The organism is Streptomyces sp. NPDC002935, assembly GCF_040611295.1.
GTDB lineage: Bacteria > Actinomycetota > Actinomycetes > Streptomycetales > Streptomycetaceae > Streptomyces.
In genome coordinates this window covers 1-228,256 of the sequence record NZ_JBEXNW010000010.1, presented here as the reverse complement: position 1 = coordinate 228,256, position 228,256 = coordinate 1, and the positions used below count along the sequence as shown (strand labels likewise).

Below are 228,256 nucleotides of genomic sequence, written 5' to 3'. Positions count from 1 at the left end.
CCGGAATCCCGGACGGAACCGGAGTCCGGGGCCGACCCCGAGTCCGGCCCCGACCCCGAGGGTCCCGTCTTCGAGGCCTCCGACCGGCGCGCCTCGATCACGGCCGACCACAGCGGCGTACGCCTGCGTCTGGACGACCAGGAGGCGGAGTTCCGCTGGGACGAGATCGGCGCCGTCGAGACGGAGTCGCCGCGTTTCGGCAAGCGGTTCACCATCACGGTGCACACGCCGGACCGCCGTTGGTATCCGCTGGAGATCGAGGCGAGCGCCCGGACACGCTTCAAGGAGTGGGAGGAGCAGCTCGACGCCGTCCTGGACGCCTACTTCGAGGACGACGACGACACCGAGGCGACCGACGACACCTTGGCGACCGAGGCCACCGAGGAAACCGGCGACCTCAAGTCCGTCGCCCTGTCGAAGGCGTCCGACGTGGCCGAGGGGGCCGACGCGTCCGAGGCGCCCGAGGCGAAGGGCGAGGGCGCGACGGCGGACGCGTCCGAGAAGACGGACGAGGGCGAAAAGCCGTAAGCGGTACGGGGAACCGCGCGCCCGGTCCCGCAGGGCGCGCGGTTCCCCGGTCACCGACCGGGTTCGTTTCCTAGGCGCAGTACTGGGACGCCTTGCCGATGGACCGGTACATGCAGTCGGCGTTCTCCAGGAGCTGGAGCACCGCGTCCCGGTTCCGGGACGTCTCCCGCTCGATGACCTCGTCGGGCGGGTAGAAGCCGCCGCCGGAGCTGGACGCCGGATACATCTCGAAGGTGTAGTCGAAGATCTTCTGGGTGCCCCAGAGATAGTCGTCGATCGAGCCGTCCGTGATGTACAGATCACTGGCCTGCTCGGCCGTGTAGCCGTTGCTGGCGGCCATCTTCTGGCCGACGGTCTTGAAGGCGTTGTAGTCGTCCGCCGTCATCCCCGTCGCGGTGTCGGAGTAGGTGTACCCGAACGGCCACAGCACCAGCTCGCTGTAGGTGTGGAAGTCGATGCCGGCCTTGATCTGCTGCTTGCCGCCGACAACCCGGCCGCGCACGAAGTCGGCGACCACCTTCACCTCGGGGGCCGACTCGGCCGACGTGCCGCGGTAGGTCTCGGAGGACGTGGAACCCGAAGAGCCGCCGCAGCAGCCCCACTTGTAGTTCCAGTTGCGGTTCAGGTCCGTGCCGACGTACGAGGAACCGGAGTTGGGTTGGCGGTTCTTGCGCCACGAGCGGTAGGAGCCGCTCGCGATGTCGTACTCGCCGCCGTCCGGGTTGAGGTCCGGGACGATCCAGATCTCGCGGTTGTTCACCATGCTGGTGACGCGGGAGTCGCTCCCGTAGCCCGCCCCGAGTTCGCGCAGCAGGTACAGCGCCATCTCCACCGTGAGGTGCTCGCGGGCGTGCTGGTGGAAGGTGAGGAGGACCTCGGGTTCGCTCTCGTCGGTGGCGACGTTGTCGCTGACCTTGATGGCGACGATGTCCCGGCCCTGGTACGACTTGCCGATCACCTTCCTGCTCATGATGCTCGGGTAGGCGGCCAGCCGCTGGTCGATCTCCGCGTTCGTCTCCGCGTAGTTGTGGTACTTCGCGTCCGCCGTCGGGAAGTCGAAGAGGCGTACGTCGGCGGCGTCGGCGGCACGGTCGGGCGCCGAGCCCAACAGGGAGACGTCGTAGCCCTGTCGGCGCAACGCGCTGATCTGGTCCGCGCGGCCCGAGACGACGACGGTCTCCTCGTCGGCCTCGTCCACGGTGACCCCGGAGCGCTGGATCGCCGTACGGGTCACGGGAGTCGAGCTCTGGTGGATCTCGTACTGCCTGACGTCGTCGGACGAGGGCGCGGGGGCCTTCGCCCCGCTCGCCGTGGCGTCGGTGGCGGTTGCGGTGAGGGGAGCCGCGAGGGCGAGGGCCGCGAGAACGGCGAGCGCGGCGGTGCGCCGCCGACCGTCTCTGCTCTTGCCGTCGGAGCTGCCGCTGCCGCGTATGCGAAGTCGCATGAAGTCTCCTTGTTTCTCCGGGAATTCCGGGATCTCCGGAATGTGGGGAGTGGAGCGGGGGGTGGCTCATGGCGACGTGCCTGGTGCGGGTGTGGCGCTCATGGTGAGGGCCATGGCATGAGCAGGTCAAGAGACGTCAAGGAGCCGGTGGCGGGAATCGGCCGTGGGGGCGGTGCGGCCGGGGAGTGCGGCCGCGGCGAGGCGGCCTGCTACGCCGGCGGGCGTGGCCCGGCCCCGGCTGCGGGGCAGCCGGGGCCGGGAGACTTCCTTCTGCCGGTGGGCAGAGCGGAACGGGAAGGGGCGGGGCGGAACTACAGGCCGTGCACGTGCGGGCCCACCGCGTTCGACCAGGCGTTGCCCGCCGAAGCGTCCCAGTTGGTCGACCAGGTCATCGCGCCGCGCAGGGCCGGGTAGGTCCTGGAGGGCTTGAAGGAACCGCAGTTGGTGAGCTTGGTCAGGCAGTCGAGGGCGTTGTTCACGATGGTCGGGGAGACGTATCCGCTGCCCGCGCCGCTGGTGGAGGCGGGGAGGCCGAGGCCCACCTGGGACGGGGCGAGACCGCCCTCCAACTGGATGCAGGCGAGCGCCGTCAGGAAGTCGACCGAGCCCTGCGAGTAGACCTTGCCGTCGCAGCCGAGCATCGAACCGCTGTTGTAGTACTGCATGTTGACGACGGTGAGGATGTCCTTGATGTTCAGGGCGGTCTGGAAGTAGGCGTTCGACGTGGACTGCATGTCGATCGTCTGCGGGGCCATGGTGATGACCAGGGACGAGCCCGCCTTCGCGGACAGGGACCGCAGCGCCTGCGACATGTAGGTCGCGTTGAGACCGTTCTCCAGGTCGATGTCGACGCCGTCGAAGCCGTACGTCTGCATCAGGGAGTAGACGGAGTTGGCGAAGTTCGTGGCCGACGTCGAGTCGCTGACCGAGACGGTGCCGTTCTGGCCGCCGATGGAGATGATGACCTTCTTGCCCGCGGCCTGCTTGGCCTTGATGTCGGCCTTGAACTGGTCGACGGTGTAGCCGCCGAGCCCGGCCGAGTCGAGGGTGAAGCTCACCGCGCCCGGCGTGCCGGTGGCGTCGGCGAAGGCGACGGCGATGATGTCGTACTGCGACTGCACGGCGGAGATCTTCTGCACGGTCGCGCCGTTGTTGAAGTTCTGCCAGTAGCCGGTCACGGCGTGCGCGGGCACGGAACCGCCGCCCCCACCGCCGCCGGACGCGGTCGTCGTCCCCGTGACGGCCGACGACTTCGCCGACTCACCGGCCGAGTTGGTCGCGCTGACCTGGAACGAGTACGCCGTGGAGGTGGTGAGCCCCGAGACGGTCGCGGAGGTCCCGGTCACCGCCTGGACCTTGGAGCCGCCCTGGTACACGTTGTAGCCGGTCGCGCCCGACACCGTGTTCCAGGCCAGCGAGACGGACGAGGAGGTCGTGGAGGACACGGCGAGACCCGCCGGGGTCGCAGGGACCGTCGGGGCCGGGTCGCCGCCACCGCCGCCGTCGGGGCCGAACACCGAGACGTCGTCGGCGAAGTAGGCGGGCTGTCCGTACCAGCCGTGCGTCCAGACCGTCACCGACGTCGTCGAGGCGCCGGTGGTGAAGGTGGTCGACAGCTGCGTCCAGGTGGTGTTGGGCGTCCAGGTCGAGACGTCCGTCGACCCCGTGCCGCTCGCGCCGATGTACGTGTAGGCCCCCTGCACCCAGGCGCTCAGTGTGTACGTCGAGTTGGGCTTCACGGCGACGGACTGGGAGCACTGGGCGAAGTCCTGCCCCGCGGGCGTGGCCTTCAGCGCGGCCGAGCCGCTGTGCACCGGCGAGGAGACGGTCGTACCGCTGCCGGCCGAACACGTCCAGTTGCTCAGGCCCGACTCGTAGCCGGCGTTCTTGGCGTTGTTGACGTCGGCGGCCTGGGCCTGACCGGCCAGGCCGGTGAGGGAGAGAACGGACGCGGTGACGGCGGCGGCGAGGACTCCCGCCCATCTCCGCCTGGGCGTACGGGTGACGCGGTCCACTGGGTCCTCCGGGGAGAGGTGGGGGAGGGGGAACGGAACGGTGGCCACCGCCGGTGGCTATAAGTTGGTCCAGACCAATCTTCTTGTCAAGACCTCTGGAGTTCCCAACCTCCTTGCCGGGGCGTCGAGTTGTGATCACCCGGCTTACTCTCCGTTGATCACGCTCGCACCTTCGGTGAGATGATCTCGGAGATTCGGTGTTGAGCGGGCCATGCCGTGGATATGGTGCTGATGCAAGAGGACGTCACCGTGACGATCTGCGGCCGTATGTGGTCGTCCGTGACGCTCCATGGCGATTAAAGGGGCGATCTGAGGCGGTGGTTGACCACCCCGCCGCAGCGAACGGGGTGTGTGCAGCGTGCCGACCGCGATAGCCGTCACCAGTCCCGATCTGGTGCTCCCACCGCACGACCGGCAGACCCCGCCGGCGGTCGTCCAGCCGCTCGACACCCTGGAGAGTTCCCTCACCGGGATGCACGCGCTCATCGAACAGCACGGGTATGTCATCTCGCTCTACCCGTCGTCCTCCGAGGGTGCACTCACCCAGCGGCTGCACACCGTCCGCTCCGTGCTGGAGAGCGACCGCATCGCGCTGCTCGGCATCGACCTGCCGCCGCTCGGAATCGCCCTGCTGGCCCAGCAGTTGCGCCAGCTCTCCGTCTGCGACTTCAGCCCCGGCGTGCTCGCCTCCGCCGCCCGGCTGCTCGCCCACTACATCTACGCGGGCGCCCTGCTCGGCTCGGTCGCCAAGCTCGACAGGGTCCCGGTCTCCCTGAAGTCGCATGCCAAATCATGGGTGCCGGGAGCCCAGTTCGCCGTACTCGCCAATCCGCGGCCCGAGCTCATCAGAATCGGCCAGGACGAGCTGCCCGGACCGGAGTTCGGCACCCGGCTGCTCTCGGCCGCGGGCCAGCCGCCCTCCGACTGGGTCACCGCCACCCTCGCACCCGCCTGGCGGGTCCAGGGCGTCGCGAGCGTCCCGCTGCCCGAGGAGTCGGCCCGCTGGTGGGGGACGTCCCGGATCGTCGAGTTCGCCGCCGGCCTGTACGACGTCTCCGTCCTCTACCAGCTCGTCTCGTCCGTCCGGCGGGAGGAGTGCCACTGGTGCGGCCTCGAACTCATCGGTGACCGCTGCGGGTTCTGCGCCGCACCCCTGCCACCGCCTTCCGCACAGGAGCTTCCGGCCACCGTCGTCCGGGCAGCCTCTTCGGTGCGCGCTCTGCCCCGAGGCGCCACATAGGCCCCCTCGGGCACATCTGAACAGCACCAGGCACGACCGCTCGACCCCGCCGTCCCCCGTAGATCGAGGTTGTCCGGAACATGCTGCATCACCCCGGGGGACACCCCCCGGACCCCCGGCAGGAACGACAGCTCGGTCCAGTCCCCGGTACCGCCCCACGAGGTGAGATTCAGTGAACTCGCGCCAGCGCCGCGGCGTCATCCTGCTGGTCCTCTCGGTCCTGTGCGCCCTCGGCGCCTTCGCCGGAGTCCTCTCGGTGATCCGCGACGTGAACTCCAAGGTCGGCCCGGAGGTCACGGCGTACCGTCTGAAGAACGACATCGCGCCCTACAAGGAGCTGTCGGCCGACCAGTTCGAGAAGATCTCGATGCCCGAGCGGTGGCTGTCGTCCACCGCCGTCACCAGCCTCTCCCGGATCCGCGGCAAGATCGCCGTCACCCAGCTGCGGAAGGGCTCCCTGCTGCAGGACGACATGATCGTGGACCGGCCCCGACTGGCCGCCGGGCAGCAGGAGATCGCCATCATGATCGACGCCGCGACCGGTGTCGCGGGCAAGATCAACCCCGGCTCCCGGGTGAACATCTACGCCACCTTCAAGGCCGAGAACGACAAGGGCACCGACCAGTCCAAGGTGATCGTCGAGAACGCCCGCGTCATCGACGTCGGCAAGCTCACCGCGCTCGACCCCGGCCAGTCCAGCTCGGACCGCCGCAACAGCGCCAGTCAGGCCGTCCCCATCACCTTCGCACTCGGCACCGCCGACGCCCAACGCGTCGCGTACGCCGAGTCGTTCGCCGAACATGTCCGGCTCGCCCTGGTCGCGGGCGGCTCCGACGCGGCCGTCGCGCCCGGCGACCGTACGTACACCCTCGACGAGGACAAGTAGGAGGCCGCGCATGAGGTCCATGCCCACGGGGCGGTACCGAGGGTCGCGTACGAGGCCGACGCGTACGAGGCCCACGTGTACGGGTCCGGACCGACGGCCGGCGACGGCGCGAGAACGCAGGGTGCCGGACGCGGGAACCGGTGTACGGCACCTGGGTGAGGGGCTGGGCCGATGACCGTCCGCATCCTTCCCGCTGTCGGCGACATCGACTCGGCCCGCGCGCTCACCACCCTGCTGAGCCAGCTCGCCGACACCGAACCCGCCCCGCCCGTACCCGACTCGACGGCCCTCCTCGACACCCTCGCGCGTCTCGCCGCCGAGTCCCTCGACGAGCTCCCCGAAGTGGTCCTGGTCCACGAACGCATCGGCCCCGTACCGGCGTTGGACCTGATCCGCGACGTGGTGATGCGCTTCCCCGCGGTCGGCGTCGTCCTCATCACCGCCGACGCCAGCACCGGCGTCCTCACCGCCGCCATGGACTCCGGCGCACGCGGCATCATCGGCCTGCCCCTCGGCTACGACGCCCTCGCCGAACGCGTCCAGGCCGCCGCCGCCTGGTCCGCCGGCATGCGCCGCCACCTGCACAGCGGCGCGCCCGAGCTGTACGCGGGCCCCGGCGGCACCGTCGTCACGGTGACCGGCGCGAAGGGCGGCGTCGGCGCGACCGTCACGGCGGTCCAACTCGCCCTCGCCGCACGGGCGTCCGGCCACAACGTGGCGCTGCTCGACCTCGACCTCCAGTCCGGGGACGTGGCCTCGTACCTCGACGTGCAGTTCCGCCGCTCGGTGGCCGACCTCGCGGCCATCACCGACATCAACCCGCGCGTCCTCCAGGACGCCGTCTACACCCACGACAGCGGCATCGCCCTGCTGCTCGCCCCCGCCGAGGGCGAACGGGGCGAGGAGGTCACCGACCGGGTGGCCCGCCAGGTCCTCGGCGCGCTGCGCTCCCGCCACGACGTGGTGATCGTCGACTGCGGCTCCCAGATGAACTCGGCCACCGCGGCGGCCGTCGAGATGGCCGACCAGGCCCTGCTCCTCGTCACCCCCGACGTCATCGCCGTCCGCGCCGCCAAACGCATGGTCCGCATGTGGGACCGCCTCCAGATACGCAAGGCGGAGGAGACCACGACGGTCGTGAACCGCTTCTCCCGCGGTACGGAGATCCAGCCGTCCCTCGTCGAACGCGTCACCGGCACCAAGGTCGCCCGCTCCGCGGTCCCCGCCGCCTTCAAGGAACTCCAGTCGGTCGTCGACGCGGGGCGGCTGCAGGACCTGGACGCCCGCTCGACCGTCAAACAGGCGCTGTGGGCACTGGCCGGCGAGCTGGGTCTCGTCGTCCCCCAGGAAGGCGGGGGCGGCGGCAGGCGTCGTAAGGCGTCCGCGTCGGACCGGGGCGCGCTCGCATTGCGGCGCCGGGGCGGCGACCGGGGAGCGGTCACCCTCGAATTCGCCGGGATGTTCCCGCTGTTGCTGGTCGTCATGACGATCCTGTGGCAGTGCGTGCTGTACGGCTACTCGTACTCGCTGGCCGGGAACGCGGCGGACGAGGCGGCCCGGGCCGCCACCGCCGCGTACGCGGTGAACGGCGACGTCCCGGGCGCGTGCGCGGCGGCCGGGAGCAAGCATCTGCCGGGCTCCTGGAAGGACGCGGGCATCGACTGCGGTCCGGCGGGCCCGGTCATGAGGGCCACCGTCGACGTCGACGTCCCGCTGTTCTTCCCGGGCTTCGACGCGGGCTTCCACGTACGGGGCACCGCGGGGGCGGCACTGGAGGGGGACGACGGATGAGGACACCCCTGCGGCGCGGGCCCCGAGCCAGGCCCGGAACCGACGCCACGACCCGGCTTCGTGCGGTGCCCCGGTCCGGGCCTACGAACGGGCTTCGCGCCGCGCGCCGGTCCGGGCCCACGAACGGGCTTCGCGCCGCGCGCCGTGCCGGTTCCGCGAGCGGATGCCGCGCCGCGCACAGGTCCGGCCCCACCCGCTTCCTCCGTGCCGTGACCGGTCGCCGGTCCACGGCCTGGCACCGCGCCACGACCCGGCTTCGCGCCATGACCGGGCTCCGCCCCTCCGGCGGGTTCCGTGCCGGGCGTCGGCTTCGTGGGGACCGGGGTGTCTCCATCCTGGAGTTCACCGGGTTCCTGCCCATCCTGCTGCTCATCGGGATGGCGGCCATCCAGCTCGGCCTCATCGGGTACGGCGTCAACCAGGCCGGTTCCGGGGCGCGGGCCGCCGCGCGGGCCGCCTCGCAACAGGGCGGCCCCCCGGCGGGCGTGGCCGCGGGCCAGGCCGCCGTGAGCGGATGGCTCGACCCGCAGGTCTCGCCCGAGAAGGGCGCCGAGACCACCACCGCGACGGTCGTGGTCCACGTCCCCGGCGTCATCCCCCTCTTCGGCGGCTACGACGTGACCCGCCGCGCCACCATGCCCACCGACGACTGACCGGGAGGAGCCGACACCATGAGCCTGCGTTCCCGAATCGCCGCCCCCGACGAGGGGGGACCCGCCCGTGAGGACGGACACCTCGTCGCCGTCTACCGGGCCAAACTCCTCGAAGAGATCGACCTCGCCGAGATGTCCAGCCTGGCGGCGGCCGAACGCCGGGTCCGTCTCGAACGCGTCCTCGGCCACATCATCAGCCGCGAGGGACCGGTCCTCTCCACCGCCGAGCGCTCCCAGCTGATCCGCAGGGTGGTCGACGAGGCCCTCGGGCTCGGCGTCCTCGAACCGCTCCTCGCCGACGCCTCGATCACCGAGATCATGGTCAACGGCCCGGACTCGATCTTCGTGGAGCGAGCCGGCCGCGTCGAACAGCTCCCGCTGCGCTTCGCGTCCAACGAGCAGCTCATGCAGACCATCGAACGCATCGTCTCGACGGTCAACCGCCGCGTCGACGAGTCCAACCCGATGGTCGACGCCCGCCTGCCCACCGGCGAGCGCGTCAACGTGATCATCCCGCCGCTCGCCCTGACCGGCCCCACCCTCACCATCCGCCGCTTCCCCCGCGCGTACACGCTCCCGGAGCTGATCGACCTCGGCTCCCTCGACGAGCAGATGCTCATGCTGCTCGCGGCCTTCGTCCGGGCCCGCTTCAACCTCATCGTCAGCGGCGGCACCGGCAGCGGGAAGACCACCCTGCTGAACGCGCTCTCCGGCCTGATCCCGTCCCACGAGCGCATCATCACGATCGAGGACTCCGCCGAACTCCAGCTCCAGCAGGAGCACGTCATCCGCCTCGAATCCCGCCCCCCGAACGTGGAGGGCAAGGGCCAGATCACCATCCGCGACCTGGTCCGCAACTCCCTGCGCATGCGCCCCGACCGCATCATCGTCGGTGAGGTCCGCGGCGGCGAGACCCTCGACATGCTCCAGGCCATGTCGACCGGCCACGACGGCTCGCTCGCCACCGTCCACGCGAACTCCGCCGAGGACGCTCTCATGCGGCTGCAGACCCTCGGCTCGATGTCCGAGGTGCAGATCCCCTTCGAGGCGCTCAAGGACCAGATCAACTCCGCCGTCGACGTCGTTGTCCAGCTGTCCCGGCACGCCGACGGCTCCCGCAAGGTCACGGAGATCGCGCTGCTGGTCTCGCACGGCCGCGAACAGTTCCGCGTCACCCCCGTCACCCGGTTCGTGCCCCGCCCGGTCGGCCCCGACCGCGTCGTCCGGGGCCACTTCGAGCACCTCCCGCTCCCGCGCTCGGTCGCCGAGAAGCTGTACGTCGCCAACGAACCGCCGCCGCCCGCCTTCGGCGTTGCTGAAGCCATCGACGTACTCAACACGCGGCAGGCCATCGGATGACATCCCCCACCCCCGGGTCCCCCACCTCGCCCACCTCCGAGTCGCCCGCTTCCGAAGGGAGGCAGCAGCCATGAACGACCCCGCCCTCCTCGCCCTCGGCGGGACCGTCCTCGGTGGCACACTCGCCGTCGCGGGCGTGCACTCCTACGCCTCGGGCCGCGCCCAGCGCCAGGCGCTCGTCGACCGGCTCTCCGGCGGCGGCCCGCTGCGCACGGCGGCCGGCCGGGTACGCCGCTTCGCGGGCATCGACCGCCGGCTGCGCCGCACCCGCCTCGGCCGCACGATCCACCTGCGCCTGTCGGCCACCGGACTCGACATCACGGCGGGTGAGTTCTTCACCTACGTCGCCGCCGTGGTCGTCGCCCTGTGGCTGATCGCCGCCGCGACGCTCGCCCCGTTCTTCGGCCCGATCGCCGCCGTACTCGGCGTGTGGAGCGCGGCCATCTTCCTCAACTGGCAGCGCCAGAAACGCATCGAGGCGTTCATCAACCAACTCCCCGACGTGGCACGCCTGCTGGCGAACGCCACGGCGGCGGGCCTCGCCCTGCGCACGGCGCTCGCCATGGCGGCGGAGGAGCTGGAGGCCCCGGCGGGCGAGGAACTCGCGCATGTGGCCGACCAGTTGATGCTCGGCCGCACCATCGACGACGCCCTCGGCGAACTCTCCGAGCGTCTCCCGTCCCGCGAATTGATCGTCCTCGTCACCACCCTCGTCCTCGCCAACAAGGCGGGCGGCTCCGTCGTCAGCTCCCTGCGCAACCTCACCCAGACCCTGGAGGACCGCAAGGAGACCCGTCGCGAGGTCCGCACGATGCTCTCCGAGGTCAACGCGACCGCCTTCACGGTCCCCTTCCTCGGCATCGGCTCCCTGGTCCTGATCAACTCCTCGAACGAGGGAGCCCTGGCCCGCGTCACCGGCTCGCCGCTCGGCCAGGGCCTGGTCCTGCTCGCCCTCGGCCTCTACACCGTGGGCTTCTTCGTCATCCGCCGGCTCGGCAAGATCGAAGTGTGAGGGAGGGGTTACGTTGCTGCCGCTGCTGCTCGCCGTCCTGATGGGCGCGGCGATCGCGGGCGTCCTCCTGGGCGTCCGGATGATCCGCGCCGACGCCAAACTCCCCAGCGACCTCCAGCTCGCCCTGGAGGTCGGCGGCACCCGTGTCTCCGCCGCGGACTCGGCCGTCGACCGCCTCGGCATGCGCTTCGCGCCGACCGTCCTGCGCCTCATGGGCCCCCGGCGCGTGGACGCCAAACGCCGCCGCATCGACATGGCGGGCAACCCCGGCGGTCTGACCCTGAACCGCTACGCGGCCCGCCGCGCGGTGTACGGGATCTTCGGCGTCGTCCTCGGCCTGGTCTTCCTCTCCAACGGGCAACTCCTCTTCGCCGCCCTCACGCTGGCCTTCGGCCTGATCGCGGCCGACGCCCTCATCTGGCAGGCCGTCCGTGAGCGCAAGGAGGTCATCGACCGCACCCTGCCCGACTTCCTCGACGTCCTCGCGGTCGTCGTCTCGGCGGGCCTCGGCTTCCGCCAGGCCCTGGACCGCGTCGCGGAGAAGTACGAGGGGCCCTGGGCGGACGAACTGCGCATCACCCTGCGCCAGATGGACGTGGGAGTCAGCCGCCGCCAGGCCTTCGACGAACTCCGCCGGCGCAACTCCTCCGAGCAGGTCGCCCAGTTCGTCTCGGCCCTCCAGCAGGGCGAGGAACTGGGCTCCCCGATCGCCGAGACCCTCATCCAGCTCGCCACGGACATGCGCCGCACCGACGCCCAGAACGCCCGCCGCCGCGCCGCCAAGACCATCCCCAAGGCCACGATGGTCACCCTCGTCTTCATGCTCCCGGCGACGATGATCCTGATCGCGACGGGAATGTTCCTGGGCTCGGGAACGAACTTCGGCTCGATCCTGGGGCGCTGATGGACGGCATCCTGCACCCCTTCGGATCCGCGGGCCGCACGGGCCGACGCTGGTCCTCCCCGTTCGGGCGGCGCCGCGAACGGCCCACCGGCTACCTCGCGGACGACGCCCCCGCACCCGGCGGCGTCCGCCTCCAGCTCAACGCCCTCCAGGCCCTGTGCCGCCAGGCCTTCGCCGTGCGCCTGGCGGCCATCGCGATCGGCGCCCCCTTCGCGATGACGAACGCCACCGACGGCCTTCCCCGCTACGCGGTCCTCGCCGCGGCCGTCCTCGGCGTCATGGGCTCCTACGCCATGCTCAGGGACTGGGACCGCTTCGGCCCCCGCCTCCTGGCCCACCCGACCCTGATGGCCCTCGACCTCACCTTCGGCGCGGTCCTGCTCCTCACCGCGTCCCCGGCCTCCCCCCTCGCCTACGCCACGGTCTGCACCCCGCTCCTCTCGGGCCTGCTGTACGGCTGGCGCGGCGCGGGCGTCTTCACCGGACTCCAGTTCATCGTCCTGCTCACGGTGTTCCGCGCCTGGGAACACCGGCCGGGCGCGGGCGCCAACACCCTCCTCGTCGCGGGCTTCTGCATCGGCGCCGGCATCATCGGCGTCACCCTGCGCAATCTGATGTTCCGCTTCGGCACGGCCAGTCAGGCCCTGTCCGAGGCGACCAGCAGACTGGCCGTCGCGGAGGCCGTCGACTCCGAACGGGCCCGCCTGGCACGCGAGATGCACGACTCGGTGGCCAAGACGCTGCACGGCCTCGCGCTGGCGGCGGAGGCCCTGGCCGCCTCGGCGGACGGCGCCGACCCAGCGGCGCTCAAACGTCAGGCGACGGTCGTGGCCGACGCGGCGCGCATCGCCGCCGCGGAGTCACGCACCCTCCTGTCGGACCTGCGGCGCCACACGGACCTGACGGACCCGGACACCGACGTTCTCCCCGAACTCCGTTCCATGACATCCGACTTCGAGGCCCGCACCCGCATCGCCGTCGTCGTACGACACCGGGGCGCGAACCCGGTCCTTCCCGGTACGGCCGCCCACCACGTCCTGGCGATCGTGTCCGAGGCCCTGGAGAACGCCCACCGCCACGCGGGCGCGAGCGCGGTGACGGTCGAACTCGACGTGTCGGCACACGAGTTCTCGTTGCACGTGCGGGACGACGGAGTGGGCCTGCCGACGCCCGCGACCCCCGCCACGCTCGCCGCCTGGACGAGATCCGGCCATTTCGGTCTGCTCGGCATGACGGAACGGGCCGCCTGTGTCGGCGGCCTCATCGCGCTGGACCGATCCTCGCGCGGAGGCACCGAGGTCCGTCTGACCCTCCCGCTCCCGTCGGCCGCCCTTCCCTCTCCCCCCACTCCCCAAGAGGAGGCCGCACATGCCTGACCAGGCACTTTCCGGCCCGCCCCTGCGTGTTCTCGTGGCCGACGACAACCCGGTCGTACGGGCCGGCCTGACCGCTCTGCTGAACGCGCACCCCGACATCGCGGTCGTCGCGGCGGCGCGGGACGGCGAGGAGGCACTGGCCTGTGCGGCCCGCCTCACCCCCGACGTGGTCCTGCTCGACGTTCGGATGCCCGGCACGGACGGCCTCACGGCGCTGCCCGAACTGACCCGGATCGCCCCGGTGATGATGCTGACCTACAGCCGCGAACCCGAGGTCGTGGCGGAAGCCCTGCGCAAGGGCGCGTCCGGCTATCTCGTCCATGGCGAGTTCACGGCGGCCGAACTGATCGCCGCCGTGCGGGATGTTCGACACGGACGCCCGACTGTCCCGGATTCACTCGGAGTTTCGTACCAACCGACCGCATCCGCTTCGCATCTGCAACCAACTGTGTCACAGTCGACGGAGGCTCGGTCCGTACCAACGGCGGGACTTCACCGTCGCGCTCTCAACCAGCCCGACTTCGGCCTGAGTTCAAGGGAGGTGGAGGTGATGGACCTCATCGCGGCCGGCATGAACAACCGCCAGATCGCCGCCACCTGCTTCATCACCGAGAAGACCGTCAAGAACCACATCAACCGCATCTTCGCGAAGCTGCACAGTTCTTCGCGCAGCGAAGCGATCGCCCGTTGGCTGGGCACCGCCCACGAGGGGTGGAGCCGATGACTCCCCGGCCGCGAAGTTGGGCCCCTGGGCCCACCCGGAGTAGGCGACTTCTCACGTACGGTGCCCAAGTCGTTAGTGGCGTCGGGTGGGAGGGCAGTGCTGATGAGCAGGTTCACCAGGTGGACACGAACCGTGATCTCCCGGACGCGGGGCACGAACCGGGACGCGGGAGCGGGGTTCGTGGAGTACGCGGGGTTGATGATCATCATTGCGGGGATCTTCACGTTGATCGACCAGATCGGCCTGGACGGGTTGATCTCGGGCGCGATCAGGACCGCGGTCACCCAGGTCACCGGCGGCTGAGCCGACGGGTCAGCGGCGACCGGGGACAGACCCTCCCCATCTACATCTGGCTGACGGGGATCCTGCTCTTCGCCGCGTTCGCCTTCTTCGCCTTCGCCCAAGCAGCGTCCGCTCGCAATGGAGCTCAATCCGCGGCGGACGCTGCGGCGTTGGCGGCCGCGCAGGACTCCCGCGACGAACTGGTGGACGGGTTGACGGGAGCCATCGGCACGGACGACCAGTGGCTGGACTGGCTCAACGGCGACAAGTACCAGGGCGCGGGGGCATCCGCCGCTGCCGACCGGCTGGCCGCCGAGAACGATTCGACGGTGCTGGGTGGAGCCCAGCCCGCCATCGTGAACGGATTCCCCGGCTATCACGTGGCGATCGAGACCCGTTACACGGTCGGCGACTCGATCATCCCGGGCACGGAGACCCGTCATGCCAAGGCCCAGGCGACGGCGGTCATCGAGCCGCGTTGCACCTTCGCCGCTGACGCGGATCCCACGAAGCTCGTGCAGTTGGACTGCGGCGGCGATCAAGTGGACATCGATCCCGAAGACTTCGATTCGGACGACCTTCCCGACGCGTCCGTGCTGTTCTCTGTGCATCTGGCCGAGTGAGAGGAAGCCGTACCGATGGATCTCCGGCACACCATGAAGGGCCGCAGGGCCATGGCCGCGGTGGCGATCACGACTGGATTGCTCCTCACGGTGTCCGGGTGCGGCGGGGGAGACGGTGGCGACAAGCCGAAAGCGACCTCGTCCTCTTCCTCGTCGGGCAAGGGGGGCGACGACGCAGCGAAGCAGGAGTCTCCGGCGGCGAGCGAGGACCAGGTACTGGCCGAGGTCAAGGGCGACGACGTCACGCTCACGATCACCTCGGCGGTGCGGGACGGGGGCGGATTCGTGACTCTGAGCGGCAAGGTGACCAACGCTGGCGGCCAGTTCTGGGTCGCCTCGAACTGGCGCGGCGACGAGCGCGAGTTGAGCAGGAACGGAGCCTCCATGGCCGGAGCCTCCTTGGTCGACAGCAAGGGCAAGAAGAAGTACCTGGTCCTCCGGGACACCCAGGGAAGGTGCCTGTGCACCAAGTTCAACGGCGGTGGTGTGGAAGCCGGTAAGTCGGCCGACTGGTTCGCCCAGTTCCCCGCACCCCCCGCCGGCACCACCGCCGTCGACTTCCAGGTCGGCTCCATGCCCCCCGCCGCCATCGAGATCTCCGAGGGCTGAGCCATGGCCCTCCCGCCCCGCGCAGCCGCGACGACGTTCACGGCCCTCGCCGTGCTGATCACCCTCGGTCTCCCGGGTCCCGCGTACGCGGACGACGACGACCCCAGCGCCCCGCCCGGCAGTGTCACCACCTCCCCGCCCCCCGACGTCGACGCCAACAGCCCCGGGCTCAAGCTCGCCGACGGTGCGACGCTGGCGCCCGCCAAGGTGCTGGACATCAAGTCGGTCGTGGAGGACCTGGGGGGCGAGGAACGGCGGGAGGACACCAACTCGGACGTGTCGTTCGCGCTCCAGGCGGAGGTTCTCTTCCCGAAGGACAGCTCGAAACTCAACCCGGACGCCCAGTCCCGTATCCAGGCGATCGCGGACGAGATCAAGGCGCAGAACGCGACGACCGTGCGCGTCTTCGGCTTCACCGACAACCTGGGCTCGTACGCGCACGGCCTGACCCTCTCCAAGAACCGCGCGGAACAGGTCCACGACCGGCTGGCCGCCGCGCTCGGCTCCACGGACATCACGTTCGAGGTGCGGGGCTACAGCGAGGACTATCCGATCGCCGACAACACCTCGGAACAGGGCCGCCGCAAGAACCGCCGCGTGGAGGTGACCTTCCCGAGGGGCTCGGCCAACGGGGACAAGGCCTGACGAGCGCGTCACCTTCTCCGGCGCCCGGCCTCCTGGCAGCATTCCTCCGACGAACGGGTCGCGCACGAGGTCGATGGAGTCCGCCATGAGGAAAATCGTGTTGATGATGTCGGTGTCCCTCGACGGATTCTTCGAGGGCCCGAACCGCGAGATCGACTGGCACCGGGTCAACGCCGAGATGCTGCGGCACTTCAACGAGGAGATCAGTGCGTTCGGCGCCCTGCTCAGCGGACGGGTGACGCACGAGCTGATGGCCGCGTACTGGCCGACGGCCGACAAGGACCCGCAGATCGGCCCGGAGATGGCCGAGTTCGCCGGGATCTGGCGGAACATGCCCAAGGTGGTGTTCTCGCGGACGCTCAAGCACGCCGATTGGCACACCACGGTCGTCTCGGAGGTCGTGCCCGAGGAGATCCGGGCGCTCAAGGCGCAGGCGGGCGGCGACCTCGGCCTCGGGGGCGCAGATCTCGCCGCGGAGTTCCTGCGGCACGACCTCGTGGACCAGTTCAGGCTGTACGTCCACCCCGTGCTGATCGGACGCGGCAGGCGGCTCTTCCCCGAGTCCGAGGCCATGACCGGGCTCCGTCTCATCGAGACGCGGACCTTCGAGAACGGCGTCGTACTCCTGCGCTACGAGCGAGACCGCGCGGCCGACACCACCGGAACCACCGAAGCCACCGAAACCACCGAGGCCGTCGGCACCACCGGCACCACCGACACCGAGGAAGCGTAAAGCGGTTGTCCCTGGAGACCGGTGTGGATAGGAAGGCGGCATGACGTCACTCGGTGTTGTCTTCCGGCCCCAACTGCCCCCTGAGCGGCTGCGCGCCCTGGCGCGTGAAGCGGAGGAGGCGGGTCTTGAGGAACTGTGGCTGTGGGAGGACTGCTTCCTCGAAGGAGGCATCTCGGCCGCCGCGGCCGCACTCGCCTGGACCGAGCGGCTGCGGGTGGGCGTGGGCCTGCTGCCCGTCCCGCTGCGGAACGTCGCCGTCACCGCGATGGAGGCCGCCACCCTGCACCGGCTGTTCCCCGGGCGGGCCGTCCTCGCGGTCGGCCACGGCGTCCAGGACTGGATGGGGCAGGTGGGGGCGCGGGCCGAGTCGCCCGTGACGTTGCTGCGTGAGCATCTCGAAGCCCTGCGGGCCCTGTTGCGCGGCGAGCGGGTGACCACCGACGGGCGGTACGTGAAGCTCGACGGCGTCGCCCTGGACTGGCCGCCCGCCGAGGCGCCCGAGGTCCTCACCGGCGCCACCGGGCCCCGTACGCTCCGCCTCGCGGGTGAGGCCGCCGACGGCACCGTCCTCACCGCCTCGACCACCGTCGACGGGGTACGGCGGGCCCGCCGGCTCATCGACGAGGGACGCCGGGCGGCGGGACGGACGGCCGGACATCACCGGGTGGTCGTCTATCTGCACACCGCCACCGGGGCCGACGCGGCCGCGCGGCTGCGCGCCGAGATCGAGGCCGACGGCGAGAACCCCGCCCAGGAACACGGCGTCGCGGGCGACGCGGCGACCGTCGCCAAGGCCGTACGGCGTCTCGTGGACGCCGGCGCCGACACGGTGGTCCTCCAGCCCACCGCGGACGAGCCGGACCCCGAGGGGTTCGTCCGGTTCGCGGCCGGGCAGGTGCGCCCGCTGGTCCCCTGAGCCCCTGGTCCCTTGGTCCCCTGGTCCCCTGAGGACCTGTCCGGCCGGTCACCCGGGCGGCCGGTGATCCCCCGTCCCCCCGTCGATCAGCTCCCGCACGATGTCCATGTGGCCCGCGTGCCGTGCCGTCTCCTCGATCATGTGGACCAGCACCCAGCGCAACGAGACCGTCCGGCCGTGCGACGACGTGCCCACGTCGTCGGGCGACAGCTCGGTGATGGTCTTGTCGGCGGCGGCGCGGGCACGGCCGTAGAACTCGACGATCTGTTCCGTCGTCTCGCCCTGGCCCGCGCTCATGTCCTCCTCGCCGGCGGGGTCGAACCAGAGCGGCTCGACCTCGCGTCCGAAGGTCGAGCAGAACCAGCCGTACTCGACGGACGCGAGGTGCTTCACCAGCCCGAGCAGATTGGTGCCCGACGGGGTCATCACTCGTCTGACCTGCTCGTCGTCCAGGCCCTTGAGCTTCCACAGCACGGCGTCCCGATGCCGGTCGAGACTGGCGTGCAGAGTTTCCTTCTCGCCGCAGGTGTACAGCGTCGGCGCGACTTCCGGATGCGTCGTCATGCCCGGAACCTAACGCGCTCATCGGGCCGAAGCCCAGTGCGCCGCACGGGCGGCGTCACCTTCCCCCGCCGGACGGGAAAGAGGTCCGATCCTGTCCTCCGCACGGAGGTTCCGGGAGGGGTGCCGCGCGGGCGAACGAGGGATGGACGCATGCGCGAGGTGATTGACCGAAAACACCCTATTGAGGGGCGCTCGGCGTGAGATGTCCGTCCGGATGACGGACGGGAGCCGGGCGGTGTGCCGGGCGGCGCGACCGTACATCTGCACGGGTTTTCCACATCGTTATCGAGCGTGTGTCGCCTGGGCCGTTCGGCTCACGTAAGTTCAGACCAAGGTAATTCGCGTCAGCAAAGCTGCGCGTGTGGCACCGCGCAGAGGAGGGGGCTGCGCGGTGCTGCCTTCCTCCGTGACGTGACGTCAGCCGTCCTGGACCGTGACCCGCACCCCGCGCCGAACGCCCCACCGTTCCATCGTCCCGGCCTCCGCCTCCAGGACCTGCCGGGCCCGCGGCCGCGGCAGCCCCAGCCGGCCCGGACGCATCGTGCGCACCGCCAGGACCCGAGACGTCCGGTCCAGATAGGCGACGTCGATCGCGAACCGCATCCCCAGCGTGTGCACCGAGTTCGCCGGAGTCAGCAGCAGCGCGCCCTCGATCCCCTCGCGCCCGAGCAGTCCGCGCCGCCGGGCGCGTGCCGACGCGGCGACCTCCAGGGGCACCGGCGCGCGCGTCCCCTCCGCCGGGTCCGTCGGGTCCGTGGTGAACGTGGCCATGGGTGCGAAGTTAGCGGCGGCGTCAAGCGGGAGCGCGCCGCGCGCATCACCCACCCGGAGTACGTCGGGACAAGTCGGCGCCACGCCCCCCAAGCGGGCCCAGACCCATTGGATCTCCCTCGATCCTCCGCGATTCCCTTTGAATCAGCTGTGATTCGGCCATGATCACACCCGGAATCGATGGTTCCGCACTCATCGGGGCGTTGCCGGACGGTTTCGGAGAGTAGTTGTGGCACGCGGATGCACGCAGCATCACTTACGAAGGGTTATGGTGGAAACCCCCCCTCGGGCCGGTCCGTCTCCCCCCCACGGACCGGCCCGTTTTTTGTGCCCGCGACGGCCCGTCCGGCGGGCGCCCCCGTGCGCCCCCCCCGGACGGGCCGCCTCGTGCGGCGGGGAATTCGGTGACTCAGTGCGCTCCGGCCCAGATGTTCGTGCCCGGCGTCGACACCGCGAACGTGTCGATCTCCTTCAGCTCCTCGTTCGTGAGCTTCGGGGCCGCCAGGGCCGCCACGTTCTCCTCCAGCTGCTTCACGCTGGACGCGCCGATGAGGGCGGAGGTCATCCGCTCGTCGCGCAGCACCCAGGTGAGCGCGAGCTGGGCGAGGGACTGGCCGCGCCGGGCCGCGATGCCGTTCAGCCCGTTCAGGCGGCGTACGACGTCGTCGCTGAGCAGATCCGGGTCCAGCGACTTGCCCTGGGTGGCGCGCGAGCCCTCCGGGATGCCCTGGAGGTACTTGCCCGTCAGCAGCCCCTGAGCGAGCGGGGCGAAGGAGATGCAGCCCATGCCGGCCGCCTCCAGCGTGTCGAGCAGGTTGTCGTCCTCGGTCCAGCGGTTGAGCATCGAGTACGAGGGCTGGTGGATGAGCGGACGGACGCCCATCGAGGTGAGGATCCGGGCCGCCTCCGCCGTCTGCTCACTGGTGTACGAGGAGACGCCGACGTAGAGCGCCTTGCCCTGCTGGACGGCGGACGCGAGCGCGCCCATCGTCTCCTCCAGCGGGGTGTCCGGGTCGAAGCGGTGCGAGTAGAAGATGTCGACGTAGTCGAGGCCCATCCGCTTCAGCGACTGGTCCAGCGAGGCCAGCAGGTATTTGCGGCTGCCCCACTCGCCGTACGGACCGGGCCACATGTCGTAGCCCGCCTTGGTCGAGATGACCAGCTCGTCCCGGTAGGGGGTGAAGTCCTCCTTCAGGAGCTTGCCGAAGTTGAGCTCCGCCGAGCCGGGCGGTGGCCCGTAGTTGTTGGCGAGGTCGAAATGCGTGACGCCGAGGTCGAAGGCGCGGCGCAGGATCGCCCGCTGGGGGTCCAGCGCGCGGTCGTCGCCGAAGTTGTGCCACAGGCCGAGCGAGATCGCGGGCAGCTTGAGGCCGCTGCGGCCGGCACGCCGGTATTCCATCGCGTCGTACCGCTCCGTTGCGGCCCTGTACAGAGAGGGGTCGTTCATGGGGACGAACCTATGTCAGGGTGCGGAGGCCCCACGGGAGCCCTCGCGTCTCACAGCGGTAGGCTTCGCCCCGGGGGCCGCCATATGGACAGGGACTGTGCTCGGGCGCGTCTGTCCGATCCGCACAAAGGGGCTGACAACACGTGACCTTGCGCGACAACCTGCGCCGCCTGCTGGTCAGGTTCTATGCACGCAGGGTGGAAGGCCACCTCGACCACGACCAGGTGCCCAAGCACATCGGCGTCATCATGGACGGCAACCGGCGCTGGGCGAAGGCGGCGGGCTCCACCACCGCCCAGGGTCATCGGGCCGGAGCGGACAAGATCGGGGAGTTCCTCGGCTGGTGCTCCGAGACCGATGTCGAGGTCGTCACCCTGTGGCTGCTGTCCACCGACAACTTCGACCGTCCGCAGGAGGAGCTCGGCCCGCTGCTCGGCATCATCGAGGGCGTCGTCCGCACCCTCGCCGCCGACGGCCGCTGGCGGGTGCACCACGTCGGCACCCGGGACATCCTGCCGTCCGCGATGCAGTCGGCCCTCAAGGAGGCCGAGGAGGCGACCGCGCACGTCGAGGGGATAGTCGTCAACGTCGCCATCGGCTACGGCGGCCGCCAGGAGATCGCCGACGCCGTGCGCTCGATGATCCTCGACGCCGCCGACAAGGGCACCTCGATGGAGGACCTCGCGGACCGTGTCGACGTCGACCTCATCGGCAAGCACCTCTACACCGGCGCCCAGCCCGATCCGGACCTGGTGATCCGCACGAGCGGCGAGCAGCGGCTGTCCGGATTCATGCTCTGGCAGACCGCTCACTCCGAGTACTACTTCTGCGAAGTCTTCTGGCCCGCCTTCCGCAAGGTCGACTTCCTGCGCGCCCTGCGTGACTACGCCGCGCGACACCGCCGTTACGGAGGCTGAATTCCGGGGTGCCCCGAGAGGTCCGGGGCACCCTGCGGGGACGTACGTCACCGGGAGTTAACGAACGCGCCGTCATATGCCGTGGCATGGCTTGGCTCGTTCGAGGGCATAAGCCTTGCAGGTCGACACCCGAACCACGGGTGTCGGATCTCAGCGGACGGCACGGGGCCGTCCGCCCGGGAGGCCCTTTGCACCAGCCCGACCGTGCGGTCAGTACGGACGAAGCGGAGGGCCGGTTTTCGGCCCGTGCATCGGTGTCCGAGACCGGTCCAGATCTCCTTCGTCGCTCCCCGACCTCATCCGAGGGGGTACGTCCTTCCGTGGTGACCAGCACAAAGCGCCGCACGCCTGACCGGCGCACCTATGTTCTCGACACCAGCGTCCTGCTGGCCGATCCCAACGCCCTGAGCCGCTTCGACGAGCATGAAGTGGTGCTCCCGATCGTCGTGGTCACGGAGCTGGAGGCCAAGCGGCACCATCCCGAACTCGGGTACTTCGCCCGGCAGGCCCTACGCCTGCTCGACGAGTTCCGGGTCCGGCACGGCCGCCTCGACTCCCCGATTCCCGTCGGGGAGCTCGGCGGGACGGTACGCGTCGAGCTCAACCACTCGGACCCCAGCGTCCTGCCCAGCGGGTACCGCCTGGGGGACAACGACTCCCGCATCCTCGCGGTCGCCCGGAACCTGCAGGCCGAGGGGTACGACGTCACCGTCGTCTCGAAGGACCTGCCGCTCAGGATCAAGGCGTCCTCCGTGGGTCTCCTCGCCGAGGAGTACCGCGCGGAGCTCGCCATCACGGGCTCCTCCGGCTGGACCGGAATGTCCGAACTGACCCTGGCCGGCGAGCAGGTGGACGCCCTGTTCGAGGACGGGCACGCCCATGTCCCCGAAGCGGCCGGTCTGCCCGTGCACACGGGCCTGACGATCCAGTCGGAGCGCGGCAAGGCCCTCGGCCGCGTCACCTCCGACGGCAACGTCCGGCTCGTACGCGGCGATCGGGAGGCGTTCGGCATCAAGGGCCGCAGTGCCGAGCAGCGCATCGCGCTCGATCTGCTGCTCGACCCGGACATCGGGATCGTGTCGATGGGCGGCCGGGCCGGCACCGGCAAGTCCGCGCTCGCGCTCTGCGCGGGCCTGGAGGCCGTCCTCGAACGCCGCCAGCACCAGAAGGTGATGGTCTTCCGGCCGCTGTACGCGGTGGGCGGGCAGGAGCTCGGCTATCTGCCCGGCTCCGAGTCCGAGAAGATGAGCCCCTGGGCCCAGGCGGTCTTCGACACGCTCTCCGCGGTCACCAGCCGCGAGGTCATCGAGGAGGTCACCGCGCGCGGCATGCTGGAGGTCCTGCCGCTCACGCACATCCGTGGCCGTTCGCTCCACGACGCGTTCGTGATCGTGGACGAGGCCCAGTCCCTGGAACGGAACGTCCTGCTGACTGTTCTGTCCCGGATCGGCGCGAATTCCCGGGTTGTTCTGACCCATGATGTGGCGCAAAGGGACAATCTGCGTGTCGGTCGGTACGACGGAGTGGTCGCCGTCGTCGAGAAGTTGAAGGGCCATCCGCTCTTCGCGCACGTCACGCTGAATCGTTCGGAGAGGTCCCAGATTGCGGCACTCGTGACCGAAATGCTGGAGGACGGGCAGATCTGATAGCGGCTGTCCCCACCTGGTCAAAGGGTGGTTGATACACGCTGGTTGGCGCCGTCCGGCAAAGGCGAAAAGCCTAGCCGGGCGGCGTCTTGCTGCGCTGGGCTTTCCGGGAAACAGCTGAGGCGAACGAGGTGTGAGCTTTCACACGCGACGCGGAATTGCCGTGCGGCGTCGGGTTACGGCTAAAGTCTCACTCCTGTCAGGCCCCGCATGCGACACAGCTGTATCCCCAGCGGTACGGCAACACCGGAACCTCAGAACTCCATAGAGCCGTCGTATGCCGCCCGCGCACCACGCGGCGCTCCCCGAGCGGGAGTTGCCCACCGGGCCCGTGCTTCCCTGTGACCCCGCAGTTGGGAGGCCAGCGCCGAGGGGCACGATTGCGTCCGCGAGGGTCACCTAAGCGGGCGATGCTGGAAGGAAACCGTGTGAGCCGGATTTCGGTCCGGGGATTCGCAGTGGCTTCGGCCACCGCGGTCACCGCTGTCGGAAGCGTCGTCGGAGTTGCCTCTGGCAGCGTCGCTCAGCCCTCGAACGACGCCGAGGCGACGGCGAGCGACTCGACCCTCCTCGCAGACATACCTGCGGGCCAGCAGGCCCAGGTGCAGACCGCGTCCCTGACGCAGCAGGCCGATGCCCAGGCCATCGCCGCGGACGCAGGCGCCAAGAAGGACGCGGAGGAAGCCGCCCGCAAGCAGGCGGCCGACGACGCCGTCGCGAAGCAGAAGGCTGCGGAGAAGGCCGAGAAGGAAGCCAAGGAGCGCAAGGCGGCGCAGGAAGCGGCCAGCCGCTCCGCGACGCGCGAAGCCTCCAGCTTCTCCGTCCAGTCCTCGTACACCGTCGCCCAGATCCAGGCGATGGCGCGCCAGATGGTGCCGAGCGGTCAGTTCCAGTGCTTCAGCAACATCGTGAACCACGAGTCGAGCTGGAACTACAAGGCGGTCAACGCCTCCTCGGGTGCCTACGGTCTCTTCCAGGCTCTGCCCGGCTCCAAGATGTCGTCCGTCGGTTCCGACTGGCAGACGAACCCGGCCACACAGATCAAGTGGGGCCTCAACTACATGGACAGCCGGTACGGCAGTCCTTGTGACGCATGGTCGTTCTGGCAGGCCAACAACTGGTACTGAGCCCCACGCCGTACGTCGGCCGCTCAACCTTGCGAAGCCCCTCCCCGTCCTAGGGGGAGGGGCTTCGGCCATGTACGGTCGGACCCGACGACTCCAGGGGGGAGTGGTGGGGAGCAACGGGGGAAAAGGACGCATCATGTCGCGAGTACCAGGGTGGCTCGGCCGGCTCGGCGCCGGACTCACCGAGCTGGGGGAGCGGTTGGACGAACGCCGCGCCGAAGTGGAGCTGGAGTCACAGGGATCCCTCGACGGCGAGGGCGTCCCCGACGGGCGGGCGCCCGCCGACGCACCCGTCACCCGCCCCGAGGCCCCCGAGCCTCCGACGGACCCGGCGACGGACGCCGAGCCGTCCGCGCTCCCGGTCCAGCGCCCCTCCGAGGAGTCGGCCGCGACCGTCGCGTACGTGCCCACGCAGCGTCCCGACCCCGCCCTCGCCGTGCCGTGGGGGGTGCGCGTCGCCGCCGAGGCCGGCTGGCGGCTGCTCATCCTCGCGGGCACCGTCTGGGTGCTGATGCGGGTCATCAGCGCCGTGCAGCTCGTGGTGCTGGCCTTCGTGGCCGCGCTGCTCATCACCGCGCTGCTCCAGCCGACGGTGGCCCGGCTGACGCGCTACGGGGTGCCGCGCGGGCTCGCCACCGCGCTCACCGCGATCCTCGGCTTCGTCATCATGGGGCTGGTCGGCTGGTTCGTGGTCTGGCAGGTCCAGGAGAACATCGACAACCTCTCCAACCAGATCCAGGACGGCATCGACGAGCTGCGCAAGTGGCTCCTCAAGGGCCCGTTCCATGTGACGGACAAGCAGATCAACGAGATCGCGAAGAACCTCCGCGAGGCGATCGGCGCGAACACGGACCAGATCACGTCGGCCGGCCTGCAGGGCGTGACGGTCATCGTCGAAGCCCTCACCGGCATCCTGCTCACGATGTTCTCGACCCTCTTCCTGCTCTACGACGGCAAGCGGATCTGGGAGTGGTCGCTCAAGCTCGTCCCGGCCGCCGCCCGGACCGGCGTCGCGGGCGCGGGTCCGCGCGCCTGGCGCACACTCACGGCGTACGTCCGCGGCACGGTGATCGTCGCCCTGATCGACGCGACCTTCATCGGCCTGGGCATCTACTTCCTCGACGTCCCCATGGCCGTGCCGCTCGCCGTCTTCATCTTCCTCGGCGCGTTCATCCCCCTGGTGGGCGCGGTGATCTCCGGGGCGCTGGCGGTGGTGGTCGCGCTGGTGACCCAAGGTGTCTTCACCGCCGTCATGACCCTCGCCGTGGTCCTCGCCGTCCAGCAGATCGAGGGCCACATCCTCCAGCCCTTCATCCTCGGCCGCGCGGTCCGCGTCCACCCCCTGGCGGTCGTCCTCTCGGTCGCCGCGGGCGGCATGATCGCCGGCATCGGCGGAGCGGTCGTCGCGGTCCCGCTGGTCGCGGTGACCAACACGGTGGTCGTGTACCTGCGTTCGTACGCCCGCGAAGCGGACCTGCGCCACGCCCCGGAGCCCCGGGGCGCCACCGCGTTGGACGCGTCCCCGGCCCACCGCCTGACGCCGTAGCGGTTCTTCCACCGTTCACGGGATTGCGCGGCAGGAGCCGGCGGGACGAACGAAACACTCGGGGCCCCGCCCACCACACAGGTGAACGGGGCCCTGAAAGCTCAAGCGGGTACGGACTACTCGGCGAGAACGGCCTCGGCGTCCAGCGTGGCACCGACCGCCTGGAGGACGGCCGCGATCTTGAACGCCTCCTGGATCGTCTCCCGGTCGACGCCCGCCTTGCGGAGCACCTGCTCGTGGGAGTCGAGGCACTGGCCGCAGCCGTTGACGGCGGAGACGGCGAGCGACCACAGCTCGAAGTCGACCTTGTCCACGCCCGGGTTGCCGATGACGTTCATCCGCAGACCGGCCCGCAGGGTCCCGTACTCCGGGTCGGAGAGCAGGTGCCGCGTCCGGTAGAAGACGTTGTTCATCGCCATGATCGCGGCGGCCGACTTGGCGGCCGTGTACGCCTCGGGCGACAGCTGGGCCTTCGCCTCGGGCTCCAGCTCACGCAGCACCCGCGGTGAGCGCGAGGCGATGGCGCAGGCCAGCACGGTGCCCCACAGCTGCTGCTGCGGAAGGTCACTGTTGCCGATCACCGAACCGAGGTTCAGGCGCAGGTCCTTGGCGTAGTCCGGTACGGCGGACTTCAGTTCGTCGAGGGCCATGGAAGGTCACTCACCGGCCAGCAGCGCGACCGGGTCGAGGGTGTTCTCGCCCTTGGTCCAGTTGCACGGGCAGAGCTCGTCCGTCTGGAGAGCGTCGAGGACCCGCAGGACCTCCTTGGGGTTACGGCCGACGGAACCGGCGGTCACCATGGAGAACTGGATCTCGTTGTTCTGGTCGACGATGAAGACGGCGCGCTTGGCGAAGCCGTCCTCGCCCTCGATGCCGAGGTCACGCATGAGCTCGTGCTTCGAGTCGGCCATCATCGGGAAGGGCAGGTCACGCAGGTCGTCGTGGTCCTTGCGCCAGGCGTGGTGCACGAACTCGGAGTCGCCGGAGAAGCCGAGGACCTGGGCGTCACGGTCGGCGAACTCCTCGTTCAGCTTGCCGAAAGCGGCGATCTCGGTCGGGCACACGAAAGTGAAGTCCTTGGGCCACGCAAAAACGATTTTCCACGAGCCCTCGTAGGTCTTGTGGTTGATCGTCTCGAACTCCTTGCCCTTCTCCAGCGAGACGCAGGCAGCCAGTTCGAACTCGGGGAACTTGTCACCGACAGTGAGCACACGCTCTCCTTGTAGCGAGGGATCGCCCCTTTTGAGGACTTTTCCCTTGGGTTGGACGAACTTGATGTTGGCACAGGCTGCATTGATCCGGGAAATAGCTACACTCGGTCGGGTTGATCGGATGCGACTATCAGTGACCGTCGGTGAAACGGCGCGGAGGGAGAGGTGCGGCCATGGCGAGCTCCACCGGCGGGACCGGCGCCGCCGGCAGGACGGGTTCCCCCCTCGGCAGAGCGGGAGCCGTCGGCAGAGCGGGCGGCAAGGGGAACGGCCGCCGCCGGCCCAGCCTCGCGCAACTGCGCGCCTTCGCCGCCGTGGCCGAGTACCTGCACTTCCGTGACGCGGCCGCCGCGATCGGCATGAGCCAGCCCGCACTCTCCGGCGCGGTCTCCGCGCTGGAGGACATCCTCGGGGTGACCCTGCTGGAGCGTACGACCCGCAAGGTGCTGCTGTCGCCCGCCGGCGAGCGTCTCGCCGTACGCGCCAAGGCGGTGCTGGACGAGGTCGGCGCGCTGATGGAGGAGGCGGAGGCCGTGCGCGCGCCGTTCACCGGGGCGCTGCGCCTCGGCGTCATCCCCACCGTGGCCCCCTACCTCCTGCCCACCGTCCTGCGGCTCGTCCACGACCGCTACCCCGACCTCGACCTCCAGGTGCACGAGGAACAGACGGCCAGCCTGCTGGAGGGCCTCACGGTCGGACGGCTCGACCTGCTGCTGCTCGCCGTACCCCTCGGCGTGCCCGGTGTGGTCGAACTCCCGCTGTTCGACGAGGACTTCGTGCTGGTGACCCCGCTCGACCACTGGCTGGGCGGCCGGGAGGGCATTCCACGCGAGGCGCTGCGCGAACTCCGTCTCCTGCTGCTCGACGAGGGCCACTGCCTGCGCGACCAGGCCCTGGACATCTGCCGTGAGGCCGGACGCGCGGACGCCCCCGTCACCACCACCGCCGCGGGCCTGTCGACCCTCGTCCAGCTCGTCGCCGGCGGTCTCGGCGTGACGCTGCTGCCGCGCACCGCCGTCAAGGTGGAGACGACCCGCAGCGATGAACTCCTCACCGGGTACTTCGCGGATCCGGCGCCCACCCGGCGGATCGCGCTCGCGATGCGGGCGGGTGCCGTGCGGGGCAGCGAGTACGAGGAACTGGCGGCGGCCCTGCGTGAGGCGCTGCGCCCGCTGCCCGTACGGGTGTTGGGTGCGGAGGCCTGAACCGCCGTGCATAGTCGGTCATTCGAACGACCGATAAGGCCCTTCGGCAGGCGGGATATTTCAACTTCCGTCAGGTAGTGCGACTCTCGCTGGGATATACGCCCCCGGCTGATACACATACTCCCTCAGTGTGAATCATCAGGCGTCAGTGCGAAGCGCCGGACGTTCCAAGGGGAGTGATGTCGGCCATTCGGGATTCCCTTGGCAGGGTCGGATACGACCTGCTGTCGCGCGCGCTGAGCGAATGCCAGGGCACCCGGGCGACGGGGAAACTGCGCGTGTCCGGAAAGCCCGGGGGAGTTTTCCATCTCCGTGACGGCTGCGTCGTCGCCGTCGAAAGTCCGGGCGCACCCGGCCCCGAGGCGCGATTGCTGCGCTCCGGCCGCGTCAGCGGCGAGCAGTGGGCCGAACTGCTCCGGGAGGCAGGGGCCACCCGGTGGCCCCAGGCCGGGCTGATCGCCCACGGCTACGCGGGGGCCGCGCAGCTCCGGGTCGTCTGCATGATGGCGATGCAGGACGCGGCGTTCGCCGTGGTGGCCGGTGACGTGGAGGCGTGCGACCCGCTCGACGCCGCCTTCGAGCCGTACGCGACGGTGGCCCTCGGGGAGGCGCCGGGGCGGTTGTTGCAGGACGCGGCGAGGAAGCTCGCGGCCGTCGCCGCCCTGCCGCAGCCCGTACGACCGGACCGCGAACGTCCCGTGCCCGCCGACGTGTCGGACGAGATACGCGAGCAACTACCGCCCTCGCAGAAGGAGTTGCTGACCCACGCCGACGGCCGGCGGACCGCCCGGGACATCGCCTTCGCGACCGGCCTCGGCGCCTACACCGTGACGGTGGGGATGGCCCGCATGCTCGGCGAGGGTCTGCTGGAGCTGCCGGGGGAACCGGCCTCGGCCGCCCCGGTCACCGTGCGCGTTCCGCCGGCCGGCGCGCTCCGGCAGCGACCCTCGGCCGCCCCCGCGATGGACTCCACGGTGTTCTCGGCCCTGGCCTCCGCGGTGGGCTCCGAAGTGACCCCGGCACCGGAGTCCCGGGCGGCTTCCGTCCCGCTTCCCGGAGCGAGCGCTCCGCCTCTGCCGCGCCGTGAGCCCGGAGAGAGCGCTCCGTCCCTGCCCCGCCGTGAGCCCGGCGCGAGCGGAATCACCGAAACACTCGCCCCCGAAAGGGCCGCGGCGAGCTGGAGAGGGTTCTTCCGTCTGCGGCACCGGATCTGGACCCCGGATTCCGGTACCTGAAACCGCATGCCTGTCATCCATCGAATGCGTCCGATCACCAGGGAGTTCACTATATGAATCACGAGGCATTGGCCAAGGAAATGAGAGGCCTCCGGGAACGGGTGACCGGAATCACCGATACGGCGGTGGCGGCCGCCGACGGAATGCTCATCGCGGCCGACACCGCCGACACCATCGACCCGGAGAGCCTCGCCGCGATCGCCGCCGCGGGCCTCGGCATCGCGCGCCGCGCGACCGCCGTGACCGCTCGGGGCGCGTTCCGCCAGACCGTGACCTACGGCAGCCAGGGCCTCGCGGCCTTCTACGCGGTCGGTGACACCGCGCTGATGATCGTCCTCGGTGACGAGGGCATCGACCTCGAACGGCTCCACGAGCAGACCCGGCCGGCCCTCGGCCGTATCGGGTCGATCCTCGAAGGCGCCGACCCCGACCCGCTCGACGGGAGCCCGACCGCGGCCGACCCGCTCGTCGGAGCTGTGACCGAATCCGCGACCGAAGGGGTATGACGACATGGCCACCAAGCGAATGACGCCGGGTTTCTCCGACCAGATCATGGGCCTGGTCAAATCACTGCGCACCGACGCGCCGGACTGCGTCGCCTCCGGAGCCGTCGACATGTCGACCGGAATGCTGCTGTCGTACGAGACCGTCGACAACCATCCACCGGAGGTCCTGGACCTGCTCGCGGGCGCGACCCTCGACCTGTTCCAGGGACGCACGGTCCAGATGATCGAGGACGTCTTCAAAGAACGCCGCGGCATCGAGTCCGACACGCACTTCTTCCAGGAGATCCTGGTCAACAGCGACAACCTCACGCATCTGTTCGTGCGCATGAACGACCAGCAGGACGTGGTCGCCGTGGTCGTCTGCCGCAAGGCGGTGAACGTGGGCATGCTCTTCGCCCAAGTCCGGCGCGTGGTACGGGAGTACAGCATCTGAACGTGAACCGGTGGCCCTCCCGGGCGGGGAGGGCCACCGGCGGCGGCGCGTGACGCGGGCGGCGTCCTACTCCGTGCGGAGTCCGTCCGGCCGCATCAGGCGGATCAGCGGCGGCAGACTGAGCAGCGTCACCAGGAGCACGACTCCCGCTCCGATGCCGGTCATCGACAGCACGCTCGCCCAGTCCACGCTCACCGAGGTGCCCGTCATCTTCAGCAGGACCGTGCCGAGCGTGAGCCCGACGACCGACGCGAGGGCGAGCCCCAGGGCGATCGGGATCGCGGTCTGCCACAGCACCGACATGCTCAGGGTGCGGCGCCGGGTGCCGAAGGCGACCAGCGCCGACAGCAGCTTCTTGCGCTCGCGGAGCTGCTCCAGCTGGGAGACGAGCAGGCTCGCGCCGATCAGCACGAGAACGCAGGTCGCACCGACGAACAGCCCGGTACGGATGGACGTGAACTTCTCGGACCGGGTCGTCGCCGTCCAGGCGCTGGCGTCGGCCAGCGGGTCGATCCGCACCGCGCTGTTGCGGACGAGTTCACGGACGTCCGGCACCGACTCGTCGAGCTGGAGGTAGACCGTCCCGCGCGTGACGGACGCGGCCCGCTCGGGCAGCGCGCCCGGCGTGAACAGGAAACCGCCGCGCTCGTCGCCCGACGGGTCCTCGCGCGAGTCCGCCCGCTTGACGCCCTTCGGCACCGTCCAGGCGATCTCCTCGCCCTTGACGGACGAGCCGTAGGAAGGGTCGAGGTAGAGCTTGGTGCCGGCCTTGTCGAGCTCCGCGGTGGTCGTGTCCCACTTGGCGTTCTCCACCGCGAAGATGTCGCCGTCCTTGCAGGAGGGCAGCTCGGCCGCCTCCAGCAGGGCCGCGCAGTCGCCGACCGTCACGGACGACTGGCGCTCGGGTTCGAAGCGCGCGTCGCCCAGTTCGGTCCGTCCGAGGGCGGTCGTGTGGGTGACGCCCTTGGTCCCGGACATCTGCCGGACCGCTTCGTCCAGCGGCACCTTGGCCGGTACGGCGACGGACATCTGGGCGCGTGTGAGGTCGTTCTTGCTGACCTTGGTGTAGTCGCCGTCGACCCCGGCGAACAGCATCTGCAGGGCTATCGCTCCGGCCACCGCGACCGCGATGCCGTTGACCATACGAGCCGCTGTGCCGCTGCTCAACTGGAGCCTGCGGACGGCCAGCTGCCAGGCGATACCACCGGAGTTCAGCCGGGCGACGACCGCCTCGACCACCCAGGGCAGCAGCGCGGTGATGCCGACCAGGAGCAGGATGACGCCGCCGACGACGAGGTACTGGTTGAAGTCGCCGTTGGACCGCCCCTGCCCGATCATCGGGTAGAGCATCGCGAGGCCGCCCAGCGGCAGCAGCAGCCGCCACCACAGCCGGCGCCGCGAGGGCCGGGCGGTGCGCACCACGCCGAGCGGTTCGATGACGACGCCGCGCAGCGCGAAGAGCGTCACCGCGACCGCGGCGGCCGGGACGGCGAGGGCCACCAGCGCCACCAGGGCGGGCGTCGGATTGAGGTCGCTCGGGAAGACGCTGATCCTGAAGAGATTGATCAGGCCCACCAGTTGGCGCCCGATCAGGAAGAACCCGGCGCCGAGGACCAGTCCGACCAGCGCCCCGGCCAGCGCCTCGCCGGCCGCGATCCGCCGGGCCATCCGCCCGTCCGCGCCGACCAGCCGCAGCGCCGCCAGCCGGCGGTCGCGCCGCTCGCCGCCGAACCGTACGGCCGCGGCGATGAAGACGCCGACGGGCATCAGCAGCACCACGAAGACGATCAGCACGAGCAGCAGCAGGACGGGGTCCATCGCCTCGGACTGCCCGCTGGAGCCGAACGCGTCGATGCGTTCGATGCGGCCGGTGCTCAGACCGGTCGCGCCCAGGTCGTCGGCGCCCGCGTAGAAGGCGAGTTCGTGCGGACCGATGAGCCCGCTGTCGGCGATCGTGCCGCTGACGCGGTAGTCGAGCCTCTCGCGCAGGAGCTTGCCGTCCGGGGACTTCAGCAACCGGTCGAGCGCGGGCGAGACGACCATGTCGCCGACCGCGGGGAACGTGGACAGGCCCGGCGGCAACGGCGCGCGGGACCCGTCGGGTTCGAGCAGCCGGCCGCGTACGTCCTCGTCGCGGAAGGTGGTGTCCGCGGACGCGACGAGCAGCGTACGGTCGGACTTCTTCTTGACCACCGAGCTGTACGTCATGTCGTTGCGGTCGCGCTCCCGGTCGTGCCGGGAGGCCAGCGCGCTGGGGATCGCCGTGGTGAGCAGCAGCAGCGCCACCCCGAGCCCGACCCCGACGGCCGTCAGCAGAACCCGCACCCAGGCCTCGCGGCCCCCCGTCACCGCGAACCTGGCGCCCATGGTGAGGTCGCGGGACCACTGGCGGGCACTCATACGATCCGCTCCATGTCCCTGGATTTTCCGTCCCGTACGACGATCTCGCGGTCCGAGTACGCGGCCACGCGCGCCTCGTGCGTGACCAGCACGACGGCGGCGTTCGTCGAGCGAGCCGCCTCGGTCAGCAGCTCCATCACGCGCTCGCCGTTGAGGGAGTCGAGCGCGCCGGTCGGCTCGTCGGCGAACAGCACCCGCGGGTCGGTGACCAGCGAACGGGCGACCGCCACGCGCTGTCCCTGACCGCCCGAGACCTCACCGGGCCGCTTGCCCTTGAGATCGTCGACCTCCAGCCGCTCCATCCACGACAGCGCGACGCGCTCGGCGTCCTTGCGGCCCTTGCCGTTCAGCCGCAGCGGCAGCGCGACGTTCTCCACACAGGTCAGCTCCGGCACGAGCTGGCCGAACTGGAAGACGAACCCGAACTCGGAGCGGCGCAGCGCACTGCGCTGGGCGTCGTTCATCGTCGCCATCTCGTGGCCGTTGTACGTGATCGAGCCGGAGTCGGGTGTGACGATCCCGGCGAGACAGTGCAGCAGGGTGGACTTGCCGGAGCCTGAGGGACCCATCACGGCGACGACCTCGCCGGGGTGGATGGAGAACGCGGCACCGTCCAGCGCGGTGGTCGGGCCGTACGTCTTGCGCAGTTCCGACGCGGTGAGCAGGGAACCCGGAGGAGGGGTGGTCATGGTCATCGGGTCACCGCCTCGGCGAGCTTGTCGAGGCGCGCGGCGGTCAGTTCCAGCCAGCGCAGATCGGCCTCCAGGTGGAACAGGGCGTGGTCGCAGATCAGTTGATCGGCCAGGTCGCCCTTGCGCTTGCGTTCGGTCAGCATGCGCATCATCCGCAGATGCTCCGAACGCTGGGTGTCGAGGAGCTCGCTCGCGTCGCGGTGCGTCAGCAGGGCGAGGACGACCTTCGTGTACAGGGTCGACTGGAGATAGGGCTCGGGCTTCTCCGGCGTCGCGAGCCAGCGCTGCACGTCGGTGACCCCGGCTTCGGTGATCGCGTACCGCTTGCGCTCGGGCCCGCCGCCCGCCTCGATCCCGTCGACCTCGACGAGTCCGTTCTTGAGCAGCCGTGACATCGTCGAGTAGACCTGGCCGTAGTGCAGTGGCCGGTCGTGACCGAACTTCTCGTCGAAGGCCCGCTTCAGGTCGTAACCGTGGCGTGGCCCGGACTCCAGGAGCCCTAGGAGCGTGTGACCGATGGACATGCGGAGCACTCTACACAGCGTGTATACGCAGTGTGTATACACGCCGCGTAGAGGTCATGACGGAGAGGAACCTGAGGGCGAGACGTGGCTGGTCACGGCCGATTGTCACGGTTCTGAACCAGCCCGTAGGGCGCTCGGGAGCGAGTGAGAAGCGCGAAGCCGTGCGTCCGGGAGCGACCCCGGCCACTGGGGCGGGCCCTCGGGGCGGAGCCGGGGATGGGACGGCGGCGGCGGCGGTGCCGGGGATGGGGCGGAGGCGGTGGAGGCGGGGATGGGGCCGCGGCGGAGGCGGTGGAAGAACCGCGACCGCGCCTACCTCTCCCGGTCCTCGCGATCCTCCGGGTCCCCGGCGACCGGCGGCCGACCCCGGCGGGGAATCGGCCCCGCCCCGCCGGGCAGCCGCCCGGCCTCGGCGAGCGCGCGGCGCAGCAGGAACTCGATCTGAGCGTTGGCCGAGCGCAGTTCGTCGCCCGCCCACCGGGCCAGAGCCTCGTACACCAGCGGATCGAGGCGCAGCAGCACCTGCTTGCGCTGTTGAGAAGCATGGGACGACATGGAAGATCCCCCGTTTCCTGCGGGATAACTTCGGTCTATCGAAGTGTTATCACTTTATCCAGCATGGCAACCTTCTGCCCTTCCCGCTCGTCGGTTTCGTTGGGGCATGTGCGCAAGGCGTGCTGATTGTCACGTCCGGAAAAGACCGGATCGGCGGCCCTTTGTCATAGCGCGCGGTGTTAGCTTGCTGAGCTGACCTGAGCGACGAACTTGTGTTCCACACGAGAGTGAAGCGGAGCGGATCGACCCATGGGACGAGCTGAAGAGAGACGAGCGCGGCAGGCGCAGGGCCGCCGCGCGGCGCCCCAGCGCTCGTCGGGGCACGAGTCGGCGGGCCCGGCGTCCGGCGCGAAGGCGGGCGGCAAGGTCCGCCGCACCGGCATACGCCGGTTCGTGAACTGGAAGACGGTCCTCGGGACGTTCTTCGGCCTCTGCCTGCTCGGCATGGGCGCCTTCATCGTGCTCTACATGGTCGTGTCCGTGCCCGAGGGCAACGCGGCCGCGAAGCGGCAGAGCAACATCTACAAGTACAGCGACGGCGAGCTCCTCGGGCGCACCGGCAAGGTCAACCGAGAGATCGTCGACCTGACCAAGGTGCCCAAGGGCGTCCAGAAGACCTTCGTCGCCGCCGAGAACAAGTCGTTCTACAAGGACTCGGGCGTCGACCTCAAGGGCACCACCCGAGGTCTGATCAACACCCTCTCCGGCAAGGGCAAGCAGGGTGGTTCGACGATCACCCAGCAGTACGTCAAGAACTACTACCTCAGCCAGGACCAGACCGTCACGCGCAAGCTGAAGGAACTGGTCATCTCGTTGAAGGTGGACCGCAAGAAGTCCAAGGACGACATCCTCGCGGGCTACATCAACACCAGCTACTACGGCCGCAACGCGTACGGCATCCAGGCGGCGGCGCAGGCCTACTACCAAGTCGACGCCAGCAAGCTCAAGGTCGAGCAGGGCGCCTACCTCGCCTCGCTGCTCCAGGCTCCGAGCCAGTACGACTGGGCGGTCGCCTCGAAGGTCGGCAAGAGGCTGGTCGAGGCCCGCTGGAACTACACCCTCGACAACATGGTCGAGCAGGGCTGGCTCGACTCGGGCAAGCGCGCGGGCATGAAGTTCCCGGTCCCCAAGGACCCGAAGGGCGCCCCCGGCATGGAGGGTCAGACCGGCTATCTGGTGTTCCAGGCCGAGGCCGAGCTGGCCAAGCAGCTCGTCGCCCAGGACGCCGCGGCCGACCTGGACGACGCCCACGCTCTCATCGACGCGGGCGGCTGGACCATCACGCTCAACATCGACAAGAAGAAGCAGACCCTGCTGGAGAAGACGGTCAAGCAGCAGCTCACCAGCAAGCTGGACCCGAAGAAGCGCAAGGTCGACGCCAACATCCAGGCCGGTGCCGTGTCGGTCGACCCCAAGACCGGCAAGGTCCTCGCGATGTACGGCGGCAAGGACTACTTCAAGCACTACGTCAACAACGCGACGCGCCGGGACTACCAGGCCGCCTCGACGTTCAAGCCGCTGATCCTCGCGGCCGCCCTCGCCGAGGAGGCCAAGACGCGCTCCGGCAGGCCGATCACCGCGAACACGATCTACGACGGCACCAGCCGCCGTCCCGTCGTGGGCAGCAACATCGCCTTCGCGCCGCCGAACGAGGACGAGCACAACTACGGCGACGTCACCGTGCAGACCGCGATGAACAAGTCCATCAACTCCGTCTTCGCGCAGATGGGCGTCGACGTCGGCATGGACGAGGTGCTGAAGGTCGCCGGCGAGCTCGGCATGAACACCAAGGGACTCCAGGCCGTGCCCGCGCAGACCCTCGGCTCCATGGGCGCGAGCCCGCTGGAGATGGCGGGCGTGTACGCCACGCTCGACAACCACGGCAAGAAGGTCACCCCGGCGATCGTCGCCTCGGCCGAGCACAAGGACCGTACGGTCACGATGCCGGACCCGACCGGCGAGCGGGTCATCAGCGAGGAGGCCGCCGACACGGTCACCTCGGTGCTGACCGGCGTGGTCGACGACGGTACGGCCCGGCTCTCGGTGCGGGACAACCCGAACCGCGACGGCCAGCAGGTCGCCGGCAAGACCGGTACGTCCGACAACAACAAGTCGGCCTGGTTCACCGGCTACACGCCGAACCTCGTCACCTCGGTCCTGCTGTTCGGCGAGGACGCGAAGACCCACGCCCAGGTCTCCATGAAGGGCGCCACGGGCCTCTTCGCGGAGGGCGGCCGTGTCAACGGTGGTGGCTTCCCGGCGAAGATCTGGGCGGCGTACACCTTCGACGCGATGGGTGGCCGGGTCACGAAGTTCGACCTCGACACCACGTCGGGTGCGGCGGTGGCGCCGACCGAGCTCCCCACCTTCACCCAGACACCGTCCAGCACGCCGTCGTCGACGCCGACCACCGAGGAACCGTCGTCGGAGCCGCCCACCAGCAGCAGCCCGCCGACCCCCACGGACGAGCCGACGACGACCGCGCCGACGACGACGAGCCCGTCCACGCCGTCGGAGACAGCCACCGACGGCATCCCGGACAATCCGTTCGACCAGAGCAGTGAGCAGTGACGAGGCGCGTAGGCACCTGACGCCAAGCGCGTAGGAGGGGGCACCCGGAACTCCGGGTGCCCCCTCTTCTCGTCCGCTCGTCCGCTCGTCGGGTCAGCCCCCGTTGACGCTGTGCGCGATCCGGTCGCCGATCTCCTTGTCCACGGCGCGCCAGTACTGGACGGCGCGGTCCAGCACCGGGCGGGACACGCCGTCCTTGAGATGGCCGCTCACGTTCCCCACCAGCCGGTCGCGGGCCGCGTCGTCGAGGACCTGGCGGACCATCGTGCCCGCCTGGCCCCAGTCGTCGTCCTCGCGGTGCGGCTTGTACGCCTCGCGCACCAGCTCACCGGCGGTCTGCCAGCTCGCGGGGTCACCGAACCGCCCGTGGTCGGCCGCCGGACCGCCGTAGGAGTTGGGCGCGTAGGGACGGGCCGCGTTCGACGGCTCGTAGCGCATCGGACCGTCCTTGGCGTACGAGCTCACCGGGGAGTGCGGCCGGTTGGGCGGCAGCTGGGCGTAGTTGGGGCCGATCCGGTACCGGTGGGTGTCGGGGTACGAGAACAGCCGGCCCAGCAGCATCTTGTCCGGTGAGGGCCCGATGCCCGGCACCATGTTCGAGGGCTCGAAGGCGGCCTGCTCGATGTGGACGAAGTAGTCCTCGGGGTTCCTGTGCAGGACCATGCGGCCCACGTCGATCAGCGGGTAGTCGCCGTGCGGCCAGACCTTGGTCAGGTCGAACGGGTTGAACCGGTAGTCCGCCGCGTCCTCGAACGGCATGATCTGGACCTTCAGCCGCCAGCTCGGCGCGTTCCCGGACTCGATCGACTCGTACAGATCCCGGCGGTGCAGGTCGGGGTCCGTCCCCGCCAGCTCGTCGGCCTCGGCCTGGGTGAGGAAGTCGACGCCCTGGTCGGTCTTGAAGTGGTACTTCACCCAGAACCGCTCACCGCCGCCGTTGATCCACATATAGGCGTGGGAGCTGTAGCCGTTCATGTTGCGGTACGTCTTCGGGATGCCGCGGTCGCCCATCAGCCAGGTCACCTGGTGCGCCGATTCGGGCGAGAGCGTCCAGAAGTCCCACTGCATGTCGTGGTTGCGCAGCCCCGTCGCCGGGTGGCGCTTCTGCGAGCGGATGAAGTCCTGGAACTTGATCGTGTCGCGGACGAAGAAGACCGGGGTGTTGTTGCCCACCATGTCGTAATTGCCGTGCTCGGTGTAGAACTTCAGCGCGAAGCCGCGGGGGTCGCGCCAGGTGTCGGGCGAGCCCTGCTCACCGGCGACGGTCGAGAAGCGGGCCAGCATCTCGGTGCGCCTGCCGGGCTGGAAGAGGTCGGCCCTGGTGAACTGACCGACGTCGTTGGTCACTTCGAAGAATCCGTACGCGCCACTGCCCTTGGCGTGCACCACCCGCTCGGGGACCCGCTCCCGGTTGAACTGCGCCATCTTCTCGATGAGGTAGTGGTCCTGGAGCAGGATCGGGCCGTCGGGTCCGACGGTGAGCGAGTGTTCGTCGCTCTCCACCGGAACCCCGACGTTGTTCGTGGTGTACGGAGCCTTCCGGGATGCCTGCGTCACGAGCGTCCTCCCGTCGGAGATGAAGATCGTCAGGTCGCTTCGCTCACCCCAGCAGTCAACGCCGCCGACACCATGTCGGCAACATGGGACGGGGCCCTGTACCGGCAGGGTCCGATGCCGACACGGTCCAATGCCGGCACGGGCCGGCACCGGTTCGGCGTCGGCACGGCCGGCACCGGTTCAGCGTCGGCCCGCCGGGGCGAGGCCGGACGAGTACCCGGTCAGTTCCGGTTCAACTCGAACCAGACGACCTTTCCCGTACTCAGCCGGGTCGCCCCCCACCGCCGTGCCAGCCGGTTCACCAGGAACAGCCCGCGACCGTCCTCGTCCGTGGCCCGCGCCTGTCGCAGCCGCGGCAGCTGCGGCACATCGTCACCGACCTCGCAGCGCAGGACGTCCGTCCGCAGCAGCCGCAGCGTCACCGGCCGGGACGCGTAACGCACCGCGTTCGTCACGACCTCGCTGACCAGCAACTCCACGGAGTCGGTCATGTCCTCCATGCCCCAACGGGCCAGCGCGCGCCGCGCCAGGCGGCGGGCCCGGCCGGGCGCCGCGTCCTCCGGCTCCAGGAACCAGTACGCGACATCGCTCGGCGCGATCCCGTCGAACCGCGCCGCGAGCAGCGCGATGTCGTCGTCCCGGTCACCCGGGCCGAGCATGTCCAGCACCTCGTCGCACAGCGCTTCCAGCGGCGGCGGATGATCGGGCCCGGTGAGCGCCGCGACCGCCGCGAGTTTCTCCCGCAGCTGCTCTATGCCCGTCCAGACGTCCCTGAGCCGCGACTCGACCAGCCCGTCGGTGTACAGCAGCAGCGTCGCCCCGGCCGGCGCGTCCAGCTCCACCGCCTCGAAGTCGACCCCGCCCACGCCGATGGGAGCACCCGGCGGCACCCGCAGCACCTCGGCCCGCCCGCCCAGGTGCAGCAGCACCGGCGGCGGATGGCCCGCGTTGGCGATGGTGATCCGGTGCGACACCGGGTCGTAGACGGCGTACAGGCAGGTCGCCATGCGGTCGGTGCCGAGCCGCTGCGCCTGCTCGTCGAGATGGTGCAGCACCTCCTGCGGCGGCAGATCGAGCCCGGCGAGGGTCTGCGCCGTCGTCCGCAGCTGGCCCATGATCGCCGCCGACGTCATGGAGTGGCCCATCACGTCACCGACGACCAGGGCGACCCGGCTGCCCGGCAGCGGGATCGCGTCGTACCAGTCGCCACCCACCCGCGCCGTCTCCGCGGCCGGCAGATAGCGGGACGCGAGCCGTACACCCGTGGGCCGCGGCAGCGTCTCGGGCAGCATCGTGCGCTGGAGCTCGTCGGCGATGTACGCCTCACGGCCGTACAGCACCGCCTTGTCGATGCCGAGCGCGCTGTGCGTGGCGAGCTGCGCCGCGACCAGCAGATCGTCCGCCTCGAAGGCGAGCCGCTCCGGGCGGCGCAGGAACAGCGCCGCGCCGATCACCCGGCGCCGGCCGCGCAGCGGGGCGAGGATCGCGCGCTGCCCGCTCGGGACCGGCAGATCGTCGCCGAGCAGCTCGGGCAGCGCGGCCCGGGCGGCGGGCGCGTCCGCGAACACCGGCCGCACCCCGCGCAGGACCTCGGCGAGCGCGCCACCGGGACGCACCTCGCACAGCTCGGCCGTCATCGCCGACAGCTCACTGGGCTCCGGCCGCAACGCGGACAGGAAGCCGCTCTCGGTGTCCCGCTCCTCGGGAATCCGGTCGGTGCGCCGCAGCCGCAGCACGAGGGGACCCGTCGGCCGCTCGTCGCCGACCGGCAGCGGGTCGCGCAGATAGACGAGGATCGCGTCCGAGAAGGTCGGCACGGTGGCCCGGCACAGCCCCATCACGATCTCGTCGAGGTCGATGCCCCGGGCGATCCGCCGGGTCGCGGCGCCCACGAAGCGCAGCCGGTCCCCGTCGCGCCGCATCGGCATGGGGCCGCCCTGCGGCAGGCTCTTCCCGGTACGGCGCTCCTTGCCGCCGGAGGTCCGCGAGGACCGGTCCTGCTCGGCGTCCGGCTGGATCGGGATGCTCTCCGGCGCCGGGCGGGGGCGGTGCGGATCGGGTTCGGCCGCCGAGGGCTGGGAGTGCTCCGCACCGGGCCCGGGAGGGGCGGGTGACGGCGAGGACGCGTCCGTGCCGGAGGACGCGGACCTACCGGCGTCGGCGGACGCCGAAGCGTCGGCCTTGCCGCGCTTGCCGCGCGGCGTGGCCGTACCCGAACTCCTCGGCGCGTCGCCCGTACGGGCCTGTACCGGTAACGCTCCGGAGCCCGGCAGCTGGGAGGTCTGTTCCGAGGTACGCAGGAGCGCCCCGCGAGGGTCCGCGGGGGCGGGCGGCCGGCCGGCGCCGCTCTGCCGGCGCTCGTGCGAGGTGGGGTGCTCCGTCACGCGTGTCGAATCCATCCGTCCGGGGCTGCGCGCCGTGCGTGCAGTTCGTCCCGCAGCCCCGATACCCGGAATGTGTGCCCCAGGAACGGATTCTGCGCGTCGTCAGGGCCGGGACCGACGGCAAGGACCGCCGTCGCCCGGCACGGTACGGCCCGCACACGGCCGGAAACGATCCGTGCCGACAAGGGGGCGGTGGCCGAAGCCCTCGCCCGCGCGGCCGTCGTGGCGAGCCCGCGCGGTGCGGCCGGTCCCTGGCCGGTCACGCCGCCGTACGCCTCGTACCCCTCGCTCACGTCCTGCCGCCCCTCGGTGACATATGGTCAAGCCCGGCTCATCCTGCGGGAGTTGCTGCTGCCGTGCGCCCTTGCGGAAGACGATCCTACGGTTGTACCACGGGGGCGCATCAAGGGTCTCATGAGGACACGTGCGCGGGCGTACGGTCCCAGTCATCCGGCAGCGCGGGAACCGGCCAGCCCGGATCGGGCCTCCAGTGCTGCCATCCGTCCGAGAACGGCGCGCCCCAGGCGCGGATCACCTCGACCGCGGACCACCCCGCCTCCCGCACGCGTGTCGCCAGTTGAGCATCCATCAGTCCGGCCCGTTGCGCCATCGCGAACTCGTCCTCGTCGAGCCATCGCCAAGTCCGGTCCGGGTGGACCGAGATGTCGAGGAAGTGATCCTCGGAGTCCACCCCGCCCGCCCAACGGGCCAGCGGAGCCTCCAGGTTCACGTACCAGTTCTTGAAACGCCAGCCCTGGTCCCAGAACAGCCACACCGACCAGGCGTCGCCCGGCCGCGCCAGCTTCAGCACCCCGGTCCCGAACCAGCGGTCGCGCCGCACCGCGCGCGGTTTGGTGTAGCGCGACTCCAGCGGCTCCCCGTGCACCGGCGAACCGTCGGCGAGCACGGGCTTCACGCACTCCGTGCCCGGCGCCATCCACACCGCGAGCAGGTCGGCGTCGTCGCGTGCGACCGTCACGGGACGGCAGATGTGGACGCGCTCGCCGGCGTTCTCCCGGTACCGCCACAGGATCTGACTCCCGGGCTCCCAGTACGCCGCCGGCCCGCCCGCTTCCGCCCGTCTCACCGCTCCACCCTCTGCCATGACCAGATATTAGGTGCCCCGGGCATACGACGCTGCGGCACGCGTCACGGTTCTCATCATCGGCGAACTGCTGTTACGGAGCCGTCATCAGGCGTTTCTCCTAGGGCACGGGCCGTTACGGGTGTGTCATCCGCAGGACATCCAACGCCTCGTCCAACTGCTCCAGGGTCAGGTCTCCGCGCTCCACGTAGCCGGACTCCAGCACCACCCGGCGAATCGTCTTCCGCTCCGCGAGTGCCTTCTTGGCGACCTTGGCGGCCTCCTCGTACCCGATGTACTTGTTCAGCGGCGTCACCACGGACGGCGACGACTCCGCGTACTCACGAGCCCGCTCGCGGTGCGCGACGATCCCGTCCACCGTGCGGTCGGCGAGCAGCCGCGAGACGTTCGCGAGCAGCCGGACCGACTCCAGGACGTTCTTGGCGATCACCGGCAGCATGACGTTGAGCTCGAAGTTCCCGGCCGCGCCCGCGGCGGCGACGGTCGCGTCGTTCCCCGTCACCTGGGCGGCGACCATCAGCACCGCCTCGGGAATCACCGGATTCACCTTGCCCGGCATGATCGAGGACCCCGGCTGGAGATCCGGGAGGCTGATCTCCGCCAGCCCGGTGCGCGGCCCGGAGGCCATCCACCGCAGATCGTTCGCGATCTTGGTCAGTCCGACGGCGATGGTCCTGAGCTGCCCGCTCGTCTCCACGATCCCGTCGCGCGCCCCCTGCGCCTCGAAGTGGTCGCGGGCCTCGGTCAGCGGCAGCCCGGTCGCCCGCGCCACCTCCGCGATCACCGCGGCGGAGAACCCGGGCGGCGTGTTGATCCCTGTCCCCACGGCCGTGCCCCCGAGCGGGAGTTCGGCCAGCCGCGGCAGCGAGGCCTCCAGCCGCTCGACCCCGTACCGCACCTGAGCCGCGTATCCCCCGAACTCCTGCCCCAGCGTCACCGGGGTCGCGTCCATGAGGTGGGTGCGCCCCGACTTCACCACATCGGCGAACTCCTGGGACTTGCGCCCGAGCGAGGCGGCGAGGTGCTCCAGCGCGGGGACGAGATCGCGGGTCACGGCGGCGGTCGCGGCGATGTGGATGGAGGACGGGAACACGTCGTTGCTCGACTGCGACGCGTTCACGTGGTCGTTGGGGTGGACGTCCCTGCCGAGACGCTCGGTGGCGAGCGTCGCGATGACCTCGTTGGTGTTCATGTTGGAGGACGTTCCGGAGCCCGTCTGGAAGACGTCGACCGGGAACTCCGCGTCCCAGCGCCCCTCGGCGACCTCCGCGGCCGCCTCCTGGATCGCCTCCGCGACATCCTTGTCGATCACGCCGAGGTCGCCGTTCACCTTCGCGGCGGCCGCCTTGATCCGGGCGAGAGCCTCGATGTGCGCGCGCTCCAGGCGCTGCCCCGAGATCGGGAAGTTCTCCACGGCCCGCTGTGTCTGCGCCCGCCACTTCGCCTCCGCGGGCACCCGCACCTCGCCCATGGAGTCGTGTTCGATCCGGTACGCGCCTTCGCCCTGGCCATCTGCCATCGGTGACACCTCCATGGGGGACAGCATCCCGGAGCCCCCGGGTGTTCCCGCCCGGCGCGCACGAAGCCGTTCGCCCGAGCGGCCCAGTGCCGGTACGGCCCGCGACGGACGAACGGCCGCCTCGTCGGCGGCCGTTCCCCTGGCTCGCAGCGCTTCACGCGCGCGTCACCCGTACGACGTCACCCGAAAGGTCGTACGTCGCACGGTCCGCACTACGCCAGCCCGGGGCCCCGCACCGGGATCGACGTGAAGGTCGGGGCGGGCGCCGGATCCTGGAAGAAGTCGTTGCCCTTGTCGTCGACGACGACGAACGCCGGGAAGTCCTCGACCTCGATCTTCCAGACGGCCTCCATGCCGAGCTCCTCGTACTCGACGACCTCGACCTTCTTGATGCAGTCCTGGGCGAGGCGCGCGGCCGGGCCGCCGATGGAGCCGAGGTAGAAGCCGCCGTGCGCGTCACAGGCGTCCGTGACCTGCTTGCTGCGGTTGCCCTTGGCGAGCATCACCTTGGAGCCGCCCGCCGCCTGGAACTGCTCGACGTAGGAGTCCATGCGGCCGGCGGTCGTCGGGCCGAAGGAGCCGGACGCGTAACCCTCGGGCGTCTTGGCCGGGCCCGCGTAGTACACCGGGTGGTCCTTCAGGTACTGCGGCATCTCCTCGCCCGCGTCCAGCCGCTCCTTGATCTTGGCGTGCGCGATGTCGCGCGCCACGACGAGCGGGCCGGAGAGCGAGAGCCGGGTCTTGACCGGGTACTTGGTCAGCGCGGCGAGGATGTCGTCCATCGGCTGGTTGAGGTCGATCCTCACGACGTCGCCGGCCTCGTCGAGGTGCTCGTCCGTGGTCTCCGGCAGGAAGCGCGCGGGGTCGGTCTCCAGCTGCTCCAGGAAGACGCCCTCGGCGGTGATCTTCGCGACGGCCTGACGGTCGGCCGAGCAGGAGACGGCGATCGCGACCGGGCAGGACGCGCCGTGCCGCGGCAGGCGCACCACGCGCACGTCGTGGCAGAAGTACTTGCCGCCGAACTGCGCGCCGATGCCGATCTTCTGCGTCAGCTCGAAGACCTTCTCCTCCAGCTCCTTGTCCCGGAAGCCGTGCCCGAGCTCGGAGCCCTCGGACGGAATCTCGTCCAGGTAGTGCGCGGAGGCGTACTTCGCGGTCTTCAGCGCGTACTCGGCGCTCGTGCCGCCGACGACGATCGCCAGGTGGTACGGCGGGCAGGCGGCCGTCCCGAGGGAACGGATCTTCTCCTCCAGGAACTTCATCATGGAGCCCTCGTTGAGGACCGCCTTCGTCTCCTGGTAGAGGAACGACTTGTTGGCGGAGCCGCCGCCCTTCGCCATGAACAGGAACTTGTAGGCGCCGCCGTCCGTGGCGTACAGCTCGATCTGCGCCGGCAGGTTCGAGCCCGTGTTCTTCTCGTCCCACATGGTCAGCGGGGCCATCTGCGAGTAGCGCAGGTTCAGGTTCTGGTACGCGTCGTAGATCCCGCGCGAGAGCGCGGCCTCGTCACCGCCCTCGGTGAGCACGTTCTGACCGCGCTTGCCCATGACGATCGCGGTGCCGGTGTCCTGGCACATGGGCAGGACGCCCGCCGCCGCGATGTTCGCGTTCTTCAGCAGGTCCAGGGCGACGAACTTGTCGTTGCTCGACGCCTCGGGGTCGTCGATGATGCGGCGCAGCTGGGCGAGGTGCGCGGGCCGCAGATAGTGCTGGATGTCGTGGATGGCCTCCGTGGCGAGCTTGCGCAGCGCCTCCGGCTCCACCTTGAGGAAGGTGCGCCCGTCGGCCTCGAAGGTGGAGACACCCTCGGAGGTCACCAGCCGGTACGGGGTGGTGTCCTCTCCCTGGGGGAGCAGATCGGTGTACGCGAACTCAGGCATCTCGCCCATTCCTCACTCGACAGACAGCTTTTGGGGCTCGTTACGCCGCGGGCGCGCCCCGTCGGCTCACTCGCCGGAGGCCGGCCTTCGTCGGCAGCGTCCACCAGCGTAGAACCTGACAGGGACGCCGAGGCTGTGAGGTAAGGCTCAGTTCGGACACCGGACCGACGGCCCGGACGGATGGCGGGTTTTCCACAGGCGGCGGGCGAGGGGTAGTCGCGATCTATCGCGTTTGGGTACGCTGCTGCCGTGGACCTTCAAAAGCACCCCGACGCGACCCCCGCCACGGCGGCGAAGCCCGCCGAGCTGCGTGCCTCCGACGCCGACCGCGACCGGATCACCGACATCCTGCGCGAGGCCCTCGCCGAGGGGCGCCTGACGCCGGAGGAGCATGCCGAGCGGGTGGAGGGGGTGCTGGCCACAAAGACGGTGGGTGAGCTCGACCAGTTCGTCCGGGACCTGCCCGCCGCCCACACCGGCCGCGCGACCTCCTCGTACGGCTCGGCGCCCAACCGCCCCACCCAGGGCGCGATCCCGGTGGAGGCCGACGACAACGTGGTGGCGGTCTTCAGCGCCGCCGTCCGCAAGGGCCGCTGGCGAGCGGGCCGGCGCATCCACGCGTACGCGGTCTTCGGCAGTGTCGAGATCGACCTGAGCGAGGCGATCTTCGAGTACCAGCAGGTCGTGATCAAGGCGATCTCCGTCTTCGGCAGCGTCGAGATCCGGGTCCCGGAGAATGTCTCGCTGCGGGGCAACGGCGGCGGCGTGCTGGGCAACTTCGAGGTGGACACGCTGGATTCGGGCGACCCCGACGCGCCCGTGGTGTATGTCGACGGCCTGGCCGTCCTGGGGAACGTCGAGGCGCGGCCCAAGCGAGGCAAGCTGATCGCGGACATCCTCGACCGGGTCACCAGCCGGGTGAACGACCGGGTGGCCGACCGGGTGGACCGGAGCTTGCGCAAGCACCTGGATCGTTGACGCTTGTGAACGCGGCGGCGACGGACGCGCGGTGGTCCAGAGACGGACGATCGATCACGCGCGAGAAGGGCCGGGCTTCGGAACACAGTGCATAGGCGCGCGCACAGCGGGTAGGGCTTGCTGCATCCCCTCTTGGAGGGCGCCGTGGAACTTTCCACGGTGCCCGGCACGCTCGCGAAGCCGTCGTCAGGAGTAGACCGTGCTGCAACCGCCGCATCAGTCCCTGCAGGTAGCTGCCGTTCCGGCCCAGCGGGCGCCAGTGCGGGACAGGGATCAGGAAGCGCCATGGCACACGGAAGCGGTGTGCCGACGCGACGAAGCCGGCCTGTTCTTCGCCCCGTCCAAGGAGCCGACCGCGGCCCGGCTCTCCCGTGAAGAGGCCGCCAAGCGCGTCTGTGCCCGCTGCCCGGTCATGGTCGAGTGCCGCGAACACGCGCTGCTGCAACCCGAGCCGTACGGCGTCTGGGGCGGTCTCACCGCCGCCGAGCGCCGCGTCGTGCTCGCCCGGCGCCGCCGTCGCGACCTGGAGCTCAAGAAGGCCGCGCGGGGGACGATAGCCGCGGCCGGCTGACACACGTACGGAAGCCGGCTGACACACGTACGGCAAAGGGGCGCCCCTCCGCACAAGGGGCGCCCCTTCCGCGCCTTCACGGCGTCCGGCCCGGTGGGCCGGTGGTCCTACTTGGCGCGGTCGAAGTCGATCGCGCTGTACGCACGCAGCTTGCTCAGCCGGTGCTCCGAGGTGATCTGGCGGACCGTCCCGGACTTGGACCGCATCACGATCGACTCGGTCGTCGCGGTCTCGGAGCGGTAGCGCACGCCGCGCAGCAGCTCGCCGTCGGTGATTCCGGTCGCGACGAAGAAGACGTTCTCGCCGGAGACCAGGTCGTTCGTGGTCAGGACGCGGTCGAGGTCGTGCCCGGCGTCGACCGCCCGTTGCCGCTCCTCGTCGTCCTTCGGCCACAGCTTGCCCTGGATGGTGCCGCCGAGGCACTTGACCGCACAGGCCGAGATGATGCCCTCGGGCGTGCCGCCGATGCCGAGCAGCAGATCGATGCCGGTGCCCTCGCGCAGCGCGAGGATGGAGCCCGCGACATCACCGTCGGAGATCAGCTTGATGCGCGCGCCGGTCTCCCGGATCTCCTTGATGATGCCGTCGTGGCGCGGCCGGTCGAGGATGACGACGGTGACGTCCTCGGGGGTGACCCGCTTGGCCTTGGCGACCCGGCGGATGTTCACCGACACGGGCGCGTTGATGTCGACGAAGTCGGCGGCCTCCGGGCCGGTGACCAGCTTGTCCATGTAGAAGACCGCGGACGGGTCGAACATGGTGCCGCGGTCGGCGGCGGCCAGCACGGCGATCGCGTTCGTCATGCCCTTGGCGGTGAGCGTGGTCCCGTCGATCGGGTCGACGGCGATGTCGCACTCGGGACCGGTCCCGTCGCCCACGCGCTCCCCGTTGAAGAGCATCGGGGCCTCGTCCTTCTCCCCCTCGCCGATGACGACGACGCCGTTCATCGAGACGGTGGAGACGAGGGTGCGCATGGCCCGGACGGCGGCGCCGTCGGCACCGTTCTTGTCGCCGCGGCCGACCCAGCGGCCCGCGGCCATCGCGGCGGCCTCGGTGACGCGGACGAGTTCGAGGGCGAGGTTTCGGTCGGGGGCTTCCGACGGGACTTCGAGTTCGGACGGCAGATGATGCTCGGTCATCGACACGCACCTTTCTGATACGACGACGGCCGGATGAGGGTGATGACCCCGACTCTATCGCCAGACTTGAAAAATGAGCAGGGGGCCCCACGGATGAGCAGGCCAGGGCACCTGCGACGATAGGTCCGTGGCAGGTATGAAAGGCAAGCAGTCGGTCCGGGACATGATTCTCTCCCTGGGCCTTATCGGGCTCATGGCGGGCGTTATCTACATCTTCATCCCGCATGACGACTCCAAGCCCGATCTCAAGCGTGTCGACTATCGGGTCGAGCTGCTCACGGCTCGCCGCGCGGCGAGTTATCCCGTGGCGGCGCCCGAGGGTCTGCCCACGGCGTGGAAGCCGACCTCGGTGCGCTACGACGGCAGCGAGTTCGACGTCTGGCACCTGGGCTTCCAGGCCCCCGACGGTCAGTACGTGGCGGTCGAGCAGTCCACTCAGAGGCCGGCCGTGTTCATCGACTCGGCGAGCCAGGGCGCGCGGCAGACCAAGGTCACCCGGCGCATCGGTGACCAGACCTGGCAGCGCTACGAGGGCGACCACTACGACGCCCTCGTCCTCAAGGCCAAGGGCTCCACGACCGTGGTGACCGGCACCGGGTCGTTCGGCACGCTGGAGAAGATGGCACAGGCCCTGAAGACGTCGTAGTCCCAGCGGTCGTAGTCCCCGCGGTCGTGGATCCCGCGGCCGTAGATCGATCCCGTACACGCACGAGAAGGGCCCCCGGCGCTGCGCCGGGGGCCCTTCTCGCATCCGCTCGGGATCGAACGGTGGTGCCGGTGATCAGACGGTCGTGATGACCTGGTCGGCCTCCAGGCGCGGGGAGCGCGGGAACCAGGCGTCATCGCCCGGCTTGCCGATGTTGACGATCATCAGCGGGGTGTGGTCGTCGTCCAGGAACTCCTTCTGGATGCCGGCGAGGTCGGCGCCGGTCATCGGGCCCGCGGCGAGACCCGCGGCGCGGACGCCGATGATGAAGTACGCGGCCTGGAGCGCGGCGTTCAGCGCGGCGGCGCCTTCACGGGCCGGGCGCTCGGAGAAGAAGAGGTCCTTCGCGGCCGGGAAGTGCGGCAGGAGCGCCGGCAGCTCCTCGTGGAACTCGTTGTCCGCGGCGAGGATCGCGACCAGCGGGGCGGCGGCGGTCTTCGCCTGGTTGCCCTCGGCGAGGTGCTGCACGAGGCGCTCACGGGCCTCGGGGGAGCGGACCAGGGTGATACGCAGGGGCGACTGGTTGAAGGCGGTCGGGCCGTACTTGACCAGGTCGTAGATCGCCTGCACCTGCTCGTCGGTCACCGGCTCGTCGGTGAACGTGTTCGCGGTGCGGGCCTCGCGGAACAGCAGGTCCTGAGCGGTGGGGTCAAGGACGAGAGACATGAAGAACCTTCTCGGTATGTGCGGTGGATCCCGGAGGATCTGTTGGCAATGACGACAGTACGACGAAGAGGTTTAAAGTTCAACCAAAAGCGGGGCATGGTGATCCGCTTCACAGATGCGGGCCCGGAAAGGGCAGGTGCGGAGAGCGGGTGTTCCGCCTCATGACGGCGGCCGGTGCGCCCGCATGACGACGGCGGCCGGCCCCCGCGGGAGCCGGCCGCCGTCGCTGTCCGTCGTTACTCGGAGCCGGAGCCGGAGCCGGAGCCGGAGCCGGAGCCGGAGCCGGTGTCCGGGTCCTCTTCCTGGGACTCTTCCTCGGCCAGGGCCGCGTCCAGGCGGGCCCGCGCGCCCTCCAGCCAGCGCCGGCAGACCTTCGCCAGCTCCTCGCCCCGCTCCCAGAGCGCCAGGGACTCCTCCAGGGTCGTACCACCCGCCTCCAGGCGGCGTACGACCTCGATCAGCTCGTCCCGTGCCTGCTCGTACCCGAGCGCCTCGTCCACCTTGCTGGTCATGCGCCCACCCTATGCATCGACTCGAACCGTGAATTCACCCTCGGCGACCCGCGCCCGCAGCGTCTCGTCCGCCGCGACCTCGGCCGGGTCCCGGACCACATGCCCGTCGGCCTTCTGCAGCACCGCGTACCCCCGCTGGAGGGTCGCGGCGGGGGAGAGGGCCACCACACGCGCGTGGGTGTGCGTCAGCTCCGAGTCCGCGCGGTCCAGGAGATGCCCGAGGGTGCGCCGGCCCCGTTCGAGCAGTGCGGCGACCTGGTCCGCCCGCACGTCGATCATCCGGTGCGGATCCTCTATCGAGGGCCGGGCCAGCGCGTGCGCGAGGCCGCGCTCCTCGCGGTCGATGAACGACCGGACGCAGCGTCGCGCACGGTCCCGCAGGAACCGCACCCGCTCGTACTCCTCACCGACGTCCGGCACGATCTTCTTGGCGGCGTCGGTCGGCGTGGACGCCCGCAGGTCGGCCACATGGTCGAGCAGCGGGTTGTCGGGTTCGTGCCCGATGGCCGACACGACGGGCGTACGGCAGGCCGCGACCGCCCGGACGAGCTGCTCGTCGGAGAACGGCAGCAGATCCTCCACGCTGCCGCCGCCGCGCGCCACGATGATCACGTCGACCTCGGCGAGTGCGTCGAGTTCCTTCACCGCCTGTACGACCTGCGGTACGGCGTGGACGCCCTGTACGGCGACATTGCGCACCTCGAAGCGGACGGCGGGCCAGCGGTGCCGCGCGTTCTCCAGCACGTCCCGCTCGGCCGCCGACGCGCGCCCGCACACCAGCCCGACGAGCTGCGGCAGGAACGGCAGCGCCTTCTTGCGCTCGGCCGCGAACAGTCCCTCGGCCGCCAGCGACTTCTTCAGCTGCTCAAGGCGGGCCAGGAGCTCACCCACGCCGACCGGCTTGATCTCGGCGGCGCGCAGGGACAGCTGCCCGCGCGGCGCGTACCACTCGGGCTTGGCGTGGACCACCACCCGGGCGCCCTCGCTCACCACGTCGGCGACCGCGTCGAAGACCTGCCGGTAGCAGGTCACGCCCACCGAGATGTCGTACGACGGGTCGCGCAGCGTCAGGAAGACGACGCCCGCTCCGGGGCGCCGCGACAACTGGGTGATCTGCCCCTCGACCCACACCGCGCCGAGCCGGTCGATCCATCCCCCGATGAGCCGTGACACCTCGCCGACGGGCAGCGGAGCGTCCGCGGACGTGTTGAGAGCCATGCGCCCGAGCGTAGTGGCCCCCACCGACAACGCCCGCACCCCCGACGCGGCTCGGGCCGACCCGGCCTCCTGGCCCCGGCCCGCCCGGCGGGCACCATCCGGCCTCGGACCCGGCTGGCCCGACAGGCGCTGTCCGGCCCCGTTCCCGCCCCGCCCGACAGGCGCCACCCAGCCCCGGTCCCGCCCTGCCCGACAGGGCTACCGGCCCAGGCGGCCCCGCCCCGCCCCGACAGGCGCCACCCGGCCCCAGCCCCGTTCCCGCCCCGCCCGACAGGCACCACCCGGTCCCGGCCCGGGACCTGCTCCGCCACCACGCGCTACCCGGACCCGGACCCGGACCCGCCCCGCCCCCGCTGGGCGATCAGCACCGCCAGCCCCACCGTCAGCCAGACGAGGCCGACCACCTGGGCCGTCTCCGAGGCCTCGACGATCACCGTGACGGTGATCGCGGCGCCCAGCACGGGTACGAGGACGTGCCGCCACCACACCATCGGCCCGTCCCTGTGCCGCACGGCGAACCAGCCCACCACGGACGCGTGCAGCAGCGTGAACGCCGTCAGCGCGCCGATGTCGACCACCGAGACCAGCTTGTCGAGGCCGTCGTCGCGGCGCGCCGCCCAGACCGCGGCGACCAGCGTGATCACCGCGGCGCACAGCAGTGCCGCCCGCGGCAGCCCGGAGTCGGTCCGCGCCAGCGCCCGCGGCAGCCGCCGGTCGCGGGCCATCGCGAAGACGAGACGCCCGGCCGCGGCCTGCCCGGCCAGCGCCGCGAAGGCCGCGCCGATCGCCTTGCTGACCGCCACCAGGTTGTGCAGCCACGAACCGACGGAGGCGTCCACGGCGTCGTAGAAGGCCGAACCCTGCTTCGCGGGGTCGGTGGCGAGCCGCGCCGACGACAGCGGCTCCAGAAGCGACGCCAGGTAGGTCTGCGCCACGAACAGCAGGCCCGCCAGCGCCAGACAGAACAGGACCGCGCGGGCCACCTTCTCCGAGCCGCCCGTGACCTCCTCGGCGAAGGAGGCGATCGCGTCGAAGCCCAGAAAGGAGAGGACGGCGACCGAGACCGCGCCGATGACCGCCGACAGCGCGAACGCGCCCTGCGTGCCGTCACCCGACAGCGGGGACAGCCAGCCGCGGTGCGCGCCGTCGCGCGCGAGCACCACGATCGCCGACACGGCGAAGACGAGAAGGACCACGATCTCCATCGCGAGCACCAGGAGGCCGACCCGCGCCGCGGTGCGGACACCCCAGAGGTTGAGGAACGTCGTGATGACGACGGCGAGTGTGGTCCACACCCACCGGGAGACCTCCGGGACCAGGGCGTTCATCGCGATCCCGGAGAACAGATAGGCCACCGCCGGAATGAGCAGATAGTCCAGCATCACCATCCACCCGGCGATGAACCCGGCCTCTTTTCCGAGCCCCGCGCGCGCGTAGGCGAACACCGAACCCGCCTGGGGGACCACGCGGACCATCTGCGCGTAGCTGAACGCGGTGAAGGCCATGGCGACCGTGGCGACGACGTAGACCAGCGCGACCGCCCCGTGCGACTTCGCGTCCAGGGTCCCGAAGACCCCGACCGGCGCCATCGGGGCGATGAACAGCAGCCCGTAGACGACCAGGTCCCGAAAACCGAGGCTGCGCCGCAGTCCGGGCTCCGCCGCGCCCGAGCCGGCGGTGGTCTGGGTGTCGGACATCGTGCCTCCCGAGGGTCGCGCCCGGCCCACCCCCCGGCTCCTCACAGTCTCTCCAAGGAGGCGATCTTTGACCTGCCGGGCGCGGCCTTACGATGGGGGGCATGACTGCTTCGCCTGGCCGCCGTGTCCTGCTCGCCGCCCCCCGGGGCTACTGCGCGGGCGTGGACCGCGCCGTGATCGCCGTCGAGAAGGCCCTTGAGCAGTACGGGGCCCCGATCTATGTCCGTCACGAGATCGTCCACAACAAGTACGTCGTGCAGACCCTGGAGAAGAAGGGCGCGATCTTCGTCGAGCAGACGGCGGAGGTCCCCGAGGGGTCCATCGTCATGTTCTCGGCGCACGGCGTCGCCCCGGTCGTCCACGACGAGGCCGCCGCGGGCAAGCTCGCCACCATCGACGCGACGTGCCCGCTGGTCACCAAGGTCCACAAGGAAGCCGTCCGGTTCGCGAACGACGACTTCGACATCCTCCTCATCGGGCACGAGGGCCACGAGGAGGTCATCGGCACCTCCGGAGAGGCACCCGACCACATCACCCTGGTCGACGGCCCCGAGGATGTCGCCAAGGTCGAGGTCCGCGACCCCTCCCGGGTCGTCTGGCTCTCCCAGACCACCCTCTCGGTCGACGAGACCATGGAGACGGTCGACGCCCTGAAGGAGAAGTTCCCGCAGCTCATCTCCCCGCCGAGCGACGACATCTGCTACGCCACGCAGAACCGTCAGCTCGCCGTGAAGCAGATGGGCGCGGAGGCCGAGCTGGTGATCGTGGTGGGATCGCGCAACTCCTCCAACTCCGTGCGGCTGGTCGAGGTGGCCAAGCTCGCCGGCTCCCGCGCCGCGTATCTCGTGGACTTCGCCGACGAGATCGAGGAGGCGTGGCTGGAGGGCGTGAGCACGGTCGGCGTCACCTCCGGTGCCTCCGTTCCCGAGGTCCTCGTCGAGCAGGTCCTGGAGTGGCTGTCCCAGCGCGGCTTCGAGGACGTGGAGATCGTCAAGGCCGCCGAGGAGTCCATCACCTTCTCGCTGCCCAAGGAGCTGCGCCGCGATCTGCGCGCCGAGGCGGCCGCGCTCGTGGAGCTGCGCACCGGTGGTACGCCCGGGAAGTGACGCTCCGTCGTACGACGTAACGTGGGTCCATGCAGATCTTCGGTGTGGACATTGGCGGATCCGGGATCAAGGGTGCCCCTGTGGACCTTGACCGCGGGGACCTGGCGGAGGAGCGCTTCAAGGTGCTCACCCCGCACCCCTCGACGCCCGACGCGGTGGCCGACGGCGTGAAGGACGTCATCGGTCACTTCGGCTGGTCGGGTCCGGTGGGCATCACGTTCCCGGGTGTGGTGACCGGCGGTTCCACCATCCGCACGGCGGCCAATGTCGACAAGGCCTGGATCGACACCGACGCGCGCGCGTTGCTGAGCGAGCGGCTGGGCGGACTGCCGGTGACCGTGCTGAACGACGCGGACGCGGCGGGCGTCGCCGAGATGCAGTTCGGCGCCGGGCGCGACCGTCGGGGCACGGTCATCCTGCTCACCTTCGGCACCGGCATCGGCAGCGCCCTCTTCATCGACGGCGAGCTGGTCCCGAACACCGAGCTGGGCCACCTGGAGCTGCACGGCCACGACGCCGAGAAGCGGGCCTCCACCAAGGCCAAGGACGACAACGAGCTGACCTGGGAGCACTGGGCGCGCCGGGTCACCAAGTACCTCGCCCACGTCGAGATGCTCTTCTCCCCGGAGCTCTTCATCATCGGCGGCGGCGTCAGCCGCAAGGCCGACAAGTTCCTGCCGCTGATCGAGGACATCAAGGCGGAGATCGTCCCGGCACAGCTCCAGAACAACGCGGGGATCGTGGGCGCGGCGATGCGCGCGGCGAAGGTCGCGCAGTAGCGGCGACGCCGCCACGCCGGAACGGGGGCCTGTCCGGAAGGGGGGCCCGCCCCGGAACGGAGGCCTGCCCCGGAAGGGGGCCTGCCCCGGAAGGGGGCCTGCCCCGGAAGGGGGCCTGCCCCGGAAGGGGGCCTGCCCCGGAAGGGGGCCTGCCCCGGAAGGGGGCCTGCCCCGGAAGGGGGCCCGCCCCGGAACGCGGGCCCGTACGCGGCGGTGGCGGCGCCCCGGAGCTGGGGTCAGCGGGTCTGTCGGCTGTCCGGCAGACCGCGCGCCGCCGCCCGGCGCCGGGCGGCCCGGCGGCTCATCCGGCGGACCTTGCGGACGGTCACGACGAGGCCCGCGACCAGCGTTCCCCCGTACAGCCAGCCCGCCTGGAGGGCGAGGCCGGTGACCAGGCCCATGAAACGGCCGCTGATGCCGCCGCCGCCGCTGTCGTCCGCGATCGGCAGCAGCCCGAAGGTGAAGGCGATCGGTACGACCACGGGGGCGGTCACCAGGTCGCCGGGCCGCACCCACAGCGCCGTCAGCGCGCACACCGGCAGGAACAGCACCCCGTACACCGTCGGTGATCCCCCGAACAGCAGGTGGTCGAGGCAGGCCAGTGCGAACATCGACGCGCCGCAGAACAACCCGCTGCCGAGCCCGGTGAGCCGGGGACTCGGCGCCCGCCGCGTCTCCCGGACACCCCCGGGCGCGGGCCGCCGCGCCGGCGGGGCGCCCCGCCGGACACCGCCGCCCGCACCCCGTCCGGCCTGTGCCGGAACGGGTGCGCCGCGTCGCGGTCTGTACTGAGGGGGACGCGTCCTGTGTTGCTCCACTGGAACAACTTAGGTCGTTTTATGTGTGGAATGGCTCTTCAGACACGCCGGAGACAAGCCGAAGGCGAGGTCGTGGCAAGAGCTTGGCCATGCGTTCGATACCTCGCCGGTACGAGCCGTGTCACGCCGTAGACTGGTGGATCGGCCCGCACTCCTCGAGGGCCCTTCGCCCATCCTCTCGTACGGGAAGTCGCAACGTGTCGCTCACGATCGGAATCGTCGGTCTGCCCAATGTCGGCAAGTCGACCATGTTCAACGCCCTGACCAAGAACGACGTGCTCGCGGCCAACTACCCGTTCGCCACGATCGAGCCCAACGTGGGCGTGGTCGGCGTCCCCGACGCCCGGCTGACCAAGCTGGCCGAGATCTTCGGTTCGCAGAAGATCCTCCCGGCGACCGTCGACTTCGTCGACATCGCGGGCATCGTGAAGGGCGCCTCGGAGGGTGAGGGCCTGGGCAACAAGTTCCTCGCGAACATCCGCGAGTCGGACGCGATCTGTCAGGTCATCCGCGCCTTCAAGGACGAGAACGTCGTACACGTCGACGGCAAGGTCTCGCCCAAGGACGACATCGAGACGATCAACACCGAGCTGATCCTCGCGGACCTCCAGACGATCGAGAAGGTCCTGCCGCGCCTCCAGAGGGAGTCGCGCATCAAGAAGGACATCGGCCCGAAGGTCGCGGCGGTCGAGGCGGCCCAGGCGATCCTGGAGAAGGGCGAGACCCTCTTCTCCGCGGGCATCGTCCAGGGCTCCGGCAATGAGGAACTGCTGCACGACCTGCACCTGCTCACCACCAAGCCGTTCCTGTACGTCTTCAACGTCGACGAGGACGAGCTGGTCGACGACGCCTTCAAGGCCGAGCAGAGCGCCCTGGTCGCTCCGGCCGAAGCGATCTTCCTCAACGCCAAGCTGGAGGCGGACCTCGCCGAGCTCGACGAGGAGGACGCGAGGGAGCTCCTGGAGTCGGTCGGCGTGGAGGAGCCCGGCATGGCGACCCTGGCCCGCGTCGGCTTCAACACCCTCGGCCTGCAGACCTACCTGACGGCAGGTCCCAAGGAATCCCGCGCCTGGACGATCAAGAAGGGCGCCACCGCCCCCGAGGCCGCCGGTGTCATCCACACCGACTTCCAGAAGGGCTTCATCAAGGCCGAGGTCATCTCCTTCGCCGACCTGGTCGAGACGGGCTCGGTCGCCGAGGCCCGCGCCAAGGGCAAGGCCCGCATGGAGGGCAAGGACTACGTCATGCAGGACGGCGACGTGGTGGAGTTCCGCTTCAACGTCTGAGCGGACGAGGGGACACCACGCCGCCGACGCGGCAAACATGCAGGTAAAAAGGGGCCGACTCCTCCGGGGGTCGGCCCCTTGCCCTTTTTCGTCAGCTGTTCGCCCCGCACGGAGAGCAATGAGAGTGGTACGTTATTCGGTACCACTTGATAGAGGGAGTCGGCTCATGTCCATAACCGCGAGCGAAGCCCGCAAGGCTCTCTTCCCGCTGATCAAGAAGGTCAATGACGATCACGAGGCCATCGAGATCGTCTCCAAGCACGGCAATGCCGTGCTTGTCTCGGCCGAGGACTATGCGGCGCTGCGCGAGGGCTCGTACCTGTTGCGCTCGCCTGCGAACGCGCGGCGACTGCTCAAGGCGTACGAGAATGCCTTGAGCAACATCAACGTGTCGGAGCGCGAGCTGATCGATCCGGATGCGGCGGATCCTGCTGCGGGTGTCGTGTGAGGCTCGCCTTCGAGGATCAGGGCTGGGAGGACTACACGTCCTGGCTCAAGAGCGACCGCAAGATGCTCGTTCGGATCAACAGGCTCATCGAGGACGTCATGCGTGACCCCTTCACGGGGATCGGCAAGCCTGAGGCGCTCAAGTACCACTTGCCTGGGGCCTGGTCGAGGCGGATCGACGACGAGCACCGTCTCGTCTACCTGGTCACGGACAAGGAAATTGTCATTCTCGCGGCTCGTTATCACTACTGATCGGTGCCTCGTCGTGCTTGATGGGTAGCCTGCCCGCCGCAGATACAGGGTCCGACGCCCCTGGGCGCCCCGGCTCCAGCTCGTGCGGACGGGACCCGGCTCGGGCCGGGTGTGTTCAGATGCCCCGTACCCACGCCACGGTGAACGGTGTCTCGGGTGTGCCCGGTCCCATCGGTCCGCCCTTGTCGAACTGGGAGCGGACGACGAGTGTGCGGCCGTCGTGGCGTACCAGCGTGGTCGGGATCTGGAGCGCGGGATCGGTGAGGCTGCGCTCCAGACGGGCCGCGGTGCCGTCCGGCGACAGGCGCCAGCGGGTGATCGTGTCGGTCCTGTTGAGGGCGGCCCACAAGGTGGTGCCGACCAGTTCCAGTCCATCGCCGTTCACCAGGTCACCTCCGTGCAGGGCGACTTGGCGGATCCTGCCGGTGATGAGGTCCACCCGGTAGAGGGCGCCCCCGGTCATGTCGACGGTGAACAGGCAGCGGTCCCCGGCGGCGATGCCGTTCAGGGTGAACGTGCCGGCCGGGTGCGGGGCCAGGATGCCGCCGAAGTCGTAGGCGGGGGTGAGCGTGGCACGACCGCCGTGGGCCGCGGCCCGGGCGAGCTCGGCCGGTGTCACCCGGTAGACGACCTCGCGCACGCTGTCCGTCAGGTAGGCGCTGCCGTCCGCGGCGATCGCCAGGTCGTTGACGAAACGCGGCGCGTCACCGGGGACGTCGAAGCGGGCCAGCAGGGCGCGGGTGCGCACGTCGTAGACGGCGACCCCGGCCGTCGAGTCGGTCACCCAGAGACGGCCGGACCCGTCGACCTTCAGCCCGTTCGCGGTGTTCCGGCCGTCCGCGCCCGGGGGCAGGAAGGTCTCGGCCGCACGGCGTCCGGGCGCCGCGCGGTAGACGGCGCCGGTGGTGTACGAGCCCACGTACAGGGCTCCGGTGCGCGGGTCGGCGGCGATGCCCTCCGGGTAGGCGCGGTCGTCGGGAAGTTCGAAGGCGGTGGAGATGCGGGGGGTGGAGATGCTGCGGGTGGAGCTATGGGGGGTGGAGACCGGGGCCGTGGAGAGGCCGGGTGCGGCGCTCGCGGGCGGGGCGCCCGCGGCGGTCGCCGCGATGGCGGCGGCGGTGGCGGTCAGGAAGGTGCGGCGCTGGATCGAACGGGACACGGCGGAACCTCTCGGTCTGCATCTCGGGCGTCGACGAGCTGAGCGATGAGTACGAACGTATGTTAGAGCTCTAATGCTCGTCAATGTCTTTACGGATGGGTGGAGGCTCATCGTCGTATAGTCCGTACGATCCGCGGCTACCATGCGGAGATGACGTCCATGCCCGTGTCCGAGCGCCTCGGCTCCCACCTCAAACGGGCCGAGCAGGCCCTCGGCGCGACCAAGGCCGCGGTGCTCAAACCGGCGGGCGTGACCGTCGCCCAGTACGCGGCGCTGCTCCACCTCAGCGAGAACCCCGGCATCTCGGCCGCCGCGCTGGCCCGCCTCTGCCTGGTCACACCGCCGACCATGAACACGGTCCTGAACAACCTCCAGGACCGCGGCCTCATCGAGCGCACGCCGCACGCCTGGCACAAGAACGTCCTGGAGACCCGGCTCACCGACGAGGGCAGGACAGCGCTCGCCGACGCCGACGCCCGCGCCGTACGGGTCGAGCGCGCCCTGGCCGCCGAGTTCACCGCTGAGGAGCGCGACACCATCGCAGCCCTGCTCGGCCGGTGCGTCGCGGTCCTGGAGAAGGAACGCTCCCGCCCCTGAGGGGCGCTCCCAGCGAAACTCCCTGGTCCGGGCCGACCCCGGGATCAGTCCTGGGCCATCCCCGTCTTCACCCCGGCCCCGCACAGCGGCACCACGGCCTCCCGTCGGCCGAGTGCGCCCTCACGGACCGCCGCCCAGCAGGCCACGCCCGTGGACTCCACGTACAGGCCCCGTCCCGCCAGGTCCGCCTGGGCGTGCCGGATCTGGTCCTCCGTCACGGTCAGGAAGGCGCCCCCGGAGGCGCGTACCGCGCGCAGGATCTGGCGGGCCCGGGGCGGGTTCGGGATCGCGATGCCCTCGGCGAACGTGGGCGCCATGGGGGTGACGCCGACGAGTTCGTCGGCGCCCTCGGACCAGGCATGGGCCAGCGGGGCGACCGCGGCGGACTGGACGGCGTACAGGGCGGGCCTGCGGTCGATCAGCCCCGCCGCGTGCAGCTCGGCCACGGCGAGGGCGGCGCCGAGGAGCAGCGTGCCGTTGCCGACGGGCACCACCACGACGTCCGGCAGGCGTCCGCCGAGGTCCTCCCAGAGCTCGTGGACGTACGTCTTCGTGCCGTGCAGGAAGTACGGGTTGAAGACGTGCGAGGCGTAGAACACGCCCTCCTCGTCGGCCGCTTCGCGCGCCGCGCGTGCCGTCGCCTCGCGGTCGCCCTCGACCACCCGCAGCCGTGCCCCGTGCGCCTCGATCTGCTCCAGCTTCTTCGCGGAGGTGCCCTCGGGGACGTACACCGTGCAGGGCAGTCCCGCCCGCGCGCAGTACGCGGCGATCGCCGTGCCCGCGTTGCCGCTGCTGTCCGCGAGCACCTGTCGGGGCCGCAGCCGCAGCGCCAGCTCGGCCAGCAGCACGGCCCCGCGGTCCTTGAACGACAGCGTCGGCATCAGGAAGTCGAGCTTCGCGGAGATGCCCTCGCGGAGGGGGACCAGGGGTGTGCGGCCCTCGCCCAGGCTGACCGTGGGCGTGCCCAGCGGCAGACACTCCGCGTAGCGCCACAGCGAGTTCACCCGCCCGGTGAGGGAGCTGAGGGGAGCCGGCGTCGGCGCGAAGTCCAGATCGAGCGGGCCGCGGCAGACCGGGCAGCACCAGGCGAGCGAGCCGGCGGGGACACGGGTGCCGTCCGTCGGGCAGAAGCAGTCCGGCAGTGGAGTCATAGACGCAGGTTAGACGGGGGCGGCACCGGGTGACGGGGTGTCACCACTGCGTCACGGCAGGCGGGTTACGGCAGAGGCGCCCCACGGGGCCCGGCCGCGCGCCCGCGCCCGCCGCCCGGTTCGGGCGAACCCCCGCGGCCGCCGCCCCCGTGCCCTCCGCCGGCTGGCGGCGCTGGGTGGCGGAGGACACGGGGGTCGTTCGTCCGTCGCTCCGGCCGTCACCAGGACGGCCTCTGTTATGGCCCGGCCCGTGCCGCGCTTACGATGCGCGCAGCCATCCGGCAGTCGTACACAGGTTCCATCGCATGTGGATGAGGAGCAAGGGAAGTCGTGGCCACACCTCCGCCGCCCGGGCCGCAGCAGCCAGAGGGGCAGTACCCGCCGCCCGGGACGCCCCCGGGCGCTCCGGGGACACCGCCGGGCGCTCCAGGGATACCGCCGGGCACCCCGGGGATACCGCAGGGGACCCCCGGCGCCTACCCGCCGCCGTATCCGCACGCCGCGCACCCCCAGGGCCCCTACCCGGAAGGCCCGTACCAGCAGTCCCCGTACCAGCAGTCCCCGTACGCGGGCCCGTATCAGACCTGGGGGCAGGGCTACTCCCCGTACAACCGGCCGGTGCCCTTCAACGGGCTCGCGATCGCGGCGCTCGTCCTCGGCATCCTCTGCTTCCTGCCCGCCGTCGGGCTGGTGCTCGGGATCGTGGCGCTCGTCCAGATCAAGAAGCGCGGGGAGCGGGGCAAGGGGATGGCGGTGGGCGGCATGGTGATGTCGTCGATCGGCGTGGTGCTGCTCGCGCTCATGGTCGCCACGGGTGGCGCGCGCGATTTCTGGGACGGCTTCCAGGGCGCTGCGAACGACTCGGGAGGCGCCGCGTTCTCACTGGAGGTGGGCGAGTGCTTCGACTCGCTCAACGGCTCCCTGAAGGGCCTGGCGTTCGACGTCGACAAGGTGCCGTGCTCGGGCGAGCACGACGCCGAGGTGTTCGCGGAATTCGCGATGGGCGACGGCGACTACCCGGGGGACATTGCGCTCGGCGATGAGGCCGACCGGCGGTGTTACCGGGAACAGAGCGGCTACGCGATGGACTCCTGGGCCGTCCCGGACGACGTCGACGTGTACTCCTTCACGCCGACGTCGCAGAGCTGGCGCCGCGGCGACCGCGAGGTCAGCTGTCTGTTCGGGAACACCGACGAGAAGGGCAGCCTGACGGGCTCCCTGCGCAACGACCAGCTGACGCTGGACCCCGACCAGTACTCCTATCTGAGTTCGGCGCGGGAAATCAACAACGCGCTGGCCGGGGTGCCCGAGGCGGAGTCCATCGAGGACGATCTGCCCGGCTACAAGAAGTGGGCGGCCTTCGTCTCGGAGAGAGTGGCGTGGGAGGCGGACGGGCTGCCCGCCCACAGGTTCGGGCCGGCCGCGCGTGGACGGATCGCAGCCCTGGCCAAGGACATGGCCCTCTCGGCGAAGGAGTGGGCGAAGGCCGCCGACGCGCCGGACGTGGACACCTTCTACACGCACTACGAGAAGGCCGTGAAGCTCATCGACCCCAGGAAGACGGTCACCACCCGCAAAGCTCTGGGGCTCGCCACCACCCCGCCGAAGTACGACGAGGGCGGCGACAACGGTGACGGCGGTGAAGGCGGCGCCGGAATGGAGGTGTGACGGCGGCCATAGCGGGGAGAAAGTGCCTGCGTAAGGCCTTGGGGGGCGCGCGTCATCACATCGAGTGATTCTCTGGCCTTTGCTTGCATGGCACAACCCACGGTTGCCACGCTGTTGCTGTCTGTACAACCTGATGGGAGCGGCTAAGTGACTTTCGGTGAGCAGCCGGCGTACTTGCGTGTCGCGGGTGATCTCCGCAAGAAGATCGTCGACGGCTCGCTACCACCGCACACCCGCCTCCCCTCGCAGGCCAGAATCCGCGAGGAGTACGGGGTCTCCGACACGGTCGCCCTGGAGGCGCGCAAGGTGCTGATGGCCGAGGGCCTGGTCGAGGGCCGCTCCGGGTCGGGCACCTATGTGCGGGAGAGGCCGGTCCCGCGCCGCGTGGCCCGTACCGGATACCGGCCGGACAGCGGCGCCACCCCCTTCCGCCAGGAGCAGGCCGACATCGCCGTGCGCGGCACCTGGGAGTCCCACAGCCGGCAGGTCGAGGCGAGCGGCGCGATCGCCGAGCGGCTGGCCATCCAGCCGGGCGACCGCGTGATGTGCACGAACTACGTCTACCGGGACGGCGGCGAGGCGATGATGCTGTCCACGTCCTGGGAGCCGCTCGCCGTCACCGGGCGGACGCCGGTGATGCTCCCGGAGGAGGGCCCGCTCGGCGGCATGGGTGTCGTCGAGCGCATGGCGGCCATCGACGTGATCGTGGACAACGTCACCGAGGAGGTGGGCGCGCGCCCCGGCCTCGCCGAGGAGCTCCTCGCGCTGGGCGGCGTGCCCGGGCACGTGGTCGTCGTCATCCAGCGGACCTTCTTCGCCTCGGGCCGTCCGGTGGAGACGGCGGACGTGGTGGTCCCGGCGGACCGGTACCGGATCGCCTACCACCTGCCGGTGAAATGACCGCCCGTCACCTCCGGGCGGGTTGGCGTCCGGGCACGGGTTAGCGACCGGCCACGGGTTGGCGTCCGGGCAGGGCGGAGTGTCCGGCCAGGGGATGGCGTCGGGCCGCGGCGTAGTGCCCGGTCGCGGGCCCGCGGCTCAACCGGACGGCCCGTGGATCCGGTTGGTGCCCGCCTCGATCGGACGGCCCCTGGACCCGGTTGGAGTCCGCCTCAACCGGACGGCCGGTGAACCCGGTTGGAATCTGGCCTTTCTCAAGTGGCGCGCCGGGAACGGACTTCGCCCTGCTCGCGGGCGCGCCGGGAACCGTGGGCGGCGTGTTCGACGGCGTGCGCCCCCCGGGTCGACGCTCCCTACTGGCCGGTTGCGTACCTCTTTGTGAAAAGCCGTAATCGCTGCGTGAAGGTTAGGCGTAGGCTCGGGCATATGCGTATTGCGGTTTCCTTGGAGTGCGGGGTTCGGCGGGGGCCCGGGGCGGGAAGCGGAGGGGCTGGATGAACGACGGCACGATCACTCTTCCCTGGCTCGTCATACGGCAGGACGACAACGGCAATCGCTATCGCGTGGGCAGGTACGCGACCCGCGCCGAGGCTCAGAAGATCGCGGACAGCCTCGACGACCGCGGGCACAAGCAGCTCTACTGGGTCGAGCGGATCGGGCAGAACGGAAGCCGGTGATCCGTCCGCCCCGGGACCCCGCCCCGCTCCCGTAGGCTCCGGCGCATGACGGAACGGATCGTGGTGGTCGCGGGCGCCCTGGTGCACGCCGGGCGCCTGCTCGCCGCCCGCCGCAGCGCGCCCCCCGATCTCGCCGGGCGCTGGGAACTGCCGGGCGGCAAGGTCGAGCCGGGTGAGACCCCCGAGCGCGCCCTCGTGCGCGAGCTGCGCGAAGAACTCGGCGTCGAGGCGGAACCGCTGGAGCGCGTCCCCGGCGAGTGGCCCCTGAAGCCGGGATACGTCCTGGTGGTGTGGGCCGCCCGGCTGCTGCCCGGCTCGGTCCGGCCCGAGCCCCTGGAGGATCACGACGAGCTGCGCTGGCTGGCCCCCGGAGAGATCTGGGACGTGGACTGGCTGGATCAGGACGTACCGGCGGTCAAGGGCGCACTGCCGTGGCTCGATCCGGGCGCGCGATGAGCCGGGTGTGAGGTTCGTACGCCGTTCGCGCCACAGTGTGCCCCTGGGCGCGGTAAAGCATCCAAGATATCGGGTATGTGCCCATTAACCCCACGAAACCGGACATGGGTGGGTTCCTGGTCTGGGAAGTGATCGGCTTGATCGACACCGAAGGCGACTGCGCCGAGTGGACCTTTCCCGCTGAACCGGGTGCCGTCCGTACCGCGCGAGCCGTCGTCCGGCGACAGCTGCACGATTGGGGACTCGACTCCCTCGGCGACATCGCCGCGCTCCTGGTCAGTGAGTTGGTGACGAACTCGCTGCGGCACGCGACGGGCCCGATCGGCGTCCGGCTGGTGCGTCCCGAGGACGTGCCGGGCGCTCTGCGCGTCGAGGTCTCCGATCCGCTGCCGGACCCGCCCCGCGAACGGGCCGCCGACGCCTCGGACGAGAGCGGCCGCGGACTCCAGCTCGTGGCAGGCTCGTGCAGACGCTGGGGGACCCGGCCCGGAGACACCGGCAAGACCGTCTGGTTCGAACTGGCCGTGCCGGGCTGAGACACGGAGGGTTCGGATGTCCGCACGGCGCTCGGCCGGTTCAGCCTTCGGCGGGTGTCGGATTCTTTGATTCGACGGGGCGCCACCTGGTTAGAAGACTGGGAGTATGTCGCGGCCGGTCCAAAAACCATCGGGACCGTGCTGTGATCGTGAACACCGTGTCGTGCGGCGCCGTAGTGCTGGATACTGCGGGCAGCCGCCCCCGGTGACCGGTGCCGGACGCGGTGAGCTGGAGGGGACGGTTCGCGTGAGCGAGATACCAGCGAAGGCCACGGGGTCCGAGGACCCGTCGGACGGTGCGAGGGCTGATGCGGCGGGCGATCTCGCGCGCACGGTTCCCGGCGAGGACGCGGGCAGCACCACGGGCGAACGGGCAGGCGGCGCGGTGGCCGACGCGGGCGACGACGTGGTCGGCGAGGCGTTGGGCGACGCGATGTGGCAGAGCAGTCCGCCCGGTTCGATCTACGACTACATCAAGGCCGCCTCCTTCTCCATCGGCGCCGACGGGCTGGTCGACCAGTGGAGTCTGCGGGCCGAGCGGATCTTCGGTATCTCCGCGGAGCGGGCCGTCGGCATGGACCCCATCGAAGCGTTTGTCACCGCCGACCGGCGCGAGTCCGGCCAGCGCAAGATGGCGGAGATCCTGGACGGCCGCGAGTGGACCGGCGTCGTGCCCTTCAAGGTGCCCGCCTCCGAAGACGCCGGTGAGAGCGTCGGCGAGGGCGCCGAGGGCCTCGCCGAGGTCTATGTGATGCCCACCACGACCGAGGACGGCGAGCGGGCCGCCGTATGCATCGTCGTGGACGTCAGTACCCTGCGCAGCATCGAGACGGATCTCGCCGCCTCGCAGGCGATTTTCGGTCAATCTCCGTTCGGCTTCCTGCTGATCGACACGGACCTGCGGGTCCGGCGTGCCAACCAGCGGTTCGCCTCGATCTTCGGCGGCACGGTCGACGACCACCGCGGCAAGGGTGTCCAGGACTATCTCCCGCGCTCCGAGGCCGACCGCGTCACGGCGGTCCTGCGCCGCGTCCTGGAGACCGGCGACTCCATCACGGACATGCATGTCACCGGGTACGCGCCCGGCTCCGAGGAACGCCGTCACTGGTCCATCAACCTCTACCGCGTACACAGCGGAAGCGGCCGTCCCATCGGTATCGCCTGGCTCGGAACCGACATCACCGCCCGCCGCGCCGCCGCCCGGGAAGCGGCCGCCGCACGGCGCAATCTCGCCCTTCTGAACGAGGCGGGCGCCCGCATAGGCAACTCGCTCGACCTGGAGACCACCGCACGCGAACTCCTCGACGTCGTGGTCCCCGGCTTCTGCGACCTCGCGACGGTCGACCTGTACCAGGGTCTGCTGGCCGGCGACGAGGCCCCGCCGGGCCTCGCGGACGGCAGCGCCGAACTCCGCCGTGTCGCCTTCGCCAGCGCCGTCTCCGACGCGCCGTTCGTCGGCGGTCCGGCGCCCGTCGCCGTCGGCGCGGTCCACCACTACCCGTTCAACTCGCCCTGCGCGGACGCCCTGCGCACCGCCCGGCCGCAGCACATCCCCGCCGAAGAGGGCGGCCTCATCCAGTCCACGCTCGCGGTCCCGATGGTCGCCCACGACACGGTCGTGGGACTCGCCCAGTTCTCCCGTACGAAGGGCAGCGAGCCGTTCGGGGAACGCGACCGCGCCCTGGCGGTGGAACTGGCCGCCCGCGCGGCCGTCTGCATCGACAACGCGCGCCTGTACCGCCGCGAGCACGAACGCGCCCTCATCCTGCAGCGGTCCCTGCTGCCCCCGGGCGACCCCGAGGCCTCCGGCCTCGACATCGCGTGCCGCTACCTTCCCGGCAACGCGGCGACGGAGGTCGGCGGCGACTGGTTCGACGTCATCGAACTCCCCGGCCACCGCACGGCCCTTGTGGTGGGCGACGTGATGGGCCGCGGACTGCGCGCCGCGGTGGCGATGGGTGAACTCCGCACCGCGGTACGCACCTTGGCCCTGCTCGATCTCGAACCCGCCGAGGTCCTCTCGGCGCTGGACGAGATCGCGCGCGGCCTCGGCACCCCCGGAGGGGTCCAGCAGGCCACCCGCACGGCCCGCCAGCCCCGCGACGCCGACCTCTCCGAGGTGTACCTCGCGACGTGCGTGTACGCCGTCTACGACTCCGTGACCCGCCGGTGCACCTTCGCCAACGCGGGCCATCTGCCCCCCGTCCTGGTCGAGCCCGGCGAGAGCGCGCTGATGCTCGACGTGCCGCCCGGCATGCCGCTCGGGGTGGGCGGCGAGCCCTTCGAGGAGGTGGAGGTCGAACTACCCGAAGGCGCGCTGTTGGCGCTCTACACGGATGGACTGGTCGAATCGCGCGACCACCCCCTCGACGAGGGCCTGCAAGCCTTCGTCGGCGCCCTCACCGACCCCTCCAGCCCGCTGGAGGACGTCTGCGACCACGTCCTCAACACCCTCGACACCCACCACGGCGAGGACGACATCGCACTGCTCATGGCGCGCGTCCAGGGGCTGCCCGCCGAGTCCGTCGGCGACTGGACCCTGCCGCGCGAGCCCCGCAGCGTCGGCCGGGCCCGGGAGTACGCGCGCAACCAGCTCGTCGCCTGGGACCTGGAGCCGCTCGTCGACACGACGGAACTGCTGGTCAGTGAGCTGGTGACCAACGCCCTGCGGTACGGCGAGGGCGAGATCAGGCTGCGGCTGCTCCTCGACCGCACCCTCGTCTGCGAGGTCTGGGACGCCGGCCTCGTCCAGCCGCGCCGCCGCCGGGCGCGCGACACCGACGAGGGCGGGCGGGGCCTGCAGCTCGTCGGTCTGCTCTCGGCCGGGTGGGGCTCGCGCCGGACCCCGCGCGGCAAGACCGTGTGGTTCGAACTCCCGCTGCCGGACGGGGAGTCGGGGCTCGCCGACCCGGCGGAGGCGTTGCTGAGCCTGTTCTGAGGGCGGTGGCGCGGCACCGAGGGCCGTCCGGATGGTCTGCCGCCCCGCCGGGCCGCAGAACCGGTCCACGGGCTCTCCTGGGGCCGAGCAAGCGAGGCCCCTCCGCGGCGGAGTGCGCGTAACCGTTCACGACGGAGCAAGCGAAACCCTCGGAGCCGTGCGTCGGCCGGGCCGGTCGGCCGTGTCAGCTGAACGATGCCGCCCGGCGGCCCCGGGTGTGCGGGCCGCCGTAACTCACCGGCCCCTCGCCGTCGCCCAGGAGGACCCCGCCGAGCACCGCGCCGCCCGCTCCGGCGCCCCCGCGACCGCCCGCGGGACTGCCGTACGCCCGTACGTCCCGCTCGGCGAGCCGTCGCGCCTCCCGGGCGAGGTCGTCGGCCCGCCGCACCTCGGACAGGGGGATGGCCCCCGCCCCGAGCAGGCGTTCCGCCTCCGCCAACCGTGTTCGGGCCTCGCTGCCGACCGCTCCGCGATGCGTGCCGATGAAGTCCGACGCTCCGGCGAGCGCGCTGCGGGCGGGCAGAAGGGCATGGGCGCGCCCGTCGTGAACGTCGCCGCCCCCCGCCCCGGCGAGGGTCGCCTCCGCCTCGACCACCCGGCGCAGCGCGTCCAGCGGATCGTACGGCCCGGACGCCATCTCACGACGCACCCCGGAGAGAAGCACCTCGATACGGCCGAACGGCCTGCCCAGCCCGCCGAGTCCACCGGAAGCGTCCGGAGGCAGTTCACGGGCCGCACGCGGAACGGCCGCCGCCATCACCGCGAGCGCCGCCGGCAACTGCGCCGCCGCCGACGCCAGTTCACCCGCGAGCCGGTCCACGCCGTTCACCAGGACGGCGGCCTGCTCCACAGCCCCCTCCGCCGCCCGGAGATGGGCGGCCGCCCTCGCGCTGTCGCCGCTGTCCGCGTACCCCCGTGCCTGGTCGAGCTGGAGGGTGGTGAACGCGAGCCGGTCCTTGGCCTGTTCGACGTCTCCGACGACCCGGATGGATGCGGTGGGGGCGTACCGCTTGTGAAGTTCGGCGAGCGTGGCCTCGGCGGCCGGGGTGCGCGCCGACACTTCCCGGAGGCGGGTCCCGGCGGACTCCAGGGCGGCCACCGCGTTCCGCTCCAGCGCCCGGAGCTGGTCGAACCCCGGCGCCGCCGCGTCCAGCCGCTCTCCGGCGTTCCCGCACCGGGCGACGATCTCCTCCAGGGCACCCCTGCTGTCCCCCTCGCCCAGGCCCGGTCCCAGGCCCAGTCCCGGGCGCGCGCCCGCCTCGTCGAGGCGTCGGCGCAGCCGGAAGGACGCGGCGAGTTCGGCTTCCGCGTACGCCAGCGCGTCCGCGTACGGTTCGACCGCGTCGCCCGTCGACCGGGCCGCGGCGAGTCCCAGCTCCTCGGCGCCGGTGCGCACGCAGTCGTCGATGTCGACGAGCAACTGCCGGGCCTGCCGGTCGAGTTCGTGGAGGGGTATGAGCCCGGGGGCGTTGCCTCCGGGCGTCGTCCGTGTCGTCGCCCGCCGCCTGCGGCGCGCGTACGCGTACGCGGCCAGCGCACCCGCGGCGCCGACCGCGACAAGGGGCGGTACGAGATCGCCGGTCGTCGTCCCGTCCTCCGGGGCGGCGACGGCCGGAGCGGCAACACCCGCACGCCGCGCCGCGGTCGCCGGATCGACGGCTCCCGCCCGTGCCGGCGGCAGCACCAGCCATCCCACCGCAATCAGCCCCCCGAGCACGGCATGCGCAACCCGCACGCCTCTGCGCGACGGGGCCCTGCGCGACCGGCTTCGACTCTGGGGCGACGTCACATTTGGGAGCGTATGGCCGCCCGAGCACCCCCGCGACCGGGATACCGGGAGGTGGGGGCGCCTAAGGTACGGGAGATACGGGGGCGTACGGGAGGGGTGCGGGGGATGGACGCGGGGCGCCAGGACGAGTCGACGAATCCGGCGGAGGAAGCACCGGACACACGGCACACGAACCCTGTGCCGGAGCCGACCGCCGACGAGGTGAAGCTGGTGGCCGCCGACGATGAGTCACGCCGTGTCTCCCAGGTCTGGCGGCACCCGCGGCTGCGTCTGCCGAAGCGGGTCGCCGTCGGGCTGGTGCTCGTCCTGCTGCTCCCCACCCTCGCCGCCGGCATCGCCCTGCGGGTGAACTACGCGGGCGATCCGGCTCCCGGGACCCAGACCAGGAACCGGGACGCGCTCTGGCTCGGGCACGCCTGGGTGGACGGCCGGAAGAGCGAGGCGGACGTCGAGGCGCTGGCGGCGCGACTGCGGGACAGCGGCATCCGGGATCTGTACGTGCACGCCGGGCCGCTGGAGCACGACGGCTCGCTGCCGGCGACGGCGTATCCGTCCGCCGGTCGGCTGATCGCGGCGGTGCACCGGCGCGTGGACGGCGTACGGGTCCAGGCCTGGCTGGGCGACAAGCTGGCGAGCGAGGGGCCGGACGGGCTGCGGCTGGAGCGGGCCGGGACGCGGGACGCCGTCGTGCGGTCGGCCGGGCAGGTCCTGGACGCCGGGTTCGACGGCGTCCACTTCGACCTGGAGCCACTCCACTCGGGCGACACCCACTACCTCTCCCTCCTCGACGACCTGCACGCGCTCACCCGCGCCCGGCACGTCCCCCTCTCCGTCGCCTCCCACCAGATCGACCCGCTCCCGGCCCTCCACTCGGTCGCCGGCACCCTCACCGGCCACCCCAAGTGGTGGTCCCAGGCGTTCTTCGGGCAGGTGGCCCGCCGGGTGGACCAGATCGCCGTCATGTCGTACGACACCGGCATGCCGCTCCAGAGCCTCTACGGCGGTTACGTTGCCCAGCAGACCTCCCTCGCCCTGGAGGTCACCCCCGAGTCGACCGACCTGCTGATGGGCCTGCCGTTCTTCCACGACGACGGCATCGGCCACCACGCGTACGCCGAGACGGTCGAGGCGGCCGTCCGCGGAACCCGCCTCGGTCTGACCCGCACGGACCGCACCCGCGAGCGCTTCGGAGTCGCCCTGTACGTGGACTTCGCCGCCACGGAGACCGACTGGACGGCGTACCGCGAAGGATGGGTCCGCGAGGGATGACCGCGGCGGCCCCGCGTGCCATGATCAGGGCGCGCGCTGTCGCCGGTGCGCCGGGGCAACGGAGGGGCGATGCACTGGTATCTCGTGGGGCTGGCCGCGCTGGTCGTCACCGCGCAGGCCGGATTCGGGATCGCGGCCATCACGACGGGCTGGATTCCGCCGTGGTTCCGCCGCCGGGTCCTGCGGCCGAAGCAGTGGGGATGGGGCGCGCTGACGGGGGCCGTGGGCATGTCCCTGTTCATGTTCCTCGGACCGTTCCACGGGCCCGACGCCGACCTGACGCCGTACGCCATGGGCGGGCTGGCCCTGTACTTCGCGAGCCTGGTGCTCCTGACCATGGGGCAGCGACCCGGCCGCGACGTGAACCCGCTGAACTAGGCAGCGGGATGACGCCGCGGCGGGGCGCGCGGTGACGACGGAGTACGCGATGACGGCAGGAACGCGCGATGACGTCAGGTCGCGCGATGGCAAGGGACCGTGTGCCGCCCTCGCCTACGTCCGCCGCCTGCCGATCTTCGATCCCAGCCACACGAGCGGGTCGTACTTGCGGTCGACGGCCCGCTCCTTCAAGGGGATCAGCGCGTTGTCGGTGATCTTGATGCCCTCGGGGCAGACCTCCGTGCAGCACTTGGTGATGTTGCAGTAGCCGAGGCCGTGTTCGTCCTGGGCCGTGCGCTTGCGGTCAAGGCCGGAGTCCGCCGCCGCGTCCAGCGGGTGCATGTCCAGCTCCGCCACCCGCATCAGGAAGCGCGGTCCGGCGAACGCCGGCTTGTTCTCCTCGTGGTCACGGACGACATGGCAGGTGTCCTGGCACAGGAAGCACTCGATGCACTTGCGGAACTCCTGCGAGCGGTCGACGTCCTCCTGCATCATCCGGTACTCACCGGGTCCGACACCGGCGGGCGCCACGAATGCGGGGACCTCCCGGGCCTTGTCGTAGTTGAAACCGACGTCGGTCACCAGATCCCGTACGACCGGGAACGCGCGCAGCGGTGTGACGGTGATCGTCTCCTCCCGGGTGAACACCGACATCCGCGTCATGCACATCAGCCGCGGCCGTCCGTTGATCTCCGCCGAGCACGAACCGCACTTGCCCGCCTTGCAGTTCCAGCGCACCGCGAGGTCGGGGGCCTGGGTGGCCTGGATCCGGTGGATGATGTCCAGCACCACTTCGCCGTCGTTGACCTCGATCTCGAAGTCCTTCAGGCCGCCGCCCTTCACATCTCCGCGCCACACCTTGAAGCGGGCCTCGTAGCTGCTCACGCGTACCGCGCCTCCTCGTACCGCTCCTGCTCGCTGCTCACTCGTACAGCTCCTCTTCGGCGAGGTACTTGACCAGCTCCTCCTTCTCGAAGAGGGCGAGCAGGTCGGGGCGGATGGGCCGGGTGGTCTCGTTCACCAGATCGATCTGCCCGGCCACCGGGTCGGTGGCGGCCAACCCGCCGGTCGGGTCGGTGAGTTGGCACAGCAGGTTGATCCGGCGCCAGGAGCGCTCCATCGCCGGGTGGTCCTCACGGGTGTGCCCGCCGCGCGACTCCTCGCGCTCCAGCGCCGCCCGTGCCACGCACTCGCTGACGAGGAGCATGTTCCGCAGGTCGAGGGAGAGGTGCCAGCCCGGGTTGAACTGGCGGTGGCCCTCCACGCCGGCCCGGCGCGCCCGTACCCGCAGTTCGGCGAGTTTCTCCAGGGCCTGGGCCATCTCGGCCTCGCGGCGGATGATGCCGACCAGGTCGTTCATGGTCTGCTGGAGTTCCTGGTGCAGGGTGTACGGGTTCTCGGGCGGGTGCGCACCGGAGAGCCGGGCGCCGTCGGCCGAGGCGGCGGGGGCGGATTCCGGGCCCTCGGCCGAGAAGGGCCGCAGTGCCTCCGCGGCCGCCGCGTCGATCTGGGTGTCGTCCAGGGGCGGGCGGGCGCCCTCCCCGGCGAGACCGGCCGCGTACTGGGCCGCGTGCCATCCGGCCCGCCGCCCGAACACCAGAAGGTCGGAGAGCGAGTTGCCGCCCAGCCGGTTGGAACCGTGCATGCCGCCCGCGACCTCACCGGCCGCGAACAGTCCCGGTACGCCGCGAGCTGCGGCCGTGTCCGACTCGACCGCGATGCCGCCCATCACGTAGTGGCAGGTGGGCCCGACCTCCATGGCCTCCGCCGTGATGTCGACGTCGGCCAGCTCCTTGAACTGGTGGTACATGGACGGGAGTCGGCGCTTGATCACCTCCGCCGGCATCCGGGTCGACACGTCGAGGAAGACGCCGCCGTGGGGTGATCCGCGGCCCGCCTTCACCTCGGAGTTGATCGCCCGCGCGACCTCGTCGCGCGGCAGCAGCTCCGGTGGGCGCCGGTTGTGGTCCGGGTCCTCGTACCAGCGGTCGCCCTCCTCCTCCGACTGCGCGTACTTCTCCTTGAAGACGTCGGGGATGTAGTCGAACATGAACCGCTTGCCGTCGGAGTTCCGGAGCACTCCGCCGTCGCCGCGCACCGACTCGGTGACGAGGATGCCCTTGACCGACGGCGGCCAGACCATGCCCGTCGGATGGAACTGCACGAACTCCATGTTCAGCAGCGGCGCCCCGGCGAGGAGTGCCAGCGCGTGCCCGTCGCCCGTGTACTCCCACGAGTTGGACGTCACCTTGAAGGACTTGCCGATGCCGCCGGTGGCGATCACGACGGAGGGCGCTTCGAGGACGAAGAAGCGGCCGGACTCGCGCTCGTAGCAGAACGCCCCGGAGACGCGTCGGCCGTCCTTCAGAATCCGTGTGACGGTGCACTCCTGATAGACCTTCAGGCGTGACTCGTAGTCACCGGTCTCCTTCATGTCCTCCTGCTGGAGGGCCACGATCTTCTGCTGGAGCGTGCGGATCAGTTCGAGTCCGGTGCGGTCGCCGACGTGGGCGAGGCGCGGATACTCGTGGCCGCCGAAGTTGCGCTGCGAGATCCGCCCGTCCTTGGTCCGGTCGAAGAGCGCGCCCCAGGTCTCCAACTCCCACACCCGGTCCGGGGCTTCCCTGGCGTGCAGCTCGGCCATCCGCCACTGGTTGAGGAACTTGCCGCCGCGCATGGTGTCGCGGAAGTGGACCTGCCAGTTGTCGCCGGAGTTCACATTGCCCATGGCGGCCGCGATGCCGCCCTCGGCCATCACCGTGTGGGCCTTGCCGAACAGCGACTTGCAGATCACCGCCGTACGGGCGCCGCGCTCGCGTGCCTCGATGGCGGCACGCAGTCCCGCGCCACCGGCGCCGACCACGACGACGTCCCACTCCTGCCGATCGACCACGGACATCAGAAGGCCCCACTCATGTCAGAAGAAGCGCGGATCGTCGAAGGCGCCGGACGCGACCAGGTACACGTAGAAGTCGGCGAGCGCCACACTCACCAACGACGCCCAGGCCAGCAGCATGTGACGGGCGTTCAGCTTCCCGACCCACTGCCACATCCGGTAGCGCACGGGGTGCCGGGAGAAGTGCTTGAGCTTCCCGCCGACGATGTGCCGGCAGGAGTGGCAGGAAAGGGTGTACGCCCAGATCAGCGTGATGTTGACCAGGAACACCAGCGTGCCGAGGCCCATGTGGCCCCAGTTGTAGTGCTCGTCGCGGAAGGAGAGCACGGTGTCGTACGTGAGGATGCCGGCGACGACGAGGGCCGCGTAGAAGAAGTACCGGTGGATGTTCTGCAGGATCAGCGGGAAGCGGGTCTCGCCGGTGTACTTCTTGTGCGGCTCGGCGACCGCGCAGGCCGGCGGGCTCGCCCAGAAGCCCCGGTAGTAGGCCTTGCGGTAGTAGTAGCAGGTCAGCCGGAAGCCGAGCGGGAAGATCAGGATGATGATCGCGGGGGAGATGGCCCACCAGCTCCCGAACAGGTCCGCGTTCGGTCCGGCGTGCATGGTTCCGCACCGCTCCGCCAGACAGGGCGAGTAGAACGGCGAGACGTACGGCGCCGCGTAGTAGTGCGCGTCCGAGAAGGCCCGCCAGGTCGAGTACACGATGAAGGCCAGCAACCCGGCCGCGGTGGCGGCGGGCGCCAGCCACCAGCGGTCGGTCCGCAGATGCGGGGCGGCGATCGCGGCGCGCGTACCGGTTCGTACGCCGCCGCTGTTCAGATGAGGTTCCGTACCAGTGGCCAACTTCGCACTCCGGTCGGGTTCGGGGGTGCGCCGGTGTCGAGGGCGCTCAGTGGGTGGGACCGTGGTGCGCGCCGAGACCCTCGTCGTCGGAATCGGTCCACAAGGAGCTGTCGTACGGGGTGTCGGGAATGGACACCAGGTCGGGCCGTCGGCCGGACGCGGGTCCCGCCGGTCCGGGCGCGGTGGCGAGTCCGGAGGAGGCGCCCGCGGTGGCCTCGCGCAGCAGCGCGACGCTTTCGCGCAGGTGGTCGGCGTCGGCGCGTACGCGGCGCATCTCCAGACCGGCGCCCATCTGCTGTTCCAGGCGCCGTACCGACCGCTGCAGATCGTCGAGGCAGCGCTGGACCGACGTCAGGTCGTCGTGCACGGACATGACTTGCCCTCACTTCCGCGGGCCCAGCGGCCCCAGGCGGCAACGTTCATGCGCCTGCGAGTGTTGCGCGTCACACGCACCCGTGTGAAGGCGTGTGCACGGATTGAGGGCTCGCGCGCATCAGAACGCGCCGCGCGCGCCCTCCGGTTTCCCCGCGCGCTGTCCTGGTTTCCCGCGCGCCGTCCGGTTTCCCCGCGCTCCCTGGTGGCGCCGGGAAGCGAGTGACAGGCCCCTCGCTCTTCCGGGCGCCGCACCACGGGGCCGGGACGGGGGTGCGGCAGGAGGGCACGGTCCCGGATTGCGCCGCACGGGTGGGGTTCCGGATGCCCGCCGCCGTGTCGTCGCCTCCGCCCGGCCGCCCTCCCCTTCAGTTAGCACATAGATCAGATCAGCTCCATATACCGCCAAACGTGATCAGAAGCAGACCTGCCCCACACAGCGGTGCGTCCCCCGGAGGTTGCAGTGATGTCCCACGACGGCGTCGGACTGCGCGCGGTGATGCGCTCGGCCGCATTCCTCACCGCGGGCGTGCTCGCGGTACCCGCCCTCGCCGCGTGCAGCGCGGACGACGAGGCGGACAAGCCCACGGCCGTGCAGGACATCGCGCCCGCGTCCCGTGACCTGATCGCCGACGGCGGCACCCTGCGCTGGGCCGTGGACGCCGTACCGGAGACGCTGAACGCGTTCCAGGCGGACGCCGACGCCGCGACCTCCCGTGTCGCCGGTGCCGTACTGCCGTCGATGTACCGGCTCGACGCGAACGGGCGGCCGCAGATCAACCCCGACTACCTGGAGTCGGCGAAGGTCGTCGACACCGAGCCCAAGCAGGTCGTGGTGTACAAGCTCAACCAGCAGGCCGTGTGGAGCGACGGACGCGAGATCGGCGCCGCCGACTTCGCCGCCCAGTGGCGCGCCCTGTCCGGCAAGGACTCCGCGTACTGGACGGCCCGCAACGCCGGCTACGACCGCATCGAGAAGATCGAGCGGGGCAAGAACAACCTGGAGGTCCGCGTCACGTTCAGCCGGCCCTACGCCGACTGGAAGGCGCTGTTCTCGCCGCTGTACCCGAAGGACGTCATGGGTACCGCGGACTCCTTCAACGACGCCGCGCGGCGCAAGCTCAAGACCACGGCGGGGCCCTTCGCGGTGAAGCAGGTCGACCGCAAGGGCGGCGAGGTCCGCCTCACGCGCAACCCGCGCTGGTGGGGCCGCCCCAGCAAGCTCGCCGAGATCGACCTGGTGGCCGTGGCCCGTGACAAGCGGGCCACCGCGCTCGCCGAAGGCAAGCTCGACCTGGCCGAGATCGACCCCGCCGAGGCGGAGCGCATCACGCTCGCCGCCCGGCACAAGGACGGCGCCCCGTTGCAGGGGGCCTCCGCGACGAGCGAGAAGCACACGGCGGGCGCAAAGAGCGAGAAGGACGAGTCCGGACAGAAGGGCGAGAAGAGCAAGTCCGGAGAGAAGAGCGAGAGCGAGAAGGACAAGGCCGCGGAGGAGGACGGGAAGGCCGCGGCGGACGAGAAGGACGAGAAGGACGAGAGCGGCGAGAGCGGCGAGAAGGGCGAGAAGGGCGAGAAGGGCGCGGCAGGTGCGAAGGGCAGCGAGGCCAAGGCGAAGGAGGCCCGCCTTCAGTCGGCGCTGAGCGGCTTCGTGGTCCGCAAGTCCCTCGAACCCGCCTACACCCAGCTCGCCCTCAACGGCTCCGAGGGCCCCCTGGCCGACGAGCGCGTCCGCCGAGCGGTGGCCCGCGCCCTGGACCGCAAGGAACTCGCCCGGGTCGTCCTCCAGCCGCTCGGTCTGCCCGCCGAGCCGGTCGGCAGCCATCTCGCCCTCGCCGGCCAGGCGGCGTACGCCGACAACAGCGGCGCCCTCGGCAGCCAGGACGCCGCCGAGGCGCGGGCGCTGCTCGCGGACGCCGGGTGGGTGCCCGGCGGGCCGATCACCGAGCAGAAGAAGACGGAGAAGGCGGCCGGGTCCAAGGGCAAGAAGAAGCAGGACACGGACGAGGACGACAGGCCGGGCGGCGACGGGACGTACATCGTCGGCGAGGACGACAAGCCCTCGGAGGCCGGCCGGGAGCTGGCGCAGGACCCCAAGGACCACCCGAGGAAGCAGGAGCAGCAGGTCGGCGCGAAGTCGGGCCGGCGCACGGACGAGCAGGCCGCCAGGCACCTGGACGGCAGGCAGTACGCCCAGCAGGGCGGGGTTCCGGGGGCGTACGCGCCCAAGGGGACGGCCGCTCCGGCGGGCGCCGCGGCCAATGCCCTCGCCAAGGACGGCAAGCCGCTGACGCTGCGTTTCGTCCTGCCCTCGGGGCCGGGCTCGGAGTCCGTGCGTGCCGTGGCCGACCGGATCGCGCGGATGCTCCAGCGCATCGGTATCCGTACGGACATCTCGAAGGTCTCCGACGAGAGCTATTTCAAGGACCACATCGCCTCGGGCCAGTACGACCTGGCGCTCTACTCGTGGCCCGCCTCCGCCTTCCCGGCCACCGACGCCCGCCCGATCTACGCCAAGCCCGTTCCGGCGGCCGACGGCTCGCTGAGCGTCGAGCAGAACTACACCCGCGTCGGCACCGATCAGGTCGATCAGCTGTTCGACCAGGCTCTTTCCACCCTGGACGAGGACGAGGCGCGCTCTCTGGTCCGCAAGGCCGACGCCCGCATCTGGGCCGCCGCCGGCTCCATTCCGCTGTACCAGCGGCCTCAGCTCGCCGCCGCCCGCGTCGGCCTCGCGAACACCGGAGCCTTCGGATTCCAGACCCCGGTGTACGAGGACATGGGCTTCCTGAAGAAGGGCGCGCACCCTTCGGCGAGCCCGTCGAAGAGCCGGTGACCTGCGGGTGAACGTCGGGGGCCCGCCGTCTGGCGGGCCCCCCGGACGAGGGCCCCGGTGGCCCTGCGGAGGCCGCCTCCGTCCGGGCCACGTACCATGGGGTAAGGCCGTGGCGTGTTCAGCCCGGCAGGCCCCGCGCTGCGGAGGCCGTCCACTCACTCCGGGAGAAGCGCCTCAATATGGCCACGCGCCACGACATCCGCAACGTCGCCATCGTCGCCCACGTCGACCATGGCAAGACCACTCTGGTCGATGCCATGCTCAAGCAGGCCGGTGCCTTCGCCGCGCACGCCGCCGAGTCGCTCGACGACCGCATGATGGACTCGAACGACCTGGAACGTGAGAAGGGCATCACGATCCTGGCGAAGAACACGGCGGTCAAGTACCACCCGAAGGATGGCGGCGACGTCATCACGATCAACATCATCGACACCCCCGGCCACGCCGACTTCGGTGGTGAGGTCGAGCGCGGTCTGTCGATGGTGGACGCGGTCGTCCTGCTCGTCGACGCCTCCGAGGGCCCGCTGCCGCAGACCCGCTTCGTGCTGCGCAAGGCGCTGCAGGCCCGCCTGCCCGTCATCCTGTGCATCAACAAGACGGACCGCCCGGACTCGCGCATCGAAGAGGTCGTGAACGAGGCGTACGACCTCTTCCTCGACCTGGACGCCGACGAGGAGCAGATCGAGTTCCCGATCGTCTACGCGTGTGCGCGTGACGGCGTGGCTTCGCTGACCAAGCCGGAGGACGGCACCGTCCCGGCCGACAGTGACAGCCTGGAGCCGTTCTTCACCACGATCCTGGAGTCCGTCCCGGCCCCGTCTTTCGACGAGGCCGCGCCGCTCCAGGCCCACGTGACCAACCTGGACGCCGACAACTTCCTCGGCCGTATCGCGCTGCTCCGCGTCGAGCAGGGCGAGCTGCGCAAGGGCCAGACCGTCACGTGGATCAAGCGCGACGGCACGATGTCCAACGTGCGCATCACCGAGCTGCTGATGACCGAGGCGCTCACCCGCAAGCCCGCCGAGGTGGCCGGCCCCGGTGACATCTGCGCCGTCGCCGGTATCCCGGACATCATGATCGGCGAGACCCTGGCCGACCCGGAGAACCCGATCGCGCTGCCGCTGATCACGGTCGACGAGCCGGCGATCTCCATGACCATCGGCACGAACACCTCGCCGCTGGTCGGCCGCGGTGGCACGGGCAAGGGCGCGGACGCCAAGGCCGCGGTCAAGGACAAGGACCGCAAGGTCACCGCCCGCCAGGTCAAGGACCGCCTCGACCGCGAGCTGGTCGGTAACGTCTCCCTCCGTGTGCTCGACACCGAGCGCCCGGACGCCTGGGAGGTCCAGGGCCGCGGTGAGCTGGCGCTCGCCATCCTGGTCGAGCAGATGCGCCGCGAGGGCTTCGAGCTGACCATCGGCAAGCCGCAGGTGGTCACCCAGGTGATCGACGGCAAGGTCCACGAGCCGGTCGAGCGTATGACGATCGACGTGCCCGAGGAGCACATGGGCGCGGTCACGCAGCTCATGGGCGTCCGCAAGGGCCGCATGGACAACATGTCGAACCACGGCTCCGGCTGGGTTCGCCTGGAGTTCGTCGTTCCCTCGCGCGGCCTCATCGGCTTCCGGACCGAGTTCCTGACCGGCACGCGCGGTACGGGCATCGCCCACTCCATCCACGAGGGCCACGAGCCGTGGTTCGGCACCCTGACGACCCGTAACAACGGTTCGCTGGTCGCCGACCGCGCCGGCGCCGTCACCGCGTTCGCGATGACGAACCTCCAGGAGCGCGGTGTGCTGTTCACCGACCCCGGCACCGAGGTGTACGAGGGCATGATCGTCGGCGAGAACTCCCGCGCCGACGACATGGACGTGAACATCACCAAGGAGAAGAAGCTCACCAACATGCGGTCCGCCGCCGCCGACTCGTTCGAGGCGATCGTCCCGCCGCGCAAGCTCTCCCTGGAGCAGTCGCTGGAGTTCTGCCGCGACGACGAATGCGTCGAGGTGACCCCGGAGTCCGTTCGCATCCGCAAGCTCGTTCTCGACCAGAAGGAGCGCGGTCGCAGCGCCAGCCGCGCCAAGCACGGCTGATCCACCGGCTTCACCGGCTGATCCACCGGCAACCGAGCCCGGGTGCCCCCAGCATGGGGGCACCCGGGCTTTTTGCAACCCGTTTCCCGCCTTCCCATGTCCGAAATACGGAGCCTCCCGACCGATAGGCATGTAACACGTCCGTTTCGCGGGCTTCTCCCGCAGATCATTTTGTCCAGATTTTGGAAGATGTACGCGCCAGCTGTGATGGAACCGAGACCTAAAGGCTGTGGTCGGTTATCTGGCTCATGTCAGATAGTTAGCCGCGTAACGCTCGGGTCAATGGGTCATGCGCTGTGGGGACAGCGCCGACTCACGAGCACAGTGGGGCGTTTGATCCTCCGTCAGGGGTGTCGGAGGTCAATCAGAAGCCCCTCCTGTCCGTGCACCGGTTGAGTCATGAGGAGGCACCAGATGCCAACTACGCGTGTTCATCTGCGAGTTGTCGCAAGCAGCGCTCTGTCGCGAAGCGACCGCTAGGCATACGTCTCTCCTGATCCGCATGGTCCGAACGCGGCCGCCCCAACCCTGTGGCGGCCGTGGACTCGGCGCACCCATGAAATGGACGAATCATGACGAGTCCGATCGAGATCGAGGGCGCGGAAGCCTCCCCCCAGGTCGACGAACCGGCCGGGAAGAAACCTTCCGACGCGCCGGAGAAGCTGGAGGGCCGATCGCCCGGCCAGCTGATGTGGCGCCGGTTCAAGCGCGACCGCAGCGGCGTCGTCTCCGCGTACATCGTGATCTTCTTCTTCCTGATCGCCGCGCTAGCTCCGCTGATCTCGAAGTTCTACGGCAAGGACCCGTACACGCTGTACGGGCAGGACGACCCCACGCTCCTGAACGACTTCAACATGCCGGCGGGCCCCAACGGCGGCATCACGTCGGAGTACTGGTTCGGGATCGAACCCACCCTCGGCCGCGATGTGTTCATGCAGCTCCTCTACGGCATGCGCACCTCGCTGTACACGGCGGTCGCCGCGACCATCGCGACGGTGATCATGGGGGTGCTGATCGGCCTGGTCGGCGGCTACTTCGGCGGCAAGGTCGACTACTGGCTCGGCCGGCTCACGGACTTCCTGCTCGCGTTCCCGCAGCAGCTGTTCATGATCGCGTCGATGCCCGTCATCACCGCGGTGTTCGTCGCCCCCGACGAGGAGACGCCCACCTACATCCACGCGCTGGCGATCATCGGAGTGCTGTGGTTCCTCGGCTGGATGGGCCTCGCCCGGCTGATCCGGGCGGTCGCCCTCTCACTGCGTGAGCGGGAGTTCGTCGAGGCGGCGAGGGTCGCGGGCGCATCCCCCTGGCGGATCATCCGCAAGGAACTGCTGCCGAACCTCGTCACACCGATCCTGGTGCAGGGCACCTACCTGCTGCCGAGCACCATTCTGTCGGTCGCGTTTCTCTCATTCGTCGGCGTCGGCTACACCGAACCGACCCCCGACTGGGGCCGGATGTTCGCCATCGGGTCGGACATCTACGAACAGGACCCGGTCTACATGTTCTTCCCGGGTGTCGCCATGGTCATCTTCGTCGTGGCGTTCAACCTCCTCGGTGACTCGGTCCGGGACGCATTCGATCCCAAGACGGGCCGCTGACCCGAGGGCGGGGGACCGCTGCCACCCGGGAGCCGGCACGACCGGCCGTGCACTGCCAGGCAGCACCAGTGGATCACTGATCACAACTCACAGGCAGGTGGACTCGACTCCATGAGCATCCTCAGTTCCCGCAGAGGGCGGACCGCCGTTGTCGCGGTCGCGGCCGGCGCCCTGGCGCTGGCCGGCTGCAGCAGCAATGACAGCGGCGACGGAAACGGCAAGAGCAAGGGCAAGAAGGAGGCCGCGGCCCAGTCCGCGGCGGTGAAGATGGGCACCGCGGCGGACTCCACGGGTCCCGCCGAGGAGGTCACGGGCGCCAAGCCCGGCGGCACCGTCCAGGTCTACGAGGAGGACGACTTCTCGCACCTCGACCCGGGCCAGATCTACGTCAGCGACGCCGGCCTGCTCTCCAAGCTCATCTTCCGCGGTCTGACCACGTACAAGGAGGACGACAAGGGCGGGCTCACCGTCGTCGGCGACCTCGCGACCGACCCGGGCAAGCTCTCGGACGGCGGCAAGACCTGGACGTACACGCTGAAGGACGGCATCAAGGACGAGACCGGTCATGTGATCGACTCGGCCGACATCCGGCACACCTTCGAGCGGCTCTACGACCCGTTCATCACGGACGGCCCGTCGTTCATCCAGCAGTGGCTGTCCGGCACGGGCACCGCCTACCGCAAGGCCTACGCGGGTCCGTTCAAGGGCAAGCACCTCCCGGACACCGTCCTCGCGACCCCGGACGACAAGACGATCGTCTTCCATTTCAAGGACGCGCAGCCCGACCTGCCGCAGGCCCTGGCCATGGCCGGTTACTCCGTCGTCCCCGAGAAGACGGACACCAAGGCGAAGTACGACACCAAGCCGGTCGCCGTCGGCCCGTACAAGATCTCGGAGTTCAAGGCCGGCAAGAGCGTCAAGCTGGTCAAGAACACCAACTGGGACGCGAAGTCGGACGCCATGCGTCACCAGTACGTCGACGGGTTCGACATCGAGATCAACCACGACGACGAGGACCAGACCAAGACGATCCTCGCCGACCGCGGTGACGCCAAGAACGCCATCATGATGACCGGTCAGGTCGCCACCACCCAGGTCCAGAAGGTCGTCTCCGACCCCGCGGCCATGAAGCGCACGATCCAGGGCTACGCCCCGTACGTGTGGCAGATGAACTTCAACATGGACCGCATCAAGGACAGGAAGCTCCGCGACGCGATCACCTACGCCATGCCGTCCACGTCGATGTACAAGGCGGACGGTGGCGCGTACGGCGGCGAGGTCGCCAACAGCCTGATGTCGCCCACCACTCCGGGCTACCAGAAGGACTACGACCCCTTCGACCGGGCCAAGAAGCCCAACGGTGACATCGAGAAGGCCAAGAAGCTGATCGAGGAAGCCGGCGCCAAGGGCAAGAAGATCGTCTACGCCTACGCCAACACCCCGGTCCGCCAGCAGCAGGCCGTCCTCGTCGAGAACGCCCTGACCAAGATCGGCCTCGACGTCCAGAAGAAGGAGATCGACGCCGCGACCTGGTACGAGCAGGTCGGCAAGGTCCAGAACGGCTTCGACATCTACATGACCGGCTGGGGCCAGGACTGGCCGTCCGCCGCCACCGTCTTCCCGCCGCTGTACGACGGCAAGCAGATCCAGGACGGTGCGTCGAACTACGCGCACATCAACGACGACCACGTGAACTCCGAGATCCAGCGGATCCTGAAGATCACCGACACCGCCGAGGCCACCAAGGCCTGGACCGCGCTCAACCAGTACATCAGCGAGAAGGTCAACCCGGCGGCGCCGATCTACTACACCAAGACGTTCCAGATCGCCGGCACCAACGTGGGCGGCCTGCGCTACTCCACGGTGACGAGCTACACCGACCCGACCCGGGTCTTCCTCAAGAGCTGACCACCCTCCCGGGGCGCACTGCGCGCAGTGCGCCCCGGGCGCTCCTGTCCCTGGCCGCCGTCCTGAGAGCAGCGTTCCGCCATGCTTCGATTCCTCCTTCGCCGGACGTTCGGCGCGGTGCTCATCCTTCTGCTGATCAGCGCCTTCACGTTCTTCATGTACTACGCGATCCCCCAGGACCCGGCCACACTGGCGTGCGGCAAGAACTGCACCCCGGACGCGCTGGCGATCATCCACAAGAACCTGGGGCTCGACGAGCCGATCCCGGTGCAGTACTGGAAGTTCCTCGTCGGCATCTTCGTCGGACGCGACTTCGCGGTGGGCCACTGTCCGGCCCCCTGCTTCGGCGTCTCCTTCCGCGACCAGCAGATGGTCTGGGACACGATCATGGACCGCTTCCCGCTGACGCTGTCCCTCACGGTCGGTGGCCTGATCGTCTTCCTCATCGTCGGTCTCGGCACCGGCCTCATCGCCGCCCGCTACCGGGGAACCTGGCTCGACAAGATGTTCTCCAGCATCTCCCTGGTGCTCAGCTCGATGCAGATCTACTTCCTCGGCCCGGTCGTCCTCGGCATCTTCGTCTACAGCACCGGCTGGCTGAACAAGCCCAAGTACGTGCCGCTCTCGGAGAATCCGGGCCAGTGGTTCATGGGCCTGCTGATCCCCTGGATCGTCATGTCCGTGATCTTCACCGCCAACTACACGCGTATGGCGCGCTCGACGATGATCGAGCAGCTCCAGGAGGAGCATGTGCGCGCCGCCCGCGCTAAGGGCATGACCGGCAGATACGTCTTCTTCCGGTACGCCTGGCGCGGCTCCCTCATTCCCATCCTCACCATCCTCGGCATGGACCTCTCCGCCCTCCTCGGCGGCGCCGTCGTCACCGAGTTCACCTTCGGCCTCGCCGGGATCGGCCGGCTCGCCGTGGAGTCCGTCGTCGGCAAGGACCTGCCGAAACTCATGGGCGTGATGCTCTTCAGCGCCGCGTTCATCCTTCTGCTCAACGTCATCGTGGACGCCATGTACGCCGTGATCGACCCCCGCGTACGTCTGTCGTAGTGCCTGTCGCGCCCTGGGAGAAACCGCAGTGACCACACTCACCAAGCCGGAGGACGCCCCGGCTCCCACCGGATCCGACGCGTTCCTGTCGGTCCGCGACCTGCATGTGCGGTTCTCCACGGAGGACGGCGTCGTCAAAGCGGTCGACGGCCTCTCCTTCGACCTCGAACGAGGTACGACGCTCGGCATCGTCGGCGAGTCCGGGTCCGGGAAGTCCGTCACCAACCTGACCGTCCTCGGTCTGCACAGCCCGCTGAACACGCAGATCGAGGGCGAGATCATCCTCGACGGCAAGGAGCTCGTCACCGCCACCGAGGCCGAGCTGGAACGGCTGCGCGGCAACAAGATGGCGATGATCTTCCAGGACGCGCTGACCGCCCTGTCGCCGTACCACAGCGTGGGGCGGCAGATCGGCGAGCCGTTCCGCAAGCACACCGGGGCGTCCAAGAGGGAAGCCCGGAACCGGGCGATCGAGATGCTGGGGAAGGTCGGCATCCCGCACCCCAAACAGCGTGTGGACGACTACCCCCACCAGTTCTCCGGCGGTATGCGGCAGCGCGCGATGATCGCGATGTCCCTCGTCTGCAACCCGGACCTGCTGATCGCCGACGAGCCGACCACCGCCCTGGACGTGACAGTCCAGGCGCAGATCCTCGACCTCCTCAAGGACCTCCAGCAGGAGTTCGGCTCCGCGATCATCATGATCACCCACGACCTCGGTGTGGTCGCGAACATGGCCGACGACCTGCTGGTGATGTACGCCGGCCGGGCCGTGGAACGCGGCACCGTCCGAGAGGTGCTGAAGGCTCCCCAACACCCCTACACCTGGGGCCTGCTGGGGTCCATGCCGCGCCTGACGGCGGACGTCGACGAACCGCTCACCCCCATCCCGGGCGCGCCCCCTTCGCTGCTCAACCCGCCCTCGGGGTGCCCGTTCCACCCGCGGTGCACCTTCCGGGACGAGGTCGAGGGCTCCGACCGGTGTGTGGACGTCCGGCCCGAACTGCCCACGGGACGCGGCGCGGCCTGCCATCTGACCCTGGATCAAAAGAGCCGCATCTTCACCGAGACGATCCGCCCCAGGCTGGGCTGAGGGGACTGACTGTGAGCGACGAGAACACCACGGTCGTGGCCGACCCGATCCCCGCTCAGCGGGACGGGGACGACGCCGAACCGCTGATGCGGGTACGCGACCTGAAGAAGTACTTCCCGGTGAAGGGCGGCTTCCCGATCCGCCGCACGGTCGGCGCCGTACAGGCCGTCGACGGCGTCTCCTTCGACGTCTTCCCCGGTGAGAGTCTCGGCCTGGTCGGCGAGTCGGGCTGCGGGAAGTCCACCACGGGACGGCTGCTGACCCGGCTCATGGAGCCGACGGAGGGCACGATCTCGTACCGCGGGAAGGACATCACCCGCTCCACCCGGCGCCAGCTGGCGCCGATCCGCTCCGAGATCCAGATGATCTTCCAGGACCCGTACGCCTCGCTGAACCCGCGGCAGACGGTCGGCACGATCATCTCCTCCCCGATGGAGATCAACGGCGTCCATCCGCCCGGCGGCCGTGAGGCCCGGGTGCGTGAGCTGCTGGAGACGGTCGGCCTCAACCCCGAGCACTACAACCGCTTCCCGCACGAGTTCTCCGGCGGTCAGCGCCAGCGCATCGGTGTGGCACGGGCGTTGGCGCTCTCGCCGAAACTGATCGTGGCGGACGAGCCGGTCTCGGCGCTCGACGTCTCCATCCAGGCGCAGGTCGTGAACCTGCTCCAGGAGGTCCAGCGGGAGATGGGCATCGCGTTCGTCTTCATCGCCCACGACCTCGCGATCGTACGGCACTTCTCGCAGCGCGTCGCCGTCATGTACCTCGGCAAGATCGTCGAGATCGCCGACCGTACGTCGCTGTACACCGGGCCGCGGCACCCGTACACCCACGCCCTGATGTCGGCCGTCCCCGACGCGGACATCGACGCCGAGAAGAAGGAACGCATCCGCCTCCAGGGCGATGTGCCGTCCCCCATCTCCCCGCCGTCGGGCTGCCGTTTCCGCACGCGCTGCTGGAAGGCGCAGGACAAGTGCGCGCAGGAGGAGCCCCCGCTGGTGCGGCTGTCGGGCAACGCCGAGGGCCACCTGACGGCCTGCCACTTCCCGGAGGACCCGACCATCGAGGCGCGGGCGGAGGACATCGTCCTGGACCCGGCGCTGGCGGCGCTGGAGAAGGGCGACGACTAGGGCCTGTCCGGCGGATCAGGTCGGAGGAGATCCGCGGCGCCTGATCAGCGCACGTGAGCGGGGCCTGGTGCGTCCAACTGCAAGGCGGAGGAGGGCGTCGATGCGGAGCATCGGCAACCGACGACAACGCCGCTGGGGGTCCCCCTGCTCGAAGAGCTTGGGGGAGGGGGTGCCAGACCCCGCGTCTCCGGCATGATCCGCCGGACAGGCCCTAAGGCGACGCTGGACGACCTCGGTGCGGGCCCACCCTCACGACACGCGGTGAGGGTGGGCCCGTGCCGTCGGCGGGTGTCGCAGGCCCGCGTCTCCGGCCCGCGTCGTCGGGTCAGGCCCGCCCGGCGACGGTGATGATCTCGGGGGCGGTGGGCGAGAGCGGCTCCCGTCCCCAGTCCCCGTACTGCTCGCGCACGGCCAGCCCGGCGTCGCCGAGGAACCCGCCCAACGCGTCCGCCCCGAGGAACCGCAGCGTGCTGCGGCTGACCCTCGGCCGTTCCCAGCGCGGATGCTCGAACGTCTCGCTGAACGTCACGCGGTCCCCGAGCACCGGCGTCTCGACCTCGTGCCGCACCCGTACGGCCTCCCCGTGCGCGTCGCTCACCTCCCGTGCCCGCTCGGGCCGCCATGCCTCCCACGGCCGGGCGGCGGGATTGCGCGTCTCGAAGACGAACCGCCCGTCGTCGTCGAGGGCCTGCCGCACGGCGGCCAGCGCGGAGCGCACCTCGCCGTCGTGGACGAGTACCTGGAACGCGTGCCCGGTCATCACGACCAGGTCGAACTCCCGCTCCCAGCGCGCCGATCCGAGATCCCCGAGCACCCACTCGACGGTGGCCCGCCGGCGCGCCTGCACCAGCATGGCCGCGGCGGGATCGAGCCCGCACAACCGCCCCGTGTGACCGGCCTCGCGGGCCCGCGCCAGCAGCCGCCCCGTCCCGCACCCGACATCGAGCACGGACCGCGCGGACATCACCAGGTCCAGGTAGAAGTCGTCACTCGGACCCCACGGATTCAGCGCGTCGTACAGGGCGGCGAGCGAGACGTCACTGAACGAACGATCAGCCATCGCAGCAGTCTCTCAGGCGGCGGGGCCACCCGAAACCACTGATCGGGAAGGAATCGGGTGAGCAAGTGGGCGAAAACAGTGGCAGGTTGAACGGGCCGACCGAGAGCCCGGGTGAAGGGCTCCGACACCCTCGCGAGAATCGGGAACGAGATGCTGCATCACATCGAGCTGTGGGTGCCGGACCTGGGGCGTGCGGTGCGCTCCTGGGGCTGGCTGCTGGAGCGGCTCGGGTACGCGCCGTACCAGGACTGGCCCGACGGCCGGAGCTGGCGGCTGGGCGAGACCTACCTCGTGTTCGAGCAGTCGCCCGCCCTGACCGGGGACCGTCACGACCGGCTGCGCCCGGGGCTCAACCACCTCGCCTTCCGCGTCGCGAGCCGCGCCGAGCTCGACGCACTGGTCGAGGAGGCACCCGCGTACGGCTGGACGCTCCTGTTCCCGGAACGCCATCCCCACGCGGGCGGCCCCGAGCACTGCGCGGCGTACCTGGAGAACACCGACGGCTTCGAGGCCGAACTCGTGGTCGGAAAGCCCAAGGAGGCCATGGAGGCCAAGGATTGAGCCCCCTGCCGACCCCTCCGCTTAATCGCTCGACACGGAACGGGCCGACCGGGATGCTTCATCCCGATGACTTCACAGACACGTACGGACACGCCTTCCGCGTGGGACGAGCGCACCCAGCTGAACACCTTCCTCGACTACGCCCGCGCCACCGTCCGCGCCAAGTGCGAGGGCGTATCGGCGGAGGACGCCCGCAAGGCCCCGCTGCCCGGGTCGCCCCTGATGACCCTCAGCGGGCTCGTCAACCATCTGCGCTGGGTCGAGTACTACTGGTTCCAGGTGGTCTTCCTGGGCGAGGAGGACGAGGGGCCCTGGACGGAGGAGGACCCCGACCGCGAGATGCGCATCGCCGTCGACTTCCCGCTGCCCCAGCTCCTGGACGAGTACGAGGAACAGAGCGCCCGGTACCGCAAGCTGGTGGCCGAGCACGATCTCGACGCCAAGGCGGAGCGCACGAGCGGCAGTGGCCGTCAGGTCGACCTTCGCTGGATCATCCTCCACCTCGTCGAGGAGACGGCCCGCCACAACGGGCACATCGACATCCTGCGCGAACTGGCCGACGGAAAGACGGGCGACTGAGTGATGGGAGAAGCAGGGATGACGAACCTCACGATCCGCACCATCACCTTCGACTGCACCGGCGACCCGTACGATCTCGGGCTGTTCTGGAGCGAGTTGCTGGGCCGCCCGCTCGCCGACGACGACAAGCCCGGTGACCCGGAGGCGGTCATCGTGGACCCGTCCGGTGGCCCGACCCTCCTGTTCGTGCACGTCGAGGAGGGCAAGACGGCCAAGAACCGCGTCCACCTCGACCTGGAGCCGCACGGACGCACCCGGTCGGCGGAGGTCGAGCGCGCCGTGGCCCTCGGCGCCAGCCGGATCGCCGACCACACACGCCCGGACGGCGGCGGCTGGGTCGTCCTCGCTGACCCGGAGGGCAACGAATTCTGTGTGGAGCGGGGAAAGTTGGGCTAGGGCCTGTCCGGCGGGTCAAGTCGGAGGAAACCTGCGGCGCCTGATCAGCGCACGTGGGCGTGCCAGACCCCGCGTGTCCGGCATGATCCGCCGGACAGGCCCTCGGGCCGGGGGCTCGGAGCACACCTCGACGGTCCATGAGCAAAGGCCCGCGCCCAAGAGGGCGCGGGCCTTCGTTCCCCTGAAACCTGACGTTCATGGGCTCGGGTCAATGGGCCGGTGAAAGTCGGTTCCGGAAGGGGGCGGCTGACGAAAAGGGGTGTGTCAGACCGCCGCCTCGGGGTCCTTGGAGAGACGCTGGGCCGGGATGGTCTCCCGCGTCTCCGGGTAGTGGCACGCCGTCAGGTGACCGTCGCTGCTGCCCGTGATCTGCACCAGCGGCGGCGCCTCGGACGCGCACTTGTCCGTCGCCTTCCAGCAGCGGGTGCGGAAGCGGCAGCCCGACGGCGGGTTGAGCGGGGAGGGCACGTCGCCGGTGAGCAGGATGCGCTCGCGGGCCGGCCCGTCGTCCGCGGTGGCCTCGGGGACGGCGGACATCAGCGCGCGGGTGTACGGGTGGCGCGGGTTGTCGTACAGGTCCTCGCGGTTGGCGATCTCGACGATCTTGCCGAGGTACATGACCGCGACGCGCTGCGAGAAGTGCCGCACGATCGCGAGGTCGTGGGCGATGAACAGGAACGCGATGCCCAGGTCCCGCTGGAGGTCCTGGAGCAGGTTCACGACCTGCGCCTGGATGGAGACGTCGAGGGCCGAGACCGGCTCGTCCGCCACGATCAGCTTCGGCTTCAGGGCCAGCGCGCGGGCCACGCCGATGCGCTGGCGCTGACCGCCGGAGAACTCGTGCGGGAAGCGGTTGTAGTGCTCGGGGTTGAGACCGACTGTCTCCAGCAGCTCACGGACGCGCTTCTCGTAGCCGCCGGGCGTCTTGATCCCGTTGATCTCCATCGGACCCGAGATGATCTTGCCGACCGTCTGCCTCGGGTTCAGCGAGGCGTACGGGTCCTGGAAGATCATCTGGATCTCGGAGCGGACCGGCGCCAGCTGCTTGCGGTCGGCGTGCGTGATGTCCTGGCCGCGGTAGGTGATCTTGCCGCCGGTGGGCTCCAGCAGGCGCGTGATCAGCCGGCCCGTCGTCGACTTGCCACAGCCGGACTCGCCGACCAGACCGAGGCTCTCGCCCTCGGCGACCTGGAAGTCGAGACCGTCCACGGCCTGGACCGCGCCGATCTTCCGCTTGAAGGGGAAGCCGCCCATCACCGGGAAGTGCTTGGTCAGTCCGGTGACGTCCAGGAGGGGGTTCGTGTTGCTCATGATCGTGAAGTCCCGTCTCAGTTACGTCAGCGCGACCGGGTCGCGGCGTAGTCGGCGAAGAAGTCGTGGCGCTGGTCCGCCGTGAGGTGGCAGGCGGCACCGCGCCCGTCCGTGACCTGGAGCAGCGGCTGCTCGGTGGAGCAGAGACCGCCCGCGATCTTCTCCGTGAAGGTGCACCGCGGGTGGAAGCGGCAGCCGGTCGGCGGGTTGAGCAGCGAGGGCGGCGAGCCGGGGATCGGCGACAGCGGCACGTCGACCGGTCCGTCCAGAGTCGGCATCGAGCCCAGCAGACCCCAGGTGTAGGGGTGCTGCGGCTCGCGCAGCACCTCCTTCTTGGTGCCGCGCTCCACGCACCGGCCGCCGTACATCACCAGCACGTCGTCCGCGATGTCGGCGATGACGCCGAGGTCGTGGGTGATGAAGATGATCGCCGTGCCGAACTCCTGCTGGAGGTCCTTGAGCAGGTCCATGATCTGGGCCTGCACGGTCACGTCGAGCGCCGTGGTCGGCTCGTCCGCGATCAGCAGCTCGGGGTCGCAGACCAGGGCCATCGCGATCATCGCGCGCTGGCGCATACCGCCGGAGAACTGGTGCGGGTAGTCGTCCACACGGACGTCCGGCTGCGGGATGCCGACGCGCCGGAGCATCTCGATCGACCGCGCCCGGGCCTCCTTCTTGGAGGCACCGGTGTGCTTGCGGTACGTCTCGCCGATCTGCTTGCCGATGGTGTGGTACGGCGACAGCGACGCCAGCGCGTCCTGGAAGATCATCGCCATCTTGTTGCCGCGCAGTCGCTCCATCTCCCGCTCGGAGGCGGTCAGCAGCTCCTTGCCGTCGAGCAGGATCTCGCCGTCGATGGCGGTGCGGTCGCGGTCGTGCAGGCCGAGGATCGTCAGGTTCGTGACGGACTTGCCCGAGCCCGACTCGCCCACGATGCCGAGCGTCTTGCCCTTGGCCAGGTCGAAGGTGAGACCGTCGACGGCCTTGACGACGCCGTCTTCGGTGGAGAAGTGGACCTTCAGATCCCTGACGGACAGGAAGGGCTGCTGATCGGTGCTCGTCACGGGGACGCTCCTGGGGGGTGATGCGAGGGGTAGCTTGCGGGTCGGCGGGTGGACGGCGGCGGGGCGCCGGGGTCAGGCGAGCCGGATCCGCGGGTCGATGAAGGCGTAGACGGCGTCCACGATGATGTTGAAGAAGACGATCGCCCCGGACGCGACCATGGTCACGGCCAGCAGCATCGGCAGGTCGTTCGCTTCCACGGCGCTCACGGCGAGCTTGCCGATGCCCTGGAGGCTGAAGACCGACTCGGTGATGATGGCGCCGCCGATCAGGGTGCCCAGGTCGATGCCGAAGATCGTGACGATCGGACCCATCGCTCCGCGCCAGGCGAAGCGGAAGAACACGGAGCGCCGGGACAGGCCCTTGGCGCGCGCCGTACGCACGTAGTCCTCGCTGAGCTGTTCCACCAGCTGGGAGCGCGTCATACGGGTGTAGTTGGCGGTGAAGATGATGGAGAGCGTCAGCCAGGGCAGCAGCAGACCACTGGCCCAGGCGGCCGGGTTGTCGGTGAACGGCGTGTACGACGGCTGCTCGAGGATGCCGAGCTGCTGGACCAGGAAGTACATGGCGATGTAGCCGACGAAGTAGATCTGCAGCGAGGAGCCGATCAGCGAGAACGAGCTGGCGATCTTGTCGGCCGCCTTGCCCTGCTTGACCGCGGCGATCATGCCGGAGCCGACACCGATGATGAGGAAGAAGACCGAGGCGCCGAGCGCGAGGGAGAGCGTCGTCGGCATACGGTCCATGATCGTGCCGAGGACGGGCTCGCGGTTGGTGAAGGAGAAGCCGAGGCAGGGAGCGTTGCAGTTGCCCAGGCCGCCGTAGTCACGGCCGGCGAAGATGCCCACCAGCCAGTGCCAGTACTGCACCGGCAGCGGGTCGGCGATCCCGAGGTTCACCCTGACCTGCTCCAGGAGGTCCTTGGTGCAGACCTTTCCGCACGCCATACGGGCTGGGTCACGCGGGATCGCGTAGAAGAGCATGAAGGTGACGGCGCTGATGATCAGCAGAATCACAAGTGCGCCGATGACACGGCGGACTAGAAAACGGAACATGTGGCGTGACTTTCCGGACGGGGCGCCGTCGCCGGGGTGTGGGGAGCGTATGAGGGGGGCCGGGGCGGCGGCGGTGGCCGCCGCCCCGGATGGGGATCAGGTCGGGGCCGCGGTGGTCGCCGCCGCCCCGATGCTGGATCAGGCCTTCGCGGCGTAGACCTTGCCCAGCGCGATGCAGGTGTTGCCGGAGTCGTAGATCACGCCGCCGACCTTGGAGCCGTGGAAGTAGTTGCGGATCGGGTTGTAGTCCGGAACCACGGCGGCGGTGCGCATGATCTGCTCGTCGATGTCGCCCCACATCGTGGCGGCCTTCTTCGCGTCGGGCTCGACCGTGGCGGCGGCGATCGCCTTGTCCACGCTCGCGTCCTTCAGCTGCGGCCAGTTGACGCCACCGTCGGCGATCTGGCTGCTGTCGAAGCAGGGCTGGATGACCGCGTAACCGGCCGGCCAGTCCGGGCCCCAGCCCGCGGCGAACATGTCGTACTCGTTGTCGAGCTGGCCGATCTGGCTGTAGAAGGAGGTCTTGTCGACCTGCTTCACGACCGGGGTGAAGCCGGCCTTGGTCAGCGCGGTCTTGATCGCGACGGCCTGCTTGACGGCGTTGTCCGACTGCTGCATGGCGACGACGATGCGCTGGCCGGTCTTGCCGGCCTCCTTGAGAAGGGACTTGGCCTTCTCCGGGTCACCCATGGGCTTCGTCTTCTTCTCGTAGAGGTCGAAGTCCTTGTGGCCCGGGGTGAGGGGGCTGATGATCGTGGTCGCGGTCGCCGTGGAGAGCGAACCACCGCGGATCTGCTGGAGCTGCTTCGACGGCCACGCGAAGTTGAGCGCCTGGCGCACCTTGGCGTCGGTGACGCGCTTGGTGTTGATCGCGAAGTAGTAGCAGGTGGTGTCGACCTGGGTCAGGACACGCTTCTTGAAGGTCGGGTTCGTCAGAACCTTCTGGATGCGCTCGGGGGCGACCTCGTTGAGCAGCGACAGCGTGAACTGGTCGTTGCCCTTGTCGGCGATGTAGCGGTCCGTGGAGGCCAGCGACTGGAAGCCGAACTGGAACTCGAACTTGTCCGGGTACGCGTTGCGCAGCGGGTCCGTCTCGGCCACCCAGTGCGTGTTGCGGACCAGCGTCGCCGACTTGCCGATGCTGCGGCTGGCGATCTTGTAGGGGCCGCAGGAGAGCGGGTGCTTGTCGTACTTCTCCTTGGTGTCGTGCTTCTTGGGCACGATGGAGAAGCCGCGCATGGCGACCATGAAGTTGAAGTCGGCGTGGGCCTCCTTCAGCTTGAACGTGATGGTCTTGCCGTCGATCTCGATGGAGTCGAGGTGCTTGCCGCCGTAGGGGCCCTTGTACTTGTCGCCGCCGACCAGCCAGCCCTGCGGGTAACGGGGACCCTGGGTGACGAAGGAGGCGAAGAGGCGCTCGAAGGTGTGGCGCACGTCCTCGATCGTGACGTCGGCGCCGTCCTCCCACTTCACGTTGTCCTTCAGCGTGAAGGACCAGGTCTTGCCGCCGTCGGCCGCGGTGCCGGCGTCCGTGGCGAGGTCACCCACGAGCGTGGTGCCGCCCTTGGAGTCGATCTTGTAGCCGGTCAGACCGCGCAGGAACAGGACCGAGCAGGCGCCCTCGTACGAGGAGTAGAGCTGCGCCGGGTCGAGGTGGTCCCAGTCGATCTGGTCCAGCGTGTAGATCGTGCCGCCCTTGACCGCGCCGGGGACCTCGGGGGCCGCACCGGTGGAGTCCGCCTTCGTGCCGACGGCGATGGTGGCGGCCTTGGCCTTGTCCACGGACGGAGCCTTGTTGCTGCCGGTCCCGCCGCTGTTGCCGCTGCTGCAGGCGCTCAGGACCGTGGTGGCTCCGGCGGCCACACCAGTGGCTATGAGGAAGTTTCTGCGGGAAAAGGACATGGCTTACCTGCCTAGTGGTGGGTGAATGAGAGACGGGTAACCAGCCGGACGACTACGACCGGGGCTGGGGGTGGAAGTCAGCGCTTGGACTTCGGGTCGAGTGCGTCGCGGACCGAGTCTCCGAGCAGGTTGAAGGCGAGGACGAAGATGACCATCGAGACGCCCGGGAAGATCATGAAGGTGATGTCTTCCGTGTAGAAGCCGGCACCACGCTGGATCATGACGCCCCAGTCCGGGGTCGGGTCCTGGATGCCCACGTTGAGGAAGGCGAGGCCCGCCTCGGCCGTGACGTACGCCGGCAGCATGAGGGTGGACTGGATCAGGATCGGCGTCCAGAGGTTGGGCAGCAGCTCCTTGAAGACGATGCGGCGCGAGGACGCGCCGGTCACCTTCGCCGCCTCGACGAACTCGCGCTCCCGCAGGCCGAGGACCTGGCCGCGCAGCAGTCGCGCGATGGAGGCCCAGCCGAAGGCGGAGAGGACGAGGATCAGGCAGGTGGCCCGCAGCCAGGTCGGGACATCTTCGTTGAAGGGCACGAAGAGCGCGTACACGACCGGCATGAAGGCGATGAAGAACAGCGTGGAGGGGAACGACAGCAGGATGTCGATGACCCGGCCGACGAAGTAGTCCGTCTTGCCGCCGAGGTATCCCGCGGTGATGCCGATCACCACACCGATCACCGTGGTCAGCAGCGTGGCGGCGGTGGCGATCATCAGCGAGGTACGGATGCCGTACAGCAGGAACGTGAAGACGTCACGGCCCAGCTGGGGCTCGATGCCGAACCAGAAGTTGCCGTCGATGCCGCCGTTGGGCTTCATCGGGAAGGCGAAGTCGTTCAGCAGGCCGTCGGTCTCCTGGCCGTACTGCTCGTACGGGTTCTTCCCGTAGAGCTTCGCTATCAGCGGTGCGCAGATCGCGATCACGAAGAAGAAGATCACGACGTAGGCGGATATGACGCCGGTGCGGTCGCGCTTGAACCGCTTCCAGGCGAGTCGTCCCGGGGAGCGACTCTCCGAGCCCTTGGGGTTGATGGACGGAGCCGGCGTCTCGCCGGTCTCGTCGGTCACCTCAAGCGGGGCGGCCGCGGAAGGAGTAGGGGGGGTCATGGTGCTCCAGGCCCGAGGGGGTCAAGGGCTCCGCAGGGCGCTCCCTACGGGCTACGCCGGACTTTTTCAACGCAATTCATGCAAGGTCAATAAAATCTCGGTCGCCTTGGGTTTCTCTTTACTTTCTTTGCCTCGATTTGACCTCAGCGTAACTACGCGTGTAGCGCACTGTGGCCGTTCCGTGTCCAGAATCGGACCAACTGCGCGAAACGGTCAATGAGTTCGTTATCCGGACGCCGGAGTCTCGGAATGCGTACATCTAGTGCACTGGAATCAACAGTTCCGCATCGAAGTACGGAGATCTGTTGCGCTCCCCCCTCAAGATCCTTTGACGGTGTGTCCGGAGTGCCCTCTTCCGGATGGATCGACACCCAGAAGGGTGGGGTGAATGTGCGATACGGCCGGTATAGGCCGATATTGGGCCCTAAAGGCACACCGCACCGGAGCCGGAAGCACTGACCCCGGCGCAGGCAGCACAGCGCACTCTTGAGGAGGCACTCCATGCGTGGAGCCACGCACGCCAAATGGGCCGCATGTGCGGCGGCGGTAGCCCTCGTGGTGACCGCCTGCGGGGGCGGAGGGAGTGACAGCGGAGGCGGCAGCGGCTCCGGCACCGTCAGCGCCTCCTGGGGCGACCCGCAGAACCCGCTCGAACCCGCCAACACCAACGAGGTGCAGGGCGGCAAGGTCCTCGACATGATCTTCCGCGGACTGAAGCGGTACGACGCGAAGACCGGCGCCGCCGAGGACATGCTCGCCGAGAAGATCGACACCTCTGATTCGCAGAACTTCACGATCACGGTCAAGAGCGGCTGGAAGTTCAGCAACGGCGAGGCCGTCACCGCCCAGTCCTTCGTCGACGCCTGGAACTACGGCGCGAGTCTGAAGAACAACCAGAAGAACGCGTACTTCTTCGGGTACATCGAGGGCTACGACAAGGTGCACCCCGACACGGGCACCCAGAGCGCCGACACGCTCTCCGGCCTCAAGGTCACCGGCACGAACACCTTCACGGTCAAGCTCAACCAGAAGTTCTCGACCTTCCCCGACACCCTCGGCTACTCGGCCTACTCGCCGCTGCCCAAGGCGTTCTTCAACGACCACGCGGCCTGGGTGAAGAAGCCCATCGGCAACGGCCCCTACACCATCGACTCGTACGCCAAGGGCTCGCAGATGTCCCTGGTGAAGTGGGACGACTACCCCGGTGACGACAAGGCGCAGAACGGCGGCGTCACCCTCAAGGTCTACACGGACAACAACACCGCCTACAACGACCTTCTGGCCGGGAACCTCGACCTCGTCGACGACGTGCCCGCGGCCCAGCTCAAGAACGCCAAGAGCGACCTGAACGGCCGGTACATCAACACCCCGGCCGGCATCATCCAGACCCTCGCCTTCCCGTTCTACGACCCGAAGTGGAACACCAGCGGCGCTCTGAAGGTCCGCCAGGGCCTGTCCATGGCGATCAACCGCCAGCAGATCACCGACACGATCTTCCAGAAGACGCGGACGCCCGCCAGCGACTGGACCTCACCGGTGCTCGGCAAGGAGGGCGGCTTCCAGGAAGGCCTGTGCGGAGACTCCTGCGACTACAACCCGTCCGAGGCCAAGAAGCTGGTCGAGGAGGGCGGCGGCCTGCCCGGCGGCCAGGTCAAGATCTCCTACAACGCGGACACCGGCTCCCACAAGGAATGGGTCGACGCCGTCTGCAACTCCATCAACAACGCGCTCGGCAACGACACGGCCTGCGTCGGCAACCCGATCGGCACCTTCGCCGACTTCCGCAACCAGATCGGGCAGCACAAGATGCCCGGTCCGTTCCGGGCCGGCTGGCAGATGGACTACCCGCTGATCCAGAACTTCCTGCAGCCGCTGTACTTCACGAACGCCTCCTCCAACGACGGCCAGTGGACCAACAAGGAATTCGACAACCTCGTCAACCAGGCGAACGCCGAGACCGACACCAGCAAGGCCATCCAGCTCTTCCAGCAGGCCGAGGGGGTCGTGCGGGACAACATGGCCGCCATCCCGCTCTGGTACCAGAACGGCAGCGCCGGCTACTCGGACAAGGTCTCGAACGTGGCGCTCAACCAGTTCAGCGTCCCCGTCTACAACGAGATCACCGTCAACTGAGCCGCCCGGGGCGGGCCCGTCACCAGGGCCCGCCCCTCTACCTCCGGAGCACTCATGGGACGGTACGTCATCCGGCGTCTGCTGCAGATGATCCCGGTCTTCTTCGGCGCCACCATTCTCATCTTCCTGATGGTGAACGTGATGGGCGACCCCATCGCGGGCCTGTGCGGTGAACGGCAGTGCGACCCCGCCACGGCCGCCCAGCTGCGCACGGAGTTCGGCCTCGACAAACCCCTGTGGCAGCAGTACCTGACCTACATCGGCCACATCTTCACCGGCGACTTCGGCACCGCGTTCAACGGACAGCCGGTCACCGAGCTGATGGCCTCCGCCTTCCCGGTCACCATCCGGCTGACGATCGTCGCGATCTTCTTCGAGATCGTCATCGGCATCACGCTCGGCGTCGTCACCGGTCTGCGCCGCGGCCGGCCCGTCGACACCGGCGTCCTGCTGCTCACCCTCGTCGTCATCTCCGTGCCGACCTTTGTCACCGGTCTGCTGGCCCAGCTGCTACTCGGGGTCCAATGGGGCTGGATCAAACCGTCGGTCTCCACGGAGGCCACCTTCGGCGAGCTGATCGTGCCGGGCCTGGTGCTGGCCTCGGTGTCCCTCGCGTACGTGACCCGGCTGACCCGGACCTCCATCGCGGAGAACAAACGCTCCGACTACGTCCGTACCGCCATCGCCAAGGGCCTGCCGCGACGCCGGGTGACCATCCGGCACCTGCTGCGCAACTCGCTGATCCCCGTGATCACCTTCATCGGCACCGACATCGGCGCGCTGATGGGCGGCGCGATCGTCACCGAGCGGATCTTCAACATCCACGGTGTCGGTTACCAGCTCTACCAGGGGATCGTGCGCCAGAACACCCAGACCGTCGTCGGCTTCGTGACCATCCTGGTCCTCGTCTTCCTGGTCGCCAACCTGCTCGTCGACCTCCTGTACGCCGTACTCGACCCGAGGATCCGCTATGCCTGAGCAGCCGCCGTACGAGGAAGAGCCACATCACGGACCCGAGGGGCCGCCGCCGGAGGACCTCGCGATCGCCCCGACCGGCATGGGCGGCACGATGGATCTCGGGACGAGCGAGGCGGAGACCCTGGAGAAGACGCCGGGAGGACCGGAGGGCACGGGCCCGCGCGAGAAGCCGCGCTCCCTGTGGTCCGACGCCTGGCGGGACCTGCGCCGCAACCCTGTCTTCATCATCTCCGCACTCGTCATCCTCTTCCTGGTCGTCATCTCGATCTGGCCCTCCCTGATCACCTCCCAGAGTCCGCTCCAGTGCGACCTCTCCAAGGCACAGCAGGGCTCGCAGCCCGGACACCCCTTCGGCTACGACGGACAGGGCTGCGACGTCTACACGCGGACCGTGTACGGGACCCGGATCTCGATCAGCGTCGGTGTGCTCGCCACGGTCGGGGTCGCGCTGCTCGGCTCGTTCCTCGGCGGTCTGGCCGGTTTCTACGGCGGCCTGGGCGACTCCTTCCTGTCCCGGGCCACCGATATCTTCTTCGCGATCCCCGTCGTGCTCGGCGGTCTGGTCCTGCTCTCCGTGGTGACCAGCAACACGATCTGGCCGGTCGTCGGGTTCATGGTGCTCCTCGGCTGGCCGCAGATCTCCCGCATCGCGCGCGGCTCCGTCATCACCACCAAAGAGAACGACTACGTCCAGGCGGCCCGTGCTCTCGGCGCCTCCAACTCGAGGCTGATGCTGCGGCACATCACCCCGAACGCGGTCGCACCGGTGATCGTCGTGGCGACCATCGCGCTCGGTACCTACATCTCGCTGGAGGCGACGCTGTCGTACCTGGGTGTCGGTCTGAAGCCCCCGAGGGTCAGCTGGGGCATCGACATCTCCTCGGCGTCCGCGTACATCCGCCAGGCCCCGCACATGCTGCTGTGGCCGGCCGGCGCGCTCGCGATCACCGTGCTCGCGTTCATCATGCTCGGCGACGCGGTGCGCGACGCCCTCGACCCGAAGCTGAGGTGACCGCGGTGCTGCTCGAAGTGCGCGATCTGCACGTGGAGTTCCGAACCAGGGATGGTGTCGCCAAGGCCGTCAACGGGGTCAACTACCGCGTCGACGAGGGCGAGACGCTCGCCGTGCTCGGCGAGTCCGGCTCCGGCAAGTCGGTGACGGCCCAGGCCGTGATGGGCATCCTCGACATGCCGCCCGGGAAGATCACCGGAGGCGAGATCCTCTTCAAGGGCCAGGACCTGCTGAAGTTCAAGGAGGAGGAGCGGCGCAAGGTACGGGGCGCCGAGATGGCGATGATCTTCCAGGACGCGCTGTCGTCCCTGAACCCCGTGCTCAGCGTCGGCGAGCAGCTCGGCGAGATGTTCACCGTGCACCGCGGGATGTCACGGAAGGAAGCCCGCGGCAAGGCGATCGAGCTGATGGAGCGGGTGCGCATCCCGGCTGCCGCCGAGCGCGTGCGCGACTATCCGCACCAGTTCTCCGGCGGTATGCGCCAGCGCATCATGATCGCCATGGCGCTGGCCCTGGAGCCCGCCCTGATCATCGCCGACGAACCGACCACCGCGCTCGACGTCACTGTGCAGGCCCAGGTCATGGACCTGCTCGCGGAACTGCAGCGTGAGCTCAACATGGGGCTCATCCTCATCACCCACGACCTCGGCGTGGTCGCGGACGTCGCCGACCGGATCGCGGTGATGTACGCGGGCCGGATCGTCGAGACGGCGCCGGTCCACGACATCTACAAGGCGCCCGCCCACCCCTACACCAGGGGGCTGCTGGACTCGATCCCCCGGCTCGACCAGAAGGGCCTGGAGCTGTACGCCATCAAGGGCCTGCCGCCCAACCTGATGCACATCCCGCCGGGCTGCGCCTTCAACCCGCGCTGCCCGATGGCCCAGGACATCTGCCGCACCGAGGTGCCGCCGCTCGCGGAGGTCGACGCGGACCGCGGGAGCGCCTGCTTCTTCTGGAGGGAGTGCCTCGATGACACAAGCAGCAAGTGAGCCGCTGCTGGAGGTCAGCGGACTGGTCAAGCACTACCCGCTGACCCAGGGAATCCTCTTCAAGAAGCAGGTCGGCGCGGTCAAGGCCGTCGACGGCGTCGACTTCCGGCTCGGCCACGGCGAGACCCTCGGCATCGTCGGCGAGTCCGGCTGCGGCAAGTCGACGGTCGCCAGGATGCTGGTCAACCTGGAGAAGCCGACCGACGGGACGATCAAGTACAAGGGCGAGGACATCACCCGGCTGTCCGGCAAGGCGCTGAAGGCCGTACGCCGCAACATCCAGATGGTCTTCCAGGACCCGTACACCTCCCTCAACCCGCGCATGACCGTCGGCGACATCATCGGGGAGCCGTACGACATCCATCCCGAGGTCGCGCCCAAGGGCGACCGGCGGCGCAGGGTCCAGGACCTGCTGGACGTGGTCGGGCTCAACCCGGAGTACATCAACCGCTATCCGCACCAGTTCTCCGGCGGCCAGCGGCAGCGCATCGGCATCGCGCGGGGTCTCGCGCTGCGGCCCGAGATCATCGTCGCCGACGAGCCGGTCTCCGCGCTCGACGTCTCCGTGCAGGCGCAGGTGATCAACCTGCTGGACAAGCTCCAGGCCGAGTTCAATCTCAGCTATGTCTTCATCGCGCACGACCTGTCGATCGTGCGGCACATCTCCGACCGGGTCGGAGTGATGTACCTCGGGCGGATCGTGGAGACCGGCAGGGACATCGAGATCTACGACCATCCGACGCACCCCTACACCCAGGCTCTGCTGTCCGCCGTGCCCGTGCCGGACCCGGAGGCCCGGGAGCACCGGGAGCGGATCATCCTCACCGGGGACGTGCCCTCGCCCGCGCACATCCCGTCCGGCTGCCGGTTCCGCACCCGCTGCTGGAAGGCGCAGGAGCGCTGCACCCTGGAGGTGCCGCTGCTCGCGGTGCCGGCCGAGTTCCGGCTCGCCGCCGGTCCGGCCGCCCATGACTCGGCCTGTCACTTCGCGGAGGAGAAACAGGTCGTACCGCCGGAAGAGCCCTCGGGCGGGGCGGCATAACATTACAAATGTGAGCGAACTTCGTTAACACGCAGGCAACTTGGCGGAAGCGGTACCGATATACGGACGCGACAAGGTGAACACCGTACGGCCGTGCGGGTGCCGTAAACGAGCCGGGGTGCGCCATGTCACCCCGGCTCGTTGCTGTGTCAGCCCAGTCCGAGGGAGCGCTTCAGGAAGTCGACCTGGAGGAGCAGGAGGTTCTCGGCGACCTGTTCCTGAGGGGTCATGTGCGTGACCCCCGACAGCGGCAGCACCTCGTGCGGGCGGCTGGCGGCCAGCAGCGCCGAGGACAGCCGCAGGGCGTGCGCCACCACCACGTTGTCGTCCGCGAGGCCGTGCACGATCATCAGCGGCCGGTGCGGCCCGGCGGCGGGCGCGGAGAGCCCCTCGTCGGTGACCAGCGAGTTCTTCGCGTACGTCGCCGGGTCCGCGGCGGGATCGCCGAGGTACCGCTCCGTGTAGTGGGTGTCGTACAGCCGCCAGTCCGCGACCGGGGCGCCCGCGATGCCCGCGTGGAAGACGTCGGGGCGGCGCAGCACGGCGAGTCCGGCGAGCCAGCCGCCGTACGACCAGCCGCGGATCGCGACCCGGGACAGGTCGAGCGGGAACCGCTCCGCGAGCCCGTGCAGTGCCTCCACCTGGTCGTCGAGGGAGAGCGTGAGGTCGTCGCGGAGCGCCTTCTCCCAGGCGGGGGAGCGCCCCGGGGTGCCGCGGCCGTCGGCGACGACCACCGCGAAGCCCTGGTCGGCGAACCACTGCGAGGTCAGGTGCGCGTTGTGCGCGGCCAGCACCCGGGGGCCGTGCGGGCCGCCGTAGGGGTCCAGGAGGACCGGTAGGGGATTGTCACCGTCGTAGTCAGTAGGCATAAGCACGGCGCATGGGATTTTCTGTGCGCCCCCCTGAGTGAGCGTCACGCGCGGGGACAAACCAGGATGTTCGGCGTACGAGGGGATGGTCGCCGCGTGCTTTCCCTCCCGCAGCACCTGCACCTGGGCGCCAGGCTGGTCGAGCACCGCCGACACGAGCACGGTCACGCCCCCGGCGCGCACCGCCGAGTGCACGCCGGGCTGCTGCGAGACGCGCTCAAGGCCGAGTTCGTTCACGCGGTATACATGGACTTCGCCGGTTTCCGGATCGTTCGCGGCCTCGCCCGCCGAGGCCGCGATCAGTACGTCGTCGGCCGAGACGTCGAGCACCGCCCGGACGTGCAACTGGGCACCGGTCAGCGGGCGTTCACCGAACGCCAGCACCCGCGCGCCGCCCTCGTCGGCGATCCGTACGAGCTGCCCGCCGGGGCTCCAGCACGGCACTCCGGGGAAAAGATCCAGCCAAATTGGATCTTCGTCGGCGTGCACCATCCGGGTCGCCCCGGAGTCCGGGTCCACGGCCAGGAAGAGCTGGCTGCGCTGGTCCCGCGCCTGCACCAGAAGCAGCGGCGCACCCGCCGCTGACCAGTGCGCATGTGCCAGATACGGGTAGCGCGCCCGGTCCCAGGTGACCTCCGTGCGCACCCCGTCGAGCCCGATCACGAAGAGCCGCACCTCGGCGTTCGCGCTGCCCGCCACCGGGTAGGCGACCCGCTGCGGGTCGACTTCCGGGTGGGCCGGATCGGAGATCCACCAGCGCTGTACCGGCGTGTCGTCGACGCGTGCGACGAGCAGCCGGTCGCCCTCCGGCGACCACCAGAAGCCGCGCGAACGACCCATCTCCTCGGCCGCGATGAACTCGGCCAATCCATAGGAAACAGCCCCCGGACCCGTCGCGGGCTCCGGCTCGGCGAGCGCCCGGTCGTCCTCGCCCTCGGCCCCGACGACCCTCAGGGCGCCCCCGGCGACGTACGCCACGAACAGGCCGTCGGGGGAGGGGCGCGGGTCGATCACCGGTCCGGGGACCGGGAGTTCACGTGCCGTGCCTGCCCGCAGCTCCGCGGTGAAGAGCCGCCCTGACAAGGCGAAAGAGGCCAACTCGGCGGCTGTGTCGGTGGCGTATCCGACGATCCCCGCGCCGCCCTCGCGGCTGCGCTCGCGGCGCGCCCGTTCCTCCGTCGAGAGGTGCTCGGTGGCGCCGCCGAGCAGCGCGGCGGGGTCGGCCGCGACCCGCTCCCGGCCCTCCGCCACATCGAGGACCCACAGTTGATTCGCCCGATCCGTACCGGAGGAGGACCGCAGGAACACCACGCGGGAACCGTCGGGGGACACGGTGAACGCGCGCGGCGCGCCGGAGGTGAACCGCTGCGTGCGGGCGTACCGGCGCGGGAAGGAGAGAGGCTCGTTCGTCATGCCTCGACCATATTGGCCATGCGCCCCCTTGTGCGGCCGTGCGCCGATCGATGCGCGCGTACGGATAGTTATGATCACTAGCGCTGCGTGGGTAGGAACCTGCTGGCTGCTGTATGGATTTACCGACCCCCCATGTCCGACCCCGTACCGGACCCCAAGTCCCTGGGAACTTTGGAGGTGAGCCGCCGTGGCACTCTCGATTTCGGCGGTGGTGCTGCTGGCGATCATCGTCTTTCTTCTGATCAAGAAGTCAGGACTGAAAGGCGGGCACGCGGTCGTCTGCATGCTGCTCGGCTTTTATCTCGCCTCCTCCACCATCGCGCCCACGATCAGCGACCTGACCACGAACATCGCGGGGATGATCGGCAGCATCAAGTTCTGACGGGTGGTGCGGCGGACGTCCGGGGCAGCGACCGACTCCCGTTCCCGCCCGCCCCGTTCGGCCCCCTCGTGAAGGCCCGGCTCATCCGGGACGAGGTCGGGGCCGCCCCGGCGCGGGACGCCATCGGGTCGAGCCGCATCTCGCACCGGACCCCGCTTGCCCGTGCTCCGGTGTGACGGGCGGTCTTTCCCAAGAAACACCCAGGTGAAAGAACCCGACCAAGCCCCACCCCTCCGGCCCGTCGCGCAAACTCACTCGCCCGAGTAAACATCGCCAACTGGGCTGGATTCGGGACTGGTTGCCTGCCTTACGCTCAGCGCAACACAACAGCAGACATGCGACGGCCCTCGCCGGGACGCCAATCCCAGTGCGAGGGCCTGACCACCGAGGAAGCAGGAGACTTCCCGATGGATACGCAGAACCCTAGCGCGCCCCCGTATGCCCAGTCCCGTGTTGCGGCCGACAAATCCCGCAACCGGCACCACCGTTCCGGCGGCGGTCTCGTCCACGACAACACCCGCCACACCACCCGGTTCACGGTGATCGGCAACCACCTCGCCCAGCACCCGGAGCTGTCCGGACTCGCGATCGGGCTCGGCGCCCACATCCAGTCCCTCCCGGCCGGCGCCCCCGTGGACATCAAGACCCTCACCGCCCGCTTCCCCGAGGGCGCGATCCGGATCGCCGCCGCCCTGCGTGAACTCGAAGCCCACGGCTACCTCCGCCGCACCCGCGAACGCGTCCCCGGCGGCCGCATCGTCACCCGCACGGTCTCCTGCAACCAGCCCGGCCGCCGCGCCGACGAGGCCGCTCCCGCCCCCATCCGGCCCGCCCACCCGGACCACCCGACGCCGGACCACCCGACGCCGGACCACCCGACGCCGGACCACCCCACCTCGGACCACTCCACGCCGGGACAGTCCACCCCGGCACACGCCAGGCCATGGCACCTCACCCCGGGGCACTTCACGTCCGCGCACCTCGCCCCGGGGCGCTCCGCCCCTGGGCACTCCAGGCCCCGTGCGGCCCGTAAGCCCCTCCCCGCGGTGCCGCACCCCGCCTGCCCCGCACCCGGGCTCCTCCAGGCCGCCGCCGAGCTTCTCGTGGACTTGCGCCGTTACGACCCCCGGCTGCTCCTCTCCGGCTGCGACAGCGCCCACCTGGCCCCGGGGGTCGCCGCCTGGCTGGAGCGCGACGTCAGCGCCACCTCCGTACGTCACGCACTCATCACGGACCTGCCGCCCGAAGGGCTGCGCCGCCCGGCCGCCCTCCTGGCCCACCGCCTCGCCGAGCAGCTGCCACCGCCGCCCCCGTTCCGAGCGCCCGCCCCGCCGCAGGCCGACGGGCCCTCCGTGGTTCGGCACCCGCTCCAGACCTGCGACGGCTGCGACCGCGCCTTCCGGGCGCCAGAGCCCGGCCGCTGCCGCGACTGCCGGGCAAGCGCGCCTGCGGCTGCCTGACAGGGGCTTGTTCAAGCTTCCGGGCCTCCAGGTCACCGGCTTCGCGACACGAAAGGCTCAGGGCCCCGCCATGGTCGGCTCCCCCGTTGTGGACAGAAACTCCGGCGACGCGTTTCCCGCCTCCTCCCGAGGCCGGCTCGGCTGCCGCCCTGGCTCGCTACGCTGGCGGAGGCATCCCCAGGAGGACACGATGAGCACCCAGTCTGATCACGGGCACGAGCTGATCCCCCGTCCTGAGCAGACCCCTGACGCCCTGCGTGCGGCTCTCGCCGTCGTGGCCCCGGGCCGTTTGGAGGAGATGCAGGCCAAGAAGGACGAGGCCTTCGCGAAGGCGGTCGAATGGCAGTCCCTCAGCCCTGTGCAGAGCTGGGTCCTGACCTGGGCCAGGGACATCGAGATCGCCCGCCGCCCCGACCTGTCCGCCCGTTACTCCCACGCGACGAGTCATCTGGAGCACGAGGACCCGGCCACCGCTCAGGAGGCACTGCGGGAACTGACTTCCGTTCTGGACGAGGCCATGAAGGCAGTCCGCGTGTGAGCTGGAAGTGGGAGTACGCCTTCGGGGCGGAGGAAACCGCTCGTACCGCTCCGGCCGACTTCCTCGTCACAGTGGAAGCGAAAGCGGATGAACCGGTCAGAGCGGCCGAAGCCTTCCACGTTCACGGCCGGGCCCATGAAGGCGGTGACCCGAAGGGCGGCGACATCATCGTTCCCGGCGGGATGTTCACGTATCAGGTCGTCGTGCGGAGCGAGCGCGTCTACGTAGTTCAGATCACCTATCTGGGCTTCTGAATCGTCGACTCATCCGGCTTCCGGGTTCGCGTGGTGGCGGCGTGTGGCTCGGCACAGTGGAGCCTGGCAGGCGGCCGGCGGGCGCCAGGAGGCAGTGGGTGCCTCGTAGGGTGGGTTCCATGACGGAACTGCCCGACCGGCGTCTGCTCCTCGTGCACGCGCACCCGGACGACGAGTCGATCAACAATGGCGCGACCATGGCCAGATACGCGGCCGAGGGCGCCCATGTGACGCTGGTGACCTGCACCCTCGGCGAGGAGGGGGAGGTCATTCCGCCCGAACTCGCCCATCTCGCCCCCGACCGCGACGGCGGACTCGGCCCGTACCGGACCGGTGAGCTGAGCGCCGCCATGAAGGAACTGGGCGTCACCGACCATCGCTTCCTCGGCGGACCCGGGCGGTTCCGCGACTCCGGGATGATGGGCGTCGAGCAGAACCACCGCGCGGGTGCCTTCTGGTCGGCGGACGTCGACGACGCCGCCGACTGCCTCGTGGAGGTGATCCGCGAGGTACGCCCCCAGGTGCTCGTCACCTATGACCCCGATGGGGGTTATGGGCACCCGGACCACATCCAGGCCCACCGTGTGGCCATGCGCGCCGCCGAACTGGCCGCGGAGCCCACCCACCGACCCGACCTCGGGGGTCCGTGGCGGATCACCAAGACGTACTGGAACAGGGTGCCGCGCCCGGTCGCCGAGGAGGCGTTCGCGCGTCTGCGGGAGGCCCTCCCGGAGCTGCCGTTCGACCGGGCGGCCGCCGTCGGTGACGTACCGGGCGTGGTCGACGAGGCGACGATCACCACCGAGGTCGACGGAACCGCGTACGCCGCCGCCAAGGCCGCCGCGATGCGGGCGCACGCCACCCAGATCACCGTGGACGGGCCCTGGTTCGTCCTCTCGAACGAGCTGGCGCAGCCGCTGTTCACCACCGAGTACTACGAGTTGGTGAACGCCCGGCGGCCCGTGACGCGGGAGACGGACCTCTTCGAGGGGATCGATCGGTGAGAGGCGCGGGGAAGACCGGGACGACGGGGCGAGGGGCGGATCTGTGATGAGTACGAACGGACAGCGCGGCGGCGGAAGTGCGCTCGCGCAGCCACTGGCACGGCCCTCGGGCGGGCGGATCGCCGCCTACCTGGGACTCTTCCTGCTCGGCGCCGTGGTCGGGGTCGCCGGGGCGCTGGTCCAGCCCGGCTGGTTCCCGGTCGGGCTGCTGCTCGCGCTGGCGGGTGCCGCCGGACTCTTCCTGGGCGGAGCGCGGGCGACCGAATCCCGGGCCGGGGCCGTCGCCCCCGCGGCCGGCTGGATGGTCGCCGTCGTCCTGCTCACCGCCAGCCGTCCGGAAGGGGACTTCCTCTTCGGCGCGGGAGTCGTCTCGTACCTCTTCCTGCTCGGAGGCATGGCCGTGGCTGTGATGTGCGCCACCCTCGGCCTGGGGCGGCAACCGGGTGCCTCCGGTGCCCGACTTGGCAAGTGACGTACCACTTCGCCGCATCGAGCAGGTGCGGGTCTCGTGCGAGATTCCTCAACGGTCGAGGTTTGCGCGCCGGACATGGCCAGTATGGTGGTGCGCGCCGCCGAGCTGCCCGAGATGAGGTCGAGTAAACGGGCGGCGGAGCCAACCGGGAGAACCTGCCTTGAGTCGTGAAACTGACAGTTCGTCCTCCGGGCCCAACGGGCGCGGTGGAGCCGCGTACCCGTCGGGGACGCCGCCGTACGGGACCCCCATGGCTTCCGAAGGCGGCGCCGACGCGGGCCGTTCGGCCGCCGGCAAGCCGCCGGAGGAGCGCAAGACCGAGACCACTCTGACGACACGGATCCGGATCAACATCCCCGGATCGCGGCCCATCCCGCCCGTGGTCGTCCGTACACCCGTCGCCGACACCGACGCGTCCCCCGAGGGCGGCGACGGCGCGAACACCGGCGCACAGGCGCCGCGCGGCATGAGCGCGCCCGCGGGCAACTCCGCCGCGACGGCCACCACCGCGGCCCCGTCCGCGCCGGCACCCGTGACCGCGCCCGGGGACCAGCCCGGGGCGGAGGACAAGACGAGCGACTGGTTCGCGCCACGCAAGGCCGGTGCGCCCAAGGGCGGGCCGGGCGGCGGCTCGACCAATGGGGCGGGCCTGCCGAGCGGTTCGGCTCCCCCGAGTGCGACGGGCGCCGCGGGTTCCGCGGGGACACCGGGCGCGGGACGGCCGACGCCGTCCAACGGTGCCGGTCCGCTGGGCATCACCGGCGGCGTCCGGCCCGGCGGTACGAACGGTGCCGGGCTCCCCGGTGCCACCGGCGCCGGACCCGTGGCCCCCGGCCACGGCGGCGGCACGGGCTCCTTCGACGTCTCCGGGGCGCTGCGCGACACCGGCTCCTTCCCGGCCATCGGTTCGGCCGGCGGGTCCGGCGAACAGCGCCGCGACGACCTCCCGTACTTCTCCGAAGGCGGCCGCGGCCCGGCCGGTCCGACCGGCGGTCCCACCACCGGTGACGGCCCGATGGTGCCTCCGGCCGGTGCGGGCGCGGCTCCCGGCAGCCTGGCCGCAGGGCCGGGCTCGGCCCCCGGCAACCGGAACCCGCGAGCGGGATATCCGGGCGTCGGCACGGGCTCGCACGGCGGCCTGAGCGGCGGTCTCAGCGACGACACCGCGATCCTCACCCCGCAGAAGCCGGCGCCCGACCCGGGACCCGGCGGCTACGGCGCCCCCGTGGACAACGTCTCCGGGCACACCCTGACCAGCGGCATCCCCGTCGTCTCGCCGTCCCAGAACTTCGCGTACGAGGCGGGGACGCGCAACGACGGACCCCGGTCGCACACCCCGCCGAAGCTGCCCGAGCCCGTCCAGCAGCCGCCCGCCTCGTCGAAGCAGGCGAAGAAGAAAAAGGGCCGCAACAAGCCGGCGCTCCTCGGCGTCCTCGTCGTGGTGCTCGCCGGCGGCGCCTACGGCGCGGGCCTGCTCATGAACCACTCGGACGTGCCCAAGGGCACCACCGTGCTCGGCGTCGACATCGGCGGCGGCACCCGCGACGAGGCCGTCAAGAAGCTCGACGACGCCTTCAGCGCCCGGACGAACAAGCCGCTGACGCTCTCCGTCGACGGCGACACGGTCCAGCTCAGGCCCGACCAGGCCGGACTCCAGCTGGACAGCCAGGCCACCGTCCGCGCCGCCGCCGGTAGCGACTACAACCCGATCTCGGTGATCGGTTCGCTGTTCGGCCAGGAGCGCGTGGTCGAGCCCGTCATGCCGGTCGACGAGGAGAAGCTGCAGGCCGCCCTGGAGCGCGCCGCGAGCGGCTCCGGTTCGGCGAGCGAGGGCACGATCAAGTTCCAGGCGGGCAAGGCCGTCCCCGTCTACGGCAAGGCGGGCAAGGGCCTCGACGCCGGCTCCTCGATGCAGGCCGTCGAGGACGCGTACCGCGCCCAGGTGGAGACCAACGCGACCACTCCGGTGAAGGTCGCCACCACGACCCGCCAGCCGACGGTCACGAAGGCCGAGGTGGACCGCAAGATGTCGACGTTCGCGACGGCCGCGATGTCGGCGAACATCACCATCCGCACGGACGCCACCCACCTGGTCGCCTTCAGCCCGCAGAAGTCCATCTGGAAGTTCCTGAGCGTCAGGCCGGTCCAGGGCAAGCTCGTCGAGCACTACGACCTCAAGGCGCTCCAGGCGCTGTACGGCCATGCCTTCGACGGTGTGACGATCACCAAGGGCGACGGCAGCAAGAAGGCCGTGAGCCCGGAGGACGTGGCCTCCGCCGTCGGCCGGGCCCTCGTCGGGAAGACGGCCGCCGCCCGCGACGTGACCATCCCCACCAACCCCAACTAGCGGTCGCACCAAGCGCATCGAGGGCATCCAGCCGTTCTCACCGGCCGGGTGCCCTCTCGCCGTACCGCGGGGCGGCCGCAGGGCAGGTGCGCCTGCCCTCGACATGACATCTGTCATCCGCGACCGAGGACACACCGCACTGCCGCGGGCACCCCCATCGTCGCCACGATGGATCACATGACAACGACTGCGGCGATCACCACCACACCGGTGGTCGGGTTCGAATCGGTGACCAAGAGCTACGGGAACGTCCGGGCCGTGGACGGGCTGACGCTCGAACTGCACCCCGGCGAGACCGTCGCCCTCCTGGGTCCCAACGGGGCGGGCAAGTCGACCACCCTCGACCTCCTGCTCGGCCTCAAGAACGCCGACAGCGGGACGGTCCGCGTGTTCGGCACCGGCCCGCGCGAGGCGATCGTCGCCGGGCGGGTGGGCGCCATGCTCCAGAGCGGCGGCCTGATGGACGAGGTCACCGTCGGCGAACTGGTGAAGCTCGCCTGCGATCTGCACCCGAAGCCGTACCGCGCCGCCGACGTCCTCGCCCGCGCGGGCATCACCCAGATCGCCGACCGCAAGGTCAACAAGCTCTCGGGCGGCCAGGCACAGCGCGTCCGCTTCGCCCTCGCCACGGCCGGCGACAGCGACCTGATCGTCCTCGACGAGCCCACCACCGGCATGGACGTCTCCGCCCGGCAGGCCTTCTGGGCCACCATGCGCGAGCAGGCCGACCAGGGCCGTACGGTCCTGTTCGCCACGCACTACCTGGAGGAGGCCGACGCCATAGCGGACCGCGTGCTCGTCCTGCACCGGGGACGGCTGCTGGCGGACGGCACCGCCGCGGAGATCAAGGCCAAGGCCGGCGCCCGCCGCGTCGCCTTCGACCTGGAGGGCACGATCGACGAGGCCCCGCTGCGCGCGCTGCCCTTCCTCACCTCGATCGACGTGTCCGGGCAGACCGTCCGCATCCAGTCCTCCGACGCGGACGCGACCGTCCACGCGCTCTACGGGCTCGGCGTCTACCCCCGCAACCTCGAAGTCGCCGGGCTCGGTCTGGAGCAGGCCTTCGTCGCCATCACCGCGGCCGAAGAGGCCAACCGCACGGCGGCCGAAGAGGCCAACCCCAACGCGGCCGAACACGCCGACCGCACCGCCGCCGAGGAGGCCACGTCCAAGTGAACAGTCTCATCAAGCTGGAGATCACCCGCGCCCTGCGCAACCGGAAGTTCCTGTTCTTCTCGGTGATCTACCCCTCGGCCCTGTTCCTGCTGATCGCGGGCAGCGCCGACAGCACCACGAAGGTGGACGGCACCGGCCTCACCCTGCCGACCTTCTTCATGGTCTCCATGGCCTCCTTCGGCGCCCTGACCGCCGTCCTCATGGGCAACAGCGAGCGCATCGCGAAGGAGCGGGAGAGCGGCTGGGTACGGCAGTTGAGGCTCACCGCGCTGCCGGGCCGCGGTTATGTGTTCGCCAAGACGGCCAGCGCCGCCGTGATCAGCCTGCCGTCGATCGTGATCGTCTTCGTGGTCGCCGCGGCGGTGAAGGACGTACGCCTGGACGCCTGGCAGTGGTTCGCGCTCACCGGTGTGATCTGGACCGGCAGCCTTGTCTTCGCCGCGCTCGGCGTCGCCATCGGCTATCTCGCCAGCGGGGACGCGGTCCGCCCGATCACGATGATCGTCTACTTCGGTCTGTCGATGCTCGGCGGCCTGTGGATGCCGACGACGACCTTCCCCGACTGGCTGCAGAACATAGCGAAGTGGCTGCCCACGCACGCGTACGCTGCCCTGGGGCAGGCCATCGAACTGGGGAACGCCCCGCACGCGAAGGACATCGCCATCCTCGCCGTCTCCTTCGCCCTCTTCGCGGGCGGCGCGGCCTGGCTGTACCGGAAGGACACGCTGAAGGCGTGAGTGCCATGACGGAAGACCCGCTGCCCGACGGGGCCCGCACGGACCGGCTGGTACGGATGGGAGAGTCCCCGCGCAACGTCCGCGAGGCCCTGCGCAAGTCGGTGTGGATCGTCATCTGGCTGGTGTTCCTCAGCTCACCGGTCCACGACCTCGCCTCCGGCAACCACACACCCGCGGCCACCGCGGCCGGCGGGGTGGGCCTCGCGGCCTTCGTCGCGATCTATCTGACACTGGTCTTCCGGCACATGGGCAAGGCCTTCGCGGGCACGCTGGCCGTCACCCTCATGGTCCTCGCCCTCGGCGCACTGGCTGTCGTCCTGTGCCTGACGCTCGGTGCGCCCTGGCTCGGCCTGTTCGTGTACGTCTCGGTCGCCTGCGGGACGACGTTCCCGCTGCGCGTGTCGTACTGGACCATCGCGCTGACCGCCGTCGTGATGCTGCTCGTCGGCCTCCACGGCGGCGAACGGGACGCACTCAACCTCGTCCTGCTCGTCGTCCTCATCGGCTTCGCGATGACCGGCGTACGGCAGTTGGTCCGCACGACGGTGGAGCTGCGCAAAGCGCGGGCCACCGTCGCCCAGCTCGCCGCCAACGAGGAGCGCCTGAGGCTCGCCAGGGACCTGCACGACCTGCTCGGCCACTCCCTCTCGCTGATCACGCTGAAGAGCGAGCTGGCCGGGCGGATGCTCCCCGAGCACCCCGACAAGGCGGCCCAGCAGGTCGCCGACATCGAGCAGGTGAGCCGCCAGGCCCTGGTCGACGTCCGCGAGGCGGTCACCGGCTACCGGCGGCCCCGGCTGGCCGGTGAACTCGCGGGCGCCCAGGTCGCGTTGACCGCGGCGGACGTCGTCGCCGACCTGCCGGCCGAACCCGACCTCGACGGTGTCCCCGAGGAGAGCGAGTCCCCGCTGGCCTGGGCGCTGCGCGAGGCGGTCACCAACGTCGTACGGCACAGCGGCGCCCGGCGCTGCACGGTGCGACTCGTCCGGCGCCAGACACTGGACGGACCCGTGCTCGAACTGTCGGTGGAGGACGACGGCTCGGGCGGCTCCTCCGCCGGTACCCCCGGCAACGGCCTGACGGGCCTGACCGAACGCCTGGAGAAGGCTGGCGGCTCGATGGAGGCGGGCCGGGTCCGGCACGGATTCCGGCTGGTCGCCCGGGTGCCGATCACGGGCGACCAGGCCTCTGCGGACGCGGCGGCGACCCCGTAGGATCCGGTGCATGAGCCGCACGATCAAGGTCCTGCTCGCCGAGGACCAGTCGATGGTCCGCGAGGCGCTGGCCGCCCTGCTGGGACTGGAGCCGGACATCGAGGTCGTCGCCCAAGTGGCCCGCGGTGACGAGGTACTGGGGGCGGTCCGCACCCATGACGTGGACGTGGCCCTCCTCGACATCGAGATGCCGGGCATGACGGGCATAGAGGCCGCGGCCGAACTCCACAAGGAGTTCCCCGCCCTCAAGCTGATCGTCCTCACGACCTTCGGCCGCCCCGGATACCTCCGCAGCGCCATGGAGTCCGGCGCCGACGCCTTCCTGGTCAAGGACGCCCCGGCCGCTCAACTCGCCGCGGCGGTACGCAAGGTGCTGGCCGGCGAGCGCGTCATCGACCCCACGCTGGCCGCCGCAGCGCTGGCCGAGGGCGCCAACCCGCTCACCGACCGCGAACGCGAGATCCTCCGCGCCGCCGCCGACGGCTCCACCAACGCCGAACTGGCCACCGCCCTCCACCTCTCCCAGGGCACGGTCCGCAACTACCTCTCCACAGCCATCCAGAAACTGGCGGTCCGCAACCGGGCGGAGGCGGTTCGGATCGCGCGGGAGAAGGGATGGCTCTGAGCGGCATCGCGGGCCGGAGCCCTCAGTTGAGCATCGCGCGTGCCGCGTGGGCCTGTTGGCGTACGCGGTCGGCGGCCGGTTCGTCGACCGCTGCCACCACGTCGGCGTACGCGTCGAGTTCGGCGGCTCCGTTCATGAAGTCTCCTCGCTGGACGAGAAGTTGGGCGTGCTCGTAGCGCAGTCGCGCCGGGTGTGAGGGCAGCTGGAGGGACAGCTCCACCGACCACAGGGACACGTCGGAGCGTTCGGGCCGGGCGGCGGCCCAGGCGCGGATGTTGTTCAGGATGCGCACGACGACGTCGAGCGGGTCGGCGGGGGAGAGCATCGACGGGTCGAGCGGTGCGCCGGTCGCCCCGGCGACCAGGAGTTCCGCGTCGGAGCCGGTCAGCACCCGTCCCCCGTCGAAGGGATCGGCGAGCACCTGCTGCTCGGGCGGTCCGAAGCCCACCACGAAGTGACCGGGCAGCGCGACGCCGTAGACCGGTGCGCCGGCCCGTCGCGCGACCTCCATCCACACCACGGAGAGCAGGATGGGCAGCCCGCGCCGCCGTCGCAGCACCGCGTGCAGCAGGGAGGACTCCAGCCGCTGGTAGTCGCCCGGCGAGCCCCGGTATCCGCACCGCCCGCCGAGGAGTTCGGCCAGGGCGGTCGCCCAGGCGCGGGGGCCGCCCGGACGGAAGGGCAGCCGGCCCGCCAGCTCGTCCAGCTCGATCTGCGCCGCGTCCATCCCGGCCTCGTCCAGCGTCCCGTCCGCCGCGGCGCCCACCAGCAGGCACAGCACCGCCAGATCGGGCCGCTCGGCCCGCGCCTCGTCGGCGAACCGCCGCCGTACCTCGTCGGCTCGCTCCGGCTCAGGTGGCTGAGGTGAAGGCATAGCCGGTTCGTGCCCCCTCACACCGATCGATACGGCTCGGCACCCGACTCGGCATCCGGCCCGTCACCGCCGAAACCGCTGTCCGCCGTGACGGCGCCCGCCGCGCCGCTGTCCGCCGCACTGCCGCCCGCCGCGCCGCCACTCGCGGAGATGGCGCCCGTCGCGCCACCACTCGCCGCGCCACCACCTGCCGCACCGGCGTCCGCTGTACCCGCTCTCACCCCAGTGGCGCTCGTGCCGGCACCGTCGCGGGTGTTCGCCTCGGCGTCCGCGACGGTGTCCGTGCCGGCGTCCGGTGTCCACCGGTAGTGGTGGTACGCGTGATGCGGGCCGAAGCCCATCCGGCCGTACAGCTCCCGTGCCCCCGCGTTGTCCGCCTCCACCTGGAGCCAGGCCGCCGAGGCGCCCTCGTCCAGGGCGCGGCGGGCCAGCGCGGCCATGACTGCGGTGGCCAGGCCCCTGCGGCGCTGGGCCGGGTCGACCTCGACAGCGGCGAAACCGGCCCAGCGCCCGTCCACCACGCACCGCCCGATCGCGGCCGGAGCCGCGCCCTCGGCGCCGGGCACCGTCGCGAACCACACCGAAGGCCCGCTGCCCAGGACCTTCAGGGCCACGTCGCTCATGCCCTTGCGCTGATAGCGGTCGAGCCACGCGTCGTCGGCCGTGCGGGAGAGCCTCACCTCGGGTGCCTCCCGGTCCCCGATCGGCGCGAGCGAGCCGATCCACAGCTCGGCGGTCACCTCACGCGTCCAGCCGCGCGCCTCCAGCTCCGCGCAGAGCAGTTCCTGCGTGCCCTCGGCCCCGGTCGCGGTCTGGATGTACGCGGGCAGGTCACGGGCGGCGTACCAGTCCCGTACGCGCGTCAGTGCCTGGTCGAGCGGCAGACCCGGGTCGCCCAGCGGCAGCACGGAGTTGGCCCGGCGGGTGAACCCGCCCGCCGCCCGCAGCTCCCATCCGCCGAGCCACTCGCTCTCCACCGGCCGCCAGGCCCGCGCGGCGACGCGAGCCAGCTCCTCGTACGACGCCGCGGGCCCGCGGCGTCGGGCCGGGGCGGACGGTACGACCTTGCCCGCGACCAGCGAGGATTCCGCGATCCGGACACGCTCACCGGTCCGTCGTGTGATCAACAGCACACCGTCGTCCCATGATGTGAGAACTCCGACCGTATCGGTGAACTTCCCACCCGTGTCTCCGTCGGCGATCACGCAGCGCACCGAGACGCGTTTTCCCACGTCAGCAGCGGTGATGCGGACCTCGAGGCGGCCGGAAGCAGAGAATTCCACAGGTCAGTTCACCCCTCCTGTTCGGATCATGCCCAAGAACGGAGATACTAGGGGCGGGCATCGACGACGCCGCGCTCCCGCGCGCCAGGCGGCGGAGCCTACGGAGGCCCGCCAGCGCCCTATCGAGGAGGAACGACAGCGTGACCTACGTCATCGCGCAGCCTTGTGTCGACGTCAAGGACAAGGCGTGCATCGAGGAGTGCCCGGTCGACTGCATCTACGAGGGCTCCCGGTCCTTGTACATCCACCCGGACGAATGCGTCGACTGCGGAGCCTGTGAGCCGGTGTGCCCGGTCGAGGCGATCTTCTACGAGGACGACACTCCGGAAGAGTGGAAGGACTACTACAAGGCGAACGTCGAGTTCTTCGACGAGCTCGGCTCGCCCGGTGGCGCCAGCAAGCTCGGTCTGATCGAGCGCGACCACCCCTTCATCGCAGCGCTTCCGCCGCAGAACCAGTAAGCGGCCCGCTGGGGTACCTCCCAGCGGCAGCTGACGGAGCGCCGCCTCGGTCCCGTACGGCCTGATCGCTCCGATCGCCGTACGGGACCGAGGCATTTGCCGTGTCGGCCCGTGCAGCATCCGTGCCGCAGCCCGTGTCCGCCTGTACGGGTCGTACGTACGAGAAAGTGAGCCCGATCCCGTGTCCGCAGTCTCCGACCGGCTTCCCGTCTTCCCCTGGGACAAGCTGGAGCCCTACAAGGCGACCGCCGCCGCTCATCCGGGCGGCATCGTCGACCTGTCCGTCGGCACCCCGGTCGACCCGGTGCCCGAGCTGATCCAGAAGGCCCTGGTCGCGGCCGCGGACTCGCCCGGCTATCCCACGGTGTGGGGCACGCCCGAGCTGCGGGACGCGCTCACGGGCTGGGTGGAGCGACGGCTCGGCGCGCGGGACGTCACCCACCGCCATGTCCTGCCGATCGTCGGCTCCAAGGAACTGGTCGCCTGGCTGCCGACGCAGCTCGGCCTCGGCCCCGGCGACAAGGTCGCGTACCCGCGTCTCGCGTACCCGACGTACGAGGTCGGCGCGCGGCTCGCGCGGGCGGACCACGTGGCCTACGACGACCCGACGGAGCTGGACCCGACGGGCCTGAAGCTGCTGTGGCTGAACTCCCCGTCGAACCCGACCGGCAGGGTCCTGTCCGCCGCGGAGCTCACCCGGATCGTCGCCTGGGCTCGCGAGCACGGCATCCTCGTCTTCTCCGACGAGTGCTACATCGAGCTGGGCTGGGAGGCCGACCCGGTCTCGGTGCTGCACCCGGACGTCTGCGGCGGCTCCTACGAGGGGATCGTCTCGGTCCACTCGCTCTCCAAGCGCTCGAACCTGGCCGGCTACCGCGCCGCGTTCCTCGCGGGCGACCCCGCCGTCCTCGGTGAGCTGCTCGCGATCCGCAAGCACGGCGGCATGATGACCTCCGCGCCGACCCAGGCCGCCGTGGTCGCCGCCCTCGCGGACGACACCCACGTCCGCGAGCAGCGCGACCGCTACGCCGCCCGCCGTACCGCCCTGCGCGCCGCGCTCCTGGGCCACGGCTTCCGCATCGAGCACAGCGAGGCGAGCCTCTACCTCTGGGCCACCCGGGACGAGTCCTGCTGGTCCACGGTGGCCCACCTGGCGGAGCTGGGCATCCTGGTGGCGCCGGGCGACTTCTACGGCGAGGCGGGCGAGAAGTTCGTCCGCGTGGCCCTCACCGCCTCGGACGAGCGCGTCGCGGCGGCGGTGGAACGCCTCGGGCAGGCTCCGTCGGCCCAGTAGTACGAAACGGGGGTCCGGGGAACTCGCTTCCCCGGACCCCCGTCGCCGTACGTGCCTGCCGGGCCCCGCGTCCGGGGCGTCCGGCGCGACGGCGGTGCCTAGCCGCCCAGCGGCAGGCCCTTCAGCGGCAGCTGCTCCGTCGGCAGGCCGCCCTGGGTCACGGTGCTCGTCGGCAGGCCGCCGCCGGTCGCGCTCTTCGCGGTGTCACCGAGGAGGCCACCGGCCTGCCCGGCCGCGCCCCCGGCCACCTTCTGTGCGGCCGGCGTCGCCTTCTTGGCGACCTTCCCGCCGGTCCTGCCCGCGGCCGGCACGGACTTCTTGACCGCGTCGCCGCCGGACTTGCCGGCGATCCCGGTGACATTCTGCGCCGCTCCGTCGACGGTGCTGCCGACGTTCGCTCCGTCCAGGGCGGTCAGTCCGCCGAGGCTGGGGGTGGCCGGCAGTCCGGCCGCGCAGGCGGAGCCGGCCGCACCGACCACGGGCGCCGCTCCGGCCGCGACGAGCAGCACGACACGGGCGATCCGGCGGGTCAGGGGGAGGGACATGTTGCTCCTTATGACGGGAGAGAACGGGGAAGTGTCCGACCGTGCCCGGGGAGTGGACCGGCTGGCTGCCGACCGACCGTGTCACCGACCGCTGATCGTTCGCGCTGATCGTTCGTGGTGATCGTTCCGGGCTCGGACGCAGTGACTACCGCTCGAGGTCCGCGAAGGTTGCGGTGGCCCGACGTAAAGAGTTGGTAATGCGTCGCATTATCGGTTGTGGATAAAAACGGGCAAACAATGCCCGGCCGCCTGTCCCGCGGAATCCTTGCGGCCCTTTGTTCTCAAGGGATTTCCCGGATGCCGGAGTGAGTGCGCGCAAGCCCGTGCCCGTCGTCGGCCCGCCGAGCGCCGGGTCCCCCCAACGAGTGAGGGTCCGTACTACTGAGCAGTGACGATACGGACCTCGGCCACGGCCTTCCCCACGGCCGAACCACCCTTCCCGTCGGCCGTGCGCCACGAGCCCTCCGAAGTCCCGGCGGTCCACTCGCGCCCCGCGTACGACACCCGTTCGATGTGCAGGGCCGAGGAGTTGGCCACGGCCCAGTGCGCCAGCTCCCAGCCGCGCCGCAGCGCCCCGGTCCCGGCGGTGGACTCCTCGCGCACGGGGACCGTCACGGTCCGGCCGCCCCCCGACGGCGAGGCCGAGGCGGTGGGCGTGGGCGACGCGGAGGAACCCGCGGTGTCCACCGTGGCGCCCGCCTCCTGGAGCACATCGCGCCCGAAGTCCCGCGCGAGCGCGGCCCGCACCGGGGCCGCGCCGCCCGCCGGGGTCGCGTCCGGGCGCCCCTCGCAGGTCAGCGTGGCCGCGGCGCGGCCGGTCAGCGCGGCGGCGAGCAGCGTGGCGTCCGGCTCGTGCTTCGCGTACGCCTGCGGGTAGCCGCTGCGCTGGACGCGCTGCGCGGCCACGGTGAGCGGCAGCCGTGAGTAGCCGGGGACCTTGCCCAGGTGTTCGTAGAAGATGCCCGCCGCGTACGTCGGGTCCATGATCTGCTTCCTCGTGCCCCAGCCCTGCGAGGGCCGCTGCTGGAACAGGCCGAGGGAGTCCCGGTCGCCGTGCTGGATGTTGCGCAGCCCCGACTCCTGGAGCGCCGTCGCGAGGGCGATGGCCACCGCGCGCTCGGGCATGCCGCGGGAGGTGCCGATCGCCGAGATCGTCGCCGCGTTCACCGCCTGCTCGGGTGTGAACTCGTACGACGCGCCGTCGCCCTTGCCGGAGACGACCTTGCAGCGGGGCGCGCCGGTGCCGCCCGTGAGGTACTGCACGCCGAGGTAGCCCGCGAGCGCGAGCAGGACCACGACGGCCCCTCCGAAGCGAAGGAGGCGACCACGGCGCCGGACAGGAGTGGGGGACGGCTCTGACACGCGTACAAGGTACTGGAGACCCCTGTCGGCGTTCTGTGGGGCTGTGGACAACCGGAGGGTCACCCGGGGGATACGACCGCATCCGGCTGCTTTCGGGACCGCTCGGCCGGGCGCGCTAGGGTCGACGGCATGGCCGACACCCCGCTTGACCTCACCCTGGACGCAGCCGAGCTCACCGCGCAGCTCGTCGACTTCCCCTCGGAGAGCGGCGACGAGAAGCCGCTCGCGGACGCCGTCGAGGCCGCCCTGCGCGCCCTGCCGCATCTGACGGTCGACCGGTACGGCAACAACGTCGTGGCACGCACGAACCTGGGCCGCGCCGAGCGTGTCGTCCTCGCCGGCCACATCGACACGGTGCCGATCGCCGACAACGTGCCCTCCCGCCTCGACGAGGACGGTGTGCTGTGGGGATGCGGCACCTGCGACATGAAGTCGGGCGTCGCGGTCCAGCTCCGTATCGCGGCCACGGTCCCGGAACCCAACCGGGACCTCACGTTCGTCTTCTACGACAACGAAGAGGTCGCGGCCCACCTGAACGGGCTGAAGCATGTGTCCGAGGCCCACCCCGAATGGCTGCAGGGTGACTTCGCGGTCCTCCTGGAGCCCTCCGACGGGCAGGTCGAGGGCGGCTGCCAGGGCACGCTGCGAGTGCTGCTGAAGACCAAGGGCGAGCGGGCCCACTCCGCCCGCAGCTGGATGGGCTCGAACGCGATCCACGCGGCCTCGCCGATCCTGGCCGCGCTGGCCGCGTACGAGCCGCGCTACCCGGTGATCGACGGCCTGGAGTACCGCGAGGGCCTGAACGCGGTGGGCATCTCGGGCGGTGTCGCGGGCAACGTCATCCCCGACGAGTGTGTCGTCACCGTCAATTTCCGCTACGCGCCCGACCGCACCGAGGAGGAGGCGATCGAGCACGTCCGCGAGGTCTTCGCCGACTGCGGCGTGGCCGAGTTCGTCGTCGACGACCACAGCGGGGCCGCCCTCCCCGGCCTCTCCCACCCGGCCGCCGCCGCCTTCATCGAGGCGGTCGGCGGCACCCCGCAGCCCAAGTACGGCTGGACGGACGTCTCCCGCTTCAGCCGGCTCGGCATTCCGGCGGTCAACTACGGCCCCGGCAATCCTCACTTGGCGCACAAGCGGGACGAACGGGTGGAGACGGCCAAGATCCTCGCGGGTGAGGAGCGGCTGCGCGACTGGCTCACCGCCTGAGGCGTACCTGTTGGCGGTTCGTGGCGGACATGCCCACGTCCCCCCGCCGTAACCAGCGGAGATCTACGCTGGGGCGGAACGACCTTCCCCCGCCCCGGCCTCGGCCGGGGCGGGGGAGATCCGTACGCGGAGGGAGTGGACATGGCTACTGGCAACCCGGAGGGCAAGAAGCGGCCACCGGACGAGCAGCGGCTGGGCCCGGTGCTGCGCAGGCGGGATCAGGTGCAGGCGAGCACCACGGATCAGCGGCTGCTCGACGAGCGGGCCCCGTCCGACTGGGTCCACACCGACCCCTGGCGCGTTCTGCGCATCCAGTCGGAGTTCATCGAGGGCTTCGGCACCCTGGCCGAACTGCCGCCCGCCATCAGCGTGTTCGGCTCGGCCAGGACGAAGCCGGGCTCGCCGGAGTACGAGGCGGGGGTACAGCTCGGCCGCATGCTCGTGGAGGCCGGCTGGGCCGTCATCACCGGCGGCGGACCGGGTGCCATGGAGGCCGCCAACAAGGGCGCCTTGGAGGCGAAGGGCATCTCCGTCGGCCTCGGCATCGAGCTCCCCTTCGAGCAGGGGCTGAACCAGTACGTCGACATCGGCCTGAACTTCCGGTACTTCTTCGTCCGGAAGATGATGTTCGTCAAATACGCCCAGGGCTTCGTGGTCCTGCCCGGTGGCCTCGGCACCCTCGACGAACTCTTCGAGGCGCTCACCCTGGTCCAGACCCAGAAGGTCACCCGCTTCCCCATCGTGCTGTTCGGCACGGAGTACTGGGGCGGGCTCGTCGACTGGCTCAAGAACACCCTGATCGCCCAGGGCAAGGCCTCGGAGAAGGATCTGCTCCTGTTCCACCTGACCGACGACCTGGACGAAGCGGTGGCACTGGTGTCGAAGGAGGCCGGCCGCTAGGGCCCGTCTCAGGGGGTCGCCGGGCCCAGGGGCCGGGGAGGGCCCGCGGGGCGCGGGAGGGGGGCTGGTGGGCGTCGGAGGGGCCGAGGAATCGGTCCCTCCGCGGGCCGTCCACGGCGCCAGGTGCTCACGACGACCCGTGCGCCCTCCCGCGCGGCCCTCGCGCGGTCCGTCCGCTACGCCAGCCCGCGCCGGGCCACCGCCGGCGGCCTGTGTCCGGCGATCGACGCCACCATGTCCAGCACCTGCCGGGTCTCCGCGACCTCGTGGACCCGGTACACCTGCGCGCCCAGCCACGCCGAGACGGCGGTCGTCGCCAGCGTACCGACGATCCGCTCCTTGACCGGCTTGTCGAGCGTCTCGCCCACGAAGTCCTTGTTGGAGAGCGAGACGAGAACCGGCCACCCGGTGGAGACCATCTCTCCCAGCCGCCGCGTCGCCTCCAGACTGTGCCGGGTGTTCTTCCCGAAGTCGTGCCCGGGGTCGATGAGCACCGACTCGCGGGGCACCCCCAGGGCGACCGCGCGCTCCGCCAGGCCGAGCGTCACCCGCAGGATGTCGGCCATCACGTCGTCGTACGCGATCCGGTGCGGGCGCGTCCGCGGCTCGGACTCCCCGGCGTGCGTGCACACCAGCCCCACCCCGTACCGGGCGGCCACCTCCGCCAGTCGCGGATCGACTCCGCCCCAGGCGTCGTTGAGCAGATCGGCACCGGCCTCGCAGACCGCCTCGCCGACCTCGTGCCGCCAGGTGTCGACACTGATGATCACGTCGGGGAAGCGGCGGCGCACCTCGGCCACGAAACTGACCGTCCGGCGCGCCTCCTCCTCGGCCGTCACCTCTTCGCCCGGCCCGGCCTTGACCCCGCCGATGTCGATGATGGCGGCGCCCTCGGACACCGCCTGCTCCACGCGCGCGAGGGCGGGCTCGTCGCGGAAGGTGGCTCCTTGGTCGTAGAAGGAGTCCGGGGTCCGGTTCACGATCGCCATGATCACCGGCTCGTGCGTGTCGAATTCACGCCTGCCCAGCCTGAGCATCCCCTATGACCTCTCCCAGTAAGTACCGCCGATAAGCCGCCTGCGACCTTAACTGCCAGACTCGCATGGCACGATCGGAGCCTGACACTTCCAGCGTCAGACTGCTTTCGTCAGCATCAGTACTTCCGCGCCGACGCGACCCGCGCCGGCACAGAGCGTGGGGACCTCAGCGATGTTCATGTTCTTGTTCCTGGTCGTCGCGCTCGCCGTCGTGGTCGCCGCGGTCACCCTGTCCGTGGTGGGCGGCGGCGAGAGCAGCCCGCTTCCCGACGCCGGGCCCGAGCTGCTGCACGACCCGCTGCCGTACGACCGTCCGGTGCACCGCGGTGACGTGGACGCGCTGCGCTTCCCCGTCGCCGTGCGCGGCTACCGCATGGCGGACGTCGACGACGCCCTCGGCCGTCTCGGCGCGGAGATCGGTGAGCGGGACGCCCGGATCGCCGACCTGGAGGCCGCGCTCGCCGGCGCCCGCGCGGCGAGTCACACCACCTCGCTGCACAAGCACCCGGAGGACGAGCGGTGAGCGACGTGCTGGCCGGACCCGACGGCGCGCTGCGCTGCCCCTGGGCGCTGTCCACCGAGGACTACGTGGCCTATCACGACGAGGAGTGGGGCCGAGCGGTCCACGGCGACGACGCGCTCTACGAGCGGCTGTGCCTTGAGGCCTTCCAGTCGGGGCTGTCCTGGATCACCATCCTGCGCCGACGCTCCGGGTTCCGCGCCGCCTTCGCGGGCTTCGAGATCGCCGAGGTCGCGACGTTCACGGAGGCCGACGAGGAGCGCCTGCTGGCCGATCCGGGGATCATCCGCAACGGCGCCAAGATCCGGGCGACCGTCGCCAACGCGCGCGTGCTGGCCGACTGGTCCCCGGGCGAGCTGGACGAGCTGATCTGGTCCTTCGCCCCCGACCCGGCCACCCGTCCGGCTCCGAAGAAGCTCTCCGACGTACCGGCCGTCACCGACGAGTCGACCGCCCTCTCCAAGGCCCTCAAGAAACGCGGCATCCGCTTCGTGGGCCCGACGACGGCGTACGCCCTGATGCAGGCGTGCGGCCTGGTGAACGACCATCTGGCGGACTGCGCGGTGCGCGACGCCCCGTGATCGGGGGTGGCCCTCAGCGGCCCGGGAGCGGCGCCACCGGCCACGAGGGACGCGCGGCACACGGGGAGAGGCGCCACCGGCCACACAGGGCCGCGGCGCCCGCCCCCGGACCGTCAGCGCCCCAGGTACTTCGGCTTCTCCTTGTTCACGAACGCCTGGACCGCGATCGTGTGGTCCTCGGAAGCGCCGGCCCGCGCCTGGAGCTCGTCCTCCTTCTCCAGGGTCTCGTCCAGCGAGTGGGTGAGCCCGAACGCGAGGGACTCCTTCAGAGCGGCGTACGCCAGCGTCGGCCCCGAGGCCAGCGCCCGCGCCACCTTCTCGGCCTCGGCGCGCAGCTCACCGGCCGGAACCAGCCGGTTCGCGATGCCCAGCTCGTAGGCCTCCTGCGCGCTGATGCTGCGCGGGAAGAGCAGCAGATCGGCGGCGCGGCTCGGGCCGATGACCCGGGGCAGCGTCCAGGAGATCCCCGAGTCGGCGGTCAGTGCGACGCCGGCGAAGGACGTGTTGAACGCGGCCGTGTCGGCGACGACGCGATAGTCCGCGGCGAGCGCGAAACCGAAGCCGGCCCCGGCCGCTACGCCGTTGACCCCGGCCACCACGGGCTTGGCGGCGCCGGTCAGGGCCCGCACGATGGGGTTGTAGTGCTCGCGCACGGTGCTCATGGTCAGGCCCGACCCCGACTGCTTGTCGGCGGCCAGCAGCCCGATGTGTTCCTTGAGGTCCTGTCCGACGCAGAACGCCCGGTCGCCGGCGGCGGTCAGCAGGATCGCCCGTACGGCGTCGTCCGAGGCGGCCGCCTGCGCCGCGTCCCGGAAGGCGACCTTGGTCTCGATGTTCATCGCGTTCATCGCCTCGGGGCGGTTCAGCGTGATCGTCGCGAGTCCGTCGCTCACCTCGTAGAGCACGGTGTCGGCCATGGTGGGTTTCCTCCGGTTTCGCGGCTCCGTCGTACCGGCCGGTACGTCCTGTCCGATGACAGCATGGCGGAGATCACGGGTGCCGGCGCGGGGCGGACATGTGACCTGCGTCAAAGAATTCCGCGCCCCGGAAGTCCATGCGGCGGCGCAGTATCGCAGCCACATCGCCGAATTGAGTGGTTTTGCTCAAGCGCGTTGCGCAAGCGATGCCGACTGATGTTGGTCATCGGGTCCTGAGATGCGGGATAATGGCCTGGAAGCAATGTGTTCGATGCCGGTGACGTGTGTCCTATGAGAGGACGTGCGTGCCCTCCGAGGGGGCCGTCGGCGACGATGAGCTGGTTTCAGGAAGGGGAACGAGCATGGCGGCCATGAAGCCGCGGACGGGCGATGGCCCGCTCGAGGTGACCAAGGAGGGGCGGGGCATCGTCATGCGCGTTCCGCTCGAAGGCGGCGGTCGGCTCGTCGTCGAGCTGACCCCTGACGAGGCCGACGCGCTCGGCGACGCCCTCAAGAAGGTCGTCGGCTGACGCGGAACGCGACCATACCTCTTCGGTTTCCCCGGCACCGCACATGGTGCCGGGGAAACTGTTTTCTGGGGGTACGGGACTGCCGCGCGGCTCGATCGGCAGCGATGGCAGGGATATACGGCCTGGTCAGAGGCGTGTGACGGGAAGCGGGCGGGGCGGCTGGGTCAGCGCTTGACCGCGCACAGCAGACCGTCGCCCACCGGCAGCAGCGAGGGCACCAGCTCCTGGCTCTCGCGCACCGTGCGCAGCAGTTCGCGCAGTCGGCTCACCTCCACCGGCTGCGGTCCCGAGTCCACGGTGCGGCCGTCCGCGAAGACGCCCTCGAAGACGACGAGCCCGCCCGGACGCAACAGGCGCAACGATTCAGCGAGGTAGTCGAGGCACTCCAGACGGTCGCCGTCGCAGAAGACCAGGTCGTAGCCGGCGTCGGCGAGACGGGGCAGGACGTCCAGCGCGCGGCCCGGGATGAAGCGGGCGCGATTGCTGGCGAAACCGGCCGCTCGGAAGGCCTGGCGAGCGAACTGCTGGCGCTCCGGGTCCGGATCCACGGTGGTCAGTACCCCGTCCGGCCGCATGCCGTGCAGGAGATGAATTCCGGAGACGCCGGTCCCGGTCCCGATCTCCGCGACCGCTTTCGCGTCCACGGTGGCGGCGAGCAGGCACAGCGCGGCGCCCGTGCCGGGCGACACCGAGCGCAGGCCTACTTCGTGGCCCCGGTCCCGGGCCCAGCGCACCGCCTCGTCCTCGGCGACAAAGGCGTCGGCGAACGCCCAGCTCGTCTGCCGGTTGCCGGTAATGACCCTCTCCTGTCCCCGTGGTTGCCTGGGCGTGACTGTATCCGTTGGTGCCGGGAACCCGCTGATGGGACCGGGCGTTTAGAAGGGTGGGGAAACCGAGCGGGGGGAAGTCGATGGATCAGTACACGGAGCGGGGCCACGGGCAGGTGCTGACGCACCCATATGAGCCCGTATCAAATTCTCGTAAAACCGCTTATCCGGAGCTAACGGGCGAGGTGGCTATGGTAGGGGCTCCACTGGACACCACCAGAGCCGACAGGGGAGGTGCGGCTGCGCCTGTGGATCGGGGAGGGGTGCTGCGGCGCCTACTCAGATCGGCGGGTGAGCCGAAATCCGTGACCGACAACGCTGACCAGTTCCACGCTGCCGCACCGGCGCAGACCGCGACGTTCACCACCCACGCGGAGTCGCAGGCGTGGACTCCGCCCACCTGGGAGGAGATCGTCAGCACCCACAGCGGCCGCGTCTACCGCCTCGCCTACCGCCTCACGGGCAACCAGCACGACGCCGAGGACCTCACCCAGGAGGTCTTCGTCCGCGTCTTCCGCTCGCTGTCGACGTACACGCCCGGCACTTTCGAGGGCTGGCTGCACCGCATCACCACGAACCTCTTCCTCGACATGGTGCGGCGCAAGCAGCGCATCCGCTTCGACGCCCTCGGTGACGACGCGGCCGAGCGCCTGCCCAGCCGTGAGCCCTCCCCGCAGCAGGTCTTCAACGACGCGCACTTCGACGCCGACGTCCAGCAGGCGCTGGACACCCTCGCGCCCGAGTTCCGCGCCGCCGTCGTCCTCTGCGACATCGAGGGACTGTCCTACGAGGAGATCGCCGCGACCCTGGGCGTCAAGCTCGGCACGGTCCGCTCCCGGATCCACCGCGGCCGCTCCCAGCTGCGCAAGGCCCTGGCTCACCGGTCTCCCGAGGCCCGCGCCGAGCGACGCTCGTTCGCGGCCCGTGTGCCCGTGCTGGGGGGAGGGGGCGCGACCGCGTGACTGGATCCCGTCCCACCCCCGCAGAGCAGCACCTCGGGGACCGACTTTCCGCCCTGGTGGACGGAGAGCTCGGTCATGAGTCGCGTGACCGCGTCCTGGCCCACCTCGTCACCTGCGCGAAGTGCAAGGCCGAGGCCGACGCTCAGCGCCGACTGAAGAACGTCTTCGCGGAAGTGGCCCCTCCACCTCCCTCCGAAAGCTTCCTCGCCCGCCTCCAGGGGCTTCCCGGCGGAGGTGACTCCGACAGCTCACGGCTGGGCGGAGGCGGATTCGGCGCCGGACTTCCCGGCGGCCCCGCGGGACCCGGCATGCCCGGCGTGTTCGGCATGCGGGGCGAACCCTTCGGGTACGTGCCGGCCGGAGCGCACGGCGATGTGCTGCCCCCCTCTGCGGGGCGCGGCTTCCGCATCCATGACGTCAGCCGTCACGAGGCCGAGCGGTCGGCCTCGCGCGGGCTGCGGTTCGCCTTCGCCGCGGCGGGCGCCGTGTCGCTGGCCGCCGTCGCGCTCGGCGGGGTGTCCACCGGAGTGCCGGGAGACACCGCGGACACGCGGGGGTCCGGTGCCGGAAGCAATGTGACCCCGTCGCGTTCCCAGGGCACGGGGGCCACCACGACTCCCGAGTCGCAGCGCCGCCGGTCCGTCGGGCCGCTGCTCGCCCAGGGCGAGCGGGCACTCGGCAATGGCCCGGTGGCACCGACCGCGGTGTCCGCCCCGCTGCTGCCCGGAGTCCCCACTCCGGCGGGCCGCGGCCAGGAGGCCCTGCACGCGCTGACGACACCGGTGGTCGCCGGTGCCGCCGCGATGTCCCCGCTCATACGTCCGCTCACCAATGCCCAGCCGCTCGCGCTGACCTCGTGGTCCGCCGACCCGGACGTCACGACTCCGGGCCTGCTCGCCGCCCCCGCCGCCACACCGTCCCCCTCTTCGTCCTCGTCCCCCACCTCCCGTAGCGACCGCTGACCCCGCCCTCTGCGCGGCGGCCCGTGAACCTGGTTGAATCCGGGGTGGGCCGCGTCCGCGGGAGGGATCACGGGCGCGGAGTCGACAAGTCTGCGGTGACCGTCGGCGAGTTGTGCCGCGGGCCAGGTGTGGGGAGAGCATGAACGAGGGCAGGCCCACGAACGCGAAGTGGTGGAGCCGTCCCCGGCCACAGGGCCCGGGGACCGGCACCGCACCGGCTCACCACACGGAACCGGATGCCCCGCACCCCGCCGTCTCTCCGGAGAGCGCGCGGGGCAGTGCGGAGGCGAGCGCGCCCGAGCGCCTTCGGACGCCGGACGACGGTACCTCCGGCACGCCGACGGACGGCATCCGTGCGCCGGAGGTTCCCGGGGACGACGACCGCGACGGCGACTTCGAGCTGGAGCGCCCCGCGCCACGGCGCCCCCGGCCCCTGCACGACCCCGACCCGTACAGCACCCCGCCCTACGGCCGCCCCGGCCCCTGGGCACCCGCCCCACCGGTCCAGCACCCGACGGCCGCACACACGCCGCCCACGCCCGTTCAGGCCGCACACACGCCGCCCACGCCCGTTCAGGCCGCACACACGCCGCCCGCACCCGTTCAGGCCGCACACACGCCGGGCCCGTCCGTTCCGGGAGTCTCGGCCGAGGCGGCCACCCCCGCCCACGGAACACACCTCGCAGGGGGAATCCCGGCCCAGGGCGCGCCCTTCGACGCCGTGCCCCAGGACGCGCCGCCCCCGGCGCCCGCCGGACAAGGCCTCCCGCACGTACCGGACCCCGCCGCCCCTGCCGAGTCCGCCGCCCCCGACCCCTGGCAGAACTACGACCCCTGGGCCGCGCCCGGTCCTCTCCGGGCGGACGGTCCCCTCCAGCAGAACGGCGTCGCCGTGCTCACCGTGGCGCAGCGGCGCAAGCGGGAGAGGAAGGCCCTGGTGCTCGGGGCCGTCGCGCTCGCGCTGGTGTCCGGGGGAGTGGGCGGCGCCGCGGGGGCCTATCTGGAGCGGAACGGCGGGCTGACGGACGTCGAGCTGCCGCAGGCCGCCAAGGAGGCCCCCGGTCGCGCCCCGGACAGCGTGGCCGGGATCGCGGCGCACGCGCTGCCCAGCGTCGTCACCCTGCATGTGCGCGGAAGCGAGGAGGAGGGCACCGGTACCGGATTCGTCCTCGACGGCCAAGGACACATCCTGACCAACAACCACGTGATCGAACCGGCCGGCGGCAACGGCGAGATATCCGTGACGTTCAGCGGCGGTGAGACCGCGAAGGCCGAGGTCGTCGGACACGACAGCGGCTACGACCTCGCCGTGGTCAAGGTCTCGGGGGTCCGCGGTCTCGACCCCATGCCGCTGGGCAACTCGGACAACGTCCAGGTCGGCGACCCCGTCGTCGCCATCGGCGCGCCCTTCGACCTCGCCAACACCGTCACCTCCGGGATCATCAGCGCCAAGGAACGGCCCATCACGGCGGGCGGCGAGAAGGGCGACGGGACCGACGTCTCCTACGTGGACGCCCTCCAGACCGACGCGCCCATCAACCCCGGCAACTCGGGCGGGCCCCTGCTCGACTCCCGGGCCCGCGTCATCGGCATCAACAGCGCCATCCGCTCCGCCGACAGCGGCTCCGACCTGGGGGGCGGCCAGGCCGGTTCCATCGGGCTCGGCTTCGCCATCCCCGTCAACCAGGCCAAGCGCGTCGCCGAAGAGCTCATCAACACCGGCCGGGCCACGCACCCTGTGATCGGTGTCACGCTCGACATGGACTACGCGGGCGACGGCGCGCGTGTCGGTACCAAGGCCGCCGGCGGCGGACCCTCCGTGACCGTGGGCGGTCCCGGCGCCGAGGCGGGCATCAAGGCGGGCGACGTCATCACCGAGGTGGACGGCCGGCCGGTCCACTCCGGCGAGGAACTCATCGTGAAGACCCGCGCCCACCGGCCCGGCGACCGTCTCCGGCTGACGCTCCGGCGGGGTGGCACGGAGAGGACGGTCGCCCTGGTCCTCGGTTCCGCGGACGGTGACTGAGCGCGCCGCGAGGCACGGCCCGCGAGTGACACGAACCTCACAGCCGGGCGCGATGCCGCAGCTCCGGACGGCAAACAACGCGGAAAACCATCGGTCCACAGGAAGTCGGAAGCCCCGGGACAGTTCCGGACGGACAGGAACGCCGGGTACCGTTGGACCCGGCCCGGACCACGGAAGACTCCCGAGGGCCGTGGACCGAGGACATCGCAAGGAGCTACCAGGTGTTCAATGACATAGGACCGCTTGAGCTGGTGACGCTCGTCGTCCTCGCCGTGCTCGTCTTCGGTCCCGAGAAGCTCCCGAAGATGATCCAGGACGTCACGCGCACGATCCGCAAGATCCGTGAGTTCTCGGAGAGCGCCAAGGCGGACATCCGCGATGAACTCGGCCCGGAGTTCAAGGACTTCGAGTTCGAGGACCTCAACCCCAAGACGTTCCTCCGCAAGCAGCTGGACAATGACGAGCTGGGGCTCAAGGAGATCCGCAACGGCTTCGACCTGAAGAAGGAGATGGCCGAGGTCACGGACGCGGTGCACGGCCGCGCGTCCGAGTCGTCGGACTCCGCCGACTCCTCCGGGTCCTCCACCGGCTCGGCCGGCGGCTCCGTCGACATGACGAAGAAGCGCGAGAAGCTCGACCCGGACGAGCGCCCGCCCTACGACGCCGACGCCACCTGAGCCGTACCCGCTACCTGCGGCGCAACCTGTACCGCGCGGCCTGAACGCGGCTGTCCGTTGGCCGAGAACCTGCCCCGCGCGGCCCGAAACCGCCGTGTACACGCCCTACGCGCCGGGCGCTTTCGCCGCTGTTCGGAGCGGTGTGGCTATGCTGCCCAGTTGTTGTGCGGACCGACAAGGACGCCCGAGGGGGGCGGGCCCACCGGTCCGACGAGAGCGAGGAGGCGTCCGGCAGATGGAGACGACAAGTCGGGTAGGCGTGCAGGCGCCGGCCGCGGAGGGCGGACAACAGGTCCCCTCCGCCCGGCGTACGGTCGACGGCTACCTGCTGGCGCCCTTCCCCTGGTACGGCCTCGACGAGGCCTTCACGGGGCCGCGCTGGCTGATGCAGGTGGGTACCTCGGCGGACGGTGCCGTCGAGCACGGTTCGATCGGGCACGGTGACGAGCCGACGGTGAGCGGCCAGTCGACCGAGGACAAGGAGCGGTTCGCGGTGGTGGTCACCGTCGCCGCCAGCCCCGTGCGGCGCAGCGCGGACGGTACGGGACTGCTGGAGGCCACCTCGGTGTCCTCGGCGGCCTGGCTGGCCGGTGTGGGGCTGCTGTCCTTCACCTGGCCCGGCCAGATGGACCACTCCCTGCGCGACGACTGGCTGGACCAGCAGACCGAGACCGCGTGGGTACTGGCCGACGACCTGAACGGTTCGGACTGGTCCACCCTGTCCCTCCCCGTGGACGGCGTCCCCACGGCCTTCCACTACCGCGAGTCCGAGTTCGGCTGGGTCCTCGCGGGTTCCACCCAGGAAGGCGTCCACGTGGGCGCGTACGGGCGGGGAATGAGCGCGTACGGGCTGGGCTTCGCGATGATCAAGGACATCGCGACGTACGCCTAGGCGAGGCCCTGGCAGCCGCTACGAGGGAGGGGGCGCCGTCCGTGTGGACGGCGCCCCCTCTTTCGTGAGGACGGTGCCGGAGCTTCCTTCGTAGGGACGGCGCCGGAACCTCGTACGGGAAGCTCTAGAACTTGTTGCGCGGGGTGATTCCCAGCGACATGCCCGACAGGCCGCGCTGACGGCCGCCCAACTTGCCCGCGATGGCGCGCAGGGCCGAGCCGGCGGGGGAGTCGGGGTCGGTCAGGACCACCGGCTTGCCCTCGTCGCCGCCTTCGCGCAGGCGCACGTCGATCGGGATGGAACCGAGGACCGGGACGGTCGCGCCGGTGGTCCGGGTCAGGCCGTCGGCGACGGACTGACCGCCGCCGGTGCCGAAGACGTCGACCATCTCGCCGCAGTGCGGGCAGGGCAGCCCCGCCATGTTCTCGACGACACCCACGATCTTCTGGTGGGTCTGCACTGCGATGGAGCCGGCGCGCTCGGCCACCTCGGCCGCCGCCTGCTGCGGGGTCGTGACGACCAGGATCTCGGCGTTCGGCACGAGCTGGGCGACGGAGATCGCGATGTCGCCCGTGCCCGGCGGGAGGTCGAGGAGCAGGACGTCGAGGTCGCCCCAGTACACGTCCGCCAGGAACTGCTGGAGAGCACGGTGCAGCATCGGACCGCGCCAGACCACCGGCGCGTTGCCCGGGGTGAACATGCCGATGGAGATGACCTTCACGCCGTGCGCGGACGGCGGCATGATCATGTTCTCGACCTGGGTCGGCTTGCCGTCCGCGCCCAGCATGCGCGGCACCGAGTGGCCGTAGATGTCGGCGTCCACGACGCCGACCTTGAGTCCGTCGGCGGCCATCGCCGCCGCCAGGTTCACGGTGACCGAGGACTTGCCGACGCCGCCCTTGCCGGAGGCGACCGCGTACACGCGGGTGAGTGAGCCGGGCTTGGCGAAGGGCACCTCGCGCTCGGCCGTACCGCCCTTCAGCGCGGTCGCCAGCTCGCGGCGCTGTTCGTCGCTCATCACGTCGAGTTCGACGTCGACTCCGGTGACGCCCTCGACCCGCGAGACCGCCTCGGTCACCCGCTGGGTGATCGTGTCGCGCATCGGGCAGCCGGAGACCGTCAGGTACACGGCGACCGCGACCACGCCATCCGCACCGATCGCCACCGATTTGACCATCCCCAGTTCGGTGATGGGTCGGTTGATCTCGGGGTCGTTCACCGTCGCCAGTGCTTCACGCACCGCGTCTTCCGTAGCCATAGGGACGATGGTACGGCGCTCCCCAGGGGCCCGGGTAAGCCCGTCACCGGTCGTCTACGTCACGTCCGTGCGACCGTTCCGCCGGGAATACGCCCCGGTCGTCCCTGTGGCCGTCGGGATACCGCTCCTCCAGCTCCTTGACCAGGTCCTGGAGCTCGTTGCGGATCCAGTCGCGGGTGGCGACCTCGCCGAGGCCCATGCGCAGGGTGGCGATCTCGCGGGTGAGGTACTCGGTGTCGGCGATGGAGCGCTCGTTCTGCTTGCGGTCCTGTTCGAGGTTGACCCGGTCGCGGTCGTCCTGCCGGTTCTGCGCGAGCAGGATCAGCGGGGCCGCGTAGGAGGCCTGGAGCGACAGCATGAGGGTCAGGAAGATGAACGGGTAGTTGTCGAAACGCAGGCTTCCCGGCGCGAAGACGTTCCAGACCACCCACATGATGATGACGACCGTCATCCAGACGAGGAACCGCCCGGTGCCGAGGAAGCGGGCGATGCGTTCCGAGAACCGTCCGAAGGCCTCCGGGTCCCACTCGGGCAGCAGTCTGCGCCGCGGCGGCTTCGGCTGGTCGAGCCGGATACGCGGGCGGGGTGCCGCCGTCGCCCCGGTGGCGACCCGCTCACGGGCCTCACGCTCAGGCGCCATGGCGTCCCTCCCCGCCGAGTGGGCCGTCCGGCCCCCGACGGACGTCTTCGTGGCCGTCGCCGCTCTCGTGCCCGTCTCCGCGGCCGGTCTCGTGGCTGTCCTCGTGGAGGCCCGCACGGCCGTCCTCGTGGACACTTTCGTGCACGCTCTCGTCGAGGTGGAACTCCGTCTCCCGCCAGTCCTCGGGCAGCATGTGGTCCAGTACGTCGTCCACGGTCACCGCCCCGAGCAGCGAGCCGCTCTCGTCGACGACGGGCGCCGCGACCATGTCGTACGTCGCGAAGAACCCCGCGACCACGGGCAGCTCGTCCTCCGGGGCCAGCGGCTGGAGGTCGTCGTCGACCAGCGAGCCGACCAGGGTGAACGGCGGATCGCGCAGCAGCCGCTGGAAGTGCACCGCCCCCAGGTACTTGCCCGTCGGCGTCTCGTCCGGCGGGCGGCACACGTACACCTGGGCGGCGAGCGCGGGGGAGAGGTCGGGGTTGCGGACCCGGGCGAGCGCGTCGGCGACGGTCGCGTCGGCCCGCAGCACGATGGGCTCGGTGGTCATGAGCCCGCCCGCCGTCCGTTCCGCGTACGCCATCAGCCGCCGGACGTCCGCGGCCTCGCCGGGGCGCATCAGCGTCAGCAGCCGCTCCACGTCCTCGGTGGGCAGCTCGGCGAGCAGATCGGCCGCGTCGTCGGGGTCCATCGCCTCCAGGACGTCGGCCGCGCGCTCCTCCTTGAGCTTGCCGAGAATCTCGATCTGGTCGTCCTCGGGCAGTTCCTCGAGGACGTCGGCGAGACGGTCGTCGTCGAGCGCGGCGGCCACCTCGCCGCGCCGTTTCGGGGACAGGTGGTGCAGCACGTTCGCGAGGTCGGCCGGGCGCAGCTGCTCGAAGGTGGCGAGCAGGCTCTCCGCGCCCTGTCCGTGCTCCTCCAGCGAGAATCCGGTGACGGAGGACCAGTCGACCGTCATCGTCTCGCCCTTGGTGCGCCGGAAGGCGCCGCTGCGCCCCTTGCGCACGAAGACCCGGCCGATCTCCCAGTCCCTGCGGGCCGGCAGCTGCTGGATGGACACGTCCAGGACCGTCACCTCCTCGCCCGTCTCGACGAGGGTCACGAGCCGGTCGAGGAGTTCGCCGAAGACGAGCCGTTCGGTGGGCCGCTGCTCGAAGCGGCGCACGTTCAGGACGCCGGTCGTGATGACCTGGCCGGACTCGATGCCGGTCACCCGGGTCATGGGCAGGAAGATCCGGCGGCGCGTGGACAGTTCGACGACGAGGCCGAGCAGCCGGGGCGGACGGCGTCCGACGCGGAGCATGGCGACGAGGTCCCGCACCCGGCCCACCTGGTCGCCGTTCGGGTCGAAGACGGCGACGCCGGCCAGGTGCGAGACGAAGATCCGGGGGGCGCCTGCGGCCATGCCCGCGCCTCCTTCGCTTCGAAGCGTTATGTGCCGGTCTGTCCGCTCGGGTGGGCTTCAGGCTAGCCCGTCCCGGTCGGATACGCCCTGGTGGGCGGTCCGGACGGACTGCCTCCGTAGGGCGGGGCCGGCACCGGTACGCTGCCGTACGCCGTTGAGGACCGCGCACGAAAGGCAGCCCCACCTGTGACTGCAATTCCCCAGGGCCGTACCCGCAGGGCCGTGGTTGTGACCGCGATGTGCGCACTGGCCGTGACAGGGACGGGACTGACGGGGTGCGGCAGCGAGGACCCGGACGCGGGCACGAACGGGGTCGGCAAGCTGCCCGCCGCCACCATCCAGGCGAAGACGAAGAAGGCGGCCGAGGCCGCTAAGACCGTACGGCTCTCCGGGACCGTCGTCTCCAACGGGACCACGTACACCCTCGACATGCGCCTCAAGTCCGACGGCGGCACCGGCTCCGTCACCTCGAAGGGAGCCGGCTTCCGGCTGCTGAGGGTCGGTGAGCACCTCTTCCTGAAGGCCGACGCCGGGTTCTGGGCCCATCAGGATGCCAAGAGCGGCGGCAAGGCGGCGGACACCGCGGCGGCGGACAAGCTGGAGGGCATGTACGTGAAGGTGCCGACCGGCGACCCCGCGTACAAGCGCTTCAGCGGCTTCACCGACAAGGACGTCCTGCTGGAGGGGCTGCTCAGCCTGCACGGCGCCCTCGCCACGGACGGCCACCACGAGCAGTCCGGCGTCCGCACCATCCGCATCACCGGCGACAAGGGCTCGGGCGGCACCCTGGACGTCTCCCTGCAGGGAACCCCGTACCCGCTGCTCCTGTCGCGCGCGGGCAACGCCGGCACCCTGCGGCTGACCGACTGGGGCAAGGACTTCCCCCTGAAGGAGCCGTCCAAGAAGGAGACGGTCGACTACGGGCAGCAGCTGCCCACGTCGTAACTCGGCGGCCCGTGGCCCGCCGGTGTGATCCGCGGCGGCCGAACACCGCGTCCGCGCCACGATCCCGACGACACGCTTCAGGACCTGTCCTAGCGGCGCTTGCGCCTCTTCATCAGCAGGCGGGGCAGCGCCGCCGGAATCGGCCGGCGGGTGGTCGCCGCGGTCGGCAGCGGCCGCTCGGCGAGCGAACCCTCGGGCAGCTCGGCGGTCGCGCCCGTCGGTTCGAGGCGCAGCACCCGGCACTCGCGCGCCCAGCGCTCCGGCATGGCCTCACCGTCGTGGGCGTTCAGCCGCTTGCCCTTGAGTTCGCCGACGGCGGCTTCCCACGCGGGGGTGTTCTCGGCGAGCTCCACGACCGCGGCGGACCAGGAGACGAGCCGTCCGCCCTTGTCCTTGCTGCGCACGGTGACCACCGCGAAGCCCCCGTCGATCAGCCCCGGCAGCGGCTGCTCGCCGGGCCCGTCGCCGACCACGCAGGCCGCGCCGTCGTGCCACACGTGCCACAGCGCCTGAGTGGGCACCTCGTGATCCGGACCGGGGAGCGCCGGCGCGCCGGCGCCCCGCACCCAGATCAGCCCGGACTTCTTGGTGGCCTCCTCGACGAGGGCCTGGTCGAGCAGCTCTTGCGTCATGGGGCCAAGACTATCCAGCCCGCTCTACAGCCAGCCGTTGCGCTTCAGGATGCGGTGGATCGAGAGACAGAGCCCGACGGTGACGCCCATGACCACGGGGTAGCCGTAGCGCCAGTGCAGCTCGGGCATGTGCTCGAAGTTCATGCCGTACACACCACAGACCATCGTCGGTACGGCGATGATCGCGGCCCACGAAGTGATCTTGCGCATGTCCTCGTTCTGCGCCACGGAGGCCTGCGCGAGGTTGGCCTGGAGGATCGAGTTGAGCAGTTCGTCGAAGCCGAGGACCTGCTCCTGCACGCGCGCGAGGTGGTCGGCGACATCGCGGAAGTACTTCTGGATGTCGGGGTCGATCAGCCGCATCGGGCGCTCGCTCAGCAGCTGCATGGGACGCAGTAGCGGAGAGACCGCCCGCTTGAACTCCAGCACCTCGCGCTTGAGCTGGTAGATCTGCCCGGCGTCCGTGCCGCGCGGGGTGCCCTTGCGGCCCGGCGAGAACACCTCGGTCTCGACCTCGTCGATGTCGTCCTGCACGGCGTCCGCGACCGCGATGTAGCCGTCGACGACATGGTCGGCGATCGCGTGCAGCACCGCCGACGGGCCCTTGGCGAGCAGCTCGGGGTCGTCCTGCAGCCGGTGCCGCAGCGCGCGCAGCGAGCCCTGCCCGCCGTGCCGGACGGTGATGAAGAAGTCCCGTCCGGTGAAGCACATGACCTCGCCGGTCTCGACGATCTCGCTGGTCGCCGTCAGCCGGTCGTGCTCGACGTAGTGGATGGTCTTGAAGACGGTGAACAGGGAGTCGTCGTAGCGCTCCAGCTTGGGGCGCTGGTGGGCCTGGACGGCGTCCTCGACGGCCAGCGGGTGTAGCCCGAACTCCCCGGCGATACCGGCGAATTCGTCCTCGGTGGGCTCGTGCAGGCCGATCCACACGAAGCCGCCGTCGCGGCGCACCTGGCGCATCGCCTCGTGCGGCGTGAGCGGCGTGCGCGTCTGGACACGGGCGCCGTCGCGGTAGACGGCGCAGTCGACCACGGCCGACGGGGTGCCGGGGTCACGGGTGGTGTCGTACGAGCCACTTTCCTTGCGCAGCGAGGGGCGGGGGCGGACTGCGGCGCGCAGGTCACGGATCATCGACATGGCAGGCTCCTTCTCGCAACGGCGGCGGCCTGCGACGGTTGGAACTACCCGGAATGGGGACGTCCTGACTGCGGATGTTTGGCACGTCCACAAAGCGGGGAGCACCGCACCGTCGCGGTGGCAGCTTCGCTACTGATTCAGATCGGACAGATCAGGGGTTCAGATCGGACAGATCAGGCGGAAACGAAGCGCTCTTCCGTGATGCACCGGGCAACGCTGACACGTATGCACACGTTTGCGGGAGGCGGCAGCCGGCAGGGCTGAAAAACCAGCGGAACCAGCTACGAACTCAGCGACCGGAAGAGCGGGTGGTACTGCACGGTCGACTTCGGTCCATTGCAGCCCCACCTCCTCCGGTCGGTCCCCCATGAGGGACGATCCATCCCCCGAAGGGGAGTCTGTCTCCCTCCGAAGGGGAGTCAGATCAGTCTCAGTGCGTCGGAGCCCGGGAGCAACTCCCCCAGCGCCAAGCGGGCCTGGGTGGTGCCTCCACTGTGCGCTGCTCCGACCAGCGGCCAAGACTATCAGCGCACCGATACGTCAAGTCCCCGCTTTGCGCGTTGTTGACCAGGGGTCCGGTGCGGCGCCGCACAGTTGACGCGGCCTATGCTCGGCCCATGGCTGATGTTCTTCCTCTGGTCGAGGCCCGTTTGCGCTCCGCGCTGGGCGAACCCGACGCGCGGGCCGCGGTCACCTTCCTGGGCACCGACCGCATCGAGGTGGTGCGCTTCACCGAGGGCGACATCGTCCGCTACGCCACGCTCGGCATGTCCGCCCAGCCGATGGCGGACCCCACCGCCGTGCTCGCCGACCCGGTGAAGGGCCCGCGCGCCGAGTTGATCCTCTCGGTCCGCCCGGGCGGCGCCGACACCGACAAGGTCCTCAGGCCGCTGGCCGTGCTCGCTGCCTCTCCCCAGGTCGAGGGTCTGGTCGTGGCCCCCGGCGCCTCGCTCGACGTGGGCGAACCCCTGTGGCCCGGCGCTCCGTTCACCTCCGTTCTGGTCGCGGAGGCCGGCGGTCTGGTGGAGGACCTGGAACTGGACGAGCCCGCCGATCCCGTACGTTTCCTGCCGCTGCTCCCCATGACGCCCAACGAGGCCGCCTGGAAGCGCGTGCACGGCGCCGCCGCCCTACAGGAGCGCTGGCTGAACGGCGGAACGGACCTGCGGGATCCACTGCGCAAATCCGTTCCGCTCGACTGACCTGGCCCCGCCGCGTCGTCGCACCCGACAGGACGTCAGTTTCCACTTCCGGCAGGTCAGTTGGCGAAGACGGTGACGCTGTCCTCGGTGGCGTGGGCCGGCTCCAGTTCCTCGGCCTCGGACGTGAGTGCCTCGCGCCGTACGAAGACCACCGCCGCGCCCAGCAGAGCGGTGACCGCGGCCACCACGAACGGGACGCGGATGTTGCTCCACTCCTCGATCTTCGGCGCGAAGTACGGCGCCGCGGCGGCCGCGAACCAGCGAACGAAGTTGTAGCCGGCGCTCGCCACGGGGCGCGGGGCGTCGGAGACCCCGAGGGCCAGCTCCGTGTAGACGGTGTTGTTCACGCCGATGAAGGCGCCGGACAGGATCGTGCAGACGACGGCGGTGGTGTGGTCGCCGTACCCGAGGGCGAGCACGTCGGCGGCGAGCAGCACCAGGGAGCCGCCCAGCACCTTGAGCGAGCCGAACCGCGCCTGCGCGCGCGGCGCGACGATCACCGAGAAGACCGCGAGCAGCACACCCCAGCAGAAGAACACCGCGCCCGACCTGTACGGCGTCATGTTCAGCACGAACGGGGTGAAGGCCAGCACGGTGAAGAACGTGTAGTTGTAGAAGAACGCCGACGTCGCGGCGGAGGCGAGGCCGCCGTGCCCGAGGGCGCGCAGCGGGTCGAGCAGCGAGGTCTTGCGCGCGGGCTTCGGCTGCTCCTTCAGGAACGCCGTGACGCACAGAAAGCCGACCGCCATCAGGAACGCGGTGCCGAAGAACGGGTAGCGCCAACTGGCGTCACCGAGCAGGGCTCCCAGCAGGGGGCCGCAGGCCATACCGAGGCCCAGCGCGGACTCGTACAGCAGGATCGCCGCCGCGCTGCCGCCGGCCGCGGCGCCGACGATGACGGCGAGGGCGGTGGAGACGAAGAGCGCGTTGCCGAGACCCCAGCCGGCCCGGAAGCCGACGAGTTCGCCGACGGATCCCGAGGTGCCGGCGAGTCCGGCGAAGACCACGACGAGCGCGAGACCGAGCAGCAGGGTCTTCTTGCCGCCGATGCGGCTGGAGACGAAGCCGGTCACCAGCATCGCGATGGCGGTGATCAGGAAGTACGAGGTGAAGAGCAGCGACACCTGGCTGGGCGTGGCGTCGAGCCCCTTGGCGATGGACGGCAGGATCGGGTCGACGAGCCCGATGCCCATGAAGGCGACGACGGACGCCCCGGCAGTCGCCCAGACGGCCCTCGGCTGCCGCAGGATGCCGCCCGCGCCCGCGTCGAACGTGTCCCCCTCCGCGGGGGCTTCCGTGCTGCTGATCATGCCCGCTCCCTCACTGTGCACCCACTGGATCGTTGGCATATGCACACAATAAGTTAGATGGGCTAATTAATGCAAGGCGCATGTAGTTTTTGGCGTGACAGGCACACGGCGGACGGGTGATCGTCCTTGACGCGGCGAAGGACGGGGAGGACCGTTGGGCCCTATGAGGGGCGAACCCAGTTGCCCGAAGTGTGGTGGCCGGGTCAGGGCTCCCGGCCTCTTTGCCGACTCCTGGCAGTGCGATGTGCACGGCACGGTGCATCCGCTGCAGCCCGTGATCCCGCCCAGCGTCGAGGCCCTCGGTGTGGTCGTGCACCGCGCCCGGGTACCGGTGTGGATGCCGTGGCCGCTCCCGGTCGGCTGGCTGTTCACCGGTGCGGCGTTCGCGGGGGACGACCGCAGTGGCGGCAGGGCCACCGCCATCGCCTGCTCGGGGCCCGGGCCATTGGGCGGCATGGGTGAGCTGATCCTGGTCGCCGAGGAACTCGGCGTCGGCCTCGGTGCTCGGTACGCGGGCATCGACGGGCCCGATCCCGGTCCGTACATGAGCGTCGAGAAACCGCCTCAGGCCAAGGTCCTCGCGGCGGGCCGGCCCACCCCGCTCTGGCATGTCTCCAGCTCTCCCGACGACCGCGCCGTTTTCGCGGGGGAGGCGCACGGGGTGTGGCTGTGGGCCGTCGTCTGGCCCGAACAGACCGGGCTGCTGATGTACGACGAGCTGGTCCTGACGGATCTGCGTGACGCGGGCGCCGAGGTGGACCTGCTGCCGTGCGGCGCACTGTCGCCGCGCATCCTGGAGCCGTAGGGCCGCGCATCCTGGGGCCGTGGGGCCGTGGGGCCGTGGGGCCGTGGGGCCGTGGGGCCGTAGAGCCGTAGAGCCGCGCATCCTGGAGCCCGTGGAGCCCGTGGAGCCCGTGGAGCCCGTGGAGCCCGTAGGCCGTGCCGGTCGTGGCGTGTGCGGGGCTCGGCGGGGGTCGGGTCCGGCCGGTGTCGGTAGGGGGTGCTCGGGTGGTGCGGGTGTGACATCGGGGTCCCGGATTCCCGTTATCCTTGAGCGTCCCCGTCCGCTCCGTCACCGCCTGGAGTCCGCGTAGTGCGCATCGATCTGCACGCCCACTCCACCGCCTCCGACGGTACTGACACCCCGGCCGAGCTGGTGCGCAACGCTGCCACCGCCGGTCTGGACGTCGTCGCGCTGACCGACCACGACACCACCCGCGGGTACGCCGAGGCGATCGCCGCACTGCCCGAGGGACTCACCCTCGTCACCGGCGCCGAACTCTCCTGCCGGATCGACGGCATCAGCATGCACATGCTGGCCTACCTCTTCGACCCCGAGGAGCCCGCACTGCTCGCCGAGCGCGAACTGGTCCGGGACGACCGGGTGCCGCGCGCCCAGAGCATGATCGCCAGGCTCCGGGAACTCGGCGTGCCGATCACCTGGGAGCAGGTGGCGCGCATCGCGGGCGACGGATCGGTCGGCCGCCCGCACGTCGCCTCCGCGTTGGTCGAACTGGGCGTCGTCGACAGCGTCTCCGACGCCTTCACCGAGGAGTGGCTCGCCGACGGCGGCCGCGCCTACGTCCCCAAGCACGAGACCGACCCCTTCGAGGCGATCCGGCTGGTCAAGGGGGCCGGGGGCGTCACCGTCTTCGCGCACCCGGCCGCCGCCAAGCGGGGTCGCACCGTGCCGGAGTCGGCGATCGCGGAGCTCGCCGCCGCCGGACTCGACGGCATCGAGGTCGATCACATGGACCACGAGCCGGCCACCCGCGCGCGGCTGCGCGGTCTGGCCTCCGATCTGGGGCTGCTGGCCACGGGCTCGTCCGACTACCACGGCAGCCGCAAGACCTGCGTGCTCGGGGAGTTCACGACCGACCCCGAGGTCTACGGGGAGATCACCCGCCGCGCCACCGGGGCGTTCCCGGTACCGGGAGCCGGCGGAGCCTGAGACCCGGACGTTCGACGCCGGGTCGGTTCGGTTCCGTCAGGCTTGTGCCGACGGGTCGGCGCCATGAGGCCCGTACGGGCCGAGTCCGTGTCGTAAGGCTCCGTGTCGTAAGGCTCCGTGTCGTAGGGCTCTGTGTCGTAAGGCTCCATGTCGGCGGGCTCCATGCCGTCAGGCCGTATCCGACGGGGCCGTGTCGTCAGGCCCCATGACTCAGGCTCGTACTCGACGAGTTCGCGCCATGAGCCCCGTACGAGCCAGGTCGCTGCCGTAAGGCCCCCACCCGCCGGGCGGGGGCGGCGCGCGGACCACGTCGGCGCCAGGTCGGGTCGGACGTCCTGGCCGCGCCCGGCCGGGGTCATGCGCCGGGCCGTGTACGGCCGGGGCGCGCGATCCGGGCCGTGGCCGGTCGGCCGTACGGACCGGCACGTGCTCACCCGGGGGCGTACGTCCCGCCCCGCGCTCGGCCGGAACCGTGTTCACCGGCCCGTCCCCAGGCGCCCGGCACAGCCGGTCGCGCCTCCCTGTTCCGCCCCGCGGAACGACTGCCCACAGCGGTGGCCGGAAGACCCGCCCACCCTCTCTCACCACCTCGCAAGGCTTCCCTTCACCATGTTCGACGTCGCCGTCTTCGGCTCCCTGTTCCTCACGCTCTTCGTCATCATGGATCCCCCCGGGATCACCCCGATCTTCCTGGCGCTCACCGCCGGCCGCCCCGCCAGGGTGCAGCGGCGGATGGCCTTCCAGGCGGTCTGCGTCGCCGGTGGCGTCATCACCGTCTTCGGGCTGCTCGGGCACCAGATCCTGGACTACCTGCACGTCTCCGTGCCCGCGCTGATGATCGCGGGCGGACTGCTGCTCCTGCTCATCGCCCTCGACCTGCTGACCGGCAAGACCGACGAGCCGAAGCAGACCAAGGACGTCAACGTCGCCCTCGTACCCCTCGGCATGCCGCTGCTCGCCGGGCCCGGCGCGATCGTGTCCGTGATCCTCGCCGTGCAGAAGGCCGACACCGTCGCCACACAGGTCTCGTTGTGGACCGCCATCCTCGCGATCCATGTCGTGCTGTGGGTCGTGATGCGCTACTCGCTGCTGATCATCCGCGTCATCAAGGACGGCGGCGTGGTGCTGGTGACCCGGCTCGCGGGCATGATGCTCTCCGCCATCGCCGTGCAGCAGATCATCAACGGCGTCACGCAGGTGATCCACGGCGGCTGACGGCCCCGTCCGGACACGCAGAGCCCCGTACGGCGTCCATGCCGTACGGGGCTCTGAAGTCTGAGATGTGTCCGCGTCCTGGAACGCCCCTGGGCGCTACGAGGCGGGTCCTCGTATTACGAAGCGGACGTGTCGGCCGGGCGGATCCACAGTCGCTGCCCGATGGCGGCGGCCTGCTGAACGATCCGGTTGACGGAGGCGGCGTCTACGACAGTGCTGTCCACGGGCGTGCCGTCGACATCGTCGAGTCGCATGATTTCGAAGCGCATGGGCTTCTCCCTTCGTCTGGTCATCCTCCTGAGGAGAACTACTTGTGCGGAGAGCGAGTCATCGGTGTCTTGCCCTCCGTAGGTAGCCAACGGGATGCGTGTTACAAACATTCCCTACGCTAAGGAAATTTTTCGAGAACCTAATTACTGACGGGTAAGCAGGTTGGCGGAGACTGAACGACGCCGGTTGTGTTCGCAGCGTGACCGCCGGGACAATGGAATCGATGAACGACGACCACGCGGCCCTCGCCGCCCGCATCGACCGCACGAACGAGCTGCTGCAGCGCATGCTCGCCGAGGTCGCGAAGACTCCCTCCACCCACGCGATCTTCGTCGACGCCGGCTATCTGTACGCGGCCGCGGGACGGCTTGTCGCCGGCACCGAGGACCGCCGTTCGTTCGACCTGGACGCCGAGGGCCTCATCGAGGCGCTCATCGACCGGGCCCGCACGATCTTCGCGGACAGCAGGCTGCTGCGCGTCTACTGGTACGACGGTGCCCGACGCCGCATCCACACCGCGGAGCAGCAGTCGATCGCCGAACTCCCGGACGTGAAGGTCCGGTTGGGCAACCTGAACGCCAACAACCAGCAAAAGGGCGTCGATTCACTCATCAGGTCGGACCTGGAGTCCCTCGCCCGGCACCGTGCCATCAGCGACGCGGCGCTGCTCGGCGGCGACGAGGACCTCGTCTCCGCGGTCGAGGCGGCGCAGGGCTACGGGGCCCGGGTGCACCTCTGGGGCATCGAGGCGCCCGAGGGCCGCAACCAGGCCGAGCCGCTCCTCTGGGAGGTCGACAGCCAGCGCACGTTCGACCTCGATTTCTTCAAGCCGTATGTGGCCCGGCGGACCGCCCAGTCGTACGACCCGACGGCCGCGGCCCGGCCCACACGGGAGGACGTGCGTTTCGTGGGCGCCCAGATCGCCGCGAAGTGGCTGGCCGCGCGGGGCCGGGAATCCCTGGTGGAGCTGCTGCCCGGGCACCCCTACCTCCCCGGCTCGGTCGACCAGGACCTGCTGGTCGAGGCCGAGGGGCTGCTCCAGTACTCCCTGCGCGGACAGTCGGACCTGCGCCGCTCACTGCGGGACGGCTTCTGGGAGCACTTGCAGGCGCAGTACTAGCGGTACCGGCAGGCCGGCAGGCCGGCAGCATCAGCAGCACCAGCCGTCCTGGCAGCACCAGCCGTACTAGCGGGCCGTGCCGTCCCAGAAGCCGGCCAGGGCGCGGGCGGTCTCCAGGGGCTGGTCGGCGTTCGGGGAGTGCTCCGCCCCCTCGACGACCGTGCGGTGGGCGTCCAGTTGTTCGGCCATCCTGTCGAGCAGGGATACCGGCCAGGTGTCGTCGCGCTCGCCGGATATCACGTGCTTCGGGAGGGGCACGGCGGCCAGTTCGGTGACGCGGTCGGGTTCGACGCAGAGCTGGCGGCCCGTGGCGATGAGCTGGGCGGGACTGTTGCGGAGCCAGCGGCGGCGCAGGTCGCCGAGATCGTCCAGTCCCGCGTCCAGCCCGCCCGTGTCGGTCTCCTCGGGCGGTTCCATCGCCCGGATCGCCTCCCACACCTCGGCCATGCTCATCACGGCCAACGCGTCCCGCAACAGCTTGACGCGCTGCTGCTGGGCCGTGGAGATCTGGGCGGGGCCGGAGGCGATGAGCGTCAGCGAGACGAACGGCGACGGGTCGGCGAGCACCGCGGCACGGGAGATCTGGCCGCCGAGCGAGTGCCCCACCAGGTGCACCGGGGTGCCGACCGCGGCGGCCTGCGCGAGCACGTCCCGCGCCAACTCGGCCTGTGCGTAGGCCGTTTCGTCGTCCTGCGGCCCCTCGGTCTCGTACTGTCCGCGCCCGTCCACGGCCACCGTCCGATACCCCGCCGCGGCCAAGGGCGCGTGCAGCGCGATGAAGTCTTCCTTGCTCCCGGTGAACCCCGGCAGGAGGAGCGCGGTTCCCCGGTGTGGTCCGTCCGGCGCTGCGTCGAGCACGGCGAACTCGCCGCGCGAGGTCGACAGACGGTAGGCGCGGACACCGGCGGGCGGAACGAACGTGTAGGGCCTGCTCATGCGGAGGAGGCTATCGGGCGGGGGAGACGGCCGCTCGGCGGGTGTGGCGGTCGGGGCCGGCCCCGGCGGAAGCGGGCGGAACTCGGCGTACGGACCGCCCTGCGGGCGTGCCGCCGGGAGCCTCGTCGCCGAACCCGCCCCCGCCCCGGTGTCCTCCTGCGGCGCCGTCGGCAGGGCGTGTCCCGGGGAGACGCCGCCCGGCCAACGCCGATGGCCCGGCCCCACCGGAGTGGGACCGGGCCATCGGGTTGGAGATCAGCTCTCCGCGGGCTCCGTGGCGACAGCCTTGCGGGTGCGTCGGCGGGCGGCGGGCTTGGCCTCGCCCTCCTCGGCGGCCTGGGCCGGGATGTCGGCTTCGGCGACGGCCTTGCGCGTCCGGCGTCGTACGGGCTTGGCCTCCGTCGCCTCGGCGACCTCGGCGGTGTCCGTGACGGTGCTGGCGGCCTTGGCCCGCGTGCGCCGCGGCTTGGTCTCGGCGACCTCGGTCGCGGCGGCCTCAACAGCCTCAACGGTGTCGAGGACGGCCTCCGCGGCCTTGCGGGTGCGTCGGCGGGCGGCGGGCTTGGCCTCGCCCTCCTCGGCGGCCTGGGCCGGGATGTCGGCTTCGGCGACGGCCTTGCGCGTCCGGCGTCGTACGGGCTTGGCCTCCGTCGCCTCGGCGACCTCGGTCGTGTCCGTGACGGTGCTGGCGGCCTTGGCCCGCGTGCGCCGTGGCTTGGTCTCGGCGACCTCGGTCGCGGCGGCCTCAACAGCCTCAACGGTGTCGAGGACGGCCTCCGCGGCCTTACGGGTCCGGCGCCGCACGGGCTCGGCCGGAGCCTCGGTGACCTCGGCGGCGGGCGCCGCCTCGACGGCCTTGCGGGTCCGACGGCGGGCCGGCTTGGCCGGAGCCTCGGTGACGACCTCGGCGGCGACGCTCTCGACCACGGCCTCGGCCGCGGTCACCGTCGCCTCCGCCGTCTCGACAGCGGTCTCGACGGTCTTCCGGGTCCGACGACGGCGCGACTTGGCCGGCTCGTCGGCGACGCCCTCGGCCGTCGCCACGGCGGTCTGCGCGGCCTCGGCCACCGGGGCGGCCACGGCAGCGGCGGCCACCGGCTCGGAGCCCGCTCCACCACGCGTACGCCGACGGCGGCGCGGCGTGCGGGGCTCGGTGGCCTCGACGGACGCGGGAGACTCCGTGGCCTCGGTGGACGTGACCGGGGACGCGGACGTCTCGTCCGGCTGCGCACCGTTGCGGGTACGACGGCGCTGGCGCGGTGCGCGCGGCGTGCGCTCACGCTCGCGCTCGCGCTCGGTGGACGACGGCGCCGCCGTACGGCCATCACGGCCACGCGGACCGCCACGGCCACCGGTCTCGCCCAGGTCCTCGACCTCTTCGGCCGCGAGCCCGGCGCGGGTGCGCTCGGAACGCGGCAGGACACCCTTGGTGCCGGCCGGGATGCTCAGCTCCTCGAAGAAGTGCGGGGAGGTCGAGTACGTCTCCGGCGGGTCCGGGAAACCGAGGTCCAGCGCCTTGTTGATCAGCTGCCAGCGCGGGATGTCGTCCCAGTCGACGAGGGTGATCGCGATGCCCTTGGCACCCGCGCGGCCGGTGCGGCCGATGCGGTGCAGGTACGTCTTCTCGTCCTCGGGGGACTGGTAGTTGATGACGTGGGTGACACCCTCGACGTCGATACCGCGGGCGGCGACGTCGGTGCAGACCAGCACGTCGACCTTGCCGTTGCGGAAGGCGCGCAGCGCCTGCTCGCGGGCGCCCTGGCCGAGGTCGCCGTGGACCGCGCCGGACGCGAAACCGCGCTGCTGGAGCTGGTCGGCGAGGTCGGCCGCCGTCCGCTTGGTGCGACAGAAGACCATCGCGAGACCGCGGCCGTCGGCCTGCAGTATCCGGGAGACCATCTCCGGCTTGTCCATGTTGTGAGCGCGGTACACGAACTGCTTCGTGTTCGCGACCGTCGCGCCCGAGTCGTCCGGCTCGGAGGCGCGGATGTGCGTGGGCTGCGACATGTAGCGGCGCGCGAGACCGATGACCGCGCCCGGCATGGTCGCCGAGAACAGCATCGTCTGACGGCGGGCCGGCAGCATGTTCATGATCTTCTCGACGTCGGGCAGGAAGCCCAGGTCGAGCATCTCGTCGGCCTCGTCGAGGACGAGCGCCTTGATGTGCGTGAGGTTGAGCTTCTTCTGGCCCGCGAGGTCCAGCAGACGGCCCGGGGTGCCGACGATGACGTCGACGCCCTTCTTCAGCGCCTCCACCTGGGGCTCGTACGCACGGCCGCCGTAGATGGCGAGAACGCGTACGTTGCGCACCTTGCCCGCGGTCAGCAGGTCGTTCGTCACCTGGGTGCACAGCTCGCGCGTCGGGACGACGACGAGGGCCTGCGGGGCGTCGGTCAGCTGCTCGGGCTTGGCCCGGCCCGCCTCGACGTCCGCGGGGACGGTGACGCGCTCGAGGAGCGGAAGGCCGAAGCCCAGCGTCTTGCCGGTGCCGGTCTTGGCCTGGCCGATGACGTCGCTGCCGGAGAGGGCAACGGGGAGCGTCATCTCCTGGATGGGGAAGGGGTTGATGATGCCGACGGCCTCAAGGGCTTCGGCGGTCTCAGCAAGGATTCCGAGGTCTCGGAAAGTCGTAGTCAGGGTGCTGCCTCTTCTGTGTGCGCGGTACGAGGCGAGCGCGGGGGTCGTGTCGGGACCGTGCCGGGGACGTCGGCCGCTCTTGACGGGCGGGCCGAGTGGCATGGGACCACTGCCGACGCTCGAGCTCTCGTGCCGCTGAGGGTTCCCTCCGGATGCCGTACGCAATGTGCCGTACCGACGGGGAGGGCTGTCGGGTCGGAGCCGATCGGGCCACCGACCGGGCATCCTCATTCGTGCGGCCCGTCGAATACTCGCCGGGCGCATTACCACCATACCCCGGAATCGCGCACATGCGATGGCCGATTTGGTCACGTAGTCGTCGTCACACAGGTTGAGCAGGGACTTCCCTCGTACGGTGAGCGGGCTATTGTGCGCTTCATGACGACGCCTGACAACGCCGCTGAGAAGCCCGCCGAGGCCCCCGCCGACACCGCTCCCGCAGCCACCGGAGTCGCCGCGCAGAACTGGGACACGGCCTCGGCCGACCCGCAGTACCGCGCCGCGGTAGTGGACCTGCTCGGGGCGCTCGCGTACGGCGAGCTCGCCGCGTTCGAGCGTCTCGCGGAGGACGCCAAGCTGGCGCCCACGCTCAGCGACAAGGCGGAACTGGCGAAGATGGCGTCGGCCGAGTTCCACCACTTCGAGCAGCTGCGGGACCGGCTCGCCGCGGTCGGCGCGGAGCCGACGCAGGCGATGGAGCCCTTCGTCGCCGCGCTCGACGGCTTCCACAAGCAGACGGCTCCCTCGGACTGGCTCGAAGGTCTCGTCAAGGCGTACGTCGGCGACTCGATCGCCAGTGACTTCTACCGCGAGGTCGCGGCCCGCCTCGACTCGGACACCCGTGGCCTTGTCCTCGGCGTCCTCGACGACACCGGTCACGCCGGCTTCGCCATCGAGAAGGTGCGCGCCGCGATCGACGCCGACCCGCGGGTGGGGGGCCGGCTCGCGCTGTGGGCGCGACGGCTGATGGGCGAGGCCCTGTCCCAGTCACAGCGCGTGGTCGCCGACCGTGACGCCCTGTCGACGATGCTCGTGGGCGGCGTCGCGGACGGGTTCGATCTCGCGGAGGTCGGCCGGATGTTCTCCCGGATCACCGAGGCCCACACCAAGCGAATGGCCGCACTGGGCCTCGCCGCCTAGAACCCGCCCCGCGGGCGGTCCCTCGGGCGTGGTTCAGGACAAGTGCCCAGGGACGCCGCGGGTTTCCTCCGACTTGATCCGCCGGACAGGCCCTATCCGCGCGGTTCGCGGTCGCGGGAGCGGGGTCTGCGGAACGGTTTACGCCGTTGCCGAGCGGCGTCGAAAGCGCTCCTCCGGGCGGAGCAGCAGAGACAGCAGCGCCGCGGAGACGGCCACCGCGCCGAGAAGGATGACCAGGAAGTGGCCGGAGCCCAGTGCCGTGTGCGTCAGGAAGGCGCCGAACAGGGCTCCCGCCACGCCGGTCGACAGGACCAGGCTGCGGGCCGGCAACCGGTGGGGCAGGCGATACGCCGCCGCCCACGCCAGCGCGAGACCGACCAGCGCTGAGCCGAGCACTTCCAAGAACATGGTGAGGGTCCCTCCCGCACGGCCGGTGCAAATCGGTCGTAGCCGGTCCTACCCCTGACGTGCGGAACGCAATCCTCCTGTGTGCTCGTCATGTGCTCCATCTGTGGACGCGCTGGGTGCCCGGTGGTACGGGAAGGGCCCGGTGACATCGTCACCGGGCCCTTCCCGTACCACTGCGTCGCTCTGTGCTCTCTACAGAGCGCTGAATCCGACCTTGCGCTGCGTGGGCTCGCCGAGCTCCACGTACGCCAGGCGGTCGGCCGGAACCAGGACCTTGCGGCCGTGGTCGTCCACGAGGCTCAGCAGCTGCGACTTGCCGGACAGCGCCTCGGACACCGCGCGCTCGACCTCTTCCGGGGTCTGACCGCTCTCCAGAACGATCTCGCGGGGCGCGTGCTGCACGCCGATCTTGACCTCCACGGCTTTGTCCCTCCGACGGTCAGTCATGTGCGCGTTCGTACGCGCCGTACGCAGCACACATTAGCCCGGTGAGGGGAGGTGCACGCTCCGCCCGGGAACGCCAGGAGCGAACAGCCGACGGGAACAAAGAAGCGGCCGGGGGATGTGCTCCCCGGCCGCTTCCTCCGTGTCGCTCGTGTCAGTGGTGATCGGTGCCGTGCAGCGGGAAGCCGGCGATGCCCCGCCAGGCGAGCGAGGTCAGCAGCTGCACCGCCTGGTCGCGCGGGACACTGCGGTCGCTGTGCAGCCAGGAACGGGCCACCACCTGGGCCAGACCGCCGAGACCCGAGGCGAGGAGCATCGACTCCTCACGGGAGAGACCGGTGTCCTCCGCGATGACGTCGCAGATCGCCTCGGCGCACTCGTGAGTCACCTTGTCGACGCGCTCGCGCACCGCCGGCTCATTGGTCAGGTCCGACTCGAAGACCAGCCGGAAGGCACCCCCGTCGTCCTCGACGTACGCGAAATAGGCGTCCATCGTGGCGCGGACGCGCAGGCTGTTGTCCGTGGTCGACGCGAGCGCCGCCCGCACCGCCAGGAGCAGCGACGCGCAGTGCTGGTCCAGCAGAGCGAGGTACAGATCGAGCTTGCCCGGGAAGTGCTGGTAGAGAACCGGCTTGCTGACGCCCGCGCGCTCGGCGATGTCGTCCATGGCGGCCGAGTGATACCCCTGCGCAACAAAAACTTCCTGGGCGGCGCCGAGGAGCTGGTTGCGTCGGGCACGGCGCGGCAGGCGAGTGCCCCGCGGGCGTGCTGCCTCTGTCTGCTCGATGGCTGTCACGCCGCCTCCCAAAATTGTCCACGTGCGGTGTGCGCCGCGCCGCCATCGTACTTTTCGGTAACCGTGCTGTGTGCGGTGCGAGCGCAGAATTTCACGGACCGGACGCCGACGACGGCGGCGCACAGTGTGCCGAAGGGGACGAGCTGGGCACCCGGCCGCCCCGACGGCCCTGATCAGCGGTGTCGCGTCACCGATAGTCGTCCTCGTTCAGCTGGACGACCCGGGCCTGCTCGGCGAGATCCGCCTCATCGGCGTTGAGGGGGTCGCCCGGGGGTTCCGGGTCGACATCGTCCGCGGGATCCAGCTCGGCGGACTGCTCGGCGGCGTCGGCCTCCGGGGTCTCCGAGCCGAGGATTTCCCGGAACTGGTCATCGAACGTCCCGGGGTCTGTCGGGTCGACTGTCATGGTTCCTCTTCCCGAACGGTACGAGTGCGCTCCTGATGTGCGTACGAGTGCCCTCGTTCGAAGCCTAGGAGACACCCGATCCGGACGCTATGCGATCCGCTCGCGATCTGTGACGGCGAACACATGAGCCCCCGCGTGATCGTCTCGTAACATTGCGGCATGTCTTCGACCGAATTCCCGCCCGCGTTGGCCACCACCGTCACGCCGAGGGTCGGTGCCGTCAGGGTCGCGGAGGGGGAGCGGCTGCGATCGGTCGGGCTGCCCGGCATCACGCTGACGATCCGGTCGAGACCGCCGACGCGGGAGGGACTGCCGTCCGCGCTGTACGTGCACGGCCTGGGCGGTTCCTCGCAGAACTGGTCGGCGCTGATGCAGCTGCTCGACGGGCTCGTGGACAGCGAGGCTCTAGATCTGCCGGGCTTCGGCGACTCGCCGCCGCCGGACGACGGCGACTACTCGGTCACCGGACACGCGCGCGCGGTCATCCGCTATCTCGACGCGTCCGGACGCGGACCCGTACACCTTTTCGGCAATTCCCTCGGCGGAGCCGTCACGACGCGCGTCGCGGCGGTCCGGCCGGATCTCGTCCGGACGCTCACGCTGGTCTCGCCCGCGCTGCCCGAGATCCGCGCGCAGCGCACCGCGTGGCCGACCGCGCTGCTCGCGCTGCCCGGGGTGGCGGGGCTGTTCACCAGGCTCACCAAGGAATGGAGCGCCGAGCAGCGCGTACGGGGGGTGCTCGCCCTCTGTTACGGCGATCCCGGCATCGTGACGCCCGAGGGGTTCCGCGACGCGGTCGAGGAGATGGAGCGACGGCTCGCCCTCCCCTATTTCTGGGACGCCATGGCACGCTCCGCGCGCGGAGTTGTGAACGCGTACACGCTGGGCGGCCAGCACGGGCTGTGGCGTCAGGCCGAGCGAGTACTCGCCCCGACGCTCCTCGTGTACGGCGGTCGGGACCAACTTGTCGGCTACCGTATGGCCCAGCGCGCGGCCCGTGCCTTCCGCGACTCCCGGCTGTTGTCCCTGCCGGACGCGGGGCACGTCGCCATGATGGAGTATCCCGAGACGGTGGCCACCGCCTTCCGTGAACTCCTGGCGGACCTGGGAGAGTTGACCTCCTCGGCGGCAATCGGCGCGGAGAGCTGAGGCGGGAAGTGGGACGACACAGTCGTCGGGGACGGGCCGACAAGGCGGACACCTCGCGGACGCGAGCGGTTCCGGCGGCGGAGGCGGCACCCGCTCCGGCGCCGAGCCCGGATCACGTCCGCCGCGCGGCGACACGGCCGCCCGGCCCCCTGGGTCCCTACCCGCCCGCGGGCGGGACCCCGCAGCGAGGCGCACCGCGTTTCGACGAAGCGACCCCCGCGCACGGATTTCCTCGAACGGCGGACGGGACACCCGCGCGCGGGGTGCCGCGTTTCGAGGACGGCACCAGCCCGGCACAGGGTGTACCGCGTTTTTCCGACGGCACTCCCGCACATGGATTTCCGCGGACGGTGGAGGGCACTCCCGCGCGCGGGGTGCCGCGATTCGCGGACGGGACTCCGGCCCACGGGGTCCCGCGCTACGACGACGGCACCCCGGCACACGGGGTGCCGCGTTTTTTCGACGGGACTCCGGCACGCGGGGTGCCGCGTCTTCCCGACGGGACTCCGGCGCACGGCGTGCCGCGTCTTCCCGACGGGCCCCCCGCCCACGGCATGCCGCAGGTGCGCGGTGGGCATCCCGAGCAGCGTGAGGCCGGCGGTGGCTGGGGGGAGCCCGGGGCCGGCGGGGCCCCTCGGGGCGCGCCTCCCGGGCCGCGGGTGCCCCGGCAGCGTCAGGAGCCCGTACCGGCCCCCCGGCAGTCGTACGTCGACGCCTTCGACCTGGACGCCGAGGACGGTGGCGACCTGTTCGCCCCTCGCGGCGGCGTCCCGGGGCGGACGACCGGCCCCCGTGCCGCCGACCCCTACGGCTCCGTCACCGACTGGAACGCCGAATCCACCGGGACCGGTGAGCGGCCGCTGCCGGAGACCGACGAGTCGGCGGAGGGCAGGGCGCGCAAGGGGTGGGCGTTCACCGGGATCGCGGCGGCCGCCGTCACCACGGTGCTGGCCGTCGTCGTGGCCGGACAGGTCGCCTCGGGACAGCACGACGCCGGCGCGCGGACCCAGTCGGCGGACGACGCCGCCGGCCGGGCGACCCAGGACTCCGCCTCGCGCGGTGACGACCGGCCGACCCAGTCGGGGGCGCCGCACGTGGCCGCGGCGGCCCTCTCGTACGACCAGAAGATGGCCAAGACCTACGCGCTCGGCGCGAAACTCAAGGGGTCGGGGAAGTTCGACGCGGTGCCCGGAGTCGCCAAGGCGCCGGGCAAGGGACAGAAGTACACCTACCGCGTCGACATCGAACAGGGGCTCGGTCTCGACGGCGCGCTCTTCGCCGAGGCCGTGCAGAAGACCCTGAACGACGACCGGAGTTGGGCCCACGGCGGCGCCCGCACCTTCGAGCGGATCTACTCCGGGAAACCGGACTTCGTCATCACGCTGGCGAGCCCCGGCACCACCGCCGAGTGGTGCGCCAAGTCGGGCCTCGACACCACGGAGGACAACGTGTCGTGCGACTCGGCGTCCACCGAGCGCGTCATGATCAACGCGTACCGCTGGGCCCAGGGCTCCACGACCTACGGCTTCGGTGACAAGATCCACGCCTACCGGCAGATGCTGATCAACCACGAGATCGGCCACCGCCTCGGATTCGGGCACGTCACCTGTGACAAGGACGGCGAACTCGCCCCGGTCATGCAACAGCAGACCAAGTTCCTCGACCACGACGGAATCCACTGCAGGCCCAACCCCTGGGCCTATCCCGGGAGTTGACGGACCGTGCCGGGGCCACGTCGGCATGCGCCGAGCGGCTTGTTCGTGGTCGTCGCCAACGCCGTCGCGGACGTGCTCCACGCGGTGGCCGACCGACGGGTGGTGCCGGCGTGAGCGACTCTTCCTCGGCCCGGACAGCGGCCCTCTTCCGCGCCCCCTCCGGTCGAAGCGAGCGACCTCGGCGTCGACAAGGAGCTGTCCCCGGCGTGACCCGATCCAGGGCCCGAACCTGGCGAAACGTGACTGCTTGATCCCGTAGCGCGACGAAACGCGGCCTGCGCGGGAAAGTTACGGCCGTTCACCCCTTCTGGTGGCGCGATGGACAACCGTCCGTCGCGCCACCGCCTTGTCCGCATACGTTCGTCCCGCTGCGAGCCGCCGGGTCAACGGCGGCTCCTCATACGGGAGATCGGGGGTGTGCTCGTGCGCATCGGACTGCTGACGGAGGGTGGCTATCCGTATGTGAGCGGTGACGCCAGGCTCTGGTGCGACCGGCTCGTGCGCGGGCTCGGGCAGCACGAGTTCGACATCTACGCGCTCAGCCGCACCGAGCGCCAGGAGGACGAGGGCTGGGTCCAACTGCCGCCCCACGTCGGCCGCGTGCGCACGGCACCGCTGTGGACGACCCGGAGCGACGGGGCGGTGTACGGCCGCCGGGCGCGGCGCCGGTTCGCCGAGGCGTACGGGGAACTGGCCGCGGCGGTGTGCGGGGGGCCGGAGGCGGCGGGCGCGGAGGTCTCCGGGAACGCGTCGGATTCCGTCGGCGTCGAGGCGGACCGTTTCGCCAGCGCGCTGTACGGGCTGGCCGAACTCGCCCGGGACGAGGCCGGACTCATCGGCGCCCTGCGTTCCGAGAGCGCGGTGCGTGCCTTGGAAGGCGCCTGCCGCGCGCCCGGAGCACTCCGCACGGCGCGTGCCGCACGTGTACCCGATCTGCTCACCGTCGCCGCGCACATCGAGCGCGTCCTGCGCCCCCTCTCCCTGGACTGGTACGAGGACGACGGGCTCGGCTCGGTCGACCTCTGCCACGCCGCGGCCGGCGGAGCGGCGGCGCTGCCCGGCCTCCTCGCCCGGCACTTCTTCGGCGTCCCGCTGCTGGTCACCGAGTACGGCGTGCAGCTACGGGCGCACTACCTGGCCGCCGCGACCCTCGAAGAGGCCCCCGCCGTTCGTGCGCTGCTCGCCGCGTTCCACGGCGGCCTCGCCGCCGAGGTCTACCGCGCGGCCGCGCTCATCACGCCCGGCAACACGCACGCCCGCCGTTGGCAGGAGCGCTGCGGCGCCGACCGCGCGAAGCTGCGCACCGTCTATCCCGGCATGGAGGCCGCGCGCTTCGCGGACGTCGGGGAGGGCGCGGCGGGCAGCCGGTGCGCGGACCCCGACACGCTGGTGTGGGTCGGCCGCATCGAACCGGCCAAGGACCTGATCTCCCTGCTCCACTCCTTCGCGGAGATCCGCAAGGAGGAGCCGAAGACCCGGCTGCGGATCGTCGGCGCCCCCGCCGACGGTCCGGACGGCGCGACCTACCTGGCCCACTGCAGGGCGCTGGCCGCGCAGCTCTTCCCCGACGAGGCGGAGGGCGTCCACGCGGTCGGCGACAACCCGGTGTCCTTCGAGGAGATCGGCGGTCCGGAGGTCCCGAACCTCGCGGAGGCCTACGCCTCCGGAGCCCTGATCGTCCTCTCCAGCGTCGTCGAGGGCTTCCCGATCAGTCTCGTCGAGGCCATGTTCTGCGGCCGGGCCACCGTCTCCACGGACGTGGGCGCGGTCGTGGAGGTCATCGGCGGTACGGGACTGGTGGTGCCGCCGCGCAATCCGCGGGCGCTCGCGGAGGCCTGCGTGGCGCTGTTGCGCGATCCCGAGCGCCGCGAGCGCCTGGGAGCGGCCGCCCGCGCACGCGCCCTCGAACTCTTCACCGTCGAGCAGAACGTCACGGCATTTCACGGCATTTACCTGGAGATCGTCTCGCACGCCCCGGTGCGTCGGGTATTGGTGGACGACGAGGGGGAGCCGTTGCCTTTCGGCGTCCCCGCCGAGGCCCACGTGCCCGGGTGCTGGACCGAGACCCGCCTCATGGCCGCGGGCCGACCGCGATGGGCGGAGGGGGCACCGGTACGAGCCACACCGCCGGCACCGGTGCCGATGCCGATGCCCGTTTCCGTGGGGGAGGGCGCGTGACGATCGACAGCGGCGGACCGGGCGCCCCGAGCGCTCTCGACGACCTGGGTGAACCGGACCGGCCCCAGACGCCGACGGGCTTCCGCACATGGGACGAGCGGTCCGAGGAGTGGCTGCCGACGGCGGCGGAGGAGACGGACATACGGGCGCCGAGCGGGGGTGAGGGGGCCGCCATCGGCGTTGGAGCGGACGGCGTGGATTCGGCGGGTGACGGCTTCCGCGGTGTGCGCAAGCCCACCGGGCGGCGCGGCGCGGTGGACCCCGTGAAGGCGCTGATGCACCGGCACCGCGAGCTCTGTGAGCGGGCCGTGGACCCGCTGGAGATCGCGGCGGGTCTGGAGGCGCACGGCGTGACCGACCGGACCGCCGTGCGGTTCCGGCACCGGGACGTCTTCTCGCTCGCCGAGGAGTTGTACGCGCGCGTGCCGCGCGACGGTGAGTCCGCGCCCCGCACCGAGACTCCGGGACGCCCCGGCACGCGCTCCTCCTGGGCGGCGCTCGCCCTGGTGCCGGGTGCCCTCGCTGCGGCCGTCGTCGTCGGGCTGCGGCTCACCGACGGGCAACCGCGCCTCGCCGTCGCCGCGTTCGGTGCCCTGGCCATGACGGTGGGCCTGTGCGTCGCCCTCCGTCGTGGCCCCCTGAGCACCCGGCACCGCACGACGAGCGCCACACGCGCGTGGACATGCTGGCTCATCGCGTACGCCCTCCTCGGTGACGGACTGCTGAGGGCCGGCCTCGACGGCGCCCCGGACGGCCCCTGGCCCTTGGCCACCGCGCCCGTGCTGGCCCTCGCCCTGGCCTGCGCCCCGGCGGCCTGGTGCGCCCACCTCTTCGTGGCCCGTGCCCGTCGCCGACTGAGCACGAGCCGCGGACTGGAGGAGTTCGCCGCCTCCGTACGGCCTCTGCTCCTCGGGGCGTTCGGCCTGTTCCTGTGTGCGCTGGGCGGGCTGCTCGCGCTGTGCGGAACGGCACTGCACGAGCAGCCCGCCTACGCCGGTGCCGGTGCTCTCGGCGCACTGCTCCTGCTCGCGCGGCTGCTGACGGCGCGCGGCTTCACCCAGACTCCGGCCGTCGTGCTCGCCGGTGCCGGCGCGGCGCAGGCCACCGCCCTCGCCACGGTCTTCGCCGCTCGTCTGCCCGGCTGCTCGTTCCTGGCCACCCCCTTCGACAGCCTCGTCGAGGCGGCGGGACCCGGCGCCGTACCCGCCCTGGCCTGCGGGGCGGGTGCCCTCGTCCTCCTCGTCCACGCGACCCGCACCCTGACCCGCGCCTCCGCCCACGCGCTGCCCTGCGAGGCCCCATGAGCCGCGATCCGCGCCCCGACACACCGAGCCCGGCGGCCAGGTGGACCGAAGCCGCCCGCAACCGGCCCACGGCGCCCCCACCGCCGTGAGTCCTCCCCGGTGTCCTGGACAACGTCCCGGAGCCGGGCCCCTTATCTCCCGCGGGGCCGACACCGCGGGCCCTCTCCACGACCTACGGCACCATCTCGAAGGAGACAGTCAGATGATCACCTCCCGAACCGGAGAATCCGCCCCGGGAGCCGCCCGATGAGGGTCCTGCTGATCGGAGCCAACGGCTACCTCGGCCGTTTCGTCGCCGACAGACTGCTCGCCGACCCGGCCGTGCAGCTCACCGCGCTCGGCCGGGGCGACGACGCCGACGTACGGTTCGACCTCGCCTCGGGCAGCCCCGGCGCACTCACCCGCTTCCTGGACGCGGTGCACCCCGGAGTCGTCATCAACTGCGCGGGCGCCACCCGCGGTGGCGCCCGCGAACTGACCCGGCACAACACCGTCGCCGTCGCCACCGTCTGCGAGGCCCTGCGGCGCAGCGGCTGCGGGGCCCGGCTCGTCCAGATCGGCTGTGGCGCCGAGTACGGACCCAGCCAGCCCGGGTCCTCCACCGCGGAGGACGCCGTGCCGCGCCCCGGCGGCCCGTACGGAGTGAGCAAACTCGCCGCGACCGAACTCGTCCTAGGCTCCGGCCTCGACGCCGTCGTGCTCCGTGTCTTCTCGCCCGCGGGACCCGGCACACCAGCCGGATCCCCGCTCGGCCGGCTCGCCGAAGCGCTGCGCCGCGCCATGCAGTCCAGCGACGGCGAACTCAAACTCGGCGGTCTCGGCGTCCAACGCGACTTCATCGACGTCCGCGATGTCGCCCGCGCCGTCCACGCGGCCTCCCTCTCCGCCGCTCAGGGCGTGATCAACATCGGCTCGGGCCGTGCCGTACGCCTCCGCGACGCCGCCGCCGTCCTCGCACGCGTGGCCGGCTACGGCGGCACCCTGCACGAACTCGACGGCCCGCCCGGCTCGGGCGGCCTGTCGATGAGGGCGTCCATCGGCCACCCGCGCCCCGAACTCGACCACGCGGCCCCGGTCGCGTACCCCTACCCGGACGGCTGCGGCAGCTGGCAGCAGGCCGATGTGCGCACCGCACGCGACCGGCTCGGCTGGCGGCCCCGGATCAATCTCGAGGAATCCCTCGCAGATATCTGGATGGAGGCGGCATGTCGTATCTGACCAGCACCGCAACCGGCAGCGCGAGCACCGACTTAGGACTCGGCTTCGGCATCCCCGGCTTCGCGCACCCCCTCGTAGCCGCCGTGGAATGGGACGAACTCACCCGCCCCGGCACCCCCTTGCACTGGGTCGTCCTGAACGTGGACAACGGTCCTGGCGCGCGACCCGACCCACGCTGTCTGGAGGCCTCGGGACGGTTGCGCAACGCGGGCGTCCGGGTGCTGGGACTCCTGGACAGCACCTATGGAGCGCGCACGTCCGGTGAGCTGATCTCCGACGCGCAACGCTTCCTCGACTGGTATCAGGCCGACGGATTCCTCCTCGACCGCTGCCCCACCGAACGCGCCGCGCTCCCCGAGGTCCGCCGCACGGTCGGCGCGCTCCGCACGCTCCGCGACGGTGCCCACATCGTGCTGGGCCACGGCACCCATCCGTACCCGGGCTATGCCGAGAGCGCCGACCAGCTGGTGACCTTCTCGGGCCCCTGGACCGAGTACCGCTGGTCGCAGGTCGCCGAGTGGACCGCCGACCATCCCTCCGAGCGTTTCTGCCACTTCGTGCACGGTGTGCCGCGAGGCCATCTGGACGAGGCCCTGCGCATCGCCCGCTGGCAGGGCGCCTCGACGATCTACTTCACCGACCGCTCGGATCACGGCGGGACGGCCGACCCCTGGGAGGCGATGCCCGGCTACTGGGACGAGATCGTCTCGCGGATCGGAACGGGTGTCTCGGAATGAAGAAGGGCGTGGCAGTGTTACGCGGAGAACAACTGTAGTGATTGACCGACCAACGGAGTCCCCGTGTCGCTGCCACCCCTGGTCGAGCCAGCCTCTGAGCTCACCGTAGACGAGGTCCGCAGGTACTCCCGCCACCTGATCATCCCCGATGTGGGGATGGACGGGCAGAAGCGGCTGAAGAACGCCAAGGTGCTGTGTGTGGGCGCCGGCGGCCTCGGATCGCCGGCGCTGATGTACCTGGCCGCGGCGGGCGTCGGCACGCTCGGCATCGTGGAGTTCGACGAGGTCGACGAGTCGAACCTGCAGCGCCAGATCATCCACAGCCAGGCGGACATCGGCCGTTCCAAGGCGGCGTCCGCGCGCGATTCCGTACTGGGCATCAACCCGTACGTGAACGTCGTCCTTCACGAAGAGCGGCTCGAGGCCGAGAACGTGATGGACATCTTCAGCCAGTACGACCTGATCGTCGACGGCACGGACAACTTCGCGACCCGCTACCTGGTCAACGACGCGTGCGTGCTGCTCAACAAGCCGTACGTCTGGGGCTCGATCTACCGCTTCGACGGCCAGGCCTCCGTGTTCTGGTCCGAGCACGGTCCCTGCTACCGCTGCCTCTACCCGGAGCCCCCGCCGCCCGGCATGGTCCCCTCCTGCGCCGAGGGTGGTGTCCTCGGCGTGCTGTGCGCGTCCATCGGCTCCATCCAGGTCAACGAGGCGATCAAGCTCCTCGCGGGCATCGGCGAGCCGCTCGTCGGCCGATTGATGATCTACGACGCCCTGGAGATGCAGTACCGCCAGGTCAAGGTCCGCAAGGACCCGGACTGCGCGGTCTGCGGCGCGAACCCCACCGTCACCGAGCTCATCGACTACGAGGCCTTCTGCGGCGTCGTGTCCGAGGAGGCGCAGGAGGCGGCCGCCGGCTCGACGATCACTCCCAAGCAGCTCAAGGAGTGGATCGACGACGGCGAGAACATCGAGATCATCGACGTCCGCGAGATCAACGAGTACGAGATCGTCTCGATCCCCGGCGCGAAGCTGATCCCGAAGAACGAGTTCCTCATGGGCACCGCCCTGGAGACCCTGCCGCAGGACAAGAAGATCGTCCTGCACTGCAAGACGGGTGTCCGTAGTGCGGAGGTCCTCGCCGTCCTGAAGTCCGCCGGTTTCTCCGACGCGGTGCACGTCGGCGGCGGTGTGATCGGCTGGGTCCACCAGATCGAGCCCGAGAAGCCGGTGTACTGACCGGCGGTCCGACCCGCTCTTTTGATGGCGGGGGTTTCGCGAACCGGGTGTTCGCGAAACCCCCGCCGTCGTCATGAACAGACCTTGCCGTCCTTCGGCACCGTCCCGTCCAGCAGATAGCTGTTCACGGTCGAGTCGACGCAGTCGCTCCCACTCCCGTAGGCCCCATGGCCCTCGCCCTTCCAGGTGAGCTCCACGCCGACGCCCTTGCCGAGCTCGTCCGCCATCCTGCGGGCACCCTCGTAGGGTGTCGCCGGGTCCCCGGTGTTGCCGACGATCAGGACGGGTTCGGCTCCGGGCGCACTGACCTCGGGGGTGTCGTACTGACCGGACACCGGCCAGTCGTGGCACCAGCCCGCAGTGTCCCAGCCCATGAACTCCCCGAAGACGGGCGAGATCTTCTCGAACTCGGGCAGCCGCTTCCTCGTCTCCTCGGGAGTCGGGCGCTGCTTGTCGTCCAGGCACGATATGACCCGTTGCGAATGCGTCGTCGTGCCGTAGCGCCCCGAGGCGTCGCGTTCGTTGTACCTGTCGGCGAGCGTCAGCAGGGCCGAACCGTCCCCTTCCTCGGCGTCCTTCAGAGCGCCGGTGAGGGTCGGCCAGCCCTCCTTGCTGTACAGCGGCAGCACGATGCCGGTGAGGGCCAGGGTCTGGCTGAGCTTGCGCCCGCCGGCGGTGGGCAGCGGCTTCGCGTCGATCCGCTTCAGCAGGTCCGCGATCTTCCGGGAGCCCTGCTTCGGGTCCTGGCCGGTGGACTTGAGGTAGTCGTCCAGGGCGCGCTGGAAGCCCAGGGTCTGGTTCTTGGCGTGGCCCACGGTGTCGGCGCTCGGGTCGACGACCGCGTCCAGCACCAGGCGTCCCACGTTCTTCGGGAACAAGTGGGCGTACACGCCGCCCAGTTCGGTGCCGTAGGAGATGCCGAAGTAGTGCATCCGGCCGTCGCCGAGGACCTGGCGCATCAGGTCCATGTCGCGGGCCGTGTCGGTCGTCGAGACATGGGACATCAGAGCCCCGGCGGCTTTCTCGCAGCCCTTGCCGAAGTCCGTGGCGTCCTTGAAGTACGCCGCCTCCTCGGCCGCGTCGTCCGGTGTGGCGTCCACCGACTCGGAGGCCTGGATCGCCTTGTCCCCGCGGCACCGCACGCCTTCGCTGGCGGCCACTCCGCGCGGGTCCCAGCTCACCAGGTCGTAGCGGTCGTGCAGCGAGCCGACGACGCTCTCGTACGACGGCATCGTGGAGATGCCCGAGCCGCCGGGGCCACCGAAGTTGAACAGGAGCGAGCCGATGCGCTTGTCCTGGCCGCCGGTCGCCTTCGAGCGGATGAGCGCGAGGCCGATCGTCCCGCCACCCGGCTTCGCGTAGTCCAGCGGCACCTTGAGCGTCGCGCACTGCCAGCCGCTCCCGGGCGCGGGGGAGTCCGAAGTGCCTTTGCAGCGGCCCCAGTCGAGTTTTTGCGAGGTGAGTGAGGCGGGCAGCCCCGACCCGCCGGAAGACGGCGCGGTGGCCGACGGTCCGTCGCCGTTCTTCCCCTCGTCCTTGCCGTCACCGGACGAGCCACCGCTGCAGCCGGCCACCAGCAACGCGGCGGCGGCCGCGGCCGTCCACCGAGCGAAACGTGTCATGAGCGTCCCCCCTTGCCCGTGGTCCGCCCGAAGTCGCGGATCACATGCAGGCAATAGTAGGCGGCTGCCGCCGACCAACGCCGAGACCTGTGGATAACGCCCTGACCTGCGACTTTCTAGGAGCAGACGGTGTCGGCCGACGGCACGGTGCCCTGCAGTAGATAGCCGTTCACCGCGCCCTGCACACACTTGTTCTTGCTGTCGTACGCTCCGTGCCCCTGGCCCTTGTACGTCAGCTGGACTCCGACGCCCTTGCCGAGCGCATCCACCATCGCCCGAGCGCCCTCGTACGGGGTGGCGGGGTCGCCGGTGTTGCCGACCACGAGGATCGGTGCGGCGCCGGGGGCGCTCACGTCCGGGTGATCGGCCGCTCCCGCCACGGCCCAGTCGGTGCAACTGACCATGCCCCAGGCCAGATAGTCGCCGAACAGCGGGGAGGCGGCCCGGAACTCCGGAACCTTCGACTGCACATAGTCCGCGGTGTAACGCGGTTTGTCGTCGGCGCAGTTGATGGAGATGTTCGCCGCGGTGATGTTGCTGTACTGGCCGTTCTCGCTGCGTCCGTTCATCGAGTCCGACAGCAGCATCAGCACCCTGCCGTCGCCGTCGTACGCCTGCTGAAGTCCCTCCGTCAGGTACTCCCAGAAGTCCTTGGAGTACAGCGACTGCGCGATGCCGCTGGTCGCGGCGGTCTGGGTGAGCTCGCGCGGGAAGACACCGGGGATCGGCTTGGTCTCGAGGTCCTTCAGCAGTTCGGCGATGCGGTCCTTGACGTCCTGCGCGGTGTCACCGATGGGGCAGTCTTCGACCTTCGAGGTGCAGTCCTCGGCGAAGTTGTCGAGCGCGAGCTGGAAGCCCTTGGCCTGTCCGAGGGAGCTCTGTTCCGCGTTCTCTGTCGGATCGACGACCCCGTCGAAGACTGCGCGGCCCACGTTCTTGGGGAACAGGTGGGCGTAGACCCCGCCCAGTTCGGTGCCGTACGAGATGCCGAAGTAGTGGAGTTTGTCGTCGCCGAGGACCTGCCGCATCAGGTCCATGTCGCGGGCCGCGTCCGTGGTGCGCACATGGGGGAGGACCTTGCCGGAGTTCTTCTCGCACGCCTCGTTGAACGTCCTGGTGTTCCGCAGGAGTTCTTGCTGCTCGGCGGTGTCGTCCGGAGTGCCGTCCTGTTGGAAGTACTCGTCGAGCTGCTGGTCGTTCTCGCATTTCACGCCCGCGCTGCGGCCGACGCCACGCGGATCGAAACTCACCAGGTCGTAGCGGGTGCGCAGGGCCGCGTAGCCCTTGCCGAAGGCGGGCAGGGTGGTGACGCCCGAGCCGCCAGGGCCTCCGAAGTTGAAGATGAGCGAGCCGATGCGCTTGCTCGGCTCGCCGCTCGTCCTCGCCCGGATCAGCGCGAGCCCGATGGTCTTGCCCTTGGGGTCGGCCCAGTCGAGGGGCACCTTCAAGGTGGCGCACTGCCACTCCGTACCGCCGGGCAGGGGTGAGGGGGCGTTGCCGCCGCCCTCGGCCTCGGAGGGTGCCGGGCACTCCTTCCAGCTCAGCTTCTGTGCCGTCAGATCCTCGTCCTTGGACTCACTGCTGCAGCCGGACACCCATGAGGTCAGCAGGACGGCGGTGACGGTCAGGGCAGCGGCGCGCAGCTGAGCGGGGTTCGGCATGTTCCCCATCCTGCGGGCGCCCCGGGTGGGGCGCTCGGGGCACGAGCCGTGTGGGTGAGGGCGTACCGGGAGGCTCGTGCGTGAGGTGTACGGCGGTAGGTACGGGACGGTCCGTACGCGGGGCCGAGGCGCGTACGGGACCGTCCTGGCGCGGACCCTAGAGCGCGCCCTTGCGTGTCAGATGGTTGAAGAACAGCCACCCCGGCAGCACCGGAATCCACAGCGTCAGGAGCCGGTAGAGCAGCACCGCGGGCGCCGCGACCTCCTTGGGGAGGCCGACCGCGATCAGGCCGACGGTGAGGGTCGCCTCGACCGCGCCGACACCACCGGGGGTGGGCGCCGCCGAACCGAGCGCGTTACCGGCGAGGAAGACGACGGCGACACTGGCGAGGCTGAGTGTGGTCGTCTGCTCGTTGCCGAACGCGCGGATCGACGCGTCCAGGCACATCACGAAGCAGGCCGTCAGCAGCAGCATGCCGCCGATGCCGGTGACGAGCTTCTGCGGGCGCTGCAGCACGTCGAGCATGCGCGGTACGACGCCCGCGAACAGCGACCGTACGCGCGTGGAGACGAACTTGCGCAGCAGTGGCACCGACGTCACCACGAGGACGAGAACCGCGACGGTCAGCAGACCCGCGATGACCGTACGGGACGGCGACAGGGAGGGCGTCTTCTCCGTACCGGTCAGATAACCGAAGGAGAGCAGCATCAGGATGTGGCAGCCGAGCCCGAACAGCTGCGACGCGCCGACGCTCGCCACCGCGAGTCCGGGCCGCACGCCGGCCCGCTGCAGGAAGCGCGTGTTGAGGGCGACGCCGCCGACCGCGGCGGGCGCCACGATCTTCACGAACGAACCGGCGACCTGCGCCGCCGCGGTCCGCATGAACGGCACCCGCTCGGGCACGAAGCCGAGCAGGCTCATCGCCGCCGCGAAGTAGCTGAGGGCGGAGAACAGCGCGGCCGCCGCGACCCAGCCCCACTCGGCGTTGTCGAAGAGGGTTCCGAACTCGATGTGGGTGAGCTGGGTCAGCAGGAAGTACGCGCCGATCGCTCCGGCGATGAAACTGATCAGCGTGCGGGGCCGGACCCGCTCCAGGCGGGCGGGCTCGACGGGTGCCTGGGGCCTGATGAGCAGCACCTGGTGGCGGATCTGGGTGAGCAGATCCTCCTCGCGCGCCTCGTCCAGGGCCTCGTCGATCGCCCGCTTCTCGGCGCGCTGTTCGGCGCGTACGGCCTTCTTGCCGGGCTTCTCCGGTACGGGCGTGGCCGCTTCCGTCGCTTCCTCGGCGCGGGCGAGCCTGGCCTGCCGTGAGGCCTCCAGCACCGCCTCGCGTTCGCGCTGCGAGCGTTCCCGGGCGAGTTTCCGCAGTGTCGCGCGTGTGGAGCGCGTCAACGCGATCGGCTGGAGCATGGGCAGGCAGTTCGCGACCGCGTCCGGGCCGAGCACGCCGACCGCCGACGCCACCGCCCGCTCGGCGCCCACACGCAGTCCGAGGGTGGTCACCAGCTGGGCGATGTCCACGCGCAGCAGCAGATCGCCGGCCGCGATCTCGCCGCCGCGCAGATCGGTGAGGATCACCGTGCCGGAACGATCCACCAGAATGGCGTCGCCCGCGAGCCGGCGGTGCGCGATGCGCCGGGACTGGAGCGCCTGGACCTGGTGCCAGGTGTCGCGCAGCAGATCGTCGGTGACGAGCTCGTCGGGCAGCGAGTCGAGGGTGCGGCCGCCGGTGTGCTCGTAGACGAGCATCACGGCGTCCGGGCCCAGCTCGGAGGTCGCGATCAGCTTGGGCGCGTTGGCCCCGGCCGCGATCGCCGCGTACGCGAGGAGGGCTTCCTGCTCCAGGGCCTGGCGCAGCGACTGCAGGCTGCGGCGTGTGGTGATGCCGCGCAGCGTCAGACGGCGCCAGACACGGTAGAAGAAGCCCTGCGCCTGCTGCTCGCGGTCGACGACCGTGACGTCAAGCGGCGGGCCGTCCTCCAGGGTGACGAAGTAGCGCCGGCCGCGGTCGCCGCTCTCCGTGGCCTCCGGCACCTCCTCGCGGGCCGCGCTGACCGGGTGGAAGCCGACGTGCCGAAGGCCCGCCATCAGCGTCCGCCCGGTGGGCCGCACGTTCGGCGAACCGACCGCGTACAGCGTCCCGTAGGCGACGGTCCAGCCGATCAGCACCGTCAGGATGATCGAGAACGGCGTCGTGTAGCCGGTCACCAGCATGGAGAAGGCGTCGAGGAGCAGCACGACCCAGAGCACGCCGCGCCAGCGCGGTCTGCGGGACATGCCGACGGCCGTCATATAGGCGATGACCGGTGCGAGGTAGCCGTGCACCGGGTCGGTGAGGGCGTGGATGTCACCCGGCGAGGGCTGGGTGAGTGCCTCCTGGATGGAGTCCGGGGCGCCCTTCGCGACCCAGAGGTCCGTGGCGAGGGTCACTCCGTGCGCGAGGACCGCGGCGAGGACGCCGTCGGCGATGCGCAGTCCGTCGCGCTTGATCAGTCGCTCGATGGCGAAGGCGACCGGTACCAGGAGGATCGCGATGCTCGACGCCAGCCCCGCGATCTTGATCAGTAGATCGGGTGCCTGCCCGGTGCCCTTGTTGATGTCCTGTTCGAGCCCCGAGGTGGTGCCGTGCGCGAACGCGGCGATGGCGAGCAGCACCACGATCGCGAGAACGCCGACCAGGAGCCGCATCAGGTCGGACGGGCGGTGCACGCGCGCGGGGAGCAGCGGCTCGTCGCCTTCGACCTCGTCGGCGTGGGCCTCGTCGGCACAGTCGGCGTCCCGCTTGACCTGCGGCTTCTCGTCTTCGCGGGCCCTGGACACGGTGTCGTGGGTCTCAGGAGGCGCTTCCTCGGCCTCGGCTTCGGACGCTTCGGACGTCACGGCGGCGGACTCGCCCGCCCTGTCGTCCGTGTCCTTCTCGTCGCCGCCGACGGTGTCCGGGCGTGACGAGGCATCGGAGGTGCCCTCCGCGTCTTCGGGGTGCACGCCCTGCTGCCTCATGGTCTCTTCTTGATCTCGTATCACCAGTCACCGCCCGCACGATGGTGGCATGCCCGACCGACACACGGGGGCATCAGGGTGCAAATGCGGGGCCCACAGCCCGTCCCAAGCGTCACTCCGGGGCGAGGGATCCGCACGGCCGCCGCCGGGTCACGTTGTCGGTGGGGTGGGGCAGGATGGGGCGGATGAGCGAGGAGAGCCTTCCGGTGGACGCCCTGCCGGAGTACGCGGAGCGGGTCCTTGAAGTCGCCGAGCTGATCCCGCCCGGGCGCGTCATGACGTACGGCGACGTCGCGGAATGGCTGGAACAGGGCGGGCCGCGGCAGGTGGGCCGTGTGATGGCCCTCTACGGCGGAGCGGTTCCGTGGTGGCGTGTCGTACGCGCCGACGGTGCGCTGCTCCCCGGCCACGAGCTGGACGCGCTGGCCCACTACCGCGCCGAAGGCACGCCTCTGAAGGAGGCGAGCCGGGCCTCCGAGGGGCATCTGCCACGCATCGACATGAGACGGGCGCGATGGGACGGAAGCGAACGCGCGGAAGGTCACACCTGACAGCTTCGGGCATTCACGGGGCCGAAGGGGAAACTGAGGCCCGTACGAGGGAAACGAGGCACATCCGTGACATGCCGTACGTTCGTGAAGGGCGGGACGCGCGTGGCGTGAGGGAAGAATCGGAAGCCCTCCTTCCGCGAACCGCACCGGCGTAGCGTCGTCGGGACGCGTCCCCCTCACCCCGCGGTCACCGCCCTTGACGCGCGGCAGTCCGCCAACCAGTACGACCACCAGGACCGGCGAACCACGTGAGCTCCACTTCTTCCACCAGGCGCCTGACGCACCCCCCGGTGCGCCAGGGGGCCCGCGGTGCGTACCGGCTGGTGCGCACTCCGCCGGCCCGGGTGGATCCCCCTCGTCTTGACGCAGGACAACGCGCGGTGGTTGACCACGGGAGCGGTCCGCTGCTCGTGCTCGCGGGTCCCGGTACGGGCAAGACGACCACGCTCGTCGAATCCGTGGCCGCCCGGATCGCGCGGGGCGGCGACCCGGAACGGATCCTGGTCCTCACGTTCAGCCGCAAGGCGGCCGTCGAGCTGCGCGACCGTATGGCGCTGCGCATAGGGGCCGCCCGTGCCCCTCGGGCCACCACGTTCCACTCCTTCTGTTACGCCCTGGTCCGCGCCCACCAGGACAGCGACCTGTTCGTGGAGCCCCTGCGGCTGCTGTCCGGCCCCGAGCAGGACGTCGCCGTGCGCGAGCTGCTCGCGGGCCAGCCCGGCCTGGAGCGGCTGGGCCTCGCCCATGTGCGCTGGCCGGACGAACTGCGCGCCTGCCTGACGACGCGCGGGTTCGCCGACGAGGTCCGCGCGGTCCTCGCCCGCAGCCGGGAACTCGGGCTCGGCCCCGACGCCCTGGAGGCCTTCGCGCGGCGCATCGGCCGCCCGGACTGGGGCGCGGCGGCCGCCTTCCTCGCCGAGTACCTCGATGTCCTCGACATGCAAGGAGTCCTCGACTACGCGGAACTGGTCCACCGCGCGGTGCTCCTCGCCCGGCGCCCCGAGGTCGCCGAGCGGCTCGCGGCGCAGTACGACGCCGTCTACGTGGACGAGTACCAGGACACCGACCCCGCGCAGGTGCGGCTGCTGCACGCCCTCGCGGGCGGCGGGCGTACCCTCGTCGCCTTCGGCGACCCCGACCAGTCGATCTACGCCTTCCGCGGCGCCGACGTGAACGGCATCCTGGACTTCCCCGATGCCTTCCCGCGCGCGAACGGCCGCCCGGCCCCGGTCGAGGTCCTCAGGACGTCCCGCCGCTCGGGCGCCGCCCTGCTGGAGGCCACCCGCCGCCTCACCCAGCGCATGCCGCTGACCCGCCTGCCGGCGGAGAAGGTCCGCGCCCACCGCGACCTGTCCCCGGTACGCGACGGGGGACACACCGAGGTCTACACGTACCCGACGTCCGGCACGGAGCTCGACAACATCGCGGACATCCTGCGCCGCGCCCACCTGGAGGACGGTGTTCCCTGGGGCGACATGGCCGTCCTGGTGCGTGCCGGTTCCCGGACGATCCCCACGATCCGGCGGGCGCTCACCTCCGCGGGCGTGCCCCTCGACATCGACGGCGACGATCTGCCCCTGCGGCACGAACCCGCCGTCGCGCCGCTGCTGACGGCGCTGCGCGCGGTGGCCCGGGCGGAGTCGGAGCCGGGCGCGGTCGCTGGTGCGCAAGGGGTGTCCGATGCCGAGGCCGAGACACGTGCCGAGGTCTCCGTGGATGCCGATGCGCCGGAGGCCGGCGATGCCTCCGAGGGTGCTGAGGCGCCGGAGAACCCCGAACTCCCCGAAGTCCCTGAAGGCACCGAAGGCACCGAAGGCACCAACGAGGCGGAGGACGCCGGAGGCCCCGAAGCCTCCGAACGCGTCGGCCCGCTCCAGGACACCGGCCCGCGCGCGGACACCGCCGACGACGTGCACGTCGCGTCCTGGCTCGACATCGAGACCGCGCTCACCCTCCTCGCCTCGCCTCTCGCGAGCATGGACGCCGCCGACCTGCGACGCCTGGGGCGGGCGCTGCGAGAGGAGGAGCGCGCCGCCGGAAACCTCGTACCGCCGCCGTCCGACGTCCTGCTCGCCCGCGCGCTGGCCGAGCCCGAGCGGCTCGTCGCGCACGACCCGGCGTACGCCCGAGGGGCCCAGCGCCTCGGCGCGCTGCTGCGCAAGGCACGTCAGCGACTCGCGGGCAGCGGGACGGCCGAGGAGGCCCTCTGGGACCTGTGGGAGGGCACACCCTGGCCGCAGCGCCTGGAGCGGGCCGCACGGCGCGGCGGCGCGGCCGGGCGCAACGCCGACCGGGACCTCGACGCCGTGTGCGCGCTGTTCGCGACCGCCGGGCGCGCGGAGGAGCGCACCGGAGGCCGTGGCGCCCTGAACTTCCTGGAGGAGATCGACGCCGAGGACATCGCGGCCGACACGCTCACCCGCAGGGCTGTCCGCCCCGATGCCGTACGCCTGATGACGGCCCACCGCTCCAAGGGCCTGGAGTGGCGCCTCGTCGTCGTCGCGGGCGTCCAGGAGGGCCTGTGGCCTGATCTGCGCCGCCGCGGGTCCTTGCTGGAGGCCGACCGCATCGGGCGGGACGGGCTCGCCGAACCCCTCACCCCCGGGGCGCTCCTGTCCGAAGAGCGTCGGCTGTTCTACGTGGCCGCCACGCGTGCGCGTGAACGCCTGGTCGTGACCGCCGTGAAGGCGCCCGCCGACGACGGCGACCAGCCCTCGCGCTTCCTCACCGAACTCGGCGTCGAACCCAAGGACGTGACCGGCCGCCCGCGCCGCCCCCTGTCCGTCGCCGCCCTGGTCGCCGAGCTGCGCGCCACCACGGTCGACCCGCGCGTCTCGGAGAACCTCCGGCAGGCCGCGGCCCGCCGGCTCGCCCGGCTCGCCGCGCTCGCCGACGAGGACGGCCGCCCGCTGGTCCCCTCCGCACACCCCTACCGCTGGTGGGGCATGTACGAGCCGACGGAGAGCAAGGTTCCGCTGCGCGACCGCGACCAGCCCGTCGTGCTCTCCGGCAGCGCCCTCGACCAACTCGCCAACACCTGTGCCCTGCAGTGGTTCCTGGGGCGGGAGGTGAAGGCCGACGCGCCCGCGACGGCCGCCCAGGGCTTCGGGAACGTGGTGCACGTCCTCGCCGACGAGGTCGCGTCCGGACGTACCCCCGCCGACCTCGACGTCCTCATGGAGCGCCTCGACTCCGTGTGGAACGCGCTCGCCTTCGACGCGCCCTGGAAGTCCGCGCAGGAGAAGGAGCACGCGCGCGTGGCGCTCGAACGCTTCCTGAAGTGGCACGTCATGGACCGCACCGGCCGTACGCCGGTGGCCAGCGAGCACGACTTCGACGTGACGCTCGAAGCGGGCTCCTACGAAGTACGCATCCGCGGCTCCATGGACCGCGTCGAGACGGACACCGAGGGCCGCGCCTACGTGGTCGACTTCAAGACCGGCAAGCAGGCGCCCAGCGCCGCCGAGGTGACCCACCACCCCCAGCTCGCCGTCTATCAGCTGGCCGTCGGCGAAGGCGCGGTCGACGACGCCTTCGACGGCGTACGCCCCGAAGCGGGCGGCGCCGAACTCGTCCAGCTCCGCCAGGGCGCCGCGAAGAAGAACGGCGGCGAGACCCTCCCCAAGGTGCAGGCACAGGAGCCGCTGGAGGGCGAGTGGGTCGGCGACCTCCTGGCGAACGCCGCCGGCAAGGTCCTCGACGAACGGTTCTCGCCGACCACGGGACAACACTGCACACACTGCTCGTTCCGGGCATCCTGCAGTGCCCGGCCGGAGGGACGCCAAGTCATCGAGTGACGTACGGCACCACATGTGCTGACCAGGGGTTCTTTCGCCCCGGACACCGATGTGGCCACCGCTGTCAGTGGACGCCGCTAGCCTCTCCGACATGCCCGCCCGTATCACCGACCCCGAGCAACTCAAAGAGCTCCTCGGCATCCCGTTCACCCCGGAGCAGACGGAGTGCATCACCGCACCGCCCGCCCCGCAGGTGATCGTGGCCGGAGCCGGATCGGGCAAGACCACGGTGATGGCGGCACGCGTCGTGTGGCTGGTCGGCACCGGGCAGGTCGCCCCCGAACAGGTCCTCGGCCTGACGTTCACCAACAAGGCGGCGGGTGAACTCGCCGAACGCGTCCGCAAGGCGCTCGTCAAGGCGGGCGTCACCGACCCGGACGTCATCGACCCCGACAACCCGCCGGGCGAGCCGGTCATCTCCACGTACCACGCCTTCGCGGGCCGCCTGCTCACCGACCACGGCCTGCGCATCGGGCTCGAACCGACCTCCCGGCTGCTCGCCGACGCCACCCGCTACCAGCTCGCCGCACGCGTGCTGCGCGAGGCCCCGGGCCCCTATCCGGCGCTGACACGCTCCTTCCCGGACCTCGTCGGCGACCTCCTGACGCTCGACTCCGAGCTCTCCGAACACCTCGTACGGGCGGAGGACCTGCGCGCCTACGACGCCGAGCTGCTGCGCACCCTGGAGGGCGTCGGACTCACCAACGCGGACCTGCGCAAGATCCCCGAGGCCGCCGCCGCCCGGCGTGCCCTCGCCGAGCTGGTGGGCCGCTACCGGGCGGCCAAACGCGAACGCGACCTCCTCGACTTCGGCGACCAGATCGCCCTCTCCGCCACCCTGGCCCGCACCCGTCCAGAGGTCGGAGAGATCCTGCGCGACGAGTTCCGGGTGGTCCTGCTGGACGAGTACCAGGACACGTCGGTGGCCCAGCGCGTCCTGCTCGCCGGACTGTTCGGCGACGGCACCGGGCACCCCGTGACCGCGGTCGGCGACCCCTGCCAGGCGATCTACGGTTGGCGCGGCGCCTCCGTGGCCAATCTCGACGACTTCCCGGAGCACTTCGCGCGCCCCGACGGCCGCCCCGCGACCCGCCAGTCGCTCAGCGAGAACCGCCGCAGCGGTGGCCGGCTCCTCGACCTCGCCAACGGCCTCGCGGAGCCGCTGCGCGCCATGCACGCGGGCGTGGAGGCGCTGCGGCCCGCCCCCGGAGCCGAGCGGGACGGCCTGGTGCGCTGCGCGCTGCTGCGCACCCACGCCGAGGAGATCGACTGGCTCGCCGACTCGATCGCCCATCTCGTACGCACCGGCAAGGAACCCGCCGAGATCGCGGTCCTGTGCCGCACCGCCACCGACTTCGGAGAGATCCAGGGCGCACTCGTCGCCCGCGACATCCCCGTCGAGGTGGTGGGCCTCTCCGGTCTGCTGCACCTGCCCGAGGTGGCCGACCTCGTCGCGGTCTGCGAGGTTCTCCAGGACCCCGGGGCGAACGCCTCCCTCGTCCGTCTGCTCACCGGCCCGCGCTGGCGGATCGGCCCGCGCGATCTCGCCCTCCTCGGGCGCCGCGCACGTCTGCTCGTGTCCCACGCGCGCGTGGGGGCCGACGACGATCCGGACCGCCGGCTCGCCGCGGCCGTGGAGGGGGTCGACCCGGCCGAGGTGATATCGCTCGCCGACGCCCTCGACACCTTCCTGGAGACACCCATCGAGGCCGCGGGGGACGACGACGGGCTGCCCTTCTCGCCGGACGCGCGCGTGCGCTTCGCGCGGCTCGCCGCCGAACTTCGCGACCTGCGCCGCTCGCTCGCCGACCCCCTGATGGACGTCCTGCACCGAGTGCTGGCCGTCACCGGACTGGAGGTCGAGCTCTCCGCGTCCCCGCACGCCCTGGCCGCCCGCCGCCGCGAGACCCTGTCGAACTTCCTGGACGTCGCCGCGTCCTTCGCCTCCGGCGACGGCGAGGCGAGCCTGCTGGCCTTCCTCGGCTTCCTGCGCATTGCCGCGCAGTACGAGAAGGGCCTGGACAACGCCCTGCCCGGCGGCGAGAACACCGTCAAGGTGCTCACCGCGCACAAGTCCAAGGGCCTGGAGTGGGACGTGGTCGCCGTCCCCGGCCTCGTCAACGGCACGTTTCCCAGCAGCCAGGGCCGCGAGAAATGGACCGCCCAGGGAAAGGTCCTGCCGCACAAGCTGCGCGGCGACGCCGACACCCTGCCCGACATCGACACCTGGGACGCCAGGGGCGTCAAGGCCTTCCACGAGGCCATGAAGGACCACCAGCACACCGAGGAACTGCGCCTCGGCTATGTCACGTTCACCCGCCCCCGCTCGCTCCTGCTCGGCTCCGGCCACTGGTGGGGCCCCTCCCAGAAGCGACCGCGCGGCCCCTCGGACTTCCTGCACGCCCTGTACGACCACTGCGCGGCCGGACACGGCGAGATCGAGGTCTGGGCGGACGAACCCGCGGAGGACGAGGACAACCCGGCCCTGCACGAGGCGGCCGCCGACCACGCCTGGCCGCTCCCGCTCGACGGCGCGGCCCTCGCCCGGCGTCGCACGGCGGCGGAGACCGTACTCGCCCACCTGGAGCGGGTCGCGTCCCACGACGAGGCCCACCCGGGGGCCGACGCCCGCCGACCCGCCGCCCACGACCCTGCCTCGCACGACGATCCGGAGTGGCCGCCTCCGCCCGACGACGACATCCCGCCCTACGACGAGGGCGACCTTCCCGAGGACGATTTCCCCGAAGGAGACCTGCCCGAGGACGCCTTCCCGGAGGGCGACTTCGCGGAGACCGCCCTGCCCGAGGGCGACGACTCCGACTGGGACTCCTGGACGACGGATCGACCGGGGGACCGCCCGGCCGATCGCGGGAACGGGCGCCCGACGGTCCCGCACCAGGCCCAGGGCCCGTCCCCGGCCGCCCGCTCGCACCCCCAGACCGGGAGCGCGCGCCTCACGCCCGAAGAGGCCCGCACCCTTGCCTCCTGGGACCGTGACCTGGACGCGCTGACCGGCGAACTCCTGCGCACCCGCGCCACCGTCACCGACGTACCCCTGCCGGCCTCGCTCACCGCCTCCCAGCTGCTGCGCCTGGCCGCCGACCCGGACGGCTTCGCACAGGAGCTCGCACGGCCCATGCCGCGCCCCCCGCAGCCCGCCGCGCGCCGGGGCACACGCTTCCACGCCTGGGTGGAGTCCCGCTTCGAAGAGCTGCGGCTGCCGATGCTGGAGCCCGAGGAACTGCCCGGCAGCGAGGCGGAGATCGCCGACGAACGCGACCTGGAAGCTCTGAAGGACGCCTTCGAACGCACTCCCTACGCGCACCGCACCCCGTACCGCGTCGAGGCGCCCTTCCAGCTCGCGATCGCCGGACGGGTCGTCCGCGGCAGGATCGACGCCGTCTACAGGGAGGGCGACGGCGACGGGACGACGTACGAGATCGTCGACTGGAAGACCAGCCACGACCGCACCGCCGACCCCCTCCAGCTCGCGGTGTACCGGCTGGCCTGGGCCGAGCAGCGGCGGGTGCCCCTGGAATCCGTCACGGCCGCGTTCCTGTACGTCCGCGACGGCGCGGTCGTACGACCGGACGGCCTCCCGGACCGTGCCGCACTGGAGCGGCTGCTCACCGAGGACCCGGCGGGTCCCCGGGACGTGGCTCCCGGAGAACCGCCGGACGAACACGCCTCTGTGGGCGGATAGGCTCATGAACATGAGCAAGCCCGTTGACAACGCCGTCAGCACCGTCCGCACGTACATCGAGACCCACCGCGTCGCCTTCCTCGACGACCTCGCGGAGTGGCTGCGCATCCCCTCGGTCTCGGCTCAGCCCGACCACGCCGCGGACGTGGCACGCAGCGCTGACTGGCTCGCCGCCAAACTCCGGGAGACCGGCTTCCCGACCAGCGAGGTCTGGCCGACCGCGGGCGCCCCGGCCGTCTTCGCCGAGTGGCCCTCCGAGGACCCCGACGCTCCCACCGTCCTCGTCTACGGGCACCACGACGTGCAGCCGGCCGCCCGCGAGGACGGCTGGGACACCGAGCCCTTCGAGCCCGTGATCCGCGGAAACCGCCTCCACGCGCGCGGGGCCGCCGACGACAAGGGCCAGGTGTTCTTCCACACACTCGGCGTCCGGGCCCACCTCGCGGCCACCGGGCGCACCGCCCCGGCCGTGCACCTCAAGCTTTTGATCGAGGGCGAGGAGGAATCCGGCTCCCCGCACTTCCGCGACCTCGTCGAGGGGCACGCGGAGCGACTCGCCGCCGACGCCGTGATCGTCTCCGACACCGGCATGTGGTCCGAGGACACCCCCACGGTCTGCACGGGCATGCGCGGCCTCGCCGAGTGCGAGATCGAGCTGCACGGGCCCGAGCAGGACATCCACTCAGGGTCGTTCGGCGGCGCCGTGCCCAACCCGGCCACCGCGGCCGCCCGCCTGGTCGCCGCCCTGCACGACGAGCACGCACGCGTGGCCGTACCCGGCTTCTACGAGGGCATCACCGAACTCACCGACCGCGAGCGCGAACTCTTCGCCGAACTGCCCTTCGACGAGGAGCGGTGGCTGCGCACGGCCAGGTCGACGGCCACCCACGGAGAGGCCGGGCACACCACCCTCGAGCGCGTCTGGGCCCGCCCGACCGCCGAGGTCAACGGCATCGGCGGCGGCTACCAGGGCCCCGGCAGCAAGACGATCATCCCGTCCTCGGCCCTGGTGAAGCTCTCCTTCCGGCTGGTCGCGGGACAGGACCCGGACCACATCGAGAAGGCCGTACGAGCCTGGGCGGCCGAGCAGGTACCCGACGGCATCCGGCACGCGATCACGTTCGGCGCGGCCACGCGCCCGTGCCTGACGCCACTGGACCACCCCGCCCTGCAGTCCGTCGTCCGTGCCATGGGCCGCGCCTTCGAGCAGCCCATCCGCTACACCCGCGAGGGCGGTTCGGGACCGGCGGCCGACCTCCAGGAAGTCCTCGGTGCCCCGGTGCTCTTCCTGGGCATCTCCGTTCCCTCGGACGGCTGGCACGCCCCCAACGAGAAGGTCGAACTCGACCTCCTCATGAAGGGCGTCGAAACGACCGCCTACCTGTGGGGCGACCTGGCCGAGAACTGGCGCGAGACACACTGAACAAGCCGATCCACAGCCCCAAGAGCGCACCGCCCGCCCGTCCCGCTGAACCGCCTGCCGAAATAACCGTTCCATCGGGGGAGTTGGAAGCACCCGTGACCACCTGGACCGACTACAGCGCCGACCGTCCCATCTCGCTCACCGCTCCGAGCGGCATCGACCGGGCCGCCCACCAGCGGCTCGACGAGGCCTGGCTCGCGGCGGCCTGGAGCCACCCCACGACCCGCGCCTTCGTGGTCTCCGGCGGTCAGGTGCTCATCGATGAGATGGCCGACGGCAGCACCGAACTGCTGATGACGCCGTCCTTCGAGGCCCCGCTCACCGAGGCGCACCGCTACTTCCTGGGCACGGACGACGACGGCGTGAGCTACTTCGCGCTCCAGAAGGACTCCCTTCCCGGCCGGATCGACCAGTCCGCCCGCCCGGCGGGTCTGCGCGAGGCCGGTCTTCTGTTGTCCCCGCGCGACGCCGGCCTGATGGTGCACGCGGTCGCGCTGGAGAACTGGCAGCGCCTGCACCGCTTCTGCTCCCGCTGCGGTGAGCGCACGGTCATCGCGGCAGCCGGTCACATCCGCCGCTGCCCCGCGTGCGGCGCCGAGCACTACCCGCGTACCGACCCGGCCGTGATCATGGCCGTCACGGACGACGAGGACCGCATCCTCCTCGGCCGCCAGGTGCACTGGCCCGAGGGCCGTTTCTCCACGCTCGCGGGCTTCGTCGAGCCCGGCGAGTCGATCGAGCAGTCCGTACGCCGCGAGGTCTTCGAGGAGGCGGGCGTCACGGTCGGCGAGGTCGACTACGTCGCCAGCCAGCCCTGGCCGTTCCCCTCCAGCCTCATGCTGGGCTTCAGGGCCCGCGCCACCTCGTCGGAGATCAACGTCGACGGCGAGGAGATCGAGGAAGCCCGCTGGTTCTCCCGGGACGACCTGCGGGCCGCCTTCGAGTCCGGAGAGGTGCTGCCTCCCTACGGAATCTCGATTGCGGCCCGCCTGATCGAGCTCTGGTACGGCAAGCCCCTGCCGACACGGCAGGACCTCGCCTGACGTCGGTCAGACGCCGATCTTCTGCTTGACCTGCGCGAGCGAAGGGTTCGTGAGCGTCGAACCGTCGGGGAAGAGAACGGTGGGAACCGTCTGGTTTCCGCCGTTCGCCTTCTCGACGAACGCCGCGGACTGCGGGTCCTGCTCGATGTTGATCTCGTTGTACGTGATGCCCTCGCGGTCCATCTGGCCCTTGAGCCGACGGCAGTAGCCGCACCACGTGGTGCTGTACATCGTCACAGTGCCCTGCATGTCCAATGGCTCCTTCACGGCTTCGGGTGCGCGTTCGCTGCCAGTGGAACGCACGTCACCCGGATGCCATTCCCGTGGGGGGTATCAGGGGCAGCACCGTGACGTGATGCTCGCCGCACCGCCTCGCGCGGCTGGTGCGACGGCCGCGGCGGGGGAGGGCGTGCGCCCGAGGCATGGCCGAGATGCGACCCCCGTCGCACGGGGCGGACGTGACGCTTGCCGCATTCGTACGACTGCAGGCGCCTCCCTGTGGACAACCGGCTCATCCGTCTCCGCCGACCTGGCAGCATGGCGGGGTGACAGCAGCAACGCACTCCACCCTCTTCCCGCAGGTTCCGGACACGGCCGACGCGGTGCTCGACGGGCTCGACCCCGAGCAGCGCGAGGTCGCCACGGCCCTGCACGGTCCGGTGTGCGTGCTGGCGGGCGCCGGCACCGGCAAGACGCGGGCGATCACCCACCGCATCGCCTACGGGGTGCGCGCGGGGATCCTCCAGCCCTCCAGCGTGCTCGCGGTCACCTTCACCAACCGGGCCGCCGGCGAGATGCGTGGCCGTCTGCGCCTGCTCGGCGCCGGAGGGGTCCAGGCCCGTACCTTCCACTCCGCCGCGCTGCGCCAGCTGCAGTACTTCTGGCCGAAAGCGGTCGGTGGCAGTCTGCCCCGTCTGGTGGACCGCAAGATCCAGCTCGTCGTGGACGCGGCGGCCGCCTGCCGCATCCGTCTCGACCGCGGAGAGCTGCGGGACGTCACCGGCGAGATCGAGTGGTCCAAGGTCACCCAGACCATTCCCGCCGACTACGCCGCGGCCGCCGCCCGGGCCGGCCGCGAAGCCCCTCGCGACCCGGCGGAGATCGCCCAGATCTACTCGGCGTACGAGGACCTCAAGCGCGACCGCGCGGTCATCGACTTCGAGGACGTCCTGCTGCTGACGGTCGCCATCCTGCAGGACCGCCACGACATCGCCGAGCAGGTCCGCTCCCAGTACCAGCACTTCGTGGTCGACGAGTACCAGGACGTCAGCCCGCTCCAGCAACGCCTTCTGGAGCTGTGGCTCGGCGAGCGGGACAGCCTCTGCGTGGTCGGTGACGCCAGCCAGACGATCTACTCGTTCACCGGTGCAACGCCCGACCACCTTCTCGACTTCCGCACCCGCCATCCCGGAGCCACCGTCGTCAAGCTCGTCCGCGACTACCGCTCCTCGCCCCAGGTCGTCCACCTCGCCAACGGCCTGCTCTCCCAGGCCCGCGGCCGGGCCGCCGACCACCGCCTCGAACTGATCTCCCAGCGCCCCGCGGGCGCCGAGCCCGTCTACGCCGAGTACACGGACGAACCCGCCGAGGCCGAGGGCGCCGCCCGCCGCATCCGCGACCTGGTCGCCTCGGGCGTCCCCGCCGGTGAGATCGCGATCCTGTTCCGCACGAACTCCCAGTCCGAGATCTACGAACAGGCCCTCGCCGACGCCGGTGTGCCCTACCAGCTGCGCGGCGCCGAGCGGTTCTTCGACCGCCCGGAGGTGCGCAAAGCGGGCGCGGCCCTGCGCGCGGCAGCCCGCTTCGGCGGCAACGACTCGCTGCTCGACGATGTCGTCGATCTGCCCTCGCAGGTCCGAGCGGTGCTCTCGGGCGAGGGCTGGACCAACAAGCCCCCGGCCGGCTCCGGCGCGGTCAGAGAACGCTGGGAGTCGCTGGCCGCCCTGGTGAACCTCGCGCAGGATTTCGCGAGCGCCAAGTCCGGCGCGACGCTCGGTGACCTGGTGGCCGAGCTCGACGAGCGCGCGAGCGCCCAGCACGCCCCGACCGTGCAGGGAGTCACCCTCGCCTCCCTGCACTCCGCCAAGGGACTGGAGTGGGATGTCGTCTTCCTCGTCGGTGTGGCCGAGGGCATGATGCCGATCACCTACGCAAAGACCGACGAGCAGATCGAGGAGGAGCGCCGCCTCCTCTATGTCGGTGTCACCCGCGCCAGAGAGCGCCTCTTCGTCTCCTGGGCGCTGTCCCGCTCTCCGGGGGGCCGCGCCGGCCGACGCCCCAGCCGGTTCCTGGACGGTCTGCGACCCGGCTCCGTCGGCACGACGGGCCGCGGCGGTGGCGGCGCCTCGGGAGGGATCGAGCGGGGTGCCGGAAGGAGCGGTGTCACCGCCGTACGGCGCACCAGCCGGACCCCGGCGCGCTGCCGGGTCTGCGGGCGCACCCTCACCGACGCCGGTGAGCTGAAACTGTTGCGCTGCGAGGGCTGCCCCTCCGACATGGACGAGGGCCTCTACGAGCGGTTGCGCGAGTGGCGCGCGGTGCAGGCGCAGCGCAGCGGGCAGCCCGCGTTCTGCGTCTTCACGGACAAGACACTGATGGCGATCGCGGAGACCGCGCCGGACGACGAGGGCGAGCTCGCGAGGATCCCCGGGGTCGGCATGCGCAAACTCAACCGCTTCGGAGCCGAGGTTCTGGCCATCTGCGCAGGTCGAGAGGTCGGAGGCGACGTCGATGGTGACTGATTCAAACTCGTCGGGAAAATAGTTTGCGCATGCCCCAGCAATCCCCATAGGTTCTTAACCACGGCAGCAGCGGCCTTCTCCAAGGCCCTGGTTCCGTGCTGTACTTAATAGCCGTCGGACCGGCTCGCACCGGTCCCCCAAGACGCCGAGAGGAGGCGATTCCAGTGATCAGCATCAACACCAGCTTCATCAACACCGTGAAAATGACCGATCGCTCGGTCGTCGCCTCTATGTGCATGCTCGGCGTCTCGAACCTGGGCACCGGTCTGTCCGGCATTCCTGCCGTCCGGCCGGCGTCCTCCGTGTCTCTCGCGGGTCTTCCCGTCAGTGAGCGCAATGAGCGACCGACCCAGGCACTGGAAGCGGCAGTAGTGGCAGAGGCGCATGCCTATGCCTTTGCGGCAGCCGGTGCCGGATCCCTGAAGCAGACGAAGCAGCACCACACGATGTGGGCCTTCCGTGGGCCTGAACCCTGGAGTGATCCAGCCTGATACTCGATCAGGCCGGCGCCTTCAGGGCCGCGGAACCCCACCCGGGATCCGCGGCCCTTCTGTTTGTCCCCGACCGGGGACAGCAGAGCGAAGGGGCCTCGGGACAAGAAAAGAACCCGGTACCAGCCGCCAACCGGCCAACCCGGCCGGCACGACCAGACGAGGAAGACGAACCGTGCAACTCGAAGCGCACGCCCCGTCCGTACCGCCTTCCGAAACGATCCCCCCGCCCGGCCTCACGGAGGACTCCACCTTGATCCCGCTCACTGCGCTCACCGCGCTCGACGACGCCATCGAGAACCTCGGCGTACCCGTCCCCTGCCGTTCCTACGACCCGGAGGTCTTCTTCGCCGAGTCGCCGGCCGACGTCGAGTACGCCAAGTCTCTCTGCCGCACCTGCCCGCTGATGGAGGCCTGCCTCGCCGGCGCCAAGGAGCGGCGTGAGCCCTGGGGCGTCTGGGGTGGCGAGCTCTTCGTCCAGGGTGTTGTCGTGGCCCGCAAGCGGCCGCGTGGCCGCCCGCGCAAGAACCCGGTTGCGGCATGAACATCCGAGGAACGATCGACCGCCCCCTGACGCACGACCCCAAGAAGCAGGCCCCGATGAAGCCGTCCACTAGCGAGCCCGCAGGCTCCGCGACCCCAGACTTCACCACCTCAGGCGCGAACGACTCGCGTCAGAACAGGACCCGAGAGATGCAACTCATCCCAGAAGCCTTGGCTCGTGCGCATATGCACGAGCGACTGCACCAGGCCGAGCAGGAGCGCCGGGCCGTGCGCCTGGTGACCGCTCGCCGCATGCAGCGCCGGGCCGAGCGCGCTTCGATGCGAGCCCGGCGCGCGCTGGCCATGGCGGTCATGCAGTAGTCGACGCACCTCGTCGCAGCAGCCGCAGCAGTCGCAGACAATGAATCCCGCGGGGGTCGGTCCGAACGGACCGGCCCCCGCGGTGCGTTGTGCCGGGCGAACCGCCGATCGCGGCGATATCGTCGCCCGAGTGACGAGTCTTCCCGAAGACAGTGACGGCACCGGCTCCACACCGCGGTCCGACGCGGGCGAAGCCCAGAAGATCGTGTGCGCCCACTGCGGCATCCCTGCCGACGGCCCCCTGCCGACGTGGACCTGTTCCGTCGAGAACGGCACCCGCCGTTACTTCTGCGACAACTGCGCCCGCAGCAATCTCAGAGCGATCGAGGGCCGTCTCGATTCGGCCTGGTGGTAGACCCGCTTCGACAGCGGCCGGTCCGTGACCCGGATCGGCAACCTCCGCGCCGCGGGACGACGCGTCCATGGCGCCGACTCACGCCTCGGCGGCCGACACCTCTTCGTCCAGTTCCTCCAGCACGAATCCCGGCAGCCACTCCTCCAGTTCGTCACGCAGACGGACCGTAGCGCCGAGCTGGCACAGGACACCGATGGTGCTGAGGGTCACCCGGTGTATGAGGAGATATGCCGGCGGCAGGTTCAGCTGCCTGCCCAACTGGTGGGCGGGGGAGCGCGGGTCCGCGATGCGGGCGGCCTGGCTGCGCATCCAACCTCGGGTGAACGTGAACTCGTCCGCCTGGGCCGGTTCGATGATCGGCAGCAGGTAGTCCAGGACCGCGTCGGGTTCGAGCTCTATCGACTCCTTGACGAAGCCTTCCTCGCAGAGCAGTTCGTAGACCGACTCGGCGTCACCGTCCAGGGTCATGCGGAGGGAGTCGCCGATCGGCTGGGGCAGACCGCCGGGGAGCCGGTCCACCGTGCCGAAGTCCAGGACGCCCAGGCGCCAGCCGGTCTTCTCGTCCGGCAGGAGTCGGAAGTTACCCGGGTGCGGATCGGCGTGCAGCAGGCCGGTGCGGGCGGGGCCCGAGAAGAGGAAGCGGGCCAGCAACTGCCCGGCGCGGTCCCGCTGCTCCTGCGTGCCGCCGGTGATCACCTCCGACAGCGGCACCCCGTCGATCCATTCGGTGACCAGGACCTGCTCGCACTGGTGGACCACCGCCGGCACGAGGACGTCGGGGTCGCCCGCGAACTCCTCGGCGTGCGCTGCCTGGGCCTGCGCCTCCAGGCCGTAGTCGAGCTCCTCCGAGACCCGGTCGCGCAGCTCCGCGATGAGCGGCTTGATGTCCATACCGGGGATCAGGGGACCGAGGAGCCGGGCGAATCGGCCGAGCTGGGTCAGATCGGACAGCAGGGCCTCGCCCGCTCCCGGATACTGCACCTTGACCGCGACTTCACGGCCGTCGTGCCACACCGCCCGGTGCACCTGGCCGATCGAGGCAGCCGCGGACGGCTTGTCCTCGAACTCCACGAACAGCTCGGTCCAGTCCGCGCCGAGCCTCTCCGCCAGCACGGAGTGGACCGTGCGTGTCGGCATGGGGGGCGCCGCGTCCTGGAGTTTCGTCAGTGCCGCCCGATAGGGACCAGCGACCTCCTCCGGCAGCGCCGACTCGAAGACGGACATGGCCTGCCCGAACTTCATCGCCCCGCCTTTGAGCTCGCCGAGCACCTTGAAGAGCTGCTCGGCGGTGCGCTGCTGAAGCTCGCGGGCCACGATCTCCGCAGACTTCCCGCCGATCCGCTTCCCGAGTCCCCAGGTCGCACGCCCGGCGAAGCCGAGCGGTAGCGCGGCCAGTTTGGCAGTACGGGTGACTGCCTTCCGGGGAAGATCAGACATGCGCCCTCCAGGTCCCAGCAAGCCGTGCCGCATGCGGCTGTTGCCCAGCCATTGTCTCGTGCGCTTCGCCGTCCTCGGAGGTCCGCTCCCGTTTTGTTTTCTCCGCGGTGCCGCAGGGGCAGGCGGGATGCGCCCAGACAGGGGTCGCATGCCAGTCGCATCCGGGCAGCGATGCCTCCCAGCGGGCCCCCGCGCCGGAGGGCGTGTCCCCGTCCAGGAAGGCGAGCGCGTGGCTCGCGGCGAGTCCGGCGACCGCCGCGGCCAGGGCGAGATCGCAGGCGGCCACTCGGCGCTGCTGCCCCGAGCGCCACTGCGCGACCAGGCGTGGCCAGGTCGGATCCCGGTCGGCACGCCGCAGGTCCAGGCAGCCCGCGCAGCCCGTGTCGCCCGGCAGGACCAAGGGGCCCACGACTCCGGTCGCCTCGACGACCCCCGCGTAGAGGTGGGGCGTCCCCGAGGTGATCAGGCTCTCGGCCGACGCGGGGTCCGGTGCGTGGACGGCGAGGCCGTCCCGGGGAGCGAGGATCACCAGGGACAGCCCGCGAGTCTCCTCTCCCTCCCTCTCCTTGGAGGAGGCCCGGGGAGGACGGTCCGGGGCCGCTCGGCGCACCGCCCGACGGGCGGCGTCCTCCCGGCGCTCCCCGATGGACTCCACGGGAAGACCGCCCGGCGCCACGTCCCACGGTTCGACGCGGCCGAGGTCACGCACCTCGACCTCGCCCACACCGGCGCCCGCGAGCAGTGCGGCCAGGACGACGCCCACGCGGCCGGCGCCCCGCACCTGTACGCGCTGGCAGCGGCGGGCGGCCAGACGCTTGACGGCCCCGGCCGGCTCGGGAGCGATGAGGGAGAGGGAGGCGAGGTCGGATCGCAGCCGGTCCATGACCTCCTTCTTCTCACGCAACGCGGCCGCGGCCGGGCCGCCTCCGGTCGTGTCGTCCAGCAGGCCCGACCGGGCCAGCCGGTCCACCAGTCCGTCGACATGGCCGTCGGGCAGTCCCATCTCACGTCCCTGCTCGCGCAGCAGCGGCATTCCGCGTGTCCCGTCGAGCAGTTCGAGGAAGCTGCCGGTGGCCGTGTCCATCGGGCCCAGCACCATCGCGTGCGCCGGTGCCATTCCGAACTGCACGGTGTTGAGATCCCGCCAGCCGCGCCGCAGCGCGGGCTTCACGATCGGATGCATGACCTACCCCCGTAGACCGTAGTACGACCCCGAATGTCCACGGTGTGCCTGCCGCACCGCGGACCGAATGCCAGCATGCCCGTCCCTGCCGGGCCCTGCCGAAAGTTGTCCACAGGCGGCCCCGTTCGTCCCACAAATCAAACGCGCGGAGTGCGGATCGGCATCGAACCGTCCCGGGGGCGGGACTTCCCCCATGTGCAGCGGGTAACGTCGGGGCGTGCCCGCCGACCCACTGCACAGCGCCGCAAAAACACAGCGCAGCACGACGAGCCCGCCGCCGAGCGGTTCGGGGGCGAGCGCGATCGAGGTCCGCAGGAGCGCCCGACGGCGCAGAACTGTCTCCGCGTACCGCGAGGGCGATCGCACCGTCGTGCTCATCCCCGCCCGTATGTCCGAGGCGGAGGAGCAGCGTTGGGTGACCGTCATGCTCGACAAGCTGGCCGCCCAGGAAAGCAAACGGGTGCTCGGCGACACCGAGCTGGCCGAGCGTGCCGAGCGACTGTCGGCCCAGTACTTCGACGGCCGGGCGCGGCCGTCGTCGGTGCGCTGGGTCACCAACCAGAACACCCGCTGGGGCTCGTGCACCCCCTCCGAGGGCAGCATCCGTCTGTCGCACCGGCTGCAGGGCATGCCCGAGTACGTCGTCGACTACGTCCTCCTCCATGAGCTCGCCCACCTGCTCGTACCCGGCCACGGGCCGCGCTTCTGGCGGCTTCTGGAGGCCTATCCGCGGACCGAGCGCGCTCGCGGATATCTCGAAGGCGTCGTCGCCGCCGACCGGCTGCCCCACCTCCCCGCCGCGCGCGACGAGTAGGAGCCGGCCGGGCCCGCCGCGGGGGCGATTGTGTACCGGGTCTGTACCGGCATCGTCCACTTCCGGACTTTGCCGTTAGCCTGACGCGACGCACTCGCATCGGGATGGGGGACGGTCGTTACGCATGGCCAGGGAATTCCAACGCGGCCACAAGGCCAAGATCAGTGACCTCACCGCGGGCACAGATCTGTACGTAGGTGTGCAGATCACCGGCCCCGGACTGACCTTCGACATCAGTTGCTTCGGGCTGGACGCCGACGAACGGCTGTCGGACGACCGGTACTTCGTCTTCTTCAACCAGCCGAAGTCCCCTGAGGAGTCCATTCAGCAGCTCGGCGCGCAGTCGGGTGACACGGAGTCCTTCCGGGTCACCCTCGACCGGATTCCGGCGCAGATCCAGAAACTGTCGTTCACGGCGACGATCGACGGCGCCGGACAGATGTCGCAGATCGCCCCCGGATACCTCCGCGTCGTCGCGGGCGGCGAGGAGGTGGCCCGCTACACGTTCAATGGCGCGGAGTTCTCCACCGAGCGTGCCGTGATGCTGGGCGACTTCTACCTGAAGGACGTCTGGCGGTTCGCCGCCGTGGGACAGGGCTTCGACGGCGGCCTCGACGCGCTGCTGAAGAACTTCGGCGGTGAGGTCGCCGAGGAGGCGCCCGCCGCCCCGCAGCCGCAGTCCGGCGCCGCACCGTCCTTCGCCCCGCCGGCCCAGGCCACCGCGCCGCCCACGTTCGGCGCTCCGGTGGCTCCCGCCCCGGCACCCGCCGCGCAGGGCTTCGCACCGCCACCCGGTGCCACGCAGCCCGCGCCCTCCGTGCACGCCGCCCCGACCATCGTGGGGCCGCTGCACACCCCGCCGGGCGGCACCGTTCCGCCGCCGGGCCCCGCGCCGTACGTGCAGCCGCCCGGTCCACCGGGTCCGCCGCCCGGCTACGGCCAGCAGCCGCCCGGCCAGACGGCTCAGATGCCGCCCGGTTACGGCCAGCAGGCGCCGACCGCGCCTCCCGGCTACGGTCAGCAGCCTCCGACGGCACCCCCCGGCTACGGCCAGCAGCCGCAGTACGGACAGATTCCGGGCCAGGCACCCGGGCAGTTCCCGGCTCAGCCCGGCGCCCCCTCCCCGTACGGCGTCCCCCAGGGCGCCCCGCAGGCTGGGGCCGGTGTGGCCGCCGCGCTGGGAGCCTTCAAGGAGACGCCCACCGGTCAGCGGTGGACTCCGCAGAACAAGAAGCTGATCCGTGTCGATCTCGGCATCGGCGGTCAGCCCGTGCTGGCCCGACAGGGCAGCATGGTGCTGTACCAGGGCAAGGTCGACTTCAGCTACAAGGGCGCCGGATTCGCCGGCCGGCTCGTGGGCAACGCGACCGGCCAGGAGATGCAGCTGATGCGCTGCACCGGCCAGGGCCAGGTGTTCTTCGCCGAGAACGCCACCCATGTGCACCCGATCGAACTCCAGGGAGACGCGATCTGTGTCTCCGCGGAGAACGTCCTCGCCTTCGACGAGTCCCTCCAGTACGAGGTCCGTCGCATCGAGGGGCACGGCATCCCCGGTGGCGCGCTGTTCACGATGCAGTTCCAGGGGACCGGCACCATCGTCGTCAAGACGCACGGCGCCCCGGTCGTCCTGCCGGTGACGCCCACGACCTTCGCCGACTGCAACGCCGTCGTCGCCTGGTCCGCCGCGGCGCAGGTGATCGTCTCCAGCCAGGTGAGGATGCGCCGGAACGCCTACCCCGGCGACACCGGCGAGAGCGTGAACCTCCAGTTCCGTGCCGCGCCAGGCAATTTCGTCGTCGTCCAGCCGTACGAGGTCTGAGGGAGCCCGTCATGAACCAGCCATTCGCGGGCTTTGCCCCGGCACCCGTCACCGCGCGCATGGAGAACCACGGCAATCACATGCTGAAGGTCGCCATGCAGACCGGAAGCGACCTCTTCGCGCGCGTGGGGTCGATGGTCGCCTACGAAGGGTTCGTCCAGTACGAGCCCAACCCGCCCGCCGTACGCCAGATCGCACGCGACTGGATGACCGGCGAGGGCGCGCCCCTCATGAAGTGCTCCGGCGACGGCCTCCTCTACCTCGCCGACTACGGGGCGAACGTCGTCGTCATCAACCTCAACGGGGACGCGATCTCCGTCAACGCGACGAACCTCCTCGCCTTCGACGCCCACCTCACCTGGGGTGTCGAGCGGGTGAAGGGGCTCGCCAAGTTCGCCGGACAGGGTCTGTGGAACACCAAGATCTCCGGTCAGGGCTGGGTCGCGCTGACGTCCCGGGGCAAGCCGATCGTCGTCGACTGCGGCGGCGGTGAGGACGAGACGTACGTCGACCCGGACGCGCTCGTCGCCTGGTCCCCGAACCTCAAGGTGAAGGGCAAGCGCAGCTTCAAGGCACAGTCGCTGATCGGACGCGGCAGCGGCGAGGCGTACCAGATGGCGTTCTCCGGGCAGGGCATCGTCGTCGTCCAGCCCAGCGAGGACAGCACCGACCGCCTCCGAGTCCGGGGCTGAGGGGGAGCAGGACACCATGCAGAGCCCGCTTTTCGGCTACAACGAGCAGCAGACCCAGGATCGCTACAGCCTGCAGAACTCGCAGATGCTGCGCATCGTCCTGGAGGGCCACGACGACATCCTCGCCCGCAAGGGCACCATGGTCGCGTACCAGGGTCTCGTCGAGTTCGACGCCGAGTACCAGAACAACAGCCAGCACCGCGCGCGTGCGTACACCGGTGAGGGCCTCGACCTGATGCGCTGCCACGGGCAGGGCACGGTCTACCTCGCCAACCTCGGCCAGCACGTGCACGTGGTCGACGTGGACCAGGACGGACTCACCGTCGACAGCAGCTATGTGCTGGCGATGGACTCCGGGCTGCACCACGAGGTCATCGCCGTGGACAGCCAGTACGGCATCTCCGGCTCCGGCAAGTACCAGCTCAACATCACGGGGCGCGGCAAGGTCGCGCTGATGACCTCCGGGATGCCGCTGATGATGCAGGTCACCCCGGACCGGTACGTCAACTGTGACGCCGACGCGATCGTCGCGTGGTCCACCGGCCTGCGCGTGCAGATGCAGGCCCAGACCCATTCCTCCGGAGTGTGGCGGCGCCGCGGCAACACCGGTGAGGGCTGGGAGCTCAGTTTCATGGGCACCGGCTACGCGTTGGTCCAGCCCAGTGAACTGCTGCCGCCGCAGAACGCGGGCATCGGTCAGGGGCTGCGCGCCCAGTACGGCATGGGCCAGCAAGGGGTGCAGGCGCAGAACCAGGGCAACGCCTGGAGCTGACCGCCCGGCCGTTCGGGAAGCGACGGTCCAGCGAGCACGGGTAAGGGGCGACCGCCCATGGCGGTCGCCCCTTACCCGTCGGTCGCGCCCGCGGCGGTCACAGCCGTGCGCGGGCCCCTTCCAGGAGCCGTACGACCGAAGCGTCGGCCACCGCTGCGACCTCGTCGTAGGCGAACCAGCGCAGGTCGAGGGACTCGTCGCTGATGGCCTCGACGGCGTCGGCCGGGGCGAGCGCCGCGTACTGGACGTCCAGATGCCAGTGGCACGGCGCCGGGATGGCGTGCCGGTCCAGGGTCACGGGGCCGCCCGGCGCCAGGGTCAGACCCTGGATGCCCGACTCCTCGGTCGCCTCGCGCAGCGCCGCGTCGGCCAGGGTCGAGTCGCCCGGCTCGCAGTGCCCGCCCATCTGGAGCCACATCTTGAGCTTGCGGTGCAGCGTCAGCAGGACGCGGCCCCGCACCGGGTCGATCACCAGAGCGCTCGCCGTGACGTGCCCGGCGTGGCACGACTTCCACATGCCGTCCGGGTGCCCGGACAGGTGGTCGAGATAGACCTGGCGCAGCTCGTCCTGGCCCTCGTGGTTCTTCAGCACGAGGACCGCGTCGTCGTACAGGCTCACCTCGTGCTGTCGCCGTTGCCGGCGTCCTTGTCGGTGTCCTTGGAGTCGTCGTCCTTCTTCAGGTTCGGCTTCTCGGCGGTGCCGCTCGCGGCCTCGCCGAGCATCTTGTCGAGCTCGGAGAAGTCCATGTGCTCGCGGTGCACGAAACCGTCCGGGTCGTCCAGGTCGGACGCCGTCGGCAGCATGTCCGGGTGGGCCCACAGGCCGTCCCGGCCGTCCACACCGCGCGCGTCGGTGAGCGAGGCCCACAGGCGCGAGGCGTCCCGCAGCCGGCGCGGACGCAGCTCCAGGCCGATCAGGGTCGCGAACGTCTGCTCGGCGGGACCGCCCGTGGCGCGGCGGCGGCGCAGCGTCTCGCGCAGCGCGTCGGCCGACGAGAGCCGCGGCTTGGCCGCCGAGTGGACGACCGCGTCCACCCAGCCCTCGACCAGCGCGAGCGCCGTCTCCAGGCGGGCCAGCGCGGCCTTCTGCTCCGGCGTGTCCTCCGGCTGGAACATGCCCTGCTGGAGTGCCTGCTGCAGCTCCTCCGGGTTCTGCGGGTCGAACTGGCCGACCACGTCCTCCAGCTTCGCGGTGTCGACCTTGATCCCGCGCGCGTAGCCCTCGACAGCGCCGAACAGGTGAGAGCGCAGCCACGGCACGTGCGCGAACAGACGCTGGTGGGCGGCCTCACGCAGGGCGAGGTAGAGCCGTACCTCTTCCTGGGGGACGCTCAGGTCCTTGCCGAACGACTCGATGTTCAGCGGCAGCAGCGCGGCCTTGCCCACCGGGCCGAGCGGCAGTCCGATGTCGGTCGAGCCGACGACCTCGCCCGCGAGCACGCCCACGGCCTGCCCGATCTGCGTGCCGAACATGGCGCCGCCCATGGAGCGCATCATGCCGATGAGCGGGCCCGCCATGGCCTGCATCTCCTCCGGCAGCACGTCGCCCATGGCCGCGCCGACACGCTCGGCGACCGGGTCGACGAGCTCCTTCCACACGGGCAGGGTCGCCTCGACCCACTCCGCCCGGCTCCACGCCAGCGCGGAGCCGGCACCGGAGGGCAGGGACGTCGCGTCGTCCAGCCACAGATCGGCCAGACGCACGGCCTCCTCGACCGCCTGCCGCTCCGCGGGACCGACGCTCGCGTCCTTGGTGCCCTCAGAGGTGCCCTGGGCGACCGTCTGCCGGGCGATCTGCTTGGCCATGTCCCAATTCACCGGACCACCCTCGTACGAGAGCATCTGGCCCAGTTGCTGGAACGCGGCGCCCAGGTCATTGGGGTTCATGGAACCGAACATGGCTGCGAGCGGATTGTCGGCTCCGGGGCCACCGGCTCCGTGCGGCCCGAAACCGAACGGTCCCTGACCACCGCCGCCCTGCTGGTCCTTCTTCTTGCCCTCGTCGCCGTTCTCCGGCTCCTCCGGCGGAAGGCCGAATCCGAATGGGGTGTCACTCACGGGATTCCTCGGCTGGTAAGGCCGCCGGTTCGTCCGACGGCGGCTGCCCACAACACCACCCAGCGTAGACACCTGAACCCGATCGGGCCTCGGTGCTTCGCCGACTCGTCGCCTGCGGCAGGATGGATGCCACCTGGTAGGGGCGCGTCACACGCGTCCATTACTGAACACAACCGCTGGAGACGCCCGGTGAGTTCCCCAGATCCGCAGGTTCGCGCAGCGCGAAACCACTCAACCAGCCCAGCCTCGCGCGGCCCCGTCGTCGCGGTCACCGGCGCCGCGGCCGGTGTGGGCGCGCTGCTCACCGAGCGGCTGGCCGCCAGCGAGGAGATCAAGCAGGTCGTCGCCATCGACGAGCGGCGCGGCGAGTGCGCCGACGCCCAGTGGCACATCCTGGACGTGCGGGACCCGGCGATCGCCGAGAAGCTGCGCGGAGCGGACGTCGTGGTCCATCTGGCGCTCGACCTCGATCTGGAGACGGACGCGGCCGCCCGGACGGCGTACAACGTCCGGGGGACGCAGACCGTGCTGACCGCCGCCGCGGCCGCCGGAGTCCACCGTGTCGTGCTGTGCACGTCGGCGATGGTCTACGGGGCGCTGCCCGACAACGAACTGCCGCTCTCCGAGGACGCCGAACTGCGGGCGACGGCCGAGGCGACGGGCGTCGGCGACCTCCTGGAGATCGAGCGGCTCGCGCGCCGCGCGCCGCGGGCGCACCCGGGGCTGAACGTGACCGTCGTACGGCCCGGGGTACTCGTCGGTGGCGGTACGGACACCGCGCTGACCAGGTACTTCGAGTCTCCTCGGCTCTTGGTCGTGGCGGGGTCGAGGCCCGCCTGGCAGTTCTGCCACGTCGAGGATCTGTGCAGTGCGCTGGAGTACGCGGTCGTCGAGAAGGTGGAGGGCGAGCTGGCAGTCGGGTGCGACGGGTGGCTGGAGCAGGAGGAGGTGGAGGAGCTGAGCGGGATCCGGCGGATGGAGCTGCCGTCCGCGGTCGCGCTGGGCGCCGCCGCCCGACTCCACCGGATCGGGCTCACTCCCTCGCCCGCGGGGGACCTCGCCTACACGATGTACCCCTGGGTGGTGAGCGGAAGCCGGCTGCACGACGCCGGATGGCGGCCGCAGTGGACCAACGAGGAGGTCCTGGCGGAGCTGCTGGAGGAGGTTGCCGGGCGCCACACGGTGGCCGGCCGGCGGCTGGGACGCAAGGACGCGACCGCGGCGGGCGCGGCGGGCGCGACGGTGGCCCTGCTGGGCGCGGCCGCGGTGGTACGGCGGGCACGGAAGGCGCGGCGGCGCATCTGAGCGCGCGGGCGTGTCGTGGCCGGGGCGGCCGGCGCTGTCCGTCTCGACGAGGCCGACGGAGCCCGGCTCTGTAGGAGCGTCCAAAGCCTGACGCGCGCGTGCCGGGTGAAAGCCGTATTCCGCGGTGTCAGTGGGGTGCGGCACGATGGAGTCATGGCACCTACCTATGACCACCCCGGTGAGCAGGCCGCTCCGGACCCGATCCGGCTGCTCGCGATCCGTGACGAACCGCTCTCCCTGGACGAGGTCTTCAAGGCTGTGGGGGACGACGCCGCCGGGGGGACCGCGTTGTTCGTGGGGACCGTGCGGAATCACGACGCGGGTGCCGACGTCGACGAGCTGGGGTATTCGTGTCACCCCAGTGCCGAGGCGGAGATGCGGCGGGTCGCGGAGAAGGTGGTCGCCGAGTTTCCCGTGCGGGCGCTGGCCGCCGTTCACCGGGTGGGTGACCTGGTCGTCGGGGATCTGGCCGTCGTCGTCGCCGTGTCGTGCGCGCACCGGGGCGAGGCCTTCGAGGCCTGCCGCAGGCTCATCGACGATCTCAAGCACGAGGTGCCGATCTGGAAGCACCAGACGTTCTCCGACGGGTCGCAGGAATGGGTCGGCGCCTGCTGAGACCCGCCCGTTCCGTCGCCCCTGACGGTTCACCGACTCCTCACCCGTCTTCCGGTTGCGTAACCGGGGCCCTGCCGTGAGCGTTAACACTGCGGATGGTTAATCTGCTGATCAGTCAGTTGCGGTCGCTCATGGGGTTGGGAGGTCGACATGGCGGCGCTTGCCTGGTTGCTGATTCCGCTTGTGGCTGCGATCGGTGCCGGACTGTGGGGCAGCTGGGCCGGCCGGAATCGCAAAGCCGCGGGAGACGGTGTCGAGCTCGCCGGATACACCCGCTTCCGTGAGGCCATGGAGCGGTCCGAGGTCCGGGAGAAGGCCCCCTCCGACGCGGTCTGAGGAAAGCAGCCGTTCCGGCCTCGTGAGCGGGCTCCGGTCCCACCACGTACGGTCGGCCCCGACGGTGCGCTTACAGCACCGTCCCGTACTGTCGTTCCATGCCACGCCGCACCGCGACGATGCTCGCCTCCACTCTGATCCTGATCGCGCTTCTGTGCGCGGGAGTGTTCATCAAAGTGCCGTACTCGGAGATGTCACCGGGTCCCACGGTGAACACGCTGGGTAACCACGACGGCGAGCCGGTGCTGCAGATCTCCGGGCGCAAGACGTATCCGACGACCGGTCACCTGAACATGACCACGGTCCGGGTCACCAGCGCCGACTACAACATGAACCTCGTCGAGGCCGTGTACGGATGGCTGGCACACGACAACAAGGTCGTGCCGCACGACACCCTCTACCCGGACGGCAAGACCGAGGAGCAGTCGACGCAGGAGAACGCCGAGGAGTTCAGCCAGTCCCAGGAGAGCGCCAAGGTTGCCGCTCTGAAGGAGCTGGGCGTCCCGGTGAAGTCGTGGGTGATCGTCTCGACCGTCGTCAAGGGCTCCCCGGCCGAGGGACGGCTGCACGCCGGTGACGTCATCAAGGCCGTCGACGGTACGACGGTGAAGGCGCCCGACGACGTCGCGAAGCTGGTCACCAAGCACAAGCCCGGCGACAAGGTCGTGTTCACGATCGTGCCCGCCAAGGAGCAGGCCGCCGCCGAGAAGGAGCACACGACGGCGACCGCGACCAAGGACGTGACGATCACCACGGCCAAGTCCGACGACAGCGGCAGCGACCGTGCCATCGTCGGCATCTCGGCCGGGACCGACCACACGTTCCCGTTCACCATCGACATCAAGCTCGCCGACGTCGGCGGCCCGAGCGCGGGTCTGATGTTCGCGCTCGGCATCGTGGACAAGCTCACTCCGGGGAACCTCACCGGAGGCAAGTTCGTGGCCGGCACCGGCACCATCGAGGACAACGGCAAGGTCGGCCCGATCGGCGGCATCGAAATGAAGACCGTCGGCGCGCGGAACAAGGGCGCCCAGTACTTCCTGACGCCCAAGGACAACTGCGCCGCCGCCGCCAAGGACACCCCCGGCGGGCTCACGCTCGTCAAGGTCGACACCATCGACGACGCGATGAACGCCCTCAAGGACATCAGCGCGGGCCGGACCTCCGACCTGCCGAAGTGCACCACCAAGGGCTGACGTACACCGCTCGTCCGTGGACGGGGGCGCTCCGCGGTCAGCGGAGCGCCCCCGTCCACGTCCGCCCGCCGATCAGTCCGCGAACGTCGCCGACAGCGCCTCCGCGAGGCCCGGCACCAGGCCCGCCCCCGTGAGCACCTCCGTCGGCGCGTCCTTCTCGCGCAGCCGCAGCGCCGAGTCACGGGCGCCGTCGCGCAGGACTCCGACCGTCATGCGTACCTCCTGACGGTCCGGGTGCGCGGCGACCCACTGCGTGAGCTTCTTGCCGCTGAGACCCTCCGGGACCGAGGCCTCCGCCGACGGCGGCAGCATCAGCCGCTCCACGGTGAGTGCGCAGCCGACCACGGAGTCGGGCCAGGCGATGGTGCCGAGGAACTCGTCCAGCGGCTTGCCGGCAGGGATCTCGTCCTGCTCGATGGGGGTGAGACCGATCGTCGCCTGCTCGTCCTCCAGGCCGAGCTGGGCGGCGAGGCCGGGTTCCTGGACCCGCAGCCGTGCGGTGTCTACGAGGGCGAAAAGGCGAGCGGGCTGGTCCCAGCCGAGGCCGGAGGCGTACTCGTCGATCTCGAGTACGGCCCGGTTGAGTGGGCTCGCTGCCATGGGAGTGTTGGACATGGTCACAATCCTGCCTCGTTCGTACCCGGAACCGGGAACCGAGTAAAGCGTGAGTAAGTTGCATAGATGAGGCTCCCCGATCACGGAGCCTTTCGGACGGTCCACCAACACGGGGGCCTGACGGATCAACAGCGACTTCGAGGTGCGCACCTTGGCTTTCCAGATGCCGGACCGCGGCGGAGGCCCGACGGGGCCACGGATCAGAGTGGGCCGGCCGTCCCGGCGTGTCCGGACCCTGCTCATGACACTGGGCGTGCTGGCCGTGCTGGCCATGGCCTTCGTCATGTTCGCGGGGTTCTGGACGGACTGGCTCTGGTACCGATCGGTTCACTACTCGTCGGTCTTCACCACCACCCTGTGGACCAAGATCGGGCTCTTCTTCGTCTTCGGTCTGCTGATGGCGGCCGCGGTGGGCTTCAACATCTGGCTGGCGCACCGGCTGCGCCCGCCACTGAGCGCCATGTCGATGGAACAGCAGAGCCTCGACCGGTACCGCATGGGCATCGCGCCCTACAAGAGATGGCTGCTGGTCGCGATCACCTCCCTGGTGGGGCTGATCGCCGGCGCGTCCGCCTCGGGCCAGTGGCGCACGTGGCTGATGTGGGTGAACGGAGTGCCCTTCCACCAGAAGGACCCCCAGTTCCACCTCGACGTCTCGTTCTACGCCTTCGACCTGCCCTGGTACCGCTTCCTGCTCGGCTTCGGCTTCGCCGCCGCCGTGCTCTCGCTGATCGCCGCCGCGCTCACGCACTACCTGTACGGCGGTCTGCGGATCACCAGCCCGGGAGCGCGCGCCACGGCCGCGGCCACCGGGCACCTCTCGGTGCTCCTCGGCATCTTCGTCGCCCTGAAGGCGGTCGCCTACTGGCTCGACCGGTACGGGCTCGCGGTGAAGTCCAGTGACTTCAAGGCGTCCGGGAACTGGACGGGCCTGAGGTACGTCGACGCGAACGCCTATCTGCCCGCCAAGACGATCCTGTTCTGCATCGCCGTCATCTGCGCGCTGCTCTTCTTCGCCACGCTGTGGCGGCGCACCTGGCAGCTGCCCGTCATCGGCTTCGGTCTGATGGTGCTCTCGGCGATCCTCATCGGGGGCCTGTACCCGGCGATCGTCCAGAAGTTCCAGGTCCAGCCGAACGAGCAGGCCAAGGAATCGCCGTACGTCGAGAAGAACCTCAAGGCGACCCGCGAGGCGTACGGGATCGACGGCACCGACGTGCAGAACTACCCGGGGCTGAGCGACACCAAGGACAAGGCCAAGCTCCGCGCCGACGCCGACACCGCCGCCAGCATCCGGCTGATGGACCCGAACATCGTGTCGCCGACCTTCCAGCAGCTCCAGCAGGTGCGGAACTACTACGGCTTCCCGTCGAACCTGGACGTCGACCGGTACACCAAGGACGGCAAGGACCAGGACACGGTCATCGGTCTGCGCGAGCTGAACCTCGCCGGCATCCCGAAGAACAACTGGATCAACGACCACTTCCGGTACACCCACGGATACGGCGCCGTCGCGGCCAAGGGCACCACGGCCGACGACGAGGGCCGGCCGCTCTTCACCGAGTACGACCTACCGTCCAAGGGCGACCTGGGCTCGTACGAGCAGCAGATCTACTACGGCGAGAAGACCACCCAGTACTCGATCGTCGGCGGTCCCCAGAAGGAGATCGACTACTCCGACGACAGCGGTGAGAAGACCACCAGTTACAAGGGCAAGAGCGGCATCAGCCTCTCCAGCCCGGTCAACCGCGCCGCGTACGCGGTGGCGTTCGGCGAGCCGCAGATCCTGTACTCGGGCGCGATCGGCGACGGCTCGCGGATTCTCTACAACCGCACGCCCAAGGAACGGGTCGAGGCGGTGGCCCCCTGGCTGACCATCGACGGTGACGCCTATCCGGCGGTCGTCGACGGGAAGATCCAGTGGATCGTCGACGCGTACACCACCACCAACGGCTATCCGTACGCCTCGCGCACCACGCTCGGCGACACCACGGCGGACTCGCTGACGGCGGCCAACAACCAGCGTGCGGTGGTGGCCCAGCAGAACCAGGTCAACTACATCCGCAACTCGGTGAAGGCGACCGTCGACGCGTACACCGGCGACGTCAAGCTCTACCAGTGGGACACCAAGGACCCGGTCCTGAAGACCTGGATGAAGGCGTTCCCGAACACGGTGAAGTCGAAGGAGTCGATCTCGCCGGCGCTGATGGCTCATCTGCGGTATCCGCAGGACCTGTTCAAGGTCCAGCGCGAACTGCTCACCCGCTACCACGTGAAGGACGCCCAGACGTTCCTGAGCGGCAGCGAGGTGTGGCAGGTCCCGGACGACCCGACCAACAAGTCGGGCAGCGCGGTGCCGCCGTACTACCTGAGCATGAAGCTGCCGGGGAAGACGTCGCAGGCGTTCTCGCTCACGACGACGATGACACCGAACGGCCGTGACAACCTGAGCGCCTTCGTGTCGGTCAACGCGGAGGCGGGGACACCCGGTTACGGCAAGATCAACATTCTGAAACTGCCGACCGGCAGAACGGTCGACGGACCGAAACGGGTGCAGAGCCAGTTCAACTCCGAGCCGTCCATCGCCGAGTCCATCAGGCTCCTCAGAGGCGGCGACTCGGAGGTCGAGTACGGCAACCTGCTGACCGTGCCGCTCGACGACGGACTGCTCTATGTGGAACCGGTCTACGTCCGCGGTGGCGATCTCAAGTACCCGCTGCTGCGCAAGGTGTTGGTGACCTACGGAGGCAGCACCGCGTTCGAGGACACCTTGGACAAGGCGCTCAACGTGGTCTTCGGGGCGGAGAGTTCGACCACGCCGCCACCCGACGAGGGCACCAAGAATCCGCCCACGTCGACCAACCCGACGGTCCAGGAAGCGCTCAACGACGCCCAGAAGGCCTTCGATCAGGGGCAGGAAGCCCTCAAGAAGGGCGACTGGAAGGCGTACGGCGACGCGCAGAAGGATCTTCAGGACGCGCTGAAGCGGGCCGAGGACGCACAGGCCAAGGCGGACAAGACCGGCGGCAGTGCGGGCGCCGGCAAGACCGATGGCAAGACGGCCGACAAGAACGCCGGCAACAGCGGTGGTCCGAGCGGCAGCCCCAGTCCCAGTAGCAGCCCGAGCAGCGAAAAGAGCTCCGGAAGCGGCTGATCAGGAGCCACCCCGCGCCGTGGTACGGTTGCAACACAACGGCGCGGGGTGGAGCAGCTCGGTAGCTCGCTGGGCTCATAACCCAGAGGTCGCAGGTTCAAATCCTGTCCCCGCTACTGAAGTCGAAGGCCCGGATCCAGATCATGGATCCGGGCCTTCGACGTGTGTGACGCCACGCCGGGGCGCCCCCGGTGACCTGGCGACTCGTGTGAAGTGCTGCGACATGCGAGGGGAGTTGGGCGATCTGTGTTTGACTTGTCTCTCTGTGGGCATGTCGACAAAACGCTGAAGTGACCTAACTGGCTGCGGTATACCAGGTGTACCCAGTTTGCAGGTGGTGCGACGATGGACGTTATGGGGGACAAGGCAACTCTGTTGGATACAGGGCGGTTTGCGCAGCATGCCGACTTTGCGCAGCCTGCGGATCTCACGCAGCCTTCCGACCGGGACGAGACCGGCGAGGCTGCCGAGGAGGCGCGCCAGTGGGCGGCGGCCGAAGCCGGCGACGTCGAGGCGATGAGCGTCCTCGGGGCCATGCTGCTGCGCCGCGGCGATCTCGACGCCGCCGAGCCCCAGTTGCGCGCGGCCACCTCCGCCGGTGACCGTGCGGCCGCCAACAATCTGGGCGTTCTTCTGCACCAGCGCGGATACGCCGACGAGGCCGCCGGATGGTGGCGGATCGCCGCCGTCGCCGGCAGCGCGGCCGCCGCGCACGCGCTCGGCCGGCACCACCGCGAGCGCGGTGACGAACCCGCCGCCGAGTACTGGCTGCGCCAGTCCGCCGAACAGGGCCATGCCCTGGGAGCCTACGCGCTCGCCGATCTGCTGGAGCACCGCAGCGACGTGGGTGCCGGGCAGTGGATGCGGGCCGCCGCGGAGCGAGGGCACCGCGAGGCCGCCTACCGGCTGGCGCGCACGCTTGACCGCAAGGCCCTGGACTCGGGTGAGGCCGTGGGTGACAACGGTGTCATCGGCGCCGCGGGGCAGGCCGCCGAGCAGTGGTACCGGCAGGCCGCCGCGCGCGGACACCGGAGGGCCGCGCTGCACCTCGGGGCGATCCTGGAGAAGCGGGGCGACCTCAAGGAGGCCGGGCGCTGGTATCTGACGTCCGCCAAGGACGGGGAGGCGCGTGCCGCCTGCGCCCTCGGGTTCCTGCTGCGCGACGCCGGGGACCCCGAGAGCGCCGCCGTCTGGTGGCTGCGGGCCGCGCAGGACGGGGACGGGAACGCCGCCAACGCGCTGGGCGCGCTGCACGCCGAGCGCGGTGAGACGCAGACCGCCGAGCGGTGGTACCGGGCCGCGATGGACGCGGGCGATGTGAACGGCGCGTACAACCTCGGACTGCTCTGCGCCGAGCAGGGGCGGACCGCGCAGGCCGAGCAGTGGTACCGCAGGGCCGCGTACGCCGGTCATCGCGAGGCCGCGAACGCCCTGGCGATCCTGCTGCTCCAGGTCGGCGACGCGGCCGGAGCCGAACCGTGGTTCTCCAAGGCCGCGGAGGCCGGGAGCGTGGACGCCGCGTTCAACCTCGGCATCCTGCACGCGGGACGCGCCACCGACAGCGATGACGCCGCCGCGCTGCGGTGGTACGAGCGGGCGGCCGCCGCCGGTCACACGGAGGCGGCGCTCCAGGTCGGCATCGCGCGGCTGCGGGAGGGTGACGAGTCCGCCGCCGAGCGGCATCTGCGCTGTGCCGCGGGAGGTGGCAGCGCCGAGGCCGCCTACCGGCTCGCCGCGGTCCTCGACGCGCGGCGGCCGCCCGCGCCCGCGCACGAACTCGGGGAGCCCGCGCAGGAGAAGAGCGAGTGCGAGGAGTGGTACGAGCGGGCGGCGTCCCAGGGGCACCGGCGCGCGCAGGTACGGGTCGGGATGCTGGCCGCGGCGCGCGGCGACGTCGTGGAGGCGGCCCGCTGGTACCGCGAGGCCGCCGAGGCCGGGTCGCGCAACGGTGCCTTCAATCTCGGGCTGCTGCTGGCCCGGGAGGGGAGCGAGCCGGAGGCGGCTCTCTGGTGGACCCGCGCGGCCGACGCGGGACATGGGCGGGCGGCGCTTCGGCTGGCGCTCGTGTACGCGCGCAGTGGCGAGCTGGCGGAGGGGCAGCGGTGGGCCGACCGGGCCGTGTCCCTGGGACCGGCGGAGGTCTCCGAGCGTGCGGCGCGGCTGCGGGACGCTTTGCGGGAGGAGCTGTCCGCGTGAGGGGCGGGCCGGGCCGTGGAACGCGGCCCGGGTCCCGCTTCAGCCTGAGCGGGACGGTCTCCGCCTCGGCCTCAGTGGTCAGGTCCTCGACCGGTGGACGGGCGGGGCCGCGTCGGCCGGCCGGAGCCGGGGACTGCCCGTCGGAGTGGTGGATCAAGGGATTTGCGCTGGCCACAGAGTTGACGTACTGTTCAGTTCATCGACGCGGGGTGGAGCAGCTCGGTAGCTCGCTGGGCTCATAACCCAGAGGTCGCAGGTTCAAATCCTGTCCCCGCTACTGAAGGCCGAGGGCCGGAATCCGAAAGGGTTCCGGCCTTCGGTCGTTTCCCGGACCGCGGCGCGGAAACGCTGCTGCGAACAGCGAACAGCGAACAGCGAACAGGCAACGGGCAACAGGGAACAGCGAACAGCAGCGGAAAGCCCCGGCGCGGGTGGCGTGCCGGGGCTTTCGGGTGGGTGCTTCCGCGCCGTCGCTACGCCGCCGCGCAGTTCGGGCAGACGCCGCGATACGTCACCTCGACGTCCGAGACCGTGAAGCCGAAGCGCTCCGAGTCGGGGAGGTCGGTGAGCGGGTTGCCGAGCGGGTGGACGTCGCGGATCGCGCCGCACTGGGCGCAGACCAGATGGTGGTGCGGACGGTGCGCGTTCGGGTCGTAGCGCTTGGCGCGCTTGTCCGTGGCGACTTCCAGCACCTCGCCGAGCGAGACCAGCTCACCCAGCGTGTTGTAGACGGTCGCCCGGGAGATCTCGGGCAGCTTGGCCACGGCCCGGGCGTGCACCTCGTCGGCCGTCAGATGGACGTGATCGCCGTCGAGGACCTCGGCCACGACACGTCGCTGCGCGGTCAACCGCCATCCGCGTCCGCGCAGTCGTTCCAACAGGTCACTCATACAGGTCAGCGTAACAGCAGGTGAACCAGTTCCCGAATGTGTGTGACTTTGGAAGCTGAATCGACTTAGACATCATCCATTGTGTGGGATCGAGCTCGGTCGGCGGGCTTGCGGGCCGGAATCCCCGGGGGTGACCCGGTGGACTCCGGCCCGCTCGCGTGCTCAGGCCGGTACGTTCTGCCGCGCGGGTGCCCAGCAGCGGATGATGTCGCGGACCGAGACGATGCCGATCGGGCCGCTGCCGTCGAGCACGATCAGGTGCCGGAAGCCGCCGTGCGACATCGCGGACGCGGCCTCCTCCAGGGTCCAGGTGGCGGCGGCGAAGACGACATCGGTGGTGGTGTGGGTGCCGGCGGTCTCGGAGTCCGGGTTCTGGCCGAGGGCGAGGGAGTTGAGGATGTCGCGCTCGGTGAGGATGCCGAGGCCGGAGGACTCCTCGTCGAGGACCACCGCCGCACCTACGCGGCGCGCGGACATCAGACGGGCCGCCTGGCGGAGGGTGTGTGTCGGGCCGATGGTGAGGACCACCGTGCTCATGGCGTCGCGGACGAGCATGGGCTGGAGCCACCTCCTTGGTGAGCCGCGGGCCCCTTCGACTCCTCTGCGGAGTGGAAAGAGAAGCGGTTCACAAGTTCACAAGTGGGGGAGCTCTCAGGGTCGCAGTTAAAGGGAGGGTCAACAAGAGGGCGCGTGCCGTGAGTTCGGGGGCGCCCGAGGGTTACTCAGCAGCCCCAGGTCGTCCGGGGCTGCTCAGGAAGCGCACAACTCAAGCCACGGGCCGCGTCAGTAGCGCTGATTGAGATAACCCAGCATCTCGTCGTGGAGGTGGCCGTTCGACGCGGCCGCGTTGCCGCCGTGAGGGCCGGGTCGCCCGTCGAGGCCGGTGAAGGAGCCGCCCGCCTCGGTCACCACGATCGCGGTCGCCGCCATGTCCCAGAGCGACAGTTCGGGTTCGGCGCAGATGTCCACCGAGCCCTCGGCGACCATCATGTACGGCCAGAAGTCGCCGTAACCGCGGGTGCGCCAGACGGCCTTCGTGAGGTCGAGGAAGCCGTCGAGACGGCCCTGGTCCTCCCAGCCGGACAGGGAGGAGTACGCGAAGGACGCGTCGGACATCCGCGAGACGCTGGAGACCCGCAGCCGGGTCGCGGCGGACAGGCTGCGGCCGGAGAAGGCACCGTGTCCCTTCGCCGCCCACCAGCGACGGCCGAGCGCGGGGGCGGAGACGACGCCGACGACCGGCTGGTAGCCGCCCTCGCCCGCCTCCATCAGGGAGATGAGCGTGGCCCAGACGGGGACACCGCGGACGTAGTTCTTGGTGCCGTCGATCGGGTCGATGACCCAGCGGCGCGGGCCCGTGCCCTCGATGCCGTACTCCTCGCCGAGGATCGCGTCGCGCGGCCTGGCCCGCTGGAGCTGGCCGCGGATGAGTTCTTCGGCGGCCTTGTCCGCCTCGCTCACCGGCGTCATGTCCGGCTTGGTCTCGACCTTCAGGTCGAGCGCCTTGAACCGGTCCATCGTCGCGGCGTCGGCGGCGTCCGCCAGGACATGGGCGAGGCGCAGGTCATCGCGATAGTCGGGCATGGGTGAACCGTATCTGCCCGCGTCGGGACGGGGCTACACAGGACCGGGGATCTTCGTGGGGACGGCCGGCGCCGCGCCCGGCCGTCCCCACGGACGCGTCCGGCGGGGACGGCCGGTGCCGTGTCCATCGCGTCCGGCGGGTCGGCGGGTACCGTGCCTGTTGCGTTCGCCGGGTCCGTCCGGTGCCGCGGCCGGCGCGTTCGCCGGGGACAGCCATGGGGGCTTGTGTCCGGTCGTTGACGCGTGCGGCTTCGCACGAGCGCCCCTCGGGGCCGCCGCGAACCCTTGACAGTGCTTCCGTACGCGTCAAATCTGGCTGCAGAGTCGCTCGCCCAAGGGAGGCGATGATGCCCGCAGCGCGAGAGTCCCTCTTGGACGCCGCCTATACGGCGTTGGCGCGCCGGGCGTGGTCCGCGGTGCGGATGGTCGATGTGGCCGCCGTCGCCGGGGTGTCACGCCAGACGCTCTACAACGAGTTCGGGAGCAAGGAAGGACTCGCGCGTGCCCTCGTACGGCGGGAGGCCGATGCCTATCTCGCCGGTGTCGACCGGGCCTTGGCCGCTCACACGGACGCGCGGGAGCGGTTGGTCGCGGCCGCCGAGTGGACCGCCTCGGCGGCGCGCAGCAACGCGCTGGTGCGGGCGATGCTGACCGGATGCTGGAACGAGCGGCTGCCCGCGCCCGCGCTGTCCGCCGTGCCCTCCTCGTCCGCGGTGCCCGCGCAGCGACGGGCGGACGGGCCCTTGCCCTCGCCCGCGGACTTCGTCGCGGTGGTCCGCGACCGTGCGGTCGCCGCGCTCGCCCCGTCCAGGGCGGACACCCCCGAGGCGACCCGGGCGTGCGAACTGGTGGCTCGGCTCGCGCTGTCGTGGGTCGTGGCGCCGCCCGGCCGGGGCGGAGTCACGGAGCTGGTCAAGGCCGCGCTGACGCCGTCCCGCCGGCTCGGGGTCTGAAGGCCCCCGGGCTCGTGCTCCGTAGGACGCCGGGACGCGTACGCCGTACGACCCCGGGCGCGTAGTCCGCAGGACCCCGAGGCGCGTGACCGTGCGACCGCGAGGGCGTACCCCGTACGACCCCGGGCTCGTACTCCGCAGGACACAGCGGCGCGTTCCCGTAGGACCCCGAGACGCGTGCCCCGTAAGGCTCAGAGGCGCGTACTCACCGCGCCGACCCCGAGAGCTGGAGCCCGATGACGCCGATGATGACCAGGCTGATCGAGACGATCTTGAGGACGGAGACCAGGTCGTCGAGGAAGATCATGCCGTAGATGGCGGTGCCCGCCGCGCCGATGCCGGTCCACACCGCGTAGGCCGGACCGACGTCCAGCTTCTTCAGGGAGAGGGTCAGCAGCCCGAAACTGCCGAGGGCGAAGATGCAGAAGGCGACGGTGGGCCAGAGTCTGGTGAAGCCGTGCGAGAGCTTCAGACAGACGGCGAAGCCGGTTTCGAGCAGTCCCGCCACAACGACCAGCAGCCACGCCATGACTTGTCCTCCCTTGTCCGCACGTCGACTGCTTCGGCTGGCCCGGATCCGGCTCGGTGTGATTATGCATTCACCGACCGGGAGAAGCCCTTACCGACGGCGGGCGCACCCAAACACGGGAGACGTCAGTCGCCCTCGCGGCGCTCCCGCGTGGCCAGCAGCCGGCGCAACGAGTACAGCCGCTGCGGGTCCGCGTGGCCGTCCGCCACCCACTGGTCGAGCGCGCAGTCCGGCTCGTCGTGACTGCACGCGCGGGGGCAGCCCTCGGTGCCGGGTACGAGGTCGGGGAAGGCGTGGATGACCCGGGACGGGTCGACGTGGTTCAGGCCGAAGGACCGGACACCGGGGGTGTCGACGAGCCACCCGCCGGCACTGCCCGCCAGCGGCAGGGCGAGCGCCGAGGTGGTGGTGTGCCGACCGCGGCCCGTGACCGCGTTGACGTGGCCGGTGGTCCGGCGCTGCTCGGCCGGCACCAGCGCGTTCACCAGGGTCGTCTTGCCGACGCCCGAGTGACCGACGAACGCCGTGATCCTGCCGACCAGTTGCTCGCGCACCAGGTCGGCGGCGGCGTCGTTCTGCAGCTCCTCGCGGCTGGTCACGACGTACGGGATGTCCAACGCGCCGTACAGCTCCAGGAACTTGTCCGGCGGTGCCAGGTCCGACTTCGTCAGCACGAGCAGCGGGGTCAGACCGCCGTCGAAGGCCGCCACCAGACAGCGGTCGATCAGGCGGGCGCGCGGCTCGGGGTCGGCGAGCGCGGTGACGATGGCGAGCTGGTCGGCGTTGGCGACGACCACGCGCTCGTACGGATCGTCGTCGTCGGCCGTGCGGCGCAGCACCGAACCGCGCGGCTCGATGCGGACGATGCGGGCGAGAGTGTCCTTCTCGCCGGACAGGTCGCCGACGATGGCCACCCGGTCGCCGACGACGGCAGCCTTGCGGCCCAGTTCGCGGGCCTTCATCGCCATCACGACGCGGTCCTCGACCAGGCAGGTCAGCCGGCCGCGGTCGACCGTGAGGACCATGCCCGCGACGGCTTCCTCGTGCTTGGGGCGGATGTTCGTACGGGGACGGTTGCCCTTGCGGTTCGGGCGCTGGCGGATGTCGTCCTCGTCGGTGTTCTTGCCGTAACGGCGCATGATCCAGGTCCGCCCGTCAGTTCCCGAGCATTCCGGTCCACAGGTCGGGGAAGTCCGGCAGGGTCTTCGCGGTCGTCCCCACGTTCTCGATCTGGACGCCTTCCACCGCCAGCCCGAGGATCGCGCCGGCCGTCGCCATGCGGTGGTCGTCGTACGTGTGGAAGATGCCGCCGTGCAGCCGTCGCGGCCGGATGTGCAGGCCGTCGGCCGTCTCGGTGACGTCGCCGCCGAGTTCGTTGATCTCCTTGGTCAGCGCGGCCAGCCGGTCCGTCTCGTGCAGACGCAGATGGGCCACACCCCGGAGCGTGGAGGGGGAGTCGGCGAGCGCCGCGACCGCCGCGATGCCCGGGGTCAGCTCACCGACCTCGCCGAGGTCCACGTCGATACCGTGGATCGCACCCGAACCGGTGAACTCCAGTCCGCTCTCGGTCAGTTCGCAGGAACCCCCCATCTCGGTGAAGATCTCCCGCAGCCGGTCACCGGGCTGGGTGGTGTGCGCCGGCCAGTCGGGGACGACGACCGTGCCGCCGGTCACCAGCGCCGCCGCCAGGAACGGCTGGGCGTTCGACAGGTCCGGCTCGATGATCAGGTCGCGGCCGAGCAGCGCGCCCGGCGTCACCCGCCAGACGTTCGGCTCGCCGCCCGACTCCGGGGTGTCCACCTGGGCGCCGACCGCGCGCAGCATGTCCACGGTCATCCGGATGTGCGGCATGGACGGGAGTGTCGAGCCGATGTGCCGGACCTCGACGCCCTGGTTGAAGCGCGGGCCCGAGAGCAGCAGCGCGGACACGAACTGGGAGGACGACGACGCGTCGATCTCCACCGGGCCCCCGTCCAGGGCGCCACCGCCGTGCACCGTCAGCGGCAGCGCGCCGCGGCCGTCGTCGTCGATCCGGGCGCCGAGCAGGCGCAGCGCGTCGATCACGCCGTTCAGCGGTCGCTCGTACGACCGCGGGTCGCCGTCGAAACGGATGGGGCCGTCCGCGAGCGCGGCGACCGGGGGCAGGAAGCGCATCACGGTACCCGCGTTGCCGACGTCGACCGTGACCGGGCCGCGCAGGCCCGAGGGGATGATCCGCCAGGCCTCGCCGGAGGCGTCCGGGCCCGCCGCGACCGTGGAGCTGGAGGCGACCGTCTCCTCGATGCCCACGCCCATCGCGCGGAGCGCGCCGGCCATCAGCAGGGTGTCGCGGGAACGCAGCGGGCGGCGCAGCCAGCCCGGTTCGGATGCCAGCGCGGCGAGCACGAGTGCGCGGTTGGTGACCGACTTGGACCCCGGCACGTGAACCGTCGCGTCGACGGCTCCGCTTGCGTGCGGGGCGGGCCAGAGGGCGGTGTGGGCGGGGTTCACGGTCATGCGCCCCACTTTAGTGGCAGGGCGCCGGGCAGCCGCGGGTCCGTCACCGTCGGCGGCACCCGCGCGGGGGAGCCGGGCACCGCATGCCCCGGGGCCCCGCCGAACGAACGCGGCGCAGCTCAGGGTCTTTCGGGCAGTGGCCTGCGGCTCACCACCCCAGCAGCCACCGTCCGCCGCCCATCAGTGAGCACAGCGACACGGCGTGGAAGAGGAACAGCCAGAGCCCGGCGGGTACATGCGTCAGCCGCGACAACTGGTCCGCGTCCGAGTCGCCCGCGTTGCCCCGCATCCGCTTGGCCTGGAGTTCGAAGGCCGGGCGGACGCCGCCCAGGAGCAGGAACCACACCACGGCGTACGCGAAAGCCGCCTGGACCTGGGGTCCGGCGAGCCAGGACACCAGCAGGAAGGTGCCGCCGGTGAGGATCACGGTGAGCGCGCCGTACGCGTTGCGGATCATCACCAGCATGGCTATCAGCAGGGCCGTGGCCAGCCACAGCAGCAGGGTGATGTGGCCCGCGCCGAGCAGCGCGGCGCCGCCGAGGCCGAGCAGCGGGGGAGCGGTGTAGCCCGCCGCCGCCGTCAGGATCATGCCGAGGCCGGTCGGCTTGCCGCGGCTGACCGTGAGGCCGCTGGTGTCGGAGTGCAGCCGGATGCCGCTGAGGCTGCGCCCGGTGAGCAGGGCGACCAGTCCGTGGCCGCCCTCGTGCGCGATGGTGATGGCGTTGCGGGAGACGCGCCACACGCCGTGCGGGACGATCGCCGCGAGGGCCGCGACCATGGTGGCGATCACCACCCACAGGTCGGGGTCCGGCTGACTGCCGAAGACCTCGTCCCAGAGGGAGGTGAGCGAGGCCAGCGAGGTGGATGCGGTGCTGTCCATTGTCGGCGGTGGCTCCCTTTTGTGACGCGGAATCTGGCAGTGTTGCACGTATGTGCGGACGGTATGCAGCCAGTCGTGGACCCGAGGATCTCGCACGAGTCTTTGAGATCGAGAAGTGGGACCAGGATCCCGAGGAGACCCTGGCGCCCGACTACAACGTGGCCCCGACCAAGGAGGTCTACGCCGTCCTCGACCGCCCTGTGAAGGACGCGGACAGCCCGAGGCCGGTTCGCCAGCTCCGCCGGCTCAAGTGGGGACTCGTCCCCTCCTGGGCCAAGACGCCCGAGGGCGCCGCCCGGATGATCAACGCGCGCGCGGAGACGGTGCACGAGAAGCCCTCGTACCGCCGCGCGTTCTCCGCCCGGCGCTGCATCATCCCCGCCGACGGCTACTACGAGTGGGTCACCGGAACGGCCGAACGCGATCTGGAGGTCGAGGGCAAGAAGAAGCGGCCGCGCAAGCAGCCGTACTTCGTGACGCCCGCGGACGGCTCGGTCTTCGCGATGGCGGGGCTGTACGAGTTCTGGCGGGACCGGACGCTCCCGGACGAGCATCCGCTGGCCTGGTGGGTGACGTGCTCGGTCATCACGACCGAGGCGGAGACGACACCGCTCGCGGTGGCCCCCGCCGAGGGCCCGCACGCGCTGGCCGACATCCACCCCCGGATGCCCCTGATGCTCACCCCCGACCGCTGGGACGGCTGGCTCGACCCGTCGCGCACGGACCCGGACGAACTCCGTGACCTGCTCGCGCCGCCGCCCACCGGACTGCTGCGCGCGTTCCCCGTCTCCACCGCGGTCAGCAATGTCCGCAACAACGGACCGGAGCTGCTCAAGGAGCTGGAGGGGCCCGAGGAGGGCACACTCTTCTGACATGACCGAGATCAGCGACGCGAGCGAGACGATCGAGACGGACGCCGGTACCGCTCGCGTCACCTGGCACCGGGCGGCGAAGGCGCGGCTCGTCCTCGCCGTGAGCCATGGCGCGGGCGGCGGCATCGGAGCCCGGGACCTCGTGGCGCTCGCCGAGGTGCTCCCCCCGCACGGGGTCAGCGTCGCGCTCGTGGAACAGCCCTGGCGGGTGGCCGGGAAGAAGGTCGCGCCCGCCCCGAAGACGCTGGACGTGGGATGGCGGGGAGTGTGGCCGGCGCTGGCGAAGCCCGGGCTGCCCGTGGTCTCCGGCGGACGCAGCGCCGGTGCGCGCGTCGCGTGCCGGACCGCGACCGAACTCGGGGCCGCCGCCGTCCTCGCGCTGAGCTTCCCGCTGCACCCACCGGGCAAGCCGGAGAAGTCCCGCGCCCACGAGCTGCTCGGCGCGGGGGTGCCCACGCTCGTCGTCCAGGGCGGCAACGACCCGTTCGGGAAGCCGGAGGAGTTCCCGCCGGGCCCGTACGAGCTGATCGAGGTGCCCTACGGAGACCACGGCTTCGCTGTCCCGAAGCGGGCCCCGCTCGGCCAGGAGGAGGCGCTGAAGGTCGTCACGGACGGCGTCGTGCGGTGGGCCGCGTCACTCGGGTGACACCCGGGAATGCAGAGTGACGGACTTCTGTTGAGCCGAGCAGACAGCACGGAGCGTGCTGGACCGTTCGTACGAGAGGAAGTCCGCCGCATGGGTTCGATCTTCTGCCCGAGCCGCAGCAGCCGCGCTGACCTGGACTGGACGGTGCTGCACGCGGGCAAGAACGCCCCGATTCGGGCGGCGGGCGGACAAGATGTACATCCCTCCCCGGCCGAAGGTCGTCTATCCTCCGATTCCAGTGGGACCGGTCTCGGTCTCGCTACGTCGCTGGAGGAGGTGGGTCCGGTCACTGGGACCGACGCAGGGACCGAAAACGGCCAGGCGGAGCAGCCCGAGGGCCAGGGCACGAGCGAGTCGACGGCGGAAACGTCCGCCGAGCGCACCGCGCGCTTCGAGCGCGACGCGCTCGAATTCCTCGACCAGATGTACTCGGCCGCCCTGCGCATGACGCGCAACCCGGCCGACGCCGAGGACCTGGTGCAGGAGACGTACGCCAAGGCGTACGCGTCCTTCCACCAGTTCCGCGAGGGCACCAACCTCAAGGCGTGGCTGTACCGCATTCTCACCAACACCTTCATCAACTCGTACCGCAAGAAGCAGCGCGAACCCCAGCGCAGTGCGGCCGAGGAGATCGAGGACTGGCAGCTGGCACGTGCCGAGTCGCACATGTCGACGGGGCTGCGTTCCGCCGAGTCGCAGGCGCTCGACCACCTGCCCGACTCGGACGTCAAGGAAGCGCTGCAGGCGATCCCCGAGGAATTCCGCATCGCCGTCTATCTCGCGGACGTCGAGGGCTTTGCGTACAAGGAGATCGCGGACATCATGGGGACACCCATCGGTACGGTGATGTCCCGGCTGCACCGGGGCCGTCGCCAACTGCGCGGCATGCTGGAGGACTACGCCCGTGACCGCGGGCTGGTCCCCGCCGGCGCCGGAGAGTCGAACGAAGCGAAAGGCTCGGGCTCATGAGCTGCGGAGAGCCGCACGAGACGGATTGCAGTGAGGTACTCGATCATCTCTACGAGTTCCTCGATCATGAGATGCCGGACGCGGACTGCACCAAGTTCGAGGTCCACTTCGAGGAGTGCTCCCCGTGTCTCGAGAAGTACGGCCTCGAACAGGCCGTCAAGAAGCTGGTCAAGCGGTGCTGCGGCCATGACGACGTGCCCACCGATCTGCGGGCCAAGGTCATGGGCCGCATCGATCTGATCCGCTCCGGGCAGGCCGTGCCCGAGCACGACGTCACCGCGACCGCACAGGAGTCCTGACCTCCCGCGCGACCGTCGAGGGTCGGCGAAGACCCTTCGTTTATCACCCGAACGTGCTAATCCGCGGGCTCAGAGCCCGCGGATTCGTTCATACCCGTCCCCGCCCCCTTCCTCCCGTCCTAGGCTCCGAAGCCTGAGATCAGGGGAGGTACGGGGGAGGTACGAGGATGGGTTCGGTTCCGGCGTGGGCCCGTGCGTACGTGGCCTGTGTCGTTCTCATGGCACTCGCCTGCCTCACCCCCCTGCCGCACCTCCGCGTTCCCTGGTGGATCGTCGCCCTGCTCGCCGTGCTGTACGCGGGCTGCGAGCGCGTCACGCTGCCGCCCCGGCCGCGCGGCGCCGGCGCGCCCGGCGGCGAGACCCCTCAGGGGATGGGCACCTTTCTCCCCTTCCTCCCCGTGCTGCTCGCCGGGGCCTTTCTGCTGCCCCCGCCCGCCGCCGCCCTCGTCGCGCTGCCCGGGGCGCTGCTCGCCCGGGTCGAACAGCGACCGCGCGGCCCGCGCCGGATCTGGCGCGCGGCCCAGCTGGCCGTCGCCGTCTGGGCGGCTTCCCGGGTGCACGGGGCACTCGGCGGCCGGGACGCGGTGGCCACGCCCGACTTCCCCTACGCGCTGGTGCCCGCCGGGGCCGCGGTGCTCACCTTCTGCGCCGTGCTCACCGTCCTCGACGGCGGGATCCTGGCGCTGGCCGAGCGGGCCCCGGTGCGCGGTGCCTGGCGAGGCCTGTTCGCGCGCTCGCTGGCACCCGTCGCCGTGCACGGGCTCGCCGGGCTGATGATGGCGGTGCTGTGGCGCAGCCCGTACGGGCCGGTCGCCGCGCTGCTCGTCCTGCTGCCGATGTACGTGTCCTGCTGGGTCTTCGCCCAGTACCACCGCGAACGGGCCGCCCACCAGGCCACCATCCGCGCCCTCGTCCAGGCGGTCGACATCAAGGACGGCTACACCCGCGGGCACAGCGAGCGGGTCGGCCAGGCGTCCGTGATGATCGCCCGTGAGCTGCGCATGGACGACGAGCGCGTCGAGGTGCTCCGGTTCGCCGGAATCCTGCACGACGTCGGCAAACTCGGGGTTCCCACACGGCTGCTGCGCAAGGACGGACCACTGACCCCCGAGGAGCGACGGGTCATCGAGCTGCATCCCGAGTACGGGCACGAGATGGTCCGGGGGATCGGGTTCCTCGGCGAGGCGCGCTCGGCGATCCTGCACCACCACGAGCGGCTGGACGGAAGCGGATATCCGTACGGGCTGGCAGGAGCGCAGATTCCGGAGTTCGCCCGGGTGGTGGCCGTCGCCGACGCGTTCGACGCGATGACGTCGACCCGGTCCTACAGCAGGGCCCGGCCGGTTCCGGTGGCACTGGAGGAGCTGAAGCGGTGCGCGGGGGCGCAGTTCGACCCCCGGATGGTGGGGGCGCTGGTGCGGGCGCTCGGCCGGCACGGCTGGCATCCCGCGGTGACCGCGGACATCGGCCCGTCCGCCTCACCCGGCCCCGGCATGCCACCGGCGCGTCCGTCCGGCACCGTCGGGCGGAGGACGCCGTGAGCACCGCCGCCCCGCGGCACGGACTTCCCGCCCGCTCCGCCCGTCTCCCGTCGGCCGGCAGGACACCCGCCCCGCTCACCGCGGTCCGTACCGTCGCCCTTCTCCTCGCGGTCCTGTCGCTCGGCGTCACCCTCTGGGACGGACTCGACGAACGCGGTACCGCGCTGGCCTTCGGCGTGCTCATCGCCGTCGGCGAGCTCGCCCGGTGGAGCGGGACCGAGGAGCGGGAATCCGCACCGCTCGGAGCCGCCGGAGCCCTCGCGTACGCGCTGCTCGGCGAGAACGCCGGGCACCGCACCGACCACGGCGTCCTCCAGGTCGTCGCCGTCGTCGTGGCGGCGGCCCTGATCGGCTGCATTCCGCACGTCGCACGGGGACACGGGCCGACGCTCGACCACCTCACCCGTCGCGTCCTCACCGTCGCCTTCGCCGCCGTCTGCTTCCAACCCCTGTACAACCAGGGCAGGTTGCTGGACTGGGGCGGCCCGGCCCATGCCCTGCTGCTCGTCGCGCTGCTCGTGCTCACCACCCTGTGGGACGCCGTCCTCGCGGCGGCGACGGCCCATGTGCGGACCCGGTGGCCGTTCGGGCCGCTGCTGCGCGACGAACTGCGGGCCACGCTCGGGATCGGTTCGGCCGTGTGCGCCACCGGGGCCGTCATGTCGCTCGCGGTCGCCGTGGTCGGACTGTGGGCGCTGCCCGTCTTCTCGCTGCCGCTGCTGCTCACCCAGCTCTCCTTCCGGCGCTACGCCGCCGTGCGGGTCACCTACCGGCAGACGATCGCCTCCCTCGCGCGCGCGACCGAGATCGCCGGGTACACACCGGCCGGGCACGCCAGGCGCGTGGCCGCCCTCAGCCGGGCCGTCGGCCGTGAGCTGGGACTTTCCGAGCCCGACCTCACCGTCCTGGAGTACGCGGCGCTGATGCACGACATCGGACAGCTCAGCCTGGTCGACCCGGTGCCGGCCGGCGCCACCGCCGTGCTCCCGGCGGACGAGCAGCGCCGGATCGCGCTGCTCGGCGGCGCCGTCGTACGGCAGACCGGGGTGGACGCCGAGGTCGCCGTGGTGGTGGAGCGGCAGGCCGACCCCTACCGGGAGCAGCCCGTCACCGCGCGCATCGTCCGCGCGGTGAACGCATATGAGGAGATGGCCAGGGAAGCAGGGCCCGGGGGGCCGCTGACGGCCCTGGAGAAACTGCGGCTGGCCACCGCCCACGACTATCAGCCCGAGGTCGTGGAGTCGCTGGCCCGGGTCCTGTCCCGACCCGGTCTGACCTTGCCCTGGTCTGGGTAACCCATGGGTAATGAGCGGCCGTCCGACGGTACGTGGTTGGATGCGAGGAAGAGGGTGTTCGGGGGCCAGGGCCAGCCCGGGGCTGCACTGTCTTCAAGGGACTCTTCAAAGGACCGGCAGGCGGGAAACGCAAGGAACTGGCAGGCGGGAATCGTGAGGATCTTCGGCAAGGGACGACACCGGCCCTCCGCCTCATGGCGGCAGGCCACCGACCGTGCGTTCACGCTGATCGGTGACGGCCGGTACGAGGACGCGGGCGCGCTGCTGACGCGTGCCGCGGACCTGGAGCCGTGGCTGTCCGAGTCCTGGTTCAACCTGGCCCTGCTGCACAAGTTCCGGCACGACTGGGAGCAGGCGCGGGCGGCGGGACTGCGGGCCGTCGCTCTGCTCGACCGGGAGACCGGCGCACCTGACTGGTGGAACGTCGGGATCGCGGCGACCGCCCTCCAGGACTGGCCGCTGGCCCGCCGTTCCTGGCAGGCGTACGGGCTGCGGGTACCCGGCGGCGCCGCCGTCTCGGGCGAGCCGGTGGGCATGGACCTCGGCAGCGCGGCCGTCCGGCTGTCGCCGGAGGGCGAGGCCGAGGTGGTGTGGGGACGCAGGCTGGACCCCGCCCGTGTCGAGGTGCTGTCGATCCCGCTGCCGTCCTCCGGACGCCGCTGGGGCGAGGTCGTGCTGCACGACGGCGTCCCGCACGGCGAGCGGACCACCGCCGCGGGGCACGCGTACCCGGTCTTCGACGAGATCGAGCTGTGGGCCCCCTCACCGGTGCCCACCTGGGTCGTCCTCCTGGAAGCGGCGACCGAGGACGACCGGGACGCGCTGGAGCAGCTCGCCGCCGACGCCGGCTTCGCCGCGGAGGACTGGTCGTCGTCCGTACGGCTGCTGTGCCGGATGTGCTCCGAGTCCCGGATGCCGTCCGACGAGGGCGACGAGGAGCACCTCGACCCGCACGACCACAGTGAGCCGGGGCACCCGGGTCCGCTCGGCCATCGCACCGACGGGCAGATGTGGGTGCCGGAGCGGGAGTGCGGGCTCGCGGCGCCCGCCTCGCTGGTGCGCGGTCTGCTCGACGGCTGGGTCGCGGACAGCCCGGACTCCCGTGACTGGCGGGATCTGGAAGAGGTCTGCTGAGTACACCTTTAGGCTGTACTCGCAGAATTTCCCAAGGTCTGAGGAAGGCGTACGTCGTCATGGCGCAGCAGGACACCGATCAGCAGCACGTGGGCGTGCTCCCCGTGGACGACGACGGCTTCGTCATCGACACCGAGGACGGCGAGGAGCGCGAGGCGGCCTACCGTGAGCGCGGCACCTCGCGGCCGATCACGGTGGTCGGGAACCCGGTGCTGCACAAGGAGTGCAAGGACGTCACCGACTTCGGGGACGAGCTGGAGCAGCTGGTCGCCGACATGTTCGCCAGCCAGCGCACCGCCGAGGGCGTGGGCCTGGCCGCGAACCAGATCGGTGTCGACCTGAAGGTCTTCGTCTACGACTGCCAGGACGACCAGGGCACCCGGCACGTCGGTGTGGTCTGCAACCCGAAGCTGGTCGAGCTGCCCGCCGACCAGCGCCAGCTGGACGAGAGCAACGAGGGCTGCCTCTCCGTGCCGACCGCCTACGCGCCGCTCGCCCGCCCCGACTACGCCGAGGTCACCGGGCAGGACGAGAAGGGCAACCCGATCAGGGTGCGCGGCACGGGCTACTTCGCGCGGTGCCTCCAGCACGAGACGGACCACCTGTACGGATACCTGTACATCGACCGGCTCTCCAAGCGCGAGCGCAAGGACGCGCTGCGGCAGATGGCCGAGAACGAGCCCCGCTACGCGATCGTGGCGAACGGCTGAGCCACCACTTCGCCGGGCGCCCCGCACGGCTGTGACATAAATTGACAGTCGGGACGCGCGTCCCCTCGTGGGTCTACTCGAACGGTGCCTGGGCAGGTGAACCTCCTGACCAGGCACCGTTCGCATGTACGTCGCACGTTCGATCCCTTGTGCTCCTTCGATGATCCGGATTCAGTCACACAAGGGGAGATTCTCGGCATGCTGAGGTAGTCACTGGGCCAAATCCGTTCCCAGAACGGTCAGTTGTGGTGCTGAATGGGAAGTGCGGGGATACGCAACGGCGCACGCCCGGCACAGATGGAGGGGTGTGACGTCAACAGGCGGCTGAGAGGGGTTTGTTCGTGCATGCTTTCTCATACAGCTCTTCATCGACAGCGATCGCGGTACCACCGGCGCTCTCTCTCCCGGTGATCGAGTCCGAGTTTCCCCGTCAACTGCACCCGTATTGGCCCAGGCTCCAGGAGAAGACCCGTACCTGGCTCCTCGAAAAACGGCTGATGCCGGCGGACAAGGTCGAGGAATATGCCGACGGCCTGTGCTACACGGACCTCATGGCGGGCTACTACATTGGCGCCTCCGACGAGGTCATGCAGGCGATAGCGGACTACAGCGCGTGGTTCTTCGTCTGGGACGACCGGCACGACCGCGATGTCATCCACGGCCGGGCGGGCGCCTGGCGGAGGCTCAGGTTCCGGCTCCACGCGGCCCTCGACGCTCCCAGTGACCATCTGCACCACCAGGATCCCCTGGTCGCGGGGTTCGCGGACAGCATGGTGCGGTTGTACTCGTTCCTCGGCGAGAACTGGAACAAACGGTTCGCACTCCACTTCCACGCGGTGATCGAGGCGTACGACCGGGAGTTCAGAAATCGGACCTCCGGCACCGTTCCCACGGTCGGAGAATACCTCGAACTCCGTCGGCTGACTTTCGCGCACTGGATCTGGACCGACCTTTTGGAACCCAGTGCCGGCCAGGAACTCCCCGGCAACGTACGACTGCATCCCGCATTCCACCGGGCGGCGCTGCTCAGCCAGGAATTCGCCGCATGGTACAACGACCTCTGTTCCCTGCCGAAGGAAATAGCGGGCGATGAGGTCCACAATCTCGGGATCAGTCTCATTCATCACCAGGGGCTGACGCTCGAAGAAGCCGTCGCCGAAGTGAGGCGGCGGGTCGAGGAATGCATCGAACAATTCCTCGTCGCCGAGAAAGACGTACTGAGGCTCGCCCACATACTCGCGGACGGCACCGCGCGGGGAAAAGCGACGAGCGCCGCCGTCCTGGCGTGCCTCGGAAACATGCGGAATTGGTTCAGCTCCGTGTACTGGTTCCACCACGAGTCGGGCCGGTACATGGTCGACAACTGGGACGACCGCTCCACACCCCCGTACGTCAACAATGAAGCGGCAGGTGAGAAATGACCGTCGAGTCGGTACGACCCGAGGTGTCCGAGGTGCGGGAGCTGTCCGTCCCGCCCCTCGCAGGAGGCGGGGTGCCCGGTCTCGGGCACGGCTGGAAACTGGTCCGCGACCCGCTGGGCTTCCTCGCCCAGCTGCGCGACCACGGCGACGTCGTCCGGCTCAGGATGGGCCCCAAGACGGTGTACGCCATCACCGCCCCCGCACTCACCGGGGCGCTGGCGCTCAACCCCGACTACGAGATAGGCGGCCCCCTGTGGGAGTCGCTCGAAGGACTGCTGGGCAAGCAGGGTGTCGCGACGGCCAACGGGCCGCTGCACCGGCGCCAGCGGCGGACCATCCAGCCGGCGTTCCGGCTCGACATCATCCCCGAGTACGGCCCGATCATGGAGGAGGAGGCGCGTGCGTTCGCGGCGCGCTGGGAGCCGGGGACGGCCGTCGACTGCACCTCCGAGTCGTTCCGTGTCGCCGTCCGTGTCGCCGCCCGCTGTCTGCTGCGCGGCCGGTTCATGGACGAGCGCGCCGAGCGGCTGAGCCTCGCCCTCGCCACCGTGTTCCGCGGCATGTACCGGCGCATGGTCATCCCCGCGGGCCCGCTCTATCGGCTCCCGCTTCCGTCGATACGCGCATTCGACCGGGCATTGGCCGACTTGCACGCGCTCGTCGATGAGATCATCGAGGAGCGACGGGCATCTGGTCAAAAGCCGGACGATTTGCTGACGGCATTACTGGAAGCGAAGAACGACGTCGGCGACCCCATCGACGAACAGGAGATCCACGACCAAGTCGTCGCGATACTGACGCCCGGCAGCGAAACCATCGCGTCCACGATCATGTGGTTGCTCCACGTCCTGACAGAACATCCGGAACAGGCCGACAAGGTGGCCGAGGAAGTTCAATCCGTCGTCGGAGACCGGCCCGTCGGTTTCGACGACGTCCGGAAGCTGTCGCACACGAACAATGTCGTAGTCGAGGCGATGCGTTTGCGCCCCGCCGTATGGATATTGACGCGGCGCGCGGTGACCGAAACCGAACTGGGCGGCTACCGCATTCCGGCCGGTGCCGACATCATCTACAGCCCGTACGCGATCCAGCGCGACCCCCGGTCGTACCAGGAGCACCTGGATTTCGACCCCGACCGCTGGCTTCCGGAACGCTCCAAGGACATCCCGAAGTACGCGATGCGCCCCTTCAGCGTGGGCAACCGCAAGTGCCCGAGTGACCACTTCTCCATGGCGCTGCTCACCCTGATCACCGCGACCGTGGCGTCCCGGTGGCGCTTCGAGCAGGTGTCCGGATCCAACGACGCGACCCGCGTCGGCATCACCCTGCGGCCCCACAAGCTGCGACTGAAAGCCCGTCCGCGGTAGCGGGGCCGGGCGTCGCCGGTGCGGCCGGACTGGTCGCACGGGTGTCCGAACAGCACGTCCATCGGCGCATGTTCAGGCCGCCTGCGGGCCCCTGAACGTGCGCCGGTACGCGTGCGGGGTCGTCCCGAGGCTCCGTACGAACTGATGGCGCAGCGCCGCCGCGTTGCCGAAGCCGGTGCGGCCCGCGATCGCGTCCATCGTCTCGTCCGTGGCCTCCAGCAACTCCTGTGCCAGCAGCACCCGTTGACGCAGGATCCAGCGGTAGGGCGTGGTCCCCGTCTCCTGCTGGAAGCGGCGCGCGAAGGTGCGCGGCGCCATGTGGGCGCGGGCCGCCAGCTGTTCGACGGTCGTCTCCTCGTCGAGGTGCCGCTGCATCCACACCAGCACGTCGCCGACCGTGTCGCACCGCGAACGGGGCAGCGGGCGCTCGATGTACTGGGCCTGCCCGCCGTCGCGGTGCGGCGGCACCACCATGCGGCGGGCGATGGTGTTGGCCACCTCGGGACCCTGCTCCTTGCGGACGATGTGCAGGCAGGCGTCGATACCGGCGGCGGTGCCGGCCGAGGTGATCACCGGGTCCTCGTCCACGTACAGGACGTCCGGCTCGATGATCGCCCGCGGGTACTGCCGGGCCAGCTCGTCGGCCTGCTGCCAGTGCACGGCGCAGCGCCGGCCGTCCAGGAGTCCGGCCGCGCCGACGGCGAAGACGCCGGAACAGACACTGAGCACCCGGGCCCCGCGGTCCACCACGCTCCGCAGTGCCGCGAGGAACTCCGGCGGATAGCCGCGTACGGCGTAGGTGTCACCGGCGGGCACGACCACCAGGTCGGCCTCTTCGAGCCGGTCGAGGCCGTACGGAGTGGAGACCGTGAACCCGGAGACATGGGTGCCGAGCGTCGGCCCCTCGGCGGAGACGACGGCGAACTCGTAGACGGGCAGGCCCTCGTCGCTGCGGTCGAGGCCGAACACCTCGCAGACGACGCCGAGTTCGAAGGGATGCACGCCGTCGAGCAGGACAGCCGCCACGTTGTTCAACATGCCCTCCAGTGTGCCCTGGAGATGGCAGTAATTCGAGGGTGTGCGGCAGTTCTGCCACTGATGGTAAGGAGCCATCGGCGCGAGACTAGTGTCATGAACTCAGCGATGGACAACCTCGTCGGAATCCTGGCCGTCCTCGGGATCTTCGCGGTCGTGACGATCCCGTCCCTGATCGGGCTGGCGCGCGAGCGGCGCGTGGACCGTCAGCTAAGGGCGGCCGCCCGCTCCCGTCAGGAGGCGGGGCGGCGGCCGCGGCCTCACGCCTTCGTCACCACCACCGTGACCGTCCACTCCTGAAGGCCGTCGCAGGAGACCCGGGCCGGATCGCTCGGACACATCGGCCGGGACGACGTCAGCCGGACCGTTCCCGCCGAGACCGCCCTGTAGGCGGCCGACGCGTCGCCCGGCTGGAGGACGATGCCGCTGTTGGTGGCCTCCAGACCGGTGCCGTCGGCCTTCACGGGCGCCCAGGGCCGGCGGGTGGTGCCGTCCAGGGAGACGCGGATCGTCTCGCCGGACGCCAGACAGTACGTGTGCCCGGTGTCGGTGGCGCCGAGCTCCGCCTTCGCCGTGGCACAGTCCCGGTGGGACGGGGTGGGCGACGGCGACACGCTGCCGCTGCCGCCCGCGTCGCCTCCGCTCTGCGTGCCGCAGCCGGCGAGGAGCAGGGCCAGGGCGGTGAGGGCGATGGTCCGGGTGTGGGTCGTTCGACGCATGGGGTGGCCTCCTTGCGGGTTGGACGTGCCACCGGTGGATCAGGATCCCTCTTCGCGCGAAAGGGCCCCGGCCGCTACGGCGGCCGGGGATCGGCACGTCGATCGGCGGCGCGGGCGGGGGCAGTACGTGACGAGAGCCGGGCCGCACAGGCGGCCCGGCTCTCGACGGGCCGAACGCGCGGCCCCGCACTCATCGATGACGAATCGTCAGAAGTCCTCGTCGAAGTCGACCGTGCCCTCCACCGCGACCTGGTACGCGGACGGCCGGCGCTCGAAGAAGTTGGTCAGCTCCTGGACACCCTGGAGCTCCATGAACGAGAACGGGTTCTCGGAGCCGTACACCGGCGCGAAGCCCAGCCGCTGAAGGCGCTGGTCGGCGACGCACTCCAGGTACTGCCGCATCGAGTCGGTGTTCATGCCCGGCAGACCCTCACCGCACAGGTCGCGCCCGAACTGCAGCTCGGCCTCGACTGCCTCGCGCAGCATGTCGGTCACCTGCTCCTGGAGCCGGTCGTCGAAGAGCTCCGGCTCCTCCTTGCGGACGGTGTCGACGACCTCGAAGGCGAAGCTCATGTGCATCGTCTCGTCGCGGAACACCCAGTTGGTGCCGGTCGCCAGGCCGTGCAGCAGACCCCGGCTGCGGAACCAGTAGACGTACGCGAAGGCCCCGTAGAAGAAGAGCCCCTCGATGCACGCGGCGAAGCAGATGAGGTTGAGCAGGAAGCGGCGGCGGTCGGCCTGGGTCTCCAGCCGGTCCAGCTTCTCCACCCCCTCTGTTCCATCAAATGCAGCCATCCACTTGAAGCAGAACTGGGCCTTCTCGCGGATGGAGGGGATGCTCTCGACGGCCGCGAAGGCCGCGGTGCGGTCCTCGGGGTCGGGCAGGTAGGTGTCGAGCAGCGTCAGATAGAACTGGACGTGCACGGCCTCCTCGAAGAGCTGCCGGCTCAGGTAGAGCCGTGCTTCGGGGGAGTTGATGTGCTTGTACAGCGTCAGCACCAGGTTGTTCGCCACGATCGAGTCGCCCGTCGCGAAGAACGCGACCAGCCGGCCGATCATGTGCTGCTCACCCGGCGTCAGCTTCGCGAGGTCGGCGACGTCCGAGTGGAGGTCGACCTCCTCGACGGTCCAGGTGTTCTTGATGGCGTCCCGGTAGCGCTCATAGAAGTCCGGGTAGCGCATGGGACGCAGGGTGAGTTCGAAGCCCGGGTCGAGGAGGTTCTTCTCGGACGCGGCCTTCTCGGTGTTCGTGGCGCTCATTACTGGCAGGCCTCGCAGGACTCGGGGTTTTCCAGGGAGCAGGCGACGGCGTCGGGATCGGCCACCTGCTGCACGGGGATGGTCTTCTCGGGCTGCGCCTGGGCCGCGCGGGCGATGCGTGTCGCCGGGCGGGAGCGCAGGTAGTACGTCGTCTTCAGGCCCGACTTCCAGGCGTAGGAATACATCGAGGAGAGCTTGCCGATGGTCGGCGTCTCCAGGAACAGGTTCAGGGACTGCGCCTGGTCCAGGAACGGGGTCCGGGCGGCGGCCATGTCGATCAGGCCGCGCTGCGGGATCTCCCACGCCGTGCGGTACAGGTCGCGGACGTCCTGCGGGACCCAGGTGAAGCCCTGCACCGAGCCGCTGGACTCGCGCAGCGCCTCACGGGTCTGCGCGTCCCACACGCCGAGCTTCTTCAGCTCGGCCACCAGGTAGGAGTTGACCTGGAGGAACTCGCCGGAGAGCGTCTCGCGCTTGAACAGGTTCGACACCTGCGGCTCGATGCACTCGTAGACGCCCGCGATGGACGCGATGGTGGCGGTGGGCGCGATCGCGAGCAGCAGCGAGTTGCGCATGCCGACCGCCGCGATCCGCTGCCGCAGGGCCGCCCAGCGCTCCGGCCAGTTCAGCTCGACGTCGAAGTGGTCCGGGTGCAGCACGCCACGGGCGGTACGGGTCTTCTCCCAGGCGGGGAGCGGGCCGATGGGGGTCCCCCCTGCACCGGAGCCTGTCGAAGGTGCTTGGGGGCGCTCGGCGAGGTCCGCGGAGGCCTCGTACGCGGCGAGCATGATGCGCTCGGCGATCCGGGTGGACAGCGCGCGGGCCTCGGGCGAGTCGAAGGGCAGCCGCAGCTTGAAGAAGACGTCCTGGAGACCCATCGCGCCCAGGCCCACCGGACGCCACTTGGCGTTGGAGCGGCGCGCCTGCTCGGTCGGGTAGAAGTTGATGTCGACGACACGGTCGAGGAAGGTGACCGCGGTGCGCACGGTCTCGTCGAGCCGCTCCCAGTCGATGTCCTGGCCGACCACGAACGCGCCCAGGTTGACCGAGCCCAGGTTGCAGACCGCCGTCTCCCCGTCGTCCGTGACCTCCAGGATCTCGGTGCACAGGTTCGAGGAGTGGACGGTGTGGCCCGGCTCCGCCGTCTGGTTGGCGGTGCGGTTGGCGGCGTCCTTGAAGGTCATCCAGCCGTTGCCGGTCTGCGCGAGGGTGCGCATCATCCGGCCGTACAGATCGCGGGCCGGGATGGTCTTCTTGGCGAGACCCGCCTCCTCGGCCTTGCGGTACGCGGCGTCGAACGCGTCGCCCCACAGGTCGACCAGTTCCGGCACGTCGGAGGGGGAGAAGAGGGACCAGACGCCGTCCTCGTTCACCCGCCGCATGAACTCGTCCGGGATCCAGTGCGCGAGGTTCAGGTTGTGCGTACGCCGGGCGTCCTCACCGGTGTTGTCGCGCAGCTCCAGGAACTCCTCGATGTCGGAGTGCCAGGTCTCCAGGTAGACCGCGGCCGCGCCCTTGCGCCGGCCGCCCTGGTTCACGGCGGCGACCGAGGCGTCGAGTGTCTTGAGGAACGGGACGATGCCGTTGGAGTGCCCGTTGGTGCCCCGGATCAGTGAACCGCGCGAGCGGATGCGGGAGTAGGACAGGCCGATGCCGCCCGCGTGCTTCGACAGGCGCGCCACCTGGTGGTAGCGGTCGTAGATGGAGTCCAGCTCGTCCAGCGGGGAGTCGAGGAGGTAGCAGGACGACATCTGCGGGTGCCGCGTACCGGAGTTGAACAGCGTGGGGGAGGAGGGGAGGTAGTCGAGGCGGCTCATGAGCCGGTAGAGCGCGGCGACTTCGTCCACGGAGCGGGCCGTGTCGTCCTCGGCGAGGCCGGACGCCACCCGGAGCATGAAGTGCTGGGGCGTCTCGACGACCGACCGGGTGATCGGGTGCCGGAGCAGATAGCGGCTGTGCAGGGTGCGCAGCCCGAAGTAGCCGAAGCGGTCGTCGCCCTCGACGTCGATCAGCGCGTCGAGGCGGGCGCTGTGCAGCCGGACGAACGCGGCCGTGCGGTCGGCGATCAGGCCCTCGCGGTGGCCGACGGCGACCGACTCGGAGAAGGTCGTGACGCCCTGGGAGGCGGCCTCGGCGGCGATGCCGATCGTGAGCAGGCGGGCGGCCAGCCGGGAGTAGACGGGGTCCTCGGAGATGAGACCGGCGGCCGCCTCGGTGGCCAGTTCGCGCAGCTCGGCCTCGTCGGCGCGGGCGGACCGGCCGCGCAGCGCCGCGGCGGCGACCCGGCCGGGGTCGGCGTCGGTGAGGTCGGCGGTGAGGTCCGTCAGGGTCCGCAACAACACGGCTCCGGGACCGTCGGTCTCCACCGGGGCCTGCTGCGCGGTCACTGAAGCCGGATCGGCTGGCGCGATGGTCACGTGGGGCTCTCCCTCGCTCGGCACGGGGCCTTGCGGGAAGGAGCGGGGCACACGGGAGCGCTTCTGGGCAGCAGCGCACCGCGTCCACCGGCCCAATTCCACGAGGCCCGGACGTCGTCGGCACCCGGGCCGGACGGCCGGGGCGCGCTGTCGGCAGGTCCTCGGACTGACGCGAGTGCGGGCACGTGGGTACGCGAACACACACAAGTACACCGTTGCGGGACAGTTCCGGATTCGCACCGGATTCCCCTGCGGTGACAGCGACCATGAGCATACATCTTGTGTCGGGCTTCGGGAGTGCCCCCACATGTTGTGTCCGGAGGGTGTCGGGGAGCGCTACGGAGTGTGGTGGAGCGTCAACTCGTAGGTGAGCGGCCGGAGGTCGTCGGGCCGAGCGCGAGGGCCCCGCCGTGCCCGCCCGGCACGGCGACGGGCCGCCGGTTCCCGCCCGGCGGCCCGTCGTACGGCGCTGTCGCTTCCTTCGCAATCAGTGGCTAGTGGCTCGCGTCCGCGGTGGCCGGCGGGAGCTCCGTCTCGACCCCCGGGTCTCCCGCGTCGGCCGTGTAGTCCCCGGGCGACGTCTGGTCGATGCCGTCCGGGGCCTTGAACGCCCTGAGGGCGAAGGTGAGGACGACGGCCACGGCCACGTTCAGGACGAACGCCGTCAGGCCGATGTAGCCGATCTCGCCGATGCCGGGGATCTCCTTCGAGCTGCCGCCGAAGTGCTTCTGGGTCGGCGAGGCCACCCCGTAGGCGGCGATCGTGCCGTAGAGCATGCCGACCGCCCAGCCGCCCAGCAGTGCCCAGCGGTGGAACCAGCGGGTGAACAGCCCGCCGACCAGCGCCGGGAAGGTCTGCAGGATCCAGATGCCGCCGAGCAACTGGAAGTTGATCGCGACGGTCTTGTCCATGGTCAGGACGAACACCAGCGCACCGACCTTCACCAGGAGCGAGACCAGCTTGGAGACCTGGGTCTCCTGCCGCGGGGTCGCGTCCGGCTTGATGAAGTCCTTGTAGATGTTGCGGGTGAAGAGGTTCGCGGCCGCGATGGACATGATGGCCGCCGGGACGAGCGCTCCGATGCCGATAGCGGCGAAGGCCACGCCCGCGAACCAGTCGGGGAACATGTTCTCGAAGAGCTGGGGGATGGCGAGCTGGCCGTTCTGCACCTTCACACCGGCCGCGATCGCCATGAACCCGAGCAGGGCGAGCAGGCCCAGCATCAGCGAGTACAGCGGCAGGATCGTGGTGTTGCGGCGGATCACCTCGCGGCTGCGGCTGGACAGCGTCGCGGTGATCGAGTGCGGATACATGAACAGCGCCAGCGCCGAGCCGAGCGCGAGGGTGGCGTACGTCCACTGGCCCGCCTCGGCGGGGACGATCCCGCCGGCGCCCGCGGCCGTGTACTTGTCGCTCGCCGCCTTGAAGATCTCGTCGAAGCCGCCCAGCTTGATCGGGATGTAGATGATGGCCACCGCGATCACGATGTAGATCAGGGTGTCCTTCACGAACGCGATCAGGGCGGGGGCCCGCAGGCCCGAGGAGTAGGTGTACGCGGCCAGCACACCGAAGGCGATGAGGAGCGGGAGGTCCTTGACGAACCAGTTGGTGCTGTCGCCGCCGCCCACGCCCATCACGTCGAGGACGGCCTGGATGCCGACCAGTTGGAGCGCGATGTACGGCATGGTGGCCAGGATGCCGGTGACGGCCACGGCGAGGGACAGGCCCTTGGAACCGAAGCGGCCGCGCACGAAGTCCGAGGTCGTCACATAGCCGTGCTTGTGGGAGACCGACCAGAGGCGGGGCAGGAACGTGAAGATAAGCGGGTAGACCAGGATCGTGTACGGCACGGCGAAGAAGCCGGCGGCGCCCGCCGCGTAGATCGCCGCGGGTACGGCGACGAAGGTGTACGCGGTGTAGAGGTCGCCGCCGAGCAGGAACCAGGTCACCCAGGTGCCGAAGGACCGTCCGCCCAGGCCCCATTCGTCGAGGCTGTGTTCGTTGTCGGCCCGGCGCCAGCGTGCGGCCAGGAAGCCCATGACCGTGACGGCCAGGAAGAAGAAGACGAAGACGCCGAGGGCGACGCCGTTCACACCGTCGTTCATGCTCCGGCACCTCCCTCGGCGGAGGCGGAGGCCGAGGCGGCGGCGCGGGCGCGCTGGTCACGCCGCCACAGCTGGTACGCGGTCACGGTCAGTACCGTGGACAGGGGCACCCACAGCAACTGGTACCAGTAGAAGAACGGGATGCCGATGAAGGCCGGGTCGGTCTTCGTGTAGGAGCCGACCCACAGCATCGCCACGAAGGGCGCGAGCAGGCAGAGGGCGATCACCACACGGACCGGTGTCACCACCGGTGGTTTCACTTCGGGCAGGTCTGACATGGGTCGGCTCCGTCCCCTCATCGATCACCTGAGCAACGCGCAGGCAATCTAGGCGACGGTTCCGCTTTAGGGAACACCCCCGTCCGGACGCCGGGTGTGGAGGGTTCGTGTGGGCGCGCACAGCGCCCCAGCAGGAGCTGAACCCCTTTCGCGGGCACGGATTCTGACGGTCCGTCCGGACCGTCGGGCGGCACGGCGCACGGCGCACGGGCACGGGCACGGGCAAGGGCACGGGCACGGGCACGGGAGAGTCTGTCCCGCGCGGGTACGGAGTCCGCCCCGCGCGGGTACGGGAGTGTCCGCCCCGCGCGTGCGCCACCCGACGTGGCTCAGTCCTGCGGGCGCTTGAGGCGGGCGACGAACTTGTACCGGTCTCCCCGGTACACCGACCGCACCCACTCCACCGGCTCGCCCTGCCGGTCGAGCGAGTGGCGGGAGAGCATCAGCATGGGCAGACCCACGTCGGTGCCGAGCAGTCCGGCCTCGCGCGGGGTCGCCAGCGAGGTCTCGATGGTCTCCTCGGCCTCGGCGAGATGGACGTCGTACACCTCGGCGAGCGCGGTGTAGAGGGAGGTGTACTTGACGAGCGACCGGCGCAGGGCGGGGAAACGCTTGGCGGAGAGGTGGGTCGTCTCGATGGCCATGGGTTCGCCGCTCGCGAGGCGCAGCCGCTCGATGCGCAGCACCCGGCCGCCGGCCGAGATGTCGAGCAGACCGGCGAGGGTCTCGTCCGCGGTGATGTAGCCGATGTCCAGCAGCTGCGAGGTGGGTTCGAGGCCCTGGGCGCGCATGTCCTCGGTGTACGAGGTCAGTTGGAGCGCCTGGGAGACCTTCGGCTTGGCGACGAAGGTGCCCTTGCCCTGGATGCGTTCGAGACGGCCCTCGACGACCAGCTCCTGAAGGGCCTGCCGCACCGTGGTGCGCGAGGTGTCGAACTCGGCGGCGAGGGTCCGCTCGGGCGGTACCGGTGTACCGGGCGGCAGTGTCTCCGTCATGTCGAGCAGGTGCTTCTTGAGGCGGTAGTACTTGGGCACGCGCGCGGTACGGATGGGCGCCCCACCCTCGTTCTCCGCACTGCTGACGTCGGTGCTCATGCTCTGCCTTCCCGGCTCCGGATGCCGAAGCGACCGACATGACGTCGGCCACGGCTCACATCGTGGCACGGCTTGACGTGCGAGTGTCCCTCGCACGCTCCGTGATCCCCTCTATATACCGTCGCCGTACTCGTTGGTCTAGTCCATCGCGTGCAGACGGCCGCGCGGGCGGCCCGGAGGCGGTCGCTTCGGGGGCCGTGAACGGGCCTGTTAATTATGCCGCTTACCTACTTAGACGGTGTCCTACATGGGAGTTGGTCGTTGGGCTGTGTATGGGGCGGGGTACGTGGAGTTGGATTGTTCCGGACGGCTTGTGGGAGATTGC

The 228,256-nt window shown here is 70.6% G+C and carries 204 protein-coding genes, 2 tRNA genes, 1 pseudogene and 1 riboswitch (1 of these 208 cut by a window edge); of the genes and pseudogenes, 128 read left to right on the top strand and 79 right to left on the bottom strand.

Annotated elements, in window-relative coordinates:
• A protein-coding gene (locus ABZX90_RS16400; RefSeq protein WP_355205365.1) for a hypothetical protein crosses the window boundary here: on the top strand, positions 1–528 show its 3' portion. It extends 249 nt beyond the left edge of the window; 528 of the gene's 777 nt are visible here — the last part of the coding sequence; its start codon lies beyond the left edge, outside the window; it ends in the stop codon at positions 526–528.
• A gap of 70 nt (positions 529–598) precedes the next feature.
• Here the strand turns inward: ABZX90_RS16400 and ABZX90_RS16395 are convergent, their stop codons facing one another.
• Positions 599–1,972: a M14 family metallopeptidase gene (locus ABZX90_RS16395; RefSeq protein WP_355205362.1), complete on the bottom strand. Its 1,374-nt coding sequence runs from the start codon at positions 1,970–1,972 to the stop codon at positions 599–601.
• 311 nt (positions 1,973–2,283) lie between these two features.
• Positions 2,284–3,987: a glycosyl hydrolase family 18 protein gene (locus tag ABZX90_RS16390; protein WP_355205490.1), complete on the bottom strand. Its 1,704-nt coding sequence runs from the start codon at positions 3,985–3,987 to the stop codon at positions 2,284–2,286.
• A 358-nt stretch (positions 3,988–4,345) separates the two neighbouring features.
• On the opposite strand from ABZX90_RS16390, the gene ABZX90_RS16385 reads away from it, so the two are divergent.
• From ABZX90_RS16385 to ABZX90_RS16315, 15 genes are all read left to right on the top strand, one after another.
• Positions 4,346–5,227: a hypothetical protein gene (locus ABZX90_RS16385; protein ID WP_351126060.1), complete on the top strand. Its 882-nt coding sequence runs from the start codon at positions 4,346–4,348 to the stop codon at positions 5,225–5,227.
• 172 nt (positions 5,228–5,399) lie between these two features.
• Positions 5,400–6,113 (top strand): Flp pilus assembly protein CpaB, encoded by a 714-nt coding sequence (gene cpaB / locus ABZX90_RS16380; protein WP_351126058.1) that lies wholly within the window; start codon positions 5,400–5,402, stop codon positions 6,111–6,113.
• Between the two features lie 171 nt (positions 6,114–6,284).
• The gene (locus ABZX90_RS16375) at positions 6,285–7,904 is read left to right on the top strand and encodes an AAA family ATPase (protein WP_355205357.1); all 1,620 of its coding nucleotides are present in this window, start codon (positions 6,285–6,287) and stop codon (positions 7,902–7,904) included.
• Between the two features lie 263 nt (positions 7,905–8,167).
• Positions 8,168–8,557: a TadE family protein gene (locus tag ABZX90_RS16370; protein WP_355205487.1), complete on the top strand. Its 390-nt coding sequence runs from the start codon at positions 8,168–8,170 to the stop codon at positions 8,555–8,557.
• Between the two features lie 18 nt (positions 8,558–8,575).
• Positions 8,576–9,916, top strand: coding sequence for a CpaF family protein (locus ABZX90_RS16365; protein WP_351126052.1), 1,341 nt, complete (start codon positions 8,576–8,578; stop codon positions 9,914–9,916).
• A gap of 70 nt (positions 9,917–9,986) precedes the next feature.
• Positions 9,987–10,928 carry a type II secretion system F family protein gene (locus tag ABZX90_RS16360; protein ID WP_351126050.1) on the top strand — a complete coding sequence of 314 codons (942 nt, stop codon included), beginning with the start codon at positions 9,987–9,989 and terminating at the stop codon, positions 10,926–10,928.
• 40 nt (positions 10,929–10,968) lie between these two features.
• The gene (locus ABZX90_RS16355) at positions 10,969–11,832 is read left to right on the top strand and encodes a DUF5936 domain-containing protein (protein WP_355205484.1); all 864 of its coding nucleotides are present in this window, start codon (positions 10,969–10,971) and stop codon (positions 11,830–11,832) included.
• Complete coding sequence (locus tag ABZX90_RS16350) at positions 11,832–13,208, top strand: histidine kinase (RefSeq protein WP_355205353.1); 1,377 nt, start codon at positions 11,832–11,834, stop codon at positions 13,206–13,208. Before ABZX90_RS16355 ends, ABZX90_RS16350 begins: the two co-directional genes overlap by 1 nt.
• Positions 13,201–13,932, top strand: coding sequence for a response regulator transcription factor (locus tag ABZX90_RS16345; RefSeq protein WP_355205350.1), 732 nt, complete (start codon positions 13,201–13,203; stop codon positions 13,930–13,932). Before ABZX90_RS16350 ends, ABZX90_RS16345 begins: the two co-directional genes overlap by 8 nt.
• A gap of 102 nt (positions 13,933–14,034) precedes the next feature.
• Entirely contained in the window at positions 14,035–14,235 is a 201-nt protein-coding gene (locus tag ABZX90_RS16340; RefSeq protein WP_355205347.1) for a hypothetical protein, read from the top strand.
• Positions 14,232–14,837 carry a pilus assembly protein TadG-related protein gene (locus ABZX90_RS16335; protein ID WP_355205481.1) on the top strand — a complete coding sequence of 202 codons (606 nt, stop codon included), beginning with the start codon at positions 14,232–14,234 and terminating at the stop codon, positions 14,835–14,837. The genes ABZX90_RS16340 and ABZX90_RS16335 overlap by 4 nt, the downstream gene beginning before the upstream one ends.
• Positions 14,838–14,852: 15 nt before the next feature.
• The gene (locus tag ABZX90_RS16330) at positions 14,853–15,446 is read left to right on the top strand and encodes a hypothetical protein (RefSeq protein WP_355205344.1); all 594 of its coding nucleotides are present in this window, start codon (positions 14,853–14,855) and stop codon (positions 15,444–15,446) included.
• Positions 15,447–15,449: 3 nt separating this feature from the next.
• Positions 15,450–16,091, top strand: coding sequence for an OmpA family protein (locus tag ABZX90_RS16325; protein WP_351126040.1), 642 nt, complete (start codon positions 15,450–15,452; stop codon positions 16,089–16,091).
• A gap of 85 nt (positions 16,092–16,176) precedes the next feature.
• Positions 16,177–16,824 (top strand): dihydrofolate reductase family protein, encoded by a 648-nt coding sequence (locus ABZX90_RS16320; RefSeq protein ID WP_355205341.1) that lies wholly within the window; start codon positions 16,177–16,179, stop codon positions 16,822–16,824.
• Between the two features lie 40 nt (positions 16,825–16,864).
• Positions 16,865–17,740: an LLM class flavin-dependent oxidoreductase gene (locus ABZX90_RS16315; protein WP_355205338.1), complete on the top strand. Its 876-nt coding sequence runs from the start codon at positions 16,865–16,867 to the stop codon at positions 17,738–17,740.
• 48 nt (positions 17,741–17,788) lie between these two features.
• Here ABZX90_RS16315 and ABZX90_RS16310 read toward each other — a convergent pair whose 3' ends face one another.
• The 3 genes from ABZX90_RS16310 to mgrA all read right to left on the bottom strand — a co-directional run bounded on the left by ABZX90_RS16310 (position 17,789) and on the right by mgrA (position 20,522).
• Positions 17,789–18,304: a DinB family protein gene (locus ABZX90_RS16310; RefSeq protein ID WP_351126034.1), complete on the bottom strand. Its 516-nt coding sequence runs from the start codon at positions 18,302–18,304 to the stop codon at positions 17,789–17,791.
• 417 nt (positions 18,305–18,721) lie between these two features.
• The gene (locus ABZX90_RS16305; protein ID WP_351126032.1) at positions 18,722–19,075 is read right to left on the bottom strand and encodes a DUF192 domain-containing protein; all 354 of its coding nucleotides are present in this window, start codon (positions 19,073–19,075) and stop codon (positions 18,722–18,724) included.
• 409 nt (positions 19,076–19,484) lie between these two features.
• Complete coding sequence (mgrA, locus tag ABZX90_RS16300; RefSeq protein ID WP_355205334.1) at positions 19,485–20,522, bottom strand: L-glyceraldehyde 3-phosphate reductase; 1,038 nt, start codon at positions 20,520–20,522, stop codon at positions 19,485–19,487.
• A gap of 143 nt (positions 20,523–20,665) precedes the next feature.
• Here mgrA and ABZX90_RS16295 point away from each other — a divergent pair, with 143 nt between their 5' ends.
• The 4 genes from ABZX90_RS16295 to ABZX90_RS16280 all read left to right on the top strand — a co-directional run bounded on the left by ABZX90_RS16295 (position 20,666) and on the right by ABZX90_RS16280 (position 25,758).
• Positions 20,666–21,439, top strand: a complete 774-nt coding sequence (locus ABZX90_RS16295; protein ID WP_351126029.1) for an isoprenyl transferase — start codon at positions 20,666–20,668, stop codon at positions 21,437–21,439.
• A gap of 320 nt (positions 21,440–21,759) precedes the next feature.
• Complete coding sequence (locus ABZX90_RS16290) at positions 21,760–23,085, top strand: PhoH family protein (RefSeq protein ID WP_351126027.1); 1,326 nt, start codon at positions 21,760–21,762, stop codon at positions 23,083–23,085.
• A gap of 410 nt (positions 23,086–23,495) precedes the next feature.
• Positions 23,496–24,212: a transglycosylase SLT domain-containing protein gene (locus tag ABZX90_RS16285; RefSeq protein WP_351126025.1), complete on the top strand. Its 717-nt coding sequence runs from the start codon at positions 23,496–23,498 to the stop codon at positions 24,210–24,212.
• Positions 24,213–24,348: 136 nt separating this feature from the next.
• Positions 24,349–25,758, top strand: a complete 1,410-nt coding sequence (locus ABZX90_RS16280; RefSeq protein ID WP_355205330.1) for an AI-2E family transporter — start codon at positions 24,349–24,351, stop codon at positions 25,756–25,758.
• Positions 25,759–25,874: 116 nt separating this feature from the next.
• Here the strand turns inward: ABZX90_RS16280 and ABZX90_RS16275 are convergent, their stop codons facing one another.
• Together ABZX90_RS16275 and ABZX90_RS16270 are read right to left on the bottom strand one after the other, a co-directional pair.
• Complete coding sequence (locus tag ABZX90_RS16275) at positions 25,875–26,408, bottom strand: alkyl hydroperoxide reductase (RefSeq protein ID WP_351126021.1); 534 nt, start codon at positions 26,406–26,408, stop codon at positions 25,875–25,877.
• A 6-nt stretch (positions 26,409–26,414) separates the two neighbouring features.
• On the bottom strand, positions 26,415–26,969 hold the full coding sequence (locus ABZX90_RS16270; protein WP_351126019.1) for a peroxiredoxin: 555 nt from the start codon (positions 26,967–26,969) through the stop codon (positions 26,415–26,417).
• 296 nt (positions 26,970–27,265) lie between these two features.
• Here ABZX90_RS16270 and ABZX90_RS16265 point away from each other — a divergent pair, with 296 nt between their 5' ends.
• The 4 genes from ABZX90_RS16265 (at position 27,266) to ABZX90_RS16250 (ending at position 30,348) form a co-directional block, all read left to right on the top strand.
• On the top strand, positions 27,266–28,174 hold the full coding sequence (locus tag ABZX90_RS16265; RefSeq protein WP_355205478.1) for a LysR substrate-binding domain-containing protein: 909 nt from the start codon (positions 27,266–27,268) through the stop codon (positions 28,172–28,174).
• A 179-nt stretch (positions 28,175–28,353) separates the two neighbouring features.
• Entirely contained in the window at positions 28,354–29,409 is a 1,056-nt protein-coding gene (locus ABZX90_RS16260; protein ID WP_355205327.1) for a MarR family transcriptional regulator, read from the top strand.
• 53 nt (positions 29,410–29,462) lie between these two features.
• Positions 29,463–29,915, top strand: coding sequence for a roadblock/LC7 domain-containing protein (locus ABZX90_RS16255; RefSeq protein WP_351126016.1), 453 nt, complete (start codon positions 29,463–29,465; stop codon positions 29,913–29,915).
• Positions 29,916–29,919: 4 nt separating this feature from the next.
• On the top strand, positions 29,920–30,348 hold the full coding sequence (locus ABZX90_RS16250; RefSeq protein ID WP_351126014.1) for a hypothetical protein: 429 nt from the start codon (positions 29,920–29,922) through the stop codon (positions 30,346–30,348).
• Between the two features lie 66 nt (positions 30,349–30,414).
• Here ABZX90_RS16250 and ABZX90_RS16245 read toward each other — a convergent pair whose 3' ends face one another.
• From ABZX90_RS16245 to ABZX90_RS16230, 4 genes are all read right to left on the bottom strand, one after another.
• Complete coding sequence (locus ABZX90_RS16245) at positions 30,415–32,748, bottom strand: FtsX-like permease family protein (protein ID WP_355205323.1); 2,334 nt, start codon at positions 32,746–32,748, stop codon at positions 30,415–30,417.
• Positions 32,745–33,437 (bottom strand): ABC transporter ATP-binding protein, encoded by a 693-nt coding sequence (locus tag ABZX90_RS16240; RefSeq protein WP_355205320.1) that lies wholly within the window; start codon positions 33,435–33,437, stop codon positions 32,745–32,747. The genes ABZX90_RS16245 and ABZX90_RS16240 overlap by 4 nt, the downstream gene beginning before the upstream one ends.
• Positions 33,438–33,439: 2 nt before the next feature.
• Positions 33,440–33,964, bottom strand: coding sequence for a PadR family transcriptional regulator (locus ABZX90_RS16235; RefSeq protein WP_351126010.1), 525 nt, complete (start codon positions 33,962–33,964; stop codon positions 33,440–33,442).
• Between the two features lie 312 nt (positions 33,965–34,276).
• Positions 34,277–34,519: a hypothetical protein gene (locus ABZX90_RS16230; RefSeq protein WP_351126008.1), complete on the bottom strand. Its 243-nt coding sequence runs from the start codon at positions 34,517–34,519 to the stop codon at positions 34,277–34,279.
• Positions 34,520–34,768: 249 nt separating this feature from the next.
• Here ABZX90_RS16230 and ABZX90_RS16225 point away from each other — a divergent pair, with 249 nt between their 5' ends.
• Complete coding sequence (locus ABZX90_RS16225; protein ID WP_355205316.1) at positions 34,769–37,090, top strand: transglycosylase domain-containing protein; 2,322 nt, start codon at positions 34,769–34,771, stop codon at positions 37,088–37,090.
• 93 nt (positions 37,091–37,183) lie between these two features.
• Here ABZX90_RS16225 and ABZX90_RS16220 read toward each other — a convergent pair whose 3' ends face one another.
• The 5 genes from ABZX90_RS16220 to ABZX90_RS16200 all read right to left on the bottom strand — a co-directional run bounded on the left by ABZX90_RS16220 (position 37,184) and on the right by ABZX90_RS16200 (position 45,535).
• Complete coding sequence (locus ABZX90_RS16220) at positions 37,184–38,647, bottom strand: catalase (RefSeq protein ID WP_355205313.1); 1,464 nt, start codon at positions 38,645–38,647, stop codon at positions 37,184–37,186.
• Between the two features lie 221 nt (positions 38,648–38,868).
• On the bottom strand, positions 38,869–41,031 hold the full coding sequence (locus ABZX90_RS16215; protein WP_351126002.1) for an ATP-binding SpoIIE family protein phosphatase: 2,163 nt from the start codon (positions 41,029–41,031) through the stop codon (positions 38,869–38,871).
• A gap of 412 nt (positions 41,032–41,443) precedes the next feature.
• Complete coding sequence (locus tag ABZX90_RS16210; protein WP_351126000.1) at positions 41,444–42,136, bottom strand: DUF402 domain-containing protein; 693 nt, start codon at positions 42,134–42,136, stop codon at positions 41,444–41,446.
• A 115-nt stretch (positions 42,137–42,251) separates the two neighbouring features.
• Complete coding sequence (locus ABZX90_RS16205) at positions 42,252–43,655, bottom strand: class II fumarate hydratase (RefSeq protein WP_355205309.1); 1,404 nt, start codon at positions 43,653–43,655, stop codon at positions 42,252–42,254.
• 212 nt (positions 43,656–43,867) lie between these two features.
• A complete protein-coding gene (locus ABZX90_RS16200; RefSeq protein ID WP_355205307.1) occupies positions 43,868–45,535 on the bottom strand; it encodes a fumarate hydratase in 1,668 nt (555 codons plus the stop codon).
• A gap of 249 nt (positions 45,536–45,784) precedes the next feature.
• Here ABZX90_RS16200 and ABZX90_RS16195 point away from each other — a divergent pair, with 249 nt between their 5' ends.
• Positions 45,785–46,513, top strand: a complete 729-nt coding sequence (locus ABZX90_RS16195; protein ID WP_351125995.1) for a DUF1707 domain-containing protein — start codon at positions 45,785–45,787, stop codon at positions 46,511–46,513.
• A gap of 199 nt (positions 46,514–46,712) precedes the next feature.
• The gene (locus ABZX90_RS16190; RefSeq protein WP_075028724.1) at positions 46,713–47,084 is read left to right on the top strand and encodes a WhiB family transcriptional regulator; all 372 of its coding nucleotides are present in this window, start codon (positions 46,713–46,715) and stop codon (positions 47,082–47,084) included.
• Between the two features lie 107 nt (positions 47,085–47,191).
• On the opposite strand, the gene glpX is transcribed toward ABZX90_RS16190, so the two are convergent.
• Complete coding sequence (gene glpX, locus ABZX90_RS16185; RefSeq protein WP_266762314.1) at positions 47,192–48,223, bottom strand: class II fructose-bisphosphatase; 1,032 nt, start codon at positions 48,221–48,223, stop codon at positions 47,192–47,194.
• A 127-nt stretch (positions 48,224–48,350) separates the two neighbouring features.
• On the opposite strand from glpX, the gene ABZX90_RS16180 reads away from it, so the two are divergent.
• Complete coding sequence (locus ABZX90_RS16180; protein WP_351125992.1) at positions 48,351–48,869, top strand: DUF4245 domain-containing protein; 519 nt, start codon at positions 48,351–48,353, stop codon at positions 48,867–48,869.
• Positions 48,870–49,004: 135 nt separating this feature from the next.
• Here ABZX90_RS16180 and ABZX90_RS16175 read toward each other — a convergent pair whose 3' ends face one another.
• The 4 genes from ABZX90_RS16175 to ABZX90_RS16160 all read right to left on the bottom strand — a co-directional run bounded on the left by ABZX90_RS16175 (position 49,005) and on the right by ABZX90_RS16160 (position 53,022).
• Positions 49,005–49,595 (bottom strand): malonic semialdehyde reductase, encoded by a 591-nt coding sequence (locus ABZX90_RS16175; RefSeq protein ID WP_351125990.1) that lies wholly within the window; start codon positions 49,593–49,595, stop codon positions 49,005–49,007.
• Between the two features lie 236 nt (positions 49,596–49,831).
• Positions 49,832–50,107: an exodeoxyribonuclease VII small subunit gene (locus tag ABZX90_RS16170; RefSeq protein WP_355205300.1), complete on the bottom strand. Its 276-nt coding sequence runs from the start codon at positions 50,105–50,107 to the stop codon at positions 49,832–49,834.
• A 9-nt stretch (positions 50,108–50,116) separates the two neighbouring features.
• Positions 50,117–51,325: an exodeoxyribonuclease VII large subunit gene (xseA, locus tag ABZX90_RS16165; protein WP_355205297.1), complete on the bottom strand. Its 1,209-nt coding sequence runs from the start codon at positions 51,323–51,325 to the stop codon at positions 50,117–50,119.
• 317 nt (positions 51,326–51,642) lie between these two features.
• Positions 51,643–53,022, bottom strand: coding sequence for an APC family permease (locus ABZX90_RS16160; RefSeq protein ID WP_355205294.1), 1,380 nt, complete (start codon positions 53,020–53,022; stop codon positions 51,643–51,645).
• Between the two features lie 92 nt (positions 53,023–53,114).
• Here ABZX90_RS16160 and ABZX90_RS16155 point away from each other — a divergent pair, with 92 nt between their 5' ends.
• The gene (locus tag ABZX90_RS16155) at positions 53,115–54,128 is read left to right on the top strand and encodes a 4-hydroxy-3-methylbut-2-enyl diphosphate reductase (RefSeq protein WP_355205291.1); all 1,014 of its coding nucleotides are present in this window, start codon (positions 53,115–53,117) and stop codon (positions 54,126–54,128) included.
• 29 nt (positions 54,129–54,157) lie between these two features.
• Entirely contained in the window at positions 54,158–54,907 is a 750-nt protein-coding gene (gene ppgK / locus ABZX90_RS16150; RefSeq protein WP_351125980.1) for a polyphosphate--glucose phosphotransferase, read from the top strand.
• Positions 54,908–55,143: 236 nt separating this feature from the next.
• On the opposite strand, the gene ABZX90_RS16145 is transcribed toward ppgK, so the two are convergent.
• Complete coding sequence (locus tag ABZX90_RS16145) at positions 55,144–55,725, bottom strand: DUF6542 domain-containing protein (RefSeq protein ID WP_355205287.1); 582 nt, start codon at positions 55,723–55,725, stop codon at positions 55,144–55,146.
• Positions 55,726–55,922: 197 nt separating this feature from the next.
• Here ABZX90_RS16145 and ychF point away from each other — a divergent pair, with 197 nt between their 5' ends.
• The 3 genes from ychF to ABZX90_RS16130 all read left to right on the top strand — a co-directional run bounded on the left by ychF (position 55,923) and on the right by ABZX90_RS16130 (position 57,710).
• A complete protein-coding gene (ychF, locus tag ABZX90_RS16140) occupies positions 55,923–57,011 on the top strand; it encodes a redox-regulated ATPase YchF (protein ID WP_351125976.1) in 1,089 nt (362 codons plus the stop codon).
• A 166-nt stretch (positions 57,012–57,177) separates the two neighbouring features.
• A complete protein-coding gene (locus ABZX90_RS16135; RefSeq protein ID WP_351125974.1) occupies positions 57,178–57,459 on the top strand; it encodes a type II toxin-antitoxin system prevent-host-death family antitoxin in 282 nt (93 codons plus the stop codon).
• The gene (locus ABZX90_RS16130; RefSeq protein WP_351125972.1) at positions 57,456–57,710 is read left to right on the top strand and encodes a Txe/YoeB family addiction module toxin; all 255 of its coding nucleotides are present in this window, start codon (positions 57,456–57,458) and stop codon (positions 57,708–57,710) included. The genes ABZX90_RS16135 and ABZX90_RS16130 overlap by 4 nt, the downstream gene beginning before the upstream one ends.
• A gap of 115 nt (positions 57,711–57,825) precedes the next feature.
• Here ABZX90_RS16130 and ABZX90_RS16125 read toward each other — a convergent pair whose 3' ends face one another.
• Entirely contained in the window at positions 57,826–58,869 is a 1,044-nt protein-coding gene (locus ABZX90_RS16125) for a superoxide dismutase (protein WP_355205283.1), read from the bottom strand.
• A 150-nt stretch (positions 58,870–59,019) separates the two neighbouring features.
• Here ABZX90_RS16125 and ABZX90_RS16120 point away from each other — a divergent pair, with 150 nt between their 5' ends.
• Positions 59,020–59,466, top strand: coding sequence for a MarR family transcriptional regulator (locus tag ABZX90_RS16120; RefSeq protein ID WP_355205280.1), 447 nt, complete (start codon positions 59,020–59,022; stop codon positions 59,464–59,466).
• Positions 59,467–59,510: 44 nt separating this feature from the next.
• Here ABZX90_RS16120 and ABZX90_RS16115 read toward each other — a convergent pair whose 3' ends face one another.
• Positions 59,511–60,617: a threonine synthase gene (locus tag ABZX90_RS16115; RefSeq protein WP_351125968.1), complete on the bottom strand. Its 1,107-nt coding sequence runs from the start codon at positions 60,615–60,617 to the stop codon at positions 59,511–59,513.
• A 330-nt stretch (positions 60,618–60,947) separates the two neighbouring features.
• Here ABZX90_RS16115 and ABZX90_RS16110 point away from each other — a divergent pair, with 330 nt between their 5' ends.
• The 6 genes from ABZX90_RS16110 (at position 60,948) to ABZX90_RS16085 (ending at position 67,792) form a co-directional block, all read left to right on the top strand.
• Positions 60,948–62,285 (top strand): DUF4190 domain-containing protein, encoded by a 1,338-nt coding sequence (locus ABZX90_RS16110; RefSeq protein ID WP_355205277.1) that lies wholly within the window; start codon positions 60,948–60,950, stop codon positions 62,283–62,285.
• Positions 62,286–62,432: 147 nt separating this feature from the next.
• Positions 62,433–63,185, top strand: a complete 753-nt coding sequence (locus ABZX90_RS16105) for a GntR family transcriptional regulator (RefSeq protein WP_351125964.1) — start codon at positions 62,433–62,435, stop codon at positions 63,183–63,185.
• A gap of 494 nt (positions 63,186–63,679) precedes the next feature.
• Positions 63,680–63,862 (top strand): SPOR domain-containing protein, encoded by a 183-nt coding sequence (locus tag ABZX90_RS16100; RefSeq protein WP_028804678.1) that lies wholly within the window; start codon positions 63,680–63,682, stop codon positions 63,860–63,862.
• A 45-nt stretch (positions 63,863–63,907) separates the two neighbouring features.
• The gene (locus ABZX90_RS16095) at positions 63,908–64,318 is read left to right on the top strand and encodes a (deoxy)nucleoside triphosphate pyrophosphohydrolase (RefSeq protein ID WP_351125962.1); all 411 of its coding nucleotides are present in this window, start codon (positions 63,908–63,910) and stop codon (positions 64,316–64,318) included.
• A gap of 104 nt (positions 64,319–64,422) precedes the next feature.
• On the top strand, positions 64,423–64,854 hold the full coding sequence (locus ABZX90_RS16090; RefSeq protein ID WP_355205272.1) for an ATP-binding protein: 432 nt from the start codon (positions 64,423–64,425) through the stop codon (positions 64,852–64,854).
• 247 nt (positions 64,855–65,101) lie between these two features.
• Positions 65,102–67,792 (top strand): SpoIIE family protein phosphatase, encoded by a 2,691-nt coding sequence (locus ABZX90_RS16085; protein ID WP_355205269.1) that lies wholly within the window; start codon positions 65,102–65,104, stop codon positions 67,790–67,792.
• Positions 67,793–67,976: 184 nt separating this feature from the next.
• On the opposite strand, the gene ABZX90_RS16080 is transcribed toward ABZX90_RS16085, so the two are convergent.
• Positions 67,977–69,488, bottom strand: coding sequence for a hypothetical protein (locus ABZX90_RS16080; RefSeq protein WP_355205266.1), 1,512 nt, complete (start codon positions 69,486–69,488; stop codon positions 67,977–67,979).
• Between the two features lie 198 nt (positions 69,489–69,686).
• Here ABZX90_RS16080 and ABZX90_RS16075 point away from each other — a divergent pair, with 198 nt between their 5' ends.
• Together ABZX90_RS16075 and ABZX90_RS16070 are read left to right on the top strand one after the other, a co-directional pair.
• Positions 69,687–70,850, top strand: coding sequence for a hypothetical protein (locus tag ABZX90_RS16075; RefSeq protein WP_355205263.1), 1,164 nt, complete (start codon positions 69,687–69,689; stop codon positions 70,848–70,850).
• A gap of 69 nt (positions 70,851–70,919) precedes the next feature.
• Positions 70,920–71,228 (top strand): hypothetical protein, encoded by a 309-nt coding sequence (locus tag ABZX90_RS16070; protein WP_355205260.1) that lies wholly within the window; start codon positions 70,920–70,922, stop codon positions 71,226–71,228.
• Between the two features lie 114 nt (positions 71,229–71,342).
• On the opposite strand, the gene ABZX90_RS16065 is transcribed toward ABZX90_RS16070, so the two are convergent.
• Genes ABZX90_RS16065 through ABZX90_RS16050 form a run of 4 tightly spaced genes read right to left on the bottom strand, consistent with a single transcriptional unit; the run spans position 71,343 to position 75,340 of the window.
• Complete coding sequence (locus ABZX90_RS16065) at positions 71,343–72,113, bottom strand: succinate dehydrogenase/fumarate reductase iron-sulfur subunit (RefSeq protein ID WP_351125950.1); 771 nt, start codon at positions 72,111–72,113, stop codon at positions 71,343–71,345.
• Between the two features lie 37 nt (positions 72,114–72,150).
• Positions 72,151–74,127, bottom strand: coding sequence for a fumarate reductase/succinate dehydrogenase flavoprotein subunit (locus ABZX90_RS16060; RefSeq protein ID WP_355205257.1), 1,977 nt, complete (start codon positions 74,125–74,127; stop codon positions 72,151–72,153).
• 18 nt (positions 74,128–74,145) lie between these two features.
• Positions 74,146–74,967: a hypothetical protein gene (locus ABZX90_RS16055; RefSeq protein WP_351125946.1), complete on the bottom strand. Its 822-nt coding sequence runs from the start codon at positions 74,965–74,967 to the stop codon at positions 74,146–74,148.
• Between the two features lie 46 nt (positions 74,968–75,013).
• Complete coding sequence (locus ABZX90_RS16050; RefSeq protein WP_351125944.1) at positions 75,014–75,340, bottom strand: hypothetical protein; 327 nt, start codon at positions 75,338–75,340, stop codon at positions 75,014–75,016.
• Between the two features lie 465 nt (positions 75,341–75,805).
• On the opposite strand from ABZX90_RS16050, the gene ABZX90_RS16045 reads away from it, so the two are divergent.
• The 7 genes from ABZX90_RS16045 (at position 75,806) to ABZX90_RS16015 (ending at position 87,059) form a co-directional block, all read left to right on the top strand.
• Complete coding sequence (locus ABZX90_RS16045) at positions 75,806–78,175, top strand: ABC transporter substrate-binding protein (RefSeq protein ID WP_355205254.1); 2,370 nt, start codon at positions 75,806–75,808, stop codon at positions 78,173–78,175.
• 179 nt (positions 78,176–78,354) lie between these two features.
• Positions 78,355–80,268: a translational GTPase TypA gene (typA, locus tag ABZX90_RS16040; RefSeq protein ID WP_351125940.1), complete on the top strand. Its 1,914-nt coding sequence runs from the start codon at positions 78,355–78,357 to the stop codon at positions 80,266–80,268.
• A 572-nt stretch (positions 80,269–80,840) separates the two neighbouring features.
• A complete protein-coding gene (locus ABZX90_RS16035) occupies positions 80,841–81,869 on the top strand; it encodes an ABC transporter permease (protein WP_351125938.1) in 1,029 nt (342 codons plus the stop codon).
• Positions 81,870–81,980: 111 nt separating this feature from the next.
• On the top strand, positions 81,981–83,777 hold the full coding sequence (locus tag ABZX90_RS16030; RefSeq protein ID WP_351125936.1) for an ABC transporter substrate-binding protein: 1,797 nt from the start codon (positions 81,981–81,983) through the stop codon (positions 83,775–83,777).
• 81 nt (positions 83,778–83,858) lie between these two features.
• On the top strand, positions 83,859–84,836 hold the full coding sequence (locus tag ABZX90_RS16025) for an ABC transporter permease (protein ID WP_351125934.1): 978 nt from the start codon (positions 83,859–83,861) through the stop codon (positions 84,834–84,836).
• A 28-nt stretch (positions 84,837–84,864) separates the two neighbouring features.
• Complete coding sequence (locus ABZX90_RS16020; RefSeq protein WP_351125932.1) at positions 84,865–85,929, top strand: ABC transporter ATP-binding protein; 1,065 nt, start codon at positions 84,865–84,867, stop codon at positions 85,927–85,929.
• A gap of 5 nt (positions 85,930–85,934) precedes the next feature.
• Positions 85,935–87,059 carry a dipeptide ABC transporter ATP-binding protein gene (locus ABZX90_RS16015; RefSeq protein WP_351126182.1) on the top strand — a complete coding sequence of 375 codons (1,125 nt, stop codon included), beginning with the start codon at positions 85,935–85,937 and terminating at the stop codon, positions 87,057–87,059.
• Positions 87,060–87,384: 325 nt separating this feature from the next.
• Here ABZX90_RS16015 and ABZX90_RS16010 read toward each other — a convergent pair whose 3' ends face one another.
• Positions 87,385–88,119: a class I SAM-dependent methyltransferase gene (locus ABZX90_RS16010; protein WP_351128722.1), complete on the bottom strand. Its 735-nt coding sequence runs from the start codon at positions 88,117–88,119 to the stop codon at positions 87,385–87,387.
• Between the two features lie 150 nt (positions 88,120–88,269).
• Between ABZX90_RS16010 and ABZX90_RS16005 the strand changes: the two genes are divergently transcribed.
• The 3 genes from ABZX90_RS16005 to ABZX90_RS15995 all read left to right on the top strand — a co-directional run bounded on the left by ABZX90_RS16005 (position 88,270) and on the right by ABZX90_RS15995 (position 89,655).
• Complete coding sequence (locus ABZX90_RS16005; protein WP_351128724.1) at positions 88,270–88,680, top strand: VOC family protein; 411 nt, start codon at positions 88,270–88,272, stop codon at positions 88,678–88,680.
• A gap of 66 nt (positions 88,681–88,746) precedes the next feature.
• Positions 88,747–89,259, top strand: a complete 513-nt coding sequence (locus ABZX90_RS16000) for a DinB family protein (protein WP_351128727.1) — start codon at positions 88,747–88,749, stop codon at positions 89,257–89,259.
• Positions 89,260–89,277: 18 nt separating this feature from the next.
• Entirely contained in the window at positions 89,278–89,655 is a 378-nt protein-coding gene (locus tag ABZX90_RS15995; protein ID WP_351128729.1) for a VOC family protein, read from the top strand.
• Positions 89,656–89,919: 264 nt separating this feature from the next.
• On the opposite strand, the gene ABZX90_RS15990 is transcribed toward ABZX90_RS15995, so the two are convergent.
• From ABZX90_RS15990 to ABZX90_RS15970, 5 genes are all read right to left on the bottom strand, one after another.
• A complete protein-coding gene (locus ABZX90_RS15990; protein WP_351128734.1) occupies positions 89,920–90,966 on the bottom strand; it encodes a dipeptide ABC transporter ATP-binding protein in 1,047 nt (348 codons plus the stop codon).
• Positions 90,967–90,992: 26 nt separating this feature from the next.
• The gene (locus ABZX90_RS15985) at positions 90,993–92,030 is read right to left on the bottom strand and encodes an ABC transporter ATP-binding protein (protein ID WP_351128736.1); all 1,038 of its coding nucleotides are present in this window, start codon (positions 92,028–92,030) and stop codon (positions 90,993–90,995) included.
• 72 nt (positions 92,031–92,102) lie between these two features.
• Entirely contained in the window at positions 92,103–93,083 is a 981-nt protein-coding gene (locus ABZX90_RS15980) for an ABC transporter permease (RefSeq protein ID WP_351128739.1), read from the bottom strand.
• 138 nt (positions 93,084–93,221) lie between these two features.
• Positions 93,222–94,985: an ABC transporter substrate-binding protein gene (locus tag ABZX90_RS15975; protein ID WP_351128741.1), complete on the bottom strand. Its 1,764-nt coding sequence runs from the start codon at positions 94,983–94,985 to the stop codon at positions 93,222–93,224.
• 77 nt (positions 94,986–95,062) lie between these two features.
• Complete coding sequence (locus ABZX90_RS15970; protein WP_351128744.1) at positions 95,063–96,091, bottom strand: ABC transporter permease; 1,029 nt, start codon at positions 96,089–96,091, stop codon at positions 95,063–95,065.
• 501 nt (positions 96,092–96,592) lie between these two features.
• On the opposite strand from ABZX90_RS15970, the gene ABZX90_RS15965 reads away from it, so the two are divergent.
• The 5 genes from ABZX90_RS15965 to ABZX90_RS15945 all read left to right on the top strand — a co-directional run bounded on the left by ABZX90_RS15965 (position 96,593) and on the right by ABZX90_RS15945 (position 102,248).
• On the top strand, positions 96,593–98,224 hold the full coding sequence (locus ABZX90_RS15965; protein ID WP_351128746.1) for an ABC transporter substrate-binding protein: 1,632 nt from the start codon (positions 96,593–96,595) through the stop codon (positions 98,222–98,224).
• A 54-nt stretch (positions 98,225–98,278) separates the two neighbouring features.
• Entirely contained in the window at positions 98,279–99,202 is a 924-nt protein-coding gene (locus ABZX90_RS15960) for an ABC transporter permease (RefSeq protein ID WP_351128749.1), read from the top strand.
• A 79-nt stretch (positions 99,203–99,281) separates the two neighbouring features.
• The gene (locus tag ABZX90_RS15955) at positions 99,282–100,214 is read left to right on the top strand and encodes an ABC transporter permease (RefSeq protein WP_351128935.1); all 933 of its coding nucleotides are present in this window, start codon (positions 99,282–99,284) and stop codon (positions 100,212–100,214) included.
• A gap of 5 nt (positions 100,215–100,219) precedes the next feature.
• Positions 100,220–101,206: an ABC transporter ATP-binding protein gene (locus tag ABZX90_RS15950; RefSeq protein ID WP_351128752.1), complete on the top strand. Its 987-nt coding sequence runs from the start codon at positions 100,220–100,222 to the stop codon at positions 101,204–101,206.
• Positions 101,187–102,248 carry a dipeptide ABC transporter ATP-binding protein gene (locus ABZX90_RS15945; protein WP_351128754.1) on the top strand — a complete coding sequence of 354 codons (1,062 nt, stop codon included), beginning with the start codon at positions 101,187–101,189 and terminating at the stop codon, positions 102,246–102,248. The genes ABZX90_RS15950 and ABZX90_RS15945 overlap by 20 nt, the downstream gene beginning before the upstream one ends.
• A gap of 149 nt (positions 102,249–102,397) precedes the next feature.
• On the opposite strand, the gene ABZX90_RS15940 is transcribed toward ABZX90_RS15945, so the two are convergent.
• Entirely contained in the window at positions 102,398–104,530 is a 2,133-nt protein-coding gene (locus ABZX90_RS15940) for a prolyl oligopeptidase family serine peptidase (protein WP_355205241.1), read from the bottom strand.
• Positions 104,531–104,717: 187 nt separating this feature from the next.
• On the opposite strand from ABZX90_RS15940, the gene ABZX90_RS15935 reads away from it, so the two are divergent.
• The 11 genes from ABZX90_RS15935 (at position 104,718) to ABZX90_RS15885 (ending at position 114,739) form a co-directional block, all read left to right on the top strand.
• Positions 104,718–104,912: a hypothetical protein gene (locus ABZX90_RS15935; RefSeq protein ID WP_037620693.1), complete on the top strand. Its 195-nt coding sequence runs from the start codon at positions 104,718–104,720 to the stop codon at positions 104,910–104,912.
• A 407-nt stretch (positions 104,913–105,319) separates the two neighbouring features.
• The gene (locus ABZX90_RS15930) at positions 105,320–106,372 is read left to right on the top strand and encodes a helix-turn-helix domain-containing protein (RefSeq protein WP_355205237.1); all 1,053 of its coding nucleotides are present in this window, start codon (positions 105,320–105,322) and stop codon (positions 106,370–106,372) included.
• A 190-nt stretch (positions 106,373–106,562) separates the two neighbouring features.
• Complete coding sequence (locus ABZX90_RS15925; RefSeq protein ID WP_355205234.1) at positions 106,563–106,910, top strand: hypothetical protein; 348 nt, start codon at positions 106,563–106,565, stop codon at positions 106,908–106,910.
• The gene (locus ABZX90_RS15920) at positions 106,907–107,164 is read left to right on the top strand and encodes a hypothetical protein (protein WP_355205231.1); all 258 of its coding nucleotides are present in this window, start codon (positions 106,907–106,909) and stop codon (positions 107,162–107,164) included. The genes ABZX90_RS15925 and ABZX90_RS15920 overlap by 4 nt, the downstream gene beginning before the upstream one ends.
• A gap of 119 nt (positions 107,165–107,283) precedes the next feature.
• Positions 107,284–108,168 (top strand): N-acetyl-1-D-myo-inositol-2-amino-2-deoxy-alpha-D-glucopyranoside deacetylase, encoded by an 885-nt coding sequence (gene mshB, locus ABZX90_RS15915; RefSeq protein ID WP_355205228.1) that lies wholly within the window; start codon positions 107,284–107,286, stop codon positions 108,166–108,168.
• A gap of 46 nt (positions 108,169–108,214) precedes the next feature.
• Positions 108,215–108,640 carry a DUF6113 family protein gene (locus ABZX90_RS15910; RefSeq protein WP_351128768.1) on the top strand — a complete coding sequence of 142 codons (426 nt, stop codon included), beginning with the start codon at positions 108,215–108,217 and terminating at the stop codon, positions 108,638–108,640.
• A 160-nt stretch (positions 108,641–108,800) separates the two neighbouring features.
• A complete protein-coding gene (locus ABZX90_RS15905; RefSeq protein WP_355205225.1) occupies positions 108,801–110,987 on the top strand; it encodes a hypothetical protein in 2,187 nt (728 codons plus the stop codon).
• A gap of 177 nt (positions 110,988–111,164) precedes the next feature.
• A complete protein-coding gene (locus ABZX90_RS15900) occupies positions 111,165–112,163 on the top strand; it encodes an ABC transporter ATP-binding protein (RefSeq protein ID WP_351128773.1) in 999 nt (332 codons plus the stop codon).
• Entirely contained in the window at positions 112,160–112,900 is a 741-nt protein-coding gene (locus tag ABZX90_RS15895) for an ABC transporter permease (protein WP_355205222.1), read from the top strand. The genes ABZX90_RS15900 and ABZX90_RS15895 overlap by 4 nt, the downstream gene beginning before the upstream one ends.
• A gap of 5 nt (positions 112,901–112,905) precedes the next feature.
• Positions 112,906–114,114, top strand: a complete 1,209-nt coding sequence (locus ABZX90_RS15890; protein WP_355205473.1) for a sensor histidine kinase — start codon at positions 112,906–112,908, stop codon at positions 114,112–114,114.
• Between the two features lie 10 nt (positions 114,115–114,124).
• Entirely contained in the window at positions 114,125–114,739 is a 615-nt protein-coding gene (locus ABZX90_RS15885; RefSeq protein ID WP_351128778.1) for a response regulator transcription factor, read from the top strand.
• 22 nt (positions 114,740–114,761) lie between these two features.
• Here the strand turns inward: ABZX90_RS15885 and ABZX90_RS15880 are convergent, their stop codons facing one another.
• Entirely contained in the window at positions 114,762–115,613 is an 852-nt protein-coding gene (locus tag ABZX90_RS15880) for a transglutaminase-like domain-containing protein (protein ID WP_351128781.1), read from the bottom strand.
• A 302-nt stretch (positions 115,614–115,915) separates the two neighbouring features.
• A pseudogene (locus ABZX90_RS15875) lies at positions 115,916–116,896 on the bottom strand (GNAT family N-acetyltransferase); the annotation flags it as partial.
• 140 nt (positions 116,897–117,036) lie between these two features.
• Between ABZX90_RS15875 and fdxA the strand changes: the two are divergent.
• Together fdxA and ABZX90_RS15865 are read left to right on the top strand one after the other, a co-directional pair.
• Positions 117,037–117,357, top strand: coding sequence for a ferredoxin (gene fdxA, locus ABZX90_RS15870; RefSeq protein WP_018089397.1), 321 nt, complete (start codon positions 117,037–117,039; stop codon positions 117,355–117,357).
• A 181-nt stretch (positions 117,358–117,538) separates the two neighbouring features.
• Positions 117,539–118,651: a bifunctional succinyldiaminopimelate transaminase/glutamate-prephenate aminotransferase gene (locus ABZX90_RS15865; RefSeq protein WP_351128784.1), complete on the top strand. Its 1,113-nt coding sequence runs from the start codon at positions 117,539–117,541 to the stop codon at positions 118,649–118,651.
• A 98-nt stretch (positions 118,652–118,749) separates the two neighbouring features.
• Here the strand turns inward: ABZX90_RS15865 and ABZX90_RS15860 are convergent, their stop codons facing one another.
• Both ABZX90_RS15860 and ABZX90_RS15855 read right to left on the bottom strand, forming a co-directional pair.
• The gene (locus ABZX90_RS15860) at positions 118,750–119,196 is read right to left on the bottom strand and encodes an ATP-binding protein (protein WP_355205216.1); all 447 of its coding nucleotides are present in this window, start codon (positions 119,194–119,196) and stop codon (positions 118,750–118,752) included.
• Positions 119,197–119,574: 378 nt separating this feature from the next.
• Positions 119,575–120,558 (bottom strand): heavy metal transporter, encoded by a 984-nt coding sequence (locus tag ABZX90_RS15855; protein ID WP_355205213.1) that lies wholly within the window; start codon positions 120,556–120,558, stop codon positions 119,575–119,577.
• A 129-nt stretch (positions 120,559–120,687) separates the two neighbouring features.
• Here ABZX90_RS15855 and dapE point away from each other — a divergent pair, with 129 nt between their 5' ends.
• Positions 120,688–121,767 carry a succinyl-diaminopimelate desuccinylase gene (dapE, locus tag ABZX90_RS15850; RefSeq protein WP_351128790.1) on the top strand — a complete coding sequence of 360 codons (1,080 nt, stop codon included), beginning with the start codon at positions 120,688–120,690 and terminating at the stop codon, positions 121,765–121,767.
• A gap of 141 nt (positions 121,768–121,908) precedes the next feature.
• Positions 121,909–122,667, top strand: a complete 759-nt coding sequence (locus ABZX90_RS15845; protein ID WP_351128792.1) for a TIGR00730 family Rossman fold protein — start codon at positions 121,909–121,911, stop codon at positions 122,665–122,667.
• 176 nt (positions 122,668–122,843) lie between these two features.
• Here the strand turns inward: ABZX90_RS15845 and folP are convergent, their stop codons facing one another.
• Positions 122,844–123,704 carry a dihydropteroate synthase gene (gene folP, locus ABZX90_RS15840; RefSeq protein ID WP_355205209.1) on the bottom strand — a complete coding sequence of 287 codons (861 nt, stop codon included), beginning with the start codon at positions 123,702–123,704 and terminating at the stop codon, positions 122,844–122,846.
• 172 nt (positions 123,705–123,876) lie between these two features.
• On the opposite strand from folP, the gene ABZX90_RS15835 reads away from it, so the two are divergent.
• Both ABZX90_RS15835 and ABZX90_RS15830 read left to right on the top strand, forming a co-directional pair.
• The gene (locus tag ABZX90_RS15835) at positions 123,877–124,227 is read left to right on the top strand and encodes a DivIVA domain-containing protein (RefSeq protein ID WP_351128798.1); all 351 of its coding nucleotides are present in this window, start codon (positions 123,877–123,879) and stop codon (positions 124,225–124,227) included.
• Positions 124,224–124,805, top strand: a complete 582-nt coding sequence (locus ABZX90_RS15830; RefSeq protein ID WP_351128801.1) for a DNA-3-methyladenine glycosylase I — start codon at positions 124,224–124,226, stop codon at positions 124,803–124,805. Before ABZX90_RS15835 ends, ABZX90_RS15830 begins: the two co-directional genes overlap by 4 nt.
• 113 nt (positions 124,806–124,918) lie before the next feature.
• Here the strand turns inward: ABZX90_RS15830 and ABZX90_RS15825 are convergent, their stop codons facing one another.
• Positions 124,919–125,722, bottom strand: a complete 804-nt coding sequence (locus ABZX90_RS15825; RefSeq protein WP_351128803.1) for an enoyl-CoA hydratase-related protein — start codon at positions 125,720–125,722, stop codon at positions 124,919–124,921.
• Positions 125,723–126,084: 362 nt separating this feature from the next.
• Between ABZX90_RS15825 and ABZX90_RS15820 the strand changes: the two genes are divergently transcribed.
• Positions 126,085–126,252 (top strand): DUF3117 domain-containing protein, encoded by a 168-nt coding sequence (locus ABZX90_RS15820; RefSeq protein ID WP_003966491.1) that lies wholly within the window; start codon positions 126,085–126,087, stop codon positions 126,250–126,252.
• A gap of 164 nt (positions 126,253–126,416) precedes the next feature.
• Here ABZX90_RS15820 and ABZX90_RS15815 read toward each other — a convergent pair whose 3' ends face one another.
• Positions 126,417–127,115 carry an O-methyltransferase gene (locus tag ABZX90_RS15815; RefSeq protein WP_351128941.1) on the bottom strand — a complete coding sequence of 233 codons (699 nt, stop codon included), beginning with the start codon at positions 127,113–127,115 and terminating at the stop codon, positions 126,417–126,419.
• A gap of 227 nt (positions 127,116–127,342) precedes the next feature.
• Between ABZX90_RS15815 and sigE the strand changes: the two genes are divergently transcribed.
• From sigE to ABZX90_RS15790, 5 genes are all read left to right on the top strand, one after another.
• Positions 127,343–128,041, top strand: coding sequence for an RNA polymerase sigma factor SigE (gene sigE / locus ABZX90_RS15810; protein WP_351128805.1), 699 nt, complete (start codon positions 127,343–127,345; stop codon positions 128,039–128,041).
• Positions 128,038–129,003, top strand: a complete 966-nt coding sequence (locus ABZX90_RS15805; protein WP_355205204.1) for an anti-sigma factor — start codon at positions 128,038–128,040, stop codon at positions 129,001–129,003. The genes sigE and ABZX90_RS15805 overlap by 4 nt, the downstream gene beginning before the upstream one ends.
• Before the next feature lie 139 nt (positions 129,004–129,142).
• Positions 129,143–131,029 carry a trypsin-like peptidase domain-containing protein gene (locus tag ABZX90_RS15800; RefSeq protein ID WP_355205201.1) on the top strand — a complete coding sequence of 629 codons (1,887 nt, stop codon included), beginning with the start codon at positions 129,143–129,145 and terminating at the stop codon, positions 131,027–131,029.
• A 221-nt stretch (positions 131,030–131,250) separates the two neighbouring features.
• Positions 131,251–131,706: a sec-independent translocase gene (locus tag ABZX90_RS15795; RefSeq protein ID WP_351128813.1), complete on the top strand. Its 456-nt coding sequence runs from the start codon at positions 131,251–131,253 to the stop codon at positions 131,704–131,706.
• Positions 131,707–131,941: 235 nt separating this feature from the next.
• A complete protein-coding gene (locus tag ABZX90_RS15790; RefSeq protein WP_351128816.1) occupies positions 131,942–132,598 on the top strand; it encodes a hypothetical protein in 657 nt (218 codons plus the stop codon).
• A 124-nt stretch (positions 132,599–132,722) separates the two neighbouring features.
• Here the strand turns inward: ABZX90_RS15790 and ABZX90_RS15785 are convergent, their stop codons facing one another.
• From ABZX90_RS15785 to ABZX90_RS15775, 3 genes are read right to left on the bottom strand one after another with little or no spacing between them, the layout of a single operon-like run.
• On the bottom strand, positions 132,723–133,856 hold the full coding sequence (locus ABZX90_RS15785; protein WP_351128818.1) for an Mrp/NBP35 family ATP-binding protein: 1,134 nt from the start codon (positions 133,854–133,856) through the stop codon (positions 132,723–132,725).
• 43 nt (positions 133,857–133,899) lie between these two features.
• On the bottom strand, positions 133,900–134,496 hold the full coding sequence (locus tag ABZX90_RS15780) for a DUF1003 domain-containing protein (RefSeq protein WP_355205197.1): 597 nt from the start codon (positions 134,494–134,496) through the stop codon (positions 133,900–133,902).
• Entirely contained in the window at positions 134,486–135,901 is a 1,416-nt protein-coding gene (locus ABZX90_RS15775) for a CBS domain-containing protein (protein ID WP_351128824.1), read from the bottom strand. Before ABZX90_RS15775 ends, ABZX90_RS15780 begins: the two co-directional genes overlap by 11 nt.
• Before the next feature lie 186 nt (positions 135,902–136,087).
• Between ABZX90_RS15775 and ABZX90_RS15770 the strand changes: the two genes are divergently transcribed.
• On the top strand, positions 136,088–136,846 hold the full coding sequence (locus ABZX90_RS15770; protein WP_351128827.1) for a hypothetical protein: 759 nt from the start codon (positions 136,088–136,090) through the stop codon (positions 136,844–136,846).
• Between the two features lie 89 nt (positions 136,847–136,935).
• Here the strand turns inward: ABZX90_RS15770 and ABZX90_RS15765 are convergent, their stop codons facing one another.
• Entirely contained in the window at positions 136,936–137,478 is a 543-nt protein-coding gene (locus ABZX90_RS15765; RefSeq protein ID WP_351128829.1) for a hypothetical protein, read from the bottom strand.
• A 24-nt stretch (positions 137,479–137,502) separates the two neighbouring features.
• Positions 137,503–138,615, bottom strand: a complete 1,113-nt coding sequence (locus ABZX90_RS15760; RefSeq protein ID WP_355205192.1) for a magnesium and cobalt transport protein CorA — start codon at positions 138,613–138,615, stop codon at positions 137,503–137,505.
• 617 nt (positions 138,616–139,232) lie between these two features.
• Here ABZX90_RS15760 and ABZX90_RS15755 point away from each other — a divergent pair.
• Entirely contained in the window at positions 139,233–139,817 is a 585-nt protein-coding gene (locus ABZX90_RS15755; RefSeq protein ID WP_351128834.1) for a suppressor of fused domain protein, read from the top strand.
• A gap of 56 nt (positions 139,818–139,873) precedes the next feature.
• On the opposite strand, the gene ABZX90_RS15750 is transcribed toward ABZX90_RS15755, so the two are convergent.
• Entirely contained in the window at positions 139,874–141,127 is a 1,254-nt protein-coding gene (locus tag ABZX90_RS15750; protein WP_351128836.1) for an MFS transporter, read from the bottom strand.
• A gap of 163 nt (positions 141,128–141,290) precedes the next feature.
• On the opposite strand from ABZX90_RS15750, the gene ABZX90_RS15745 reads away from it, so the two are divergent.
• The 3 genes from ABZX90_RS15745 (at position 141,291) to ABZX90_RS15735 (ending at position 144,293) form a co-directional block, all read left to right on the top strand.
• Positions 141,291–141,932, top strand: a complete 642-nt coding sequence (locus ABZX90_RS15745; RefSeq protein WP_351128839.1) for a DUF6758 family protein — start codon at positions 141,291–141,293, stop codon at positions 141,930–141,932.
• 288 nt (positions 141,933–142,220) lie between these two features.
• Entirely contained in the window at positions 142,221–143,078 is an 858-nt protein-coding gene (locus tag ABZX90_RS15740) for a PHP domain-containing protein (protein WP_355205188.1), read from the top strand.
• 609 nt (positions 143,079–143,687) lie between these two features.
• Positions 143,688–144,293: a MarC family protein gene (locus tag ABZX90_RS15735; RefSeq protein WP_351128843.1), complete on the top strand. Its 606-nt coding sequence runs from the start codon at positions 143,688–143,690 to the stop codon at positions 144,291–144,293.
• A gap of 116 nt (positions 144,294–144,409) precedes the next feature.
• On the opposite strand, the gene ABZX90_RS15730 is transcribed toward ABZX90_RS15735, so the two are convergent.
• Entirely contained in the window at positions 144,410–144,562 is a 153-nt protein-coding gene (locus ABZX90_RS15730; RefSeq protein WP_007384531.1) for a hypothetical protein, read from the bottom strand.
• 224 nt (positions 144,563–144,786) lie between these two features.
• On the opposite strand from ABZX90_RS15730, the gene ABZX90_RS15725 reads away from it, so the two are divergent.
• On the top strand, positions 144,787–145,683 hold the full coding sequence (locus ABZX90_RS15725; protein WP_351128846.1) for an NYN domain-containing protein: 897 nt from the start codon (positions 144,787–144,789) through the stop codon (positions 145,681–145,683).
• A 66-nt stretch (positions 145,684–145,749) separates the two neighbouring features.
• Here the strand turns inward: ABZX90_RS15725 and ABZX90_RS15720 are convergent, their stop codons facing one another.
• Together ABZX90_RS15720 and ABZX90_RS15715 are read right to left on the bottom strand one after the other, a co-directional pair.
• Positions 145,750–146,619 (bottom strand): alpha/beta hydrolase, encoded by an 870-nt coding sequence (locus tag ABZX90_RS15720; protein WP_351128849.1) that lies wholly within the window; start codon positions 146,617–146,619, stop codon positions 145,750–145,752.
• A 255-nt stretch (positions 146,620–146,874) separates the two neighbouring features.
• Entirely contained in the window at positions 146,875–149,163 is a 2,289-nt protein-coding gene (locus ABZX90_RS15715; protein WP_355205183.1) for a DEAD/DEAH box helicase, read from the bottom strand.
• Between the two features lie 471 nt (positions 149,164–149,634).
• Here ABZX90_RS15715 and ABZX90_RS15710 point away from each other — a divergent pair, with 471 nt between their 5' ends.
• Positions 149,635–150,396 (top strand): ferritin-like fold-containing protein, encoded by a 762-nt coding sequence (locus tag ABZX90_RS15710; RefSeq protein ID WP_355205180.1) that lies wholly within the window; start codon positions 149,635–149,637, stop codon positions 150,394–150,396.
• Between the two features lie 138 nt (positions 150,397–150,534).
• Here ABZX90_RS15710 and ABZX90_RS15705 read toward each other — a convergent pair whose 3' ends face one another.
• From ABZX90_RS15705 to ABZX90_RS15690, 4 genes are all read right to left on the bottom strand, one after another.
• The gene (locus tag ABZX90_RS15705) at positions 150,535–150,804 is read right to left on the bottom strand and encodes a hypothetical protein (RefSeq protein ID WP_351128856.1); all 270 of its coding nucleotides are present in this window, start codon (positions 150,802–150,804) and stop codon (positions 150,535–150,537) included.
• Positions 150,805–150,996: 192 nt separating this feature from the next.
• The gene (locus ABZX90_RS15700) at positions 150,997–151,224 is read right to left on the bottom strand and encodes a DUF3107 domain-containing protein (RefSeq protein ID WP_095852722.1); all 228 of its coding nucleotides are present in this window, start codon (positions 151,222–151,224) and stop codon (positions 150,997–150,999) included.
• 178 nt (positions 151,225–151,402) lie between these two features.
• On the bottom strand, positions 151,403–152,044 hold the full coding sequence (locus tag ABZX90_RS15695) for a TetR/AcrR family transcriptional regulator (RefSeq protein WP_351128857.1): 642 nt from the start codon (positions 152,042–152,044) through the stop codon (positions 151,403–151,405).
• A 187-nt stretch (positions 152,045–152,231) separates the two neighbouring features.
• A complete protein-coding gene (locus ABZX90_RS15690; protein WP_351128860.1) occupies positions 152,232–152,450 on the bottom strand; it encodes a hypothetical protein in 219 nt (72 codons plus the stop codon).
• Between the two features lie 159 nt (positions 152,451–152,609).
• Between ABZX90_RS15690 and ABZX90_RS15685 the strand changes: the two genes are divergently transcribed.
• The 7 genes from ABZX90_RS15685 to moeZ all read left to right on the top strand — a co-directional run bounded on the left by ABZX90_RS15685 (position 152,610) and on the right by moeZ (position 161,993).
• Positions 152,610–153,599 carry an alpha/beta hydrolase gene (locus ABZX90_RS15685; RefSeq protein ID WP_351128862.1) on the top strand — a complete coding sequence of 330 codons (990 nt, stop codon included), beginning with the start codon at positions 152,610–152,612 and terminating at the stop codon, positions 153,597–153,599.
• An 8-nt stretch (positions 153,600–153,607) separates the two neighbouring features.
• Positions 153,608–155,314, top strand: coding sequence for a DUF3152 domain-containing protein (locus ABZX90_RS15680; protein WP_355205175.1), 1,707 nt, complete (start codon positions 153,608–153,610; stop codon positions 155,312–155,314).
• 423 nt (positions 155,315–155,737) lie between these two features.
• Positions 155,738–157,492, top strand: coding sequence for a DUF3492 domain-containing protein (locus tag ABZX90_RS15675; RefSeq protein WP_355205469.1), 1,755 nt, complete (start codon positions 155,738–155,740; stop codon positions 157,490–157,492).
• Positions 157,489–158,796 (top strand): hypothetical protein, encoded by a 1,308-nt coding sequence (locus tag ABZX90_RS15670; protein ID WP_355205172.1) that lies wholly within the window; start codon positions 157,489–157,491, stop codon positions 158,794–158,796. Before ABZX90_RS15675 ends, ABZX90_RS15670 begins: the two co-directional genes overlap by 4 nt.
• A 246-nt stretch (positions 158,797–159,042) precedes the next feature.
• Positions 159,043–160,014, top strand: a complete 972-nt coding sequence (locus ABZX90_RS15665; RefSeq protein WP_351128869.1) for an NAD-dependent epimerase/dehydratase family protein — start codon at positions 159,043–159,045, stop codon at positions 160,012–160,014.
• Positions 160,002–160,751, top strand: coding sequence for a spherulation-specific family 4 protein (locus ABZX90_RS15660; protein ID WP_355205169.1), 750 nt, complete (start codon positions 160,002–160,004; stop codon positions 160,749–160,751). Before ABZX90_RS15665 ends, ABZX90_RS15660 begins: the two co-directional genes overlap by 13 nt.
• Positions 160,752–160,814: 63 nt before the next feature.
• Complete coding sequence (gene moeZ, locus ABZX90_RS15655) at positions 160,815–161,993, top strand: adenylyltransferase/sulfurtransferase MoeZ (RefSeq protein ID WP_351128875.1); 1,179 nt, start codon at positions 160,815–160,817, stop codon at positions 161,991–161,993.
• A 71-nt stretch (positions 161,994–162,064) separates the two neighbouring features.
• Here moeZ and ABZX90_RS15650 read toward each other — a convergent pair whose 3' ends face one another.
• From ABZX90_RS15650 to ABZX90_RS15640, 3 genes are all read right to left on the bottom strand, one after another.
• On the bottom strand, positions 162,065–163,615 hold the full coding sequence (locus ABZX90_RS15650; protein ID WP_355205166.1) for an alpha/beta hydrolase: 1,551 nt from the start codon (positions 163,613–163,615) through the stop codon (positions 162,065–162,067).
• Between the two features lie 116 nt (positions 163,616–163,731).
• Positions 163,732–165,276 carry an alpha/beta hydrolase gene (locus tag ABZX90_RS15645; RefSeq protein ID WP_351128880.1) on the bottom strand — a complete coding sequence of 515 codons (1,545 nt, stop codon included), beginning with the start codon at positions 165,274–165,276 and terminating at the stop codon, positions 163,732–163,734.
• 157 nt (positions 165,277–165,433) lie between these two features.
• Complete coding sequence (locus ABZX90_RS15640) at positions 165,434–168,277, bottom strand: lysylphosphatidylglycerol synthase transmembrane domain-containing protein (RefSeq protein ID WP_355205163.1); 2,844 nt, start codon at positions 168,275–168,277, stop codon at positions 165,434–165,436.
• Positions 168,278–168,462: 185 nt separating this feature from the next.
• Between ABZX90_RS15640 and ABZX90_RS15635 the strand changes: the two genes are divergently transcribed.
• The 5 genes from ABZX90_RS15635 (at position 168,463) to nudC (ending at position 178,794) form a co-directional block, all read left to right on the top strand.
• The gene (locus ABZX90_RS15635) at positions 168,463–168,828 is read left to right on the top strand and encodes an MGMT family protein (protein ID WP_351128884.1); all 366 of its coding nucleotides are present in this window, start codon (positions 168,463–168,465) and stop codon (positions 168,826–168,828) included.
• A 248-nt stretch (positions 168,829–169,076) separates the two neighbouring features.
• Positions 169,077–172,625, top strand: a complete 3,549-nt coding sequence (locus tag ABZX90_RS15630) for a UvrD-helicase domain-containing protein (protein ID WP_355205160.1) — start codon at positions 169,077–169,079, stop codon at positions 172,623–172,625.
• A 91-nt stretch (positions 172,626–172,716) separates the two neighbouring features.
• Positions 172,717–176,328: an ATP-dependent DNA helicase gene (locus ABZX90_RS15625; RefSeq protein ID WP_355205157.1), complete on the top strand. Its 3,612-nt coding sequence runs from the start codon at positions 172,717–172,719 to the stop codon at positions 176,326–176,328.
• A 4-nt stretch (positions 176,329–176,332) separates the two neighbouring features.
• Positions 176,333–177,751 carry a dipeptidase gene (locus ABZX90_RS15620; RefSeq protein ID WP_355205154.1) on the top strand — a complete coding sequence of 473 codons (1,419 nt, stop codon included), beginning with the start codon at positions 176,333–176,335 and terminating at the stop codon, positions 177,749–177,751.
• A 95-nt stretch (positions 177,752–177,846) separates the two neighbouring features.
• Entirely contained in the window at positions 177,847–178,794 is a 948-nt protein-coding gene (gene nudC / locus ABZX90_RS15615; protein ID WP_355205151.1) for an NAD(+) diphosphatase, read from the top strand.
• 6 nt (positions 178,795–178,800) lie between these two features.
• Here nudC and ABZX90_RS15610 read toward each other — a convergent pair whose 3' ends face one another.
• A complete protein-coding gene (locus ABZX90_RS15610; protein ID WP_351128896.1) occupies positions 178,801–179,043 on the bottom strand; it encodes a mycoredoxin in 243 nt (80 codons plus the stop codon).
• A gap of 296 nt (positions 179,044–179,339) precedes the next feature.
• On the opposite strand from ABZX90_RS15610, the gene ABZX90_RS15605 reads away from it, so the two are divergent.
• From ABZX90_RS15605 to ABZX90_RS15585, 5 genes are all read left to right on the top strand, one after another.
• On the top strand, positions 179,340–181,535 hold the full coding sequence (locus ABZX90_RS15605) for an ATP-dependent DNA helicase UvrD2 (RefSeq protein WP_351128898.1): 2,196 nt from the start codon (positions 179,340–179,342) through the stop codon (positions 181,533–181,535).
• A 164-nt stretch (positions 181,536–181,699) separates the two neighbouring features.
• Positions 181,700–182,026, top strand: coding sequence for a hypothetical protein (locus ABZX90_RS15600; protein ID WP_351128900.1), 327 nt, complete (start codon positions 181,700–181,702; stop codon positions 182,024–182,026).
• A 175-nt stretch (positions 182,027–182,201) separates the two neighbouring features.
• Positions 182,202–182,570, top strand: coding sequence for a WhiB family transcriptional regulator (locus ABZX90_RS15595; RefSeq protein ID WP_028802016.1), 369 nt, complete (start codon positions 182,202–182,204; stop codon positions 182,568–182,570).
• Complete coding sequence (locus ABZX90_RS15590; protein WP_351128903.1) at positions 182,567–182,890, top strand: hypothetical protein; 324 nt, start codon at positions 182,567–182,569, stop codon at positions 182,888–182,890. The genes ABZX90_RS15595 and ABZX90_RS15590 overlap by 4 nt, the downstream gene beginning before the upstream one ends.
• Positions 182,891–183,020: 130 nt before the next feature.
• Entirely contained in the window at positions 183,021–183,245 is a 225-nt protein-coding gene (locus ABZX90_RS15585; protein ID WP_351128905.1) for a hypothetical protein, read from the top strand.
• A 78-nt stretch (positions 183,246–183,323) separates the two neighbouring features.
• Here ABZX90_RS15585 and ABZX90_RS15580 read toward each other — a convergent pair whose 3' ends face one another.
• Both ABZX90_RS15580 and ABZX90_RS15575 read right to left on the bottom strand, forming a co-directional pair.
• Positions 183,324–184,682: an AarF/ABC1/UbiB kinase family protein gene (locus ABZX90_RS15580; protein WP_351128908.1), complete on the bottom strand. Its 1,359-nt coding sequence runs from the start codon at positions 184,680–184,682 to the stop codon at positions 183,324–183,326.
• Positions 184,675–185,865: a TOMM precursor leader peptide-binding protein gene (locus ABZX90_RS15575; RefSeq protein ID WP_351128910.1), complete on the bottom strand. Its 1,191-nt coding sequence runs from the start codon at positions 185,863–185,865 to the stop codon at positions 184,675–184,677. Before ABZX90_RS15575 ends, ABZX90_RS15580 begins: the two co-directional genes overlap by 8 nt.
• Positions 185,866–186,082: 217 nt before the next feature.
• On the opposite strand from ABZX90_RS15575, the gene ABZX90_RS15570 reads away from it, so the two are divergent.
• The 4 genes from ABZX90_RS15570 to ABZX90_RS15555 all read left to right on the top strand — a co-directional run bounded on the left by ABZX90_RS15570 (position 186,083) and on the right by ABZX90_RS15555 (position 189,962).
• A complete protein-coding gene (locus ABZX90_RS15570; protein WP_351128913.1) occupies positions 186,083–186,679 on the top strand; it encodes a M48 family metallopeptidase in 597 nt (198 codons plus the stop codon).
• 124 nt (positions 186,680–186,803) lie between these two features.
• Positions 186,804–188,498 carry a TerD family protein gene (locus tag ABZX90_RS15565; protein WP_351128915.1) on the top strand — a complete coding sequence of 565 codons (1,695 nt, stop codon included), beginning with the start codon at positions 186,804–186,806 and terminating at the stop codon, positions 188,496–188,498.
• An 11-nt stretch (positions 188,499–188,509) separates the two neighbouring features.
• Positions 188,510–189,190: an AIM24 family protein gene (locus tag ABZX90_RS15560; RefSeq protein ID WP_351128917.1), complete on the top strand. Its 681-nt coding sequence runs from the start codon at positions 188,510–188,512 to the stop codon at positions 189,188–189,190.
• Between the two features lie 16 nt (positions 189,191–189,206).
• Positions 189,207–189,962 (top strand): AIM24 family protein, encoded by a 756-nt coding sequence (locus ABZX90_RS15555; protein WP_351128920.1) that lies wholly within the window; start codon positions 189,207–189,209, stop codon positions 189,960–189,962.
• Positions 189,963–190,059: 97 nt separating this feature from the next.
• Here the strand turns inward: ABZX90_RS15555 and ABZX90_RS15550 are convergent, their stop codons facing one another.
• The gene (locus tag ABZX90_RS15550; RefSeq protein WP_351128922.1) at positions 190,060–190,581 is read right to left on the bottom strand and encodes an NUDIX hydrolase; all 522 of its coding nucleotides are present in this window, start codon (positions 190,579–190,581) and stop codon (positions 190,060–190,062) included.
• Positions 190,578–192,020: a zinc-dependent metalloprotease gene (locus ABZX90_RS15545; protein WP_355205142.1), complete on the bottom strand. Its 1,443-nt coding sequence runs from the start codon at positions 192,018–192,020 to the stop codon at positions 190,578–190,580. The genes ABZX90_RS15550 and ABZX90_RS15545 overlap by 4 nt, the downstream gene beginning before the upstream one ends.
• A gap of 189 nt (positions 192,021–192,209) precedes the next feature.
• Between ABZX90_RS15545 and ABZX90_RS15540 the strand changes: the two genes are divergently transcribed.
• The 4 genes from ABZX90_RS15540 to ABZX90_RS15525 all read left to right on the top strand — a co-directional run bounded on the left by ABZX90_RS15540 (position 192,210) and on the right by ABZX90_RS15525 (position 195,472).
• Positions 192,210–193,325, top strand: coding sequence for an SDR family oxidoreductase (locus ABZX90_RS15540; RefSeq protein WP_351128926.1), 1,116 nt, complete (start codon positions 192,210–192,212; stop codon positions 193,323–193,325).
• A 153-nt stretch (positions 193,326–193,478) separates the two neighbouring features.
• Positions 193,479–193,940: a molybdenum cofactor biosynthesis protein MoaE gene (locus ABZX90_RS15535; protein WP_351128928.1), complete on the top strand. Its 462-nt coding sequence runs from the start codon at positions 193,479–193,481 to the stop codon at positions 193,938–193,940.
• Positions 193,941–194,090: 150 nt separating this feature from the next.
• A complete protein-coding gene (locus ABZX90_RS15530) occupies positions 194,091–194,276 on the top strand; it encodes a hypothetical protein (RefSeq protein ID WP_351128930.1) in 186 nt (61 codons plus the stop codon).
• Between the two features lie 98 nt (positions 194,277–194,374).
• Positions 194,375–195,472, top strand: a complete 1,098-nt coding sequence (locus ABZX90_RS15525) for a PDZ domain-containing protein (protein WP_351128932.1) — start codon at positions 194,375–194,377, stop codon at positions 195,470–195,472.
• A gap of 72 nt (positions 195,473–195,544) precedes the next feature.
• Here ABZX90_RS15525 and ABZX90_RS15520 read toward each other — a convergent pair whose 3' ends face one another.
• Positions 195,545–196,087, bottom strand: coding sequence for a PPA1309 family protein (locus ABZX90_RS15520; protein ID WP_355205137.1), 543 nt, complete (start codon positions 196,085–196,087; stop codon positions 195,545–195,547).
• A 163-nt stretch (positions 196,088–196,250) separates the two neighbouring features.
• Here ABZX90_RS15520 and ABZX90_RS15515 point away from each other — a divergent pair, with 163 nt between their 5' ends.
• The 4 genes from ABZX90_RS15515 (at position 196,251) to ABZX90_RS15500 (ending at position 201,714) form a co-directional block, all read left to right on the top strand.
• On the top strand, positions 196,251–199,241 hold the full coding sequence (locus tag ABZX90_RS15515) for a UPF0182 family protein (RefSeq protein WP_351135288.1): 2,991 nt from the start codon (positions 196,251–196,253) through the stop codon (positions 199,239–199,241).
• Positions 199,242–199,283: 42 nt separating this feature from the next.
• Positions 199,284–199,357 (top strand) — tRNA-Met (locus ABZX90_RS15510).
• Between the two features lie 229 nt (positions 199,358–199,586).
• Positions 199,587–201,437, top strand: a complete 1,851-nt coding sequence (locus ABZX90_RS15505; RefSeq protein ID WP_355205134.1) for a sel1 repeat family protein — start codon at positions 199,587–199,589, stop codon at positions 201,435–201,437.
• A 203-nt stretch (positions 201,438–201,640) separates the two neighbouring features.
• Positions 201,641–201,714: transfer RNA gene (locus tag ABZX90_RS15500), tRNA-Met, on the top strand.
• Between the two features lie 196 nt (positions 201,715–201,910).
• Here ABZX90_RS15500 and ABZX90_RS15495 read toward each other — a convergent pair.
• From ABZX90_RS15495 to hisN, 3 genes are all read right to left on the bottom strand, one after another.
• Positions 201,911–202,327, bottom strand: coding sequence for a Fur family transcriptional regulator (locus ABZX90_RS15495; protein WP_351124766.1), 417 nt, complete (start codon positions 202,325–202,327; stop codon positions 201,911–201,913).
• 162 nt (positions 202,328–202,489) lie between these two features.
• Positions 202,490–202,882: a CBS domain-containing protein gene (locus ABZX90_RS15490; protein ID WP_355205130.1), complete on the bottom strand. Its 393-nt coding sequence runs from the start codon at positions 202,880–202,882 to the stop codon at positions 202,490–202,492.
• Positions 202,883–203,110: 228 nt separating this feature from the next.
• Positions 203,111–203,911, bottom strand: coding sequence for a histidinol-phosphatase (gene hisN / locus ABZX90_RS15485; protein ID WP_351124771.1), 801 nt, complete (start codon positions 203,909–203,911; stop codon positions 203,111–203,113).
• Between the two features lie 344 nt (positions 203,912–204,255).
• Here hisN and ABZX90_RS15480 point away from each other — a divergent pair, with 344 nt between their 5' ends.
• A complete protein-coding gene (locus tag ABZX90_RS15480; protein WP_351124773.1) occupies positions 204,256–204,864 on the top strand; it encodes a helix-turn-helix domain-containing protein in 609 nt (202 codons plus the stop codon).
• Between the two features lie 205 nt (positions 204,865–205,069).
• Here the strand turns inward: ABZX90_RS15480 and ABZX90_RS15475 are convergent, their stop codons facing one another.
• The 4 genes from ABZX90_RS15475 to ABZX90_RS15460 all read right to left on the bottom strand — a co-directional run bounded on the left by ABZX90_RS15475 (position 205,070) and on the right by ABZX90_RS15460 (position 208,769).
• Positions 205,070–205,393, bottom strand: coding sequence for a multidrug efflux SMR transporter (locus ABZX90_RS15475; protein ID WP_355205125.1), 324 nt, complete (start codon positions 205,391–205,393; stop codon positions 205,070–205,072).
• 125 nt (positions 205,394–205,518) lie between these two features.
• Positions 205,519–206,532 carry a ribosome small subunit-dependent GTPase A gene (rsgA, locus tag ABZX90_RS15470; protein ID WP_355205122.1) on the bottom strand — a complete coding sequence of 338 codons (1,014 nt, stop codon included), beginning with the start codon at positions 206,530–206,532 and terminating at the stop codon, positions 205,519–205,521.
• Positions 206,533–206,548: 16 nt separating this feature from the next.
• Entirely contained in the window at positions 206,549–207,889 is a 1,341-nt protein-coding gene (aroA, locus tag ABZX90_RS15465; RefSeq protein ID WP_351124781.1) for a 3-phosphoshikimate 1-carboxyvinyltransferase, read from the bottom strand.
• Positions 207,890–208,037: 148 nt separating this feature from the next.
• Positions 208,038–208,769 (bottom strand): M50 family metallopeptidase, encoded by a 732-nt coding sequence (locus ABZX90_RS15460; protein WP_351124784.1) that lies wholly within the window; start codon positions 208,767–208,769, stop codon positions 208,038–208,040.
• Between the two features lie 50 nt (positions 208,770–208,819).
• On the opposite strand from ABZX90_RS15460, the gene ABZX90_RS15455 reads away from it, so the two are divergent.
• The 10 genes from ABZX90_RS15455 (at position 208,820) to ABZX90_RS15410 (ending at position 219,023) form a co-directional block, all read left to right on the top strand.
• Complete coding sequence (locus ABZX90_RS15455; protein ID WP_355205117.1) at positions 208,820–209,641, top strand: SOS response-associated peptidase; 822 nt, start codon at positions 208,820–208,822, stop codon at positions 209,639–209,641.
• 1 nt (position 209,642) lies between these two features.
• Positions 209,643–210,287 carry an alpha/beta family hydrolase gene (locus tag ABZX90_RS15450; RefSeq protein ID WP_351124790.1) on the top strand — a complete coding sequence of 215 codons (645 nt, stop codon included), beginning with the start codon at positions 209,643–209,645 and terminating at the stop codon, positions 210,285–210,287.
• Positions 210,288–210,563: 276 nt separating this feature from the next.
• Complete coding sequence (sigR, locus tag ABZX90_RS15445) at positions 210,564–211,256, top strand: RNA polymerase sigma factor SigR (RefSeq protein WP_351124793.1); 693 nt, start codon at positions 210,564–210,566, stop codon at positions 211,254–211,256.
• Positions 211,253–211,555 (top strand): mycothiol system anti-sigma-R factor, encoded by a 303-nt coding sequence (gene rsrA, locus ABZX90_RS15440; RefSeq protein ID WP_328448430.1) that lies wholly within the window; start codon positions 211,253–211,255, stop codon positions 211,553–211,555. Before sigR ends, rsrA begins: the two co-directional genes overlap by 4 nt.
• 167 nt (positions 211,556–211,722) lie before the next feature.
• Positions 211,723–213,096, top strand: coding sequence for an HD-GYP domain-containing protein (locus ABZX90_RS15435; protein ID WP_355205113.1), 1,374 nt, complete (start codon positions 211,723–211,725; stop codon positions 213,094–213,096).
• A gap of 113 nt (positions 213,097–213,209) precedes the next feature.
• Positions 213,210–214,391: an HD domain-containing protein gene (locus ABZX90_RS15430; protein ID WP_355205465.1), complete on the top strand. Its 1,182-nt coding sequence runs from the start codon at positions 213,210–213,212 to the stop codon at positions 214,389–214,391.
• Between the two features lie 153 nt (positions 214,392–214,544).
• Positions 214,545–215,525: a hypothetical protein gene (locus ABZX90_RS15425; RefSeq protein ID WP_351124800.1), complete on the top strand. Its 981-nt coding sequence runs from the start codon at positions 214,545–214,547 to the stop codon at positions 215,523–215,525.
• A gap of 59 nt (positions 215,526–215,584) precedes the next feature.
• Positions 215,585–216,235: a peptide deformylase gene (gene def, locus ABZX90_RS15420; protein ID WP_351124803.1), complete on the top strand. Its 651-nt coding sequence runs from the start codon at positions 215,585–215,587 to the stop codon at positions 216,233–216,235.
• A 341-nt stretch (positions 216,236–216,576) separates the two neighbouring features.
• Positions 216,577–217,656: an epi-isozizaene synthase gene (cyc1, locus tag ABZX90_RS15415; protein WP_355205109.1), complete on the top strand. Its 1,080-nt coding sequence runs from the start codon at positions 216,577–216,579 to the stop codon at positions 217,654–217,656.
• On the top strand, positions 217,653–219,023 hold the full coding sequence (locus ABZX90_RS15410) for a cytochrome P450 (protein ID WP_355205106.1): 1,371 nt from the start codon (positions 217,653–217,655) through the stop codon (positions 219,021–219,023). Before cyc1 ends, ABZX90_RS15410 begins: the two co-directional genes overlap by 4 nt.
• Before the next feature lie 72 nt (positions 219,024–219,095).
• On the opposite strand, the gene ABZX90_RS15405 is transcribed toward ABZX90_RS15410, so the two are convergent.
• Positions 219,096–220,061 carry a helix-turn-helix domain-containing protein gene (locus ABZX90_RS15405; protein ID WP_355205103.1) on the bottom strand — a complete coding sequence of 322 codons (966 nt, stop codon included), beginning with the start codon at positions 220,059–220,061 and terminating at the stop codon, positions 219,096–219,098.
• 93 nt (positions 220,062–220,154) lie between these two features.
• On the opposite strand from ABZX90_RS15405, the gene ABZX90_RS15400 reads away from it, so the two are divergent.
• Positions 220,155–220,358: a hypothetical protein gene (locus ABZX90_RS15400; RefSeq protein WP_351124813.1), complete on the top strand. Its 204-nt coding sequence runs from the start codon at positions 220,155–220,157 to the stop codon at positions 220,356–220,358.
• On the opposite strand, the gene ABZX90_RS15395 is transcribed toward ABZX90_RS15400, so the two are convergent.
• The 6 genes from ABZX90_RS15395 to ABZX90_RS15370 form a co-directional block, all read right to left on the bottom strand.
• Positions 220,319–220,777 carry a hypothetical protein gene (locus tag ABZX90_RS15395; protein WP_351124815.1) on the bottom strand — a complete coding sequence of 153 codons (459 nt, stop codon included), beginning with the start codon at positions 220,775–220,777 and terminating at the stop codon, positions 220,319–220,321. The genes ABZX90_RS15400 and ABZX90_RS15395 overlap by 40 nt on opposite strands.
• Before the next feature lie 207 nt (positions 220,778–220,984).
• Positions 220,985–222,037: a ribonucleotide-diphosphate reductase subunit beta gene (locus ABZX90_RS15390; RefSeq protein WP_351124818.1), complete on the bottom strand. Its 1,053-nt coding sequence runs from the start codon at positions 222,035–222,037 to the stop codon at positions 220,985–220,987.
• Positions 222,037–224,454 carry a ribonucleoside-diphosphate reductase subunit alpha gene (locus ABZX90_RS15385; protein WP_351124820.1) on the bottom strand — a complete coding sequence of 806 codons (2,418 nt, stop codon included), beginning with the start codon at positions 224,452–224,454 and terminating at the stop codon, positions 222,037–222,039. Before ABZX90_RS15385 ends, ABZX90_RS15390 begins: the two co-directional genes overlap by 1 nt.
• Before the next feature lie 134 nt (positions 224,455–224,588).
• Positions 224,589–224,738: riboswitch (cobalamin riboswitch) on the bottom strand.
• A 210-nt stretch (positions 224,739–224,948) separates the two neighbouring features.
• The gene (gene mctP, locus ABZX90_RS15380; RefSeq protein WP_351124822.1) at positions 224,949–226,559 is read right to left on the bottom strand and encodes a monocarboxylate uptake permease MctP; all 1,611 of its coding nucleotides are present in this window, start codon (positions 226,557–226,559) and stop codon (positions 224,949–224,951) included.
• On the bottom strand, positions 226,556–226,837 hold the full coding sequence (locus ABZX90_RS15375; protein WP_351124824.1) for a DUF3311 domain-containing protein: 282 nt from the start codon (positions 226,835–226,837) through the stop codon (positions 226,556–226,558). Before ABZX90_RS15375 ends, mctP begins: the two co-directional genes overlap by 4 nt.
• Before the next feature lie 329 nt (positions 226,838–227,166).
• On the bottom strand, positions 227,167–227,931 hold the full coding sequence (locus ABZX90_RS15370) for a GntR family transcriptional regulator (protein WP_327431614.1): 765 nt from the start codon (positions 227,929–227,931) through the stop codon (positions 227,167–227,169).
• Positions 227,932–228,256: the final 325 nt, after the last annotated feature.

Excerpts from the sequence above, each read along its gene's own strand:
- ABZX90_RS16395 (WP_355205362.1), bottom strand. The coding sequence starts at position 1,972 with ATGCGACTTCGCATACGCGGCAGCGGCAGCTCCGACGGCAAGAGCAGA.
- ABZX90_RS16375 (WP_355205357.1), top strand. The coding sequence starts at position 6,285 with ATGACCGTCCGCATCCTTCCCGCTGTCGGCGACATCGACTCGGCCCGC.
- ABZX90_RS16370 (WP_355205487.1), top strand. The coding sequence starts at position 8,168 with ATGACCGGGCTCCGCCCCTCCGGCGGGTTCCGTGCCGGGCGTCGGCTT.
- ABZX90_RS16365 (WP_351126052.1), top strand. The coding sequence starts at position 8,576 with ATGAGCCTGCGTTCCCGAATCGCCGCCCCCGACGAGGGGGGACCCGCC.
- ABZX90_RS16360 (WP_351126050.1), top strand. The coding sequence starts at position 9,987 with ATGAACGACCCCGCCCTCCTCGCCCTCGGCGGGACCGTCCTCGGTGGC.
- ABZX90_RS16355 (WP_355205484.1), top strand. The coding sequence starts at position 10,969 with ATGGGCGCGGCGATCGCGGGCGTCCTCCTGGGCGTCCGGATGATCCGC.
- ABZX90_RS16350 (WP_355205353.1), top strand. The coding sequence starts at position 11,832 with ATGGACGGCATCCTGCACCCCTTCGGATCCGCGGGCCGCACGGGCCGA.
- ABZX90_RS16345 (WP_355205350.1), top strand. The coding sequence starts at position 13,201 with ATGCCTGACCAGGCACTTTCCGGCCCGCCCCTGCGTGTTCTCGTGGCC.
- ABZX90_RS16340 (WP_355205347.1), top strand. The coding sequence starts at position 14,035 with ATGAGCAGGTTCACCAGGTGGACACGAACCGTGATCTCCCGGACGCGG.
- ABZX90_RS16330 (WP_355205344.1), top strand. The coding sequence starts at position 14,853 with ATGGATCTCCGGCACACCATGAAGGGCCGCAGGGCCATGGCCGCGGTG.
- ABZX90_RS16325 (WP_351126040.1), top strand. The coding sequence starts at position 15,450 with ATGGCCCTCCCGCCCCGCGCAGCCGCGACGACGTTCACGGCCCTCGCC.
- ABZX90_RS16320 (WP_355205341.1), top strand. The coding sequence starts at position 16,177 with ATGAGGAAAATCGTGTTGATGATGTCGGTGTCCCTCGACGGATTCTTC.
- ABZX90_RS16315 (WP_355205338.1), top strand. The coding sequence starts at position 16,865 with ATGACGTCACTCGGTGTTGTCTTCCGGCCCCAACTGCCCCCTGAGCGG.
- ABZX90_RS16310 (WP_351126034.1), bottom strand. The coding sequence starts at position 18,304 with ATGACGACGCATCCGGAAGTCGCGCCGACGCTGTACACCTGCGGCGAG.
- ABZX90_RS16305 (WP_351126032.1), bottom strand. The coding sequence starts at position 19,075 with ATGGCCACGTTCACCACGGACCCGACGGACCCGGCGGAGGGGACGCGC.
- mgrA (WP_355205334.1), bottom strand. The coding sequence starts at position 20,522 with ATGAACGACCCCTCTCTGTACAGGGCCGCAACGGAGCGGTACGACGCG.
- ABZX90_RS16285 (WP_351126025.1), top strand. The coding sequence starts at position 23,496 with ATGCTGGAAGGAAACCGTGTGAGCCGGATTTCGGTCCGGGGATTCGCA.
- ABZX90_RS16280 (WP_355205330.1), top strand. The coding sequence starts at position 24,349 with ATGTCGCGAGTACCAGGGTGGCTCGGCCGGCTCGGCGCCGGACTCACC.
- ABZX90_RS16275 (WP_351126021.1), bottom strand. The coding sequence starts at position 26,408 with ATGGCCCTCGACGAACTGAAGTCCGCCGTACCGGACTACGCCAAGGAC.
- ABZX90_RS16260 (WP_355205327.1), top strand. The coding sequence starts at position 28,354 with ATGTCGGCCATTCGGGATTCCCTTGGCAGGGTCGGATACGACCTGCTG.
- ABZX90_RS16255 (WP_351126016.1), top strand. The coding sequence starts at position 29,463 with ATGAATCACGAGGCATTGGCCAAGGAAATGAGAGGCCTCCGGGAACGG.
- ABZX90_RS16250 (WP_351126014.1), top strand. The coding sequence starts at position 29,920 with ATGGCCACCAAGCGAATGACGCCGGGTTTCTCCGACCAGATCATGGGC.
- ABZX90_RS16245 (WP_355205323.1), bottom strand. The coding sequence starts at position 32,748 with ATGAGTGCCCGCCAGTGGTCCCGCGACCTCACCATGGGCGCCAGGTTC.
- ABZX90_RS16240 (WP_355205320.1), bottom strand. The coding sequence starts at position 33,437 with ATGACCACCCCTCCTCCGGGTTCCCTGCTCACCGCGTCGGAACTGCGC.
- ABZX90_RS16235 (WP_351126010.1), bottom strand. The coding sequence starts at position 33,964 with ATGTCCATCGGTCACACGCTCCTAGGGCTCCTGGAGTCCGGGCCACGC.
- ABZX90_RS16230 (WP_351126008.1), bottom strand. The coding sequence starts at position 34,519 with ATGTCGTCCCATGCTTCTCAACAGCGCAAGCAGGTGCTGCTGCGCCTC.
- ABZX90_RS16225 (WP_355205316.1), top strand. The coding sequence starts at position 34,769 with ATGGGACGAGCTGAAGAGAGACGAGCGCGGCAGGCGCAGGGCCGCCGC.
- ABZX90_RS16210 (WP_351126000.1), bottom strand. The coding sequence starts at position 42,136 with ATGGCAGAGGGTGGAGCGGTGAGACGGGCGGAAGCGGGCGGGCCGGCG.
- ABZX90_RS16205 (WP_355205309.1), bottom strand. The coding sequence starts at position 43,655 with ATGGCAGATGGCCAGGGCGAAGGCGCGTACCGGATCGAACACGACTCC.
- ABZX90_RS16200 (WP_355205307.1), bottom strand. The coding sequence starts at position 45,535 with ATGCCTGAGTTCGCGTACACCGATCTGCTCCCCCAGGGAGAGGACACC.
- glpX (WP_266762314.1), bottom strand. The coding sequence starts at position 48,223 with ATGACCGAGCATCATCTGCCGTCCGAACTCGAAGTCCCGTCGGAAGCC.
- ABZX90_RS16175 (WP_351125990.1), bottom strand. The coding sequence starts at position 49,595 with ATGTCTCTCGTCCTTGACCCCACCGCTCAGGACCTGCTGTTCCGCGAG.
- ABZX90_RS16170 (WP_355205300.1), bottom strand. The coding sequence starts at position 50,107 with ATGACCAGCAAGGTGGACGAGGCGCTCGGGTACGAGCAGGCACGGGAC.
- xseA (WP_355205297.1), bottom strand. The coding sequence starts at position 51,325 with ATGGCTCTCAACACGTCCGCGGACGCTCCGCTGCCCGTCGGCGAGGTG.
- ABZX90_RS16160 (WP_355205294.1), bottom strand. The coding sequence starts at position 53,022 with ATGTCCGACACCCAGACCACCGCCGGCTCGGGCGCGGCGGAGCCCGGA.
- ABZX90_RS16155 (WP_355205291.1), top strand. The coding sequence starts at position 53,115 with ATGGGGGGCATGACTGCTTCGCCTGGCCGCCGTGTCCTGCTCGCCGCC.
- ppgK (WP_351125980.1), top strand. The coding sequence starts at position 54,158 with ATGCAGATCTTCGGTGTGGACATTGGCGGATCCGGGATCAAGGGTGCC.
- ABZX90_RS16135 (WP_351125974.1), top strand. The coding sequence starts at position 57,178 with ATGTCCATAACCGCGAGCGAAGCCCGCAAGGCTCTCTTCCCGCTGATC.
- ABZX90_RS16120 (WP_355205280.1), top strand. The coding sequence starts at position 59,020 with ATGACGTCCATGCCCGTGTCCGAGCGCCTCGGCTCCCACCTCAAACGG.
- ABZX90_RS16115 (WP_351125968.1), bottom strand. The coding sequence starts at position 60,617 with ATGACTCCACTGCCGGACTGCTTCTGCCCGACGGACGGCACCCGTGTC.
- ABZX90_RS16100 (WP_028804678.1), top strand. The coding sequence starts at position 63,680 with ATGAACGACGGCACGATCACTCTTCCCTGGCTCGTCATACGGCAGGAC.
- ABZX90_RS16095 (WP_351125962.1), top strand. The coding sequence starts at position 63,908 with ATGACGGAACGGATCGTGGTGGTCGCGGGCGCCCTGGTGCACGCCGGG.
- ABZX90_RS16090 (WP_355205272.1), top strand. The coding sequence starts at position 64,423 with ATGGGTGGGTTCCTGGTCTGGGAAGTGATCGGCTTGATCGACACCGAA.
- ABZX90_RS16075 (WP_355205263.1), top strand. The coding sequence starts at position 69,687 with ATGGACGCGGGGCGCCAGGACGAGTCGACGAATCCGGCGGAGGAAGCA.
- ABZX90_RS16070 (WP_355205260.1), top strand. The coding sequence starts at position 70,920 with ATGCACTGGTATCTCGTGGGGCTGGCCGCGCTGGTCGTCACCGCGCAG.
- ABZX90_RS16060 (WP_355205257.1), bottom strand. The coding sequence starts at position 74,127 with ATGTCCGTGGTCGATCGGCAGGAGTGGGACGTCGTCGTGGTCGGCGCC.
- ABZX90_RS16050 (WP_351125944.1), bottom strand. The coding sequence starts at position 75,340 with ATGTCCGTGCACGACGACCTGACGTCGGTCCAGCGCTGCCTCGACGAT.
- ABZX90_RS16045 (WP_355205254.1), top strand. The coding sequence starts at position 75,806 with ATGTCCCACGACGGCGTCGGACTGCGCGCGGTGATGCGCTCGGCCGCA.
- typA (WP_351125940.1), top strand. The coding sequence starts at position 78,355 with ATGGCCACGCGCCACGACATCCGCAACGTCGCCATCGTCGCCCACGTC.
- ABZX90_RS16035 (WP_351125938.1), top strand. The coding sequence starts at position 80,841 with ATGACGAGTCCGATCGAGATCGAGGGCGCGGAAGCCTCCCCCCAGGTC.
- ABZX90_RS16030 (WP_351125936.1), top strand. The coding sequence starts at position 81,981 with ATGAGCATCCTCAGTTCCCGCAGAGGGCGGACCGCCGTTGTCGCGGTC.
- ABZX90_RS16025 (WP_351125934.1), top strand. The coding sequence starts at position 83,859 with ATGCTTCGATTCCTCCTTCGCCGGACGTTCGGCGCGGTGCTCATCCTT.
- ABZX90_RS16010 (WP_351128722.1), bottom strand. The coding sequence starts at position 88,119 with ATGGCTGATCGTTCGTTCAGTGACGTCTCGCTCGCCGCCCTGTACGAC.
- ABZX90_RS16005 (WP_351128724.1), top strand. The coding sequence starts at position 88,270 with ATGCTGCATCACATCGAGCTGTGGGTGCCGGACCTGGGGCGTGCGGTG.
- ABZX90_RS16000 (WP_351128727.1), top strand. The coding sequence starts at position 88,747 with ATGACTTCACAGACACGTACGGACACGCCTTCCGCGTGGGACGAGCGC.
- ABZX90_RS15995 (WP_351128729.1), top strand. The coding sequence starts at position 89,278 with ATGACGAACCTCACGATCCGCACCATCACCTTCGACTGCACCGGCGAC.
- ABZX90_RS15990 (WP_351128734.1), bottom strand. The coding sequence starts at position 90,966 with ATGAGCAACACGAACCCCCTCCTGGACGTCACCGGACTGACCAAGCAC.
- ABZX90_RS15980 (WP_351128739.1), bottom strand. The coding sequence starts at position 93,083 with ATGTTCCGTTTTCTAGTCCGCCGTGTCATCGGCGCACTTGTGATTCTG.
- ABZX90_RS15975 (WP_351128741.1), bottom strand. The coding sequence starts at position 94,985 with ATGTCCTTTTCCCGCAGAAACTTCCTCATAGCCACTGGTGTGGCCGCC.
- ABZX90_RS15970 (WP_351128744.1), bottom strand. The coding sequence starts at position 96,091 with ATGACCCCCCCTACTCCTTCCGCGGCCGCCCCGCTTGAGGTGACCGAC.
- ABZX90_RS15965 (WP_351128746.1), top strand. The coding sequence starts at position 96,593 with ATGCGTGGAGCCACGCACGCCAAATGGGCCGCATGTGCGGCGGCGGTA.
- ABZX90_RS15960 (WP_351128749.1), top strand. The coding sequence starts at position 98,279 with ATGGGACGGTACGTCATCCGGCGTCTGCTGCAGATGATCCCGGTCTTC.
- ABZX90_RS15955 (WP_351128935.1), top strand. The coding sequence starts at position 99,282 with ATGGGCGGCACGATGGATCTCGGGACGAGCGAGGCGGAGACCCTGGAG.
- ABZX90_RS15945 (WP_351128754.1), top strand. The coding sequence starts at position 101,187 with ATGACACAAGCAGCAAGTGAGCCGCTGCTGGAGGTCAGCGGACTGGTC.
- ABZX90_RS15940 (WP_355205241.1), bottom strand. The coding sequence starts at position 104,530 with ATGACGAACGAGCCTCTCTCCTTCCCGCGCCGGTACGCCCGCACGCAG.
- ABZX90_RS15930 (WP_355205237.1), top strand. The coding sequence starts at position 105,320 with ATGGATACGCAGAACCCTAGCGCGCCCCCGTATGCCCAGTCCCGTGTT.
- ABZX90_RS15925 (WP_355205234.1), top strand. The coding sequence starts at position 106,563 with ATGAGCACCCAGTCTGATCACGGGCACGAGCTGATCCCCCGTCCTGAG.
- mshB (WP_355205228.1), top strand. The coding sequence starts at position 107,284 with ATGACGGAACTGCCCGACCGGCGTCTGCTCCTCGTGCACGCGCACCCG.
- ABZX90_RS15910 (WP_351128768.1), top strand. The coding sequence starts at position 108,215 with ATGAGTACGAACGGACAGCGCGGCGGCGGAAGTGCGCTCGCGCAGCCA.
- ABZX90_RS15900 (WP_351128773.1), top strand. The coding sequence starts at position 111,165 with ATGACAACGACTGCGGCGATCACCACCACACCGGTGGTCGGGTTCGAA.
- ABZX90_RS15890 (WP_355205473.1), top strand. The coding sequence starts at position 112,906 with ATGACGGAAGACCCGCTGCCCGACGGGGCCCGCACGGACCGGCTGGTA.
- ABZX90_RS15885 (WP_351128778.1), top strand. The coding sequence starts at position 114,125 with ATGAGCCGCACGATCAAGGTCCTGCTCGCCGAGGACCAGTCGATGGTC.
- ABZX90_RS15880 (WP_351128781.1), bottom strand. The coding sequence starts at position 115,613 with ATGCCTTCACCTCAGCCACCTGAGCCGGAGCGAGCCGACGAGGTACGG.
- ABZX90_RS15860 (WP_355205216.1), bottom strand. The coding sequence starts at position 119,196 with ATGTCCCTCCCCCTGACCCGCCGGATCGCCCGTGTCGTGCTGCTCGTC.
- dapE (WP_351128790.1), top strand. The coding sequence starts at position 120,688 with ATGGCCGACACCCCGCTTGACCTCACCCTGGACGCAGCCGAGCTCACC.
- ABZX90_RS15845 (WP_351128792.1), top strand. The coding sequence starts at position 121,909 with ATGGCTACTGGCAACCCGGAGGGCAAGAAGCGGCCACCGGACGAGCAG.
- folP (WP_355205209.1), bottom strand. The coding sequence starts at position 123,704 with ATGCTCAGGCTGGGCAGGCGTGAATTCGACACGCACGAGCCGGTGATC.
- ABZX90_RS15835 (WP_351128798.1), top strand. The coding sequence starts at position 123,877 with ATGTTCATGTTCTTGTTCCTGGTCGTCGCGCTCGCCGTCGTGGTCGCC.
- ABZX90_RS15825 (WP_351128803.1), bottom strand. The coding sequence starts at position 125,722 with ATGGCCGACACCGTGCTCTACGAGGTGAGCGACGGACTCGCGACGATC.
- ABZX90_RS15820 (WP_003966491.1), top strand. The coding sequence starts at position 126,085 with ATGGCGGCCATGAAGCCGCGGACGGGCGATGGCCCGCTCGAGGTGACC.
- ABZX90_RS15800 (WP_355205201.1), top strand. The coding sequence starts at position 129,143 with ATGAACGAGGGCAGGCCCACGAACGCGAAGTGGTGGAGCCGTCCCCGG.
- ABZX90_RS15790 (WP_351128816.1), top strand. The coding sequence starts at position 131,942 with ATGGAGACGACAAGTCGGGTAGGCGTGCAGGCGCCGGCCGCGGAGGGC.
- ABZX90_RS15785 (WP_351128818.1), bottom strand. The coding sequence starts at position 133,856 with ATGGCTACGGAAGACGCGGTGCGTGAAGCACTGGCGACGGTGAACGAC.
- ABZX90_RS15780 (WP_355205197.1), bottom strand. The coding sequence starts at position 134,496 with ATGGCGCCTGAGCGTGAGGCCCGTGAGCGGGTCGCCACCGGGGCGACG.
- ABZX90_RS15775 (WP_351128824.1), bottom strand. The coding sequence starts at position 135,901 with ATGGCCGCAGGCGCCCCCCGGATCTTCGTCTCGCACCTGGCCGGCGTC.
- ABZX90_RS15765 (WP_351128829.1), bottom strand. The coding sequence starts at position 137,478 with ATGACGCAAGAGCTGCTCGACCAGGCCCTCGTCGAGGAGGCCACCAAG.
- ABZX90_RS15760 (WP_355205192.1), bottom strand. The coding sequence starts at position 138,615 with ATGTCGATGATCCGTGACCTGCGCGCCGCAGTCCGCCCCCGCCCCTCG.
- ABZX90_RS15755 (WP_351128834.1), top strand. The coding sequence starts at position 139,233 with ATGGCTGATGTTCTTCCTCTGGTCGAGGCCCGTTTGCGCTCCGCGCTG.
- ABZX90_RS15750 (WP_351128836.1), bottom strand. The coding sequence starts at position 141,127 with ATGATCAGCAGCACGGAAGCCCCCGCGGAGGGGGACACGTTCGACGCG.
- ABZX90_RS15745 (WP_351128839.1), top strand. The coding sequence starts at position 141,291 with ATGAGGGGCGAACCCAGTTGCCCGAAGTGTGGTGGCCGGGTCAGGGCT.
- ABZX90_RS15735 (WP_351128843.1), top strand. The coding sequence starts at position 143,688 with ATGTTCGACGTCGCCGTCTTCGGCTCCCTGTTCCTCACGCTCTTCGTC.
- ABZX90_RS15730 (WP_007384531.1), bottom strand. The coding sequence starts at position 144,562 with ATGCGCTTCGAAATCATGCGACTCGACGATGTCGACGGCACGCCCGTG.
- ABZX90_RS15725 (WP_351128846.1), top strand. The coding sequence starts at position 144,787 with ATGAACGACGACCACGCGGCCCTCGCCGCCCGCATCGACCGCACGAAC.
- ABZX90_RS15720 (WP_351128849.1), bottom strand. The coding sequence starts at position 146,619 with ATGAGCAGGCCCTACACGTTCGTTCCGCCCGCCGGTGTCCGCGCCTAC.
- ABZX90_RS15715 (WP_355205183.1), bottom strand. The coding sequence starts at position 149,163 with ATGACGCTCCCCGTTGCCCTCTCCGGCAGCGACGTCATCGGCCAGGCC.
- ABZX90_RS15710 (WP_355205180.1), top strand. The coding sequence starts at position 149,635 with ATGACGACGCCTGACAACGCCGCTGAGAAGCCCGCCGAGGCCCCCGCC.
- ABZX90_RS15705 (WP_351128856.1), bottom strand. The coding sequence starts at position 150,804 with ATGTTCTTGGAAGTGCTCGGCTCAGCGCTGGTCGGTCTCGCGCTGGCG.
- ABZX90_RS15690 (WP_351128860.1), bottom strand. The coding sequence starts at position 152,450 with ATGACAGTCGACCCGACAGACCCCGGGACGTTCGATGACCAGTTCCGG.
- ABZX90_RS15685 (WP_351128862.1), top strand. The coding sequence starts at position 152,610 with ATGTCTTCGACCGAATTCCCGCCCGCGTTGGCCACCACCGTCACGCCG.
- ABZX90_RS15665 (WP_351128869.1), top strand. The coding sequence starts at position 159,043 with ATGAGGGTCCTGCTGATCGGAGCCAACGGCTACCTCGGCCGTTTCGTC.
- ABZX90_RS15660 (WP_355205169.1), top strand. The coding sequence starts at position 160,002 with ATGTCGTATCTGACCAGCACCGCAACCGGCAGCGCGAGCACCGACTTA.
- ABZX90_RS15650 (WP_355205166.1), bottom strand. The coding sequence starts at position 163,615 with ATGACACGTTTCGCTCGGTGGACGGCCGCGGCCGCCGCCGCGTTGCTG.
- ABZX90_RS15645 (WP_351128880.1), bottom strand. The coding sequence starts at position 165,276 with ATGCCGAACCCCGCTCAGCTGCGCGCCGCTGCCCTGACCGTCACCGCC.
- ABZX90_RS15640 (WP_355205163.1), bottom strand. The coding sequence starts at position 168,277 with ATGAGGCAGCAGGGCGTGCACCCCGAAGACGCGGAGGGCACCTCCGAT.
- ABZX90_RS15635 (WP_351128884.1), top strand. The coding sequence starts at position 168,463 with ATGAGCGAGGAGAGCCTTCCGGTGGACGCCCTGCCGGAGTACGCGGAG.
- ABZX90_RS15625 (WP_355205157.1), top strand. The coding sequence starts at position 172,717 with ATGCCCGCCCGTATCACCGACCCCGAGCAACTCAAAGAGCTCCTCGGC.
- ABZX90_RS15620 (WP_355205154.1), top strand. The coding sequence starts at position 176,333 with ATGAACATGAGCAAGCCCGTTGACAACGCCGTCAGCACCGTCCGCACG.
- ABZX90_RS15610 (WP_351128896.1), bottom strand. The coding sequence starts at position 179,043 with ATGCAGGGCACTGTGACGATGTACAGCACCACGTGGTGCGGCTACTGC.
- ABZX90_RS15590 (WP_351128903.1), top strand. The coding sequence starts at position 182,567 with ATGAACATCCGAGGAACGATCGACCGCCCCCTGACGCACGACCCCAAG.
- ABZX90_RS15580 (WP_351128908.1), bottom strand. The coding sequence starts at position 184,682 with ATGTCTGATCTTCCCCGGAAGGCAGTCACCCGTACTGCCAAACTGGCC.
- ABZX90_RS15575 (WP_351128910.1), bottom strand. The coding sequence starts at position 185,865 with ATGCATCCGATCGTGAAGCCCGCGCTGCGGCGCGGCTGGCGGGATCTC.
- ABZX90_RS15565 (WP_351128915.1), top strand. The coding sequence starts at position 186,804 with ATGGCCAGGGAATTCCAACGCGGCCACAAGGCCAAGATCAGTGACCTC.
- ABZX90_RS15560 (WP_351128917.1), top strand. The coding sequence starts at position 188,510 with ATGAACCAGCCATTCGCGGGCTTTGCCCCGGCACCCGTCACCGCGCGC.
- ABZX90_RS15555 (WP_351128920.1), top strand. The coding sequence starts at position 189,207 with ATGCAGAGCCCGCTTTTCGGCTACAACGAGCAGCAGACCCAGGATCGC.
- ABZX90_RS15535 (WP_351128928.1), top strand. The coding sequence starts at position 193,479 with ATGGCACCTACCTATGACCACCCCGGTGAGCAGGCCGCTCCGGACCCG.
- ABZX90_RS15530 (WP_351128930.1), top strand. The coding sequence starts at position 194,091 with ATGGCGGCGCTTGCCTGGTTGCTGATTCCGCTTGTGGCTGCGATCGGT.
- ABZX90_RS15525 (WP_351128932.1), top strand. The coding sequence starts at position 194,375 with ATGCCACGCCGCACCGCGACGATGCTCGCCTCCACTCTGATCCTGATC.
- ABZX90_RS15520 (WP_355205137.1), bottom strand. The coding sequence starts at position 196,087 with ATGTCCAACACTCCCATGGCAGCGAGCCCACTCAACCGGGCCGTACTC.
- ABZX90_RS15515 (WP_351135288.1), top strand. The coding sequence starts at position 196,251 with ATGCCGGACCGCGGCGGAGGCCCGACGGGGCCACGGATCAGAGTGGGC.
- ABZX90_RS15505 (WP_355205134.1), top strand. The coding sequence starts at position 199,587 with ATGGACGTTATGGGGGACAAGGCAACTCTGTTGGATACAGGGCGGTTT.
- ABZX90_RS15495 (WP_351124766.1), bottom strand. The coding sequence starts at position 202,327 with ATGAGTGACCTGTTGGAACGACTGCGCGGACGCGGATGGCGGTTGACC.
- ABZX90_RS15490 (WP_355205130.1), bottom strand. The coding sequence starts at position 202,882 with ATGCTCGTCCGCGACGCCATGAGCACGGTGGTCCTCACCATCGGCCCG.
- hisN (WP_351124771.1), bottom strand. The coding sequence starts at position 203,911 with ATGCCCGACTATCGCGATGACCTGCGCCTCGCCCATGTCCTGGCGGAC.
- ABZX90_RS15480 (WP_351124773.1), top strand. The coding sequence starts at position 204,256 with ATGATGCCCGCAGCGCGAGAGTCCCTCTTGGACGCCGCCTATACGGCG.
- ABZX90_RS15475 (WP_355205125.1), bottom strand. The coding sequence starts at position 205,393 with ATGGCGTGGCTGCTGGTCGTTGTGGCGGGACTGCTCGAAACCGGCTTC.
- rsgA (WP_355205122.1), bottom strand. The coding sequence starts at position 206,532 with ATGCGCCGTTACGGCAAGAACACCGACGAGGACGACATCCGCCAGCGC.
- aroA (WP_351124781.1), bottom strand. The coding sequence starts at position 207,889 with ATGACCGTGAACCCCGCCCACACCGCCCTCTGGCCCGCCCCGCACGCA.
- ABZX90_RS15460 (WP_351124784.1), bottom strand. The coding sequence starts at position 208,769 with ATGGACAGCACCGCATCCACCTCGCTGGCCTCGCTCACCTCCCTCTGG.
- ABZX90_RS15455 (WP_355205117.1), top strand. The coding sequence starts at position 208,820 with ATGTGCGGACGGTATGCAGCCAGTCGTGGACCCGAGGATCTCGCACGA.
- ABZX90_RS15450 (WP_351124790.1), top strand. The coding sequence starts at position 209,643 with ATGACCGAGATCAGCGACGCGAGCGAGACGATCGAGACGGACGCCGGT.
- rsrA (WP_328448430.1), top strand. The coding sequence starts at position 211,253 with ATGAGCTGCGGAGAGCCGCACGAGACGGATTGCAGTGAGGTACTCGAT.
- ABZX90_RS15435 (WP_355205113.1), top strand. The coding sequence starts at position 211,723 with ATGGGTTCGGTTCCGGCGTGGGCCCGTGCGTACGTGGCCTGTGTCGTT.
- def (WP_351124803.1), top strand. The coding sequence starts at position 215,585 with ATGGCGCAGCAGGACACCGATCAGCAGCACGTGGGCGTGCTCCCCGTG.
- ABZX90_RS15410 (WP_355205106.1), top strand. The coding sequence starts at position 217,653 with ATGACCGTCGAGTCGGTACGACCCGAGGTGTCCGAGGTGCGGGAGCTG.
- ABZX90_RS15405 (WP_355205103.1), bottom strand. The coding sequence starts at position 220,061 with ATGTTGAACAACGTGGCGGCTGTCCTGCTCGACGGCGTGCATCCCTTC.
- ABZX90_RS15400 (WP_351124813.1), top strand. The coding sequence starts at position 220,155 with ATGAACTCAGCGATGGACAACCTCGTCGGAATCCTGGCCGTCCTCGGG.
- ABZX90_RS15395 (WP_351124815.1), bottom strand. The coding sequence starts at position 220,777 with ATGCGTCGAACGACCCACACCCGGACCATCGCCCTCACCGCCCTGGCC.
- ABZX90_RS15390 (WP_351124818.1), bottom strand. The coding sequence starts at position 222,037 with ATGAGCGCCACGAACACCGAGAAGGCCGCGTCCGAGAAGAACCTCCTC.
- mctP (WP_351124822.1), bottom strand. The coding sequence starts at position 226,559 with ATGAACGACGGTGTGAACGGCGTCGCCCTCGGCGTCTTCGTCTTCTTC.
- ABZX90_RS15375 (WP_351124824.1), bottom strand. The coding sequence starts at position 226,837 with ATGTCAGACCTGCCCGAAGTGAAACCACCGGTGGTGACACCGGTCCGT.
- ABZX90_RS15370 (WP_327431614.1), bottom strand. The coding sequence starts at position 227,931 with ATGAGCACCGACGTCAGCAGTGCGGAGAACGAGGGTGGGGCGCCCATC.